Origin of the sequence: Anaerobacillus sp. 1_MG-2023, assembly GCF_030547345.1 — a bacterium.
Lineage (GTDB): Bacteria > Bacillota > Bacilli > Bacillales > Guptibacillaceae > Guptibacillus > Guptibacillus hwajinpoensis_B.
Window position 1 is genome coordinate 287,363 of the sequence record NZ_JAUORD010000001.1, and the last position, 230,686, is coordinate 518,048.

Sequence of the window (230,686 nt, forward strand, 5' to 3'; positions counted from 1 at the left end):
GGTCATTTGCGATTTTTGACATGTTCATCATACACACTTTTAACACGCCAGAAACTTCGGTGTAGGCGTCGGTATTTTGCGTGGCGTCGACCATATCTTCCGCTCCTACGAGTGGTAGACCACTAATTTCCGCTAGTTCTTTGACGACGAATTCAATATAGCGCGGATCGGCATTCAGTCCCGTTCCTACTGCCGTTGCGCCCATGTTCAACTCATATAAATGCTGACGAGATTGTTTGATCCTTTTCATATCGCGCGCAATCACGCGACTGTAAGCTTGAAACTCCTGACCAAGTCGAATCGGCACGGCATCCTGAAGATGAGTTCGTCCCATTTTAATAATGTGGTTAAACTCTTCTGCTTTTTGTTCGAAAGCGGCATGCATGTCTTCCATTGTGCTTAGCAACTGCTCCATCATATTTAAGACGGATAGATGAATAGCTGTTGGAAACGAGTCGTTTGTTGACTGTGACATATTCACATGGGTGTTCGGGCTACAAGCAATATAGTTCCCTTTTTCTTCGCCTAACAATTCAATCGCGCGGTTCGCGATGACCTCGTTTACATTCATGTTAATGGAAGTACCAGCGCCTCCCTGGATCGGGTCAACGATGATGTGATCATGCATCTTTCCTTCCATCAATTCATCCGCTGCTTCAACGATTGCGTTTCCGATTCCAGCATACAGATGCTTCACTTCCATGTTGGCGAGCGCCGCCGCTTTCTTTACCATGGCGAACCCTTTGATCAATTCTTCATGGATGCGATAGCCCGTGATCGGAAAGTTCTCCACGGCGCGTAGCGTTTGAATGCCATAATAAGCATCAATCGGAACTTCCTTTTCTCCTAAAAAATCGGATTCGGTTCTTGTGTTGGTCATAGTTGTCGGCATGATGATTCTCCTTCTTCTGCATCGTCTTCTAATCTATCGAACTGTCGTGTTAAAATTCCGGCAAAAGGTGGTTTCACAAACTGCACCAATTTCTCTACAGATAAGCTTGAAATTCACCCTTTCTCTGCTTCTAGCGAGAGGATGCTTCCCCTAGTATTTATTCATAAATAACATTTCCATCACTTGAAATAGTTCGTGTAACGCGTATCAACATTCCCCATTATAATTACTTCATGAAATAGTTCAAGGCTTTTGTACTTAATAGGCGTACCTTTTTATAGAAGCTTTTATTTGTTTAAGCTAATCTATGTAAAAAGTTTCTATAGCTCGCGTTTTATATGAGGTTAAAACATTTAACGGAACTACGGAATTGGTCCATACAAGCAACGGCCGACCACCTTAGCCTAGCTAACTACGCTAGTTACGAATCGGCATACCGCATCTCCTCCGTTCTATCGCTCAAATCAAGGAGACAATCCCTCTCCCCATTTTCCGTAACACAACGAATCGCCCCATTCGATAATGCTTGAATGGGGCGAAGCAGCGTGAGGCGATTATGTACTTATAGATCGTAGTTTTTTGATACCAGTATTAAAGATCCCGCTTTACTTCCAGCTTCATTTCAATCTGATCTGCGGACTGGTTTGTCTTCACAAATCCTACCTTCTCATACACGCGCATGGCCGGTTTGTTTGCGGCAGCCACTTCTAACTGGATAAAATCGTTCACGCCTTCATATTGCTTTAAACCGAAAGCAATGCCCTGCTTGACGAAATCGGGACCTAATCCCTTTCCCACTAAATCAGGAGCTAAAGCAAGTCCGATTTCTAATCCTCCATCGACGATCGTAAACTCAAATAAACCTGAAACAGTCCCTTCATGCATCGCGACAAAGCCATCGCAGCCACCAGGGCCTGTGAAAACACCATTTTTCTCACCAGATATGAAGTAAGGGGTCATATAAAGGTCCGCAAACTTCCCCTCATAGTCCCAATCTTCAATTTCCTGTGCAGTTTCGAATGAGATTGGCACAAAATGAAATTTCATCACGTCTCTCCTCCAGTAAACGGCTGTTTTATTGGCCGAAATACTAATATATTGGCCAAATTCCATTTTTATTAGCTAACTAGAATCATTCTAACATTCATAAATACCGATCTCGCCAGATGCTCATCCTCCAGGATCAAAGGCCTCATTTCGCCCGATTTCAACCGTTTCCACACCCCATGTTTTCGGGCTATTCTCACGCATCTAAAACGTTCTCTGTTTCTTAAAATAACATAAAAATAGCTTAATCCTCATTTAATCCGGGTAACACTAGGAGTAGTGCTAATTAGAGGAGGTTATATCATGGAAGCTCGTGAGCGAGTACAAGAATGGATTCAATCAACGTTTGATATAGAGGATGTTACACTTCAACATGATGATTCGCTACCTTATGGGGAGCGTGTTTTATCGGAAAGTGATGATGATTATGCGATCGTCTTCTTTGATGAATCATCCGATCAAGTGATGTGTTCGTTTAAAGAGATGAAGCCGCTTTGTTTTCGCGTCGATCCGATTGTTGAATTTGCTGAAAGATACAATCAATGAAGCGTTTTAAGAAAGTCATTAGAGTAATGTAGCTATCCTTTTCGTATCTGCTAATCTACTTTTCAATCTGGTTATGATTGGCTCTTCGTATGAAGATTTAAAAGGATAGCTAGCTTATTTCTACTCATCAACAATTAAAAACCTTCATCAGCTGAAGGTTTCTTTACATAAATAAATCCCCCACCTAAAACCCACCCAAATACCGTGCATATCTCATATTCTGATACCGACTCGTATAGAACGCCAGTCGATCCTTCGCCATCATCGCAATATACGGATCGGGATTTTGATGATTGATTTCAATGATTGAGATCTGACAGTTTTCGTCTAATCCGATATCAACGCCGATGTTGGCGAGATGGTAGCCCTGTTCTTCGATTTTCTGAATCGAGTTTAACACGACGCGTTTCATTTCTTCTTCTACCCTTTGAATTTCTTTGTCCTGTAGCTTCCAGACGGTTTTTAACGTTGCCCTCGCTATTTCGGTATGACCACCGGCTGTGATGTTGCTAACGATTTGCCCTTTGGCACCATAGCGGGAATAAATCCCGATCGTTTCCCACATTCCTTTATGATTCTTTGAAGTCATCACGCGAAAGTCGATAACCCTTTGTTCATATGTTTTGAGTGGGATCGTTTGCTGAATAAGAAAGCTATTTGTCTCAAGATGCTTCCGGAAAAAGACATCGCTCTCCTCTTTACTCTCGAAACGTTCTTCGCGTCTTCTTCGGTTCTCATCGTATTTCACGATAATGTGATGTTTCTCCTTCTTCACATTCAATATACTTTTCCCTAATCGGCCGTTTAATGGCTTGATATAGACGCTGTCATGTCTACGCAGCATGTCGTGGACGCTCTGCACACCCTCGTACAGCACAGTTTCTGGCAAATATTCACCAAATTCAGGTTGCAGCATTTGATACATCTCCCATTTAGAGAAATGAGGATAGTTAAACACTCTTCCTCCTAAACGAAGTTCAAAATCGGTCATGCACTCGTGAAACTTCTCCCAGGAGGACGTTAAGCTTGGCTCGGCAATAGACATCACGACGGCAGGATAAGGGAGCTTTATAACTTCCCAGGCTTTTTTCACTGGGTGATAAAGGAAGCCGTTGATCATTCGCTTTTCTTTCTGAATCCCTTCGATAGAGAAAACCACCACAGCGCCGCCGATCGCGCGGTAGCCTTTGACGAAGCTTTTGTATGTGGATACTAGTTCGACTAGCTTTCTGTTTGTTAATTCGCAAAGAATCCCAATAAATGGACCGATAATGATCGTGTCTCCTTGCACGATAACATCATAATGACACGATAATGGGAGGTCGAGCTCTTCGATTACGTTCGTTGAGAGATGGAGTTCATCTTCTTTCGCATAATCTGAATGATATACAGTGACGTTCCAGTATTTGATGCCAAATTGAATACGATAAGTCTTTTCCGATTGTACCTCGCGACTAATGTGAGATTTCTTCGATACAATCAACCGATCATTTTTCTGAAGGTACGGTTTGACGCCTAACATCCTACTCCCTCCGCTCCATTGTCTAAAACATATCATTCTCTTCCGACTGACTACGAAGGTAGTATATGCATTTGGAAGTAAATAGGAATGTGCTTCTAAAAGATTGGTAGAATGACAGGAGAGATATGCCCGTACACCTCCCCCTTGTCTGGAATAAGATAGGAGTAAGTCTAAAGCGAAAGTGTGGTTAATATGAAGCATCTTCCACTGCCACGGCTCCTTCCTGTTCTAGAAGGAACGGTTCTATCTGGAAGCACCGCAAAAACAGTGAAAAACGCCGCGAAATATGGAGAGCACCTTATTACAGATCAGTCGTTAGTTTTTATGCTTAAACGAAAGTCGTCCATGCCTTTACCAGATAAAGCGAAAAATATCATGGTTGTCACCTCTAACCCGAAAGCTCTTAAGAATGTGAAAGAAGACGTAACGGTCATTTATGTAGAAGACGTTAGAAAAGCGTATTATCGCTTTATTTCGTTTTACAGAGGCTTATTTCAGCTGCCTGTCATTGGAGTGACAGGCACCTGCGGTAAAACAACGACGAAGGAAATGATCACGTGGATTTTGAAGGAAAGAGATCGCGTTGTTAGTACGAAGTTAAGTCATAATGGACTGGCGAGAAACCTCGATTATTTACTAGAAATTGATGATGCAACAGACAGTGCTGTGTTTGAGATGGGCGTTTCTGGGTCTAATCAGCTTCTTTATTCCGCCCATTATTTCCGGCCACAGATCGGTATTATCACAGCCATTGGTACGGATCACATCGAGGGATTTCTAAGTCAGGATGCGTATATCGCGGAAAAAGCGAAGATGTTAAAAGCCGTTGGAAAGAATGGAACGATTCTATTAAACGGAGACGACGAAACGATCCGAAACCTTGATCTAATTACCGGTAAGGTTCTTTACTATGGACAGGATTCGTCAGCTCATTTCCGAGCACGCAGCATTCGGTTCAATCTTCAGAAGAACGGCATGGATTTTATCCTTGTTTGTCGTGAAGGTGAATTTTCTTGTTTTGTACCAGGATACGGCACGCATAACGTCTTCAATGCGCTCGCAGCGATCGCCGCTTCCTCCCTCGTTGGCGTGAAGATTCCAGACGCCATCCGTCGCTTGAAGTCCTTTCACCACGTCAAAAGTCATCTGCAATTTCATGAAGGAAGAAAGGGCAGCCTGCTTATTGATGACACGTGGAATACAAATCCAACTTCTATCGAAGCGGCATTGGAAGTTCTCATTGAAACCGCTCAGGGAAGAAAAACAGTTGCCGTCCTCGGTGAAATGGAAGAGCTCGGTCACTACGCCGAGCAGGAGCATCGCAAAGTCGGTGCGCTTGTTGCGAAGAAAGACGTGGATGTGCTAATCGCCGTCGGGAAAAACGCCTATCCGATTTGTAGCGAAGCCGCTAAGTTAGGCATGAATCCATCAGCCATTCATAACGTGACAACGCAATCGCAGCTGCTCACGCTCTTAGATCAGTTCGCCTCCCCTCAAACGTCGATTCTTTTAAAAACATCGATGCGAAGATCGTTTAGCGATACGCTACAATCACTTGTAGTGAAATCGAAAAGAAACTAACAATTCCTCATAATAATAAGCCACATCTCCATTTTTTTAGATGGAGATGTGGCTTGTTTTACAAATGATCATGTATTTTTAATAGAATCTCGCACGACAATCGACTTCAAATAATGATAAACACCGTCATCATCACACGTAAATTCCGTCACATCGTCGACGACTTCTTTAATTTGGTCGGATGCATTTTTCATAGCTACAGCATAATCTGCAAACTGGAACATCGGTAAGTCGTTGTTACTATCGCCTATGGCAAGCGTCTCTACACCTGACAAATCAAAATGCTGGAGCATTTCTTTAATGCCAGTAGCTTTGTTCACATTGGCTACCATTACTTCGACATTATGCTCTGAAGAGATCGACGTTGTAAAATCGATGTCCTGCTTGATATTTTCTAGCTCATCTTTCCATTGATTGATATGTTCTTTCGTTCGAGCGAAGAAATAGAATTTGGAAAACTTATTTCCTTCAATTTGAGCTTTCCAATTGATCGCTTCTTTGATCGCTTCTTGACGTGAAAGCCATTCATTCAGTCCGACACCTTCTGGCTGCGGATCTTTAATTTCTGCTTCCATATAGTGACGATCTTGTTCTAAAGCAATGCGATCTCCTCCGTATGGAAAGAGCTCATAATAAACTTTCTGCTCACGCGCTTTTTCAATAATCTTTTCAACTAAGTCCAGCTGAAGTGAATGTTCAAATATGGCCTTACCTTCAACATACCCTGCCATCCCATTTGAAGAAATGATGCCATCTACTTGAAATCCTTCAGGGACAAGCTCATTAATTTCATCCGCAGCTCTGCCTGTTGCGATAAAAACGTATATGCCTTTCTCTCGTAACTCATCAATCACTTGCTTCGTATATTCACTCACCTTGTTATAGTGATTCAAGATCGTACCATCCATATCTAAGAAAATAGCTTTTGGGTTCGTTAGCATTTTGACTCTCCTTCTTTCGTTATAAATCTTCTATTTTTGAATTTAAACGGCGTATTCTTTTACACCTGATCTCTCACTTCACTCTTAACGACAATATTTTCGTCTCTAACGGTTTATAAAGTTTCTGGATCTATGAATCTATTCGTAACTCCTAGTGATTGTACCATTGTATTTCCCATTTAATCATTATCAGCAAATAACATGTTACTCCTCTTTAATTACCTTGTTCAAGTTATTGATACCAATTAGTTTAAATTGGCATCAATAACCTACTTCCTTCTTTCATTATAAAAGGAGCCTATCTTATGACAGATAAGCTCCTCGTCTCTTTCATAAAATGGGGCTGAATCGGCTATGCTTGAAAGGTTAATCTACAGCTTTTTCTTCTTTTTGAAAGATGACATGAAATGAACCTAGCTCACTTGATTTTGAAAGCTTATCAATGATTGCGTTTATTTCTTGTTCCGTCTTTTCCCCTTTATATTCACTATTTGAAATGACAATTATAAGATCTTTTTTCTTTGCGTCGTATATTGAGTAATGTATTTTTCCCTCTGCTTGGTAACCTTGATTCTCTAACTCATTTACAACCTTACTAGTAAAATTAGTTTCCTTTATTTTCTTTGTGACATCCATTAGTTCAAGATCCGTTGATGGAGTGCTCCTGGCACCCACCGGCATATCATTATTATTCTCTATAGCAAAGAAATAGAAAACGGAAAAAACACTCCCTAGTAAAAGCAGAACTATCATTGTTTTTTTCATTTTAAATCCCACCTTCGCAAAGAAGTTGTCTTAGAGATATCGTATGTCCTCTTAATCGAACTATTCATAACGAGCAAACTAGGCATATGATTTCAGTTCTTTTTTTACTTATTACACCGTCTCACTCCTATTAATTTCAACATTCCGTTTTCGTTAAACTCCACTTCTACAAACAAAGAGGGAAGAATCGATGTACAATTCCTCCCTCTGTTCTAGTACATATTCATTATTCGTGATAGATAACAGGACCCGTTATGATTACTGCGCGACTCAAATCCGATCCATCAAATATCTCCCATACTCAATCGGCGTTCTGAAGACCGCTTCCCACTTATCGTGAAGGAGCTCTCCATCCTCAAACAATCCGCTCACATAGTCTGAGATAAAGTTACACTCAATAAAATAAGGCTTACCCGCTTTTGTGATGCCAATATCGAATCCAAGATCGGCTAGCTTCGGAAAATGGTGATCGAGTACGTGGGCGGTTTGAATTCCTAGCTGTTCAATGCTTTGTAGGAGCGTTTCGTACGAAATTCCTGGATGGGAATGAGGCGCCACAGCTTCAAACGTGTACGTCGTTCCCCCTTGTGCTCCATTCGTTAGAAAGTCTCCCCCATTCGCCACCTTGCACATGACGCCCGACACCTGCCAGTCTCCATTTCGATTCTTTTGAACAGCAACGCGCAAATCAAATGGATGACCGTTAAAATCAGCTAGCGGAATCATCTCTTGAATCATGTACGTGTGCGTACGGAGGCGGTTAACGAGTACCGCAGGCAGCGTCTTTTTGAAATCAACTTGTTTGAGCTCGCCTTCCTTTGTTTTATAAGAGAGGAGCCATCCTTTCTTAACCCGCTCGACTTTCATCGCGCCAATGCCGAATTCGCCATAGCTTTTCTTGAGAATGAATTGCTTGTAGCGTGCAGCCATTTTATTTAAGTTGTTGATCGTAAAAAGCTCCGTCTCAGGCAAGTGGTCTCGAAGATTGTCATGCTTGATCAGGACTTCGTGAACTTTATGCTTCTCCACATCATAATTCGGCACATTGTAAACGACGCGGCCCTCCTTCATTAAAGATTTGATATGCGAACGGTAAGCTGGCAAGTAATCGAGCACGCGTGTATAAATGACTTTCGGCGCTGGAACTTCTTTCACGACAAACGTTTCCTGTTCATACACATAGGCTTTCACCGTCGCGACGCCTGGCTTTTGATCAAAGAATCGAAAATAACAAGGGATCATGCCAAGTTCTCTTGCTGACTTCTCCCAAATCATAAACATGCTGCGCGTGCCACCCTGTAATTCAGGCATCGCCTCATACGTTGATTTGGGAAGGATAATACCTAGATAGTGATCGCTCACAACGATCTGCCCCCTTCGCTTTAATCTATTGCGAATAGGGGCCGTGTTGTGCCTGGTCGAGTGCATTTATAGGCGCTTCTCCGCCCTATTTCATCGCCAGTGGACTGGCACCTACACCGGGCTTATCCTTTTTCATAGAATAGTAGAGAATTGAAACAGAAATGAGGAGAATATATGACAACTCCAGTATCAGGCTATATTACGGATAACCGAAACTTAGTAGGTCGAAAAGGAAATCCGAACCTTTTTTATGATATAAAAGATAATGTTGCGTTTAAAAAAGATCCAGAAAACCTTATCTATCTCTTAACCTCAGCGCAAATGCCAGCGATGATCGGCGGCTCACTTGCCGAATTAAGAATGTCGAAAGGATCTGTACGCGAGCCGCACTGGCATACAAACTCATGGGAGTTGGTATACCTCGCTTCTGGATCCGCAACCGTCGGCATCCTCAACCCGAACAATGATCAATTATTAACGTATCAGCTACGAAAAGCTGGCGAAACGGTCTTTATTCCAATGGGCTACTGGCACTGGATTAAGGCAGATTCGGACGAGACCTTGCTGTTACTATTCTTTAACAACGACCGATTCCAAACGCAAGATGGCTCTAGCATGCTGACGAAAACCCCTTTGAAGGTTTATGAAGAAGCGTATCGCATAGATCCGAAAACAATGGAAAAAGCGCTAGATCCAATTGAAGGGAAAAGTCCTGTCGTTATCGGGCCGCCACCCCCTTTATCACGCAAACGTCGCAGGCGAAGATAATCGAGACAGACCTTTGTAATGGGTTCCCTTAACGAAACCTTAGGTAGGATTACCTAAGGTTATTTTTGATGCTATTACTTTGGGAGGATATGGGTGGAATGACGTTTTAAATTCGTTCGAATATGGAAGAGAGCAACCAAAGGAATTTGGTTTCATCCTTACAGGAAAACAATTATCCTTTATTATGTAACGATAAAAAGACTTAAGAGGTGACGACTTATGGCAAACATTCTAATGCTTAACATTCCAGCAGAAGGACATGTGAACCCGAGCTTAGGCATCGCGCAAGCTTTTGCCGATCGGGGAGACAGCGTCTATTATATTTCAACTGAAAAATTCAAAGATCGCCTAGAAGGCGTCGGAGCCAATGTGATTCTTCATAAGGATCGATTAGATGGTTTAGACATCAATCATGCTAGTTCAGAAGGTATCAATAACTTTTCCCATTTCCTTATGGACACATCTTTGGATATCCTTGCGCTTACAAAAGAGTTAGCGCAAGAAATTTCGATCGATTTTGTTTATTACGATGCTTTTGGACCGGGAGAAATAGTAAAAGACTATTTACAAGTGCCAGGCTTCTCTTCTTCTGCATCCTTTTTAATACCCGAAGAATACAAGAAAAACCTCCCTCTTCATCCAGATGCTTCGGTGTCATTTGATCTTGATGAAAAAGGGAGAGCTTTATTAGCTACGATGAAGCAAGAATTTGGCGTCGCTCCTAAGACCATGTTGCAGTTCATGCAAAATCAAGGTGAGCAAACGATGGTTTATTCAAGCGAGTATTTCCAACCTCATTTAAGTGAATTTGGTGAAGGGTATCATTTTATTGGTCCTAGCTTCCCGGAACGAAAAGACGCGACTGACTTCCCAATTGACCAGCTTGAAAACGAGCAGGTTCTTTTTATTTCCATGGGCACAGTGCTCGATCATGTTGAGAGCTTCTTTAATATGTGCATCGACGCCTTTACAGATTTTCCAGGGAAAGTTGTTATTTCAGCAGGATCAAGTGCTGATTTCACTAAACTAAAAGAAGCTCCCGATCACTTCATTATTCGAAAATATGTACCTCAGCTAGATGTGTTGCAGCATACGAACGTGTTCCTTACCCACGGAGGAATGAACAGCACTAATGAAGCGATTTACTTTGAAGTTCCGATGGTCGTGCTCCCTCATGATAAGGACCAGCCTTTGGTCGCTGCACGCCTCGCAGAACTACAGGCCGGATATCCTATTTTCCCACCGAACGTAACAATCGAATCGCTACAGCATGCAGTGAATCAGGTCGTTCATAACGTGAACTATCAGCTAGGCATCCGAAAGATCAAAGAGAGCTTTCAAGCCTGTGGCGGACCTAATGAAGCATTAGAAATCATCGATCGCCACCTTGCGTCGAGATAACAGGATCATAAAGCCTCCCCGTTACGAAGTTGATTCACTTATGAAATAACCGTATACTTTTGATGGATACTAGTAGACTATTACTTACTGAAGACGGGGAGGACGAATCGTGATCGATTTGCGCAGTGATACGGTAACGAAACCAAATGAACAAATGAGAAAAGCGATGTACGAAGCTGAAGTAGGCGATGATGTGTATGGAGAGGATCCTACGGTTAACCGACTCGAACAAATCGCTGCAGAAATGCTAGGAAAAGAAGCGGCTTTATTTGTTACGAGCGGCACGCAAGGAAATCAAATTGCTGGCTTAGTCCACTGTCAGCCTGGTCAAGAAGTGATCATGGAATCTCAGGCGCACTTATTCCTATATGAAGCGGCAGCACTATCCGCCTTTGCTGGTGTACAAATTAAGACGATCGATGGGAACCGCGGTGCGATGAATCCAGGCGATGTTGAAGCGGCTATCCGAGGCGACGATATTCATCAGCCGGAAACAGGACTCATCTGCATCGAAAACACCCACAACAAAGCAGGCGGCGCGATTGTTCCCCTTGAGAATATGGAGCAAATCTATCAACTATCAAGGAAACATCAGATCCCTGTTCACTTAGATGGGGCACGATTATTCAATGCTTCTGTAGCAGCTCAAATTCCCGTAACAGAATTTGCGAAGTATACGGATTCTGTTCAGTTTTGCTTATCAAAAGGGCTCGGCGCACCAGTTGGTTCCATGATTGCCGGTACTTCTGAATTTATCGAGAAAGCTCGAAAATGGCGTAAGCGCCTTGGCGGCGGTTTAAGACAAGCAGGTGTTCTCGCTGCACCGGGCATTATTGCTCTCGAAGAAAACGTGAAGCATCTTGAGATGGATCACGAGAACGCGAAGTATCTTGCTGATGGTCTTCAGAATATTGAAGGGGTTAACCTTGTCAATCAAGTGGATACAAACATACTCTTAATTGATATTACGAATACGAAGAAAGCGACAGAAGACTTTATCCACCTTTTAAAAGAACACGGCGTTTTAGCGGGTGCGTTTGGTCCGAACGTGATTCGATTTGTAACGAATAATGGGAGTACGAAGAAAGACATGGATGCTACATTAACGGCTGTCCGGAAAGTTGTAAGTTAAATTCTAATTTATTCATTTCACATTTTCATAGATTGAAAAAAGATCCACAAAACCATCTTTCATTTTGTGGGTCTTTTATGTTGATATATCATTTTTTCACATGTAATGCGATGAAAAGTTTAACCGAAATAAGATACATAGGTAAGAGAGAGAATCTGAGACTATCCCTACTTGAAATAACCCTTACGAATCCACCTCCGCAAGATATTATTAGCTCCTTATGGATATTTATTTCCTTCCTTGCTATAAATTTCATAAACAAAATATCCAACTAAATAACCTAGTGCCGCACCTAAATTAACGGAAGATAGTAATGAGAACGAGAAATACATACTAACCACTACACCAATACCAGCCCCCAAAAGCATTCCGATTGGGATGAGACTATCTAATAAAAGTTGAGCAGATTTTGAATCTTTCTTCCCCAGATTGCCTTTATTAGATTTATACTTTAGGCTTTCAATCACAAAGACAATTATTATGCCCATTAAGACAAGAGGTGCTATTGTCTCAGCTATCCACATAATCAAATCTCCTCCCCTAAGATTATACCTGCCACTTAATATCTTCTTATGGAACTTTTATAACAGAAATGCTACACCTCTTTTAATCGAATAGAAAATTCCCAACCAATCCAATCAATAGCATAATAATCAAACTCCCAAACAGAAAATATCCGATTACCTTAATAGGTAAGGGCAATTTTCCACCTCTTGTTTTTGGATAACCTTCAATGTTTTGTTTATGAGCTATAGCATCATTGAATGGCTGATTTTCGTTTTCGTTGTTCATAGACAATCTCGCTCCACCTTTTGATAGAAGTTAATCAACTTTCGTGACCCCCCTCGATCTCTATTACTCTCGTTTCCCACTAATTCGCTTACTATACATCCAATAACATACAAAATAGCTACCCACCAAAAGAAGTAAATAGAATAACTCTGGATGATTAAATGGAGCGTTTTCTAGAGGTCCTGTTCTTAAGTCGAAAAAACTTAAGACCACATTTATCACAAAGACGGTTAGTAAGAAAATCCAACTTCCTACAATCGCTTTTTGTTTAATGAATCGAGAGCGTTCATCATTGGTTTTTGAACCACTTCCATACTCTTTATCTCCAGTAAACCAGCCAATAATTAAAAATAGACTAAATCCAACTAAAACAGACACACCCCATTCGTTTAACATTGTTACCACCTCTTCCATTTAAAGTAGACGCTTATAAATAATCTCCCTAAAAAAAATGAGATAGAATTATGCTTTGTTCGCTTAACAATCATGAACAAAACTAATCTATCTCAAATTTACATATTACACATTCATAGCGGCTAGCTTTTGCTTTCCTAAAATAACAGTTTGTATTTAATTTGAGTATGTTGGCTGACTTTCTTTATACTCTCCAAATTGGTAACGATTAAGTAGTCGATCAAGCTCCTGGCTAGCCATTAATGTCTGTTTATGTGTAAAGCCATGAGCTAACACCTTTAAGGATAAAAGAGATTTTTTTTCATCGATCAGATCAAGAAGATCTGCACGATTATAGCATTTGATTGGCGATTTAAACGCTTCCCTTCCTAAATTAATGTTGGAGAACCAGAAGTACATATAAACAGCGTGCTATATATGGATTCTAAGGAATGGGCCAAATAATAGTGCTCAAAATATAAAAAATAAAGATTTTCATTCCTACAAGTTCATTAATCAACATGTATATAACGCTATTAAATTAGTACGATAATATAGTAATTCATGTAATAGTTTACTATATTTTGCAAAAAGAAAATATAAAAAAAGAAATATTGCGAAAGAAATATTTGTGCTAACTCCAATAGCTAACTTACCATACTTTATAACGATTATGGCATCATGACTTCAATTGTCTTCAAATTTTAACCTGTTGGGGATAGATAATTGTCTTAATCTTATTTTCATATCCAACATAATGTGGGCAAATTATGCCTTCTAAAACGAAACACTGATTAACGCAAATCCGCTTCAGCAACGTCACACTCAGATTATTGACTATTCATTTTGTTGATGATCTCTATGATTTCTTCATTATTACCTGTATCAACGTTTACAAGCTTTGTATTGGTAATAATATCTTCCATTTCCTTTTGAATTTCTTCTTTATCTATATCTTCAGGAGGAGGAAAGCCACCATACCAGCGCATAGGAACGTTATATACATTAATCGTGCCATTTCCGTTACCACTATACGTAACGATGCCATCGACGATACGAGAACCACGTAATTGAACAACATCTTCTGGATAAGTGAGACTGTTCTCGTCATCAGGATTAAGAGGGGAACCAGCTGATATAAGTTGAACATTTAATTCATCTATTTCTTGATTCGGTCCTAGCTGTGACCAGACTCGAGCGTATTCAATTTCCTTGGAGGAGTAATCATCTAACGCATGATTTTCTTCGCTTTCATCTGCAGGATTTGACTCACCGCTTTTTGATTCTTCAGAAGAGGATTCTTTAGCATCTTCCTGGGAAGTGTCTTCTGATGTTGATGAAGATGAAGCTTCGTTTGCTTGATTACCCTCTTCCACTTCAGTCGTTTCTTCCGTTGATAAAGTTACGTCATTCTCACCAGCATTTGCATTTAATTTAGCATTCGTATTATCTGAACATCCTGCAAGTAATAGAATAAACAATAATAAGGACATATGACAATAAAATAGCTTTACCTGTTTCTTCATTCGATCATTCCTTTTATTTATTATCTTGTCTAACGATTAGTAATAAAAAATGAAATCATCTCATTCAATCAACATCACGATCATCTAAGTGCCTCTACTAAAGCCTCCGCTAATCTTCTCCCCATAAAAATTCCCTAAATTTACAATTAATTTCCACACTATCATCCATTATTTCAGATTATTCTCATTAACTCAAGTATCAAATTTATTTTAATCAAACCTTTTTGTAGGGCTTATTTAATCAACAAAAGAAGACTATTGGTATCAAGGTATAAGAAACATACTTAAGGTATTTACTTAGTATGCTTTCACTCCTTCATTGAAAGCTTCCTATTCTATCCTTTTCCTTCCCTAACTTTATTTCCAGTTTTTCATATAAACGATCATAATCTAGCCCAGTTACATCAGCAAAACTTTCTTTAAAATCACCTGAATCATTCGTTGAATCGATAATTTCTTCAATCACTTCTTCACCTTGCTCATCTATAAGAAATTTGATCGTGAAATAACTTTGATCGTAGACATCCGTCTCTTTTTGCTCTCTAGCAGCTGCCCATTGTTCATGACTTCTAAGCTGATCATAAGTCAAAAGCTTAAAGTCACTTACTTCTATAGTAGTTTGATCATTTGATATATACTCAGCAATTCCTTCCTGAAACCATAGAGGATATTTATCCAATCCCAAAGGCGTATCAGCCACTTTTTGATCTAACGCATAATGCGTATATTCGTGTAATATCCTTTTCTGAAAAAAATAGAGTGGTGTTTCCTTACCATCCAATATTCCTTTCTTATCATCGATCCTAACAGCGATGAATAACCCATATTGATCATAAAAACCAGATACGTGATTTAAATCAGAAATACTTTCGAAATCCTTTTTATTATGAAAGAAGAGAAGATCTACGTCTTTTCCATCAATATCGCCCAATATGTCTGCATTTCTACCCTTAACCCAATGCAACGTATCTATAATTAAAGGAAATAGCTCAATATCTTGATCATCAACATAGATAGACATGTTTTCATAGACTTTCATTTCTTTAGAATGCTTTGCTTTTCTCTCTAGCTTCCCATCAAAGTTCAAACTAAGGCCAAATTTCACTGCTTGAAAATAAGTAACAGGTTCACCTGAATTTTCTTCAATCACATTATGTAATAAGATGACCCCAGCTAATAAAAGCAGTAGAAGGAGAGAAAGTAGACTTGAAAAAATAATGATAAGGATTTTAATAGTTTTATTCATATGAACCCCTTTGTTCTTTCTCATTTCTTCTTACAGCTTATCTACGAAAAGTTGAAATTGAGACATATTCTATCGTTACATCATTCCACTCATCTATGTACTACCTCAAGAAAACCCAAACCAATACTAATAAAATCGCTATTATTACCCAGATCAAAGCTTGTTTATTTTTCACGCTTTTCCCTCCTTCCATCCCACTTTGTCAAAAGCTAAGGCTACTTAGCTTGTAATCAGAACAGCTGACAAATGCCGACGCACAGAAAGATATAACGGCATTTCCTTTCCTTCCAACCTTCATCTCATTTCTTTTTTGACTTAAATTTCCCCAATCTTTAGAACCAATTATTTCAAAATAGGTAGAATAACTCAACGTTCCATTCAATAAATAAGAAGCTTATCTTATGATTGATAAACTTCTTAACAGTTCTTTTAGTAACCACACATCACAAAGTAACTTCTATATTACTCCGACTCCCCTTCCCTTGCCCAAGCATCCTCATTTAACGAATAAAGGCCAGATCTCTTTTTTCAAGTGCATCCTTCAACCATCGAGGGTGCATGGTTAATAAGTTCTGTGGTAAGCGTGACTGCCCAAAAAATTGAACATCAAGTGATTCGGCAGAGTTGCATCGAAGTTCTCCACCTGTCACTTCAGCAAGGAAGCATGTTGTAATAAATTGAACAACTTTCCCATTTGGATAATGAAAAACCTGTGAAGTAGGATCAGAGTACACACCGATGATCCTGGTAATCGTTATATCTAAATTTGTTTCTTCTTTCACTTCTCTGATGGCTGCTTCAGAGACTGTCTCACCTATTTCAATATGACCAGAAGGGATCCCCCATTGCCCCACATCGGTTCTTTTCTGTAATAAAACCTCGTTTTCTTCATTTAGAATAATCACAGCAACACCAGCTTTTAGTTCATCGATTGACGACATAAACAATACCTCCTTTCAATAATTAAAAAGGCCCGAAGAGAAAGATTTCAGCGCAGTACAAATACGCTGAACCTTTCCCCTCGGACCTTTTATGTCAATAGGTGCCTTTTACTTATGTAAAAGATGTAGCCCTCGGTCACTAGCCTATCTCGATAGCGGAACCCTAGCTACAATTTTCCAGTTCATATTTACTTTACAACACATAACGATAAAGTTAAAGGTATTTTCACATGATCATGCTAGTTATTGAATAGACGAACTAAAACACCATCATCTTCCACGTCAGATACAAAAAAACCAACTCCATAGCTTGAAGCTACAGCCATAATCACAGTCCAAAGAACTAAACTCGTCATCATCCAGCTAGTGACCAGCTTTCTTTTCGAACCGAAGCTCATCCCCATAAACGCTGAAATATGCGACCCGACGAAAAAGGGACCGATGATTGTTAAGCCTGGCAAACCATACTTATCAAAAAGAACGCGTGCACGTTTCTCCTTCTTCGACTCTTGCATTTCCTCGACATGTGCTTCTGTCGTCTCGCCCTCCTCCTGAACCACATCTTTCATACGCTTTTGTTTTCGTTTCTTCCTCCATACTTTAAATTTATCTACAAATACAATTAACAAAACCACTGTCAAAGCATTTCCTAAAAAAGCAAGTATGCCTGTTAGTACTGGCGACAGCCCACCGATGATCGCTAGTGGGATAACAGCAACAAGTTCAAATAACGGAATCGCCGCTAAAAGAAACACTAATAAATACGATAAAAACATCGTCTCCATTCCCCTCTAAAATAAGTCATTTCTCACTAAGTAGCCAATTATTCCACAAACAATTATCCCTATACCTAAACTATTCATAATGACCCAATCGTACCCTCAAGTATTAAGAGCACTTAACTAATAGGAAAAGCCATATTACCTTGGTCACCTATCTCACCTTGAAGACCTTTCACGGACTAAGTACCGTCACCTCCTCTCTTTCATCTCGAAAATGCTACTTAATCGTTTACTAGAAATCAATAATTCGCAATTATCCGCCAATTACCCAACACCAATTATTTCAAATTCATTTGGATAACTCAATCTTTTATTTTGATAAATATGGAAAACTTTTTTAAACAGTCCAAAAATAAATCGTCCAAGCTTCACTATTTCACCCTTTCAAAACTCTTCATCAACAAACATTGAAAAAAGAACCCTTCTAATGAGGGCTCTTCCAACTTTACTCTATTAAACTATCTTGCATTCTCATCCGGTTGATGAAGACCAAAGATATTTCCTTCCGTGTCAAAGTAATAAGCCTGCCACGCCATTCCAGGCAAAGCGTATTTGGCCATCGCTGTTTTGCCACCATTAGCAAGAACTTTCGATTCAGTAGCATCCAAATCTTCCACGCCCATTGTACAGGCATACCCATTGATTGCAGCGTTACCTTCAGGAGGTGGACCTTGCCGTTTCATTAACGCTCCATCGATTCCTGGTTCTTTTGCATCACCAGTCACTACGCCAAAATAAGGCATGCCGGCATATTCACTCCAGTCTTCAAACTTCCAATCAAATACGTTCCCGTAGAACTTCTTAGCCCGTTCCATGTCATCTACATGAATTTCAAAATGAACAACACGTCCCATAATTCCCTCCTAATTTCAGCAAGATTTGAGAAGGACATCCGGTTATGAAATCTGTTCTTATGTATCCTTCACGTATCTATATTCTAGTAATCATGTCATACTCCTTTACGACTTTTGGTCCAATTACTCTTTTTTATCCAAATTGTCTTTCCATTCCAATTGAGCCACAATCGCATATTCCGCCGTTTTTACCGATTCAGGTAAAGTGATGACACCGCTATGGTTCACTGACGACATTTGGTTCTCACTCGAGCCAATTAAGTATGCCAAATACACCGTTTCTCCTTTAGTAATCGTGACTTCTTCTTCTATCTGTTCAAAGATAAATGCGCCCAGCTCTTTAGGCATATTGGTCGATCCTTTGCTGTATCCATCCGGTGATCCCATTGTAAAGTAAGCTACTTTTTCTTCCATTTGAAGTTGGAATGAGTGAAGAGCTTTATTGAAACGCTCTTGTTCATAATTTCCACCCCAGGTAACAAACTCTTCTTTTCCATCTTCTCCATCATTATATACAACGATCGAAGTCACGAGCGCTTCTCCTTCCCCTACGGTCCCGTCCACCGTATAAAAGGTTTTGAAATCGACTCCCATTTGATTCACGATGCTTTGCTCACGTTTTGATAGTTTGGCAGGCTTAATGTGTAAGGAACTTGCAGAAGTCTCTTGAGTAGAACCTTTCTCCTCCTGCTTCCCTTCATTGCTGCCTTCATTTGTACATGCTGCTAGAAGCAGAAATACTCCTAGTAAAGTGATAAATCGTTTCATCTTTGTGCCTCCATCTTTCTTCTAATCGATTAGTTAGGCTTTCATCTCCCTAATCTCTAGCTTAAATTCAGAAGCGAGTGCTCTTCCATGATCGAGCAGCTACTTTTTCAATCATTTTAATCACTAACAAGTTCACTATAGTCGCTTCCTCGCACTATTTCCCTTTCATCCATCATCGTCCATTCTTTCATAGAAGCTTCTGGATGATGACGTAGATAACTTTCGACTATTTTAAAACCCAGTTTATAATTGGACCACTTTGGTATATCTTTTTTCCAGTCACCGTTTTGGAATGTGTTATATAACTCCACATTTGTGGAATCGCTCTTTTCTCTAAGTTCCTCTAGCACTCTCTTTTCTTCTTCAGTCGATAGCGGTTCTGACCAGGGCGGGCTCGCCTCAGGGTATAATTGAGATGCGAAGGAATCAGCTCTTCCCTCAAAAACAAACCCGTTTAACAGATTCATTCCTCCCGATCTATTTGGATTCTCTAGAAAAACGGTGTGATGGTATTCGTGCGCAACGGCGTATTCTAGCATTTCTTTGTCATATGTAGGTGATAAGAAGAGAACGATAACATCTTTACTTACAGTAATCGCACTAACTCCCTTCATCTCGTTTTGAATGTTTTGGTAGTCTGGGTTTACCGGCATAACATAAATAGTTTTATTTTCGGCTTCAAGACTTTCCCCCGACTTAGTAAGTGATGCTTTGATTGCTTTATTAACTTCTTCTTGCTTCTTTAGTAGCTTACCTGTCTGTTCATTTAAAGTCTGAACACTTGTCGTAGGGGAGAAATAAGTAGAATAATCCAGTCCACCAGTTAAGCTCGCTCCTTCATGAGAAGCAGATTCTAGAAAAGGCTGTGTCACTTTACTATAATACTCCCCGCTCGTATTCAGTTCGGTATTCTCCATAGCCTCGTTAGTATATTCAAGAACTTCTTCGTATAGAGGAATGATTTTGAAACTTTGTCCACCTAACTCAACTTTCATAGAAGATTGGGAAGGAGTTTCATCCCTTTCACTAGAGCAACCAACGATAAGTATTAAGGCTATACATATAGCCAATCTTTTCATAAACTTTCCCATCCAAACCCTCTTTCCTATCGCAGTTTCTGTCTCACTTAGCTTCATCTGGCTTCAATAGAAGATAACGAAATGAACCACACATCCGCTGCCATCCTATTACTCCTCATAAAAAATAATCGCTTAAAACTAAAGCGATTACTTTTCTTTTCATTCCGTGCTGTCCTTATGATGTTCTAACTTCTTTATTTCCAACTCAATCTTCTTAGCTTCAAGCTCTAGCTCTTTCATCTTTATATCTTTTTCTGTTTTCTTAACATAGCCATAATAGATGAGCGATAAACCAACGACGATCGTAAGATAAAAGAATAAACCCAATTTTTCATCCCCCCTGATGTGATTAGTGTTTGAATAGGCTACACAATCATATATTTGTTTCGATCGGAGCTGCAAGTCTGTATTCTATAAGAGCTCCTCTTAACTAAAATCCCCTTAATAATATGTCGTAATGGTTAAAACAAGACTAAAAATCGTAAATAGCACTGAACCGTAAAAAACGGCACCTACATTTACTTTCAATTCATTATCTTCTTGAACTTTCCACCCTGCCTCGCTTGCCTCAGCAGTGGCCCCTTTTGATAAAAATCCTCCGCTACTGTTAAAGAAGTAAAGCACAATGGTTAGCCCTAGAGCAATAAAGAAGCTCCATTCACTAAATGAAAAAGAAATGAATACACTTGCAGCCCATACGAGTATACCGATCACAAGCGATGCAATCACTGACCTTATAATGACCTTTTTCACACTTATCTCCCCCTTCTTCTCATTAAGTTAATATCCAAGAAAATTAAACAAACAAATGACGTAAGAACAAAAAGCCGTATAGTAGCGCTCCACCAATGAAAGTGAGCAATCCAACCAATAGAAAGCCATAGACTAATCCCTTTCCCATGGCAAATAAGTCTAGAAACAAATTCTTAACTGAATGAAATAGTGTTTGCATAGCGCACTCCTTGAACATTTATTCCTTTTGTTATCTTCATTCGTTATACGAATGAAACGTATCAAATGTTTCACCTTTACCACATTATTCCTTCTTTCCATAATACAAAAGGTGTAGAGAGGTTCTCCTCACTACACCTTTTGTGTTAGTTTATTTCTTGTTGCTTACCATCTGGCCGTTAACATCTTTCTTCTCGTATAAAATTCCACTCCGTCTGATCCGTTCGCATGAAGATCGCCATAGAAGGAATTTTTCCAACCCAGAACGGGAAGAACGCCATCGGGGCTGGTACGCCGATATTTACGCCCAGCATGCCAAGATGTTTTCTCTGAAATACCGAACGTTGCTTCCGTCCTTCGTAAATAGGCAAGCCCCGTTTCCGAAATCAGATTCATTCGTGAGCTCGATCGCTTCTTCTAGATTTTTCACTCGCACAATTGATAGCACTGGCGCGAAGATCTCGTCCTTCCAGATTTGCATAGAGGAGTTTACGTGATCAAAAATCGTTGGTCCGATAAAGTAGCCTTCATCGTTGTATGCTTCGTCGTTTCGGCCGTCGCGAACGAGCGTAGCACCTTCCTCCTGACCTTTACGGATATAGCTTTCCGTTCTTTCTTTATGTTCTTTTCGGATAACCGGTCCTAAGAATACGTCTTCATCAAGGCCGTTGCCGATTTTTATTTCATCGGCTTTTTCGTTTAACTTTTGAAGCAGTGGTTCCACAACATCATCTACCGCCACAACAACGGAGCATGCCATGCATCGTTCGCCCGCAGAACCGTAGGAAGCAGCGATGATTTCTTTAACCGCAGCGTCAAGATCAGCGTCAGCCATTACGATGGAATGGTTTTTCGCACCGGCAAGTGCCTGAACGCGTTTACCATTCGCAGCTCCTGTTTTGTACACATATTCGGCGACGGGCTGTGAACCGACGAAGGAAATCGCAGGCACATCTTTGTGCTCTAGAAGCCCATTCACAACGTCATGTGCTCCGTGAACAATATTCAGGACGCCATCCGGTAAGCCTGCTTCTTTAAAGAGCTCTGCTAAGCGGTTTGCGAGTAGCGGCGTTCGCTCAGATGGTTTAAGGACGAACGTATTCCCCATCGCGATTGCAAGTGGAAACATCCAGCACGGCACCATCATCGGGAAGTTAAATGGCGTGATGCCGCCAACAACACCAACAGGATAGCGATACATGCCTGATTCAAGATTCGTAGCGATATCCGGAAGGTGCTTGCCCATCATTAACGATGGCGCACCGGCTGCAAACTCAACGCATTCGATCCCGCGCTGCACTTCACCTTGTGCTTCTTTAAAACTTTTACCATTCTCTTTTGTTAGCAATCTCGCAAGCTCGTCCCAATTGTCGACGAGCAGCTGCTGGTATTTAAATAGAATGCGCGCGCGTTTCGGAACGGGCGTTTTACTCCAGGTTTTGAAGGTAGCCTTTGCTACTTTCACTGCTTCATCAAGATCTGCTTTCGTTGAAATCGGAACCTGAGCGAGCTCCTCCCCTGTTGCCGGGTTTGGTACAGCTTGAAATTGATCGGTATTCGCATCGACCCATTTACCATTTATATAGTTTTGTAGCACGTTCGTTGCCGTCGTAGCCATGTTTTCATTCCCCTTCCACTTGTGTTAGCGAATCTTTTCTTCACTTATAAATTCGTAGTCATAGCAAATCACATAAAGTTCTTCTAATTCCGCCTGTGTAGGCAAGCGAGGATGATGCGCTTGGCTCCCGCTGTCTAATGCGTCTGCTGCCATTTTGCTAATAACCTGCTTGAACGCTGTCTCATCAATTCCCCAGGATTTTAAGTTCGGGATATTTAATGAGGCACAAAGACTTTTGATAGAAGAAACCGCTACATTTGCTGCTTCTTCATTTGAGAGTGCCTCGCTTTCTTCTGTCTGAAACAGTCTTCCGAGATCAGCGAGTCGCTCGATGCAGAAGTCCTTGCTGTATTCGAGTACAGCTGGAAGCAGCATCGCGTTTGAATATCCATGCGGCACGTGAAAAAGAGCACCGATCGGACGCGACATGCCGTGTACAAGACAGACGGAAGCATTTGTAAAAGCCATACCCGCCTGAAGGGCACCTAAACTCATCGCTTCTCGTGCATCGAGATTCCCTCCATCATTGTAAGCGCTTTTAATATGACCGATAATGTGTCCAATCGCAGATAAAGCAAGCGTGTCTGTCATCGGATGAGCTCGCTTTGAGAGGTACGCTTCCACCGCATGACTGAAGGCGTCAATTCCTGTTGCCGCGGTGACATGCTGTGGCGATGAGCGCGAGAGATACGGATCCACAATCGCAGCCGCCGGCATGAAGGCGGGCTGTTTAATCATCATTTTCACATCAGTCGTTGTATTCGTAATAACGGTCACGTCCGTTGCTTCTGAGCCAGTTCCCGCTGTTGTTGGAATAGCGAGATGCGGAATCGGCGCCTTCTCTGCCATCGTTCTGTTCGCGCGATAGTCACCTATGTATCCTCCATTCGTCGCAAGAACGGCGATGGCTTTCGCCGTATCGATACAACTTCCCCCACCTAATGAAATAACGATCTCACAGTTCGTATTTCGAAAAAGCACAAGCGCTTCAGACACATAATCGTCCGTTGGTTCAGACGCAACACCCGTGTAGATCTCACTTTCCACTCCCACCTGCTTCAAATAATCCTGACAATCCGTGACATAACCGAGATTCATCATCACCTCATCACTAACAATAAGGGCTTTCTGCCCGCGACGAGCTGCTTCTGTGCCAATTTGTTTAAACGAATCTCTTCCATAGAGAATCGTTTGAGGTGTACGAAAAACCGCAAACTGTTCCACCATATCTCTCCTTTACTTAACTTCCATATGTGTGAAGCAAGAGCTGAAATCTGCGATGTGTTTGAAATGGACTTGTCTCTTTACACTACTTTCTTGATAAGAGGAGCTCATTCCTACTCATCAGTGAGAATTTCATCGTTTGTTTCGTTATGCCAGGTAAAATACACATTCCACTTTGATAGAAACACGTTTTAATATTGGAAATGGGATCTAGTAAAAAGACTCATTTAATGAATATTAGGAAACAACAGTGAAAAAAACCGATTTAAAGTCACTATTCTTGGCCATATTTCCCAATACAATATTTTCTAAAATTGTGATAATTTTAAATAAAAGCAAAACAGAGGAATGTTATTTAGAGGAGCACACAAATTTGTATATATTAGCACCCGCAATCTGGATCAGTATGTTTCTCGTATTTCTAAAACTGAAAAAGCAATTAAATACTGAGCTTAACTTTCTTCCTTCTGATGACCAACAAAAAGAAATGATTATAAAACATCCGATCATAGGCAAAAACGTTGGAAATATATTAGTTGACGCTCATTTGCTCTCCTCCCCATTTTCAATTGTCATCATTGTTAATCAAACGTGTAGCTTTTGTTTAACAGAGCTAGAAGAGCTTATTCTTGAAAACCAGTCTTATCACCTTCCCTTATTCACTATCATATCAATCGAAAACCAAGCTGAAGGGAATGCACCCAGCGAAAAGTACAGCCTTTATCAACATGACGTAACACAGCTTCAGGTTAAGCACGAGACAATAACCAAACTTGAAATACATGACTTTCCCACTCTGCTATTAGTTGACCAAAATGGAACGGTGTTAGGAGAGCATGGGTGGTATAGAGGGGTATTTCATCAATACAATTTCATATTGAAGGGAGGTGAAGGAAATGTTGAATAAACTATTTGGAGTAAAACCTGCGGGTTACCCTTGTGACTCTAAAGTTAGTCGCTCTTCTTGTGGATCTACTTGTGATTCTAACGGAAATCGCATATGGCAAACATCTTATTATGACAGTGTGACTGGACAAAAGTGTAAAACGATCTATAATTCTTGTTCTTGCTAATGAAGAAAATACATAGACCAGGATTCTTCCTGGTCTTAAACTAATTTGGCGGTAAAGATATGAATATTCATTATTTAAGAAAGAGTTTTCAATTCGTATGGAATATTAGTCCACTGTGGTTTTTAGCTTCTATCTTCATTAGAGTGGTGACTGGTCTTTTCCCCCTAGCTACTCTGTGGGTAACTAAAGAATTAGTAAATGCAGTTGTACTCATTATTAGTGCTGACGAACCTAATTATCAGCGTGCGTTTTTATTTCTCACCCTAGAATTATTTCTAGTAGGTCTCTCCTCTACACTCAAGCATATATCCGATATTTTTGATGAACAAATTGAAGTGAAATTAGATTACAGTGTTGGAAAACTTGTGTCAGAAAAAGCAGCTTCAGTACCACTTAGCTATTATGAAATACCTGAATTTTATAACCACCAGGAACGTATTAGTGGAAACTATGGTAATAAGCTAATGTCCCCTGTAAAGAACATTCTAGACTTGGGACAGTTCTCCATAAGCTTACTATCTTATTTATCCTTCTTGCTGTCATTCCATTGGGGATTAGCGATCTTAAGCGCAATTTCTGCAGTGCCTATATTATTATTGCAATCGCGCTTTGGCAACGAGAAGTTCTTCTTATTAAAGCATCAAACACAAAAAGCGAGAGAATCCAATTACTTCAACTTCCTTCTTCAAAATCGACAATCAGCTAAAGAAGTAAGGCTTTTTCATTTAGGGCCCTTTTTCTTGGAAAGATGGGGAAAGTTATTTTTAAGTAATAGCAATGAAGTTCTTGCACTTCTAAAAAAAGAAAAGAAAGTGCAAATGGTGCTCGATCTTTTTACAGCCCTTTTGTATAGTCTTTCGGCAGCCATTGTGATTTGGTTACTAAAGAAAAAGAATTTAGGTGTAGGTGAATTTGTTTCCATTGGACAAGCGATTAAAGGAGCGCAGGCTTCCTTAAATATGATGGCTTCTTATCTCGCTAAAATTTATGAAGAAAACCTCTATATCGAAGACCTGTTTGAGTTTTTAGATTTCAGAGATGAGGAATTTGCTTTTGAAAACAATGAACGTATACATAGTTTTCCCGAAAAGCTTAAAAAAGGCATTACGATTCATAATGTAAGCTATCATTATCCGGAAAGTAAAAAAACGGTCATAAATAACATCTCTTTTTCAATTGCTCCCGGGGAAAAAATCGCCATTGTAGGGGATAATGGATCCGGAAAAACCACCCTCGTGAAATGTCTCCTTGGACTATACCCTGTAAGTCATGGAGAAATCCTTGTAGATGGCATTAACATTAACTATTTTGATCCTATTACGCTAAAGAAAAGTATGACGGGAATTTTTCAAGACTTTATGCAGCTTCCCTTTTCCATAAAGCATAATATTACTCTTGGTGATGTTGAAAATATGGAAGATACGGTTTTAATGAGAAAAGTAACCAAACAGTCTGGCCTTCTCGACACGGTCCAGCAGTTTCCAAATCAATTTGATACCCGATTAGGGAAGCTCTTAGGTGATGGTGAAGATTTATCTGGTGGACAGTGGCAAAAGCTTGCCCTATCTAGAGCCCTGTTTAGTAAAGCCAATATCATTCTCCTTGATGAACCTACTGCTTCACTCGATCCTTTAACAGAACTAAACATCTTTAATCAATTCAAAGAACTCACTCAAGATAAAACGACTATTTATATTTCGCACCGTATGGCCGCAGCTCGATTAGCTGATCGCATATTGGTTATGAAAGATGGCGAATTGGTTGAAGTCGGGAATCATGAAGAATTACTTGCACGTAGGAAAAATTATTATGAAATGTTTACAAGCCAAGCTCAATGGTATGCCTAATTCGGAGGAATGCTTATGGAAATACTCTTACTTTTTCTTAGGTTAGGGATAGCGATTATTCCGGTAACCTCTGCTTATACCAAAATGCGAGATCTCACTAACCATGAACAAAGCATACAAAACTATCAGCTTATACCTGATCGGTACGCGAAACCAGTAGCGAAATTCGATGCTATCGCTGAAATGATGGTTGGTCTCTTGCTATTAGTTGGCCTCTTTTATAAAGTCAGTTTGATCTTCTTTACTGGATTAATCGTTCTCTATACGCTTGCGATTCTAATCAATCTAAGGAGAGGTCGCACATCACTTTCATGTGGCTGTGGAGGGATTGTTGGCGAAAAGCCAATCTCATGGAAGCTTATTTTCAGAAACCTATCCATTATCATGGTGGCCGTAATGTTGTTCTTTAGTTCAACAAAAGTTGGCATTCTTGATTATTATGCATCCACTTCATCATTGAATGAAGTCTATCCACCACTTTACTTAATTGCTTCATTTTGTTTTTTTGGCATAATCGCGACGTTCTTTGTCCTAGTAGAGGTTAAAAAGATAAATCACCATTTTAATCGGTTATTACACAGAGGAGAGATATAAAATGGAAGTGAATTGGGGGCTTCTTTCACATATTGGCTTATGGTTATTTCTTTTGATGCAATTTGCGATATTACTGTACTTTTTAAAACAAATTACGCAGTTTTTAAATCGATTTAGAAATGTTGGCGCAACTATAGAAGAAAAGACGTTACAAGTTGGGGAGAAAGCTCCACTGTTTCGGGTGAAAGATGAAGAGAATCAACAAATTTCGCTTGCTGATTTTAATAATAGACATTTAATTATGATCTTTAGCAGCACGACGTGTGGTACTTGTTCGACTTTATTAAGTCAAGTCCCCTTTCTAGCTGACACCTACCAAACAAACATATTCGTCATTACTCATGATAGAAGAGAAAAGGGATCCGTGCCTTCTATTCCGAATACATATTATGTAAGCTCGGCTGAACTCTTTAAAAACTATTACATTAAAAAAGTGCCTACAATTTTCATAATCGATCATGAAGGAAATATCGCTGCACAGGGGGATATGAATGAGTTAGAGAACTTATTAAGCATAGTTCCAAAACAAACTGTTGCTTCTAGCGAAACAAAGATTTCTCAATTGTAAAAGGAGGGCCGTGATGAAGAAGTCACTTACCTTGCAGATTGCATTCCAATTTCTATTAACTTCAATAGGCATCCTACTAATTGGCTCACTTCCTTACTTGTTTTTTAATATGAAATCGCAACTAAACGTGCTCAAAATGATTGATAACAATTCGTTAAATAATACTTCGTTTTTATATGACACAATCGTACTTAATTTTGATGCATACGTTCATCACATGCTTCATCTCTTAAACGTCATCCTAACAGGCAATACCATTGAGTACTACGTTCGGGGGAGAGAGTTACCTTTATTCCCGGAATTCATGGAAGTTTACCTTACTTCTATGTTTTACCTATTTATTTCTATCGTCCTAGCTCTTATCTTAGGAATCCTTCTTACATTCCTTACAATGTTACTTCCGGTTCATAAAAGAACTCTTCCTAAGGCTTTTCTTTTTATTATTGAATCATTGCCGGACATTTTCGTGATTTTAGTTGCACAATTAGGCATTATTTGGGTCTATAAAAAAACCAACTTTCTTCTTTTTAACATTTCCAGCGGTTTCGATGAAAACGCGATCGTTCTTCCGGTCCTCGTCCTATCACTACTGCCTGGTATATACATATATAAGTATTTATTGTTGTCCTTTGAAGAAGAGGAGAAGCTTCTTTACGTAGAACTAGCACGAGGAAAGGGATTAAAGCGATCAAGAATTTTAGTGTTACACGTTTTTAGGAACTCAATATTAACTTTATTTAACCATTTTAAGGGCGTCTTTCTTTTTGCAATCGCTAACTTATTAATGTTGGAGATTATCTTTAATATTAATGGGTTTATGACCTTTATTTTTGAGAATGGGGTACTGAATCCTGAAATACTAACCATGGGGCTGTTTATGGTATTTATCCCTTCTTTTATCATGTTCACAACAGGAAAAGTTACGCTAGAACACTACTTCAATATTGGTGGGAAGAATATATGAAGAAACAATTAATCCAACGTCCGTTGTTAATAGGAGGCACTCTCTTTATCTTATTCCTCCTTATAGGAAGTTTCGTATACACCACGTTTGCAGATCCGGCTCCACCTGAAAAAGTATTGTATGATGAGAATCGTAATGCCATTGCCTTAGCACCTTTCCCGCCCTCCCTACAGTTTCCATTAGGGAGTGATCTCGATGGAAATAACTTCGTACTCATGCTCCTCGAGGGGGCCAAGTATACCATTGGACTATCCATCATCGTTGCCTTCGGACGAATGCTATTCTCTTTCATAGGCGGATATCTTTTGTTTAGGTTACCGAGTGCTTTTCGAAAACTGTTAGCCGGGCTTGCAGATGCGCTTCACTATGCGCCGGTTACGATTTTTACCTACATATTGATCGCTCCCGTTGTGTTAACCTTCAGCTGGAGCTATGATACCGTTACGAAAGTCGTCTTCCCTATGCTCGTGCTTATTTTCATCAGTGTACCAGTACTTTCCCTTTACATTCAAAATGAACTCGACCTCATATCTAAAAAGGAATTCATAGAAAGCGCCAGAACTATGGGCGGAAGTAAATTTCATATTTTCAAAAACCATCTAGCACCTTTCCTGAATCCTAAGTTACTACTCCTTTTCGTTCAACAAGTCGGACAGGTCCTCGTTGTCTTTGCCCATCTTGGTCTTTTGAAAGTATTCATAGGCGGCACAGACGTCAGAGTTATTGAGTATGACATGGACACTGGAAAAGCCTTCACGGACTCATTTTCGATGTCAAATGAGTGGGCAGGGCTGATCGCTCAAAACTTCCAATACGTCTCTTCTTTTCCCTGGATGATTCTTGCGCCCGTTACCGCCTTTGCATTAACCATTCTAGCCGTGAACTGTATCGTATATGACTTAACGTCTTCTAAGCCTCTCAAATTGAAAAGAAAGAAAAAGAAGCTGCATACTTCAACGATAAAAAGGACCATACCACCGGAGAGTTTTGAATTCAAAAGCTAATCCAGTCTTATATAAGAAGTCATTCAGTCACGAATGGCTCTTTTTCATTTCGTTTTTCTTTGTAATGACGGATAGGGAGGCGAAGGTATTGAGAGCATTTATCACAAATTCAATCATGCTCACTCATCATAACTTCAGAAGAGATTCATTTACAAAACCAAATGAAATAAGGAGCTTATCTTATTATTGATAAGCTCCGAGATACTTGAAAACTAGCTTCAGAAATATCTTCTAGTCCAAAAAAATTCTCACCCGGTAATGTTTAATGCTCTTCCTTCATGGATCTTTTAATATCAAAAAAACCTATCATTCCACACACCAATACGCCCAATAATAAAACACTTGTAAGAATCCAATTATCTCCCCAACTAGTGATCACGCTAATTAGACAACTGAATGCTATAGTTATCGCTCCATACTTTTCTCGCCATTTATCTATTTTAGACATATAAGCACACTTCATCACGCACCTCCATAAAACAATCAAGTACTCAAATCGAAACGATATCATGGAAAAACTCTGATTCAATCGAAGATCAAATCTAGTAGAATAATGCTTCTTACTTTCAAAATTTTCATCCATACCCCCCTCGTATTCCCAGTCATACTTCCTTATATAATCGGACTCATTTGGCGAATGAAGAAAACGGCCATTTCAACTTAGTATGTCTCTTTCATATTTCTCTTAAATCGATTAACCACTAAACCCGAAAGTGCAGATAGCAAAGTTAAGATGAACCCCGTCGTCGGATTCAAGTTTCCCGAAAACTTCAGGATACTCAAAGTTAGGAGCAAAAGTGGTAAAAACACTAAAAAGAAAACCTTTATTTTCAGCCTCATACATTACCTCCTACATCTAGGCTTAACTAAATTCTCTAAACTTCTAATACCAATTATTTCAAATCATCTCAACTAGTACAATCGTTACTTAAATAAAATCGAAGCTTACCTTATTAAAAGTAAGCTCCGAAACAACTGGAAATACCAGTTCATCACACTTTCTTTATAATCATTATTTCCCTACTGACTTTAACAATTTATGGCTTACTACAAGAGAGGCAGGAATGCAAAAGATAACAAATAGGATTATACCGATGGCATCAGTTGCAAAACTGTAAGGTATATATTTGTTATAAATAAATCTAATGATCTTAAAGAATCCGTACAACAAGAAACAAGTAATTAGTAAATACAATATTTTACTAGATATCGCTTCCATTAAACCCCATCCCCTTTTACCCAAAGGCTATCATAAACAATTATAGAAAAATAGAATTCGATAGAGATTGAGCCATACCTCTTCTCTAGTGAATCCCCTCCCTCCACCTATTTAAAATCATTTATTTCAAACAAATTAAGCAATGAATAGATATCACTGGTACATATCTTGAAACCAATGAGTATAAGGAGAATGCTTCCTTTTTACAAAGTTCCTTCAAAAAACCAAGCTTTTTATCAATATATTATTTTTCATTTGCTAGACTGCCTTATTAATACCAATTGATAATGAGAAATGATAAACTGGTACAATTAATCTTTTACAAAGATAATAAAGGAGCGTTCAAATTGGATAAGCCTGGCTTAGCAACCAACATGCTAGAAACCTTCCAATGGTTTGTGTTTCTGCTTGCGAGTGCGGTTGCATTGCCTATCGTCATTGGATCGATTTATGAATTGAATTTTATCGAAATTTATGGTCTCATGCAGCGTACCTTTTTCACTGTAGGGATCGCTTCATTATTACAAGCATTGTTCGGCCACCGACTCCCCATAATGGAAGTACCTGCTGGCATTTGGGTTAGCATTTTTTCCGTTATGGCCGTAACAAGCGTTCAAGCAGGAGGCACTTATAAAGGAACATTACAGACGTTAGAAATGACCATGATAATTTCAGGATTATTCTTGATTCTCTTCGGCGCTTTCAAGGTCACACAAAAGATACTTCCGGTTTTCACACCGTTAGTAACCGGATCATTCTTCCTACTCCTGACAGTACAATTAAGTGGCACTCTCCTAAAAGGGATGCTAGGGTTACAAGAAAGCTCAAGTACAATTCAAGGAACGCAAGCGCTCATTGCTTTTCTTACCTTTTTCATTGTCCTGGGTTTATCTACGTTTGCAAGAGGATGGTTGAGCAGTTACGCCGTATTTATTGGCATCGTTATCGGATGGGTGATCTTTAGAAGCGTGATTGGAGTCCAGGAAGAACAAGCGACAGTGGCCTTATTTTCAACACCTGATTTGTTTGGATTCGGTCCCCCGCACTTTAATCTAGGTATTTTACCGTTAGCGTTTATCATTGCTCTCATTTCAATATCCAATATTGTAGCCTCCATTGAGGCGGTGAGACAGACCCTTGGCGAAGACCCCGAAAAGCGCAGACGTCAAGTGAATAACGGAACCATGTTCTCGGGTATTAACCACGTCATCGCCGGTGGGTTTGGATCTGTCGCGAATGTTCCATCAGCTACTTCATCTGGTTTTATCGCATTAACTGGGCAAAAGCGTAAGATGCCATTCGTTTACGCAACCATCTTGTTATTGCTGATTGCCTTTTTCCCTCCCGTGATGACATTAATTTCAAGCATTCCATCTCCAGTAGCCAATGCCGCTTTAATGGCTTCCTTTGTACAATTAGTAGCTATTGGAATTAATAGTTTCACACTCGAACCACTAGATTCTAGAAAAATGACGATCATTGGCGTCTCTTATTTATTTGGTATGGGAGCGATGTTTCTCCCTTCTGAAGTCTTCTCAAATATGCCAGCTATCGTTCAGAATGTGGTGAGTAATGGGCTACTTGTTGGGACTGGTCTTGTCATCATAATGGAACAATTGTGGAGGACAAACAAGGAAAGACGATAAAAAGTAGCCACGATTTTAACTACTCTACAGAAGCTAGTCTATCTTCTAATAAGTGCTTAAAGCTCTTCGCACAAACTATTAGTGAAAAACTGCCGGTCGAACAAATGAGTAAGATGTTCGACCGGCAGTTTTTTTATTAGTACTTTTTATAAAGTTCATTTTATCAAAAAATACTTATTGGGTTAACAAAATTCACCTTATATATATTGACTCTTTTAATCAAACATAAAAATGAGTGCCATAACTGACATTGTCATTAAAATGAATGCACTAATAATAAAGGTAACTATTGAAGCGAAAATATATTTCCCCTTTTTAGAATAATAAATAGAGCTTACTACAGCCAATAAAAATAAAATAGGAGAAAGCACAATTCCATATGAGCCTAATGTTAGTATAGCTAATAATAAAAATAGTAAAGGCAAGTCTTTCAACTCCTAATTTCTTTTGTTCCGTAATTCCGTCCGTTCTCTCAATAACAGCATACTTTCATGTACATGTTTACGTAAAATCATATAATCATCAAAACAAAATAATCCAGTTATATAAAAGGTTTGATCAGCTTTTCATTAAATCAACAACCATAACTTTTGTATGACTTTTCATTTTCTAAATAAATCTATTTAAATATTCGCCAAATATTTTGTTCATTACTTTCGGGGTGTTTTCTAAATAAACATTCATCTGTTCAATGTTTGATTCGAATTTATTAGCGTTTCTTTCATCCGTTGGAAAATCAGATATTCCTTTAATAATAATGCATTCAACATCATTCTTCTTACAAATATAAGCAATTGCTGCCGCTTCGGTATCCGCTATGGTTATTTCGTTTTTCTTCAGTTCTAAATAGTCGTTCCACATAACGACTGCTTTATCAGCGGTACCAATTGTTCCTTTATGAAAATCATCTCCATATTTTGATAGATCAATATGAACGATAAAGGATTGTTTAATAAGAGGCTCAATTTCTTTTACCGTGCAATCATATTGAACGGCTTTGTCGGGTACAAAAATATCTACATTACGAAACTGATCATTTATTCCTGCACATGTTCCAGCAACGATTACTTTAGTTAATTTAAATTTAGAAATCATATACTGATTACCACCAACACATTTACTTTTCTTACACCGGTACTATAAAAAACAAGTTCGGTATCATTCATTGTTCTCATGAAATACTCCCCATATGGATAACCGAAACGTTCGTTATTTCTTATTCCGAAGTATTTCAATGTCGCTTCATATTCCCACTTCGTTGCTATGCTTATTCCTATCATCGACTTCGCACCCTACTAAAATGATTTATCACTATTGAATGTCTATATACGGACTAGATCCCATTTTGTCGCTATTCTTTTTTACAATGTTCAGCGACAATTGGTTAATAATTTTACTAACCTGTTTCGTAAGGTCAATAAGGGATAAGCTCTGAGATAATGGAATCACCTCATAAATAAAAAGCTAATTATTTCCCAAAGTAGAAGGCTATACCCAAGAACCATGATTAATCTATTCATAAATGCTGGATTTTCCCTACCGTTTCTCCTGTCCTCAAAAAAGTCATAGGAACCTTTCACCGTCCAAAACACTATGAATATGAGCCAACCAACATAGTCGTTTGAAGGACTTTTATCAAGCAAGAACTTGGTGGCGATTAATATAATGGCAATAAGAATTAGGTTTCTTAAGAGAAACGTTAAGTTTTTTGAATGCTTGTAGGATACTTCACTACTCTTCAAATGAACCCTCCTCTTGTTTGGCGATTCTTCATGATTCATAAAAAAACTTACCAAATATATCGATACCAATTATTTCAAAATATTCCTTATTACTCAATCTTTTATTTTATAAAAGGAGCCTTTTCTATTAAAGAAGTGCTCTGGATAACAAAAGCAGAGTATGCACAAAGATTTTAAAAGAGTCTAACGGAGCTTCATTTATTTGTTAAACATAGGGAAGCTGATTCATTTAGTCTCCATTAACTAGTTCGAGAGAGATTTATTAATAGGATCTTATAGAGTGAACTACACGTGTCATCTTGATAGTTGAAACACGATATTATAAGAAATATTGTTAGTTACCTAGCATCAATTTTCGTTCGACCCCTATTCATTTTGCCTCTATCCCCCCCCCACTTCCTCATGATTCCTTTTCACGATCTCGCACTTTTAACACCACTTCCGTTTTATATTTGATTAATATGAAATGATTGTTGTCAAAAGTGTTATGCTAGTCTTTAAAGTGGTCAAATTGATAATCAGAAGCGACTTTTTTCTAAAGACCATTCGTACCCTACCAGAACTCCACATCTCCATGAAGGCTAGAGTAAATCCCTATCTTTTGAATGACACACTTATTAACACTGCGATTAGAAAAGTTGATTAGCAGATTCCTTGCTTAAACGAAACCTTATCCTAATTAACTTTTACTATTTGAATGAGTCGAGAGGAGTACATAGATTGAAAAAAAGGTATGCATTAACGAATGTTCATGTGATTAATGGGGACTTAAATAGAAAACTACAAAAGAACATGACAATTTTAATCAATGAACAAGGAAATATTCAACAGATTGAAAAAGAACAATCAACGACCATCCCGAATGATTATGAAATAATTAATCTATCGGGAAAGTACGTAATGCCCGGTCTTATTAATGCACATGTCCATCTATTCTCTGACGGTAAACCCTATCATGTATCCCTAAGTGAAGGTATTCTCGACTTTGCTTATAATCATCTATTAAATACGAAACTAGGAAGAAAAATATTAAAAAAACGAATGAAGCGAAACGCCCTTACAGCGCTCCATTCTGGAGTTACAACGATGCGAAGTGTAGGAGAATTTTTCTACACAGATGTTGAACTGCGTGATGAAATCATTGCAGAAAAATTTATAGGTCCGAATTTACTTGTATCAGGATATTTCCTAAGCGTAACAGGAGGACATGGTGCACCTTATCTCGCTCATGTTGGAGACTCTCCATGGGAAGCAAGAAAAAATGTTCGATTGAATGTTAGAAGTGGTGTAGATTTGATCAAAATATGTGTGACTGGTGGAGTAACAGATGCGAAGCAAATTGGGGAAGCAGGCCGTTTGCAAATGACTGTGGATGAGGTTTCAGCAATCTGTGATGAAGCTCATAAAATCGGTTTAAGAGTGGCTGCTCATGTAGAAAGTACTGAAGGTGTAAGAATCGCATTAAAAGGCGGTGTAGATACTATCGAGCACGGTGCAGAGATGGATGATGAAATCATTAGTCTTTTTAAGTGCAATCCAAATTCTTTGGACGGTTATACTTCGCTTATCCCAACACTTCAAGCAGCTTATCCTTCAGCTATTTTAGATGCAAGTCTATCTAAGGTAAATGATGTTGTGAAGGAAAACTCTAAGTTGGTATATGATTCGATGTTATTGGGTGTTAAACAAGCTATTCGCCACGACATCAACATGGGGATTGGTACCGATTCCGCTATGCCTTTCGTCACTCATTATGACTTGTGGAGAGAACTCGACCATTATATTAGGCAGACGAGCTTGGATACCAAAGATATCATTGATCTTGTTACTCGTTCTAATTCGGAGATTTTAGGTATTAATGAAAGTACTGGAACTCTTGATATTGGTAAAAATGCAGATTTGCTCGTCTTAGAAAAAAATCCGCTAGATAGCATTGAAGCAATATCAGGAGTAAACATGGTTATGGTTAAAGGTGATTTAATCAAATCACCTTCTATTCCTAACATTAGCGAAGTTGACGATATTCTAAACTCCGTATGGAAAGCTCAGAATTCAACAAATGAAACGAGTTTTTAGTTATCATTTACTCATTAAACACTACCATTGTAGGATATAGTGTAAGCCTCCTGTCTATTCGAGAACAGGAGGCCTTGTTTATTAGTGAAGGAGAATTGTGTGACTGGGGTTGCTCCCCTGGAACATTTACATTGAAATGAACCCCGAACTTGTCTTTTCCCATCCCATACAAAGGGCTAAAGTCTGTTTTATGAAGGGGGATAACCACTTGTCCGCCGTCTTCCAAAGCAGAGAAGATTTCTCCTGCTATTGCCTCTTCTTCATGGTGGATGGCAATCTGAATCGTATTACCTGGCTGATAAGGCATACGTGCAAACGTAACAGAGAACATCAGATCCGCGTCGCCTACTTTCAATTGGGCATGCATAACACGATGCTTCATGTCCTCCGTCATATGAAAAGAGATATCTAGAAACCGCCCTTTTGTTTGAACAAACACTAAGTAAGTTTTATCTCCCTTCCAACTTTGAAAGGGTTCATACTCTAACTCCTTTCAAGAACCAACTCATAAAATGAAGTTGGCCCTTTTAGATTAGATCAGACACATCGATTTCAACATGGTGAAGTAACCTCTCCGACACTTAGATCCTCCCTTTTATTATTCAATGATCGCACCCGATTGCAAAAAATATCGAAATAAAACTTTTCATACAAAAAACATAGGAAAGATTTAATCTCCCTATGTTTTTCATCATATTATTTATCTGCCTGGTTTTGCTTCTTTTTTAAATACTTCACACGTATTTTTACCACTTTTCTTCTCTTACAAGAGAATTTATTCAACAATATAATCTATTTATTGCAGGAAGCTTTATCTTGTACACTTATTTCATAAAAAGTGTTCTTCTACTTTTTTAAAGAAAGGCTCCGACATGACGGATCATAGATATTCATTATGATTGTTTCCAACCACTAGTTTGTATCCTTAGAACAGAAGCTGTTACTCCTATGAGGCAGAAGATAATTCCTATTGGCAAGATGAAGAATAGTAAAAGGTCTGGAATTATTCCAAGGTACGGTAGAATTGTACACATTGGAACTGCAACGGTCAGGGTTAATAAGATAATCAAATCTAGTTTTTTGGTATCCAAATAAAAGTCCTCCTAAACAAATCAATAGTTTGATTAACATCTAATCTTAGCCAAAATGATTAATACCAATTATTTCAAAACAGAGCTTATAAATCCATCTTTTCTCCTCAAAAAAAGAGCCTATCTAATTAAAGATAAATGAAGATATCCCTATGCTCACGAAAGTATCATTAAATAAAAATACACACAGAGCTGTCCAAATTACCACAACTATTACAAAAGATAGCCTTGGATAAAATACTTTGATTACAACTAAATAAAATATAATCAAAAAAAGAACCAATGTGAAACCATTGTAATACCAAAACTCAATATCCTTTGTATCATAAATAAAAAAAGAGAAAAAAAAAACGGAAATACTATTATAACTAACAATTTACTTTTATTATCTTTGGTCATAGCAACCCCTCCTAATTCCTCAGGCTTTCCACAAAAGATAGCTCACTTTGTTCACCATGACGGCAAGCGCATACTAATGGTCTGTTCCGTCCCCTTTACTTCATCAGGAACACATACCCTCAGACGTTTCAATTCCCTTTCAAGGTTTTGGAGTGAATATAGCTAATTTCATATATGTAAGAGTTTGGTTTTATTTCCAATAACCTCAATTAGCTCGACTTCAAGTCTTCCACAATCCTTCCATGAAAACTTAACCTTACCACCCTTATTTTACCATAAAACTGACCTATCAAATGAATATGCCCCGTTCCGATTTACATTGCTTGACATTGATGCATTTTAAAGATTCACTTCAACTAGAGTCCTTCACTAAACTTCAGAAGAGGTATTATAAAAGGAAACTGCCTCTACTTAAAGTTACTATATTTTCATCTTGATTTTGGTAGTTTACCTTTCCTCTAACGAGATTAAGAGGAAGTATGTTTAGCGCTCTGGATCGGTTCTGATCTATTTATTCTAAGGGAAAAGCTAACTAGCTAGCATTTCAGCTAGTTATAAGTATCCTGTCTCATCAATCGATGAAGTAGGATCCTTTCGTAGGCGCTAGCGTAAACTAATTGAGGGTGGCGCGGCAAAAGATGCGTTTCAATAAATCGACCATTCGATTCGACTCTGAGAAATGGCAGTAGGTCAGCTTAAGGATCAAGGTAAAATAAAAGGAGCCCGCTTCATCACATAGGATGAAGCGGGCTCCTTGTTAATACAATGGACATCATTTATTAAAAATCTTTTTCAGAAAAATAGTTCATCTGAGGACTTTGCTTTTGGCCCCCTACTTCTTTTCCTGTTTCTTTCACAGCTTCCTTCGCTCGTCGAACAGCATGACCGTACTTACGCTCCCAACTCTTCGTTGCAATAGCGAATGCAATAAGCGTTACAACCGAAAGAGCTCCAGTCGCTGGTAGGAATGAAGGCGAGATCATCCCATCTGCATACGCTACACCAATTGGTGAGAAAAGGATATACGTTTCGCAAATGCTTGCGATTAATAAAATACCAGCTGGCGCGCTGTATTTCCACGGCGTCATATTCACCTTGGAAGCCTTCGGGAATACATAAGCTTTCTCCTGTGGCTTAACGTAAGCAATCCCAAACATGATCGCCACTTCAGCGACAAATAGAATACCGTAAATATGAATAAAGTGAATGTCGAGCGGAAGACCAAAGAGGTGTTCGGTTCCCCACACCATCATGTAGTAAGCGACCACATGAAATACAATCGCTACTTTCGCCGCTAATGCCGGCACCTTCTTCGAAATAATTCCGATCAATACAACGGCCACAATAGGAATGTTGAAAAAGCCGGTGAATTTTCGAATCAGATCCCATAATCCGTTCGGTGCGTACATCAACATCGGTGACACGAAAAACGTAACAAGTGCAATAATGGAGCCAAACCACTTACTAGATTTAATCAGCTGGTCGTCTGAGGCATCCTTTTTAAATGCCGGCTTATAAATATCAAGAGCAAACATCGTTGAAGCACTATTCAAAAGGGAGTTATATGAACTTAAGACGGCCCCAAGCAATACAGCTAAGAAAAAGCCAGACAAGTAAGGTGGCAGCACATTCGTTACGAGCGTAGGATACGCCAGGTCAACGGACTTAAGATTCCCTTCGTAAAGGTGAAAAGCGATAACGCCCGGAATCATCATGAAAATCGGAATAAGAAGCTTGAAGAATCCGGAAAAAATAACGCCTTTCTGTCCTTCCTTTAAACTCTGTGCACCGAGCGTACGCTGTATCACGTATTGATTTGTTGCCCAGTAAAACATGTTGGCGATAATCAAACCGGTAAAGATCGTACCGAATGGAACCGAGTCATCCGCTCCCCCAATCGCGTTCAGTTTTTCTGGATTTGTCGTTGTGATGGTTTTTACACCGTCTAGAAAAACGCCATCGCCAAGGGCGATAAGTCCAAGAATCGGAACGAGCGCTCCGATAATGAGTAGACCGACTCCATTAATCGTATCGGAAACGGCAACGGCTTTTAACCCGCCGAAGATCGCATATACTGCCCCGATAAGGCCGATCCCCCAAATCACAACCCAAATCGACTGGGTGTATGTAATGCCTAAAATCGATGGTACATCAAACAATTTCAGAACGGCTAGAGCCCCAGAGTAGAGCATCGAAGGAATCGTGACGAGTACGTATCCAACCATAAATAAAACGACAGTATAGCGACGCACCCCTTCATCAAACCGTTTACTAAGAAATTCAGGAAGGGTTGTAATCGACATGTTCAAATATTTTGGTAGTAAATAAAGTCCCATGAGAACAACCGCTACACCTGCCGTTACTTCCCAGGCCATGTTCGATAGATTCGTCCGAAACGCCTGGCCGTTTAATCCAACTAGCTGCTCAGCAGAAAGGTTCGTTAGCAAAAGCGATCCTGCTATAAACCCACCGCTCAATCCTCTTCCTGCCAGAAAATAACCTTCTGACCCATTTGTAGTCCCTCTTGTTTTGCGATAAGCTATGTATCCAACAAGCACCATGAATGCTATACACGTAAGCAATGTAAACCATAGTGACTGCATTTTGTCTCCTCCTCTACCCCAAGAAAAAAATTTTCTCGTATGATTGTAGTAGATGGAATATCCTTTTTATTATATTAGTAAACATTTTTTTGAAATTTGGGGTAGAAAACAGGTGAAAGTTAGTAAAAAAGGAGTGGAATTCGGAAGATAATCTCTCATATAAAAAAGAGCATATAGTTCTTCCTAGTAAATCAGGAGGTTTTCTAACATAATTAATAGACAAAAGTGAATGTTGCGCATTTACCCCTTTCCCTATACACTTACTCAACAAAATACTATACCTTTACTCTCTACAACAGACCTAACAGGACGAATCTCTCTATCACAATGAAAAGAGGTGAGTGCGTGTATGCTACTGGTATGAGCACATTTGATTTTGTACTCTATTTCGCATTTATCATGCTATGCTTTTGGATGAGGATCTATCGTGAACGTGTTAAAGAGCAAAAAAAGGAAATCCATCAGTTGAAAGAGGAAAATGAAAAGCTGAAAGAAGCCGTGCGTTTTTATCATGAGCAGCGTGATAATATGGGTTAAATAGTCGAAATATAGTGAGCTTAAGTGAATAAAGAAACGTACTTAATATATGATAATAACACGCTATTTTCAAAAAACAGGCACTTCCAACCTTTTAGTTGGATTGTGCCTGTTTGTTTATTAAGCCATCCTTTTGTGAGCCATTATCTAGCCCAATACAACTCTACCATTCTACTTTTTTCATTCAAAGAAAATTTCATCTCATGGGGAGATTCTCCATATGGATTCTCCACTGTTACTTCCCACATATTATCATTTCGATCGATGTTCGTATGAGGTACGTCTTCAAGTGCACTTATGTATTCCTCTTCAGTAACGGTCATCTCTTCGCCGTTCTTCTTTAGAATGTATTTTCCATCTTTCTCATAGCCAATGTGATCCCCCGTATGACTCTCTAACCAATTTTCTACTTCAGTAGAGTTTTGTTGAGCGATATCCAGGATATTGGCTTCCGTGATTTGCGGCTTTTTCTCTAAGAGATCAAAAAGAAAGTACTCATGATAATCGCAATCTGCATCACAAACATCAACCACAAGCGCATCAGCTGGTAATTCACTACTTTCTACCTTTTCCTTACCAGCAGTATCAATTCTGTAGGATTCGTCATCCGTCTGAGGGTGATTTGTTCGTTGACCGCTCGCACTTAAAAAGTAAGCATCCACATCCTTTTCTTTAAGCATAGGCTTCTTTATAAGGTCGATTTGTTTCAAGAAAAAATCCGCTTTCGTCAGCGTTTGAGCCGCAAAATGCACTCCCTCACTTCCAACCTTCGTTCGTTCTACTATAAGTTCCTCATCATTAGCTGCAAGTTCAATATTGTAGTGAACCTTCTCGGGAGAAGCGTTCTCTTCCACAACCATATAGAGATCGTTCATTGTTCCTTCATCACTGATTTCCATATTAAAATCGATTACTTTTGAAGAATCATTTTCATCTCCAAGCTTACTATGTATGTTCTTCCATTCTTCCGCTAAACTGCCACTATAGAAATTAGTATTAAGAAGAGCGACTTCCTGAGGTTGTTCATACAAAAACGTTTGAACCCAAGGAGCAATTGATGATGTTAAGAAGATAAATAACCCAACATAAACAGCCCGCTTCTTAGCCTTCACATTTACTTTAGTTTTAGTGAAAAACAAGAAGGATATAAGGAATCCAAGTGGAAGCCGCCAATCATTGAATTGCAACGAAAAACCTCCAAGAAACGTATAGCCGATCAGCTTTAAGAACAAATAGTGTTCAAAGTCAGCCGCCTTCCGAAAAATAATAATGAGAACTATTAGAATGAGAACGTAATAAAACAACCAAATCAAATTTTCCATGTTTCAACTCCTATCTAAACGGTACCATAGTGGTGGTGCCTGTCACCACCCGTTTTCACTCGAACATTGTCGAACTGCTCCACTCCACCTAATCGTCACTCTGAGGCGGTTTGTGATCTCCTTTTAACTCCACTATAATGGAGGGTAAGCTACTTAACAGGCTAGAAAGGAGTACGACATGTTTACGACATATCGCTCTAAAATGACAACCTGGAGAACGGTTTTCTTCATCTTCATCAGCGCGCTTACAACGCTTGCCATGTTTCTGATTGATCCGGTATCTTCTAGCTCCGGCGAATCTGCCGCTCTATATATCATGATTTTTATTTTAGTTGGGTGTGCCCTCTCCATATTAATGGCATTCGTTGTATATCGAACTAGTGATGAGAAAAAAGGATGGGCTACGATCGGATTGCTACTTACACTTTTCAACATCGCTGTAATCGCTTACTTTATCTATGTGGGTCTTCGGCTAGCATAAGCTGATTGAATAATGAACCAAAAGCGTCACTTATAAAAATCACTAAACTAAACAAAACAAGCGTCTTCCCTTTTACGGATGGGAAGACGCTTGTTTATGGACAAATTCTATCTCCTAACACGCCATAAGTCTTTTCTCTTTCTAACAAAAGCCCCCCCCGCCCAAGCATGCTTCGTGATAAAATACAATAAAAGGAAATTCGTAAAAAGGACTGACTCCCATGCCAAATCAATACTTTATTGGTATCACACCACCACCCGACTATCTTGCCAAAGTTGAACATTTCCAAAGAAAATGGATCAACTTCCTAGGAGTAGAACCACATATTACTCTGAAAGCGCAGGGCGGACTATCCCCCGACAAGAAATGGATCGAAAAAGTGGAGAACGTATGCAAAAAAATCCATCCGTTCACGCTAACAGTAGCAGAACCTCACTACTTCGGAGACAATATCCTCTATCTAAGTGTCACTTGCGATCAATTATTCCCGCTCCATGAAGCCATTGTAAAAGCGATTTCTCCACCCGAAGAGCTCATCAAGCACTACTTTGAATTAGATGACTACGTTGGGCATTTAACTCTCGGCAAAGAACAGTACGGTATATCGAAATCTGATTTAAAGGATATAGAGCTTTTAGCAAAACAGGAACTCACGCCCTATCCTACCTTCAAAGTAGAATCCATTCGAATTTATGAATTAAAGCCTAGCAACAAGCGGTACGAACCCTATCTAGATCTTCCGCTAGGAGCAAATCTATAACTTATTTGAACCCCTCCGTTTCTTCGAGACGTAGGGGTTCTTCTATCTTCGTAATCTCACAAGATCCTGAGCTTCAAGAATAGAAAAAGAAATGAAAGATCCTCTCTTCGTAACATATGATGAACAAATGCATCGTTTCAGAAGGAGTGGCACAGATGCTCGAAAAATTCGTAGATCGCCTCCCTATCATGCCAATCATCCAACCCGTAAAGACAAATCACGGGATTCCCTATTATGAAGTGACGATGAAGGAAAGTTTTCAGAAGCTTCATCGCGATTTGCCAGCAACACGCGTTTGGGGATATAACGGGCAATACCCTGGTCCTACGTTTCAAGTTCACCGAAATCACCCGATCCGTGTGCTTTGGAAAAATGAACTCCCTGAAAAGCATTTCCTCCCAATTGACCACACCATTCATGGGGCTGGTACAAACGTTCCTGACGTTCGTACGGTTGTGCATCTTCACGGTGGGGTTACGCCTGATACGAGCGATGGTTATCCTGAGGCATGGTTCACCCGAGGATTTCAACAGGGAGGGCCCTATTTCACCGATCCCATTTATGAATATCCAAATCATCAAGCAGCTACGACCCTCTGGTATCACGATCATGCGATGGGGATTACACGGTTAAATATCTACGCAGGTCTCGCTGGGATGTATATTGTTCATGACGAAGAAGAGCGATCCCTCAGGCTACCGGAAGGTGAGTTTGATATCCCCCTTCTTCTTCAGGATCGTTCTTTCCATCGTGATGGCTCTTTGTACTATCCAGCTGAACCAGACCCTCCTGTAGAAGGCGTTACGCCATCGGTCCTTCCTGACTTCTTCGGGAAAGCCAATCTTGTTAACGGGATCGTTTGGCCTTATTTGGAAGTCGAGCCGAGGAAATACAGATTTAGAATCCTAAATGGATCAAACGCAAGATTCTACCGCTTCTCCCTATCCAACCAGTTCCCATTCGTTCAAATCGGCACAGATCAGGGGCTTCTCGGAGAGCCGGTGCCTGTCACCCGCGTTTTGATCGCTCCTGCCGAGCGTGTCGACGTCGTCATTGATTTCAGTCGCTCGGCAGGCGAAACCCTTACCTTAATGAACGATGCCGCCTCCCCTTATCCTCAGGGGAAAAGTCCGAATCCCAAAACAACGGGCGTAATCATGCAGTTCCGTGTAAAGAAGAAGCTCTCTCTTCCCGATCAAAGCGTCGTTCCTCAGACATTATCTCGGTACGAGATCATATACGAACAACAAGCAAACAATCAACGCAACCTTCTCCTCAACATGAGGCCTGATCAATATAAACGATCCATTCACCTATTAAACAACCAGCTCTGGTCAGATCCAATCAGTGAAATGCCTAGATTAGGCGATGTTGAAATCTGGAGCTTCGTCAATTTATCAAATGCAACGCACCCCATCCACTTGCATCTCGTTCGCTTTCAAATCCTTAATCGCCAGCCCTTTGATCGAGATCTATATGAAAAAGAAGGTAAGATCGTTCCAACCGGCCCACGCATGAAGCCAGATCTCAATGAGCAGGGCTGGAAAGATACCGTGCGAGCAAACCCAAAAGAAATCACGCGAATCATCATGAAGTTCGTACCTTATGCAGGCTTGTTTGTATGGCACTGTCATATTCTCGAGCATGAAGATTATGAAATGATGCGACCTTATGTAGTAGTCAAAAAATAAGAAGGGGGTCAGGTAGGAACCTGACCCCCTTCTTTGGATTTCTTCCCCTCAAAATGGTATTCTTATTCCGTTAATAGCTTACATAAAAGGAGCCTACATATGACGAACCCATCCATTTGCGTGATTGGCGCAGGCTTTCATGCAACGACGAACATTTATCCCGCTCTTGTCGAAACAGGTGCAACGATTACGGCTGTCGCTACACGAAACTTAGAACGCTCAGAGCAAACACTTCTTCGTTTTGGAAGCACTGGAACACCGTATGATAATCACAAGAAAATGCTAGAACAGGAGTCATGTGACGGCGTCATCGTTGTCGCACAACCCACAGACCAGGCAGCCCTTGTTATGGACTGTATCCAAGCCGGTAAAAATGTGTATGTCGAAAAGCCACTTGGCATGACAACGGAAGAATCAGAACTAGCGGCAGATGCTGCAGAGAAAGCTGGCATTAAGCTTATGGTTGGCTTTATGAAGCGCTATGCGCCGATTTATAAGCAGCTTCACTCGCTTATTACAAGTGAAGAACTAGGATCAGTTCGTTCATTCGAAGCGCGATTCGCCGTTGATACAACACCATTTTGCCAAAACGATGAAGAATTCCTAAAGTTTGCTGCCATTCACATCGTTGATTTAGTTCGCTATCTATTTGGAGAAACAATAGCTGTAAGTGGATTTAAAAACAGCTCGAATTCACACATCAATCAAAGCATTAGCCTTCAATTCGAAAGCGGAACAGTTGGAACCCTATCATTCACTGGGATGACAGCCTGGTCTAGAGAAAGCGAAAAACTGACGGTTACGTTTGATCACGGATTTGCCTCAGTCGATGAGGTCCACACCCTAACCGTGCACAAATCTCAATCCTTTAACGAACTTCCATGGAAAGCACCGGCTGAATCTGATTTCGTATACAGTCCTTCCGCCTCAACGATGTCAGGCTCAATGAAAGATCTTTACCTCCGCGGCTTTGTCGGTGAAATGCAGCACTTCGTCTCATGCTGTACAACAAATGAGACGCCCCGCTCAGATGGAAAAGATAACATTCGTACGATGGCGTTGATTGATCGGATTTTGAAGACGTTAAAGTAAGTTAAATTCCTAACATTGCATTTCTTTAGGATATAAACATATAAAACCCCGTAACTAGATAAACGTGTTACGGGGTTTTTCAACCCATTCTTTCAAACTCTCTGACTTGAACCTTTATTCCCGTCTCTTTTTTCTCTCAACCAGAGCAAATATCAACAGAACAATGGTTAATACCATCATGACCATGTATAGCCAGGGAAAGCTCATGTTCCCAAAATAATCTAGACTCATGACGATAACATTCAAAAACATTAGTAAGATAAAGGCTATATCACTTTTGTAAGGCTTCCGTTTTTCAAAAAATAAGCTCATAAAAAATCATTCTCGCTTTCCTATAATATTAACGACTATATCTTAAAGAAAATTAATTTCTAAAAAGTGAGCAACTCCATTTAATACTGTATATAGGAATGCCTTTTCTATTTCTTTTAAAAGCAATCTAGATTTATCACTTAGGAATAACGAAAATACGAAGTTACCGCTCCCATACCATATCCAATGGCAGCAATTAGAAGGATATCTCCCCCATTCGAAAAGAAAGCAATAGATTGGAATTTCGTAGGATCTGTGAAACCGTCCAAGAATGGCAACAAGTTCGTTAATCGAATCAAGGCATATAGCATAATAACTTGCCAACTCGACATTGCGGCATCTCTTAATATTTTCTTTTGACGTTCATCTTCCTTTGAAAAGCCAGTATCATCACCTGATACTCTTTTCGTGGAAACAATAATCACTGACATGATACATCCCATAATCAGAACAAGAATGATATCCATTGCATTTATCCCCTTTTCTTTAGCGTTTTTTGATAGTTAAAGAGTGAGTCTACTTTCGTTTCTAGAGCTAAAGCAATAGCAAATGCCAATTCTAAACTTGGATCATACTTATTGTTTTCAATAGCGTTGATCGTCTGTCTGCTAACTTGACACAATTCCGCTAACTTCCCTTGTGAAATCCCCTTACCTTCTCTTAAAATCTTAATGCTGTTCTTCAACTTTGAGCTCTATCCCTTCTATCTATCCTGTCAAATTCCTTTTACACCTTATATGTTAATAAAACCCAGAAAAGGTGTCAAATACTTTTGACACCTTTTCTGGATTCCTTGATAAACTAGCCTATAAAAATACAACCTCAATTTATTTCAAACCCCGTCCACATACTCCTTCGCCTCCAATAGCGATAACCCAAATTCTTCTCGTGCCTTTTTCACGGCTTCTACCGTTTTTCCTTCTTTCATGAGCTCTCGCAATTCATCGTTAATCGGATGTTCAGGCAAATCCAGATGCTTGGCCATTCGATTTAACTGATCGTGCATACTTTTCATTCGCACGCTAAAACTATTCATCTGAGCACTTACTCGAAAAACGAGATAAAAAACAGCTGCTAACAAGCCTACAAGTGCAATCTCCATCACGTCAACATCCCCCCCTACCTCATTTCAAACAGCTATAAATACAACCATACTGATAGCACACCGAACACAACGATAAATAAACCGTGTCCTAACCAGCGATATTTCCTATGAATACCAACCCGGCTTTCTAAATGTCTAAAGTACATGGCACAGCACAAAATTCCTAAGAAACCGATCCAGAAGCCTTGTTGATCATCGTAAACGATGGCTAGCTTGATTATTCCTAATCCTACAAACGCCATGCCAACAGATCCTATCGCAGTATAAAAAAGCAATCCTAAATGATTGTTCACAAGCTTCACCACCAAAGCAATATTAAAGCTAGCTCACTGACTAAAATGATAGTTAAATAGAATATAGCCCATAAATAAAACATGTGCTTCTTCGCCATATGTATCTTTCATTTCTAATTTATAAATCGAATTTCCTAATTCAGCCCTTTTCCCTTCCCCAATCTTATGGTCATCTTTACGAATCACTGTTTTAGACCCAATCCCAAATGACTGATAATGATAGGTGTGATCACGATAGTTAAGATAGAGACTTTCCTTTAACTTGGCGACATTTTTGACTGAGTAGTCCATTTGAATGCTGCCTACTTCATCGTTATTAGAGAAGATCAGCCATTCATTTGTTCCGCGAAGGCGATTTTCATTTTTACCTTTTAGAATGATGTGATGACCATCTTCTGACGAAAACGCTAGATTAAGAAACCATCTTCCTGGGCTGTCCATAATATCTGCGACAACTCGCTTCCACGGCTTATGATAAAGTCGCTTGTATTCCCCAACAAGTTCCCGTCCGTCAAACACTCGCTTCGGCGCTGCTGAGACTCGATCTCCTAAGCGTGTCACCATACGTTCTTCATCCGCTTCTGGCTGAAAAGCAAGATCCTTCTTATGCTGCCACTTCATCATAAATAGAATCAATATAGCCGCCACCGGAAAACCCATTAGCAACAAGAGCTGATCCATCTCGAATTTTCCTAGAAACAAATAGCGTAGAGATAGCCCTATAAAGCCTACAACAAATAGCAAAAGTAGTTTCCCCAAAATGAACTCCTTTCTTGCTAAATAACATCCATTTTTGTTCTATTACTACTTACGAATCGATTTAATGAAAGTTTCACACCTTATCACAGGCTACCCCTTATCCCCACCCTCTAACAAGAAAGATCCTCACCAGCTCGCCATTGATTAATCGCTTCTTTCACAAATTCCTCCACACCGCTTTCCTGTAAATCAATTGATTTTTTAATTCGGATACATCCTTTTCCACAATCCAAACCATTCAATAATTCACTTGCTCTATCGATTTTCTTAATATCTCCTACATAAAGACTTACATAGGACTTTTGAGCATTAAGATTAAACAACACGCTCGACTTCCCTTTATAGCTAAGCATTTTATATTGAATGCCTTCTTCGAGCTCTGGAGCATTTTCAATTATGTACTGTCGTACTGCAAGGAGCTTTTCCTTTCTCCAATCATCTTCTAGCATTTCAAAATATCCCTCTGGTGTTTTCGCTTCATATTGCATGCTTTAGTCTCCTTCTTATTATTAATATAAGTCACCGTACTAGCAAGAAAGATCAAATTGCTCTCGCGCCTCCACTTTCGGAAAGCGCTTAAAACCATTAACCTATTAGATAACTCTTGATAGATACATAAAAATTAAAGAGTGCGGCAACGAAAAAGAAATAACCTATGTAGGCCGTAGCCTCTTTTTTACAATATTCTATCCCCATAACCAACATAATACTGCCTAAAAACAGCATCATATAAGGTATTGCCGCATAATCCTCCGTTATACTCGCATATACAATTATAGAAAACGTTACGACCGCTAAACCAATCCTAATTTTTTTTAATATCTCATCCACCTCCTTTTCATACGTACTTCTATCATTTATAAACTAGCTTTTCCCCCTTACGTCTGCTTATTAAAACTCCTAACCCCACGAAGCCAATCCCTACAAGATTCATGAGGAAATTACCGATATTGCCTAAGTCGTTTACTCTTAATCCTATCAAAAAACTACCTAACAAGATCATTGGAATCACGATAAAACACCTCAAATGCGCCTCTCCCATTTGCCATATGAATCATAAAAACCCTCAACCTAAACAATACCATCTTTCGCCAATTATTAGTTTTCGTTCGGGGCAATTAACGAAAGCACTATTGCACAAATATTTTCGATTAGACCTGGAACCCTCTCTTATTTTCCTTTAAGCTTAATGAAGAAATAAATGAAAGGTTGATTGTTTGAAGAAGTTACTATCCCTGTTTTTAGTATGTTTATTCGTCTTCTTTCCTATAGAAGACACGCTTGCCGCTAATGTGAACAAAGACTTTTCCGTTGAAAAAACGAAAAATTCACCGGAAGACAACCGGCAATCCATTGCTAGAGAATATAGAGAGAAAACAAACTCCCTTCTATTATCCACTCAAACTAGTAAAAACACATGGAACAGCGCTGAGACCTCACATAAGCTATTGACCACACATGTACAGGCGCTAGGAAACGGAAAATACCGCGTAAATGTCGTGATGGAATGGAAGATAGTGCCCAAGAAGCGATTACATGATGTGATCAGCTTCGCTTTACCTGAGCTTGGGGGTGATTATTACATAGAAGCAAACTCGTTAATCGGAAAGCAGCTGGTGGTTGCGGAGAACATTGAGACCGGGGAGACCCAAACGATGGATTACGAGTATACGAACACCCCGGCGGAAGAGGCAGATTCCTTTTATGTTTCTCCAACGGAACGAGTTGTTCTAAGTCAAAACTTAAAAAATGATTGGGACGAATACAAGGTTCGTAGCATCTATCAAACGCTCAGTGGTGTGATTCAAGAAACTGAGGAACTAAATACATATGCCTTACACGTTAATGGGGGTTATAGTCATCAAATTCACCCTGATGAAAATTGGAGCGTACGCTTATTTCCGTATGAATTCAGCATTGATATCAATCAGTTGGTGAACGGTGATCCTTATCAAACACCCGATTCTTTTGATCGTTACCTACAAGCTGAAACACAGCTGGTTATGAAATAACGATCACTTACACGCAAAAAAAAGAGCTCGCCATGAGCCCTTTTTTTGCGTTAATCTTTATTCCGTAACGCCAACTTGATCCCAGGCTGACGCGACACTATTGTACGTAGTAGATCCGGCGCCGTATAAATCATCTGCCGATTGTAGAAGAGCCGATCTTGCGTCACTAAAGTCACTTGTTGGAGTGAGGTATGTTGTAAGAGCACGGTAATAAATTTGCTCTGCTTTGCTATCTCCAATGCTTTCGATGGTGAAATAAGCCGCTTTGTTTGGAATACCACTGTTCGTATGAACGCCGCCATTGTCTTGAGACGTTTGAACGTAGTCATCCATATGAGATGGTTGGTTATATGCTTCTGGATTCGATAGACTTCTTAGCGCATCTCCAGGTGTACCAGGCGTATAGACGTCTTCCCCCATAAGATAATCTTCAGGCTCGATGAAATACCCGAACACATCTGACATTGATTCGTTAAGTGCTCCCGATTGATCACGATACTGTAGTCCCGCTGTGCGTTCTGTTACTGCGTGCGTTATTTCATGACCAACAACATCTAGCGCTGCTGATAATGGAGCAAAAGTGGTCCCATCGCCATCACCATAAACCATTTGCGTTCCGTCCCAGAAAGCATTGTTATAGTTTGAGCCATAGTGCACTGTAGAACGAATCGTTGCACCGTTATCATCAAAGCTATCGCGATTATGTGTCGACTCATAATAGTCATAAACAACGCCTGCATTGTAGTGCGCATCAACAGCTGCCGCTTGATCTGAAGAAACAAACTGATTGTCATCATCTGTTACGATCGCGCCAGGAAGGCTTGATCCATTATTGGCACTATACGTCTCAATGAGGCCACCTTTTGTTACGTCACGAAGAAGATAGCTACCATTTTGTGATACCGTATTTAGCGATTTCTGATCACCCAATACGCCCGTTCCTGTTCCTGTCTCGGCGCCGTCAGCTAGCGCATTATACGCTTCTACAACGGAACCATCGCGAGCATCCACATAGATTTGCCAGTTCGCAGGATAAGGATCAATAAAGTTCAGCTGCACTTTATAAGCAAGAACATAGCGATCGCCGTCCTTATAAACAACTTTTTCTCCCTGACCCGTCATGTTTTTATTATCACGAAGACTTGTTTCAGGTTGTACATCAACATGGTTCCATGCTGTGTTAACCGCTTCTTCTTCAGATACCTTCGCATTCTTACTTCCTTCAAATTTCTTTACAGCGTCTGGATGCAGATTGCCGTTCACGGCTGCAACTTCCCCATCATTATCTGTATGTACGATGAATGTCGCTCCATCAAGTGGTACCCCATTTACCGTTTGAACATATGTGTAATGAGTCATGCCTAGCTTATCTTTCGATTGATCGATCAGCTTAAGATCATTCTCATTCACCTGGAATAGGGCTTCATTTTCCTGTAGATATTGCTGGACATCTCCTTCACTCGCAACCTTTTGTTCTGATAGTTTACCAGATAAGAAAGATGGCACCTTCCGTTCCTTTTCCCAGCTCTCCTTTACAATCTCCATCTTGTCAAGTGCTTGCTTCTGATCCACATTCAAATCCTCTGGCGATGCGGCTGATGCAGTTGGTAGTGCGCCCCCAAATGCAAGTCCTGTCGCAAGTGCGACGGCGATTCCCTTTTTCAAAAAATCTCCTCCCCTTCTCGGAATGTTTTGAATTTTGAATACACTAGTAGCCTATCATAGAATTTCTGAAGGTTGTATTGGGAAATCTGTTAGACGATACGCCTATATACTCACTATGTTGCCATAACATTTCCCAATAACTTTCTAGAGATTTAAGTGATAAACTTAATCTAGAACATTTAGTGATTGGAAAAATATTCTTTTTATAGAAATCACATGAAAATCTAACCATCTATCGTCTGATCACTTGATATAATTGAGTGTAAATGGCAGTCATTTCGTACTACAAGATTGGTACCCAACCTTCTAAGAGGTATTTTTCCTTTTCATTCGCAACAAATAATACACAATACATTTCAATAATAATTATTTCAATATTATTTCAGTTAAGACAATATAGAGGTTTCTATGTAACGAATCGGAAACCAGTCCAGTCAATATGTGAACGGTTCATTGGTTGACGAACAACTATAATTAGATTAGTATCTAATTAGATACTAATCTAACTTATAGGAAGGTGGGTCGTATATTGCAGTTAAACCGATTAGTTAATTTCCATAAAACACTCGGGGATCCAACTCGGATTCGCATTCTTTCGTTGCTCGCTAAAGGTCCTCTCCACGGCCAAGCCATCGCTGGCAAACTTGGATTAAAAGCACCTACGATCACTCATCATATGACGAAATTAAGAGACACCGGCATTGTTTATCAACGTAAGGATAAAAACACCATCTATTACTACATAGATGAGAAGAAATTCCGCTCTTACTCAGAAGCCCTGCCGATTATGCTTTACCAGCCTGACTACGATAAGGAGGACGATTCTGTGAAAACGCAAGCTGTTATCAATAATTTCTTAGCACCAGATGGTACGCTCAAGCACCTCCCTTCTCAACGAAAGAAAAAAATCATTATTCTTAAGCACTTAATCAACGGATTAGAACGAGGGAAAAAGTACCCTGAGAAAGAAATGAACGAGTATATCAAAAAGTTCCATCCCGACTTCGCAACCATTCGTCGAGAGTTTATTATCAATCATTTTATGTACCGAGAAAATAACATTTACGAACTAAATCCAGAAGAAATGTGGGCGACGATCGATTAATCGCAAGACAGCTATTTGAACTCTGTTGAAGTACAATGGACGAATTCATAAAAAAAACGGATTCCCTCACTCATGAGGAAATCCGTTTTCTTTTTACAATCCGTAATTTGTGACGCCGCCATCAACGAAAATATTTTGTCCGGTAATGTAGCTTGATCCTTTTGAAGCGAAGTAAAGAACGGATGTTTTAAGCTCATCCAACTCTCCAATTCGTTTCATTGGCGTTCTTTTATTAATCATCTCTTTAAACTCTGGGTCTTCTAAGGAATCTTTAATGAAATCCGTCTTAAACATCCATGGACTGATCGCATTTACGGTAATGTTGTTTTCAGCTAATTCGTTAGCTAATTGCTTCGTTAAGTGAATAACGCCTGCTTTACTTGTCCCATAGACTGAGCTGAAGAATAGACTTACATCTCCTGCAACAGAAGCGGTATTAATGATGCGACCATATTCCTGTTTCTTCATATATGGTACAACTGCCTGACTCATAAAGAAGACAGACTTCACATTAGTATCCATCACTTTATCCCAGCCATCTTCGTCGAGATTTTCGATTGTGCCAGGTGCATTCGTTCCTGCATTGTTAACGAGAATATCAATTTGTCCATACTCTTCATTGATTGCTGCGGTTACTTTCTCAATGTCCTGCTTACTTGTCACATCGCATGAATAGGCTTTAACTTCTGCGCCGGTTTGATCAGCGATTTCCGCTGCTGCTTCTTGAACCTTGTCTAGTGAACGTCCAAGCAAAACGACTTTTGATCCGCTCTCCGCTAGCGTTTCTGCCATAAGGCGACCGATTCCGCTACCCCCACCAGTTACGATGGAAACTTTCCCGTTGTTTTTAAATAAATCCAATATCTTCACTTCCTTTTATTATACAAGTATTGTGATGGTTTCCCATATCGCATGGTAATGAAACTTCACGCTTTAGGGCTTGGATGGACCTTTATTGATCCCTTCTCCCTTTACACCATTTCGTTTAGCTCACGTAACCATGTGGAAAACTAATGTGTAGAGCTTACAAGAGAGAAAGAACATCTTTCAACTATAACGACTTACGAAAGGAAACGAACATGTCTATTTTACCTAGAGAATTCTACCAAAAACCGACATTAGAACTAGCGAAGGCTCTCCTCGGCTGCGAGTTAGTGAAGGAAACGGATGAAGGAGTTGCCTCCGGTTATATTGTGGAAACAGAAGCATATTTGGGCGCACAGGATCAAGCCGCTCATAGCTTCAACAACAAACGAACGAAACGCACAGAAGTGATGTTCGGGCCTGCAGGGAATGCTTATACGTACGTAATGCACACGCACTGTTTATTCAATGTGGTCAGTGCTGACACCGATGTCCCTGAAGCCATTCTTGTTCGCGCCGTTGAACCTCTCAAAGGATTAGACTTAATGGAGCAGCGAAGACCTGGACGTAAACAAAAGGAATGGACGGATGGTCCCGGCAAATTAACTAAAGCGCTTGGAATTGATCCAGGTGATTATGGTCATGCCTTAGTACGTCCTCCTCTATATATTCAACGTGGCTATACGCCGGATCACATTTCTGAAGGAAAACGAATCGGTATTGCTAATTCAGGAGAAGCTCGTGACTATCCGTGGAGATTCTGGGTGACTGGAAATCCGTATGTATCGAGGTAGCTCGCAATATGCTTCCCTCAAGTCGCTTTCTTTTATTTTCAAAATCTAAAGGTCTATACTAGTACTATAGCAACAAGATATCATCTTCAATCAACTAATCAGGAGGTTTTATGCATGAGTAAAGTCGCAGTTATTACAGGTGCAGGAAGTGGATTAGGACAAGCAGCTGCTGTTCGTTTAGCAGATGAAGGGATTAATATCGTTGCAGTAGACATTAACGAAGAAGGCGGTAATGAAACGGTCGACCTAGCGAAAAAAGCGGGTGTTGATGCGCTTTTCATAAAAGCTGATGTATCTAAAGCGGACGAAGTAAAGAATTACGTCGACAAAACAGTTGAAACCTTTGGTTCAATTGATTATTTCTTTAATAACGCCGGCATCTCCGGTAGTGGTGAATATTACTTAAATACGAAAGTAGAAGAAATAGAAAAGATCGTAGACATTAACTTAATGGGCGCCTTATACGGTGTTCGTTACGTAGCTGATGTTATGATCAAAAATGGTGGAGGTTCAATTGTAAATACAGCTTCAAGTGCCGGTGTGATTGGTCAAGATTCTGTAGTCACTTACTCTGCCACAAAGCACGGTATTATTGGACTTACGAAAAGTATCGTAGCTGAATATGCGAAGGACGGATTACGCGCAAATGCAATCGCTCCGGGACCAACGGCAACTCCAATGGTAAAAGACTTCTATGAAGCGAATCCAAAAATGAAAGAAAATGCAGAAGCTGGTATTCCTCAGAAGCGTCTCGGTACCCCTGAAGAAGTAGCTGAGCTCGTGACGTTCCTTTTAACTTCTAAAGCGCAGTACATCAATGGTGAAGTCATTCGCATTGATGGTGGGTTTACGAATACGAAGTAAGGGTTAAGGAAGCTTCATTTTTAAATTAAGTACAATTTATTAACAACTATGTCATGCCCCACTTCTTAAGAGGTGGGGCACCTTTTATGTCATTTTCCTCCGCTCCACTAATCTAGGAGCGATAATAAGGTTAAGGAAAGCTCACTCTTGACAGTATACCGACCGGTGTGTTTATATTATTGATACTACACCGATCAGTTTACTTCAAAAGGAGCGAAACGTATGTTTTCGAAATCACAAATTAGCGTCGTAGCTGCAGTTGGATTTGTCATTATGTGGAGTTCAGGTTTTATTGGCGCAAGATTAGGAACGGCTGAGGCTAGTTCAATGACGGTATTAATGTGGAGGTTTATTGTTGCTTCCCTTATTTTAGCGAGCTGGTGGCTATGGAAGCACCGTAAAAAATTATCGATAAAAAGTGTCATTACTCAAGCACTCATCGGTCTCTTTGCTCAAGGTGTTTATTTGTATGGCGTCTTTTTATCTGTGGAAAACGGCGTGTCTGCTGGTACTTCAAATCTAATCACAACCCTTCAACCAATAGCTGCAGCCGCTTTAGCTGGTCCTCTATTAAAAGAATCGACTTCTCTGAAGCAGTGGAGCGGGTTACTGTTGGGGATCGCTGGGGTTTTGTTTGTTGTATATGGTGATTTAGGAACTTCTTCTCAAGTTCCCTTATGGGCTTATGGACTATCCTTTTTAGCAATGATGAGTCTCGTCTTTGCAACTTTATTTGAAAAAACAAGAAAAAACACTGTTTCAATTATCGACGCTCTACCGATCCAAACTCTTATTAGCGCTCTTCTTTTCTCGATTATTGCATTCTCCACGGGAAAAGCTTCCCCTCCAATCACGGTAGAATTCTGGGGAGCTGTTGCCTGGGTGGCTGTTCTATCTACGATTGGAGGATATGGGTTTTACTGGTGGAATCTTAAGTTAGGAAGCATTACTCGAGTGAGCAGCCTGTTATACCTCACTCCACCAGTCACGATGATCTGGTCCTTTATTATGTTTGGTGACAGAATTGGTTTGCTAACGATTATGGGAATGCTATTATGTTTACTAGGTGTATGGGTCATCAAGAAAGATGTCCCAGAAGCAGGATATCAGAGAGAATTAAATAATAAAGGGTGTGGAATAAATGGATGAGAAGATCAAAATGACACCTGCTGCCTCACGAATTCTAGATACAGCCTCCGATTTGTTTTATTGGAAAGGAATTCATTCCATCGGGGTCGAAACCATTGCCACCGAAGCTGGCGTGACTAAAAAGACACTATACGATCGCTTTGGATCAAAAGACCAATTGATCGTAGAATATTTAAAAAAACGAGATCAACAGTGGAAAAAACACTTATTCACATATTTAGACCGTGTAGCTGATCATCAACCTTTGGAAAAGATCTTAATCATCTTTGACGCTTTGGAGAGTTGGTTAGAAACAAATAATCAGAGAGGCTGCGCTTTTGTAAATGCATTAGCTGAGTTGCCAGAAGAGTCACATCCCGGTAGAGAAGTGATTATTGAAGAGAAAAGATGGTTAATGGAGCTGTTTACAACGTATCTTAAGGAATTAGAATTTCAGAATGCAGAAGAATTAGGCGAAATACTGCTGATTCTTCATGAAGGGGTGACGGTTTCTTATTCGATGAGCCTTTCGTCGAAAGTAGCTTCAGCCAAGGAAACAGCTAAATTACTCATTCATAAAATATAAAACATATCACTTAGGAGGCAATTGCCTCCTAAGCGATATGTTAAAAAGTTCTGCTTCTTATCCCTTTTGTTTTCGACTCAATAGTGTAATCGTGATGAGAATGATCACGAGTCCTATACTTTGCGTTAAAGTCAAAACCTCTCCCAAAATGACTAATCCAAATAGAGAAGCCGTAACCGGTTCGACCATCGCGATGATCGCTGCAACGGATGCTGACGTTTTCTTCAAACCTTCTATATATAAGTAAAAAGAAATACCTGCGCCGATGATACCGAGAGTGATAAACCAAATTAGATCCTCAGAAAACAAGGCATCGAGCGCTTCCTTATGATCAATAAATAGAAACATAACAATGGTAAATGTCGCAAAAGCCATACTAAGAACAAAAGGTGGACGCCCTTCTTTAGAAGCGTTCTTAAAACCAAAAATAAACAGAGCGTATGAAAGACCTGATAATAGTCCACTTGTGATTCCAAGAATATTTAAACTGCCAAGTCCCGTTTCATAAACGTTTGTTAATAAGCTGATCCCCCCCATCACAATAACCATTGCAATAACCTTAAATGGGGTGACGGTCTCTATTCGAAAAAGAAATGAACTAAACAGTACGAACAGTGGTGCCGTGTACATCAAAGTTGACGCTACCGCTACACCAGATTCCGAAATACTAAGAAAGTAAAAACTGAAATTTCCAGCGACCGCTAAACCGGCTAATACTGACCACATCATCGTCTTCGTTGAATAATTAATTTTATTTCCTTTTCGATGAAGTAGTAGCCATACAAAAATACCAACAAATCCTATTGATCCTCTATAGAATGAGATCACTAACGGATCCCAACCTTTATCCATTAATATTCCTGCCAATCCTCCGGAAATCCCCCACAAAACAGCTGCTATGATCACATAGCCTATATTAAATAAATGCATTTATACCCTCCTAAATTGAAGCCTTTATGACCTGTTTGGAGGAAATTCCCACTCTTTTACTAACTAAAACTAAAATCATGCAAACCCGTTCACATTCCATACTTTTTACTACAACGCCATAATATTTTAATAATTATACGATAACTTAGGAATTCGCCAATAATTGCGCATATTCTCCATCATACACAAAAAAGCTCATCCTGATTTTTTCTTCAGGATGAGCTTTTATTACTATTATTCATCTAGCAAACCATTCTCTACTAACCAATCATGGGCTACAACGGAGACGCTGTTTCCTTCAATGTCGACTTTATAATTTAACTCGCGCATAATATCACTGTTTAGTTTTTCACCTAAACGCGCTGTTATCTCTTCCACTTCCGGATACTTTTCGAATACATCCTCATTGATACTAACCGCCGCTCTATATGGCGGGAAGAAGGTTTTATCGTCCTTCAGGGTAACAAGGTCATACTCGACAATAGTAGCATCTGTTTCAAATGCGACCGAGACATCGACCTGTCCATTGTCTAAAGACCTTTGTGTTAAACCAAGGTCCATCAGCTTAATTTGACTAGAATCAAATTCAAATCCGTATGTTTTCTCTACACCAGGCAATCCATCAGGTCGATTCGCAAACTCTGCGTCTGAGGCCATTGTTAGCTTTCCTGGGTTTTCATTCACGTACTTCGCTAAATCACTAATCGACTCAATGCCTAATTCTTCTGCCTGCTCTTTCTTCATAGCGAGAGCATAGGTGTTGTTAACGTTAGACATATTCATCCAATGGATATCATTATTTTTGGCATCTAACTCTTTGACCTTCTCAAATGCTTCCACTGGATCAGCAATCGGCTCTTCGCCCATATATGTAATGAGTGCCGTTCCGGTATATTCCCACATCATATCAACCTGACTATTTTCGAGCGCTTTACGAACAACGGTACTCCCCAGGTTGTTCATTTGCTTCACGTCAAACCCTTCCTCCTTTAGAAGAAAAGCGGTCATTTCGGAAAGTAGGTATTGCTCTGTAAAGTTCTTGCCACCAACCGAAATCTGTTTCCCCCCAATCCCTACGCTTGAGCACGAGGCTAGCATGGAAAGGATGGAAATGATTCCGATAATACGAAATAGTTTTCTTTTCATACAAACACCTCCTATCGTTACGTTTCTTGTGGTGGTCTAGATCCCTTTGGTACAATCTTTCGTTCAAGTAATCGAAGAAGATAGTCTACAAAAATAGCTAGTAAGGTTACTGGAATAGCACCAGAAATTAAATAACCGTTATCAAATAACTGGATGCCGGTAAAGATCCATACGCCTAGACCGCCACCGCCGACAACATAAGCAAGTGCAGCCGTTCCGATATTTAATACGACGGCTGTACGAATACCTGCAAGAATCGAATACGATGCATTCGGTAATTCAATTCGAAAGAGTATTTGAATTGGCTTCATGCCCATCCCTCTTGCTGCATCGATTAAATTCTCATCAATGGAATCAATTCCCGCAACCGTATTCCGATACATCGGTAACAGCGAGTATATAAATAAGGCAAATACTGCCGTGTTAAATCCGATTCCTAGAATACTAATCATCAAAGCAAGAACAGCAAGACTTGGAATCGTTTGACCAAGGTTAACCGTATTTGAAACGACCCACTCAGCTCTTCGAAAGCTTTTACGCGTGACAAGAATGCCAATAGGTAGCGCTACGATGACCGCTAGGAAAGAAGAAACAAGTACAAGCTGCATATGCTGCTTCAATAAGTGAAGAAACGTACTGGATTGACTGAAAATATAGTCAAAATAGCTGTTGCTGATGGCCCAAATAAAGAACACGGCTACTATTCCGTAGACGAGAAAGCTTACAATACGGCTCATAACTTTTTTCTTATTCATCAAATCACCCCTTCTGCACCAGGGTAGGCTTTGCCTTAATTTCAAAATGAAGATACTTTTGAACGAGATCAATCGTAATGGCGCCAAGTTTGTTACCGTCATCATCAACTACGATCACTTGATCCGCTTCCTGATTTAGAAGCATGGATAACGTATTACGCAAATCATGGTGAACATTAATCGTAATGGTATCCTCAATCGTTTCATCTTCATTAACAAGACCAATGATTTCTTGAATGTCTTGAATGGTATGAAGACTTAAACTCTTGATTGCACGGTCTTTCCCGAAGAATTCACGAACAAATTCATTCTTAGGACGAACAAGCATTTCAGACGGCGTATCGTATTGCATGACTTCCCCACCGCGTAATAGAACGATTTTGTCTGCCATTTTAATCGCTTCGTCAATGTCATGACTAACGAAAAGAATTGTTTTCTTTACTTCACGCTGAATTTGAAGAAACTCATCTTGAATTTTCTCACGAATAATCGGATCAAGAGCTCCAAATGGCTCATCCATTAGCATAACGGGCGGGTCAGCTGCTAATGCGCGAATAACACCAATACGCTGCTGCTGTCCTCCAGAAAGCTCATGCGGATAACGTTTACCAAATTTCTCACCGCTTAATCCGATCATTTCCATCAATTTATTAAAACGATTGCGCTTCTCTTTCTTTTTCCACCCTAATAGGTCGGGAACAATCATAACGTTTTCTTCAATCGTCATATTCGGAAATAGACCATTGCTTTGAATGACGTAGCCAATTTTTCTTCGAAGAGCAATTTGATCTAAAGACATAGAATCTTCACCATCAATAGTGATCTTTCCATCTGAAATCGATTCCAAACGATTCACCATTCGAAGCAGGGTTGTTTTCCCACAGCCTGACGGTCCTAATAAAACCACAATTTGTCCTTTTTCAACGGTGAAGTCTACACCATTCACAGCTGTTACGCCGCCTTCAAATGTTTTGGTTGTTTGATCAAATGTAATCATTTCTTCACCTCACTCCTTAATTCGCAATGCTTTTTGGTGTATAACGTTTTTGAATCCATAACAAGATGCCATCTGCGATCATAGCAAGAATGGCAACGGCAATTGAGCCACTAATAATTAAGTAATTGTCCCCACGTGAAATGCCCTGAGTGATAAGAACACCGAGTCCTCCTGCACCAATATAAGCAGCGATGACACCGATTCCGATGTTAAGTACAACGGCTGTTCGAATACCTGCCATTATGATGGGGAACGCATTCGGAATTTCGACGCGAAGAAGTCGCTGACTCGTTTTCATCCCTAATCCCTTTGCTGCATCTCGCATTTCAGGGTTTACGTTACGAATTGCGGTATATGTATTTCGTATAATGGGGAGCTGCGAATACAGAACCAGTGCTACAAAGGCTGGAACAAATCCAATTCCCTGGTTGACGATCGAGAAGACCGGAATCATAATACCGAATAAAGCAATACTCGGAATCGTAAGCATGACAGAAGCAATCTGTAGAATCGTCTCAGCTAGATAATCATTTGTTGTTAAGTAAATGCCTAGAGGAACGCCAATGATAAGCGCAACAATGATCGCTAATCCGACGAGTATCGCGTGCTCAATCGCTAAATCAAAAATACGAGGAGCGTTTACCTCGAGAAATTTCATCCACTTGTCCAATACGGTAACCTCCTTTTTCATTCAATTTCATCATTGTATCAAATTAGGTACAAATTACCAACCTACCAACGAACTTTCACCCTCTTTGATCCACTGTCTCTTTCGCTCGTATTGACAAACATTTGTTTATACGAATGTTTTCGAGTTAACTCTAACTTAATACCCTAATACGAAAGTACTAACCCTGAATTTTCTGCGAATTTTTAATTTTCACGTATGAAAATCTTACATTTTAATAAAGTATCACTTTCTCATCACGGTCTCAGTAACTTTTGGGATGCTTATCGTCGTATATTGGCTAAACGACAAATAAGGACGGCTCACAAGCCCCCCTACTTGTCCGCTGTTTTCCACTGCATGAAGTACATAAAAAAAAGGATCCACGCCTCAAAAACCGTGGAACCCCTTTTTCATCTTTTCTCCCTTATTCACCTATCACACCGCAAGCAATACGATCTCCGGCATCTCCTGACGGCTGTGATTCCATATCATCTGCACCGGCATGAATAACAATGGCTGTTCCGCCTTCTTTTAGTAGCGAATTTTCTTCTCCAGATTTTAGCGTAACTTTGTCATTCATAATGTCGGTTTGAAGCGTTCCATCTTCGGCAACTTCAATATTTTCCATATCTCCCGCATGTGGACCATTATCGGATTCTGTACCGTGATCCTTATCACCGGGATTATAATGACCGCCTGCCGATTTGAAATCTGGTGCTTCACATGACCCAGTTTCATGAATATGAAAACCGTGCTCTCCTGCTGGCAAATCACTAACATCTAGACTGATCATCGTTGCGCCATCATGCTCATTCAGCTCGGCTGTCCCAATCTCTTCATCGTCCTGATTTTTCATAGTAACAGTGATCGTATCCATTTGTTCCTGTTCACTTTCACCGGCATTTTCCGTGGTTGTTTCCGGTTCGTTTTCTGTCGTTCCTTCTTCGTTACCTCCACAGGCGGCTAACACAAGTAGTACACTCATCATTAGTAAAAGAATCGTCCATCTTTTCATCGAAACAGCTCCTTTTCTCCCTTTATACTTACCATCATGACACCACTTTCCATTCAGTAAACCCAACAAATCCAAATTCCTTCCAATTAACTACCGGATTATGACTAAAAAGAGGCTTTAGTATGAGGCAAGACGTTTTAAACGTGGATAAAAAGTTGCACGGAATATTGAAAGAATATTAACAATGTCTTAACTTAAAACATCTTGACTTCGAGATAAATTTACGGTATCTTTAATCTATACTAAAAAGCAACAATCCTGAGGAGGAATTTTTCAATGTCTACATTAACACTAGATAAAGTTCACAGCAGTTTAGATTTTCAAATCAAGCATATGATGGTATCAAAAGCAAAAGGTGAATTTACTGACTTTGACGTCGATTTCAACGGCGATCTTGATAACCTGACTTCCGCAAACATTAAAGTTACAATCTCGGTGAAATCAATCGATACAGGTAACGAAGACCGTGACGGACACCTTCGCTCTGGTGATTTCTTTGAAGCAGATCAATATCCAAATATGGTCTTCCAAAGTAAGTCTATTGCAAAGAAAGATGATGGAGAGTATGACGTTACTGGCGACTTTACGATTAAAGGCGTAACGAAAGAAGAAACGTTCACAGTTGAATACAACGGCAAATCCAAAAGCCCACTTGATGGCAGCACAGTAGCTGGTTTTGACGTTTCAGGTAAAGTGAACCGTGAAGCTTACGGCATGACGTATAATGCTGCGATGGAAACAGGCGGGTTCTTGCTTGGGAAAGACGTGAAATTCGAAGGGAACTTTGAGTTTGTTGTAGCTGAATAAGCGAAAGCAAATGGAAACACCTCATCCCCTAACGGATGAGGTGTTTTGGTTTATGAAGCTATTATCCCTGTTCAATTGCACTTTCATCCATATGCATCACTTCCCACAAGTGGCCATCAATGTCCTGAAAACTCCTGGCATACATGAATCCATGATCGATGGGATCATTCGAAGCTTTACCTCTAGCCGCAAGCGCACGACTCACCATTTGGTCCACCTCATCATTGCTTTCTGCAGAAAGGGCCATAATGACTTCTGTTGATTCTCTGGCGTTCGTAAGGTTCTTCTTCGTAAATGTCTTGAAGAATTCCTCTACAAGTAACATAACAAATGTATTTTCATTGATCACCATGCACGTCGCATTCTCATCTGTAAACTGTGGGTTAAATTCAAAGCCAATTTCAGAGAAAAAAGCGATGGATTTATCGAGATCTTTGACCGGTAAATTTACAAACACGTGCTTCGCCGTTTGAGCCATTCGATCACTCTCCTTAGAAAAATGAATTCTTTCCTATATTCATTTCGCTATGAAACCTCAAACTCCTTATACATATCCCAAAAGATTTTTTCACACATAAGAAAAGAGAAATCAACACGTTCACCTTACAGAGCTTTTCATAAAGAAAATTTCTAAAAAACGTAATAACAACTATTCGTGCGATGAATACTATCCCTAAAGGTGGTGTTCATCATGGATCGACAACAGCAGTTTGATCAAATTGTCTTGTTGCGAAGAGAACTTGAAGAGAAAGCGAATCATTATTGGCAAAGTTATTCTGACTATACAACCTGGCAATTTTGGCTTATTTTAGCGTTCATCTTCGTGCCGCTGATTATCCTTTATTTTCGAATCGATCGACGCAACATTTTTCTGCTCGGATTCTTCGGCTATTCCGTTCACGTCATAGCTGCTTATGTGGATGCATTAGGTGTTCGTAAATCCTGGTGGGATTATCCTTACATTGCGATTCCCCAATTACCTGCAAGTATTAGTATTGATGGAGCTCTTGTCCCGGTCTATTTTATTTTGCTTTATCAGTGGTGCTTATCACATAAGAAAAACTACTGGTTATACGGCACGCTTTCAGCAGTAGGCTTTACGTTTATTTTTAAGCCGATTTTAATTTGGCTCGACCTCTTTGAACTATACACCAATTGGTATGTTTTATTAGCAGCCTATTTATTCGTCATATATGTAGCGAAAGTGATAACGGATATTTTTATCAAAATGTCTAAACAAAGCAGGGAGACTTAAGGAAACAAGAAACTGAATCTTGCCCTTAAGTCTCCTTGTCTAAAGATAAAATGTTGAATTTTGATACGTACTGTTTCAATCTTTCCACATTCTGTTCACTATCCGCTAAAGCTACATAACCATCAGGCCGGATCAGGTACAGCGCATTTTCCTGCAATCCTTTTTTCGTCATTGCTTTTTCAAAGCTAAACTCATATAGAGCATATCCAGATACCCTGGCAAAACCCTTAACGGCTTCATTTGCTTGACCGTATACGTGAAGCTGCCAATCCATTGACTTAAGCGCATCATAATTAATGCATGATTCTGTTTGGATCCATGGCAGGCGATCTCCACCATGAACTTTCCCCGCTGTACCAACACTAAGTTGACTGTCGCGATAATGAATGTTGATTTGAGAAAGCCTTCTAAAGGCTGCTTTTCGAGCAATGGAAAAGGAACGAAGCGTAAATGGAGCCACGTTGGGTATGACGATTTTCCGCAGTAGTTTGCTCGTCATGTGGTCACCTATAATAGAAGTAAACGCCCGATCAGTTGTATCGATTAACGTTCTCGCAAAGTTAATACGCTCTTCTTCAAATGTATCAAGAATGCCTTCGTCCGTTTTCCGAAGCAACACTGCAGCTAGCTTCCACGCTAAGTTCACCGCGTCCCCAATACCGGTGTTCATGCCCTGTCCGCCAGCCGGGCTATGAATGTGTCCAGCATCTCCGGCAATAAACGCACGTCCTTTTCTAAAGTGACTGCTAACGCGATGATGGACTTTGTACGTTTGGAACCAGTTCACATGTTGAATCGTTAAGCCTGTTCTCTGCTCGATCAGCGACTGGAAATCCTTGAACGCAACTGAGCTTTGATCGGTTAAATTGCGAGGAACTATTCCAATAATCCGTTCCATTCCCGTGCTTCTAACCGGCATGAATAAGTAAAAGGTGTCAGAATCTAAATACACATTTAAACTACTTTCAGCTATTTGTCCGGTGTTCGCTTTAACATCCGCCACAAAAAACAGTTCCTCGTACGTTCCACCTGGAAAATCAAAAGCAAGCTCTCTTCGAACAGTACTATGCGCCCCATCACACCCGCATATATATGAAAACTCACTCCGTTCTTCCTTATTATCTTTTTTAATAACGGCTTGAACATGGTCCCCTTCATCCATAAACGAAACCAACTCTGTCTCCCATTCCACCTCAACGCCTTCGTCGGCTAATTTGTTAATTAGCAGCTGCTCGTGATCATCTTGTGGATAGCTTAGGGCAAATGGGAAAGGACTTAATCCTTTTCCAAGATCACGAAAATATATGTTCGCCTTTGCTTTCTTTCCTTCTCGAAATTGGATAGTCTTCACTTTAATCCCCTGATGGATGACTTCTTCTGCGAAGCCCATTTGGTCATAGAATTCTAGCGTTCTAGCGTGTACAATTAGCGCACGTGATGCTTCTCCGGGTCCCGCATTTTTCTCAATTATTCGAAATGAAACTCCATATTTCGCCAGATGGAGGGCTAATACAAGTCCAGTCGGACCCGCGCCAACAATTAATACGTCAGATTTCATATTCCAATCTCCTTTCAAAAATAAACCTATCATAACACATTAAGCTATTAACAAATCCCACTTTTTATGGTAATGATTATATAAGTATATCCTCATGACATGATACCTCAGTAAGAGATCCACAAAAAAAGAGAATGCGATGAACTATCATTCTAGCCTGGGCACTTGAGTGATAGGGAGTAAGTAGTGCAACCGGCTCCTTAAAAAGGAGAATGAACATGGAAAAGTGTACATTGTACGGGCACACTCATTTATTTTCATTGCAGTCACGACGGATAATGGAACTGCTAAGGCGTCACGATCCTCATGCCTTCGTCCATTCGGTGCAAACAACGAGCTATTTCATTGATTTCTGTTTGCATTACAATTTCCGGTCATTGTTGAAACGACCCTTTCTTGAGTCTGTTTTGCTACATGACATCGGTAAACTGCTTGTTCCAACAGAAATCCTTCAAAAAAAGAGCCCACTAACCCTTTATGAGAAAGAGTATGTCGAGCAGCATCCAGAGTTTGGAATAGAACTACTTAATGATTTTCCAGAGATTGATATTGAGCCGTCTCTTATACTAAATCATCATGAGAATAACGATGGTACTGGCTATCCTTACCAATTACACGATGAGCAAATTCCTCGATCTGTTTCGATTCTTCGAGTCATCGATAGCTACATTGCAATGACGTCTGATCGAGCTTATCGTCCAAAACATTCTGACCAATTAGCTATTCAAGAAATTCATGCCCATCGGAATAACTTCTATGAGCCATACACCACCTCCTTGTTTATCTCTTATTTGGAAAAACGGTTAAAAGGGAAAAAGATTCTGCTTCATTATTTTGATTACGCCAAACGTCAAAATTAAGCAGCGCTTTTCAATAACCGTTTAAACAAAACCAAATAGAACAGGGAGGTCGAATAGATTGCGACTCTTATCAACTAAGGATTTACTAATCGCTTTTTGTGATGCGTATACTCTTCAATTAGATGAAGCTTTTATTGAAATGTTAACTAGTGAAATCATTAGAAGAGGAATCACTCCTCCCCAAACACGAACAGAGTGTTATGAAAAAATCCTCAATTGCACTTGATGAAGCCGCTTCTCATGACTCTCTAAATATAAAAGAAGCTTATTTGGTCTCTTCTAGCCAATAAGCTTTTTTTGATATTTTTCATTTGATCTCTCCCCCTTTCACAAATAAATTCACTGTTAATACGCTTACATATGTTTGCATTTTTTAGGAAGTGGTAGATTTAAAGTGTGATAAAAAAGGTGATTATTATTGAAAGGAATGATCTTTGATGAAGGAATCAATCCCAGAACTAACGTTGAATGATGGACTTACACTACCCGCTATCGGTTTCGGTACTTACAAACTAAATGGAAATGAAGGCGCAACTGCAATTAATAGTGCGATTGATGTTGGCTATCGCCTCATCGATACAGCTTACAATTACGAAAATGAAGGTACCGTAGGCGAAGCCATTCGTCGAAGTACAGTTCCTAGAAATGAACTGCGCGTCACTTCTAAATTACCAGGTCGCTATCACGAATATAATAAAGCGGTTACGGCTATTCAGGAGTCGTTATATAGAGCCAATCTTGATTATTATGATTTGTACCTCATTCACTGGCCGAACCCTAAACAAGGTCTTTATCCAGAAGCTTGGCAAGCTCTAATTGACGCTAAGAAATGGGGACTCATTCGCTCGATTGGCGTATGTAATTTCCTTCCGGAGCATCTTGAGCAATTGGAGAAAGAAACCGGCGTAAAGCCAAGTATCAATCAAATCGAACTACACCCCTTCTTCAACCAGGAAGATCAGAGAAGATTCCATCAACAAAACAACATCAAAACACAATCCTGGAGTCCGCTAGCTCGAGTGACTGACATTTTAGAAAATGAAACGATTAGTCAAATAGCAAATCAACATAACAAATCAGTCTCTCAGGTGATTTTACGCTGGCATTATCAATTAGGATCCATCCCGATTCCTAAATCATCTTCTCCAGAACGTCAGCTTGAGAACCTCTCTATCTTTGACTTTTCTTTAAATGAAACAGAAATGGCGATGATGGCTGAATTAACGAAAACAAATGGACGATTGAATGATCAAGATCCAGCTACTTATGAAGAATTTTAAATTTCCCCATCTAACGATTTAACTAACCATAACCAACTAGAAAAGGATGCCCTTCAGCAGGGCACCCTTTTTTTCTTTACCATCTGTTCACTTCTTCAATAAATCAAATTCACCGCTACTTATTCCATTACTGTACTTTAGCGCTCATTGGTTTATTCGTTTTTACATACTTCACGAACAACCACCGAACGAGTGGCCCCATAATGAGGAGCTGTAACGGGAAGGCTACAATGACATTTTTAATAAATAACGATACATACTCTCTTAGGAAGGAATGCTCCATAGATCCGCTATTAGCATATGACATTATTAATCCGTAAAATGACATAAAGAATACCATACCGATAACCATACAAGTTGAAAGAATTAAAATAACCTTCCATTTATTAGATTTGTTAAATGGCAAACGAACCGTAATTTTTTTCGCAATGGGACCTACCACAATCATTTCAAATAACAAAGCGATAATATAGCCAACCAGTAGACTCATAAGCAATTCTATAAGAGTCATTTCTCCCATTAATCCATTCGTAGATAAGTTATAGAATGTCATCACACATACCATTCCAAAACACATCATTAATCCAAAATAAAAACCTTCTTTTTTCGTTTCTGGCAAACGACTCATCCTCTCTTTCTAGCATAGTGACTAGTATAGTCATTTCAATTCGCGCTCGTAAGTGAACATTCTGTGAACATTTCAAGCGAATCGTATCGCATGAATATGCTAGTGAAGATATGCTACACTGTTGAAAATCACTGTTCTCATTTCAAGAGAAAGACTATTACGATGTTGTCTTCTCGATAAACAACGATATTGTTTTTTGAAGGTGCTGTTTGAATGAAAAAAGGACTACTACTCTTCATAGCTTTTACCGTTGGGTTTCTCTTTGACCTTCTCAACATGCCCGCTGGATGGTTATTAGGGGCAATGCTTGTTGGAGCCTTCTATCGTCTTATGATTGATGATATAGCTTACCCGAATCTATTGTTTGACCTCTCGTTAGCCGTGATCGGTGTCAGCATCAGTCTAAGTATTAAAGCAAAAATGTTTCAGGAAGTCGCAAGTTACCTCTTCCCTCTAGCGGTCTCAATGATCATCTTATTAATCGCAAGCTGGGTCCTAGGAAAGATTCTAAAAAACTATTCAAACCTTGATTCAAAAACAGCGCTATTCTGCTGTTTACCAGCCGGAGCATCGGTTATGATGGCTCTAAGTCGCGAATACAATGCGAATCTAGGTATGGTTGCTGCCTTTCAAACGGTTCGCATCATGATGCTTGTCTCAACTATCCCGCTCGTCGCTGGTTTTATGTCTTCCTTTCTATCGACAGATGAAGTACAGGGTGCTGCGATGAAAGCCACTTCTCAAGTGAATATGCCGTTGGGACTTGCTATTCTTTTCTACCTTTTGTTAATTGGAATCACCCTTTTCCTCGCAAAGAAATGGCGCATTCCGATCGCACCTTTTCTATACGCCATTATCATTGGATTTCTCTTTCACACGTTTATCCAACCGCTTCCAACCATGCCGAATCTCCTTGTAGGTATGGGAATGGCGATGCTTGGCGTCATCATCGGAGTGCGATTTGATCGCAGAGCTTTAAAGGAAATCAAAGAAATCGGGTGGACAAGCGTTTGGATTCTTCTCTCATTCTTTTTCTTAACATTTGTCGTAACGTTTGTGTTCTATCTCATGACGCCGCTCGATTTCATCACAAGTCTACTCGCGATCGTTCCAGCTGGCGCACCGCAAATGTCTTCTGTTGCAGCATCTCTTGACTTAGATGCCAGCATCGTTGCTGCCATGCAGGTCATACGCCTGCTCGTGCTTGTATTAATTATTCCAATGCTCGTTCCTTTTCTGGTTTCCAAAGAGCAAGGTAATGAAATAAGCGGACAAGAAAACACATAAAAAAAGCAGGTTCACATCCTTTTAGTGTGACCTGCTTTTTCTTATGATTTTCATAGAAGTTGATCATTTTAACCTTTTGGAGTAAATAATCGGCGCGTTCATTCCTTCCTCATCTTCTTCAACCAATTCGATCAGTGCCACTTCTTCGATTCTGCCATAGACCGTATCATTCCGTTCAATACAATAGTGATACACCTTCGCTAAATCTTCATGCGAAAGATCATTAGCTAACGTACAGTGAGGAATCCACTTGCCAGGTAAATATAAAGAGTTAGCTGTTTCATTGAATTCGCCAAGGTTTTGATAATGATCCGAATGAAACGTAAGCAATTCTTGCGTCACCGTAGGCGTTAGAAAGATTGCCCCATAATCCAGGAAAGATCCGATTGTATTAAACGTAATCTCAATGCCTACTTTTTCATTATAATAGGCATCCACTTCGTCTATGAACTTCTTTTTATCTAAGCTTTCATAGCTTCCTAATGTAATATGTGGCCTACCATCTTTCACTTCATCTGCATAGAAAGAAATGGACTGCTCGCTTAGGTCATTCCATATGTCTTTCACCTGCTGTTCTGTCTTCTCATCAAATAGTGCTATAAACCAGTACACTTTTTTAGCCGCCTCTCTCTTCTTATCCCTTTGTTACGAAGCCTTCTCTCATACAATTTAGCTATAACGTTTGTTCCATTTCTTTGTTGCTTTTGTATTGTAGTAATTTGGCAATATGGAAAAACCCGTAGACCGAAATAAGCGTAATCCCCCAACCGACTATTTGTTTCAAGAGAATGCCTTTATCAAAAGAATCCACGCCATATTGTAAGATCAACCAAACATTGATCGACGCTACGATGATGTTCTTACACACAAAACCAAAAGTGATGAGCTTAAATATCGTTAAGATTTTCTTCTGGTAAAACTCCTGTTTTAGAATGCGACGGCTCCTGCCCTGGAGCTCCATGATATCGACTGTAAACAATAAATAGATCGGCCGATTAATCACAATACTTACAACCATAATCAGTGCCATCGCATAAGAATAGATGACACGATTCCAAAGCATTTGAATGGCAGACCCGGAAAGAACGTCAACTAACGTACTCGTTGCTAACGTCACAATGAGAAAAATCCCAAAAAAGTTTATTTTCTTCAGTAGAATAAAGCGGATGATACTATATATCAACCCAGGGATAGTTGATATTAGCATAGCATAGTAGTCACCAATGATGTCTCGAGACAGGTGCCAAATGCCAATCGGAAATACAACGTAGCAAATGAGATCCCATATGAGAATATTTCGATTCACTAACTGTTCATCCTCCTCCGTACAAACGCTTGTGATTATAAAACAAGAGCTTCTCCTCGTCCCGGAAAAGCTCTTCCTTAGAAATTTCATCGTGTTAGAAATCAAACGACTGATCAGTTCAATTCATATGTTCCATCTTCATACACTTTGTACAACCCTACCGTTCCAGAACCACCCTTTTCCTTAAGGGATTTAGAAGTAAGTTGCACAGTATAATAAGATCCACCATCATCTGTTTGAATCGGTCCCATCTCTCTAAAAACGATATCTTCAAAATCAATGTTTTGTGTATCATCAGCTTCTAATTCACGCTTCAAATAATCGACAGCCGAAGAACCAGACGTTATTGCGACCTCGCTCGATTCAGAAGACTCCTCTTCAGAATCACCTTCTGTATGATCATTCGGATTCTCTTCTGTACCCTCGTCACCCGGATCATCAGATGTTGCTTCGCCTTCTTCATCCATAGAAGCTTCATCGCTCGTTTCGGTGCTTGCTTCTTCATTCATTGAAGCGTCGGATTCTTCACTCGAACTACTAGTCATTTCATTCGAGCCATTCGACTCGGCTTGCTCACCAGCTGAATTATTTCCACACGCAGCCAGCACCAGACAAGCAAACAAGCTCAGTGTAACCATTTTTCTATCCCATTTCATTTCGCAAGCTCCTCTATTGCAGTGATTTCAAACTATGTATCTAGCTCGCGGTGGGATTGAAGAGTCTAAACATCGATTGTTCTTCACCAAATCGCTTCAATTGGCCTTCACACGTCATCCCCACTTTTCGGAGAAGCTTACATGACGCCATATTTCGCGTTTGCGTCTCAGCGACGATTTCCTGTAGCTGCCATTCATTAAACCCGTATTCGATTACACAAGTAACGACCTCGCTCGCATAACCCTTCCGCCAGTACTGTGGTAGTAACTGATATCCAATCTCTGTACGAGCACCATCATGATAAGAATCAAGAAAAACAAAACCGATAAACGCATGACTGTCATTTAGAAAGATCGCCCAGTAGCGGCCTTTCTTTGCATGAAGCATATGTGTGAAATGATGCTTAAACGCCTCTTCCTCCACCGTTCCACCTAAGTATTTTCGCACATCCTCATTCTCATAAAGCTTTTTAACAGACTCATAATCCCTCTCCGAAAATAAGCGGAGATAACATCTTTCTGTTTTCAGGAATTTCCCTCCTATCCATCGCAATTGTTTTGAACAAAATTTTTCATTAATATACAATTCCAATTATTTCAAAACAAACAATGAAATTCAATCATCTCACGTGAATGGCATTAAATTCTTCTAATGAAAAATCAACTTTTCGTTTTACGACATCAATGCCATTTGTTTCATTAACTTCTCTTTCGTAACTCGTAAGCTAGCTTTCTCTTTACCATTCTCGCTCTCTTCTTCATGATAGAAAGCTTGTCCTTCATATCTCGGGATCACATGCATATGGTAATGACTCAAATCGTTGAACGTCCCGCCATTTTGGCAAACTGTGATTCCATCTGGCGCATAAAGTGCTTTGATTGCTCGGGAAATTTTCATAGAAGCCACCATGATCGCATTGGCTGTTTTTATATCTAACTCTTCTACATCTAAAACGTGTTTCTTAGGTACAATTAACGTATGACCCTCATTAAACGGCTCAATATCTAAAAAGCAACAAACATCATCATCTTCGTATACGACATGTACCGGTTCGATTTTGTTTGCCAATTGACAGCCTAAGCATGCTGATACCAAAGACATTCTCTTCCCCTTTGCTTAATCGCATTTATTTGGTGCATGAGCTAAATTCTTTTACTAGTCAACCTTTACTTCACCTGATAATCATTACTCGTTTTCACACCAAACCGATAAGTTGATTCTCCTAAAGACTTACCGCCTTTCCCATTCCAGAAGAAATGAAGACGATAGACTGTTTCACCATTAGTCGAAGGGGTAATGGTAATATTATTTGAATCCAATTTGATATGTTCGCCCGTCGTTTCATTTATAAGATTGATCGTAGATGGGGCTGGTTCCATCACATCAAAACTGATGCCTATGGATTGCTTGCCGATATCGACAATTTCAGGATTGTTCTGTGATTCACTATTAGCTTTTGTTACCATGACACAGTCATTCCAGCACACCGTTTTTGCGCTGTGCGCTATTTCAGTTTTCGCTTGTTTATCAAGATTCCACACTTCCACTTTTGGTTTAGGCGCTTCTTCACCGTTCAACTCCCCACTGCAAGCAGTTAGTAATGCAATCAGAAGGAAGAGTAATAAACGTTTCGCCATATGCCATCCCCTTTACGTCTTATGAAAATTCACACCCTAAGTTGTTTCTCGATTTTGGCTCATTTGAGAGAAACCATTCCTTCACGTATCATTCAGCTAAGTCCAAACACTTCCTTAATGCTGACATCGATCAAATATGTCATCGCACATAAGGAAATGAACATGATTGCACCAAACCGAAAGTGGATAGGTTTCCTTATTATTAATCGATCGATAACCAAAAACGTTACGGCAGGAATGAGGCTACCTAAGCCTACTATAGAGCCAGCTAGCAAGTGCAGAATAGTCGTCATATATATTTCCTTTTGACGAGTTGTGATTGCAATCGACTTAGCCAACGAATCACTTATTACCGAAACCGGCACTCCGTAAAAAAAGACTCCATAGAACAGAATAATGTATGTATACGCCGTATCTTCTTGAAGCTCTGAGAGGCCCCTACTTAGCGTAGCGTCAATAAGAACGGCAGAAACAATGAAATAAATGCTTACTAAGAAAATAATCGTGAATGATCCAGCAATGATTTTTCTTTTTATATTTTCAATGAAACCTGCTTTACTTTTCAATAGATCCCCTCCAGTCTAGTCATATATCGGGTATCCTTTTCATCAAATAATCCCAAAAAAGTTTGTTGAAAACATTGATGTTAAGAAGATAATAATGAGCGCCAATTGAATCGATGTGAAAATATAATCATTTCTATTAGCTGCATACTTCTTCTCCATAATGACTCGAACAGCTTCCGACGCAATAATAAAAACAAACAAAAGATTATGTGTTTGAAGGTACCAAATAGGATCATGAAAACCTCGATAAATAGTAACGACAAAACTAATGATCAGTACAACGATAAAACTAATCCGAATGCCCCAATCCCATTTCTTATGTAGTTCATTCACATGGTTATAAGAAAAGATCGGTTTCTTTTCAACCTTAAGCCGTTTTCTCAAAGCTTTATTTATGAAATAAAGTGCAAATCCAGCAACCGTCATCATTATGATTACCTTCGGGAAAAACGTTTCCACTACATCACCCTCAAACCTTAAAGTAACAAAACACGAACATAGAATTTATTAATATTTTTCAACTTTTCCCTAGCCCTCTCTTATCGGTTTATTCCTGTTGCTTCTTTCTAGAAAGAAGTGATAAGAAAAACAGCGCTAGTCCTAGAGAGATGGAGGCTACTATCATCGATTGATCCTCTTTCACACTGCCTTCATTCACCTTTATTGCTAACAAAATAACCCCAGCGATGATAAAGAAAACACCTGCAGCAAAATTGGCTTTCCCTAAGCGTGTTAACGTTCTAAACATCATTCCATTCGCCCCTTTTGATAGAGTTGAAACATGGTTTGGATATGTATGATTGCACTAACAAATTAATGAAGGAATACTTTCATTCGCTCGTTCTTATTTTCCGTAGTTCATTCACAATCCCACCTACACAAACAAATAATCCTACAATGCCAACTACATTTACAAAGACGCCAGTAAAATCATCGAACTTAATACCTTCTTGAATATTTGACCAGAGGATTAAAACAAACAGAGCAACTCCAAAGATAAAAAAGAAGATTCGCTTCAAGAGATCACTTCAATACAGTTAATGCCTCTATCCGATCGGCTTCTCACTAAGCGTTACTCCATTTGTTTCACTGAATTCTCTATGTTCATGAATGGAGCCAACTATTTTTTCACAATCCATTTGATTAAAGAAAAGACGACTAATGCGCCAAGTACGGTGAATAGAAACGCCACTAATGCAATTGACAAACCTCCCATCCCCATTCAACTCTCACATCCTTTTAGCGATCCTGTTCTTAATTCGATTGTTATCATCCTCTCCCTCTCACAAAGAAGTTCCGTATTCCCTTACTAACTATACGAAGTTCACCTTAGAATCGTTTCGCTTTTCCGTAAACAAAAAGGCTGAGTATAATCCTCAACCTTTTTTCATGTCTCTATAATGGCGTTACTTGTTCTCTTTTAAAACGAACTTTTCCGTTTGACCGTCCCACTCCATGACTGTATGGATTCCCTTATCGAGCTGAAGCTCATCACACGGGTAGACGCAGCCTAATGTATCTTCAATCTCGATCGTAGAGTTATTCATTTCTACTTCTCCGGTTTTCTGCCAATCAACATCGTAAGCTGTTTCACCACTGAAAGCATATGTAACATTCATAGAAGGCTTTTCACCATCGCCAATATATTCTAGCGTGATTCCTCTCAACTCTTTCCCTTTCTCTTCACGGAGATCGTATTGAACACTCCAATTCTCGCTCTTACCGGCTAGAATCCCTTCAGATAATGACCCTGAAGATGAATTTGAACACGAAACGACCAGCATAGCTAACAACACGACCCATAAGTATCTCATTCTATTGACCACTCTTTCGATAGATTTTACTATTTCCACAGAACGTCTCACATCTAAATTATCGTGAATGTCCGATGAGAAAGATGAGATAAGAAAGTCCAATCATGAAAGAGCCTAGAAATTGATGGTAATAGGCTTTATCATTAAAATTTCTCAGTCGTTCCTCGATCCCTTGATTCAGATTTTGAAGGAAAAACAATGCAAAAATCGGGCTAACCTTCATCATAATAGGATTGTTTTCACTATTAACGTCGATATTAAGACTTAAAAAACTATAAATAAAAGAAACGACTAAGACGATATCAGTAATCATAGAAATCTTGTAACGATCCTCCGCAAACATCCAGGTCCATTTGCTTCTAATACCAAGATGCCTTTTCAAATAATACTCGCTAAGCCACAGATAAATCGCTAGTAAACTAACTAAGCATACAATCGTAAAAGTATTCAATCGAAAGCTACCCCCTAACATTGTTTTTTATAGCGTAGCTTTCCATTCATCCGAAAGAATTGAATACATCTTAAAGTCATGAAACTTCCCCTTCGCAAACATCGCTTTTCTCATAATGCCTTCAAACGTCATGCCCGCCTTTTCCATCACTCTAGCGGATCCTTTGTTCGCGACAAAGCACCTGGCTTGAATTCGCTCTAATTCTAATACATGAAATCCATAATCTATGATTTTCTTAGCCGCTTCGGTCATATACCCTTTGCCCCAGCAATCTTCAGCAAGCACATAGCCTATTTCTGCTTTTTGATGTTTACTCTCAATGGTTACAAAATCGATCGTACCGGCAAGCTGACCAGAAGATTTTAGTTCCATGCCCCATAGTGCTTTGGTTTCTTGACGATAACCGTCAAGGATTGTCTCAACGAAGCCTTTTGTATCCTCTATAGATTGATGCGTTTCCCAACTTACATGCTGTGATACATTGGGATTGGAGCCGTATTGATAAATAGTTTGAAGATCACCCTCGGTGATTTTTCGTAGAATCAAGCGTTCCGTTTCTAACTGTGGTATTTTTAAAGAATTCAATAATTAGCCCCCCATTCTATGACGATGTAACGTATTTTTTCAGGAACACATTCTTTTAAAGAACATTGATTAAATCCATATTTTCGTATTCAACCGAACACCTATTCATATCTTAATGCTGTGTTTTGATTCATTACTCTGCTTACATCCATAAATATAACAATTTCATAAAAAGCAAAGTAAATAAGATTAGTAGGATGCTTTTCATTTCCGCTATCGGTGAAGGTTCTTCCTGTTTCTTCCTTATTTTTCGTCTATACTCATTCTGAATTTTAAAGAAACTCTTCTTCTCTTTCTTTTGACCCTCCATCTGAGTACCTCCCAAATGAATCCGTAAAATAGTCAATCCATTTCCAGGAGCTTTATATTCAGTTCTTACTTTGGTAACCCTTACATTACTAACGTCTCTTTTCTTAAAACCGCTGGATTTGTACCATTTTAACATATTATTCCACGTGGGGTTCCAAAAGAATGATAGGTTATTAATAAAACGACACATGAGCCGGCTCATGTGTCGTTAAGGTTACTTATTTCATATTCATCTAGAATTCAACTTAACTATTTTTATGAAGGAAAGGGCATTTTCCGACGATTGGCTCTATGTCATCCCCGATAAACGACTGTTTCCATTCATTATGGTTAGGATCTCCGAAGTGGCTAATATCCGGATGCTTCGGAAGGTTATCCCATTTCTCTACACGCGCACGCACTTTGTCACGCGACATAATGCCGCCTTTTTCGGTTCCTTCCAATCCTTGAAAGATCGTTCTTGGCTGAAATCCTAAGATCAGGCTATTACCAAGGTTACGCGTTTTGCGTTGTTTATAGGCAGGGGCGTTTCCAAAAGTAAAGATCGGCTCTCCCGCGAAGTGAAAATCCCATAAAAAGTGTTCGGGATCCTTTGGTGCTTCACTTGGCCATGGAAAACGATCCTGGTTATGTAGATACTGTAGAATGTCCCAGAAGTAAGAACGATAGTAGTCAATCGACTTTTCTTCCTTTTCCGGCTCTACAAAAATAAATAATCCATGCCTTATTTTCGTAGGTTCACGAAATAAGCTAAGAAAGCTTTCCACCGCGTCAGGCAAGTTCGCCCAATCATCGTGTTCAATGTAGGAATAGCGCAGCTCTCCTTTTAGTTGAGCAGTTCTACCGAAAAAACAAGGAAATGTCGGATCTGTGACTAACTCACTGAACGTCTTGTATTCAGATAACAGCCATTCTGGCAGATCTTTACGATTCTCAATATCCTCCTTTGTTAACAAGAAGCGACTTTCTGTCTTTAGCATGGGTTTCTCTCCTTTGAATAAAAACTTAACTTTGAAAACGTAGCCTGTTATGTGACTTAACCTCGTTTAAGTGGAAGAGTACAGCACCGAAACGAACCGCCTGATTTAATGATTTCAGAGAAGTCTACAGGCAATACGCGAAAGCCTTCAGACTCCAATACGCGATTTAATCGTTTGTTTTGCGAGAGGCTAACAATTTTACCTTGACCGATCGAAAGAACATTTGGGCCCATATAAAACTGTTCTTCTTTTGACACGTAAATCAAATGAAAACGAGCATTTAACTTCTTTAAATCCTCACTAGTAAAAGCGTGCGGATAGACGAGCGCAACCTTTTCACTAATGATGTTGAACACACAATCTAGATGAAGAATCTCATCGGTTAACGTTAATGGTTCAATTTGATAATCAGGTAGGCGCTTTTGTAGTTCTTGAATGGCTAAGTTAGACGTTCGTCCACTTTTTCCAACGTAAACGGTCGAGCCATCAATAACGACATCGCCCCCTTCCATTGAGAGCGGCAATCCTTCTTGATAAGTAATCGAGCTTTCTTCCAGCCATGCTTTTAATGTATTCGTTTCTTGCTGACGAACTTGTTCACTCATTGAAGCGACGAATAGCTCTTGACCAATCGTAAACCCAATGTCTCGCGTAAAGACTTGCTCGGGAAGCTCGGGATTAGCCTCAAGTTCATGAACATCAACAGAATGTTCTTTAAGAACGTCAACAAATTCACTGTGCTGCTTTAGTGCCTTAGGAATGTTAATGTTGCTTCTTTCATAATGCTTTTGCGTTTCATTTATAATTTCAGTTATTTTCATAAAGGAAGGTTTTACCACCAACACCTTTTTTAGATCCGTATATTCAGTGTTACACTGTATGTTTTGTTTGATCGCTACTTCGCTCATGTCCCTTACCTCCATCTTGCATTTACGTCTTTCTTCCCTCTCTCGGCCAACCTAAAACCTGGATAATCAAAATAAGTGAACGCTTTGTCAATCGGAAGATCTTTCATTCCTCATCTAAAAAAATCCCCGCGCTGTACGCAGGGATTTAGTATTTTACTTTTATTCCATTTAAGCATCCATCAATATTTCTCGTATATCTTCTTCCGTTAAGTTTGTGTTCGCCTTTTCGTCTGAATCAATGATTTCCCCGATGAGCTCGCGTTTTTTCTCCTGGAGGTCGTTCATTTTTTCTTCAATTGTACCGCGGGCTACTAGCTTCATCACGTTGACAACTTTATCCTGCCCAATGCGGTGTGTACGATCTGCCGCTTGCTCTTCAACGGCTGGGTTCCACCAAAGATCGTAAAGCACAACCGTATCCGCTCCAGTTAGGTTCAGTCCTGTGCCACCAGCTTTTAACGAAATCAAGAAGACATCTCGTTCGCCATTGTTAAACCGATTGCACTTCTCTACTCTTTCCATAGATGGCGTTTCCCCATCAAGATAGAAAAAGTTATGTCCACGAGCGGCTAGCTCTCTCCCAATGATTTGAAGCATTTTCGTAAACTGAGAGAAAATCAATATTCTCCGACCAGAACGCCTTGATTCTTCGACAATTTGAAGCAGCTGCTCGAATTTAGCAGAGCTCCCCTTATACCCATCAACGAACAATGCGGGGTGACAACAAATTTGGCGCAGTCTTGTTAAGCCAGCTAAGATTTTGATGCGATTCTTACTAATCGTATCTCGATCAAGGTGTTTGAGCGTATCGGTTTTTAACTTCGCAAGAAAAGCGGCGTATAGCTTCTTTTGCTCTGGTAGCAAATCTGTTAACTCTAGAGATTCGAGTTTATCCGGAAGCTCTGCTAAAACATCCTCTTTCATTCTTCGCAGTAAGAACGGCCGCACTCTTCTCGCGATCGTTTTTTTCGTTAAATTCCCGTAAGCTTTTATCCCCTTGAAAAGCTCAGGGAAAACAACGTGATAAATCGACCAGAGCTCTTCAATCGCATTTTCAACAGGCGTACCCGTTAGTCCAAAGCGATGATCGGCGTTGATTTTCTTTACCGCACGGGCGGTTTGAGTTGAAGGGTTTTTGAATGCCTGTGCTTCATCAAAAAAGACGGTGTGGAAGGATTTTGTTTCATACCATTTCACATCGCGACGAAGTAACGGATAAGACGTGATGATAACGTCCATTCCTTCGACCATTTGTTGAAGCTTGTCACGTGTTGATTGATTGCCATCAATGATCAGCGTTTGAAGCTCTGGAACAAATTTTTTCATTTCATTGTACCAGTTATACGTAAGGGATGATGGACAGACGATAAGAACAGGCTTTTTCTGTTCACGAATGGCTCTAAGCTCAGATACGATAAAGGTGATGCTCTGCAGCGTTTTTCCGAGTCCCATATCATCTGCGAGTACGCCGCCAAATCCATAGCTCGCAAGTGTTTTCATCCATTCATATCCTTGAATTTGATAATCACGTAAAATCCCTTCTAATTCGGGCGGTACTTCAAATTCCATTCGACTCGGATGCCGCACGGAATCGAGAAATTCGCGAAACGACTGGTCTGCTTGAAAAATGTTCTTCTGCTCGATCGCATCCATCAAATTGGCGCCTTTCGTAACGGGCAAGGAAAAATATGGCTCCAGTTGTTCTTGAGGAGGAACGGTCGTTAAGAAATGATGAATGTCTTCCATTTCCTTCGTTTCAAGCGATAAGAGCGATCCACTCCGAAGACGGTAGTATTTCCGCTTTTCTTCTAATGCAGCTAGGATTTCTTTAATTTGATTGTCGGATATACCGTCCATTTCAAATTTAAATTCTAACCAGTTTGTTCGTTCTCGCTTCTTCACCTTTACGTTGATTTTAGGATATGTTTTTTTGTGAACGAGACGATTCCGAACAGCAGTCGTCGCATATAACTGAAGCAGCGATTGAAGCTTTGGAACGGTATGATAGAGAAATTCATACTCAAGCTCTTCATTTTGCATCAAATAGCCACCGTCCGTTTTGGAAAATCCGCTCTCTTCCATCATCGCAAGAATTTCTTCTTCCTTCTCAACATCGCGAATGATGGTTGAACCCGGCACATCGCGATTCTCTAACGGCTGAATCACTACTTCTTCATACTGAAATTCAAGCCCTGCTAGCAGACGATTTCTAATGCGATCTAAGTAAAGTCTCGCCTTTAACGGTGTTCTCATAAATTTTTCACGGAAGGCTCTCGAAAGTTCTACATTTCCCATTCGTTTCAAATCAGGTACAACTTTTTCAAGAAAATGATCAATCTGTGTGTAAGGAATGGGAATATAATTTGTCCCGGGTGACGGGAGCATCTGCTTCAATTCAACGATTCGATGAAAGTCTCTCTCTTCTAATTGAAAGATCGTTCCATGATAGACCATCGATTGATACGCATTCAATATGGTCATGCGTTCGAGTCCTTTAATCGTGACTTGGCAACTGTCCGCATCCGACTCATCTACGATAAACCGGATCGGTGGTGAGCCGTCGATCACGTTGAGACGTTCAAAGGAATGACCTTTATGTTCGAGTTTAACGTTAGGCGCCTTTGTTAACAACGGGATCAGGCTGATCCACGAAGATGGCGAGATGATCAAGGTGTCTCTCGACGTGTGATCGGTGGATGTGTATGGCGCTGATTCTAGAAAGGCCTCCTCATCACTAGCGACTCGAATAAGGTGATGAAGAATCGCATCTGCTTCAATTGAAAAACAGTGAAGATTTGTATCATAAGTAAAGTTCGCGGAAATTTCACTAGGCTTCCCCTGTTTCACATGAGAAAGAACGTCGCGAATGCGAGGCACTTTTGTTTGTTCAATCGCTACTTCTATCCCAAGCACATCCTGACCGTTAAGCGAAACGGGTTTACATGTAAATACCGCATCAAGCATCTTTCTTTTTTCAAAATAGCGTTGATGGCCGCTCTTTTTTGAACCGTCCTTCGTAAATAGCGTCATGAAGTCTTCTGTAAGCTCTCTATTATCAACCTTGTTTTCCTCTTGTGCTTGCTGAAACTGTTGGATCGCAATGAGGACAGCCGCAACGTGCTGACAATCTTTTTGGAAAGTGGCAAGAGAAGGGCAGCTGCATTCCGTTAGAAGCTGTCCATTTTGATCCTTGATTACCGATACGAAAAAATCTTCCATTCCATGAACGGTGGCCTTACATTGATCAGTTTGATAGCTTTGAAAAGATACTTTATTTGAACGGTAATAAGCCTCCCCTTTCTTGAAAGAGAGATCCCCACACATTTCTTTGATGCGATTTTTGTTTAGTTGAATATCCATGTTATCCCGATCCTTCATAAATAAATAGCGTGATGGACGCTTCCATCTTATCCACTCGTTTTCTAATTCCATTTTAGCATATGTCACAGGCACTTACGGTCCAATGCCTATACGATAATATCCTTGTTCTCATACACTATCGTACAACTAATTAAGGGGGAAACGATCGTGTATCGACCATATTATCACCACGGACATGGAAGCTACTATCCTGGTTACGGCTATCATCATGGCCATGGCAGTTACAATCCCGGCTACAGCTATCATCACGGACACGGAACTTATTATCCGGGCTATGGTTACCATCACGGGCAAACAACTTACCATCCTGGTTATGGCTTTCACCACAGCCAGAGCACCTTCCACCGTCTTTAAAAAGATATTGTAGTAATAAAATAATGGCGCATGAAAGACAGGTGCAACATGGAGAAACGATTCGGAACGGCATTAAACTGCATAGATGGACGAACACAAATCCCTGTCACACAGTGGTTAAAAGCACAATATGGTCTCGATTATGTTGATCTCATTACTGAGCCAGGTATGGACCGCGTATTGTCCCATGGTCCACTATGTGAAATCGAGAGCATAAGAGAAAATACGCTCATTTCACTCACCGCTCATGCTTCACAGGTTATTGTAATCGTTGGTCATTTCGACTGTGCTGCCAATCCCGTAAGCAAGCGTCAACACTTTACAGATATCGCTGCTTCCACTCAAGTTGTTAAATCGTGGGGATTTCCAGTTTGGGTCATTGGTCTTTGGGTGGATGAGTATGGCCGGGTAGAGGTTGTTAGTGTATAAAATAAAGGGCCGTCTCCAGCTTTAGGAGATGGCCCAACATATGTAGAAGCAAATTGCCGTATTACCCACCACTATTTATTGTTTCTCGCTTCAAATACTTTAAAACCACGTTCCTAGAAAGATCATCACACTAAAGAAAAGAAGGAAGATGAAACTTCGCATTTTGCTTCTTTTCCAAACTCTAATCGTCATTAAGATCGCACCAGGAACAATAAAGACGAGCCCCATTACTTTTGCAATGAAAAATTCAAAGACATTGCCAACTGATAATAGAAACGCTCCAATTATGAGAAAGCCACCAGTGCACAAAAACTCTAGTGTGCCAAAACTTTCGCGAACTTCTCTTTTTTCTTTCGCATTCATCTTCTTATACCTGATTATGACCGCTATCATAGGAAAGCCGTATATCAGGCTTAGTGTAACAATTGAATCGACGGTACTACTCACAAGCACACTCCTCATTCCATTTATTCCCTTCTATCATGTCAAATATAAGGAACCATTTCAATGATGAATGCACGACCTTCAGATAAGAAGCAGTTTTACTCTAATAAAATAGGGAATTCATTCTTCTAGATACTTACATAAAATTGGAGTGGGAGGAAGAAAAAGTGAGTACCGAAAAAATGTCGGTTGGATTAGTTACCCCGCCAGGTTACCCAGAGAAGTTAAGTAAAAAATTTAGTAGCGAATTGCCTAATCTCCTTCGCTATTATGTAGAAGATGAGTGTGAATGGCATGTGGATTCAACCGTTGATCCTCTCACAGGAGTCACTGAAAAACCCGAAGAAGTTCTAGAAGCAGGTTATAAAAGAAAAGAAGAAGAAAATTGGGACTACATCGTTTGTTTAACAGACTTACCATTCTTTCAAGATAGAAAACCGATTTTGGCAGAAGCTTCTACAAATAAAAAAGTAGCCATCATCAGTCTGCCAGGACTTGGATCGACCCCTATGGTAAAAAGAATAAGGCAATCCATTCTTCAATTAATTAACGAAATGTACTATGGTAGCCCAGAGGAGGATCGAGAAAAAGCGCAGAGACGATTACAAACGAAAGAGAACGATGAATACGACTACTTAAAGGAAAAAGGGTCGAAAAGACTCTTTAAAAAAGGGGGATTCGAACGCTTTTCTCCTATCAAGCGGGTAAGGCCTGGAGAAGAAACATCTATTGATGTAAGATATATCGTAAAGTCGCGGTTAAGTGGGGCCATTCGCATCTTAACTGGAATGGTAAGAGCAAATCGCCCGTGGGCGATCTTTCCCGCTTTTAAAAAGGTGATTATTTTTGCTTTTGCGACTGGGTCCTATGCTCTCGTGTTTCCTACACTCTGGCAGTTAAGTAACAGTTACGGTCTATGGAGAATGTTTATGCTTATGATCGTCTCCTCGTGCTTAATGGTCGGATGGCTTGTCCTAGCTCATAATCTATGGGAAAAACCAAGACAGGATCGAGCGAAATATCTTCGAAACCTCTATAATATAGCAACGATCCTGACGCTTCTTGTGACGGTTAGTTTCTATTATATTATACTATTTTTTATGTTCGCCGTAGCGGTCATAGCGTTTATTCCGATGGGACTGCTAGAATCGCAATTATCAGGTTCCGTTGGATACGATAATTATTTCTACATTACGTGGACAGCTACGAGCATCTCGATTATTATCGGCGCACTTGGGTCCGCCCTTGAAGATGAAGAAGTGGTTCTTTCCTCAACATACGGATACCGACAGCAGCAGCGATATAAGACTGCGAATGACTCGAAGGAAGAAGAGAATACTTAAGTAGTGAAAATGAAGAGACTAATTCAAAAAATGACCCTCCGAGTTGGAGGGTCATTTTGCTTCTACGTTATTCTTCTTTGTTAAGGTAAAAAAGATGATCGCACCAATTGAAGACGTTGTAAACAAAATCGCTCCCATTGGAACCGCAGTTGATTCATCAATCCCAACAAGCGGTGACACCATCGAACCGAATAACAGCGGCAGCATGCCTAATACCGCACTTGCACTTCCGGCGCGGTGGCCCTGCTTTTCCATCGCAAGCGTAAAAGTACTTGTAAGTACCATTCCCATAGCTGTCATATAGATAAAGATCGGGATGACGAGCGTTGCGAGTGGCCCTTCAATAATCGTCATGAGTAGAAGAAACGATGTAGCCGTGACTGCTGTAATAACCGCCGTACGAAGAAGACTTCTTTCATGAAAATAAGCACTTAACCTGCCAATCATGAAGCTACCAGAAATAATCGCAAGTCCGTTAATTCCAAACAGAATACTGAACGCTTGAGGTGAAACGTTATAAATCCCTTGATAAACGAATGGAGTGCCAGATACGTATGCAAAGCTACCACCGTGCACAAATCCAATCGTTAACGCATATCCGATAAAGGAGCGGTCCTTAAGCAGACTTCCCATCGTTCGCACAGATTGCTTCACCGTGCTTGGTAGCCGTTTCTCAGGCGGTAACGTCTCTGGTAGTCGGAAACCGATAACCGTCACGATAATCAGTCCAAGAATTCCAAGGAAATAGAAGATCGTGTTCCAAGTCGCAAACGGCAATAATAAAATCGCCCCTCCCGCAATGGGCGCGATCATGGGCGCTGTCGCATTGATAACCATAAGAAGCGCGAAGAATTTTGTTAACTCTCTCCCGCTAAAAACATCACGAACGACGGCACGTGATAAAACAACGCCTGCAGAAGCGGTGAACCCTTGAATAAACCGGGCAATAACAAGTGTTATTATGTTCGGTGCGACGGCACATAGAATCGAAGCGACCGCAAATAAGAAAATAAAAATGAGCAACGGCTTCCGTCGCCCCTGTCCATCACTGTAGGGTCCAACGACTATTTGTCCAACTGCTAATCCGATCAGACAGGTCGTTAAACTAAGCTGAACAAGCGATGCGCTCGCATTTAAATCACTCGCAATTCCTGGAAAACTCGGAAGATACATATCAATATTAAGCGGACCTAATATCCCGAGCATCCCAAGCAATAACGCGAGACCAAACCGTTCTTTTCCTGTTGGGTTATGAAGCATGAGTGTTAACACCTTTCTTGCACAATGCATCAGTTAGTAGTCCAATAGATTTTAGCAAACGAGCATTTTCATTACAATTGATAAGACCCCGATTTGGAAAAAGAAAAACGATCCCTACGTATCATAGGAATCGTTTCATTCATCACCCAAACTGGGCTTTATGCAGACGGCTGTATATACCGCTTGATTCGATAAGCTCCGCATGGTTTCCTTGCTCGGCAATCCCATCCTTCGTCACAACCATAATCCGATCAGCATTCTTAATGGTTGCAAGACGGTGGGCAATCACAAGCGTCGTGCGCCCTTCCGTTAGTTCTTCCAGTGACTTTTGAATCGCTACTTCCGTTTCCGTGTCGAGAGCAGAAGTCGCTTCATCTAAAATAAGAATCGGTGGATTTTTCAAGAACATGCGCGCGATCGCAAGCCTCTGTTTCTGACCACCAGAAAGCTTCACACCTCTTTCACCAATCACCGTATCCAATCCGTCTGGCTGACTATAAATAAAATCATCTAGCTTTGCTTTCCGCGCTGCTTCAAGAATTTCTTCATCTCCAGCTAATAGATTCCCATAAGCGATGTTCTCGCGAAACGTTCCTGAGAACAGGAACACATCCTGCTGCACGATTCCAATCTGACTTCGAAGAGAGGAAAGCTTCAATTCTCTCACATCGATCCCATTAATCGTTATCGCACCACTCTGAATTTCATAAAAGCGAGGCAGCAAACTACAAAGCGTTGTTTTGCCAGCTCCAGACGGGCCAACAAACGCAACCGTCTCCCCAGGCTGTATAGATAAGTTGATTTTATTTAATACAGGCGCATAGCCCTCATAGCCAAACGAGACATCTTGATAGCGAATCTCTCCGCTAAGCGCCATTTCAATCGCATCTTCCGAATCCTGAATGTCTGGATCAGTATCAATGATTTCGGTATAACGCTTAAACCCAGCGATCCCTTTCGGATAGCTTTCAATAACGGCATTAATTTTCTGGATTGGTCCGATAAGTATATTTGATAATAAAATAAACGCAACGAACTCTCCGTACGTGAGCTCTCCTGAGATAACGAAAAAAGTACCGAACAGCAGCGTAAATAGCGTTACGACTCGCATTAATAGATAGTTCGACATGACGTTTTGCGCCATAATTTTATACGATTGAAGCTTAGTTGAGCGATAGCTCTCATTGTTTTGACGGAACTTCTCCTGTTCATGGTGTTCATTTGCAAACGCCTGAACGACGCGAATCCCTCCGATGCTATCTTCTACGCGGGAATTAATTTCAGCAACATCCTGAAACATGCGTCTGAACGTTTTCGTCATCTTTTTATTAAAGTAGATGGCGAGAATAATAAGAAGTGGAATAACGATAAAGGAAAGAACGGCAAGCTTCCAATTAATCATCAGCATCAATCCAAATGAACCAAGTAGCGTCATCACCGCCACAAAGACATCCTCTGGGCCATGATGCGCTACCTCGCCAATTTCTTCGAGATCTTTTGTAAGTCTTGAAATGCTGTGACCCGTTTTACTATTATCATAGTAACCAAATGATAGCTTTTGCATATGCGTAAACAGCTTCTGACGCATATCTGTTTCAATGTTAATCCCGAGCTTATGTCCCCAGTAGGTGACGATAAAATGCAGGCCGGTATTTATTAAGTAAATGAGGAGCAACCCAGCACACGCGAGAAGAATGATGCCCCAATTTCCCTCGGGTAGTAACCGATCGATTACTTGATTCACCGCAAGTGGAAAAGCAAGCTCCAACACTCCGACGATGATGGCGGATACGAAATCAAGGATAAATAGCCATTTGTATGGCCGGTAATAAGAAAAGAAGCGTTTGAGCAAAGAAAAACCTCCCTATAACATGATCGAATCAATGACACTCATCACAATTGAGATCCATTATCAATTATAGAGTTTTAACTGACCGAATACAATCTTTTCTTCGCCTAAAAAAAGCCGCACACTCATGAATGCTGATCCATGAGTGTGCGGCTTATCTTGGTTAAGGCGGTTTGGCCAATAAATTTCATTTTTGGCCAATAAACGGAGCTTCCGGCCTAACACCGGGCCGTCTACTCGCATTAGGAGGACATATAGTCCCCACCGTTTACGTGAATGCACTGGCCTGTCATGTAAGAACCGTCATCAGATGCTAGTAAAACGTATGGACCGAACAGTTCAGAAGGCTGCCCTGGGCGTCCCATCGGATTATCGGTTCCGAATTCTGCAACGGAATCTTCGTCAAATGTAGATGGAATGAGCGGTGTCCAGATCGGGCCTGGTGCTACCATATTTACACGGATGCCTTTGTCTACAAGGCTCGCAGCCATACTGCGTGTAAACGCCACGATCGCGCCTTTTGTAGAGGTATAGTCAATTAGCACCTTATTTCCTGTATAAGGATTAATGGAAGTCGTGTTAATGATCGAGCTTCCTTTTTGTAAATGCGGCACTGCGTACTTCGTCATGTTAAAAACAGAATAGACATTTGTTTTAAACGTTTGATCCCACTGCTCGTAAGAAATGTCTTCAATGCTTTCCGTTGGAAACTGAATCGCCGCGTTATTCACGAGAATGTCGAGCTTCCCAAAGTGATCAAGCGTTTTATCGATTAGATCCTTGCATTCTTTTTCTTCCGAGACATCCCCCGGAATCAACAGACATTTGACGCCTTCTTGCTCAACAAACTTCTTCGTCTCGTCGGCGTCGCTCTGTTCTTTCTCAAGATAGTTAATCGCAACGTTCGCGCCTTCTTTCGCATAAGCAATCGCAACCGCGCGACCGATTCCACTGTCACCGCCAGTAATGAGCGCTACTTTTTGATCCAGTTTGTGACTGCCTATGTAATCATGCGGTTGATCAGGCATTGGCGTCATTTTAGATTCGATACCAGGCTGTTCAGGCTGCGTTTGTTTTGGTTGTCCGTTTTGATTATTCACGTGATCTCTCTCCTTCTCTCTTCATTAAGTGAGTTTTTTATGCTGTTTTAATGAAATACCACGGAAGGAAAAAGTGTAAACTTCTGTAAGCGAATCCAGAATGAAAAGGGTAAAAATGTAATAGCCGTTATCTGCTATAGTCTAGATACCGAAGAAATAAGTTATCCATGTAGCAGCGACGGCGATACCAGCAATAAGAGACAATCCGATATTTAACATCGCAAGATTTTTTTGACCATCCGCTATGTTTTTTAATCCAGTAAGAAGCAATCGAATAAACCAAAACGTTAGTAAAAAACCCCAGCCTATATAATCATTAAATGGATCTGAATCAAACAAAAATTGAATAGCTCCAATGAAGAGAGCGGCATTAATGAGTCCCATTACTATTTTGCGGAGTTTCTTCCCCTGATGATTTTCCTTCATTTCCATCTCCTTTCGCTCCAAGTTCACTTATTTCATTTTCTTGATCAAATTCTTCCCCACTACTCGAGCGAGGAGTCCAGCGATTAAAGCGATGACGATGCTGATAACCGTGTTATCCGTCCACTCTTGCCCAAGGGCAAATCCAATCGCTAGCGCAATGCCGATGACAAGCCCTAACATCACTCCTTGCACTTGACTCATGTTCTCACCTCCAACTGAACGCTCTAGTCTTCTGAATCTCCGAAACTTTCCTCGCTGCTATACCGTCGACTCGGATGATCGAGAATCTCACCATATTTCCACAGGCGAACTTGCCTTAGTATAAGCCCAACAAAAAGACCAGCCATCGCGATGATTAATCCCGCTTTATAGCTGGTTAGAAGGGAGAATAACAATAAAAAGCAGGAAGGAATCGCAATGATGATCTGAACTCTTTTCATCGATGTCCTCCTATTGATCTTTTTCATACTGATCGCTTATTAATCAAACTGCTGAATGTAATCAAAAGGAAAGGTTAATGAAAAATAGCCGAACGCTAAAGTTACGACTGCGAAGAAAACCAAATTCATGACCTGGATTTGCTGTGACTTAGCGTAGCTTTTATGAATTAGGAACAGAATCACAGCGTTTGGTAGCATCAATAAGAGATAAAGTTTTACCAACAGACTACTCTCCACACTCTTACTAAAAACCACTCCGTCATTCATCAGAAACATCCCGTTAAAAAATAAAATCGGACATAGAATGAGACACACCACACTATATAACACCAACAATAATGAAATCCCTTTTAATTGAGCAATTCGGCTCACTGAAATTCTCTCTCCCTTTTCAACTTCTTCCACAGAACGACTAATTGAAGAAGTGACATGATGACGATAACCTGGACCCCGAGATTACTAAATGAAATGCCTAAAGTTGATTCACCCCCGACTAATTTCAAAACAGCTAGCAGAAACAGCAAATAGATGATCATAAACAGCTGAGACTGAAATAACTCTTTTACTGTATATTCTCTCAAGCGTTTGAAAAGAAACGATGCAACAACAGTCCCAAACATAAGCAGGAGTAGAATGGATGAAGGAAAGGTTTCTTGTAAACTCATATCTGGAAAATAATCATAGATCAATAACAACGTGATAGAAAACAGAAACAAACCCTCTATCGCTTTTGCCAAAACCTTGCTTCTCTCCTTTCATCTATCAGACGGTGCTTTCTCTTTCTCAAGCAGCCGATCAACTTTAGTTTCTAATCGATCAAGCTTTGAGCTTCTCTTTCTGAAACTCACAACGATGAAGACAATCCCACCCAGAACGCCAAACATTAAAAGAAATGCAACTAATTGAAATAGGATATCCCCCATATAAAAACCGCCTCTTTAGTAGTTTGAAATAGCTTTTTATTACACATCGCAATACGAACACTAGCCACTACACTTATGATGGCTATAAATTTAAGTAACATATTCTCCAAAACTCTCAAAGGATAATCCAAGTAAAACCATTCCGAATAAACTTAATAAGCCGGCCAACATGAATTTCACAACTTCCCCCCTCGGTCCCCACCTTAATTTTACCATTTCTTCAATGATTTTGTTCCCCTCGTTTTCCATTATGAAGGTGATTTTCATTGAGAAAAATAAAAAAACGACAACTCATAATGGCTGTAGCCCTTTACGAGTCGTCGCTTCTATTATTATTATTATGAATTCATCCTTGTTCAGGATAGTCCAAATAGCGGTTGATATCGGATGGCGTTAAGAGATCGGTGTCCGTCGGTTCATAACCTAGAGCTCGCGCAAGTGTTACGATCTGCCCTTTGTGATGAAATTCATGCGTAATCGTATGCGTCATTAACCATAGCGGAGACAGCTCTTCTTCCTCTTCTTGCCACGGTACCTTGCGACTTATTTTCTCATCATATCGCTCATCATATTCTTCTAGAAAACGATAGACGAGCTGATCAACACGTTCAAACACGGTTCTCATTTCATTTACATCCGTTACATCGTCCACTTCTACGACTGGCTCTTGCATTTCCAAAGCAAAGCGACCTAACCAGCTTTCATAGCACTCTGCGATATGAACGTGTAAATTACGAATCGAACCCCATCCGTATCCATCTACTTCTTTTAAGTAATCATCCTGATCGATTTGCTCACAGAAATGAAAGAGAACTTTACGCGTGTGTTTAACTAAATCATATTGCTCTTTTAGTACGTTCATTGCATTTCCTCCTGTTATCTTAAAGTGACTTCTGTCCGTCACTCGACCGTCTCAAACTATTGCTTCTATCTTCTACTCTTTATTCCTTTTCAACGGTGAACTAAACCTATACTTTTTTAGTGAGTTTGCTCTCAAATCATAGAAATTCACATGACATTTGAACTAATTATGGAGTTACATGTTGGACAATATCTCATCTTTTTTCACTATAAAAATAGAAATAAAGCTTCCTCTCAAGATCAAGAGAGAAAGCTTACTAGTAAAAAGGCTAAGCCGATCAAAATATACTTTAGTGGAAACTGTGATCCTTTTCCTTTTGAAGAAAATTTCCTTATGTCACCTATCACAATGAATAGAAACAAAATCGCAATCACATACAGAAATACTTCACTAATTGAAAAAAGAGAATACACTAATCCGATTAACAGTATCATTGCGATAATTCCGATCAAACTCAATGGAATCATCGTATGCTTAAACGTTATGCTTTTCATTCGCACTCTCCCTTAGTTCCAGAACTTCGAACCACTTCTTCAGCTGTCTGCGTGAAACGTTGCCTAATCATAGAAATAGAGGGAATAAACTTATTAGGATTGTCAATTCAGCCGCTTCCTCTTCCCAATTAATTTGTTTGCGTTACAATAACCCCCACTTCACTTTAGCATATTTATCCATTATTAAGCGATTCTCCCATTGAGAATTTATAAAAAAAGAACCCTCCTAAGAGGATTCATTGTGGATGCTAGAGGACACTTTTTTCATTGGCAATAAGACTGTAAACGTACTTCCCACATCGACTTCACTTTTCACTTGGAGCTTACCTTGATGGTTCTCCACTAACTCCTTTGCGATGGAAAGACCTAGTCCGGTTCCTCCCGTTTCACGTGAGCGGTTTTTGTCAACGCGATAGAAGCGTGAAAAGATTTTCGACTGTTCCTCTTTTGGAATGCCGATACCAGTATCGGAAACGCTTAGTACAGCACCATCATCATGTGTTAAGTCAACGGTGATCGTCCCTTCCTCCGTATACCTCACGGCGTTTTCAACTAAAATAACCGCAATTTGCCGAAGCTGCTCAGCATCTCCTAACACAGTGACATTCTTTTCAAGATTTCCGATAAGATGTATTTCCTTATTTCCTTCGAATTGACTGATCACACGCTCAACAATACGAGTAAGATTAACGTTCTCCATCCTACTTTCAAAATGTTCATTACGAGCGATCGTGAGCATTTGTTCTAAAATATGCTTCATTCGGTTACTTTCATCATCTAACGCTTGAATTGACTTTTCCAAAACAGATGGATCGTCCTTCCCCCACCTTTTAATTAAATTCAAATGACCACGAAATGCGGTTAGTGGGGTTCTTAATTCATGTGAAGCATTGGAAACAAAGCTTTTCTCTCGTTCAAACTGTTCTTCTAGCTCCTGAAGTAGCTGATTGAACGTTCCGGCAAGTTCCTTCAGCTCTTTAGGATTCGAAGGTTCAAAAATCCGCTTCTGCAGATCTGACGAACCGTCTATTTTACTCACTTCATCCGTCATGTTTAGAAGCGGGTACAGCTTCTTTTTTGTAAATTGATAAATCAAAATGGAGCCAATTATAATACTTACTATCCCTGTGATGAGAAGGATAAAGAAAATAAGCTGAATGAATTCAAACTCATCTTCCATATCGACTTTTAAATGAATATTACCATCGGTAAAAGATACATCGTTTCGATAAAATAACCCTTCCTCTTTGTTCCATATAAACTGATCAAACAACGGCAGGTTTACTTCATCACTTATATCTAGTGTTTCGTCGTCTCCTCTCGATTGCGCGAGAATTTTCGCGTCTTCACGGATTTCAACATAATAATCGGCATGATCCGGATACAATACTTCATCAAGTGACTCCTGAACATCATCTTCCCGTACAATCATCAGCAATTTTTCTTCCATCGCTCCAACATCATCCTGTGTTCGATCTATCAAGAAAAATCCGATTGTACCAAGCACAACGATACCGATTAGGATAAGGGCGATAATAAACTGCCACACGTACCATGATGTAAATTGATGAAGTAGCGATTGATTTTGTTGTTTCTTCATGCGATTCCCTCCAATCGAACGCTTATGAAGAGCGAAGGATGTAACCGATTCCTCTAACCGTATGAATAAGCGTTGGTTCATACTCTCGATCTAACTTGTTGCGAAGGTAGCGGATGTAGACGTCGACCACATTCGTCTCTCCAACAAAGTCGTAGCCCCAAACCGCTGAGAGAAGCCACTCGCGACTGAGCGCCTCGCCTTCATGTTTCATGAGAAAAACAAGCAAATCAAACTCTCGCTGAGTGAGTTCAATTTCATTGTTTTCCCGTACGACGCGCCGACTTTTTACATTCACTTCAAGATTCGCAATCGTTAACTTATCTTCATCCTGTTGCTTACTTTGAGACTGAGCGCGTCGTAATACAGCACGAATGCGCGCAAGCAATTCTTCAATTTCAAAAGGCTTTGTAATGTAATCATCCGCACCACGATCAAGACCGAGAATTTTATCCCCAACATAATCTCTGGCAGTAAGGATAATAATCGGAACGCGACTCGTTTTACGTATCCGTCTACAAACTTCCAGTCCATCAAGCTTCGGAATCATCCAATCTAATAAAATAACGCTCCATTCTTTTTCTTGAAATCGAGCCATCGCTTCCTCTCCATCACGCGCCGCTGTCACGTCGTACCCTTCATGCTCAAGCTCTAACTTCATGAACTGAATAACATTTATTTCATCTTCTACAAGAAGAATTGATTCTTTCTCCATCTCTCCTCACCCCTTATTTCTTCTTCCTCTATTGTAACTACCCTTAACGTAAGAAACATTAAATAGAAAATGAGAATTTCATGAGAAAAAGCTCATCCATTTCTCATCCTGCTGTCCTTTTTTTATTAGATTCGATCCGTATCATAAGAAGTGTAGAAAAAACAGTTCAAGGAGGATAACTAATGAATATGAAAAAAACACTTATTATCGGCGGAACCGCATTAGGCATAGCTGGAGGAGCTCTTCTCTATCAAGGATCAGACGGTATAGAGAATGTGCTCGCTTCGGGCAATAACGAAAGCAAACTAATTGAGGAGGCTAAAATTTCTGAAGCTGAAGCTGAAAAAATCGCATTGGAAGAGGTTTCCGGAGACGTGATTGAAAAAGAAGTCGAGAAAGAAGACGGGAAGATCGTTTATGAGTTCGATATCAAAACCGATACCGGTGAGAAAGAAGTTGAAATTGACGGCATGAGTGGCGATGTTATTCAAGTTGAAGATGATGGTGAAGACGATGATGAGGAACAGAAGGAAGAGTCCGTAACTCAGTAATAAACTAAATCATGTTTGAGTTTATCTTAAATTATAAATTTAGACCAACACCCTCCTCCGATCGAGGAGGGTGTTGGTCCTTTATGGTCATGGGGGTAATGTGTACACGATTCTTTTATTATTAACTACTTCTTATTCACTCAATGCATCACTTTCGCCAATCCTAAAGCTAAATGTTCCCAAAGAATTTTTTCAACGACCTCCCCGTCAGTAATATCGCAGTTCACAATTAAAATCACTTCAGATTGTTTCCCTTTTAACTGTCGCTTTTTCTTATTAGTTGTCAATACAATAATCAAACGAATCACCAACCCAGTAACAAAACCAACGATCGCTCCGATTAATCCCCAATAGATTGGTCCCCACTTCCATTCAAAACCAAGGCTAGCAGTAACTACGGAAAACGCCGTGGCTAACGGCATTGCAATGTCAATAAGCGATATCCCGTCTGACCGATGGAGGGTATCAAATATCTTTCTATTTTCTTCACGATTATCAAGTGGGACTGCATAGATATCTTCTCGCTTAATACCGACCTTTTCTAGATTTGAAATAGCTATTTCTAAAAAGATATTATTTTCAAAAGTTGAGAACACTTGCATACTCATACCAGTTTTTTCCCTTTCAACATACAGAATGATGCTGCTTGATAATTCTTTTTAAGGAAACGCCTTTGACTTTTTTCATACAGCTTATTATTTTCGACTGTATTCATGTAAGCATCGAATATAGCAAAACCGTATAAAGAAGGAAACATGAGTAACCACTCCGGTTTTAGAACACTAGTCGCCAATTCAATTTCACCTAAGAACAGCAAAGATACTCCTTCTAGCATGTGGGAATAATAAAAGAATATAACACTCCAGATGATTACGACGAAGGCACTTACAATCCTATGTATGTATAGCTGCCCGAGCCCCGGCATAAGTAATGACCATAACGCCGCTAAAAGCGGGCTTCTTTTATCTAAGTAATTGATTTCTAATGCCCCTATACTAAAAGAATTGATTTCATGATCTTCTCGTTCAGCAAGGATATAAACATTATTCATATCAACCGTTGATCGATAACTATCCCATATGGCGAAGATGTAAACTGGAATGTAGATAAGGAGCCATCGGGTATCTAAAACCGTTTTTGCCATAGATATGTTCCCCTGAAAAGAATAAATCATGGCAAGGTTCACGTGCGCTTTTAAGTTAATCACAACTTCCCATGCTAATAACAGAAAACCTCTTATATACTTAGAAAGCAATAAGTGACCAAACCCTGGAAAAGAGACAGACCACCAAGCAATAATGTAAGGATTTCTTAAATGGATTTGCGTGGTTCCAAGGATACTTACATAAGCTTTATACCTTCTGGCTGTATTATCGTTCTTGTAATTATCCAATTAAACTCACCCTCACATCCAAAATGATGCTGTTATTTTCTCCTCATCCACGAATAATTATCACAATCCTTATTAGTCACACTATAATACCGAAAATGAGTTGGAAGAAATACAATTTTCAGCTCATACATTTCAATGATTCGCCACCTATGAAATTAGAAGAAACAAAAAAAGCTCAAGATAAGGAAATATCCTTTAATCTCTTGAGTAAATATTGTTTAAGATTTACTATCTTGATTCCATTCCACGAGCTTTGTCTCCCCAATCATATACAACAGAAGTCGCAATAGCGCATAGCATGTTAGAAATCCAGCAACAATGCTAATCAATAGCATTGTCGCAAAACCTTTCACACTGCCTACGCCGAATACAAACAGTCCTGCCGCAGCCATTAATGTTGTGAGATGCGCATCAGCAATCGTAAGAAACGTTCGATTCGACGCTTGCATCACTCGCTCTTCAAATGACAAACGACGATCCTCTATTTCTTTTAAACGTTCAAACGTAATGATCGTCGCATCTACCGCCATACCAAGACCAAGAATGAAAGCAGCCAGTCCTGTTAACGTTAGGACGCCTTCCAGAAAAACGAAAATTCCTATAGCTAAATAAAGATAGCTGATCATACAAAGGATCGAGAGCAAGCCCAGCCAACGATAGCGCCAAATCATGAATAAAAAGATAAGCGTCATAGCTATGATTCCCGCTATCATCGTATTTTTCAACGCCTGTTCACCAAGCTGACCACTAACAGATTGTGAAGAAATCTCTTCTAAAGGAGCAGGGAGATCTCCAGTGCTAAGCGCTTTGGAAAGGAGTTCTGCTTCTTTTTGGGTGAATTCACCTGAAATCGCCATCCCGGAATTTTTTGTCCAGGCCTCATTTATATATCCTTCGAAAAGAATCTTTGAATCTTCCTTTGCTTTCTCTTTTATATACGCATCCCCGTCAACGTAATCAAGCCATAAAGCAAGACGTTGATCCTCATAAGTCTTAGTCACGTTTCTCATATCAATGGAGTCGCCGAACTCGATGGTCACGACGGGGGCAATGTCCTTGGAATACTGTTCTATTCCGACAGATTTGAAATCAGTGGACGAAAGGACAAGATTGTCATCTGTATCCCGAAACGTAATATTTCCGCCAATGGAAATAAACTCGCGCGCTTCCTCCTGATCTTCCACGCCAGGCACCTGTATGCGAATGCGATCTTCATCCTCAATCGTAATGACGGGCTCGCTAATACCTAGCAAGTCAATCCGATCACTGATCAGAGCAGCTGTTTGTTTGACACGTTCTTCTTCTGGTATGTTTTTTTCTTCGTAAGGATCCTGTACTTCATAAAGAATCTCAAACCCGCCCTGTAAATCTAGTCCGAGCTTTAATTCTTCTTGAATGGTTTTAGACGTTGTAATCATTAAGAGAAATATAAGTGCGATGGTGATCGTAGTGGAAATGATCCAGCTTTTTTTCATTAAGTAACAAACACCTTTTGTGAGAGTAGAGAATTCAAATCATGCCTGTCTCTTGCTTATCTAACTGTTCATGGGGATTTCACTATGAGGCTCGGAAAAATCATTTAAGCATTATTTGGCTTTCGCTTTCGATATGAGCGATACAACGAGTTACCGATAAACATAGCAAATCCATAACAAACCGCTACGATCGTGAAAGCAATAAGATTGTCATTCACAATTAAGAGCACACCTACAAGGATAAAAAGCATGAGTCCTAAAATATTTATCCTCCAATATGGTTTCGACAATAGCTGTTTTCTAGACTCCATTTCCACCACTCCTTTTTTGATGATCAATGACTTTCTATACTACTTGTACGATTCCACTTCTGTTTGGTTTCATTTTCCAGATAAACAAAAATTGTCTAACTCATTTTGGAGAAACGTTCTTACTGCTTCGTTACAAAACGAACCGCTTCTTCTAACACATTGGGAAATTCATTCGGCCATTCATGCCCGATGCCTTCATTTACAATCAGCTTGCAAGGTATCTGATAATCTTCAAAAAGTTGAGAAGCTTCCAATACACTTTCATAGAAAGGATCTTGATCACCCGTTATAATGCATCCTCTTGCCTCGGGGTTCAGCTGATTGTGCAAAATTTCTTTTAGTGAATGGATATCGAAAGCTGGTGCAATAGCAATAAAGAAATTAAACTCTTCCATATCATTACTTAAGCTCATTTGAGTTGCGATACTTCCTCCTTGCGATGCGCCGGCGAGTATTTGTTTTTTATCTGATATATCAACACGTTGAGTAAATTCACAATACGTCTTTCTTACATCATTATAAGCAACAGCCACATCATCCCATGCGTAACATTGGTAGCTGAAAAGTTGAGAAGATTGAGGAAATCCCATCAAGTACTTCGTGACGAGATTCTCATCAGACCACTGCTCCGTAAAGTCTTTTGCATTTGAACCTTTCCAATGCAAAGGAAAAATGACCGTATCCGCTTCAGAATGCCCCTGAATGGTTAACTCCGCATGTGCAGATGCTTTTGTGTTTTCAAAGATCTCACGACATTGACTTACGATCGACTTAAATTCTGGGTGGGCTTGCAAGGGGGTCAACTCTGGATCAGATGTTAGAATTTCCGGGTTCCACCACAGTCCATGTTTGAGAACTTCTTTTAGTTCACCAACACCTTCTTCGTTCTTCCCTTCCATTACATAAATATTCGCTCTCCAATGACCCAACCGATCTCTTTTATGAGGAAACTTTTCTTTCGCTTCTTCCATAACACGCAAAGCTTCTTCGTTTTCTTTACTTTCCACAAGTTCAATCACCCTATTCTGTAGATCAGCAAACCTCATTGTAAAAACCTCCCAATATCTTAATTAGTTCAATATTAATTGAACTAATATATTAAGTCAATGTTTAGGTAGTCAATGTTTTGATTATTCTAATTAGGAACACCGTATGGTAAGATATGAAAAAAAGAGAGATATGGAGGGACGCCTATGCCATTGCAAGTTAGAACGCTTTCTTCACCTGTTTATGAACTCTTATTAAGCATTTCGTTATATAAAAGACAAACATTAATGAAATATTTAGATCTTGGCGCAAAGTGGCCTAAGGATATTGAATTGTCCATTTCCCCTGAGTTACATTCTTTGATTGCTTCAAAAGAGAACATGTTCTTTGAAGACATATTAGTTTTATTGATTGAACAATCACCATACAAAGACAAAATCGATCTCTTTTTTGATTGGTTAGGAAATCTATCTGGCGGTGAGCTTTTTGAACGAATCGCTCCATTATTAGACGTTGATCGAACACTTCCTGCTGATCTATCATCACAAAGAGATCAATCACTCACGTTGTTAAAAGCCTGGAATGAGCAATATTTTCAACACATGGATCCCGATCTTTCTGGCCGATTAAATCGTGACGCAGAAGAGAAAAACGATAAGCTTAAGAATCAATCACAAGAGGATGTTGTTTTAGAAGCGAGTCATTTCATCATTGAAACGACTAGCGTGAAGAGCGTTTGTTTGATTCCCGCCATTCACCTTCAACCTATTTCGTTTATCGATCATTTGAAAGATACGCTATACATCACCTATCCTATTAAAGATGCGAAAGATGAACTAACTGAAGTTCTTCGTTTCACCAAAGCGCTAGGGGATGAAAAACGACTAAAGATCTTGAAGTTTTTATCTCACGAACCTTCTACTTTCACCAATATCGTTTCGGAATTTGGCATGGCAAAAGGGAATATCCATCATCATCTTTCCATTTTAAGAGGGGCTGGATTGTTGAATATTCACGTCAGGGATAAGCGGAATACATTTTATTACAGCACAAACAAAGAAATCGCAGAAGAGTTACGTAAGAAGGTGGATCAGTTTCTTAAATAGTGCCTGTCACCACCTGATAATTCGGCTAATCTACGCCTTTTAAATGAAAAGAGCGCTCAAACGAATCGTTTGAGCGCTCTCACCTATTGCTACTGATATGTATTAATTTCCATACCAACCTTTATGTGCTTCTATTAAATTATCATGATCTTCGTCCCAATAATCAACACTATAAGAATAGTCATAGTTCATAATGCATTTAATCCCACTGCCTTGAGCATCGTGATTTAGTCCATAGTTATGAGAGAATTCGTGCTGAGCCGCGTGCCATGTATTCGTTGCGCCCTGATCGAGGTTAACTGATACTGCACTACCATAAGGTGAGTTCGGATAAACATAAGCAATACCGCCTGAGTTGAAATTAGCATCTCTCGTGAAGCCTACTACAAAGTCGTATCCATTTCCATTCCAGTCCTTGTCCATGTCCTGAAGAATTTCAGATGCATTTGCCCCTTCAGAAGTCCACTCACCAAGAGCTTTAATCTCAAAATCAATGTTATGATCACGTGTAAACCCATTATCCGCGTTCTCAACAATGTTTTGCGTGAGCGTTTGCCAGTCGCTATGTGCAGCACGATACTCTTCATCCGCAGCAATCAATACGGTCACTACGCTAGCATCAGTTGCAGTTGGTGTTGTCGTTCCGCCTGAACCTCCAGTTGATCCTCCGTTACCGCATAATAGAATACACAATTCGCCTTCTTCATTAACCTGTTTTTTAGCATTCTTTTTGTTTTGTTTGTCTGCTAGTTTGTCTGCTTTCTTTTCTGCATTTTTCTTGATTTTCTTTTCTCCGATTTTCTTACCTTTTTCATCCAAAACATCCGCTACTGAAGAACTCTCCACTTCAGCTGGACGATCAAACTTCTCTTTCCCTTTTGTTTTGGCTTTGGGAAGTTCATGACCGATCATAACCTCTGATCCCTGTGAATCTAGCTCTGCTGTTTTTGCACTTGTCTCCCCGAATCCTGGTACGATAGCGATTGATAATGCAAGCGTCAATGCTACAAGTCCTTTACGTTTCATACGTGTTCCCCCTGAGAAGTATTTTTAACACATCTCCTAATCTAGCACATGGGTTCCTACATTCGCGGGGGTCAAATGATAGAAATCTACCAAAATATGTCTAGGCTAAATGGATGATTTTTTTTACTTCTCTTTAACAATTGAATCCCTTTCATTTACAATTCAACCTTTATCAATTGTATTTAGCCATTTAACAGGTTTACTTATTAAGGTAAAAGACTATAATGGCGCGGTTTTCAATAATATAACTTCCTTCAAGTTTTAATAGGTATTTCGTCTCGATAGTTGATAGTTTCTTAAATAGTGCCTGTCACCACCCGATTCTTGTCCTATTATGTCGAACTGTTACGAGTGTGGTGATGCTTATCGTTTTATCAAACCTAACGTCAAACTCTGATCCGCTTCCCCCTACTTCCCTATCACCTTTCTTCTCTATTAATCTTTCATGTCTTTTAGGCTCTTCAACCGCTGAAGGCACTAGATCAGATAGGAAACATTGGACAGAGAATGACTACCTTTACAGCGCCGACAAGAAGCATCAGCGCTGTAAAAGTAGCCGCTCATTACTACTGAAGTATACTGAGACCTTCTGAGGTTTCCACCGTATCACCCGATTTGAACGCTTGAATTTCTTCAACAGCACGCTTTCTACACATTAAACCAGCCCAATGTGCGTCATCTTCGCGCTGCTACCGTACCGTAGTACGCCTGGTTACCTACCCGAACCGTTAAAGGCCGTTCTCGCCATAGCTTCTCACCACAGAAACCGGGAACTGTGTATTTTTGAGAATGCTGAATTTTCTGCATCGGCTTCAGCTCACCTGACAAGTTTTGTTTTTAAACGTGTGGTAGGCGTTCCACGTTCTGATCAGCGGCGCACTTGAAGAAACCTCACTATCTCTCATTTTAAATAGAGCATGGGAAGCCGCTGTTCTATATGAAGTTGATCGTGCCATTATGTAATAGGGAAAATGGGAGAGAGGCCCCCGCCTTCTCTCCTGTGCAATACATCACCCTGTATGTTGATTCGAACTTCGAGCGTTTAAGTGATCTGGCAGCTGCAGAATCGTATCGTTCAGCGTATCGAGCTTCTGTTCAATGCGGTGCAGCAAATAAAGCGTCACCACAACCGGGAAGCCAACATCGCTAATGAGAGACATCCAGGACTCCATTCCTTCCCCCTCCTCGTTCGTTTAATAGACTTACTAAAAAGGAAGGACAATTGCCCTTCCTTTAAACTACTTAACCGATGATAATGTCGTTCTCATTACGTTCAACGATACGAGCGCCTTTTTTCGAAACAAGATCGCCTCCGCTCGTTGTAAAACAGTTCTGCGTAATGAGCGTATCCATCGCCGCTGCGATTGCAGCTGGATTAACAGGCTCGACTGGATCGCTTAGAGTGATGGAGAACGGTTTGTTGTCACGCGTGTTGAATTGAAGTTCTAGTGTTTTAGCCATTTGGGATTCCCTCCTTTCTTCCCTTTATTGGTGACTACTTACGACTGAAGATCAGATGAATCATTGCGCTCAACTGCGAACAAATTGTGCTGTTGAAGCGGTGCTAATGCCAATGCGACTGCAAAAAGCGCATCAGGCGTAGCAGAAGTTTTCACGTTGTTGAAGTTCTTGCTGCGGAAAATGGATTTACCGTTTTCGTCAACGCCTACTTCAAGTACCATGCGAAGCTGCGTATCCATGAGAGATGCTGTTGCCATGTCGATCACCTCCTTTCACCTTATATATCGTTTGGAAAGTGGGAAAAGGGGCATTGGGGGAAATAAAATTATCTGGAACTAAAAAAGCCGACCCCACAATGGGACCGGCTTCGTTAAAAGATACTATTAGGAATCTGTGAATACTTCCAAACAAAAGGACCGCATCAAAAGTGCGGTCCTTCTTCTATCATCGCTATTACATTTTAAAATCGAATTCATCTGGGTGTGGGCCGCTACGAGCATTGTCATTCAATGCATCAAGCTGCTTCATTTCCTCTGAAGTGAGTTCAAAATCAAAGAGATCGATGTTCGCTTCGATGCGCTTTTCGTTCATTGATTTTGGAATTGTAATCACGTTATGTTGAAGATCCCAGCGAAGGATTACTTGCGCTACAGATTTATTGTACTTCTCAGCAATGCCAGAGATTGTTTCATTATTTAACAACTCACCAGCCATTAGTGGAGACCATGCTTCCACTTGAATGTTGTGCTCTTCGCAATACGTTCTGACTTCTAATTGTGTCAGACGAGGGTGGAATTCAATTTGGTTAATCACTGGTGTAATCTCGAAGTTTTTACGAAGATCTTCAAGATGATTCACATGGAAGTTACTAACACCAATTGAACGAACACGCTTTTCTTTGTATAGCGTCTCAAGTGCTTTCCAAGGCTCCTGGTATTTGTTATCCCCTGGCCAGTGAATAAGGTAAAGATCTAAATACTCAAGACCTAGCTTAGATAAGCTGGTTTCATAAGCTTGAATCGTTTCATCGTAAGATAGCCCGTCGTTCCATACTTTTGAAGTAATAAAGAGCTCATCTCTTGTTACGAGACCTTCTTCAATCGCCTGATTCACGCCGCGACCGACACTTTCCTCGTTGCCGTAGATCGCTGCTGTATCAATGCTGCGGTAGCCTTTCTTAATAGCCGTTTTCACTGCTTCGACTAATTCTTGGCCTTCCTCTACTCTAAATACGCCGTAACCTAGTTCCGGCATTTCAATATTGTTATTTAGTGTTTTTGTTTGAACAGTCATGATTCATTGCTCCTTTCAATACTCCATTCATTGGTTTACCCGTAGATTTTATTTTAAATCTTCTCATCGAGAAAATCACGTTAAACGCATTATAGAAGTGGAAGGTGCCTGTCACCACCCGTTATTTGGCGTTTCATGTCGAAGGAGGAAGAGCATTTGCTCTTTCTCCTTTGTATTCTAATACTTAACAACAGTAAAGCTCATTCTTACGTAAACTCACATGGCGGCATCCCCGGTACTGCTCCACTCGAAGGGGAGAGGCGTTTTTGGCGACATTGTTCTTCTAGTACGAGATTTACGATTTTCTGCACTTCTTTTGATTCGGGTGTTTCAAAGTCAGGATGAGCGAGGTTTTTCTCCTCTAGGGGGTCAAGTGTTAAGTTATACAATTCGAATTCATCTGGCACCGGGGTTGTTTTCGTAGTCGTGATGCACTCCGAAACCTGTTCATCTGCATTTGGTGGAACAGGGTCGGATTGAGTGACCGTAACGTCCGAGACTCCAGGGTTACTCCAAAACTGAGGATTATCATAATACCGTCCATATTTCCAGATTTCCTTCTTTTTATCGCTTCCAGTAGGAAGCGTAGTAATAACGGCTTCAATATGATTCGGTTGAATAACGGACTCATAAGGCTCACCCGTTACGGTCACTTGATTCGGACCCCTCGTCACGTCGTCATCCGTCATAAAGTATAGTGGTTCATTAGCACGATAAAATCGCTTCCTACCTGACAATAATGGGGTGAGGTCTCTTCCAACAAGAGGATGAACTTCTGTATGATCAAGACTTAACATCTCTTGAACTTCTTCCTCATCGATTCCCGCAAGCCCTAACATAGTTGGCAGAACGTCCACGTGACTCGTTAGCATCGTTGTGCTCTCTTTACCTGAGAAAAGAGACGGACTATGAATAATCAGCGGAACATGAATCGATTCCTCATACATGTTATACCATTTTTGATAAAGTTCCCCGTGCGCGCCAAGGAGATCGCCGTGGTCTGAAAGGAAAAGAACAATCGTATCTTCATAGAATATCGATTTTTTCAACGCTTGAAAAACTTTCATCATCTCGTTATCTGCCTGTTTCTGTAGAGAATAATAGAGCTTTCTATAAAATGGCGTATCAATTAAAGGCTGTAAAGCTTTAGGATACACGTCGCGATAGCTACTTTGTGCACGAGGTTTTGTGTAAAGAGATTCTAAAGATGTAGGCGCTTTAGGGATGAACGGAACAGTGGGATCGATTTCAAAGTTATAAAGAGGAAGTTGCTCAGCGATCACGCCATACAGAGCAATATCATGTGGATTAATGAACGAGCTCATGATCATCCACGGAGGCGTTTCCTCTTTTTCTTCCTGCTCAAGGCACTGAATTAAGTCCACCACTTCAGTAGCATACACTACGTCTCGTCCGCTGACCCCGATGGCAGCCGATGAACCGGAATTACGAGGATTGGCACCATGTGGTTCAGGTCCAATCCATCCGTTAAAGCCAAATCCATCTAACCGACTTGCTTCAAGGTACTCCTGAACATTTTCTTTATCAGGCACGCCCGTAGAAGTATAGCTTGGTAGGGCATTGTTTGTCCCCGGAATAATAATATCCACTTCAGAAGCGTGCCATTTCCCTTTCCAGTACGTACGGTATCCCGCTTTACGCAAATAGTCTCCCATTGTTGGAACAGTATTGGGATCGAGCCAAAACATATCTGGATCAAACGGCGTCTTTGCTGCACCACTCGTTTGCGTGACTCCGTGAAGAGAAGGATACTGACCTGTATATAATGTTGTTCTACTTGGTGAACAAGCCGTACTCCCAGCGTAGTGATTTTTAAATTCGAATCCATTTTCTCGCAACAACTCTTGCACCAACAGATTTTCCTTGCTCCACTTCTTTATATCCTCATTTTCATAGATTGAGGGATATCGTTGCTCATCCACCATTAATATAAGAAAATTCGGCTTTTTACACCGTTTTGTAAAAAGAGAGGTGCGAGGCTTCGAATGATCTTTCCTCATGATTCTTTTCCTCCTTCAACTAAAACCCTTAACCCTATTCATGCATTTTCAGTAGTCTATGTAAGCGCCCAGGAAACGGTGCTTCTTAGTGATCAGTCTTGCCGCAATCCACCTAATTCTTTCAACGAATACGCTATTTTTCATAACCTATTTTTCTATCACATACATTAAGAAAGGAAAATATTAGAGGGCTTCATAGCTTTCAAGAGGAGGCTCGGCTAAAATATGGATCAACCGTTCTCTTCATTACGCTATCCAGAAGACTTGCTGTCTCTTATTCAACATGGTCTACCGGGAAAAAGCAGCCCTAAGCACGTCATCATAATTGGAGCTGGACTGTCTGGATTAGTCGCAGGGTCGTTGCTACAGCGGAACGGCCATCATGTGACCATTTTAGAAGGTAATGATCGCATTGGCGGGAGAGTTTATACTTTAAGAAAACCCTTTTCACCGGGACAGTATATGGACGCCGGGGCAATGAGAATTCCAGATAACCATGCTCTTGCACAGGAATACATCAGACATTTCCACCTCCCAACTCATCCGTTTCTAAATGCCACATCAGAAGATTTGATTTTCACGAACAACGTGTTAAAGACGCGAGCGGAATACGAAAAGAATCCTGATATTCTCAGATTTCCTGTAGAAGAAAGCGAGAAAGGAAAGACAGCTACAGATCTGTTTCTTGAAGCAACAAAGCCCTTCATCGACCTTTATAAACAAAGTACGCCTGAAGAGCAAGAAAAGCTCGTAGCTGAATACGGAGAATATTCAATGGGGGAATTTCTGCAGTACAATCCACTAGGTAAGCCATTATCGCTTAACGCCATTCGTTACATTGGTGTGATGCTTGGGATTGAAGGCTTTCCAGAGTTTTCTTTCACAGATATTCTAACGGACATCATTTATCCGATTTTCAGTAAAGAAATTCAGTTCTTTCAAATTGATGGTGGGAATGATCGCCTCCCTCTCTCATTCGCGAACGAGTTGCAAAATCAAATCTACCTTAATCAAAAAGTAATCAAGATCAAGCAGTCAAAGCGCGGCGTTACTGTTACAACACTCAACCCAGAAACGAATGAACGGTATCAAGTGAAAGGCGACTTTGCTATTGTTACCGTTCCTTTTTCTGTTCTGCAATTTATTGACATTGCTCCCTACAACTCCGTGTCCTTTAAAAAATGGCAGGCCATTCGTGAACTCATCAATGTTCCTGCTGTGAAAATTGGAATCGAGTTTCGTCATCGCTTTTGGGAGAAAAATAACGTCGGGAATGCTATAACGGATTTACCGACAAGATTTAGTTATGTGCCGAGTGAAGGGATTGGTTCAAAAGGACCTGCTGTCTTATTAGCAAGCTATTCCTGGGGAGAAGATGCTGTTCTCTGGGGAAGTTTACCGCAAGAAGAATTGACGCGCATCTTGCTAAAGGACCTCGCCAAAATATACGGCGATGAAGTGTATACAGAATTCATCAAAGTCGTTCCTTTTGATTGGAGTCGAAATCCTTACTCAGCTGGGTGCTTTACTCTTTTTACACCCGGACAAGAAAACAACCTCGGTGACATTATTAAGCAGCCTGAGGGGAAGCTTCATTTTGCCGGAGAGCACACCTCCTCTTTTCACGGTTGGATGGAAGGCGCCATCGAATCTGGCCTGCGGGCAGCTTATGAAGTGAACATGGATGAGTAAGCCTAATGGATCCCGTTAAGAACCACTAGTAATAAATCAGGTGGCTTCTTAACGGGTTTTTTGTATTCTTTAAACCTAATAAATAAGGAGACTCCCCCTTCAAGCCAAGTTACTGGTAACTATTACTACATATTGCATAAATGTTGTAATTTGTCGGAATTTATTGATAATTTGTCGATTTTCTGTATAATTAAAAATAGATTTGAATTTTCAGAAAATAACTAACAACTAGAGGAGCGACACAACTATGGCTGAATTTCTATCCGGTATTATTGATTTTTCAAATAACATTCTATGGAGTTATGTATTAATTGCAGGATTACTAGGAATCGGAATTTATTTCACGATTGCTTCCCGATTTGTTCAATTTCGATTTTTTGGAGAAATGTTTCGCGTATTAGGTGAAAAACCTGATTACAAAGATGAGGCCAAAAACATCTCCCCTTTTAAATCATTTTGCGTCGGTGCAGCTACACGTATCGGAACAGGTAACTTAGCAGGAGTGGCAGTGGCCATTACACTCGGTGGTCCTGGTGCTGTTTTCTGGATGTGGATTGTGGCACTTCTAGGTGGTGCGACTGCCTTTATTGAAAGCACACTCGCTCAGGTTTATAAAGTGAAAGGGAAAAACGCGTTTCGCGGTGGACCTGCTTACTATATTGAAAAAGGCCTTAAAGCAAGATGGCTTGGCATTATCTTTGCCGTTCTTATTACGATTACTTTCGGGCTTATCTTCAATTCAGTACAAAGTAACACGATCTCATTAGCATTTGAGAATGCCTTTGGAGTAAATCGTCTTGTGATCGGATTAATCATTACAGCGATTACGGGGCTTGTGATCTTCGGCGGCGTTCACCGCATTGCGAATTTATCTAGTGTGATTGTTCCTGTTATGGCGATTCTTTACATTGTTATTGCGATGATTGTTCTCATTATGAATGTAGCTGAATTACCGTCTGTGATGGCTTTAATTGTTAAGAGTGCATTCGGATTTGAACAAGCTTTAGGTGGAGCCATTGGTGCGGCTATTATGAACGGTGTGAAACGAGGACTATTCTCGAACGAAGCTGGTATGGGTAGTGCCCCGAACGCTGCAGCTACTTCAACGACTTCACACCCGGCTAAACAAGGTTTGATTCAATCATTAGGTGTATTTGTCGATACGATCTTAGTTTGTTCGTCAACAGCGTTTATCATCTTACTTGCCCCTGTATTCCAGACAGGTGATGTAACGGGGATTGAATTGCTTCAGAACTCACTAAACAGCCACGTTGGCGGCTGGTCAGGCATCTTCATTTCAGTAGCTATCTTTCTATTTGCTTTCAGCTCAATCATCGGTTCTTACTACTATGGTGAAACTAATATTGAGTTTATTAAAGAAAGCAAGCCTGCGCTATTTATTTTCCGCCTCGCAACGATGGGATTTGTGCTTATTGGTTCCGTCTCTAGCTTAAGTCTTGTTTGGAAAATGGCCGATTTATTCATGGCCCTAATGACAGTCATTAACTTAATTGCAATCGGGTTACTAGGTAAGATTGCATTCAAAGTATTGAAAGACTACGAAAATCAGCGCAAGCAAGGCAAAAGCCCAGTCTTCAACCCAACTAAGCTTGGCATCAAGGATGCAGATGCCTGGATCGAAGATGAGGAAGAAGATGAAGAGGAATCTAAAAAAGAAGAAGCAGTAGGTTAATAGCGACATTTCAGAGCCCGGTGTATACACTCAGCCGGGCTCTTTACTTATGCGCCCATCACTATCTTTTCGTTAGAAATTCCAAGATTTCCGAACACGTAGGCTTTCATAACTTCTTCACCCTTTTTTTGACATACCCTTTTTAAAGTTCCTCATTCGTTATATGATAAGAATATGGTTAGACATCACACTCATTTATTGTGATGGATAATCTAATTTAGATAATGGAATATGTTGTAAACTACGAAGAAAGGCAGGTTCTTTCTACTTATGATTACACCGATTTTCCGAATCTTTGATACTGAAAAGGCCACTGACTTTTATCGAGATTTCCTCGGCTTCAACGTTGATTGGAGGCATCGATACGAAGATAATATGCCCGAATACATTCAGGTTTCATTTCATGACGCTCTTATTCATCTCACGGAACATCATGGAGATGCTTCTCCTGGTAGTTCAATAAGGGTGAAATTAAACAACGTCGAAGACTATCATCACACTCTTACTCAGAAAGAATACGCCTATGCCAACCCTGGCATGAAACACACTCCCTGGAAAACAATCGAAATGACCGTCACCGACCCTTTCTTAAACCGGATTACGTTCTACGAGGAAGAGTAGCTGGGAGCGGGTGCCTGTCACCTCCCGCTTCTTGTCGAACGCTGTCCATTAATCAATTGGATCTTCTGCTTTTCCGTAGCGAATAACATCGTAGATCGCCATGCCATCACTTGGTTTTCCATCGTCGTTTTTATAAGGCATTAAAGAGAAAAAGACAAAATAGAAAGAAAAGTAAACAAACTGTCTAAATACAAGAGTTTTCGGGAGCACTTCTATAAGAATGAGATAATTAATAATCAGTATGAGTATAACGTTAAATAGGCTACCACCAAGATAAATGGCCACGTGTGCCCATGTTTGGTTGTAAGTTAACTTATCGTATTGACACCACCCTTCCATAAAATATTTCTTCCTAACCTCTAGAGGCCCTATATCAAATAATTTCTTACCAGTTCCGATACAAAATTTAATTCTTCCACCAAAGATTCTCGCTACTAGTACGTGACCAGCTTCGTGGACCAATGTAACAATTGGTAAAATAATAAAGAAGTTCACAAAAAACATCGGGATGTCGCTTAACGTAAACATGTATAACCTCCATTTTTTTCGGGCTATGTTAGCCAATTTTAGTAATTTTGTTAGTACGCTTTTACATGATGTTGGCTCAAAATGACTTCCTTAAAACTGACACTCTCTTCATTTTTTAAGGCATAAAAAAAGCCGAAAAGGAGTCGTTCTCCTTTTCGGCTTATGTCTGATACTAATTGTCCAGATCATTGCTACCTTACATATATGTTTGTTTCTTTTTGAGTTTGGTTGTCAGTCTTACAAATTGCTCTACCTGGTGATTTGCGTAAGAGTATGAAGATACAAGTTGTGCACCACACATCACCTAGATGAGATATTTATGAGTTTGCTGTAAAAGTCGTGCTTTAAAAGACCAAACATCTTATTTCAGTCTCAGTTTCTTATTGTAACGGCTAGGCTTAAAAAATGGCAACCCCATTTTAAAAACCTTATACATCAGCCGAACCAAGCGTCATCCCTCCGTCGATCACCATTTCGGTTCCCGTACAATAGGAGCTCTCGTTGGAAGCAAGAAATGCGACGGCTCTGGCAATTTCCACCGGCTGGCCGATTCGACCAAGTGGAATGGACTGATAAAAATTTGGAACCCCTTCCCCTTGCGTAGCCATTTCTGTCTCAACGCCTCCGGGATGGATCATATTAACACGAATCCCTTTTGGTCCTAACTCAATCGCCGCTGCTTTCGACATGGCGACAACAGCAGCTTTCGTGGCCGCATAGGCAGTAGATTGCCCAATCGGAGCAAAAGCTGATATTGACACGTTGTTTACGATTGAACCTTTTTGCTGCTTTTCCATGAAAGGAACGACAGACTGCATGCCAAGAAATACGCCGAACTGGTTTACGTTAACCATTTCCTGATAATCGTCGATCGTTAACTTCGTAAATGGTTTTCTTTTTAATATACCGGCATTATTAACGAGCGTATCTAAGCGCCCAAATTCCTCACCAATCTCATCCATCACTGCTTCCCAATCCGCTTGCTTCGTAACATCTAATTGCACAGGATAGGCGCTCTTTCCTATAGAACTAGCTACATCCTTTGCACTTTCATACTGTCGAGCTCCAATGACGACACGTGCTCCTAATGCAGCAAGGTGCTCGGCAATAGCTTTGCCTTGCCCGCGATTACCGCCTGTAATTAAAATGACTTCACCGTTCAAATCTGGCATTTCACTCTCTCCTTCAGCGTTTTAACTAGAGTTTACATGAAGTATGTTTAGATTTCATTCAAAGGCATAAGGAAAAAGCTACGACAGAACGAATATCGCCCGTCATAGCTTTATGTTAGCTTCGAGAATTTTTCAAAAAACGTGGATAGGCCGATAAAGCAATCGCTCCACCTACTGCGCCAGCTAGAAACAGGATAAGCAGATTAAACCAAACATCGCTTACGCCACCGTTCTGAAGAATAATTTCCTTATACCCATCAAGCGCCCAGTATTGGGGGAAGCCTTTACTGATATTCTGCATAAATTCTGGCATCGTTTCAACTGGCATCCACAGTCCTCCGAGCAAAGCTCCGCCGAGTGCAATGATTTGCGTGAGCGCAATGCCCATGTTTTCTGTTTTTACAAGAACGGCCATCGCCATTCCCCAACACGTGACGATGAAGGCAAGGGCGAAGGATAAAATGATGATGGCAAACGGATCTCCTAATGATAGATCATACACAAGAATTCCAAATCCGAACAATACAGTAACCTGAATCAAAACGATGATCACGAACGGGATCCATTTTCCAAGAAAATAATGAATGATCGAAAGCGGCGTACTCGCAATTCGAGCTACCATGCCCCTCTCCCTATCTTTTACAAAAGTGATGACCATCGATATCATAATATAGAAAGCAAACATGATCGTATATCCTGGAATAATTTGCGTAACCACTTCTTTATAGTTCCCCATTTCAGAGAAAATCCCAACAAATGCTACGATAAACACAATCGGTAAGATGAACGTCCAAAACCATAACCCTTTATCCTGTACCGTCTTTTTTAGTTCAGTTCTAACAATAGCCCACATGAGCATTCCTCCTTTCGTTTAGACATCACGTAGCTGAGTTCCTGTTAAATGAAAGAAAATATCTTCTAATCTCGGTTGATATAATTCCAATCTACGAGGTTCAATCCCCTCTTCTCGAAAACGCCCAATGACTTGTTCAAGCGTAGCAAGTGGATTCTCTGAGGTTAATAAGTATCCATTTCCTTTTCTTTCAGGGCTACCGAAAGGAGATAATAGTTCTTCTGATATACCTTCTCCAGAAATATATAGCGAAGGCTTGCCATATCGCTCAAGCAATTCACCCATTTCACCGTACTCCATCAGCTTACCTTTATCGATTAAGCCGATGCTATCACAAAGCTGTTCCACTTCTTCCATATAATGACTCGAATAGATAATCGTGCTTCCTTCTAACTTTAGATGATGGATAATCGAAAATATCGAATTTCTCGATTGAGGATCAATACCAACTGTCGGTTCATCCATAATTACAATGGACGGTTTATGAAGCAAAGCACATCCAATGTTTAATCGGCGCTTCATTCCACCAGAATAAGTAAGCACCTTATCTTTTCCCCGATCTTTCAAACCGATCTGATCAAGCACCTCTTCGATCCGAACCTGAAGATTTCTCCCTTTCAACCCATAAAGATGACCGAACAAACTCAGGTTTTCTCTTGCTGTGAGGGTTTCTTCTAAACAAATTTCCTGTGGCACGTAGCCGATTTGCTTCTTGATCGCCTGCCGATCTTTCGATACAAGATAGTGATTCACCGACATTTCTCCATCAAACTGCATTAAAATTCCCGAAAGAATTTTCATTAACGTCGATTTCCCTGCTCCATTGGGACCAACAAGACCAAAACACGTTCCTTCCTTAATGCTAAAACTAATGTCATCTAGCGCCTGAATGGGACCGTATTGTTTACTTACGTTTATCACATCAATCATTCGCCAAACTCCCTCCTCTCAAGATCATAGAGACTACTTTCTTCTATCCAGCTACAAGTACGTATTGAAATGATGGAAAGTTTCTTATTCACAGCATTTAGGCTTCTTAAGAAAATAAATCAACTTTCACTTAATATATATAAAAGAGCCTCCACTTACATTCGATATCACTATACTTCTTCACTAATACTACGGAGCGGAGTAAGAAACCTCTATTAATATTGCGAAAATAGCTACTATTTGAAATAATATAGTGAACAGTAAAATAATGACATTATCTATTTTTATATGAAACGAGGGGTCAATCCATTGATTTACAGAAGAAAAACGTATGCGATACAACCCGAAAAGCTTAACGAGTTCAATGAGTTTTTTCATACTTACCTCTACCCTAATCAATTAAAGCATGGTGCAAAGCTCATTGGTCGATGGGTTAATGAAAGCGAAAATGAAATTACAGCCACATGGCAGTATAATAGCATCGAACAGTATGAGGAGATCGAACGTAGCATTAGACAAAGCTCTTTACATACAAAAGCCCAAGAACGAAGAGCCGAATTAGGAGAGCTTTACCTCGATAGCCGAGAGGAAATGCTAACTTCAACAGCTGAACCTTATTCGTATCACCCGCCAAAACACATCGTGTCCGCAGCTTCCGTTATTTTAAATGAAGATAATGAAATGCTTTTAATCAAAGGCCCGCGTAGAGGTTGGGAGATGCCAGGAGGTCAGGTTGAAGAAGGAGAATCCCTGATCGATGCGGCTGTGCGTGAAGCGAAGGAAGAATCAGGCGCAGATATTGAAGTCGTTAAATTCTGTGGTGTGTTCCAAAATGTAAAGTCCTCAATCTCAAATAATATGTTCTTAGCCAGATTTGTTGGCGGCGAACTCACAACAACACCCGAAAGTCTTGAAGTTGGCTTCTTTCCCATTCCTACAGCGCTCGAAATGGTAACGTGGAAAAACTTTAGACAGCGAATTGAATACTGCTTGAATGAAGCGCAGCATCCTTTTTATGTCGCTTTTTAATAACCGATTTACCGCCACTCAATAGAGAGGCGGTTTTTATATGAGCAAAATTGGTTTACTTCCTCGTCTCAAAAGGTATTTATTTACATATAAAAGGATGATATACGATGCAATCCTATTGGCGTAAAGTCTTAGAATTGCTAATAATTGGGATGCTCTTCATTCCTATCTTGACTATTTTGAACAATGAACCGATTTTCTCCTCAAAAAACATCTCGCTTTTTCTCGGTATTCTAACTTTCAACGTCTGCTTATTTCTTTGGAAATGGTTACGTAACTGACGATCATAAATTAACCTATTTGGAGGGCTGAAAATGACGAAGAAAAAAGTGTTATCACCTTTTAAAGAGTTTCTCGTTATGTTCTCACTGTTTGGGATTCTGTTCGGTGTCGGCTTTCTTGCCTTTTATTATTTGGGTTTTAACATTGGTTTCCCCATTGCTCTCGCTCTACTGATTCTTATCGCTTACATATCAAGGCGATTCATTAAACAATCCGACGAAAACTTTCTTACACCAACTGATCGCAAATTCAATATGAAGAAACACCCTTGGTTTGTCGGTGTTCCTCTTTTTATTCTTTTTTTCGTCGGAAATTATGTTCGCTATGATGATAGCCTCATCACTGCTCTGATTATAACGCTGATTAACTTTTTCTTTAGCTTTGTGGTGGTGCTCGGCGTCTATTATTTTAAGATGAAAAATTACGGATACCGATTGAAGGATGGACACTGGTCTAAATAACTGAAAATATGAGTTGTAAAACCGGAAGAGATAGCTGTTTCTTCCGGTTTTATTTTATCTCCATGGGGTATTTATGAATTGAAAACACAATTTCGACTGAATTCGATTTAATTTTACAAAAAAGGGGGTTAATGGAATCGATTACCTTAAAATTCATCTTTCATTTATAAAGTAACTAATCAGATTAAAACTTCTCTCTTTACACCATACTAACGGTAGTGATAGAGTAAGTAATTGTGTTTAAAAAGCGATTAAAGGAGTCTTCTATGAACAATAAAGAAAATGGGCGTATTGATTGGCCCGTCTTTGGAATAAGCGGTGGAGTGTTAATTCTCTTCGTTATTCTTGCACTTTTTGATATTTCATTGGTAGAAAACATCGTTAGCTCAAGCTTTGCCTGGTCTGCGAGATTTTTCGGAGGTTTTTGGCAAGTATTAATGCTAGCGACGTTCTTCGTAGGTATTGGATTGGCATTCTCAAAATATGGAAAGATAAAACTTGGCGGTATGGACAAGCCTGAACTAAGCCTTTATAAATGGTTATCCATTATTATGGCGACGCTACTCGCGGGTGGCGGTGTGTTCTGGGCAGCGGCAGAGCCAATGTATCATTTCTTAACCGTTCCCCCTTCTCAAGATGGGAAAGGCATTGAAGCAGGAACACAGGGTGCTATTGATACAGCACTAGCACAAAGCTTCATGCATTGGGGCTTTCTCGCATGGGCGATCCTTGGAACGATCAGTGCTGTTGTTATGATGTATGGTCACTATCATAAAGGTATGCCGATGAAGCCGCGTACCCTTCTCTATCCTATTTTTGGTGAAAAACTTCGTCACAGCTGGTTTGGAACGCTTATTGATGCGTTTTCTGTTATCGCAGTTGCGGCAGGAACGATTGGCCCAATTGGATTCTTGGGATTACAAGCAAGTTATGGATTGCAAGAAATCTTCGGAATTCCAAATCAGTTCAGCACGCAGTTCTCGATTATTTTAGCGGTTGTCGTGGTTTCCACGATCTCAGCCGTAACTGGACTTTACAAAGGAATTCAATATTTAAGTAGCTTTAACGTTCGACTGGCTATTGGATTAATGGTGTTTATCGTCATCTTCGGACCTGGTGGCTTTATCTTTAACCACTTTATCTCTGGATTTGGTGTTTATGTCGATCAATTTGTCACAATGAGCACATTCCGTGCTGATACTGGCTGGCTTTCATTCTGGACAGTCTTCTTCTGGGGCTGGTTTATCGGATACGGTCCAATGATGGCCATTCTTGTGAGTCGTATTTCAAGAGGCCGTACGATCCGAGATATTATTATTGCCGTTTCTATTTTTGCACCAGTAATTTCAACATTCTGGTTCACGGTACTTGGCGGATCAGGGATTTTCTTTGAAATTTCTAACCCAGGATCCATTTCAGAAGCATTAAATGCAGCTGGTAATCCAGCAGCGATGTTTGCCATTACAGAACAATTCCCGCTCGCAAGCATTATTTCACCACTGTTCTTAATTCTAACGATTCTTTTCGTTGTAACAACAAGTGATTCTATGTCCTATACAATTGCGATGGCCGTTACAGGCGAAGGCGATCCACAAAGATGGCTTCGCGTATTCTGGGCTATTCTAATGGGAACTGTTGCCGTAATCCTACTCATTACTGGAGACAGCGGTATTACGCAGCTACAGAACTTCATTGTTGTAACAGCTGTTCCCGTCTCCCTCATTCTCCTGCCGATGGTTTGGCTCGCGCCTAAAGTAGCTAGAGAAATGGCGAGAGATCAGAACATCATTAAATAAGAGAAGAGTTTAGAATGCGCACTATCTTAGGATAGTGCGCTTTTTTGGCTTTGTGGTGCCTGTCACCACCCGCTTTAGCTCGAATAAAGTCGAAATATCTTCTGAGAATTTGGGTATCCTAAGAGCTATGATACTTAAGGAGGATATGTCTATGCTTGAAGGGAAATGTGCGTTAATTACTGGTTCTGGTCAGGGTATTGGACTAGAGATTGCAACGGAGTTTGCGAAGGCCGGAGCGAAAGTGATGTTAAATGATATTAACGAGGATACGCTTAAAGAATCCGTAGAGAGTTTAACGTCCCAAGGGTTTACCGTTGAAGGTGTCGTAGCTAACGTTGCGAAGGAAGAAGATGTGAAGAATGCGATTGATGAAACAGTAAAGAAGTTTGGTCGCATCGATATTCTTGTTAACAATGCTGGGATTCAGCATGTTGCCCCTGTTGAAGAATTCCCTAGTGAGAAATATAGCTTAATTCTTGATATTATGCTCAAAGGACCTTTCTACGGTATTAAGCATGCCTTCCCTATTATGAAAGAACAAGGCTATGGCCGCATTCTCAATATGGCTTCGATTAACGGCCTAATTGGCTTTGCCGGTAAAGCTGGCTACAATAGCGCGAAGCATGGCGTGATAGGGTTAACGAAGGTTGCAGCCCTTGAAGGCGCTGATCATGGAATTACCGTTAATGCCATCTGTCCTGGGTACGTTGATACACCACTCGTTCAGAATCAGCTTGAGGATCTTGCTAAAACCCGAAATATCGAGAAAGAGAAAGCTCTTGAGCAAGTGATTTATCCACTCGTCCCTCAAAAGCGATTAATTCAAGTTCAAGAAGTAGCCGACTACTCGATTTTTCTAGTGAGTGAAAAAGCGAAGAGCATTACAGGTCAAGCAGCTGTTATTGATGGCGGATATACAGCGCAATAAAATTTAAAACCCCCGGTCTCCTTTTTTGATAAGGAGAACCGGGGGTTTTTACTTTATACATTTGAGACAATTAGTTAACACCCATCATTGCAAGGAAGATAATCGCAATGGTCGCAATCATCGGGATGATCAACCCAACGACAAATACGTCTTTGTAAGAGTCTTTATGCGTTAGTCCTGTAACAGTGAACAATGTTAACAGTGCACCGTTATGCGGGAGAATCGACGCTCCTGAAGCTACTGCCGTGATCCGGTGGAAAGCTTCTAAGCTAAGATTGTTATTAATCGCAATATCGTAATATTCTGGCCCGAGAGCTTCAAGTGCGATACCCATACCACCAGAAGCTGATCCAGTAATCATGGCCAGGAGCTGTACTGCAAAGGCCTCTGAGAAATACGGACTAAGCGGGATGGCGAAAATGAGATCTTTCACTGCTTCAAACCCAGGTGATGCTGTCACGACAGAGCCGAAACCAACAGCAGCACTTGTATTAATCGTCGCCATAACGGAACCAGATGCGCCTCCGTTGATCGCTTTTATAAATTGCTTGTAATTTTTAATATTAAAGAGCATGATGAGTAGAATTCCGATACCAAGCGCAACGAGAATACTTAAGTTTTCAAAAGCGTTTAATGTTACAACTACAGCAATTAACGGAATAACAGAAAGAATCCAGTTTGGAAGCTCATCTTCGTTAATGCTTTTTACTTCGTTCGAGCCCTTAGGCTCAGTAAATTCCTCACCATTCTTCGTGAGTTGTTTCTCGCGGAACTTCAGATAGAAATAACCGCCAACTGCCATAATTAAGCCAGCTACAATCCCAAGAATAGGCGCGGCCATTGTAGACGTTTTGAACGTATTAATTGGGATAATGTTTTGGATCTGCGGCGTTCCTGGCAGTGCTGTCATCGTAAACGTAAATGCCCCAAGAACGAATGTAGATGGAAGTAATTTACGTGAGACGTTTGCCTGACGGAACATCGCTACGGCAAGTGGGTAAACGGCGAATACAACAACGAAAAGACTTACGCCTCCGTATGTAAGAATCGCTGCTGAGATAAGCATACCGAGAATCGCTCGTTTCTCACCAATCAAGTTTGAAATTTTATAAGCAACAGACTGTGCTGCTCCTGTGTCCTCCATTAATTTCCCGAAAATGGCACCAAATAAGAAAATCGGGAAATAAGCTTTCGCAAAATCAACGAAGCCCTGCATGTATGTTCCAGTGTAGGCTTCGAGAATGTTCATACCGCTCAAAATTGCTACAATACCTGATACCAACGGGGCGATCCAAATAATCGACCATCCGAGATAAGCTAAGAGCATCAAAAGAGCGAGCCCTACAAGAATACTAATCATAGCTGATTTGCCTCCTCAAAAATCTTCTGTCTGTTTTACTATGTCCAATCCAGGCAAATCTAAATCGACATAAGCCGACTTGCGCGTGCCTGTCACCACCCGCATTTACTCGAATTCACTCGAATGATGTTACCCGTTAATTTTCAGGGTAAAACGCTATTTATCACATTTCTCTCCTATTCAATGAAATTCATAAAAGTAAAAAATATCGAAACATTCTCGCTTTCTTCATTAATAACCATTGACATATGCCCCTGTTTTTACATACGATGAAGATACAAAGTTTGCCCAAGGGAAAAATAGTAGACGCGGGTTAAAAGAGTAAACGGAGGTCAACTAATGAACTTATATGACGGTAAAAAAGGAGATCGCATTCGAATTAAAGAGGTAGCCATTGATGGGGTCATGAGAAGAAGACTTCTTGATTTAGGCTTTGTCCCTGGAGCTGTCGTTGATGTTCTAAAGAAAAGCCCACTTGGAGACCCAATTGCTTTTCGCGTTAGCCATACAACAATTGCACTCCGAAAAGAAGAAAGCACAAAAATTACTGGGGAGCTGATTCAAGATGATTATGAATAATACGTATCGGATTGCGCTCGCTGGTAATCCAAACACAGGTAAAAGCACCTTATTTAACGCCCTGACAGGTTTGAAACAGCACACTGGCAACTGGGCCGGTAAAACAGTCAGCCTGGCGGAAGGCGCCGTTCACTACAAAAAAAGCACGTTTCGGCTGATCGACTTACCTGGAACGTATTCACTGTATTCGAATTCAACCGATGAAGAAGTCGCACGTAACTATATCGTTTTCGAAAAACCTGACGTTACGCTAGTTGTGCTTGATGCGACATCCTTAGAACGTAATCTGAACCTTGCGCTACAGGTGATGGAGATGACTTCAAATGTTATTGTGTGTATCAATTTAATTGATGAAGCGAAAAAGCGTGGTATTGAAATAGATGAACAGCGGTTAATGAGACATCTTGGAGTTCCAGTTCTTAAGATATCCGCACGAAATAAAACTGGATTCCCTGCTCTCTTAGATACGATTGACCGTATGATTCAGGGAGAAATTAGCACCTCCCCATTTTCGATTCAATACAACGAAGAAACCGAAGCAAAAATCACACAGCTTGAGCCGAATGTAAAAAAGCTTGTCGGAGATCGGTTTCCTACAAGATGGATCACATTAAGACTACTTGATGGGGATACATCGTTACTTGATGAAATTCAAAAGAGAATGCAGCAAAAGGAGGACTTAACGTGGAACGCAGTGGGGAACACGAGCGCCAATCATTTAGAGAACTTCTAGATCAAGCAAACGACCTGTCAACTTCCTCTCTACGGGACGAGGTTGTCCAAAGTTTATATCAAACGAGTCAACAAATCTGTCAGAAAACAGTTCGCTTTACGAAAAGCAAAGAAGATAAGAAAACAGAGCGATTGGACGCTATTTTCACCTCGCCGATTTGGGGATTCCCCATCATGCTCGCCATGCTTGGGCTTATTTTCTATCTCACAATCGCCGGGGCAAACGTCCCCTCTTCTATGCTTGCAAGCTTCTTTACATGGTTAGAAGATTACATTTCGATGGCATTCACTGCATTGAATTCACCAGACTGGCTCCATGGCGTGCTCGTTCTCGGTCTTTATCGCGGAACGACCTGGGTGATTAGTGTTATGCTGCCACCAATGGCGATCTTTTTTCCAACGTTTGCTTTACTGGAAAGCTACGGGTATTTACCTCGCGTCGCGTTCAATATGGATCGGTTGTTTAAAAAGGTTGGCGCGCACGGCAAGCAGTCCCTTACGATGGCTATGGGATTCGGATGTAATGCAGCCGCCGTCTTATCCACGCGCATCATCGAATCCCCGCGTGAACGTATGCTTGCGATACTAACGAACAACTTCGTACCTTGTAACGGTCGCTGGGGAACACTCATCGTGCTTGCCTCGCTCTTTATGGCAGCTGGATTTACCGGAGGAATGCAAACACTCATCTCCTCTGGCGTTATTGTTGGTATCGTCATTTTTGGTATTTTCGTTACGTTTGTTGTGTCATGGGTACTTTCCAAAACGATGCTAAAAGGCGTGCCGACGCACTATACATTAGAACTCCCGCCATACCGGAGACCGAAATTTTTCGATACAGTGGTACGCTCATCTCTTAATAAATCATACGCCGTTCTTATGAGAGCAATTAAAATCGCAGCACCTGCCGGAGTGCTCACATGGGTGTTTGCGAACATCTATATCGGAGACACGAGCATCTTTATGTATGGAGTGAACTTCCTCGATCCATTCGCTCAATCACTCGGGTTAGACGGTTATATACTGCTTGCCTTCATTCTCGGGTTGCCTGCGAATGAAGTCGTTCTGCCGATCTTGCTAATGGGATACTTATCGACTGGATCGATGCTTGAGGTTGATAATCTGGCCGACTTAAAGAACATTTTTCTTGATCAGGGCTGGACTTGGTTAACGGCTCTTAACATGATGTTATTTTCCTTGCTTCACTATCCATGTGGCACAACGTTGATTAATATTTATAAAGAAACAAAAAGCTACAAGTGGACATTTGTTGCCTTCATCATTCCAACCGTTATTGCGCTAGGCGTTACATTTGCTGTCGCTCAATTAGTAAGAGGAATGGGATGGGTTTAGAGAACTCGGCGAATCAAAAAGCATGCCCATCGCAGGCATGCTTTTTCCTATTCATCAGTTATGAACTCGCTATATTCTTTCTCTGCACATAAGAAAGCTGCTTTTTCACAAAGTAAACTAGTAAGCCGACGATCAAACCGAACGACAGCAGACAAACCCCAGTCATGAGCGGAGCCACTTTAAAAGCGTAGAGAAACATATCAATTTCATAAATATCTTTTGAAGCGACGACTGTGCCTGGCGTGAAAATGAGATGGCTTTTCCAATCTGACAGAGTCGATAATTGACTTGCCGTCCAGGAGGTAGCCCAGTACGAATACCCAAAGACAGTGACGAGACAGAGCATCGAGTAAAGTTTGAAGAAACCCCTTTTTTTCACACCATCACCTCTATGATTTTATACTGTATTTATTCGATAGTTACGTTGAACATTCCTGTATTTTCCTGAAATTGGTGCACCTATTTAGAGAGCGTACTTTCCAACCTTGATAGATATAAGAAAACACCTATTTCCAAATAGGAAATAGGTGTTTCAAGCGCTCTATTCTTCTGGAAGCAGAACAATCTTCCCTAATTTACCCGCCTTTTTAAAATATACCTGCGCCTCTCTCGCCTTTTCTAACGGAAAAGTTCGATCAATAACGGGTTTGATTTTACCTTCCGCTATCGCCTCAAGCATGCGTTTGAATTTTTCTCTCGTTCCAAGAACAGAGCCGTAAAGAGTAATGTGCTTCAGATACATCGTTCTAAAATCAAGTTGTGTCTTCTGACCACCAGCTGATCCTGATGTACAAAACTTGCCGCCTTTCTTTAATACTTGAAGCGACGTTGCAAACAGAGCGTCTCCTACTACGTCTAATATCGAATCAATCGGACCACCGTTTGCTTCGATGATTTCTTCAGCGAGATGATCGGATTTATAAGAAAGCACATGAGTGGCACCGAGGTCTTTCAGCTGATCTTCTAGGGCAAGGTCGCCAACGATCGCAATCACCTTAGCACCGAATACGCGAGAAGCGATTTGAACATTGAGCGATCCAACGCCACCGTTCGCCCCTGTTACCATGATCGTTTCACCTGGATTGGCTTGAATTTGTTCAACCATGTGCCAGGCCGTCATTCCACTTACAGAGAAAACCGCGCTTTCTGTAAAGTTAGGAAGGGGCATATCAAAGCATAATTCCGCTGGCCAAACGACGTATTCGGCATAGCCACCGTCGTATTCAGAGCCAATGAATGACATATCTTCAGAAATATGCTCCAATCCTTCTTCTCCACTAGAGGTAAATGGAAACAGCACTACATCTTTTCCGATCATCTTCTTATTATGCTCATTGCCGGCTTTTACGATTGTTCCGGTAATATCAGACCCTGGCGTTCTTGGAAACTGAACTCCCTCTGGACGCCAACCAGATTTCTTACCAGTCCCATAAGCTCCTTCTCTCATCCAAATTTCCGTGTTATTGATGGCGCAAGCTTTAACCTTAACGAGCACCTCATCTGATTTTGGCTCAGGTATCGCTTGCTCCACCACCTCTAATTGATCCACATCACCGTATCCCATTACTTGAACTGCTTTCATTCATTTATTTCCTCCATTCAGCACTGCGGTGCCTGTCACCACCCGATATTTGTCACATTATGTCTTGTTGGATATTTTATCAGTTTCTTTCTCAAGATAGTAGTAATAGGGTGATTCATTTGATTGAGAAAGAAGGTAGTCCGTATGAGAAATGAACACATTGTTCAGCAAACGGTTCAGCGTGCTCAGGAAAAGAAAGCGAACAAAGGCGATGATCACCGGCTTCACTGGTGGCAATTAACGCTTATTGGAATAGGCTCCATTATCGGAGCTGGTTTCTTTCTTGGTAGCGGTCTATCCATTGAACGAGCAGGTCCTTCTGTTCTTCTCGATTACTTAATTGCCGGGATTATCGCCTTCCTCGTTTTTAGCGCACTCGCTGAAATGTCTGTTCATGACAATGAGACGGGTTCTTTTAGAAAGTATGCTCAAATGGCTTTCGGTCATTCAATGGGATTCATGAGCGGGTGGATGTACTGGGTGTCAGGCTTGCTCATTATGGCGAGTGAAATTACAGCGCTAGGGCTTTTCACCCAGTATTGGTTCCCATCTGCACCACTCTGGCTATTGATGATTCTCTATACAGCACTTGGCATAGGGATTAATCTATTAGGAGTGAACAATTTCAGCACGCTAGAATCGTTATTTGCCGTTGTAAAGTTAGCCACACTCATCGGATTTATTGGCTTTAGCTTACTGTTTTTATTTGATGTAGTTGCTCCCGCTTCCTCTGTTCAAACCGAGACAGTGAAGATAAGCTCCCTTTTTCCAAACGGCTTAATGGGTACATGGTCTGCGATGATCTTCGTTCTCTTCTCGTTTGGAGGGATTGCGGTCGTAGGGTTAATGTCGAGTGAGCTTAAACATAAAGATGAAACACCCAAAGCAGGACTCGCTACCGTTGTGATTTTGACCGTTCTCTATCTGTTATCGATTTTCTTTATTCTCTATATGGTTTCATGGACGGTGATTAGCGAAGAGGAAAGCCCATTCGTCACCGCCCTTTCGCAATTTCAACTTCCTTTTATCGGATCGATATTTACGATCATTTTAATCACAGCGGCTTTTTCCACAATGGTTGGAGCCCTATTTTCCATTACGAAGGTGCTTGTCTCTCTTAGTCACGCTGGAGATGCTCCTAAATTACTTGATCACCACACGAAAAAGGGCGTCGCCACACGGGCATTGGCCTTGAATGCCATCGCACTCGGCATCATGATTGTCGTATCTTATGTGTTACCTGATAAAGTGTATGAATACTTAACAACAGCAGCAGGGATTATGTTGATTCTAAACTGGGTGGTCATCCTCTCTTCCCAAATCAAAAACCGCCGCCATTACATTGAAACACCAACGAAGAAAAGATACTTTAAAATGATTGGAGCGCCCTTCACCTCCATTCTCGGCATTGTTCTCATCTTCATCGTCATAGCAGGGGCTGCATTTCAAGAAAGTGAACGGATAGGGCTATTTATTAGCATTGGGATAATGGCGATTATTTTCATTTCGTATTTTTTTGTGAGAAGGAAGACACAATCTACTCGCGAATGAAGGCAGCACAATACAAAAAAACCCTCCGTTGAAAATAACAGAGGGCTCTCTTCCTAAATTAATAGAGCTTCCCATGACGATAAAGAATATTAGAAAGCTTCATCACGGTGTGAATATAACAATTCTGTCTAAGGGCAAAAGGGTCACTGAAAAACTGCGGATAAATTTCGTCCATCGTTTCTTTCATTTTCTTAAAGAGAAGCGAGAATACTTCTTCTTCACTGTAGAACTGTGTTTCTCTTCCTTGTAGCCATTCAAAGTATGAAACGATAACACCGCCGGCATTCGCCAGGATATCTGGAATAACGAGCACACCATCTTCACTAAGCTTTCGGTCGGCGCCAAGAGTAATCGGGCCATTCGCTCCTTCAACGATCATGCGCGCTTTCACTTTATCGACGTTGTCTTCATGGATTTGGTCTTCAAGGGCAGCCAAAATAAGAATGTCTGTATCAAGGTAAAGCACATCCTCCCGATCTTGAATGTCAGCTTTAATATTATTTTGGCTCAACGCTTCATCCGTTGTCGGCAGATCTCCGTCATGATTCGAAGTGAACTCAATAAGCGCCTTCACATCAAGTCCGTCTTCATTATAAAGTGTAACGTTGCGATCACTTACCGCTACAACTTTAGTATCTAAATAGTTACAGCTGTAAGATTCAAGCGCCGCAACAGATCCAACGTTACCAAACCCTTGAATACCAATTGTGAGCGGGCGTTTGGAATGCTCAAGCGCAGTCTTCGCAAATCGGTTATCATTTTTCTTAAACCACTCTTCATTCTCCTTCACAAAATTATGGAGCATGTAACGAAGCGTATAGTAAACCCCTTTTCCAGTCGCTTCTCTTCGACCAAGCGACCCACCGTTCACCTGACTTTTTCCTGTAAAGCTTCCGCGATAAGGACGCCCTTGATGAATGTTTTTGTACTCGCCCATCATCCAGTCCATTTCTCGTTCACCTGTTCCCACATCTGGCGCAGGGATATCTTTATCCGGACCTAATATATCGCAAAAATTTTGAACGTACGTTTTCGAAATCGTATGTAATTCTTTTTCCGAGAACTCACGAGGATTAATCACAACGCCGCCTTTCCCTCCACCAAATGGCACATCGTGAAGCGCATTCTTAAGCGTCATCAGCGTTGCAAGGTTAATCACTTCATCCTCTTCAACTGTTTCATGGAATCGAATACCACCTTTATACGGGCCAACGGCATTATTATGCTGTACGCGGAAAGCGGGAATTCGTAAGATCTTGCCGTTCTCAAGAGGAACGCGAAGAAATGATTTTTGAATTTGGTTCGGTGTAGAGAGAATCGATTCAAGCGACTTGAACGCATTCTCACGATCTTCGTCCTTGAAATTTGGTAAAAACGATTCATCTTCGAGTAGTGCATTTAATGATTCTTGAACAACTTCTCCATATTTACTAGCCAATTTTATCCCTCCATTATTTTCTAATCTATTAATATCGTACCCGTTTGAAACTAGTTCAAACGGGCTGGATGAAAAGGCTTACTAATTTTTTAACACAATCACAAAATCCACCGTACTACCTAGAAAAAAAGCCTGGCATGAGGCGGAATACGCTCATGCCAGGCTAGGAATTTAAAGATCTGATTCTTTTAACGTTGATCAGCCGGAAAGACGACTCCGATTTGCTTACGTGCTTCATCCATGACTTCTACTGACCGAAGAGAATTTTCGTGTGAATTAATCGAAGACTCCAGTTGACCAGACTGAATGAGCTCAATGAACTCCTTCGCTTCATACATCATCGTATGAGACTGGTTCTGTGTGAGATCTTCAATTGATCCATCTCGATAGTGGATTTTCACATCAAGCGGTGAACCTATTTTATCAATTAGAATGCTACCATTCTCTCCTTGAATTTCGGACGGAAGATGAGAATCTGTGATTTTGGAATACATGATCACCGCTTCTTTGTCTTCATAACTAAGCAAAATACTACCTTCTCCATCAACACCAGACTCAAGCATAACGCCTTCTGCTTTAATCGACTGTGGCATTCCTAACATTGAGACAACGGGGTACACACCATATACACCGATATCCATCAGTGAACCATTGGAGAATTTCGGGTTAAAGGCATTTAACACCGTTCCTTCTTTATAGGCATCGTAGCGAGATGAATACTGACCGTAATTCGCAACAAAGCGACGTACCTGTCCGATCTTATGCAGGTTCTCTCGCACCATTTGCATGTTTGGCATAACAGTTGACTTCATTGCTTCCATTAGAAGAACCCCGTTCCGAGAAGCAGCCTCAACCATCTGTGTCACCTCGCGCTTATTTGACGCCATCGGCTTCTCACAAAGCACGTGCTTCCCAGCATTCATGAAAATAACCGATTGCTCTGCATGAAGGGAATTCGGACTCGCGATATAGACCGCGTCGATCACATCGCTGTTAGCCATCTCCTCGAGACTCGTAAACGTCGCTTCTGCCCCATGCTTCTCAGCAAACGCCTTCGCCTTCTCTTCTGTTCTAGAGTAAACCGCCGTTAGCTTAAATTCGCTAAGCTCATTTGCCCCCGCGAGAAAATTATCCGTAATCTTATTCGTCCCAACTACACCAAAACGTACCATCAAATTCCTCCTATTTTGTTCGACAAGTGACAGGCACCGCCCGCCTTACGCCGAAATGTGTCACATTATGTAATTAGATTTAGTTTAACGCTGTCCGTACATCGTTTCAATGGAAATGAATCAAACAAACGCAATGCTGCATAAGCATTGCGTTTGTTTATTCGCTTTGTTCTATTTCCCTTTCATACCTATCATACATCGTTTCCAGTGCCCTCAAGCTACTATCAAACGTACCATGAAGGTTACCGTATTGAATTTGCGCTAAATCTCGAGTTAAAAAATTCGCATCCTTTAGCTCTTCTACACTTTCTTCAATCGCAAGACAGTTCTCAATAGAAAGGCGCAATTGTTTCTTAACATCGGCGGAATACGTCTCTTCAAAAGACAAATCGATTAACACATTTCTCGCTTCCTTGACATCAAAAGCAACATTATCAAGATCCTCTTTCGTCATGATGACCGCCTTCTCACTCATAAGCCATTCTTGGTCATACATCTGCAAAATATATTGAAGACGATCCATTGTAGGATCATCCCCTGAACCTTCAGCATACATCTTGCTTAATCCATTCATTTTCTCGGTATAATCTTCTACAAGATAAGGATCCGGGCTGTAGGAGATTGATCGATGCAAACTAAGAGAAGAATAAGGGTAAAACCAGGTGATGATAGCGAAGAAAAGCACAAGAGCGCCAATGAGAGATAAGATCGTAAGCTTCATTTTACGTGACATTATTTATTCCTCCGGTTCCGCAAGTTCGCGAGTGACAGGCACCACCCGTATCCGCTCGAACGCTGTCGAATCAGATCAAGCGCACGCCAAGCTGCTGCTCTAGCCATTTTGGTACAGCGAACCTAGCTGTCATTAATGGATCCACAACCTGACAGACTTCCACCTGACCAACAGCACTCATCAGCATCGTCGCATCCCCAATGGACATGCCTGTTTTCTCAGCAACTCGGTCCACCATTAGCTCTGTCGCAAGTTTCACGGCATCATCCAATGTGTCGGCAGACGCAATCTGTGTGACAAACTCTTTGTTCTCCAACATTGGTTGAACCAGTGGCTCTCCCTCTAACACTTCAAGCTTAACGGTCGCTCTTCCAGGCACTTCAATGCCCGATACACTGACTTCTCCGTCCCCCATCGCAGCGTGGAAATCACCTAATCCAAACAGTGCTCCTTCCGCAAATACTGGGAAATACAGCACGGCTCCTTCTGTTACCATCTTGTTATCCATGTTTCCACCGTGAGCCCCAGGGGTGCCGCATGAAATACCTGCTCCTTCAGGCGCAACCCCAATCACTCCGATCATCGGATTAAGCGGAATCGTAAGGCCATTGAAGTGAGCTACGCCATCTTGAATAGGAATAACTTTAGACTCCATCTCTTTCAATCGGTGCCCCATAATACCAAGCTCTGGTCCAACGACCATAACACCCTGTTCTCCAATCTCGAGCTTTTCAATTGTCACCTTTAACACATCTCCAGGTTTGGCTTCCTTCACATAGATAGGTCCCGTCGCTGGATTCACTCGGTTCCAATCAATCCCGCTAATCTCATCTTCTTCGGTTTGAAGCTGATTTTCAAAGCAGTCATACGTCACAATTTCTATCGTCGCGCCTGATGGAACAACTTTTACTGGCTTATGAGACTTATTAAAATCATAGATAACAGAATCGTTCATAAGTAACTCCATTTAACATTCCTCCAATAGTTTCATTATTAAGATGATTTTAACAGTTTGAAACCGTCTTTGACTACTTTATTCGCTTAACTCCTAAGTACTCTTCAAATAACTAGTTCTGTGAAAATAGTCTCGAAACCGCAAGTTTATTCGGTCATTCGCAGGTCACGATCTTATTACGACTAGTTATTTAATCCCGATTTTCTTAATAGCATCCTTACAATCTATTAACATTCACTTCAAATCTATCACGTAGACTATGGGCTGTGAGAAAAAATGATCCAGGGGGAACCTACATATGTTTACTAAAAATGTTAAAAAGAAACTCATTCCATTCGCTGTGATTTCATCATTAGCCGTTGCAGGATATGCTGGTGTGTCTACAGATACAGATGCTAAATCCGATAACAGAAAAAAAAATAAGAATGAAATCGAGAATGTCATTTTCTTAATCGGTGACGGCATGGGGCCGGGCTATACAACGGCTTACCGCTCATTTATGGATGATAAAACAACACCTTATATGGAAAAAACAGCTTTTGATGAGTATCTAGTAGGCGCTCAAGAAACGTATTCATGGGATCCTGAAGAAAGCGTAACGGACTCTGCTGCAGCAGGAACGGCCATGGCGGCAGGGGTGAAAACATATAACGGCGCGATTTCAGTTGACGTGGACAAAAACGAAGTAAAGACTGTTCTAGAAGAAGCTAAGGAAAATAAGAAAGCAACTGGTCTTGTCTCTACTTCGCAAATTAACCATGCAACGCCAGCATCGTTCGGTGCGCATGATGAAGATCGCAATAACTATAACGACATCGCTGACGATTATTATGATGAGATGATTAACGGTGAGCATAAAGTAGATGTACTACTTGGAGGAGGAACATCTTACTTCGAGCGCTCAGATCGCAATCTAACAGAAGAATTCCAAGAAGATGGCTACAGCTATGTAACATCGAAGGATGAGCTTAAGACAGATAAGAACAAACAAATCCTTGGCCTTTTCGCTCCAAAAGGAATGGATAAAGCAATCGACCGTACAGAAGATGCACCATCTCTCGAAGAAATGACAGATGCCGCGCTTAACCGCTTAAGTGAGGATAAAGATGGATTCTTCCTTATGGTAGAAGGCAGTCAAATTGACTGGGCTGGTCATGATAACGATGCTGTGGCAGCGATGAGTGAAATGGAAGACTTTGAGAAAGCTTACGCAGCAGCGATTGAATTTGCAAAAAAGGACAAGCATACGCTCGTCGTTACAACGGCTGACCACTCTACTGGTGGCTTCGCAATGGGACGTGATGGTGAATACAAATGGGATCCAGCTCCACTAAAAGCAGCAAAAAAGACACCTGACTACATGGCAGCACAGATCGCTGATGGCGCTGATGTTGAGAAAACACTTATTGAAAACATCGATCTTGACTTAACATCTGAAGAAATCGCTTCTGTCAACAAAGCCACTGAAACGAATAACGTTGTGGAAATTGACAATGCCATTGAAAAAATCTTTGATCTCCGTTCAGGTACTGGCTGGACAACTGGCGGACATACTGGTGTGGACGTGAACGTCTATGCTTACGGTCCACAATCTGAAAAGTTCGCAGGTCTTCACGACAATAATGAAACAGGGCAATTGGTGATGGATCTTCTAAATGCGAAACAGAAAGGCGATCGTGATGAAGACGACGATCGGGACCATGACAACGACCACCACAAAAAAGACAAATAAGGAAGAAACTCCCGTTGCTTTAAATGCAGCGGGACTTTTCTTCCTGATGAAGGAGTTTGGTTCAAGTGAAATATGTACTTGTTGCGCTTTTATCAGCATCTCTTTTTCTCGGAGGGTGCGCAGCGAACGATGCTGATAATGACGCTGAATCACAAGCAGAGAATTCTACAACTACCGAAAAGTCTGAACCGAAGAGTGAACAAAAAGAGAATACTCGTGTAGTCGACAGCCCTCAGGCGCCTGACGACAGCTCGCTTACAGAAGTTGGTCAAACATTTCAGGATGCCGACGGGTCCATTAAGTTAAAAGCTGTTTCTGATTATAACGAGAAAACAGAAATTGGTGATGTTGAGTTAACCATTTCAGATGTTAAAGTAATGAAATACGAGCCCTCCCCTGACTTGATTGATTTCTTCCACGGATATTCTACGAATGAAGAGAAATTCAACTATGTGAAGGTTCGGGTCAATGTGAAAAACACATCGGATGAAACGGTTAACTTCGCTCCTGTTTCCTTACTTGAAACGAGTGATGGAGAGAAAAAAGGATACGATGATGATTTTTACTTGGAGAGTCTTTACGGAGATTTTGCTCCGGGTGAAGAACGGATCGGTCAGCTCGGTTTCGTATTGAATGAAACTGACGTTGAGAATCTCAAGTCGCTCACGATTCACACGAGCAACGTATTCGATGAACAGAAAGAAACGATCACGAATAGTAAGGAGATCGCGATTCCTTTTTAAAGATGCCCTACAGGGTGTCTTTTTATTTTCCGCGGATAAAAAGAGCGTTTCGCGGAATTAAGTGATGTTTTCGCGGAAAAAAACCGATTATCGCGGAATTATTTCAATTTCCGCGGAAATAAGCTGTTAAGTTCCCTATCAGATCATTTCATCTTCCTACTTCATACCGTTTTGTATCCCTTTTTTAAGTACCATAAGAGATACGTTACAAAAGATAGACCAAGCCCACCGAAGAGAAAGACTGATTGAAGTTTGTACCCTTTGTTTTCGGTCATCCAGTCCATCACAACATAAAAAACCGCTGCCAAATCTAGCATCTACATCTCCTCCAGAGTGTTTGAATACTAGATTATAAGCGAGCGGTTTGGAATATATACCAACTTTTTCATTATGTGAGTGAATTAAGGCGATCGGTTAGCTGCATGAATGACTTACGGTCACGAGAATCAAGAGCCTGGTCAATTTCTTTCTTTAGAATGTCTTGTTTTTGTTCGATGCTGGAAGCATTGATGTGTGCGATGAGCTGTTCGACCATTTCCTGTCTCTTTTCCGAAATCTGATTTTGGTAGACGTTTCGATTCTCCATCATCCAATCCTCCATTCATATTTATAGAAACGTGTTAACGTTTTCTATGCGATTAATTACAGTTTAACCGATTTTTACGATATTTAAACAATAGTTTAGAAGATTCTAATAAATGAAGTCGAATTTTGTACTATTTTACTAGACTAGAGCTTAGGAAGTCTTAATGATCGTCTTCCTGCTTGGAAGCAGCAATTTGTGCAGAAGTCGTTTCGATTAGAGAGCGCTCCTTTTCCTTTACCTTTTCCTTATGGTCCCTTCTAAGGGAAATAAATAGCGCTCTACACATTAGAATCATAATAAAAGTAAATGGTAGAGCTGAGATGAGTGAAGCGGTTTGGAGCCCTTGAAGACCACTGCTAATAATGAGCACGACAGATATAGCAGCAATAAGTGTTCCCCAGACGATCTTCGACGCCATCGACGGGTTCATGCTTCCTTTCGACGTCATCATCCCTAATACGAAGGTTGCCGAGTCAGCAGATGTAACCAAAAAGACAGCGATTAAGAAAATCGAAAGACCTGACAAAACGGTTGTTAACGGAAACTGTTCTAGCGTAACGAATAGCGCACTCGTGACATCGTTACTAACAGCAGCGGTAATAGCCGTACCGCCGAATAGATCCATGTTCAAGGCTGCTCCTCCGAAAACAGCGATCCAAACCATCGCAATAAATGGAGGTACGATCAGCACTCCGAAAATTAACTCGCGAATGGTTCTACCTCTTGAGATTCGCGCAACAAAAGAACCGATAAAAGGCGACCAAGCGATCACCCATGCCCAGTAGAATATGGTCCAATCTTTGACCCATGATCCACCCTGGTACGGTGTCATATAGAAACTCATCTCAACAAAGTTTTGGATGTAATCACCAATCGCAACGGTAAAGCTCTCAAAAATAAAGACGGTTGGTCCAAGTATAAGTACAAATAGCATGAGTGCCAGAGCAAGCCCCAGATTCAGGTTGCTTAAGTATTTAATCCCTCTATCAAGTCCTGTTGTCGATGAAAAGAGATAGAGCACAAGAAGAATGCCGGTTATGATCAGTTGAACACCTGCGTTCTGCGGCAGGTCATACATATAATTTAAACCGCCGTTAATTTGCAGAATTCCCATCCCAAGTGATGTCGCAACACCCATAACGGTCGCAATAACAGCCAGCGTATTCACGATTGTTTTCCAGCTCGCCTTTTTCTTCGGCGTTTTCACAGTGATCGTTGAACTTATAAGTGCTCCTCGATCTTTTTTATATTGAAAGTATGCCATCACAAGACCAACGACGGTAAAAACCGACCATTGATGAATGCCCCAATGAAAGAAAGAATAGCGCATCGCTGTCCGAGCAGCCTCTTCTGTCCCGCCTTCAACTCCCAGGCCAGTTGGAGGTGTACCGAAATGAGTCATCGGTTCTGCCACTCCCCAGAAAACAAGTCCAACGCCAAATCCAGCGCTAAAGAGCATGCCGATCCAAGTGAAATAGGCATATTTTGGACGTTCGTCTTCTTTACCAAGACGTACTTTCCCATACTTACTTAGAGCTAAGTATAAACAAAATACGACGAAGAACATGACCGCGATTAAGTACAACCAGCCAAATGCATTCGTCGTAAAATTAAAAACCGAACCTGCAATTTTCGCAAACCCAGCTGGAGCAGCAGCTCCCCAAACGACAACCAGTGTAATGACGAGCGCGGATACCCAGAAAACTGGATTTCTGTAATTCGAACTCATATGCTTCTCCCCTTCATTAAATGGACGTGTGGTCTGTATCATTCTTCGTATTCTATCCTTAAAGGGTAGTACCCCGCTGCCAAAATCACTTGAAATGAAGTCGGTCAATTAGTAGGGAACTGCCCATTAAGCACAGAAGATTTACTAAACCGTCAGAGAAGGAACCCCTTCCCTGACTGAAGTTACTTAAGCTTTCATTCGATGTTTCAGCTTAAAACTAACGACTCGTGGCTCAGTCATTTCAAGAATGGAGCTCCTCACACCTTCTCGCCCAATTCCTGAACCTTTAACCCCACCGAAGGGCATTCCATCAATTCGATAATCTGAGCTATCATTAATCATTAGCCCACCTACTTGCAGTCGGGTTATGGCTTCAAAGGCTTTTTCGAGATTTTCAGTGAAAATCCCCCCGTGTAATCCATAGTTCACACCATTTGCAAGATCAATAGCTTCATCTAAATCATTGACAGGGTAAAGAAGAACAGCGGGTCCGAAAATTTCCTGCTTGGCGATCATACAATCCTGAGGAACGTGTGTAAGGACAGTTGGTGTATAATAAGCCCCCTCTCTCACACCGCCAGTAAGGAGATTCGCTCCTTGCTCCAGTGCCTCACCTACCCACGCTTCCACTCTTATCGCTTCCTTTTCATTAATCATCGGCCCCATGTCAGTCGTTTCAAGCATTTTATCACCAACAGACAGAGCCACCGTCTCTTTAACAAACAGTTCTTCAAAAACGTCGTAGATTCCTTCCTGAATATACACGCGTTGAACGCCGATGCAATTTTGCCCAGCTGCCGAAAACGAGCCTGATACGATTGCCTTTACAGCATGTTCGAGGTCCGCATCATCCAATACGATTACCGGGGAATTCGAGCCTAGCTCCATGCTGATTTTCTTTAAACCTGCTTGGTGTGTAATCTGTTCACCTGTTTCTAGACCGCCGGTAAATGAAATCATACGAACGTCAGGATGTGTCACAAGCACGTTTCCAATCTCACTCCCTCTTCCGGTAATGACAGAGAGTACTCCGTGTGGAAGATCAGCATTGTCGAATGCTTCCGCTAGAAGAAGCGCGCTAAGCGGAGTTACTGTAGCAGGCTTCACGATGATCGCATTGCCCGCTGCAATTGCTGGTCCGATCTTATGCGCCACAAGATTTAGAGGATCATTAAATGGTGTGATGGCTCCTATAATGCCAACCGGAAAGCGAAAATAATAACCAAGTCGATCTTCACTCCCGGGACGCTGATCAAACGGAATCGTTTCCCCGTTAATTCGCCTTGCCTCTTCAGCTGATAACCTCAACGTTTCAATACAACGCTGAACCTCTCCTCTTGCTTCCTTAATCGTTTTACTACCTTCCATTGCAATCGTTCTAGCAAAACGCGTTCGATTCTCATCAACATACTCAGCAGCTCTGTGAAGGATCGTCATTCGCTTATGAACTGGAAGCTCACTAGCGATTTTCATTCCTATTTTCGCTTCGTTAATGGCGAGATGCATATCTTCAGCAGATGCAGAAGGAACACTGCAAATAAGAGATTGATCATGCGGATCCAACACTTCAATCTTTGCCTCTCTCGTCGTCCATTTCCCTGCAAGATACATGCCCTGAACAGCCGTTTGCGTCGTCATCCTCACATCCATCCTTCCCATTAGGTAGTAATCGCTGTTTTCTCCCGATGAAAGTGAATTAAATCGATTAATAGCGAGAAGCCCGTTTCTTTAATTCCAGCTCCTGCCCCTGATAAAGTAATCGGCCCAGCAAGACTGCATTCATACGTAATCGCGTTCGTTGCACCACTAATCGTAGCAAGAGGATCAGTAAGCGGTAGCCGTTCTGGTCCTACGGTTGCAGTGACGCCATTCTTTCCTTTCTTTAGCGTTCCTAACAGCTTCCACCGTTCCCCGTCTCGCTTTGCATCCACGATATCCTGATTCGTTAAATGACTTATTCCTTTGCAGGCTACCTCTTCCACTGCCAAAGATGCGCCCATCACATAATTTGCTAGAATAACAGTCTTATATCTAACGTCATATCCTTCAATATCGTTCGTTGGATCAGCTTCAGCGAATCCAAGATTCTGCGCTTCTTTTAATGCATCTTGAAACGATAAACCTTCTTCCATTCGAGTTAACATATAATTGGATGTCCCGTTAAATATCCCTCTTATCTCGGAAATATCATTTCCAGCGAGCGTCGTAAGGGGCATTCGGAGAGCTGGAGTTCCACTCATAACGGTTCCTTCAAATCCAAAAAACACTCCGTTGTTTTTCGCAAGCTGACTCAGTTCTCGATACGCTAGTGCAATAGGTCCTTTATTTGTAGTAACGACATTTTTTCTTGCTTGAAAAGCTGCCTTACAGTGATCAATCGCAGGCTGCCCTGTCCTCACATCCGTAAACGTTACTTCGATAATCGTATCCGCATTTGATTGCTTGATCGTTTGCATACTATCAAGCCCTCTAATAAGTCCAGGTTCGTTAGGATAAGACTGAAGCGATCCTGTGGAATTCAACGTTTCCTTAACTAATTTGAGATCAAGACCTTCTGGATGATAAAGAGAACCTTTCATCATATCCGAGATGGCGACTACTTTAAGCTCCAGCCCTTCTTTTTCAACAAGTTCATTACCTTGATTTTGAATAATGTCGGCGAGTCCCTGACCAACTCCCCCAAAGCCTATGAAGGCGATGCGATGCGCCACTTGTGACACCTCCGTTTAGATTGATTGAAGCATTTCGTGCGCTGTTTTCGTTAGAATCGCTGTTCCAATCGGAAGACATCGTTCATCAATATCAAATATAGGTGTATGAAGCTCTCTACTAATCCCGTCTCTTATTGCACTACCAAGGAAAAACATCGCTGCCGGCACTCGCTCTGCCATATAGGCAAAATCTTCACCGCCCAGGCCAAATGGTCCGCGCGCAATTTCCATTTCTGGATCTAACTCAGTCGCAACCTTTTCAATGATGCGATTCACGCGCGGTGAATTTCTGAGAGCCGGCTCGCCATTCTCAACATGAAACTCATATGTCCCACCAAGTGCCTCCGCTATCTTAAATGCTTTTTCAAGCTCTAAGGTCAAGTTCTCCCTCACTTCTGCCGAATAAGAACGAAATGTCCCAACTATCCTCACTTCATCCGGAATAACGTTGCTAGCACTCCCAGCGTGAATCTCACCAATGCTTGCCACAGCTGTCTCAAGGGGCGAAATGCGACGATTCACAATGCTATAGAGCGCTGGAAGCACAGAAGATAATATCCAGATCGGATCCGATCCCATATGCGGATATCCCCCATGACCTCCTGAGCCAGTTATCACTCCTTCAAATATGTCGACATTCGCCATGCTTTCTCCATCATTTACTTGAATAACACCTACCGGCTGCCACGGACATACATGAAGAGCCACAGCTGCTTCCACGTCATCTAACACTCCATCCAAGATCATGTAAGAAGCACCTGAGAGCCCGCTCTCATCCGTTGCTTCTTCAGCAGGTTGGAAAATGAGCTTCACCGTACCTTGAAGACTTCCATTACGCAAATCCTCAACTAGCAGTTTTGCAACGCCAAGAAGCATCGCCGTGTGAGCATCATGACCACAGGAGTGCATCACTCCGTCGTACTTCGACCGATAGCTGTGAGTACCTGATTCTTGAATAGGAAGGGCATCCATGTCCGCTCTAATGGCAATGGTTGGTCCTGATCCTCCACTAATTGTTCCAACCACTCCATGCCCCCCACACGCCTGAATATGAGGCACACCTATTTCTCGTAATGTTGTCGCAACAAATTCAGCCGTTTGCTTCTCTTGAAAGCTAAGTTCAGGATGCGCATGAAGCGTTCGCCGGAATCTAACTAACTCCTCCTTCATCGCCTCCGCTCGCTCCATTTCCGTATGCTTCGGCGCCATGACCGTCCCTCCTTTGCCGTGTGTCTATACCTTTGCCTCGCTGGATACGGATTGGAACGCCTGTTCAAGATCAGCAATCAAATCCTCAACATCCTCAATTCCCGCTGAATATCTGACGAGACCTTCTGGAATGCCCATGAGTGCCCGCTCTTCTGGCGTACATTCAACATGGCTCGTTGTACGAGAAGGTCCTACTGTCGTTTCCACCGCCCCGAGATTCGCCGCTCGGTTGGCATATTTTAGTTTCGGAAGTAACTGACGCATCGTTTCAACCCCGCCTTTCACAGAGAAGCTGAACATTCCTCCGAAATCCTTCATCTGTTTCTTCGCAATCTCATGGCCTGGGTGCGTTTCAAGCCCCGGGTAAAAAACAGCTTCTACAAGCTCCTGAGTTTGGAGATATCTCGCAACCTTCATTGCGTTTTCACACTGTTTCTTCACCCTTAGATGCAATGTTTTCATACCTCTTAAAAGGAGATACGCGGCCATCGGATCCATTGTCGCTCCATTGATTTCTCGGTAGTGGTAGATTTTCTCGATCAGTTCTTTTCTTCCACAAATGACGCCCCCAAGTGCATCGGCGTGGCCACCGAGAAACTTCGTTGCACTATGAAGAACGAGGTCAACACCGAGCTCCAGCGGATTTTGATTAATTGGCGTAGCGAACGTATTATCTACCACGACAAGTGCACCAACATCATGACCTGCTTTCGCCATGCGCTTGATGTCCGTAATTTTTACCGTTGGATTTGTTGGTGTCTCGAGATAGAGAATCTTACATCCCTTTGCCACTTCCTCCTCAATCATCTCGTGATCTCCTGTTTCACATAACACCACTTCGATGTTTAACCTTGGCAAAAACTCGGTGAAGATTTTATTCGTACCTCCATAAGTATCCTTAATGGATACAATACGGTCGCCAGGCAAAAGAAAAGTCGAGAGTGTGTTGCTGATGGCGGCCATTCCCGTCGAGAAGCTAGTAGCTGATTCAGCCCCTTCAAGAGCTTTCACTTTGTCTTCAAAAGCCTGAACAGTTGGATTCGTATTTCGTCCGTAAATATGTCCCTTCTTGTTTCCAACCGCAACTTCATACCATTCGTCCATATCGTCGTACCCATAAGCTACACTAAGAACGACCGGAACCTGAGTGGCTCCATGTACAAGATAATCCTTTTCCCCTGCCCATACCGCTTTTGTTCCATTGTTTGTTTTCTTCATCTTCGTCATCTCCTTTTTCTAACTAGTGAATGGATGCCCATGCTTTCTTTTCCTTAAGCAAGTTGTACGTATACAGAGCGATCGCTGTGTCCTGGACACCCGTGCCAGTTAAATCGCATACGGTTACTTGCTCGTTAGTCACTCTGCCTTTCATACGTCCCGCTGTAATCTCACCAATTTCCACTGCCTTCTTCATCATTTGTTCCTGATCAACCGCATGGTGAATTTCTCCTAGTTTACGAGATTGATTTTTCACATCGCACACAAGAAGGTCCACCCTTTCTAGAACTCCCGCTTCAAGCTCCTGCTTCACTTCGGCATCTGATCCCATCGCGGTAATATGAAGGCCACTGTGCAGCCATTCCTCTTTAATAATCGGGGATGTCGCAGGGGTGGTTGTCACAACAATATCGCTATTCCGTACAACGTCTTCCGCGCTCGCTGCCTCCACCTTTACCCCAAGCTTAGCCTCCATGTCTTTCATATAGCGCGCGACGTTCTCTTCCTTTCGCCCATACACTAGTACTCTTTCAATTTGGCGTACGCGCGAAATCGCCTCAAGCTGATAGCGCGCCTGACTTCCTGATCCGATAACCCCTGCCGTTCGTGCGTCTTCTCTTGAAAGATGCTTCGCCGCCACTGCCCCTGCTGCTGCAGTCCGAATGTCCGTTAAATAACCATTATCGAGAAGAAGCGCCTCAGGCTTTCCTGTTTCTGAGTGAAAAAGCATCATGAGACCATTTCCACTAGGTAATCCTCGTTTGAAATTATCGAAAAAACCCGTTGATACTTTGATCGCGAAATAATCTAGTCCTTCCACATAAGCTGATTTCACATCAACTTCTCCGTTGTATGAGGGAATATCAATCCGCATAATCGGAGGCATCTCTACTCGCTTTGTAGCAAAACTCGTGAACGCATCCTCCACTACTTGAATGGTCTCGGCATTCAGAACAACGTGCTTTCGAATCTCTTCCTCTGTTAAAAGAATCATCACATCACTCCTACACCGCATCATTATCCATCGCAAAAAGATTTGTTGCGGTAATTAATTTTCTCGGCATGTTTGCCAGCACCTCAATGCCTGTATTAGTGACGTAAAAAGACTCACTAATTTCAATACCAAAATCGTCATACCAGATTCCCGGAATCATATGAAAAGCCATATTCGGCTTCAATACTGTTCGATCCCCCTGCCTGATGCTCGCCGTATGTTCACCCCAATCTGGAGGATAATTCAGCCCCATGGAATAACCAATCCGAGAATCCTTGATAACACCGTACTTCGCAATCGTTCTGCGCCAAACTTCCTCCACTTCCTCGCACGTGACGCCAGGCTTCGCAAATGCAAGAGCTTCATTCAAGCCTTCAACGACAACACTTGCGATGTCATTCACTCGATCCTCCTGAGGACCGATCGATACCGTTCGAGCCATTGGACAGTGGTATCGTTTATAACAGCCTGCCAGCTCAATAATAACGAGATCTTTATCTCGGTACTTTTTATCGGTCCAAGTTAGATGCGGTGTACATGTGTTTTCACCAGAAGGGAGCATGGGCACAATGGCAGGATAATCACCGCCGAACTCAGGCGTACCACGAATCAAACTTTGATATATATCACCAACCACATCACATTCTCGAACCCCTTCTGCAATGGACTGAATCGCCTTTGTCATGCCACCTTCAACAAGTCTTGCCGCATTGCGAATGTACGCAATTTCCTGATCTGACTTAATCATCCTCACATGATTAACGAGCAGCGTCGCATTTTTCCAAACCGCATTCGGCAGCCCCTTTTTTAAATGTTCGAACGCGAGAGCTGAGAAATAATAAGCCCCCATCTCCACACCAATGACGCGATTACCCTGACCAATTTGCCTTAAGATATCTGCTACAAAATCCATTGGATGCTTGACGTCTGAATGAACATAGTCATCCGTATAGGAAATAATGTTCTCACGATAGAGCCACGTCGTCGCTTTCGCACCATTCGCATCCATTTTTCTGCCGATCCAGAGCGGATGCTCTTCATCAATGATGACAACGACCATCTGATCAACATAGAAGGACCAACCGTCATAACCAGAGAGATAATTCATATTTGCTGGATCAGTGATCAACAACACTTCAAGCCCTTCCGCTTCCATCCGTCTCTTCGTGCGCTGAATCCGCTCCTGAAATTCACTCATCTCAAATGATTGCATCGAGATCATTCCCCCTCCCACTGCTTCATTTCTGAATATTTAGTTAATTAATTACATTCATCATACCTAACAGGAGGTTTTTAAGACATCCGCTAAATTGTATGAAGTTTACCTTTTCGGTTTAGACAATTTTAATCATGAGACTTCTCTTGTAAACAAAAAAAGGCAGTACCCCCGCCCGGGTACCACTTTCTGAACATTACGATTTTACTTCAATGATATAAGTTGTTATTTCTTTAATTCTTCCATCCTTGAACTTATTAAATCGATAGGTTTCACAGAAATCATAGACTTTCTTCTCTTCTAAGTCATTCGTTGTATGAATTGTTCCTTCAACAGCAGCAGTTATGCCATGCGTAATGATCGTCTTAATGGTCAACTCAGTCTTTCCTTCTCGAGGCATCTCCTGAAACGCTTTCTCGAATTCATCTTTTCCAAGAATTTCATCTTCGCCTACCATATTCCACTTAATATCTTCTGTCACACTATTTAAAACAATTTCCTTATTCCCTCGTATAAATGCTTCGTTAAACTCCTGAAGTAACTTGCCTTTCGCAGTCGCCATCACTCATTCGCCTCCATAAAGTTTAAAGTATGTTCAAATAAGACAGCTCTTAAATCCAGTTCACTCCCCATAGGCTGTGCAATAGAATCATATAAAATGTCATAATGACCGTTACAATCATGAAAATCAACGTAATAAACCTATAAGGTAGACCTTTTTTAAAAGTAATGATGGAAATAATACTCGAAATAGCAGCCACTGCATAGTAAGCAAAGAACAGCGGATAAAATGTGTAAGGGCCTAGAAATAGACAGAACACTGCAAACTGAAGAATGAAAGCCAAAAAAGAGAGTGATAGCCATATTAATGAGCTCTTGTAAACGAAAGCAGTAACAATCGACAATAGGAAAGTACAAGAAAGTAGGACAACAAGGGACCATTCGTAAACAAAAAACAACGATTCGTCCGATACCGCTAGAAAGTAGCCAATGATTGATAGCGGAATAATAGCTAGAAGCAGAAGCGCATTTATCTTGATATAGCTCAATTCATTCAGCTTCAAGTGATCATGACTTAATTCGGTGGAAGTCAAAAGCGTCCCTCCTTTAAAAAGTCGGAATCTCTTAACCCAACCGACCAAATTTTGATGCTTAAATCAAGTAAAAACACGTCATCAGGATTCATTAAAGATAGCCTTGTCAACGATTCAATTTTTCGTAGTCGATACAGAAGAGACTGCCTATGAAGATTGAGCTTTCGAGCGGTTTGACTTACGTTCCCATTATTTAAATGATAGGCAGTGAACGTACCGATTAGATCCATCTTTCGCTTCTCATCGTAATCAACGAGCGGGGTGATCGTTGACATCGTAACCTCCTGCACATCCTTATCGTACGAGAGACGTTGCAACAACCGATTGATTTTCGTATCTTCATAATCTATGCGACTGCCCACGCCTTTTTGTTTTCTTCCAAGCTCTAGTGCTACGAATGCTTTACTGTAGCTCTCTTCAAAAACAATCACGCCATCACCATGCTGCCCGATCCCCCACGTCAGCAAGACGCCAGGAAGCAATCGACTCAACCTCCTCTCCAATAAGTCGAGGTATTGATTCACAAGTTCATTCGTTCCAGGAGTCGTTTCTAGAAAGATAAGTAGCTTCGATTCTTGAACGGTGGTAAGAATTCTCTTCTGAATCGTTTCTCCAGCAACAAGAATTTCCTCGCTCACATAATAGATCATGCTTTCAAACCAGTGTTGGTAAGAAGCAAATCCTTCTTTATTCTTTCTGAACAGCTCCTCCAGATTATCCAGCTCTCCTACAACACAAACATAAGGGAGCGTGAGGTTATATCCGAGAAGCTTCCCTCTCGAAAGAAGACGCTCTTTTGATACAAATTCTCCATTTGCTAAACTTAGAATAAAATCATCCTTTAATCGCATTTCTGTCTCTTCGATCGCGCTGTCTTTTAGAAAAGAAAGGGCTGCAGCAGTCGTGGCATGCTCAAGAAGATTCGTATCCAAATTGTTCGGATGATTGACGGAAAATATCACCATTTGACCCTGTTCCTTACCTGCAGACTGAATTCTCATCAACAGCCCAGGAGTATCGCCAATGACGATTTTCTCCATTTTTTTATGAAGAGGATGAAGATTTCCATCATGAACAACGGTCACATGACACTCACAGTGGCGTTGCCAATGAGTAACATGTTCAGTGGTACACCCTGCTTTGCCTTTCACTCTTCCTAAAGGGTCAGTAATCAGAACAGGAGAACCAAGATGTTTATGAACATAACGAGCTATATCTGAGCAGCTTCCGCCTTGAAGAACCATTTCTAAGAGACGTTGCTGTACCTCTTCTGATCGCTTCAGCTCTTCCTGCTGATAGTGATTAATTTTCTCCATACAAGAATGAATAACATCGGAAAACCGAATTTCCCAGGTCATTTCAATAAGGACAAAACCTCTCTGTTCTGCGAAGGAAATCACTCGTTTTGGAATATCGTATAAATGTCGACCTGTCGCAAGGGCAAGGGCTGACGCGCCTGATTCATAAACATCCTCGACAAAACGAAGCAAAGCATCTGAATCGTTGCCAAGTCCCACGCCAGTGGAAAGAACAAACTCATGCTGACGCACAAAATTTTCCACAGGTGTCTCAATCACTGAGACCCACTCAACTTGTTTCTGTTCAAGACGAGACTTTCCAGAAAGGACTCTTGCATCCGCAAGCATTGGTAACGCTGTGATTTCCCCAAGATTAACAGCCATCTTCATCACCCTTATGTGTGGAGATGACCTCTAGCAACCGGTCAACATCCACATTACTCCCGCTTACAAGCGCCGCTGTTCTCAACCCTATCTTTCTCGTTTTTTTATGTAAAAGGACTGAAACAGCTGTTGCTGCAGCTCCTTCAACTCCAATCTGATGGTGTCGGAATAAAAAGGACATGCCTCGCGCAATCTCTTCTTCTGAAAGCAACACGATATCATCCACATAATTCCTCACCATCGTGAACGTGTATCGATTATCCGCTCCTATACCGCCTAGTAAACTATCGGCTAGCGTAGTTTCTTCAGGCATAATAACTGGACGAGTCGCGCGAATGCTTTCGTACATCACAGCTGCACGCTTCATTGAAACCCCGATCACTTGAATGTTCGGATTAGCCGCTTTCAATCCGAGTGCAATTCCTGATAGAAGGCCTCCTCCTGACAAAGGGATCACGCACGTATCGAGGTTCGGAAGTTCTTCAAGTAGTTCAAGTGCAATCGTTCCCTGTCCAGCGATGACTTCAGGATCATCGAATGGTTTAATGACCGTCATCCCTTCCCGATCACGCAGTTCATAGCTAAACGCCTCAGCATCATCTTGATTTTGACCAGCCTGTCGCACTTCCGCTCCCATCTCACTAAGCTTCTTTACTTTATTTATAGGAACGCGATTCGAAATGCAAATATGTGCTTTCACTCCAAGCTGCCTTGCTACATAAGCAACCGCTAATCCGTGATTACCGGTAGAGAACGTCGTAACACCTTTCTTCCGTTCTTCCTCTGACAAACTCAGAATCTTATTGGCTGCTCCCCGTAATTTAAACGAACCCGTTTCCTGAAGGTTTTCTAATTTAAGATAAGCCGCCGTATCACTTACACTTGAAAGTCTTTCTGATTGAACAAGAGGAGTTGTTTTAATAAATGATGCAATGCGCTTCTTAGCGATCCAAATATCTTGGAGCGAAGGCGGGTTGATGGTTTTTGGTTGAAGGCGATTATGGGAAGTGGCCATATACATTGATGCCTCCTTTGAAGAATTTAAAGGACTACTCGATAATTCTATATATTCTGTTAATTATACAGGGAATAGGTATAAATTTCTAATTGTTCAAGAAATTATTCACAAAAAAAGAGCCTCTCATTTTTGAGACTCTCAAGTTGGATTTTTTCAACATCATCTCTTCTTTTCTAAAGCTCTTTCATATAGAAAGGTTTTATACTAAGAAAATGAATGGAGATTTATATTGGCTCTCATAGAGATAGAGAGCCCCGATGCTGCTTTTTCGAAGGAAGCGATAAGATTGTTAACCCACCAAATAGTAACCCAATTCCGATCCAAGACATAAGAGAAAGTACCTCTCCTACAATTAAAACGCCGAGTAGTGAGGCGGTTAAGGGCTCTGTTAATGAGAGCGTTACAGCTGTAGCAGACGATACTCCTACTAATCCTCTCGCATACAATAGATAAGCTAACCCGGTCGCTAAGATACCCAAATGGAGGGCAACTAATAACCCATTTATCTCTAGAAGCCACGACAGATCATAGAAAAAGAGAAGTGGCGAGAGTAAGAGAGCGCTTAGTGTAAAAACAACCGCTACAATAGTATCTGGTAAATACGTTCTAACTAACCTTTTACTAATTAATGTATAAACAGCAAAAGATAGTCCAGCACCAAACGCCATAACAATCCCAATAAGATCTACACGTATACTATCTCCATTGGAGACTAATAAAGCACAGCCGAGAATAGAAAGTCCAGTGGAGAGCCACCACTTTTTCTCCGGCATTTGCTTTTGTATGAGCCATTCTAGTATCCCTGAGAAAACCGGCGCACTCCCAATCGCTACCACTGTTCCAATTGCCACTCCTGTCTGTAAAACAGCCGAGAAAAAAAGTGGTTGGTAAGCGGCCATAGCGATAGATGCGGCGATAATGTATGGAATCGATTTACTGCTTATCAACAGTTTTCTTTGAACGAATAAAAGCACTAATAGGGTTAGTCCGCCAAATGCAAGACGAATCGCTCCAATCGCAATCGGACTTGCAAGCGGCGCAAAAGATTGCGCCGTACCAGTTGTTCCCCATAGCATAGCACCTACAATAATCAATACGACAGATTTTCTATGTTGCATCCTCTTCCCCCTCTGAATCTGAAGTCCATATGTTTATCATAAGGGAGATTTCTCAGAGATGCTTATCATGAATGAAGCTCCTTTTTGTCCAATTTCATGATCTTTCGATAGTGCTGAGGAGAGCATCCTGTATATTGCACGAATAAACGGGTAAAGGAGGAAGGGTATTCATAACCGACCTCTTGGCTTATGTTAGTAATCGACCAGCTCGTTTCCAGCAATAAGCGTTTGGATTCTTCTAAGCGAACATGATGAATATAAGTGCTTACTTTTTTACCTGTTACCTTCTTAAACCAGGCTGAATAGTAAGATGGATGATAATGTTCGATTTTCGCTAAGAGTTCTAGGTCCACTTTTGAAGCAAAGTGATCATGAATGTATTGAACAGAAGCATACCGGTTCTTCTTTAGCTTTGTGCCAATGAATCGTACTAATTGAGTTAAAGCTGCTGAAGAACGATCTTGATACGCCTCTTCTAAAAGCAAATATCGGATAGATTTCCACTGTTCATTTAAATCAATATACTGTTCCTCTAAGCTTGTGAGGGAACCAGAGAAATAATGACTCGGAATATCCAATGTAAGACATTCATTGTGGGAAGAGGAGGAAAAAGTATGACGACGAGATGGGGCTAAATAGAATGCATGATTCCCATCAAGCTCTAACATACCGTTATCTGTTTCCATTGATAGCAACCCTTTTAACGGAAATAAAAATTGACCATACATATGCTCATGTGTATTGGCTTCCTCCGTATAAATGCGTTTCTCACAAACGGCCTGCGTTAACTCATCCATATTCTCCACCTCCCTAACCGATTTCCTATCATTTTATTCTTTTTTGCATTCTCTATCTAGTCCCTACTGAGAAAATACCATTTCAAAAAAACAAAAGACCATCTCCTTCGAACAGAGATGGTCTTTCTCAACAGCGCTATTATTTATTCTTAATATGCTTTCCTTTACCGAAGTAGAAAATACCTGAAACGATTCCTAAGATCACCATAATGATCGAGAAAATCAGGCCGGCTACCGCCCCAAATTGAACGATGAATGGTACAGATAGCGCCGTTACTAGTCCACCGCCAAGGAACGGTTCATAAACGAGCTGCTTGTAACCAAATGCTTCAAATGCTGGTGATTCATTCTCAGGATCAACGATGCGCATCAGTAGCAATCCTGTTGCTGTAACACCCATTGATTGACCAAAATCACCGATGCCTCGTTCAAACCAGTAGTCTGGAATGATTTTTGGAGCAAGTGTAAGGAAACCAAATAAGTTCCAGGAAATACCTGCTATAGCCAAAATTAAGAATGGCACGAGATACTCACCGATGACATCAAGAGAAACCGTTGCGATGGCTGTGATGATTAACACATCAAGCGCAAGTCCTTGTATACGATTAATCATACGACGATCAACAAGATTGTATTTATCTTTCTTGCTGAAGAAGACTTGAAGAATAATACCACCGAACATCGCGATCGGGAATAGCGGTATATACTTCATGAAGCTTGAGCCTGTCCAGTTTGTAATCGTAATACTCTCTAGACCAATTAATCCCTGAAGAATTAACCAACCGATCAGAATCGCAAGCATTACAATCGATAAGTGAAACGATAGAGGTTCAATTGATTCAGGACGAGTCGTCATTTTACCCGCTGGCTCACGATTTTGATATTCCATAATGCCCTGCTTACGAAGATCAGAGAAGCCATTCACGTCTTTGATTACTTTTGTTTTACCTCTACGAACGGCCCAGTTAATCAGTATAATACCGAAGATAACACCTGAAAGCACACCTACTGTCGCTAGACCAATAGCGAGGTCAAAGGCCTCCTCAAATCCGAGCTCTTCAAATGTACTTGCCATACCTGCAGCAGTACCGTGGCCCCCTTCGAACGCTACTTCAATCAGCGCACCAGCCATAGCCGGTATATCAAAAAATGGGGTTAAGATGAGAAGGGCGACAAGTAAACCGATCACATATTGCCCCCAGCCAATAGCCCAGCCGAATGCTAGCTGTGGACCACCGAATGTCCAAATATCGCGGAGCTTTGGCATCGTGGCTCCAAGAAATAGTGATGCAAAGACAACATTAATCATTAAACCTGGTAATGCTGACCATACTTCTATAATGGTTCCCGTCATAATTCCATTTGCGAGAAAATGATCTTCAGAAACGAAGTTCAGCATAATTTTCCCTAGCACCTGTGGCCCGAGAAGCAATGCAACAAATCCACCGATAATGGAGGAAGGTAGGAATAAGTTCTGTAAGACCTTTACTTTCAAACGAATGATCTTCCCTATTAGAAGAAAAACACCGATATACAACAACGCGAATCCAATTTGTTCAGGATTCATTTCTTTCACCTCTTTGGTTTTTATGATTCCTCAGCTAATGAGGCAGCTGCTTCACCAAATTGGTGATACGAACAGTCCACTTTTTCAGTTCCTCGAAAAAGAAACGATAAAACTTGTTTTTTGAAATTTTTCTTTAGTTTTTTTCCTGAAATACGTTGAAAAAATTTAAAATTTTTCATCTATTTTCCGATTAGCGAAAGAAAATATTATTACGCCCTCTCCTGAAGTAAATAGGTAAAGTTCTAATACCTCGCCTTTCTAACCTCATAGTCCCAATCATGTTATAATCATTTAATGAATAATTAGGTCTTAGGCTTCATGACTACAGTTCGACACAAAAGTGTATTAAAATAGAGTTAGCGAAAAATAGGAGTGGTAGAGATGGAAAAAGAAATCAAACTAATTGCATTAGATATGGACGGCACTCTTGTCAATCATGACGGAGACGTGTCAGAAGAAAATGAAGCGGCTGTTCAGCGCGCGAAAGAGAAAGGCATTCACGTCGTGTTGAGCACAGGACGCTCACTGCCTTTCTGCCGTGATATCGCAGAACAACTTGGACACTCCGCTTACTTAGTTACAGTAAACGGCGGACAGATTTTTGATAAAGAACTAAACCTAGTTGATAGCTCTCACCTGGATTATGAACTTGTTGAACGTTTGTGGGAACTAAAAGTGAAGCATGATGTGTATTTCTGGTCATCTACAACAGAAGGTGTATTTAATACACAAAAGCCGTTTGACCGAGAAATCAATGACTACACATGGTTGAAATTTGGCTTTGATATTAAAGACGATGATATTCGCAAAATCATTACAGATGAAGTAACAGCGAATGAGGCGTTTGAAGTGACGAATTCAAGCCCAACAAACCTTGAAATCAATCCATCTGGCGTTAATAAAGCTGCAGCACTTATGAAAGTTTGCGACTGGCTTGACCTTTCAATGGAGAATGTCATGGCCGTTGGCGATAGCATGAATGACATTGCGATGATCCGCGAAGCTGGCTTTGGAGTCGCAATGGGTAACGCTCAAGACCGCGTCAAAGAAGCAGCAAACTGGGTCACAAAAGATTACACCGAACACGGCGTTGCTTACGCAATTGATCAAGTGTTGAAGGGGTAGTGGTGCCTGTCACCGCCCGAATAAACTCAATAATTGTCGAAAAAAGGGGCAGTGGATTTTCTCCACTGCCCCTTTTCTTTTCACGCTTATTTCTCCGTGACTTCAAGCACATAAGCTTTATGTGTATGAAGCTCTTCCCCCTTCTCAACATGAACTTTCAGCTTGTACGTTCCCAGATCGGAGATTTCTGATCGCCCCTTATACATGCCTTCACCGTTCTCTTCCGTTTCTGTGTAGGTATGCTTTTCCTCTCCTTCTTTCCAGTATTCAAAACGTACATTGGCTTCTGTAAGGAGCTCTTCCTCTTCAGTAATTGTTGTCATCAGAACACCTGGATTTATCTCATTGTTCTTAAGAGAGATGCTAACGTGTGCACCATGACCTTCGTGCTCATCTGTCTTCTCTTCAGAGATCATAACTTTTAGGGAAGACTCATCCATTTGTTCTTCCTCTGAAGACTCAGCCTCCTCATTCTTCGACATACTACCAGTCTCTTCACTGTTCATACTCGAACTGATGGCATCATTCCCTCCACTAGACCCATCCCCCGTTCCTGAACATGCACCTAGCGCTAATAAACAGGTAAGCCCCATAGTAAGTGATAGTCTCTTCACTCGACCCATCTCCTTTTCCGCCTAACTTCCTGCCTAGAGAAGTTTCTCTTTATACAAACCTAACGGAAGTAATATCAGCATAGATCACTTAATCACTGGAAGAATTAAAATTCCCAAGTATCCCCTTTTATACTGAAACTTGTTTTCTAACCATAGTAAAATATTCTCTTTATTCTATTTATTCTGACATATTACATGACCAATCTACTGGAAGCTGTTACCATATAACAAGGGATGGCAAAAAAATACTTAATCCGGGGAGGAAGAAGATGAAAAAACTCGTTTCTTTGTTAGCAACTTTCTTATTGGTATTTGGATTTACGAACGTTGGGTATGCGGCTGATGATAAGAATTGCGATGATTTCTCTTCTCAAGAAGAAGCGCAAAATTATTATGAAAGCAACGATCCTGATGCGGACCCAAGCGGCCTTGACCGTGACAATGATGGTGAAGCTTGTGAAACTCATTCCTATAGCGGCTCTACTTCATCTGATGAAGAAGCTACATCAGGCGGCGAATCTTCCGATGAAGAGATGACAAGCGAAGAAAGCTCAGAAGCAGCTGACAGCGAAGGTGCTGAAATGGCCGATACAGCTACTAGCTATCCTGTTTATATGTTGCTTGGACTTGCCATCGCCGCATTCGGCTCTCTTCTACTTTTAAAAAGACGCGTCCACTCTTAACACACATACCATCCCAGCGAGATAGGCGAACGCCTATCTCGATTTCTAAAGAAGGTGATTACTGTTGGTAAAGAAGCTCAGTATGTTACTCATTTTAATCGGCATGATCATAACCGGATGGAGCGGATATGAATGGTGGAGTCAGAAGAGTGGCGCAACCTTTCAACCTGAAAAAGCCCAGGCTATTTCAAGGAATTGGGAAGAAACTGATTATCAAAAGACAGTTAATCGAGAAGTGATTCAGACAAGTGATGCTACTCCATCAAGTGAAGCATTTCATGCGAAAACAGGGGAAAAAATCGGTAAATTAACGATCCCTCAATTAGGATATCTCTACCCGATCTATTGGGGAACCGATGAACAAACGTTGAAACAGGGAGTTGGTATGTATGACACAGAGTTCACAACTTTACCAAGTCAAGCAGGCCACACTGCACTTGCAGGACACCGCGATACCGTTTTTGACGGTCTTGATCAACTAAAAAAAGGTGATCGTCTTTACCTCACATTAGACGATACAACATATGAATATCAAATCCGCAAAACGTGGATTACAGACGAGCATGATCGTAGCGTTATTGTGGATAAGAATTCCCCCACTCTCACACTCACCACATGCTATCCATTTGATTATCTCGGTTCCGCACCAGATCGTTATATCATTCAAGCAAGTTTAATAAAAGTCGATGACGGGAGTGACTCGCAATCCTGAGTTACCCCTAATTCGAAATGCCGCAACCAAAAAGCTATGTTAGCGTATATTGTTGATCCCTCGATTTTGACTCGTTGAATGAATTTTTTGTTTCACTCACCTTTCAGCTCTCTGATGAACAAAATCAACAACATTCATTAGCAAATCCATACAAAAAAGAGAACTGAGTCAACAGTTCCCTTCATCATGTTAGCGTATTTGACTAATCGAAAGCTTTTCTTGAACGATTCGAATCGCTTCAGCAAGTAGTGGCGCAATCGATAGAACTTTAATTTTCTCAAGATCTTCTGAATCCGGAAGTGAGATGGTATTCGTTACAACCACTTCTTTAATGTTCGATTCAGCAATTTCTTCCGTTGCGTGACCAGAAAGAACAGCGTGGGTAAATGTCGCGTAGACGTCCTTCACACCGTTTTCTTCAAGGATACGTGAAGTAAACGTAACGTTTCTACCAGTATCAATCATATCATCAATAATAATCGCTGTTTTTCCTTGAACATCTCCAATAACATTCACAGTGGATGGTTCTCCCGTGTCATAAGAACGACGATCAATCAAAGCGATTGGCGCATCTAGCATGGACCCTAATTTACGTGCACGAAGCGCACTGCTATTGTCTGGTGCCACAACAACAACATTTTCTAAATTCTTGTTCTCAAAATATTCAGCAAGGATCGGAATACCAGAAACTTGGTCAACTGGAATATTGAAAAATCCTTCAATTTGGTTGGCATGCAAATCAATGGTTAACACGCGCGTTGCGCCTGAACGTTCTAGCATGTTCGCAATCAATTTTGCTGTGATCGGCTGTCTAGGTCCTGTCTTTCGATCCTGTCTTGCATATCCATAATACGGTAGCACAACATTAATGGTTTTGGCTGATGCTCGTTTTAATGCATCAATCATAATCAAGAGCTCCATCAAATAATCGTTTCCTGAGCCTGCGATGGATTGTACAAGGTATGTATCGCAACCACGGATGCTTTCCTCAACGTTCATGTGGATTTCACCGTCACTAAAGCGTTTGACGGAACAATTTCCAACTTTAACCCCAAGTGTCTCTACAATTTCTTGAGCCAACTCCGGATTTGAGTTCAAAGCGAACACTTTCACATCTTCTTCATGGCGTAGCATAGCGTAGCTCCTTTATCTTTCGTTTATCCCACGAATGGTCCATTCACAATACAACTGTGTATGAAACATTTACATATGTATTTAGTTTAAACTTCTCCTCCACTATACCATACACGGAAGCTCAATTTCTGCAGATTTTTTTGGGAATTCTGATGAAAAATCATCAAAATGTTCACGATTTTTTCCTGTATGCGCTTTACTGTTCATCATTCGAAGTATTTCCTTTTATTCTCTATCTCCACTTAATAGAATGCACAATATAGAGAATAATCGCACCAAAAATCATCGTAAGAAAGAGAGGCATCACCCATCCAGACAGACCTTCCTCGATCCCCTTTGCCAATTGTACACTTTCTACCGTCACATACGAAAAGAATAGCGCAATCGTATTTTTCAAAAAGCGCATGAGCACAACTGCACTTCTGTATTGTAGAGCTGCATTGCCATCTGTTATTTTCACAATGTAATTGTACTTATGAGGAAAGCGCTCAAGGACCGTGAGACCTCCCCAGAGAAAAGCTCCCATCATTGGCAACAAAATAATAGTACCCTTTGGTCCCCAATTATCCGCTATACCAGAAGCATTAAAATGGATTGGAACTTGATTCGGTATGCTACCCCATTCGAGCGAAATATAGACAATACTTAGAAGAAGAAAGGTAATGGCTGCAACATCAAACCCCTTCTGAACGGATGACTTTTCAATTTTTATTCGAGGTCGCTCTTTCATATACACTCTCTCCCATCGTTACTAGTCATACGTTTTGATTACTGAAAAGTTCCAACAATTTGATCCTCTCCCCACCTCTATTATAGAATGTAAGGGACACTCGACGACTCAGATAATCGTTATAAGGAGAGTAGCTTTCCATGCAGAATGAATACAATTTAGACTCTACAGAGTTTTATTCACTTAAAACCGCATCCAAACGATTATTTAGATTGATAAGTGACCGTTTAAACGTAAATACCGCTTATGTAACAAAACGCGGTAACAATGCAATGACCGTTGTAAGCTCTTACAATGAAAAGGAAGAAATCATTCCTGAAGGATACGCTGTGGAGTATAGTGGTACATACTGTCGGTTGATTATTAATAATGAAAAAAGCGTCATGCATACAGCTAACTTAGCACATGATGAAATCACGAGACAGCTAGAAGTAACTTCACAACTAAAGGTAAAAGGATTTCTCGGTGTTTCACTAACAGATACGAACGGAAAGATTTTTGGAACGCTTTGTGTGATGGATAAAGAAGAGAAGGAATTTAATGAAGAGGATATTACTTATTTAAAATCAATGGCTGAAATTCTTTCGTACATGATCGAGCTTGATCAAACGAAGTATAATATGGATTTCTTAAGCGTACCTATTGTTCCTATCACAAAAGGAATCTCTATATTAACCTTGCAGGGCGTGATTGATGAGAGAAGAGCGGAGAACATTATTAAACAAGTTCTTCAATATGGGGCAAGTAACCAAATTGATTATTTTATCGTTGATTTATCAGGCTTAAAAATTGTAGATGGGTATTTCCCAACAATTCTTGGCGATCTCTTTCAATCCATACAACTGATGGGAATTGAAACAATCATTACAGGAGTTACACCTTCGATCGCCCAACAAGAAGTAGCGAATGAACAGCTTCCTCGTTTTAAAACCGTCCAAAACCTTGAATCCGCTCTAGATTATATCGGATTTGAATTAGTCGAAAAAATATAGTCGACTAAAAGCCGCACCCCACTTTGAGTGCGGCTTTTACATGTTCCTTTTACATCTTCGCAACTTTTCTTGACTCTTCATCAATTTTCTTCATCTCATCTTGTGTAAGCTTAAATCCTAGCACTTTCACATTATCTTCTGCATGCTTTAATTTCGAAGCACCTGGGATCGCTACAACCGTGTCCCCATGAAAATGAACGAGCCAGTTTAACGCCACCTGGCCTGCTCCAATTCCATAAGCATTCCCAATCTCTTTTAACACATTAATAAGTGGCAGCGTTCTAGCTAATCCCTGTGGTTTAAACTGGGACATATGCTTTCTCGGTCCTGAAAGGTTTGCTGCTAAGTCGGGATGATCATGGAACTTTCCAGTTAAAATTCCCTGTTCGAGTGGAGAATAGGCAATGATTGTTACTCCGTGCTGCTTCGCAAGATCGAGTACACCGTTCGTTTCAATTCTTCTATCGAGTAAGCTATACTTCATTTGGTTAGAAGCAAGGCTCCGCCCATGACGGTTCAACTCTTGAATTGCACGATCCATTTTATTGCGATTAAAGTTACTTACACCAACAGCGCCAATATGGCCCTCTTTAACGAGCGAAGCCATTTGTTTCATCTCCTTTTCTGGCGAAGAAAAGGAAAACGGTTGATGCACTTGATGAAGATCAATACGACGACCTTTTAATGCATCTTTCCGTTTTTGAATCGTTCCTGTAATCGATCCTGCTGTACGCAAGAGCGGCCACCACTTTGTCGCAATTAGCGCTTCTTCTTCTTTTATTCCAAGACGATTTAATGCTCCAGCAAGGGCTTCTTCCGACTTTCCCTTTCCATAAGCTTCCGCTGTGTCGAACCAGTTAATCCCGCCGTCTAAGCTCGTTTTCACAATCGCGTCCATATCGGCTTCTGAAATCGTAGAGAAATAGCTTCCAATTAAGCCGCTCCCTTGACTAAATTGCCACGTTCCGAGGCCGATCGGAGAAATCTCATAGTTTGTTTTCCCTAGTCTTCTCACGTCTTTGCCACATCCTTCATTTGTCTTATAACCAAGTATAGCATTCAGTGAAACAAACCTACTAAGATCTGACTTTATGACTTCAATACCTTTTTAAACACATAGCTTACCTGATCATACGCCATCTTTTCTTGATAAAAGCGATGAGCCTTCTTTTTAGCAATGCCTGAGGAAAGAGCCACTGCACCATATCCACTTTCAATTGCCCACTCTTCAACAAAAGATAGCAGCTTTTCACCATGCCCTTTCGAACGGTGTTGTTCACTAGTGACAAGATCACATACCCAAACAAATCGTCCGTAGTAAAGTGTAATCATTGGCTTAAATCCAGTCACCGCAACGATTTCATCCCCTTCGTAAAGAGCAAAAAGTCGGTACATATCCTTTATTCGAGCTTCTTCTACTAAACTAAGAAAAGTTTCTTCATCTAAATGCGACCTAAGCTCTTTCATAATTTCATATGTCTCCAGTAACTGTTCTCTTGTTTTCATTTCATAGATCAAACCGAGTCCCCCAAACAAATGCATATATTTTTTGAACTAATTATTCTATAGGATGACATATTCTAATAATAAAACAGTTAAGACCGATTCACTTTTTCAGTTATCTTTGCTCCAGTTTGTTTCATAAGATCTTCTATTTCTAATCTATTCTTCACAAGATGAGGAGTCTTCGCTCCAACAATTGATAGGGATGCAATCACCCTCCCTCCTTGATTGAAAATAGGAACAGCCATACTAATCGCTCCATCAATTGGATCGTCAATACTAACGGAAATCCCCCGTTCTTTTACAATCTTCAGTTCCTCTAAATAAGCTTCCTTATTAACAATTGAATTCGAGGCATATGACTTGAGTGGACTTTTTTCTATATTGTGGAGAATGGCCCTCTCCTCCATATGGGATAAGAAGACTTTTCCGAAATTTCCGTAGGTAAGTGGTAAAGTTTGACCTGCCTTAGAGAAAACCCTAAGTTCTTTCGTACCTTCTACCGTTTCAATAATGAGAATTTCCCCTTCGTTTAATATAGCTAATTGGACAGTATCTCCTAAACGGTCTCGTAATTCCTTCATATAGGTCAATGCTAGATTTCTTAATTCATTTTGACTTTTTAAATTAATGCTAAGTTCAAGAATTTTATAACCTAGTGAATATTTTTTAGTAATCGAATCTTGTTTCACAAAACCTCGATTCTCAAGTGTTTGTAAAGTTCTGTGTAGCGTACTTTTCGTAAGATTTAAATACTCTCCAAGTTCACGAATACTTCTCTCTTTGTTATTACTTAATAACAATAGCAAGTCGATCGCATTATCTACTGCAGCTATGCGCGAAAATGATTTGTTTGAATCAGACACCATTAACTTCCTCCTCATCAACATTAACTCTTCTTTCAATAGCATACCATTTACTAATAGCTATAAAATACTAATAAAAACCACATAAAAAAACTGACTCGGTCTAAGTCAGTTTTTAACATCGCAAATTTAACTTATTTTGTACTTTGAAGAGAAGTCTTTATATTTACTCATTAGTTCTTTCGCAAGAGCCAAGCTCTCTTCTGGTTTGAAGGATTTATGATCAAAACCTAGCATCTCTTTTAATATTTTATGAGTGTATTTAGAGTAAACAACAGTTCCATCTTCTTTCACCTGATTAATGCCATCTAGTTTTGCAGAGGTTTCGTTTATATAGATAGCTTCATCTAAGGTAATTTCTTTAGGAAGCGCTAGTTCTGCCCCACTCTTACTAAGCACGATTGGATATCCTCCAGGCAATCCTTTTGGTGAAGGAGAATGTGTGAAAATACCTGACGGACTCAATAACGCATACATGTTTTTAATAGTAGAACTTGCAGATACAGTTGTAAATTCCGTGCCAGAAGGGTACAACTTTATTGCATCCCATAATAGTTGATCTGTATCAAACTGACTAGTTACGTCATTATCTTGAACCATTATTTTGATAAAGTGTGGCGCTTTCTGATATCCAGATTCTCTAGGATAAACCCACCATTGATGATGTGCCACAAGGTAAACCTTCACAATATCAGTTGGTACTTGTAATTCATTCGACACCACTAGTTTTACAGCAGGTTCAATTAATTCAACATTCCCAATACCGATTGTTGGGGCGAGTCCAACCTTAGCTAGAACCGGGTTTACTAGATCAGATAGAGCCGTGTTAATAACATGGGGCTGAAGTCCAGATGCTTTAACAGCTAGCATTAAATGATACGCAAGAGCTAATTGGCACGGTAACCATGCTCCTAAACTTGCTTCACTTAACTTTTTGTATACTTCATTAGGTAGTTTTCTTATCGTATGCCAGGTTTGTAAAACAGCGCAATTAATGATCACATCAGGGTTTTCTTTTTTAATTAGAGAAGCTGTAGTCTCCACATCAAGCAAATCTAGTTTTTTAAAGGTAACTTTGGGATATAGTCTGAAAATGGAAGCACCACTGAGTGCATTATGGACCTTTTTCATTCCTACTTCCTCATTTATATCACATACAACTAATTCAGGACACTTCGCGTCTCTCACTAGAAACTCCAAGATATGGCTACCCACTTCACCAGAACCCATAAGAAGTACTTTACTCATTCATTAAAACCTCCTAATTTAGGGACACTGTCCCGTTTCGTTATATTTTATCGGTTTTGTCTGAAAATTTCAATCTTTTTTCTAAATAAGTGGCATTTTCTCACACCAATTATCAGATAATATACAAAAAAAAGCTTGGAAACATATTAATATGTTTCCAAGCTTTTTTGGCTCATCCATTCACAGCAGCATAGCTTAGTTCGTTACATAATCCATAAGGCAAACAAAGCGGCTGGCCCGAACGAGGATCATAAATGATATCACTTCGAACACCAAACACATCTTCTAATACATCAGATTTCATCACTTCAAGCGGAGTGCCCGTTTTCTTCACTTTCCCTTTTTTGATCGCCACCATATGACCAGCGTAGCGGCTGGCATGATTTAGATCATGAACGACCATGACAATCGTCCGGTTTTCTTGAATATTTAACTTTTGAAGAAGCTCAAGCACTTCAAGCTGATGGGCCATATCGAGAAAAGTGGTTGGCTCATCTAAAAAAAGAATTTTCGTATCCTGAGCGAGCGCCATCGCAATCCAGGCGCGCTGGCGCTGGCCACCAGAAAGCTGGTCAATCGGACGGTTGGCAAACTCTCCGATTCCCGTCATTTCAATCGCCCAGGCAATTTTTTCTTTATCTTCTAACGTAAGAGCTTTTAGTCCTTTCTGATGTGGAAAGCGCCCGTATGTGACAAGTTCTAGAACTGTTAGCCCTTCTGGAGCCGTGGGGTTTTGAGGAAGGATCGCTAACTCCTTCGCAAGGTCCCGCGTTTTCTGCTCATGAATAGCACGTCCATCAAGGTAAACCGTTCCACTTTTTGGCTTCATTAATCGAGATAGTGTTTTGAGAATGGTCGACTTTCCTGATCCATTCGCTCCAACAAGAGCCGTAATCTCTCCTTCAGGTATGGATAAATTCAACTGATCTACAATGATGTTTTCCTGATAACCGATCTTAAGATCCTCTGTTTGAATCACCACAATCACTCCTTTCGCTTATACTTCTACAAAATCCTTATGATGTGTAGAATACATGGCCATGGCTTCTGCCTCAGGATCAAGAAAGGCTTTTGCACTATTTAATGCTTTAGGTCCTTCCGCAAGACCACCTGCTATGAGCGTTAAACGATGGGGGTATGTGACGATATCTCCTACTGCGAAAACACCTGGTATACTCGTTTCCATTTTTGCATCCGTAACGACTTTTCCATCATTCATCGTCATTCCCCAGTTTTGGATGCCGCCTAAGTCGAGATTAAATCCATGATTAACAAGGAGGGCATCGATTTCAACTACTTCTTTTTCACCTGTGTCGACATGAGTAAGAACAACTTTATCAATACGCTCCTTACCAATCACGTCAGATACATAGCACGAACATTTGATGTGCGTTTCCGAGTTGTTCATCTCTGTGATACTACTTTCGTGGCCAGTAAAAGCCTCTCTGCGATGAACAATCGTTACCTTATCTGCAATTGGTTCAAGCCGATTCGCCCAATCGATCGCCGAATCGCCTCCTCCAGAAATCAGAACGTGCTTACCTCTGAAGCTTTCCACACGATCCACTGCGTAATAAAGATTCTTCCCTTCAAAATGCTCCGCGCCATCAACTGGAAGTTTTTTCACCCCAAGTGTCCCATGTCCAATAGCTAAAATAACGGTCCGAGTGTAATGCTTTTCTCCATTATGACTCGTTAAGATATAGGTTCCGTCCTCTTCTCGCTCAAGATCGTCTACTCTTTCCCCAAACACCATAGTTGGATCAAATGTGCTCGCCTGTTCTTCAAGCTGCTTAATCAAATCCGCTCCGGAGACGCCAGGAATTGCCCCAATATCTCGTAGAATTTTCTCTGGATAGAAGTAAGTCACTTTCCCACCAACTTGTGGAAGATATTCAATGACTTTCGTCTTAAGCTCGCGCATACCGCTATAAAAAGCTGTAAATAAGCCAATAGGGCCTCCGCCAATGATCGTCACGTCATATATTTCATTCTTCACATCGTTCGCCTCCTAAGCTTTTGCTCTAGCAAGTAAATATAAAAAGTATGGAGCTCCGATAATCGCAACCATAATACCGGCATGAATTTCAGATGGTGCGAGAATCGTTCGACCAATCGTATCAGCTACTAAAAGAACAAGTCCACCAGCAAGAGCCGACAACGGCAACAGGAATCGGTGATCATTTCCGACTAACTGTCGAGCAAGATGTGGGCCAACAAGACCAACGAAACCAATTCCGCCACTAACTGATACGCAAGCAGATGCAAGGGCAACAGAAGCACCTAGGAGCAAGAAACGCTCTTTCTCTACTTTCACACCCATTCCGGTCGCAAGCTTCTCACCAAAAGTTAATCCATCTAGCGTCCTCGCTTTATAGAATATGAACGTAAATAAAACGATAATCCATGGCAGTAACGTCAGAACATGGACCCACGTCGTCCCCCAAATCTTACCGGCAAGCCAAATGGCAATGAATTGGTAATCGAACGGATCCATCCGGAGCGTTAAGATAGTTATAAGAGCACCAATACCGGCGGCGATGGCAATTCCATTTAGAATTAGGCGCTGAGGCATCAACCCTTCTCTTTTACTATAAGAAAGAGCATAGATGATGATCGCCGTGGCACATCCACCTATTAATGCAAGAAACGGCATGAGTAGAATGGGCGCGTCCGTTGTTTTTGGAAAGAAAGATATAAAAATGACGACCATTAAGGCTGCTCCGCTATTGATCCCAAGGATCCCCGGATCTGCAAGGGCGTTTCGAGAGATGCCTTGGAGAATACATCCTGAAATGGCAAGACCAGCACCGACGAGAACAGCAATCACTATTCTAGGTAAGCGAAATTCGAATAAGATCAACGATTGTTGCTCTGTTCCATAACCAAAGAGCGTCTTCCATACTTCAATTGGACTTAATTTCGTTAACCCTGTATTAAGGCTGATTAAAAAGGTGACAACAATCAATAAGAGAAAAATCGCCATAATAATATACCGACGGCGATTCCGTCTCCGCTGGACGTCAAATAAAGAATCTAGATCCACTATAACTCCCTCCCTTCACGTCTCGCTACAAAGAGGAAGAAAGGAACACCGATAAGCGCAAATATCGCTCCGATTGGCGTTTCATATGGCGCATTAACCATTCTTGCCCCCATATCGGCAACAATCATCAAAAGTCCTCCAAGAACTGCTGAGCATGGGACAATCCAGCGGTAATCAACACCAACCAGAAACCTCGCTATATGTGGGATTACTAGGCCTACGAACCCTATTGGACCAACAGCTGACACGGCAGCACCTGCCAACACTAGTACAACAACTGCCGCTAGAGCTTTTATTAATTTTGTACGCTGACCAAGACCTACGGCAACATCTTCTCCAAGACTAAGTAACGAAATCGATTTGGAAAGAAATAGCGCTACAATGAGGGCTACAATGATCCACGGCAATAGAATCTGAATTTGTGGCCACTTCAAACCAGCTGTTCCTCCGGCAAACCAGAAGGCAAGGTTCTGGGATAGCTGAAAATGAATAGCGACTCCTTCACTCACTGCAGTAAAGAGAGCACTCACAGCAGCCCCAGCAAGCACTAACCGAACAGGCGAGAGACCATTTCTTGATAAGGAACCGATACCAAACACTAATCCAGCCCCAATACCAGCACCTATAAAAGAAAACAGCATCAAATTGTTATAAGATAGACCTGGGAAAAAAGCAAAGCTAAGCGCAATCATTAATGTTGCTCCTGCATTTAAACCAAGTAACCCTGAGTCAGCAAGAGGATTTCGCGTCACCCCTTGCATAATAGCACCAGCAACAGCAAAACTTGCTCCAATTAATATGTCAGCAACTGAACGCGGCATTCGAAATTCACGAATGATCGAATGTTCTGTTGAGGTTGGATCAAATTGAAAAATCGCCTGCCAGACTGTCATTAACTTTATATCTGCTGCTCCAAGCGCGATTGATAGTCCAAGGCTCAGAATGAGGGCCGCACTACCAGCAACTAAAATAAGCATAGCCGTAACAGGTCGCGATTGAACAGCTAGCTGATTTTCTATTTTATCTGCAGTCGGCTCAACTTTCTTTGACATGTGATAACTCCTTGCTTTATGTAGTAAAGAACCCCGGTGCCAGGCACCAGGATTTCTTCATTATTCATTGTTTTCTTTAAATGTTTCCACTATTTGATCTAGCTGACCTTCTACTGCAATTGGATCATAGTAGTACATTTCTTCAAAGTTCATTTCATAGAGGTGACCATTCTTCACAGCATCGAGGTTCTGCCAGAGGGCACTTTCCTTCGTTTCCTTTAGTACATCTTGATTATCCTCAGCGGCATACTCGGTGTAAAACATGTGATCAGCTGCATATTCAGGCAATACTTCTAGCGAAATCTGTTTCCAGTTGTCTCCTTCAATCACTTCTTTTTGGATCTTCTCAGGTGCTTTTAACTCAAGAGCATCGTAGATGACCTGACCACCACGACCAAAGTTATCACCAAAGACATAGAAATCTTTCGTTTGTACTTCGTATATGCCAACCGTCTCGTCTTCCCCAATAACACCGTCTAGTTCTTCACGCGCTGCGGCTGCCTTTTCATCAAACTGTTCAATCCACTCTTTCGCTGCATCTTCTTTACCAGCAATTTCACCCATAGCCGTCACTTCTTCATCTAGTGAATCATAAGCTCCGAATGGAACTAGGACAGTTGGGGCAATTTTAGAAAGAAGATCATATTGTTCTTGATCCGTCACAACGATCAAATCCGGATCAAGTGACGTTACTTTCTCCACAGATGGCGGCGTTCCAATATCTTCAATATCCGCAATTTGTTCTTCAGTAAAATAAGGATTATCTAGCACAAATTGATCCGGAGCTCCTACTGGAGTGATCCCTAATGATAAGAAATAACCAACGTAATCGGTTGCAACAATTCGTTCAGGATTAGCTGGAATATCAAATTCTTGCCCGTCAGGCAAAGTAAATGTTTTCATCTCATTGGTTTTCTCACCTTCACTTGATTCGCTTTTCTCATTCTCGTTACCACACGCTGCTAACATCAGAACGAGCGCAAGCATCAAGATAAAAGTAACCCTCTTTTTTGTAGCTTTCATTATATGTACCTCTCCCTTTTGGTGATATTGAGATTCATTATCATTTAGAATGATAACACTTCTCATTACAGGTGTCTAGTTATAAACGAACAATTTTTCGGCTTCAAAATAGCTACACACAAGCTTTTGTATACGTTTTCTATTTCTTTATGAATTTTTTGTGAGAAAAAAAGTGGTTTATCACTTTCTATCTAAGGTTATTATTACTGACATATTCAAATAAATTGTTGTGTTCGAACTTTTATGTTAGGAATCCTTACATAAAAACACAATTATCTGTAAATATCATTAGAATGGACACTAACAAAAAAATTAAAGGTGAGGTTATTTAATCCATGACACTAACAAAGAATAGTATTCAACAGGACATCATGAAGGAAGCAAAAGAAAAGAAAGTCGAATTTATTCGTCTTGAATTTACGGACATGCTTGGTGAAACAAAAAACGTTGAACTTCCAATCGAAGAATTGGAAAGCGTTATGAATAATGAAGCGATGTTTGACAGCTCTTCCATTGCAGGTTTTTCTGATATTCAGGAAAGTGATATGTATCTCTTCCCTGATCTTGAAACATTCAAAGTCCTACCGGACGCTGTTGATCAGGATTGTATCGCTCGCTTTATCTGTGATATTCATACACCAGACGGCGAACCTTTCGAAGGGGATCCTCGCTACATTTTGAAAAGAGCGATGAAGGAAGCTGAAGATATGGGTTATACAGTAAACGTCGGCCCTGAACCAGAATTCTTCCTTTTCAAGCTCGATAAAGATGGTTATCCAATTCGTAAGATGAATGACCGCGCAGGTTATTTCGATGCTTCACCAAAAGATAAAGGTGACCAGGTACGTCGTGACATCGTACGTACACTTAAGAAATTCGGTTTTGAAATGGAAGCTTCTCACCACGAAGTAGCTCAGGGACAGCATGAAATCAACTTCCGTTTCGATAGCGTCATTAAAGCAGCTGATAACATCCAGACATTCAAAAACGTTGTAAAAGACGTTGCGACAAGTCACGATTATCACGCTACTTTCATGCCTAAGCCAATCGCAGGTGAGAACGGTTCTGGTATGCACTGTCACCTTTCTCTCTTCACTGAAGGCGAAAGCGCATTTTATGATGAGAACGATCCAGAGGGCATTTCTAAAACAATGAAGCAATTTATGGCTGGTATTCTTTCACATGCAAATGGACTTGCTGCCATTACTAACCCGAACATTAACTCATACAAGCGTCTCGTTCCTGGTTATGAAGCACCAGTTAGTGTGGCATGGTCTCACTCTAACCGAAGCTGTATGATTCGCGTACCAACAACTCGCGGCATGGGTACTCGATTTGAAATTCGTAACCCAGATCCAACAGCTAACCCTTACCTAACGCTAGCTGCTGTTATCCACGCTGGCCTTGAAGGTATCCGTCATGACCTTGATGCTGGCGCACCAGAAACACGTAACTTGTATGAAGTAAGTACAGATGACGTTCCAACACTTCCGACTAACTTGAAAGAAGCGATCAAAGCACTTCGTGAAGATAAAGTGGTTATGGAAGCATTAGGAGATCATACTTCAAAAGTATATATTGAAGAGAAACAAAAAGAGTGGATCGAATATTCCCTTAACGTAAGTCAGTGGGAAGTTGACCGCTACATGAATAAGTAATAAGTAAAACAAGCTACCTCTCGATGAGGTAGCTTGTTTTTTGTTATATGATGTAAGCTTAATTATGGCAAGAGTATTTTTTTTAGTTTTTGATACTGAACTATTTTCTCATCTAATCGTTTACTTAAGAGAAGTATTTTCCCGCTTGAGTAATCGTCAGCTTCTTGTCCTAGATCATAAAGCACCATTCGCAGCGTATGAATTTCATCTTCAAGGCTTTGTAGCAACATAGCGCTCTCCCTTATAATTTGTCTTTTTATTACATTACCACAAAAAAACCTTGACTGATTCATATTCTTACAAATTACATAATTTTTAACATTTTGCTAATCATTAACACATTTGTAATACAAGTGTGAAAACATTGAATACTGGAACATTCCTTAAAATGATTGACCCTCGTTTTTTTCATTGTTATGATTCTCGTTATAAATTTCATCTAAATAAACCTTGTATAAGTTCAGGAATACGGCCTGAACGTTTCTACCAGCTACCGAAAATGGCTTGTCTACAAGGAATCATGAATACATTCATATTCCTTGTGATTTGACTCTGGTTGCTGGCCAGAGTTTTTTTTATTGATCAGGAGGGTCCATCATGAAAAACTTCTTCCAGTTCGCTGAACGGGAAACGAATTACCGAAAAGAAACGTTAGCTGGGGTTACAACGTTTCTTTCCATGGCATATATATTAGTTGTTAACCCCATAATCCTAAGTGAAGCAGGCATTGATAAAGGCGCACTCTTCACAGCAACTGCTCTATCTGCAATCGTTGGGTCCTTACTTATTGGCCTACTCGCAAACTTCCCTGTCGGCATTGCCCCAAGCATGGGATTAAACTCTTTCTTCACCTTTTCCGTTGTTATTGGGATGGGAATTGATTGGGAAATTGCACTCACAGGCGTCTTTATAGCCGGTATTATCTTTATGATTCTTAGCTTACTTAAAATACGAGAGAAAATTATTAACGTCATACCAAAAGACTTAAAGCACGCCATTGCTGCTGGTATTGGTTTCTTTATCGCTTTTGTTGGCCTTAAAAATGCAGGAATCGTCGTTGGAAACGAAGAAACGTTTATTTCGATCGGACAGCTTACAAATCCAACGACGGCTTTAGCTGCATTCGGCTTTGTTATTACTTTAATGATGTTGATACGCGGCATTCGCGGTGGTATCTTCTATGGTATTGTCATCACCACGATTATTGGAATGATTATTGGTCTTGTCCAAGTACCAGGGTCGGTTGTTGGACAGGTGCCAAGCCTTGAACCAACTTTTGGGGTTGTCTTTCAACATTTAGGAGATATTTTCTCGCCTGAAATTCTAGCTGTTATTTTCACATTCTTATTCGTTGCTTTCTTCGACACGGCGGGTGCTCTTATTGCCGTAGCAAGTCAGGCCGGACTTATGAAAAACAATGAAATTCCGAATGCAGGCCGAGCGCTACTTGCTGATTCTACATCTGGAGTTGTTGGAGCAATCTTCGGTACATCAACGACTGCCTCATTCGTAGAATCTTCTGCTGGCGTTGCCGTTGGTGGCCGAACTGGATTCACATCTGTCGTTATATCGATTTGCTTCTTTATTGCTCTCTTCTTCTCACCCATTCTTGGCGTTATAACACCTGAAGTAACAGCCCCAGCCTTAATTATCGTTGGTGCGCTTATGGCAACAGAAGTGAAGCAGATTGATTGGAGCAGATTAGAAGTAGTGATCCCGGCTTTTGTAACGATTATTATGATGCCACTCACGTTTAGCGTGGCAACAGGGATCGCCCTCGGGTTCATTCTTTATCCATTTGCGATGATCGCTAAAAAGGAATGGAAGCAGGTGCATCCGATCATGTATACACTCGGTGCTTTGTTCATTCTTTACTTTGTCTTTCTATAACGTTACAAAGGGGCATTTCAGTTGAAATGTCTCTTTTTTTAATCCACACTGTTTCAACTTGAAAAAATAGTGGTAGTATTGCGGTGGATGGTTTAAAATAAGTCATTAACGAGAAAAGCTTTACAAAAAGGTAGTGATTAAAAACATGCTATATATATGGGATATTGAAGAATTGGTTAAAGACACATTGGCATTTCACCAATTACCAATCAACTATGAATTTAATAACGAATTAAACGCTCCTATGAGCTATAACGTATCGACGAATACAATTAAGTTTAACTATTTACAATTGAACGGCTATCAAGCCAAAGTAAACTTCAAACTAAAAGAAACCGAAGAAAACATCGCAAAAATTCTTCTATACCATGAGATCGGTTACTACTTGGATTTCAAGAAGCATAGACACGATCTTAGGATTTTAATGTACGAGGAAGAAGAGGAGCAGCAAAAGTTTCTTGCTGAAATCGAACGAAATGCCTGGGATTTTGGGCGGAAATTGGTTCCTGATGACCTAGTAGAGTCCTACGATAAATTAAGGGAACTCGATCAGCAGTTTCAAAACGGACAATAGAAGGCACTGAAAAGGACGAGATCTCATTGATCTCGTCCTTTTCCATACTCTCAATACATCAAATCTGAAACTCACTTCTCCACTTCGCTATCTTATCCAGCGCTAACTGATCTTCCTTTACTTCCCCCGGCTTCACACCGCTACCGATGACGTAATCGACGAACTCCATGTTCACGAACTCAAAGATATAGCTAAATTGCTGAATAAGAGGAAGTCCTTTCATTTTCGCACTGCTTCCGCCCGTAACGATCACATAAGCTTTTTTCTTTGCTAGCTCTTCTTTTAAATTTAATTGTTCATCACGTAAATATTGCGACCAGCGATCAAAGAAATTCTTCATTGGACCGCTCATTCCATACCAATATAGAGGTGTTGAGAAAACGAGAACATCATGGGCTAACAGTAGTTCAAGTAACTCGTCATAGTCATCCTCTACTGGTGAGAACCCTCCTTCTGAATGTCTCTCATCGACAATCGAATTTATATGTTTATCTGCAAGAGAAACTATCGTATGGTCCGTACCTTCAAGCATTCTTTTTGTCAGGTACTCTGAGTTTCCATTTTCACGAGTACTCCCTAATAGTGCCATAATCTTCATACTACACTCTCCTTTTACAGTGAAGCGTCTATTTCTTAGAAGTATATCATTGCAACAAACATCAACGTTATCTATAATAATTGATACTAACTATCGAAATTATTAATGGAGGGTCTGATGGATTTAAATTACTTTTATACTTTTAATGAAGTCGTTCGATCAGGAAGCTACACACAAACAGCAGAAGAACTAGGTTATGCTCAGTCGAGTGTAACGACTCAAATCAAGAAGCTTGAAGACTATTATCACGTGAAACTGTTTGAGCGTATTGGAAGGAAAATGAGGTTAACGTCATCAGGAGAACAGCTTTATGATTACGTGAAGGAAATTATCAAGCTTGCAGATGAAGCAAAAGCTCACCTTCGAACGGATGCCAATTTAAAAGGGACCATTCGCATTGGAACTGGCGAAACACTTGCAGCGTATTATATTACACCTTATATTAAAACGCTCAAAGAAAAGCATCCTGAATTACGCATCCGACTTGAATCGGGTCAGTGTCAAAACTTAATTGGCGGCACAGTAGATGGCACGTACGACATCACTATTTTGTTAGACCAATTACAACATCATCCTGATCTAACAACGATCCCCATACGTCAGGAAGAAATGGTTATGATCGCCCCTCCCCAACATCATTTCACAAAGCTTGATGTATTGGATTTAAAGTAATTAGAGGAGGAAACGCTCATCCTGACCGAAGAAGGCTGCGCCTATCGAGTTCTTCTAGAAAAATGGCTAAAAGAAGCAAACGTACAAGCGAAATCGATCATTTCCTTTAGTAGTCTTGAAGCCATTAAGCAATGTGTCGCGGATCAACTCGGTATTGCGCTTCTACCAAGAATAGCGGTTGAGCGAGAAATTCAAAATGGGCTTGTTGCCGTGCTTCCATTTCATTCGAATAACATCACTCTCTACACCCAAGTTGTATATAAAGAACGAAAATGGATTTCACCACCGCTGCAACAGTTTATCGACCTGATGAAGAAGTAGACAGCAAAAGAGTCCCTTAGGGACTCTGCTGACCTATTACGTTTGTTAGCTATTCATTAATTGAACAATTCCAGCCACTACTGAAAAAAGGCTAAGTCCAATGAAAAACAGCGTCACTCTTCGCTGCTTTTTCTTAGTTTCTTCTATATAAAAGAAACTAAGTGATGCGAATACGGTGATGCTGATGACTAATCGAAACAGATTTTCGTTCCCACCAGAAAAACCTAACCATGCGATACTACTAGCACCAGTAATAATAACACTCAACAAAAGAACTCTTATGATTTTCATTCTCTTTCCTCCCCATTAGGCCCTTTCCTATTGCTCTTGACTAACACGAACGTCACTCCAACAACCATAGACATGATCACTTCCTTCGAAATACCAGTTGATGATTTGTTTATGTAATATATGGATAACAAACTAAGCATCGTGAGACACACCAAGAGCATTATCATTAGCACATTCCTCTTCATACGTTCTCCCCTCTTTCATGTGCTTTTGGCACCTGCATCTCTTTTACAAAGTAAGCTCCTATTAATAGAAAAAGCATCGATCCTAGTAAACTATATAATCCGAGGAAACCAAACCAGTATCCTAAAGGATTGAATGCAGCACTAATCAAGAAACAAACCGGGGAAATAGCCGATTTAAAGCCCGTTAAACCCATCCGTTTTCTTCTCGTTACTTGTATATAGATCCCTATTAAAAAGACGATTGAGAAAATAATCGTTACGATTACTTCGATCATCTCTCTACCTCCTCTCTCAATAAAGCGTTTTCTTATTTTACGATTGAGAGGAGAAAGAAGTTTCATTCATTTTTTAGAGAAGAGAGAAGTTCTATTCTCTATTAACCGCTATTTCTCAAATAATTTCTGATTGATATACAAAGAAACGATCAGTAATAAAATAATCATAGCAAAGGCAAGAACCCATTGATCATATGGATAAGCAATGAAACTATGAACAGTAAGTATCACCCCTAAAGGAAGTAAAAATCCTCCGCCAACCACCCTCCCTAACCTAGCCTTTATCACGAATCGCTTTTTCATTAAATCCAGCTAATAACCACGTTTGTTTCAATGCTCCTACAAAAAAAACAATCAGCAGAAGAATGCCAATCACTAACAAATTTAGGTTCATCGCAAATTGCCTCTCTTCTTTTTCTATTAAACTCACACAATGTTCAATCCTTCTCGTTGACTTTAAATTTAAACCGAGCTATAGTTAAAATAACAAGGGGAGTAGCGACCGGTAACGGCTGATGAATCATCAATACGGTATTACGATACCTGGTTCATCGGGCTAAGCTTTTTAGTACGCAAGACCTTGGTACAATTTTGTTGTGCCAGGGTTTTTTCGTATGCGCTGGCGGAGAGGAGTTACACATGATCATCCTTATCTTTCTTCTTGCAGCTACCGTAGTTGTCGGTGCCGCTATTTACTTGAATCAGTTCGGTGATGTTATTAGTAAGAAATCTTCTTTAAGCGGAGCTGTTGTGGGGACATTCTTAATTGCGGGAGCCACATCACTTCCAGAATTAACAACGAGTTTAACAGCTGTGTATATCGATAATCCTGATATTGCAGTCGGTAACATGCTTGGAAGTAACGTTTTTAACCTTTTAATTTTAGCTGTAGTGGACTTAATTTATAGACGACGAAGATTATTTCAGAAGGTAAACACGAAGGCAAATGTCCCATCTGCCCTCGTCGGTCTCCTTTTCCTCGTCATTTTAATCGTCTCTCTGGTAATTCCAGGAACGATTTCCATATTTGGTGTTGGGGTTGAAATGGTTATTATTGTTTTATTGTATGTCTTATCAATGAAATACATTTCAAGCGACGATGGGGAGCAGGAAGATGTACCTACAAAAGATTACTCTCTTCGCACTGCCGTCATTGGCTTTATCGTCGCAGCACTCATTGTTTTCGTATCAGGAAGTATTTTATCCATTGCGGGAGACAGACTAGCTGAGGCAACGGGTATGAATGCAAGTTTTGTCGGTAGCTTTCTAATTGCCGCTTCAACCTCTTTACCAGAGCTTGTCACGGTGCTTGCTGCTTTCAAACTAGCAAACTACAATATGGCGATTGGTTCGATTCTTGGAAGCAATCTCTTTAACATTCAGCTATTAGCCCTGACTGATATTCTCTATCGGAAAGGACCGATTCTAGCTGCAGTCGATATGTCTCACATCTTCATTGCGGGTCTTGGTTTGTTAATGACGATCGTGATTATGTACTTACTTCTACGTCCACAAACGCTCCGAAGTCAGTGGCGCTATGCTGCTCCTTCACTCGTGATGGCGTTATTATATGTCGTTGTTTCCTATGTTTTGTTCTAACAAAAAGCGTGCTGACTCGTTGTCAGCACGCTTTTTTCTTATCTCAAAAACGTTAATCTCGAAAGCCACCATCTGAATGAATGATTTGCCCTGTGATCCACCTTGATTCATAACTCGCTAGAAAGCTAACAAGTCTCGCCGCATCGTCAGGCGTGCCGATACGTCCCGTCGGAAACTTCGGCTTTAGAAAAGTTTGGAGTTCATCATCCATCCACCCTGAATCAGTTGGTCCAGGATCAATAGCATTCACTGTGATGTTGTAAGGAGCAAGCTCAGTTGAGAGTGATGTCGTGAACGCTGAGATCGCTCCTTTTGTCGTAATATAGGCAAGATTGCCAGGCTGTGGGCTTTTGTCCTGCCCAGAAACAAAGTTAATGATTCTGCCTTCCGCTTGTTGCTTCTTTAACTGCTTCGCAAAAGTAACAGACAGCATGCACGTTCCTCTTACGTTAACAGCACAGTGCTGATCAATGATTTCCGCTGATAGTTCATCATGATCGACTTCTACACAATGGGTCGCATTGTTTACTAGAATCGCTAGCTCTCCGGTCATTTTCTTCACTTGTGCTATAAGGTCCTCTGATGCATTAGGCTCACTTAAATCCAGTTCCATTTCTTCAGCTATAACGCCCATTTCCTGCAGCTCTTTTTTGAATATAACTGGGAACGTGTCGGTCGCATCCTTATAACCTGTGCTAACGTCATACTTCGATAAGTGAGTAAAGAAAATATCATGGCCCTTCCTAGCAAGCTCACGACATATGCTAGCACCAATCCCGTTCGGACGGCTAACGCCTGTAACAATGGCAATGCGATTCCTTTGGTTGTTCATTTTATTTTCCTCCTTATGAGGAACACCTGACCAATGTGAAAGGAGATGATTCGAAACAGGACAGCAGCCTAAGGCCCCTGTCCTGATCATTTATCAATCATGAACGCGGTGTCCCCCTGTATAGGTTCCATTGACACACCTATCTCTACTTAAATAGGATTATCAATAAATCTAAACCATTACAGGAATTGTCCACACATGTTCATGATCCCCTTTCCATACATCTCCGCATTCACTATATCAAATAGTTGTCTGTCATTTCAAGAAAATTCTGTAAAAAACTCTCTATTAAACATAAACTGTACATTATATATCTCGAATTCAAGAATTTAGGGTTTGAAATAATTGGTATAGTGGAATTACAAAATTATGACTACTATTATAGGGAGATAAAACATGCAGAGCCAAAATCAACTCATTCAAAAACTCATTGCCAAAGACAGAAGTTCCTTGAATGAATTGTATGATACATATATTCACCACGTCTCTCGCATCCTGTCCAACAGTGACACTCCTCAATCTGATCACGAAGAAATAATCACGAAGCTTTTTACTCAGATTTGGACCTCACCGCAAATCCTTTATAAAGAAAAACACCTCTCCATTGCCATAACAAAACTTTGCCTCAAGCTTACCAATACTCATTGCTCTAGAATCTCCTAATTCAATAACAACTACCAAACAAAAACGGAGCCATAAACAAAAGGCTTCCTTTTATGTTCTACTATTTGTGAGTCGCTTAAAAACTTTGTTGAGGCAACTTAAGTAAATCTATTCGTTGATTATGTGAAAGCTTGGTATAATAAATACAGAGAAGGAGTTATCGTATTTTGTTATAGATAGAGTGAGCACAACGATTTTACCGTCCAAATAAACGAAATGAATATAAAGGATCGAGAGGAGCACTTATTCATGCAAAGAAACAAAGATCTTTATCAATTTTTATTAAATAAAGCAGAACAATTAACAGAAGACTGGTATGCATCACTTGATAAAAGTGGAACAGGTGTTTATTCTTCTACTGATCCAGAAGTCATTAAAGGACTTAAAGCTCAGAACCTTGAATTTCACCAACATTTGTGCAAAATTTTCATCATGAAGAAAGACGATTTCTTTGAGGAATTCGAAGACTGGGTGCGAGAAATTGGCCGTGACCCTGAACATTTAAACACTCCGACTCACCTGATTATGAGGGAATTTCTGCGCGTACGCGAGCAGTATATGGACTTCATTGATATGTATACAAAGGAAACAGAAGATCTTGTCTCACAGAAAAGTATTGATATCTGGAAGTATGCTGTGATTGAAGCCATTGATGTGCTTATGACACGCGTCGTTGAAGAAAAATCAAATCATTTGAACGCCCGTATTGAAGAACAACAGCAAACGATTAATGAACTAAGCTCGCCATTGATTGACCTCCCTAACGGTAAAGCTCTCCTGCCGCTAGTCGGTGACATTGACTCCGATCGAGCGTCGGCGATTTTTGAGAACACGCTTGAAGGGTGTACAAGTAAACGTGTGGATCATCTTTTCATTGATTTATCTGGCGTTTATCTCGTCGACACACGGGTCGCTCAACAAATATTCCAACTGATTACAGGGCTTAAATTAATTGGTGTTACTGCTACACTATCTGGCATTCGGCCAGAAATTGCTCAAACAGCCGTTCAACTAGGTATTGATTTCGGTGAAATTCGCATCACTTCAAACCTGGCACAGGCCATTTCAGCTGAAACTACACCTTCTTAAAATAATTAAACTATACTAACAAGGAGAAAGCCGTCTTACGGTCTTCTCCTTGTTAGTATGGTTTCTCATTCTAATGTTCTTCGATTTACTACTCCACTTAAATAGGTCTCCACAATTATCCGGTAAGACTCTTCCAAAGAAATAGGTAGCTGAAAGCCGCCTTTGTGATACAAATCGACCATTCCATGTAAAAAGCTACGAAGCCCTCGGACGATATGGATTCTTTCCACTTCTGACAGGTGATATGGCTCAAACACCTTCATCGTTAAGGTGACAATCGCTTCTCCAGCTTCTTGGACATCAGACTGAAGAGGATTCGCCGCCTTTAAAGTAGCTTCATACAAACCTGGGTGCTGAAGTGCAAAGGAAAGGTACGCCTCTGCTAAGGCTAGAATGCTTTCTCTCCCTTCCGTCTGGTGTTCTGTCTTCTCTGACAACCAATTGAAGAACTGGTTCAACGCTGCAACGGCCATACCATTTTTGATATCATCTAAGCCATCGAAATGATTATAAAGAGAAGGAGATTTTATCGATAGATTACGAGCAATGGTTGCCATCGTTACCTTTGAATAATTTTCTTGCTCTGCAATAGCGAGTGCTTCTTGAATCACAATATCCTTTGAGATTTTCACTTATCCCTCCACCCGCTTTTTTGCTTGAAGGATAGCTCTTTTCAGCGCTTCTGGTTCGTATAGAAAATCTCCATGGCCCACACCAATAACGGATGGGTTGAACGAAACTAGCTTTTCCGCTGTGGCAATCGCACGCTCCTTGTCCCACGTAGCCAGAGCAGGAAATGGAAAACGCCAGCGTACATCACCAGCTACCGCTATACCACCTTTTGTTTGGAGGGCATCTGCGGCTATTAATATATGATTTCGTTTATCTATAAAAGCCATCATGCCAGGCGTGTGTCCCGGAGCCTCAATCGCAATCAGTGAGCCAACCATATCTCCTTCTTTAAGAAGAACATCTGGTTGTGTCTTATTGTTTCTAGGTACACCGCCCTTTACTGGAAGGTCTCCTTCGTCAGGCTCGAGTGATGAATCACCATTTAACAATTTTAACTCTCTTTGAGGAAGAAGAATTTCCGCATGAGGAAGACTTGCTTTTAACCCATCAAGTGCTCCCATATGATCCGTATGGGCATGTGTAATAATGATGCGGTTGATCGGCTTCCCAATTTGAGCGGCCGCTTTTAGAATAGCGTTTTTACTAAAAGAAAGGGCTGCATCAATTAACGTTAAGCTCTCCTCTTCTTCAACGAAATAACAATTAACAGGGAACCAATTGGCCATGAAAGAAAGCTGATAGACGGTTTGTTCCTTTATCATTCTCATTTCTTACACTCCCCTTAAACTAATATCATTAGTTTAAGTATAACTAATACCATTAGTTATACAAGCTATATTTTCCGAACATATATATTAAGGGTAGGTGGACAAAAAAACAAAAGGTGTCTTCTATTTTAGGAAGGACTTCTTTTCTCCTACAGCTCTTACTTTTATTTGAATCTCTCGCAAACGTTCATTCTCTTTATGTGAGATAAACGAGTCAACAATTTGTCGAATGAAAAAAGGTCCATCAGGCTCATAACCCTGTTCCGATACGAAGCTTAATAGGGTATGATAATAAGCATTATCTTTCTCTCTCCCTTCTCTCATATAAACACTTGCATACTCCCCCTCTTCAAGTGTGATAATCTTTTGTCGCTCTATTTCACTATCATCTTCAACTAAAATAAACAATCCATCGTACTCCATCGTTTCTCGTGTTTTCATATGCTCCACTGATAAAATAAACCCTACTTTCCCAACCATGATCGGAGTAACATGATCAATCTCCTTTTTTAAACCGCGTAGCACACTTTCAATGTCATCTAGCGTATGGAACTGACCCTGAATCGCTAATAGATAGCGGTGAGGAAGTGTACGAATTTGCGGTTCACCAATGAAGTGAATATCTCTCGATTGCTTCAAATCCAAAATCTTCGTTTTCAAATGCTTCTTCATCTTTACTAATTCATTGATTTTCTCATCATTAATTCGTTCATATTCAGATAGTATTTCAATAAATTCATCTACGGTGCTATGCTCTACTTTCTTCTTTATTTCTTTTAATGGAATGCCCATCTTCTTCAAATACCAAATCATGTCCAATTTTTTAAATTGCTCTAAACAATAATAGCGATAACCTGTCTGCTCATCGACTTCAAATGGCTTGAAAAGCCCAATTTCATCGTAATATCTAAGTGTTTTCACAGGAATATCATGGAGTTTTGACATCTGGCCAATTGTAAACTTATGATCCATGCTCCATTCCCTCCTAATCGTCAACGAGTCGTGATGAATTGAAATAAACCAGAATTAGTTTTCATTCTCTTCATTATGTTCATTTCACAAGCAATCTTCAACTTAAAAAAGGCTTAGCATAATCGCTAAGCCCTTTTTCTTATCTTACACAGTAAAGAAAATATGATCGTTATTACAAAACCAATTTACCTTATTGCTGATTTGTATAGCTTTCTTTCAAAGCCACCTTCAGCTGCATACTATTTGTAAGAACCCCCAGGAATCCCATCACTGCAAAAATCACAGAAAGAAAGATTGAGACTAAGTCGATCCATCCAAACAAGGAAAAGAGTCCAGAACAGAATATCAAGAAAGAACTAATCATTCCCACGATATAATAAAAAACGTATTTCTTCATTTATACCTCCAACAGAAAGACTAACGTAAGCATCAGTCTTGTTAATCCTTAAACGTTACATCCTGATCTGAAGGGAGCATAAGAGCAGCCCCTAAGTAAACGACCACAAAGATTCCAGATGTTAAGAGCGTTAGTGCGATGTAAGCAATTCTTAATATATTTGCATCTACATTCATAACCTCACTTAATCCGCCTAAAACACCCGCTAATTTTTTATTCGTCGTTGATTTGTAGATTTTCTTCATACGGCACTCTCCATTCATTTTGTTTCTTACTATTCTTTACGTATTCAAAGCGAATTAGTTTCAATTACAACAAAATCATGCGTTAAATGATGAATCAGAAAGAGCGTTCATTGGTATAACCTGAGCTATGCTTCATACTTTAAACTAAAAGACTACGCCCAGAGGAGGCACCCCACTTGGTCCAGACACCACTTACTCCATGGCAGGAACATCATTTCTGGATTGAAATTCTTGCTGATCATGCGATCTTTGTACGTGATTACTTATCCCCGTCGGAACATAATTTTGTGAATGAAGCGAATCAGTTTGCTATGGCCTTCGATGAGCTTCGCGCGCAACTCTCACCTCTTAAACGTGATGAACCCGCAAGCTCTGACGCTATGATTTCCTTTTCACGTAAAGCTTATCAGCTGGCAAGGGCCTATTTCAATTTCGAAGGCACGATACAACGGCTTAGAATTCGGAACGAAATCAACATTAACCTAAGTCCATCTTACTTTAATGGAACGCTAGATGAGAATGAAGAATATTTGCGTCAACTTACTTTCTACATCGAAGGAAAGGTGCCGCCCCCTCTTTCTCTTCTCGACTTAATGGACTTATGGTTAACTGATCAAGTTGGCCACGCCTCGCTATTAATTGATATTCTCGATCCGATTGAAGTCGAATTCATCACGAAAGCCCAAACTATTCAAAACCAATTTCGTGTGTATATCTCAAAAAACAGAGCCATGCGCGGTTTTCTTCGATTTACACCATCTGGCTTTCGAGCTCAGCAACGATTTGCAGATGAAGTCGCACATTCGATTCAAGATTTAAACGCTCTTGTTGAAGAAGTGATGTCTCTTTTTAAAATCGATGAAGTTCTAAACAATACGACATTACGATTTCTTGAACATCATTTTCCTGAAAGCTGTTATTTCCTAGCCCATCTTAGCCACTATGCTCCATCGATTCCAGCGCCTTCTTGTTCATTAACAAAACCTTCCTATTTGACACCAAAAGAATGAATACACATCACTTATGAACCTTCATTTTCTATTTTAAAAAGAAGGATCACGGTTGTCCCTTTATTAGGGGAGCTTTCATAAATGATCTCCCCGTTCATGGCCTTCATAATGCTATGTGAGACCATCATCCCTAACCCTGTCCCTTTTTCTTTTGTAGTGAAAAAAGGCTCGCCCATTCTTACTACCTGCTCTTCCGACATACCGATGCCTGTGTCTGAAATACTAACTTTTAATTCAAAACCTTTATGTAAAGCATCAACAGTTAGTTCTCCTCCATCTGGCATCGCTTCAATGGCATTTTTTAAGATGTTTAGCAGACACTGCTGAAATTTACGCTTTTCTGATTGAATATAAGTAGGGGATATATCAATTTTTGAGTTGATATTCACATCCGACATTGTAGCAAGAGCCTGAATGACGCTAAGGCTTTGTTCAAGTTCACTTTTCACATTTATTTTCTCAACCTTTTCTGGAAAAGGTTTGGCGAAGGTTAAATAATCATTAATAATTTCTGTTGCTCGATCAAGCTCATGAATAGCAAGCTCCATATACCCCTTCGTTTTCTTATCTTCTAAATCACTGTTAATCATTTGAAGAAAACCGCGACTAACGGTTAAGGGGTTGCGCACTTCGTGTGAGATGCTTGCGGCAAGATGGCTCACTACCTCTAGCTTCTGGCTCTCCATCACTGAGTGGAGCAACTTAAACTGGTTAATAAATACTTCATAAATAAGCGTTGCTAGTACGACACCAGTTAAGCTAATAAAATTGAATAAAACCCATGTTTCAATGCTTATTTGCGATTCAAAAAAAACAAGCGACACTCCAGTTGATATACTCCCAAGACAGGCATCTAATCCAGCAGCAACCGCTAGCTTCCATTTAAGATCTAGTTTGAGAAAGTGTTTTGATACTAGTGAAGTGAATATCGCAACGAGTGAAAACGAAAAAAGTGTAGGATAAAACCCGCTTCCTCCAAGCATAAAACGATAGCTTAACAGAACGAATAAATAGATAAGCGACACCCATTTCCCGCCATACAAAGCACCAAGAATAAAAGGGATTCTTCTAAAATCTAAAATGAAATTTTCATTAATTACTATTGGATACATCATACAGAGAATAACGGATAGGAGGGGGAATATCGCGAGTAACCAACCTGATGATCGTTTTAAAAAGGAAGTCTGCTTCAATAGATAAAGAATTTGAATAATACTTAACGGTGCAAAAACGAGTAGTAAATTGAGTAGGAAACTCTTTGCAGTAAGTATCATCGTCATTGCCACCACTTTTCTAATAATTAGTAAGGTTGTCATAGTAAATATTCTTTATCTTTCAGTCTAATTCCTCTTTAATAGATGAGTAATCTTATTCATTTCTATTGATAATCGAGCGTTTTCTTTGTTTTAGATGACTCACATTTCTTCCACTTTCGGAACACAGGAAAACAAATCAAGCTTTTTATCCCATTTACGAATCGTTTTCTCATAGGACATCCCAATCCGCTTTGCCACTTTAATAGAAGATTTGTTCTCAGGATCAATTAATGAAATTAGCTTCGAAAGACCTATTTGCTCAAAACCATATTTCTTACAAGCCAACGCGGCTTCCGTTGCATAACCATTTCCCCAATATCTTCTAGCAAATAGATAACCGATCTCTACTTCAACACAACCGTCCATTTTTTGAAGTACAAGCCCACATTGCCCAAGAAATCGACCGCTTCTTTTCTCTTCTACGATCCACATGCCAAAGCCATAAACTTTGTAATGATGCAGCGTCCATTCCACCCATTTCATCGTGTCTTCTCTAGTTTTGCATGCAGGATAGTACCTCATTGCTTCCTTATCAGAAAAAATCTCTAAAAGGTAATCAACATCCTTCTCTCTCATTTTTCTTAAGATCAGTCGATTCGTGGAAAGAACTTGTGCTGTCATATAACTCACCTCTTTGGCACTAAAAAAGTTACAATCAAAGCCTGATTGTAACTCTTTTTATCATTATCTTATACTGAGATGTAAAAAACATTCATTCCCATAATAGGAGGACGCTCATTCTCTTCCTCATCCTGATCGTTTGTTAAAGAGCTTCCTCGTGCCGATTTTGTTGATCATGATCCCCAAACTCCATCGCCTCCAATATGGCCTCTTCTGAAAAGCCGGTTAATATGGAGATTTGTCTTATATCACATGTCCTTTTCTGGTGCTGCCTAATGAATTGAATGGCTACCATTGCTTGATACATAATCTTTGTATACTTGCTTAATAGCTGTTGACTCATCGAGCTTCGGCCACTTCCTCTCTTGGATGAGAGAAGAGAGGAGCATCTCTCCCTTATACTTTAACCTATCACTCTTAGGCCTTTGTTCCAATAAGAAAAACTGAATTTTTACAATTTTTGATTAGAAACTTTCGTAGCCGACACAATAATTGGTTTTCTTTGGATTTGCTTCCTTTTTATAGGTTCGTTTAGAAAGAAAAAGAGCATTCCTACAAAAAAACCTCCACCTACGATATTCCCAATCGTTACAGGGATGAGATTATGAATAAATCCACCCATATTGATAACCTCAGAATGTGGAGAAGTCAATGAAATGAGAAACACAGCTAGATTCGCAATACTGTGCTCATAGCCTGAAATGAAAAATGTGAAAACAAGAAGCATCATAAGAACAACTTTGGCCATATCTTCCTTCACACGCATAGGAATCCATACAGCAAGACAAACAAGCCAGTTTGCAAAAATCGCCCTAAAGAAGAGATAGGAAGTCGGTAATGTCATTTTCTTTTCTGCTAACGTTAATAACAGATGGTCCTCACCAATCGATTGAAATACTCCACTAAAGTATAGAAGCGTCGTAAAAAGCAGAATACCAAGAAAGTTTCCTCCATAGCACGTCATCCAAACGAGAATGGTTTCTCTCCACGTCGTCACCTTTTTCATCGTTCCAATTGTCATATACATCGTATTCGATGTAAACAATTCACCTCCGCCATAAACAATGAGAATGAAGGCTATTCCAAAAAATAAAGCGGTCATCATATATGTCACGGGCGAATGTACTTCATAGAAATATTGACCTACTGTAAAGCTTAGTACCAAAGCAAAACCGATGTACACTCCTGCTAGCATAGCACGAACGACATAATGAGCCATTCTGTCTGATTGTAAATCGCGCTTAGAAACCGCACTGCGACAGATCATATCAATCGTTTCTTTTTCCATATCTCTCAGCTCCAATCTAATGCTCATCATTTCACAATATAGTTAAAGTGTAAGACTGGTTTGATTCCTCAACAAGTTCCTGGTTCTACTTGTTTCTAATTCGTCATAATGAAAACGGCTTCTCTATGAAATCTGAGTATCGTGTGACACTTCTTACTGTTTATTGAGAATTCTTAGTTTTTCATCTATACTAGCCATATTGACTGACCAGTCAGTCTAATCGTTTAAAACAATAAAGGAGGAACATTCTATGCAATCCGTTGAATCTGTCTATCAATCCAACTTTAAAAAAGGGGCATATGCTTTCTACGAAAACTTGCGCCAAAATGAGCCGATTACGTCCATTGGAAACTCCAATGGAAACAATACGTGGATCGTCACAGCTTATGATGATGTTCTTGAGCTGCTGAAACGTCCTTCCTTTATTAAAGACCAATCAAAACTCTTCTCAAAAAGCGCTCGTATGGAAGACGAGCCAATGGAAACGAAGATTTTTCATCATATGATGCTAGATGTTGATCCACCCGATCACACGCGGTTACGTAAACTTGTTCAGCCTGGTTTTAACCCTAAAGCGATTAAACAACTAGCCCCCCGTATAGAAGCCATTGCTGATCAATTAATTGAAGAAATGAAGCAAAAGAATGATATCGTGGACCTAATTGATGATTTTGCTTTTCCTCTACCAATTATCGTCATCTCTGAATTGCTTGGTGTACCAACAGAAGATCGAGATAAGTTCAGAAAATGGTCCAACTCCATCGTCTCCGCTTCCGACAATATGGAAGGCGAATTCATGAAAGATGTACAGGAGTTTACCGAATATCTCACAACTCTCTTTAACAAAAGAAAAGCTGATCCACAAGATGACTTGATTTCAAATCTTATTAAACATGAAGAAGATGGAGAAAAGTTAAGTTCGGATGAGCTCTATTCAATGGTTTTTCTACTCATTATTGCCGGACACGAAACGACTGTTAACTTAATTGGCAACGGGATGCTTGCTCTCTTCGAACATCCAGATCAGCTTGAGCTGTTGCAAAGTGACTTTTCGTTAACAGAAAGTGCGATCGAGGAAGCTCTTCGTTTTTATAGTCCCGTCGACTTCTCGACCGCTCGCTGGGCAGAAGAAGATTTTGAGTTCAAAGGCGTTCCATTAACAAAAGGAGATATGATACTCGCCTCCATCTCATCTGCTAACCGCGATGAGAAGAAATTCGACAATCCGAATAAGTTTGATATTACTCGTAAACCAAATCCTCACATCGCATTTGGCTATGGCATCCACTTCTGCCTTGGTGCTCCACTAGCAAGGTTAGAAGGAAAGATTGCTTATCAAAAATTACTTTCTGCTTTCCCTTCGATTCAATTAGCAGGGGCTCCTGAGGATGCTAAATGGCGCAATATGTTCTTATTACGTGGACTAGAAGAACTTAAAGTTCAGCTCTAGTTGTTGTAACCTCTAGCTTAAATCAAAAGCCCCTCCTATTTTGTAGGAAGGGCTTTTGGTTTCATTATATCGGCACGTGCCTTTTTAATAATAAAAAGTATCCATAGCATACGAGATAAGCAAGCAAGTATGAAACATATGTCCAGTAGATCGTCCACCCATTAGAATAGTGAACGAGATTAATACATACGCCAATCCCCTCAATAATCGTGGTGATCAGAGAAAAAAGTAGGATAATGACGAGAGGATGAAAGGAAGTTCGTTTGATAGTTAGAAACAAAAAACCCGCTAGTATCGGATAAACACCAAAATACATCGGCATCGCTGCAATGGTTTCCATTTCATATTCAGGGTCAATGCGCCAGAAATCAAAATGGATTCCAAGCACATCAAAAATAATCGCTACAAAGGCTGCAAAAGGGGCAATCAGAAGAAAAAGCGTAAAATCTTTTCTCACAAGATAGATTCCGGCGATCCACGGAATTACAAACGCAGCAACAATGTTAAATAGCATTCTCGCTCACTCCTCATATAAGGAATGCACGAAACTGCTTAGATTTATACATGTTCTTATGAGTTTGATCTACCCGATTCAAATCATCGATCGTTTTGAGCAAAAAATCGAGAAATCAACATAACGTCTTCGTTTACAGATATCATAGAAAATGATTATACTCAATCTATACAACATGTTGGAAGTAGGAGGCTATTAACGAATGATTGCAGTAAGAATAGAAACAGAAGAAGCATTAAAGGAAGCCTTTAAGATACGTAAAGAAGTTTTTATCGATGAACAAGGCACACCTGAAGACGAAGAGTATGACGAATTTGATTCGCTCGATACAGCCGAACATATTCTCGTTCTAGATGAAGACAAAGCAGTGGGCACGGCTAGATGGCGCATAGTTGACGGCGTGGGGAAATTTGAACGTATTTGTATTCTACAGTCGCACCGCAAGCTTGGTATTGGCCATTTAATCGTACATAAACTTGAAGAGCTCGCAATAAAGAAAAGCATTACGAATGTAAAGCTACATGGCCAGGTGCAGGCAGAGGGCTTCTACCGTAAGCTTGGTTATGAAACACAGTCAGATGTTTTTATGGAAGATGGTATCCCTCACATTCTCATGAGGAAAATACTACCTGAAACTTTCACAGTTCTTTAATCGTAAGTTAGCTTAGAATTAAATTTGGGAACATATCTAATATAGTGAATCTATTCTTACGAAAAGGATGAAGTATACATGATGCGAAGCGGAAATCCCGTTTTAAAAAACAAGACATTTAATAGAACACGTGATCAAGGAGAGGCGATGACAATTGGAGGAACGGTAGCAAAGACGTTCTTCTTATTCCTCTTTTTACTCGGATCATCCATCTATACCTGGTACCGCTATGCTCAAGGAGAAGATGTGTATACGATGATGGTCATTGGTGCGATCGGTGGACTGATCTTTGCACTAATTACAGCATTCTTTCATCGTGCTGCACCGATCACAGGCCCAATCTACGCTACGCTTGAAGGCTTTGCCATTGGTGGTTTATCCGCGATTCTAGAAGCCCGATATCCCGGAATCGTTATTCAAGCCGCCGCTTTAACTTTCTCAGTAATGGGCGTACTGCTTTTCCTTTATGCTGCTCGCATTATAAAGGTTACAAAGAACTTCCGATTAATGATCGTATCCGCAACGCTTGCGATTTTTGTTGTATATATTATTGACCTTGGGCTGAATCTCTTCTTGAACGCCAACGTTCCTTACTTACACTCGAATGGCGTCGTAGGGATAGGCATTAGTCTATTCATTGTGGCCATCGCTGCGCTCAACCTTGTACTTGATTTTGATTTTATCGAAAAGGGAGCAAACCGCGGTGCACCAAAGCATCTTGAATGGTATGGCGCATTCGGACTAATGGTTACGCTCGTATGGTTATATATTGAGATTCTTCATCTGCTACAGAAGTTAAGACGATAACGACCAAAAAGCCACGTCCTCAGGACGTGGCTTTTATATTGCTGAAAGTTTATTGAATTTGCAGTGTTTGACGCTTTTTGTTTCTTTTAAGCCATAGACTATAAAATATAATAATCAAGAATCCAAACATTACAGCAATCAGGTAAATAACCACTAAATTACTTGAAATTCCTTCAACGAAAGAAGAAAGAAATTGTCCTAAGAACGTAAAAGAAGAGAAATAAGCAAGGTTCTTCCCTCGATTACTTACATTACTTTTTTCAACAACCATATGGTTCGCCAAAGGAATGGTAAATCCGAAACCAAAACCTATCACGATTCCTGCAAGGATAGCCAATGCAAACAAACTTTGTCCTACAGATAAAATAATAAAACCAATGGTAAACAATGAAAACCCGGTCAGAAGCGTCTGATAATCAGAGAACCGCTTTACCATTTTAGGCATAACACTCGCTGAAATGACAGCTACTAAAGAAATCATTGCTAAAAAATAACCTGTACTGGCAGATCCCAACCCGAAGTTTTCTGCTAAATAGAATGGTAAGGTGATAAAAGCGATAAAAAACATCGTCATTGCTAATAATGCCGCAAGTAAGACGGACAAAATGGATGTAGCATTGGTTGTATTCGACTTCTGCTCTTCTTCCAAATTGCTCGATTTTCGAAAAGGTACGAAAATGATGAGAAACAATAGGGCAACCCATGCGATTAAATAAATCATAAAAGGCCACTGCCATCCTAATCCACCAAGTACTCCTCCAATACTTAGAAAAATTATACCGCCTGCTTCAATGGACATTCCCTGAAGAGCAATCATCTTCAACCGCTCTTCACCCACAAAAAATTCGGCCAATAGGCCTGTCGAGGATGACATGACGATCGCCGTCGCTCCACCTAGCAAGATACGATCAGCAAAAATAGGAATTGTTCCTGAAAGCCAAATAGCTGAAACTCCAATCGCTCCATACAGTATTAAGCCACTAAATAAAGCGACATAAGATCCGACCCGATCAATCAATCGGCCAGCAATTGGCGCGAATAATACAACGCCAAGTGCAGGCAAGGTTGTCAGCCATGTCGCCATATCCTCTACTCCATAATGCTCTGATATTTGAATAAGTGCCGGTGTAATAGCACTTCCTACCATGATTGTTAAGCTTGCAGCAAGCATTAATGAAAAGACACCCACTCTGGATAATTTGTTCATCTTTCATCCTCCTTTATTACAAAGAAGAGCATAACACAGTTTAATTAGTTAGGAAACTAATTAAACTTTGATCGATATTCTTCTTATCACTATGCTAAAATACAATTAGTTTAGGAGGTAAACGCTTATGCATAAATCTCATAATGATGACATCGGGTATCAAGTCCAGCAAATATCTCATTTAGTAAAGCAGCTTCAAAACGAACGATTACTAAAAGAAGATCTTAGCATCTCACATATGAATGTTATGTTTGTTCTCTATGAAGAAGATCGAGTAAACCAGTCACACATTCAAAATAACCTTGGAATAAAAGCCTCCTCTCTATCTAAGCTAATCGATATTTTAATACAAAAAGGGTTAGTAACTAGAGAATCACTGGATGGAGACGCTCGTTCTAAAATTATCTGTCTTACAGAACTAGGGAAAGAAAAACAACAACAGCTATATCGTGTAAGAGATGAATTAGAAAATCAGCTCACTGAACATTTAAATGAAACGGAAACGAAGCAACTTGCCAGGATGCTCTCGCAAGTGAAGAGTAACTTACTGAAGCACAGTTGACCCTTCATTATTAAAAAAAAGAACTCCTATCAACAGGAGTTCTTCATTGTTTTAATTCAATACACAATAATAAACCTCCCTATAAGGGGAGATTTCCGCGAAAATCAAATTTATTCCGCGCTTTTCTCATTAATTCCGCGAATTACACCGGTTTTTCCGCGATATTTAAATTAATTCCGCGAAACCACTGTAATCGCTCGGATCAGCCGTACTTCTTCTGATGTTCCTTCTTCTTCTCTAAATAAGCTTCATCTGTACGCACGATTTTCCACTTTTCTTCAAAAATCCTTGCTGATTCTGCTTTCTCGTCGTCTATATCTCGCTCGTTCACGTCACCGTCGCTGTCGTATTTCTTACCGCCTTTGTAATTCGCATAGCGACGAGCTCTTGTATAACCCATTTGAATGAACTTGCGAGCCATATCCATTCCTACGAAATCATCGTTTTCCTGATAGTCTCGAAACATTTGATAGATTTTTTCTGAAGACTCCTTCGCGATATCTGGCGTTTTAAAGCGCCAATGTGGAAGGATCTCACTTTTATAAGGCTCTACCATTAGAACCCCCTGCTCACCGCGACCAACACGATATTTTTCTGGCTGCTCTCGAAAGTTGATATTATCGAAATCGAGATCGTAGTTGAATGCCATCCCTACCACTCCTTTTGGAGAGTATTCCCAATATGAGACAGAGAGTAAACTAGCCACGGCCTATTAAAGCTCTCCTTTCAGATTCCTACTCTCTTTAAAAGACGCGTGCCCCTTGCACTCTTTAGAAAAAATACACACATAGCACATTCTAACGTTCCTCCTCATGCATTTTTGGGTAAAGAATAGTCGACAATGATGACAGACGTTAGGAGGATCCTATGATATTTTTCGGTTACGCTCTCTATTTGCTTCTCGCCATTCTTAAATTTGTGCTATTTAGCTTCTATACAAATACGGCTTTTCCATTTACCTTTTTTCTTATGAATTTAGCCGGGATGCTGCTTTTATCAAGCTGGACACTTCTGATTCAATGGAAGAAACGACGGTGGATTTGGCTTACGCTTTTATTTTTACATAGTCTTCTTCTAATCTCAGATCTCTGGTATTACCGCTATTTTGAAGATATGCTTTCCGTCTCTCTCTTTTCACAAATGCTTCAAATGAGCGATGTTGGCGGTGGGTTTATGGCGCTAATTCGCTTCCAAGACTTTTTCCTTTTCGCTGATGTTGTGATTTTTCTTTTGATACTCTTTTTCACGAGAACGAAAACGTTTGAAGTAACGAAGAAAAAACGAAGAACGATGGCAAGTACTACATTTCTAATCGGAGTCGTTCTGTTTGCGACACCGTTAATTTTTAGCGCTGTTCAAGATGATCAGTCGCCAAACCAATCTGTTTCAGATATGCGGGACTACTACCAGCTTGGTTTCTGGGGCTACCACGGTGTTGACCTTTGGAGAGGTGTGATGGGAGTCCTTAACTCTGAAGAGAACTTATCCGTGAATCAACAAAAAAAGCTGGAAGAAAATAATACTGAAAACGCGGATGGTTCTCCTATAAAACCGAATATCATTATGATTCAACTAGAATCCTTTCAAGGTTCTCTTATTGGACAGAAAATCAACGGAAAGGAACTGACCCCCAACTTAAACGAACTAAAAGAAGAAACGCTGTACTTCTCTTCGTTTTATCACCAAACACACGAGGGAAGGACATCTGATGCAGAATTTATAACAAATACGTCCCTCTACCCCTTGAAATCGGGATCCGTTTATACACGTTTTCCGGAAAATGAATTTGGATCCTTACCGGAGTTACTAAAAGAAAATGGCTATGACACAGCAGCCATGCATGCGTATGACAAAGGATTTTGGAATCGCGATAAGGTGTATGAGAACATTGGATTCAATCATTTCTTTAGCAACAAAGATTACCCTGATCAGAAAAAAATCGGTATGGCTTTAAATGATAAAAACTTTCTCACGACCTCTATTGAACATATGGAAACGTTAAAAGAACCATACTTTGCGTTCATGGTGGCATTAACGAGCCACACGCCATATGAAATTCCGGAAGAAGAAAGAGAGCTGGATTTATCGGGATATGATGATCCAATGTTAAAACGGTACTATCAAACTGTTTATTATGTTGATCAGGCCGTTGGGTTAATGGTTGAGGAGTTAAAGCAGAAAGGGATGTGGGAGAACTCCCTTGTGATTTTCTATGGTGACCATGATAGCGGACTGACGAACGAAGGCAGCGAGATGAGAAAGGAAGCCAATGTTGAAAGCGTCGTAGACGCTTTTGAACTCGATCGTCAAGTACCCCTTTTTATTAAGAAACCAAATGAAGATAGTGGCCAGGTGATCAAAGAAAACGGTGGGCAAATCGATATCGCTCCAACTATCGCTGACATGTTAAATATGGAAATGCCGTATATGATGGGGAATTCTCTTCTTGATGATCAACCAAACCTCACTGCATTTCGAGATGGGTCTTTCCGCTATCGTGATTATTATTACGAAGCTGATTTAACAGAAGATGCCGGAAATGGAACGTGTTATGACGTTTCTACGGCAGAGAAAATATCGCTTGATAAATGTGATGATCAAATCGAAAAGGTAACAGAGCAACTCCGCCTTTCTGATGCGATTATAGAAAAGAATGGTCTTGAAAACGAATAGAAACTAAGAATTGACGGTTCAGACATTTAAAGGTCTGGATCGTTTTTTTGTGGAACGTTGTTATAGTACCTTTGACACAGCTTTTCAATGAGAGAGGAAACACTTGTAAGAACTTCATAGAAACTCGTCGAATGAACAGCGATTGCCGTTCGATTGACCTATACTCTAACTAAGAAAATTAGTGAAAACGCTCCTTGTTTAATAAACTGAATATTCTTATAGTTGAAGGGGTATAAGACTCATTTCAAATAGGAGGGTTTTATGAAGAAATGGTTGGTGTCACTATTGGTGATGATCTTCTTGCTCGCTCCCCCTTTCGCTCAGGACGCACAAGCCGGTATTATAGGGAAAGGTGATGCAACTGGTACCCCCGGTGAATGGTACATTGGTGATGAACCCACGACCGTCAAACCTGGCTCTCTTCCACTCGTATTTGTACACGGCTTAAACAGCTCTTCAAACACCTGGATTGATCAAAACGATATGGATGAACTTACATACAGCAAGAACTACCAAACGGCTTTCATTGATTTATACCCTACGAAAAACATGTGGGACAATGGGCAGCTGCTTGCTAGTAAACTAGCTGAGATCAACGCGTACTTTGGGAAGAAAGTGATTCTTGTTACCCACAGTAAAGGCGGGATTGATGCACAAGCTGCCATCGTCCATGCAAATGCACAACAATATGTTGATAAAGTTATTACCCTCTCCACACCACACAAAGGTTCACAGCTAGCTGATCTTGCCCACAGCAGCTGGGCGGGATGGTTAGCTGCAATTATCGGAAATCGAAATGACGCCACCTATTCACTACAGACCGGCTATATGAGCTATTTCCGATCCGTTACCGACTCAAAACCGAACATTTCTTCCACACCTTACTACACCTTTGGCGGCACTAGTTGGGGAAGTTTCGGTGGCGCGCTCTACTGGGGCGGTTTGTATTTACGACAATATGGCTCAAATGATGGCGCCGTTACTGTGAACAGTTCGAGACTTCCCTATGGAAATGAGATTCGCATCGGGAATTGGGATCACTCGTCCATTCGAACTGGGAGCGCTACGCTTAACTTATTTGAACCTTACTTAACACAGTCGATCCCTGCCTTTGCCCCGCTCACTTCTATCAATGAAACGGCCGCTTCTGATCAAGCTAATGTCCTCATTCGAGGCGGTGAATTTATGGGAACGCATGTAGAAAAGTTTGATGTAGAAGAAGATACGAAAAGCATTGCGCTTGATTGGATGAGTCAAAATGAGGATTCGTTAATCACCCTTCAAGGACCCGATCAGAAAACGTATGCGGTGACAGAAACATCTCAAGATGAGGCGATGTTTGAAGGAGCGTTTCATCACCAACTGAAGGTAGATCTCCCTAAATCTGGCACATGGAAACTAAAAGTAAAGCAATCAAAGAAAGAAAGTTACGTGATGCAAGTTGCCTATGAAAGTGAACTAAATCAAGAGCTCCAACTAAAGAGCTCTGCAAAAGAAGTGAAGCTTAATATCGACGAAAACAATGTAGTGAAAGATTCAATCGAAGGAGATATTTTAATTCAATATAGTAAAAATGGAAAAACGAAACAAAAGAAAGTGTCACAGGAAAAGTTGAGTGCTCAAAAGTCCTTTCCTATTAAAAATGCTGGTGAAGGCGTTTATCACATCATGCTTGATGTGAACGGTGATACAAGAAAAGGAGCATCCTTTGAGCGAACCATTCTTCATACGGTTTACATTGATGCCGATGGAAAGGTATATCAGCCTTAATCAAAAAGCCCCCTTCGAACGTTCGAAGGGGGCTTTCATGTTACTCGATTCCTTTTTTAATCTCGCTAATCATTTCTGTCACTGACTCCAGTCCGCCACCAGATAAATACCAGTAGTTCGGATCTAAATAAACGATGTGATTATTTTTATAAGCATCTGTATTTTTCACAAGTTCATTTTCAATTACTTCCTTTGCAGACGTTTCGCCACCATCTACAACAGCGTCACGATCAACAACGAATAGATACCCAGGGTTCTTTTCTGCAATGTATTCGAATGAAATACTTTGTCCATGCGTCGATGCTTCAAGATTCGAATCCGCTTCAGGTAACCCTAACACATCGTGAATGAGTCCAAACCTTGACCCAGCTCCGTAAGCACTTACCTTACCACCAGTCACGAGTGTAATTAATCCTTTCTCATCTAAAGAAGATGTAAGCTCCTGAACAGATGAAATTTCTTCATCAATTTTCGCTAATTCTTCTTCCGCTTCTTTTTCTTTCCCAAAAATCTCACTAAGCGTTGTGACATTCTTTTTGAATGAAGGAATATAGTCTGTTGTATCGACTCCCATATAAATTGTTGGGGCAATCTTACTTAATTCTTCATAGGCATCCGACTGTCTGCCTGAAATGATAATTAACCCGGGGTTCATTTCTGCGATTTGTTCAAAATCCGGTTCCTTCAAACCGCCAGCGTTTTCGTATGTATCTGCTTCATATTTTGAAAGGTAAGATGGAATATTAGCTTGCGGAACACCCGCTACCTCTACACCTAATTTATCGAGAGTATCTAGTGTACCAAAATCAAAGACAACAACATTCTCAGGATTTTTTTGAACCGTTGTTTCGCCAAGCTCATGCTTCACCGTTACTTCTTCCGTTTCTGTTGAGGCTGTTGCTTCTGCATTTGCTTCTGTTGCTTCGGAATTATTCGTACCGCATGCAGATACGATCAGTGCTAGAGCTGATAGAGCTAAAATCAAAATCCATTTTCTCATTATTCTTCTCCCCTTATATCTTTTATTGGTGTTGATAGAATTGATAACAATTCTCAATCATTCACAATAAAAAAGAATGACCGAAATCATCTATCTCAATGATAATGATTATCAGTATCACTTGTCAACACTAATTTCGATATTTAAGAGAAATAAATACCAATGCGATGGTCACCGTATTGCTCAATAGGAATATGCATATCATAAATTTCTTGCAGAACTTCTGTCGTAATCATCTCTTCGGTTCGCCCTTCTCTTATTAGCGATCCATTTTTAAGCGCAACGATTTGGTCTGAGTAAACCGATGCGAAGTTAATATCGTGAATTACGATTAAGACGGTTTTCCCCAACTCATCAGCTAGGCGTCTTAATACCTTCATAATTTGAACAGAATGCTTCATATCAAGATTATTTAACGGTTCATCAAGAATGATGTATTCCGTATTCTGTGCAATAACCATGGCAATAAAAGCCCGCTGCTTCTGACCACCGCTTAAATGATCAATAAACTGATCTTGGATTTCTTCTAGTTCCATATAGCGAATCGCTTCATCTACATATGCCCAGTCCTCTTTAGATAGTCGCCCCTGTGAATAAGGAAAACGACCAAATGAAACCAATTCACGGACTTTTAACCGAACGTTTAGCTCATTAGATTGTTTCAATATGGAGATTTTCTTTGCAAGCTCATTGCTTTTCGTTTTTGTAACGTTATTCCCATCGATGTAAACTTCTCCTTCATCACATGAAAGCAAGCGACTCACCATTGAAATAAGCGTACTTTTCCCTGCCCCGTTTGGACCGATGAAGGAAGTGATCGTCCCTTTTTGAACAGTGAGAGAGACGTTCTGAACAACTTTTTTCTTACCATATGATTTTGAGACATTTTTGATTTCAATCATGATTTCCTCTCCTTCAGTAGAAGATAAATAAAGTACACGCCGCCAATAAAATTAATAATAACGCTAATCGATGTTGAGAATGTAAAAACACGTTCGACAATTAGCTGTCCTCCGACCAAAGCAATCACGCTCATAAAAATTGATCCTGATATGAGATAGCTATGTCGATACGTCTTAAGAAACTCATGTGCCACATTGACTACGAGTAGTCCGAGAAACGTAATTGGGCCAACTAGTGCGGTCGAAATCGATACGAGAATCGAAATGACAATTAACAATCGTTTCACGATGTGATCATAGTCTACGCCTAGATTCACAGCGTGATCACGTCCTAGTGATAGCACGTCCAAGTACTTTATGTATTTCCAGGCATAAACCAATACAATGACAAAAGCAGCAATCGAGACAATCAAGACATCTGTGTTCACATTATTGAAGCTCGCAAACATTCGATCCTGTACAACCTGAAATTCATTCGGATCGATCAGCATTTCCATGAACGATGAGAGACTACCAAATAACGTGCCGAATATTAAGCCAATTAAGAGCAGGAAGTAGATATTCTGACCTTCTTTTCGAAAGAGGAGCTTAAATAATAGACTTGCAAACACCATCATTAAGAAAACTGACAAAAGGAAGTTAATATTTTTATTTAATATTAAGATGTTCATTGATCCAAATAAGAAGATAATGACGGTTTGAATGAGCATATATAAAGAATCAAGCCCAATAATGCTAGGTGTCAGGATTCGATTGTTTGTGATAGTTTGAAAGATAACCGTAGAGAATGCAATGGCACTTCCTGTTACAATAATAGCCACAATTTTGATTGCACGCCTCGGCAAAATATAGCCTACATTTCCTCCCAGGTCGATCAATAGAAACGCGCTAATGAGCAGCAGACTGAGCACAAAAAGGAGACTATTTTTCATACGTTTAGACATAAGCTCTTCTCCTTAACAACAAGTAAATAAATAGAATACTTCCGATTACGCCAACCATCAAACCAATCGATATTTCATAAGGATAAATCATTACTCGTCCAATAATATCGCAGATTAATACAAATACAGCACCCATCATGGCAGTTGGAAACAGATTCGCTTTCAGATTATCCCCCATCATGATCGAGACGATATTAGGGATAATCAAACCGAGAAATGGAATGGCTCCTACTGTTAACATCACAACGGTTGTCACCAAAGCAACGATAACGAGTCCGATGTTAACAATCTGTTTATACTTTAAGCCAAGATTAACTGAGAAGTCTTCACCCATTCCAGCAATCGTAAATCGATTGGCGTAAATGTAGGCGATGATAAGGCCTGGAACGCTTATGTATAATAGTTCATACTGTCCTTTTAATACGACTGAGAAATCTCCCTGTAGCCATGAGCCGATGCTCTGCATTAAATCATACTTATACGCGAAAAACGTAGTAATTGACCCGAGAACATTCCCAAACATCAACCCTACTAGTGGAATGAAGATCGCATCCTTATATTTCACTCGATCGAGCACCTTCATAAAAAGGAACGTACCCGCTAAGGCAAACAAAAACGAAATCATCATTTTTTCCATTAAGCTAGCGGAAGAAAATAAGATAAGGGAAACGAGAATCCCAAGTCTAGCAGCATCCATCGTCCCTGCCGTTGTTGGAGAGACAAACTTATTACGACTAAGCTGTTGCATAATAAGTCCACAAATACTCATACTGGCTCCGGCAATAATAATACTAACAAGACGCGGAACCCGACTAATCCAGAACACCTGACTCTGCTCATCCGTGAAATGAAACACTTCAAGTGGTGACATGCTTTTCACCCCGATAAACAGGGATATAAAGGATAATAAAATAAATAAACTGATTAAGTATCTTTTCTTCATCTCACTCTTCCCTTTACTAGATTTGGCTAAATCGCTATTACCATACGCATCTAATTTATAATGATAATCATTATCACTTCGTCACGCAACCTATTTATGTCTTTTCATTAGAAATATCTAAACATAAAAAAGAGAGAATAGCAGCCAATTTTCTAGCTCGCTTTCTCTCTTTCTTTCAGTAACCTATCTTATTTTGATGCATACCAATCGAGCGCTTTCTCTTCTATTTCTTTTACAAGTGAATCCTTTCCATCGATATAAGCTTCCATATCCTCAGGATAACGCATCGCAAGCTCAGCCTTTGTCTGTCCGTATTGCAAGCGATCACTCCGATGTTCCATTAAGTAGTCTCGAAATGCCAGGTGGCGATCAATGTCCGGATTTCCTAATTCATATAGATGAACATGATGAGAGCGCTGATCTCCACCCTTCCGAAAGAAACGGCGGCCAGTCAGTCCATTTTCACCAAGCGCTTCATATCCAAGTTCTTTCATGTACTCATTTTTTTGATCCACTAGACGAAGATCTTTCACAACTGGCATGATATCGATCACAGGCTTCGCTTTCAACCCTTCAACCGCGGTGCTTCCAATATGATGAACTTCGATCATATTATCGCCATATACACGCTCAAGCTTCTGAGCTTCTAACAAAAAGAGCTCACGCCATATCTCATTAAACTCCTGAACTTCTACTTTCCTCATTGTGCTCACCTCAATTAGTTTGAATTTAGTCTCGCATTCTAATTAACGCTACTCACAGACCCTCTACGCTAAAAGTTCCACTAGAAGGATGGGCTCGAAATCCTGGAAAATAGTTCGCAACTCTCTTCCGTAAAGATAAGTCACCCCTGTAGACTTCTAGATCGGAGAGGGGGAACCTCCCAAAAATATGCGAGGGCTTGCCCACAGGAGTTATATTGGCCAAAATTCAAGTTTATTAGCTAACTAGAATCATCACACCTAATTATATCATTATATGGAATAAACCCCACTCCTCCTTAATGAAATTTTTACAATCAAGACGTTTGTAACGAGACGATGATGAGAGTATAATTTGATAATTGATTGAGGGGAAAACTACTTCACTACTACTAATGAAAATGATGAAAAATTGCGAGAGGAGTCCTATCGTGACCACCAAACCTTATAATAAAGTGTTAATTGCGACGCTTCTGCTAGCTGGAGCGTTTATTACAATTTTAAACCAGACTCTTATGATTACGGCGATTCCACCGATCATGGAGGAAATGAACATTACCGCGAATACAGCACAATGGCTGACGACAGTCTTCATGCTTGTGAATGGAATCATGATACCGATCAGTGCTTTTCTTCTTGAACGATTTACAACGAGACAACTTTTTATTTCAGCGATGAGTATTTTCTCAGTGGGAACGGTGATTGGCGGATTCGCGCCGAACTTTGGCGTGTTGTTAATTGGGCGTGTTATTCAATCCGCCGGCGCTGGGGTTATGATGCCACTTATGCAAACCGTCTTTCTGATGATTTTTCCAGTGAACAAACGCGGCGCTGCGATGGGTTACATCGGGCTCGTGATTTCATTCGCACCCGCCATCGGTCCTGCGTTATCCGGTTGGATTACAGCTGCCTATTCATGGCGCATACTCTTTTGGTCAATGTTGCCACTCGCGATTATGATTATTGCCGTTGCCTATTTCGTTATGAAAAATGTGACAGAGCTCACGTTTCCAAAAGTCGATCCGATCTCCATTATTCTTTCATCGATCGGTTTCGGCGGATTGCTTTATGCGTTCACGAGTGCAGGGAACATAGGCTGGGACAGCATGAGAACGATTGTTGTTCTTATCGTTGGTGTCGTCACGCTGACGATATTCATATTAAGACAGCTACGTCTTTCACAGCCGATGCTCGAGTTTCGAGTATTTAAAGATAAGATTTTCACCATTACGACGATTATTGGGATGATGATGTTTCTTGGGTTAATCGGCTCAGAAACGTTGATCCCACTATATATGCAAAACATGAGAGACTTTACCGCATTTGAATCCGGACTTGTCCTACTTCCTGGGGCCGTTATTACAGCGTTTATGTCTCCGATTACTGGACGGATTTTTGATAAAATCGGTGCGCGTCTCCTTGCAATTGTCGGTTTAACAGTTGTAACTGGTGCAACGCTCGGGTTCTCATTTCTCGACACATCGACAACCATTACGTTCTTAACAGTGATGTATGCGATTCGTATGTTTGGTTTATCGATGGTCATGATGCCTGTCACAACGGCTGGATTGAATCAAATGCCGAAACACCTTATTCCACATGGAGCTGCTATGAATAATACGATGCGACAAATCGCGGCATCAGTCGGAACGGCGATTCTAGTGACGGTAATGACAACGACCGCTCAAACAGCTCAGCAGCAGCCATCTATCTCAAGACCAGATATTTATGGCGTAAATATCGCCTTTCTCGTCATTCTTGCTCTCACGATTGTGGCGCTGGTGCTTTCGTTTTTTGTGAAAAAGAACGCGCCTCAACAAGAATTCATGCAATCGAATGAAGCTCCGGTTGCGAACGACAGGAATCAGCCTAAATCTGTTAATGCTTAAACGAACATTTTTCATTCAACCGTTCAGTCATTTGACTGAGCGGTTTTTAATATTGAAATGTTGACGACAGGATTGTTTCCCGCTAATCAGGTCATACTTGTTAGTAAATTCAATTACAAGGATGAACAAATGATTTACATCTATCATGACTACGGTGGAACACACCACATCAATAGCTTCAGCCTTTCATTTACGTCTTTTAAAGCCCTCCTCTCTTCCTTTAACGAGTGAAGAAGTTCTTGCCGTGCCCTTTTTTAACAAATTAACGAAAAAGGACGTGGGACGTCTCCTTCTCCACGGACGGGATTCAGATGTCTAAAAAGTGCAGTCCGCTCATTTATGATCTCGTTGAGCATACGAAAAAACAAGCTCACCTAACGACGGAAAAAGTGCTCCAACTCGAGAGTCAGCATTTTAAGATTTAAAAAGTTTCACTTGTTGCGCGTCGAACCATCGTTTGTTCAACGCGCACTTTTCAGACTAGGTGTTTTCTAAGTTGTAGTTAATGGGATAACTCCAAAAAGTAGGGCAATGATAGCTAATAGATAGATTAAATACGAACCCCCCGAGACCACTGCTCTCGGGGGGTTCGTATTTACATAATCTGAACGCTTTGTAGTAAAGCTAAATAGCCTGATATGATAAACAACACGCTCATTAGAAATGAAAAAAGTGGTGACATCTTTTTCATAAACGCAACAATCATCACTACCATAAACACTACAGCTAAAGCGCCAAGCAACATCGTATTCACGTTAACGACTAATTCAATAGAGGCACCAGATGGGACTAAGCCGTTTGTGAATAGCGTAAACAGCGGTGATACGCCTTCAAGACGAATGAGAGAAGCCAGGTTGTTTGGAGGTGAAGAGTGACTCATCGCACCCGTAGCGGCAAAAATCAATAACACCATCACGGATTCTACTTTTGTCCACGGTCTCGGATCAAAACCTTTATTCTCTTTAAGTTTTTTCTTCATGATAACACCATTTAGAAAGGCATATCCAAGTAGTGGGACAATGAGCAAGTGTTTGATTAATAAACTTTGTCCGTAAGAAACCATCCATGCATCAGGATAATCTTGTAATGGAATAACGAACTGCATTAACAATAGCCCTGTGATCCCTACTACTATGAAACAGATAATAGCGGTTGGGTGAAACCATCTCAGAAATTGCGTCCAGTTTGCCGCGTTTTTTGAAAGCCAGCTTATGACAAAAAGTACTCCTACCCAGGTAATGACAGCCGTAAAGTGTATAGTGTGAACGACAAATCCTTTAACTGGATGAAGAGAGCTTGAATGGCTCGCCCACCCTAGTGCTAGAATGAGAAACAGAAGAAGAACCATACCAACGAATGGATATCTCTTCTCCTGTCCATCATCAACGAAGAGAATATATAGGCTTAAAATAATGGACAGAAGAACTGTAAAACTCCAAGCCTGCCCCACTTTAAATGTAACTAATACCGACGACAGAGCTTGTCCTATTCCATAGTCCTCATATAAATAAAGAAGTAAATCCAAAATCGGCATGAAGGAAAAAAGCGCAATCCCTCCTGCAGCCAAAAGCCGAACCTTTTTAGGAACATGAATAACCGGCTTTTTGTCTTGAGAAATAAATAAGAAAAGATAATCCGCAATCAGTAACGCAAAGCTAATATAAAGCAGCGCTTCACTCATTACTGTTAGGAGAAACATTGATTATTTTTTCCTCCTCATTAACCATATGCTACCAATAAGTACAACAACCAGCACACCAATAACAACACCGATTACCGTCCCATTAGAGTTTTCCTCTTCGGCTGTATCTGTCTTCGTCTCTTCTTCTTTATTCATTTGTTCTTTCGTCTCTTCTGCTTCTGAATCTTTCGTTGTTTCTTCAGATGATGGCTCATCTTCCTTCACTTCTGATTCAGGTACGTCTACTGAAAAAGAAAACGTTCCTTCAATTGGATGACCATCAACCCCAATAATTTTCCATTGTACTTCATAATCTCCGTTTTCAATTGGCTGATCAAACGTTCCAGTCATTGTATTGTTTTCAACTGTGATGTTATCAACCGCTACGGTTTCACCATTCGCATTTTGTAATTCAAACGAGCTTGTTTCCTCAATTTCTGTTTCGAAAGTGAGAGTTACTATGTCTAAATCCTCTGTTATTGTACTTCCATCTTCAGGATTAGAACTTTCCAACCCAGTATGGGCGTAAGTCATATTCCCAAATGTGAGTAAACACGCAATTGTTAAAACTAATATCTTTTTCATTATCGTTCCTCCATTAATTATTTCTGCTGTCAGAATGATTCTCCGTTTCTTGTAAGAAAATGAATCAAAACATACGATAAAATGTGTGAATGATTCACTAATGATCACATTCTTCAACAGTATAGTTTCATTATGAAAAAGGCTAAAGGTGATTTCAATGCTTGCATCGAAACAGTTTTGGATATTCCATGAACTTTCTCAGTGAGAATAGAAGCAATATTTCCTTTTCAGTCAAGACAGGTGTTCTGCCTTGACTTTTGTAGTTTAGACTGTTCTCTCATACCTAAATTGATTGAAAAAAAACGAGGGTATGGCTACTATTTAGCCAACGGTTGTACTTTCTCGAGCCTCGTACTAGTTCGTTTGAATAAAACAACTCCTACGAGAAGTAACGCAAAGATTAGCATTACACTCGAGCCTACTATAACGCTAAAACGTATAGATATAAGTTCTGCAATGATGCCGCAGCCAATCATCACAATTGTAACAAAAACCGCCTCAATCCAGCTGAACAAACTCCCAATCCTCCCCATAACATCAACAGGAATATTGTTTTGATAAAAAGTGTAAAAGCCAGTATTCATGAATGAAAGGGAAAAAGAAAGAACAAAGCAGCCGATCGCAGCTAACTGAAATGATGACGATAAAGCAAAAATCAGATACCCAATGGAAAGCACAATGGCCCCTCCCCCTATTAACGAAAGGGGATTTCTTTTTTCTGCAATAAGGGTATTAAGAATGGCTCCGAAAAGAACTCCGATCCCAGCGATACTTACGAGAAAACCATATTCTGTATTCGTTAGATGAAGTACTTCTGTTGCGAAGCTCGCTTCAAGTGAATCTACTCCCCAGCTCATCATGCCAACCGCACTCACTAGAAAATAAATGAGAATCACAAAAATAGCGCTTCGACTAAACGTGTATACAATGCGCCAATCTTCTTTAATCACTTGAAATGAAACAACACCTGATAAGTTCATCCGCGTCTCTTTTTCTATATCAGGTAGCAAAAGAAACAACGTGCCAGCAAGAAATAATGCTCCTGAATTAAGGTATATGGCATGGGTTGGCGTTCCGATAATAAATAGCACGCCAGCAATCGCTGGCCCTATCACAAATGCACCTGAATCAACTAAACTTCGAAGGGAATTGAAGTGGATTCGCCTTTCTTTAGGAAGAAGCTTCGTCATGTATGTCATTGATGTTGGATGAAAAACCGAGCTACCCATGTTAATCAAAAATACAAGAGCGTAAATCGTCCATAAACTTGAAAGTTGTGGGAGAATAAACATCACCAATGCCTGAGCGACATTCACCCAAATCATAAGCCAACGTTTGTTCACACGATCAATTAGACTTCCAGCCCATGGATTTGTGAATAAAGTTGCCAATGGCTTCAGTAAGTATAGTCCTGTCACAGCAAGAGCTGACCCTGTTTGATTTAAGATGATGAGATTCAGAGCAATATGATACACCCATCCTCCGATATTTGACACACCTATTGATGTAAGCAACAATAGATCGTTCATCCGAATAGTACTAAGACGCTTCATAGCATGTCAGCTCCGATCGCGATAAGTTTTTAACCAATTAAAAAAATCTCACCCCCAGGACATATAGTCCCGGGGGCGAGATTGCTTATCGCGGTGCCACCCCGGTTCAGTCATGTGTCGCCACATCACTCTTATCAGGTACGGCAGAAGCTGCTTATACCATAGCTCGTTAACGGGAGCTCCCGTTACACCATCCCCACGTTCGGTTCCGATGTACAGCTCAGAGGTTTGGTTCAATCATGTTACCTTCACTCCTTTTCAGCTACCGGAGCTCTCTGTGTAAGGTCACATCATCTACTCTTCTCATCATCGCACTTGATTTTGTTATATAATACCAGTACAGCCACACCTTGTAAATGCTTATTTACAAGCCTCTTATTTTATTTAAAATCATACGCTGTTCAACAGAGGCAACCGACCTTCTTGTAGCAGCCACAGTGTCCGGATTAATGCTCACGCTATCGATTCCTTCTTGAATGAGGAACTCTGTGAATTCAGGGTAAGTTGACGGCCCTTGCCCACAAATCGAAACGGTTTTACCATACTTATGCGCTCCGTGAATCAGCTGTTTAATCGCTCTTTTTACGGAAGGATTACGCTCATCAAAGTACCCCATGCTGTTTAGAATGCCAGAATCACGGTCAGATCCAAGAATAAGCTGTGTTAAATCATTGCTTCCGATGCTGAAGCCATCCACAAGCTGCGCGAACTCCTCCGCTTCAAAAATGACAGACGGCACTTCCGCCATAATCCAAATCTTGAATTCCTGATTTTGAACTAGTCCTTCTTCTGCCATGATCTTCTTGACTTTCTCAACTTCCCACGTTGTCCGAACGAACGGAAGCATTGTCCAAACGTTGATTAGACCATATTCATCGCGAACCTTTTTAATCGCTCGACACTCCAAACGGAATCCTTCTTCATACTGTGGAGAGATGTAGCGAGAAACACCGCGCCAGCCGATCATCGGGTTTGCTTCAACGGGCTCTACTTCATCTCCCCCGATGAGGCCACGAAATTCATTTGAGCGGAAGTCACTCAAGCGAACAACCATTGGCTTTGGATAGATATCCTGGGCCACCTTTGTTATTCCTTCGGACATTTTTTCAATAAACATCTCTTCCTGTCCGGTCTTCAGCAAATGCATCGGGTGAATTCCGATATTTGAAAATATAAATTCCGTTCGCATTAAGCCAATTCCATCAAACGGCAGATGTTTGTATTTATTGATTAGATCAGGCTCACCTAGATTCATATAAATTTTAGTTCCTGTGATTGGAGCCAGCTGGTGAAGAAGTGATTCATTGAATCCTTCAGTGCTGTTCGTCACTTCGTTGGCCTGTTCTTTCTTTTTCACTTGTTCAGTTTCTTTTAGAAGTCCTTCATATACTACTCCACGCGTCGCATCAACCGTCACTTCCATTCCATCCATTAACACATCTGTCGCAATCGAAGATCCAACAATACATGGAATCCCAAACTCACGTGAAACAATAGCGGCGTGACAAGTACGCCCGCCTTCATCCGTAACGAGTGCTGCCGCTTTTTTCATAGCAGGAATCATATCCGGATTCGTCATAATGGTCACTAGAATATCGCCTTCTTCTACAAGAGAAACTTCACTAATATCTTTGATCTTGCGGACTTTTCCGCTTGCAGAACCTGGTGAGGCAGCTAACCCTCTAACGAGCATCTTCTTTGGGGTTTCTATCTTTTCGACCACATTTGTTTCCTCCTCTTTTAGTGTTGTTATTGGACGAGCTTGCAGAATGTAAAGTTCATTTGTTTGGCAATCAAGGCCCCACTCAATATCCTGAGGCGTTTGATAAAGTTCTTCAATTCGAACAGCGTCACGTGAAAGCTGAGCGATTTCAGCTTGTGTTAAGCACTGTTGGTTCACGTGTTCCTCACTTAAATATTCTTTCACCGCAACCGTATCCGTTCCGATTGCGTTGGCTTTCTTTACGACAAGCACTTTCTTTTCGGCTACGTGCTTTTCGATTAATTTGAACGTTCTCTTATCGACAATGTATTCGTCTGGTGAAACCATCCCTGAGACAACCGCTTCACCAAGTCCCCAGCTCGCATTAATCATCATCTGTTCGCGTTCACCTGTAATTGGATTCGCTGTAAAAATAACGCCTGATTTTTCACTATTCACCATCAGTTGTACGACCGCACAAAGAGAGACATCGAAATGGTTGAACTGCTGTTTTTCGCGATAGTATATGGCTCGTGATGTCCAGAGCGACGCCCAGCACTTCTTAATGTGATAAAGAAGCTCTGTGATTCCGGAAATCTCAAGATATGTATCTTGCTGACCTGCAAAAGAAGCTTCCGGAAGATCTTCAGCCGTCGCCGAGCTTCGAACGGCAACGAACGGATCCGTGACGTTAAGATCCTCACTAAACGCTGCATAGGCATTTCGGATCTCTACTTCAAGAGATTCAAGCATATCTGTCTGTAGGATCCATTCCCTGATCTCAGCACTCACCTCATTAAGCTGATCGTTATTTTCATAATCAAGCGTCTTCATTTTTTGAAGAATCGACTGATCAAGTTCTCGTTCAGAGATAAACGTGGTATACGTTTCAGCTGTTACACAAAAACCAGGCGGTACGTGTACACCACTCTGCGTAAGCTCTCCAAGATTTGCTCCCTTACCACCGACAAGAGCAATATCATCTTTCCTTATTTCATGAAACCATCGAATCGCACTTTGCTCCACCATTTATCCAACGCCTCCCTACTAGATTCGATTATTAGAATAACACATTAATTTAATTATGTCATACTATTTATTTTTAAAGTTTAATAATGATGAACTTATAGGTTGATAGGTTTTTATTTTCGTCATTTTTTCTCACCTCTCCTATGATACGATTCCACTTTCCTTTGTGAATCCTAACAATTTCTTAACTTCTCTTTGTGAAATCCCACAAAGGTGTTCATTTTCTTGTATACTCTAATCAGAAGTAATGAATGTAAGGACATCGTTTACGAGTCATAAGAAAGGAGTGGTAGAATTGCATACCGATCAAGAACGTCATAACCCTTTTCAGGGGCCATTCCGTTCGTTAGAAGATTTAGCTGACTGCATTCGAGAAAACCTTGGTTGCCCCGTCACGATTGAAGATTCAGATCATCGCATTCTAGCGTATAGTTCACATGATGAAAATGTGGACCCTGCTCGTATTGCCACCATCATGAAACGAAAAGTTCCAGAAGATGTGATCAAAAGTCTATGGAAAAAAGGCATTATTCCTCAGCTATTTGAGAGTGATGATCCGGTTATTATCCCGGCGATCCCAGAAGTTGGGCTCGGCCAAAGAGTGGCGATATCGGTGCGAAAAAACGAAGAACTTCTCGGCTTTATTTGGGCTCAGCTTAATTGGGAAGTAAAGCAAGAAGAATTAGCGCTTCTAAAAAAAGCGGCTAAGGTCGTTAAAAATCAAATTCTCAAACTTGAAATAAAGAAGCGACATTCAGAAGAAGGTCATCGCGAGTTTTTTTGGAAACTGCTTACGGGTCATTATACAAAAGAAACAAGTATACTAGATCAAGCCTCCACCTACCACATTAAGTTAAAGGGTGAAATGGCGATCGTTGTCTTTGAGTTTAATGATGAAATACAACAATCGCTCGAACGCCATATGAACTATTACATTCAGGCTTCTCACCAAATCGAATTAATTTATAGTACGCTGGATCAGAATCAGCTCATTCTGCTCGTTCGACCAACAGATCAAAAAAACACGGCCGAGCAGCTATCAGAATTTGTACAGGTGTTTGTTGAGAAAATTAGTAATCGCCTTGGTGTCGATACACTAAAAGGCGGGGCTGGTACGCTCTACCAAAGTCCTCTTTCCATTAAAGACAGCTATCGTGAAGCACTTCATGTGTTATCCATTAAAGAACGATTCAAGCGTGAAGTAATGTCGATTTATAGCTATCAAAACCTTGGGATCTATCAGTTTATTGATCTTCTCTATAAAGAGCGCAAGCATTATCAAAACAGTTATATTGAGAAGCTCAAGCAGTACGATGCGATTAATCACACTCAGCTACTAGAAACGCTAGAAGTGTATTTGCAGCACGATAGCAACGTGAAGGCCGCGGCTCACGTTCTCCACGTTCATACAAATACGTTAAACTATCGGTTAAAACGCATCACTGATGTGGCAAATCTTGATCTAAAAGACGCTAATCAAAAAGTCACGCTCTATCTTGATTTAAAAATAGAACAAATGAAATCATAGGGTGTTTGTGTAATTACACAAACACCCCCTTTTATTTTCTTTTATTTACACAATGTGAAATCCATATATGGCGTCTATAATCGTAGGTAATTGATCATTAATTAAGGCTAAGGGGATGAAATGATGTATATTGGTATTCCAAAGGAAATTAAAAACAATGAAAATCGCGTAGCGATTACTCCAGCAGGTGTCATCGCACTAACAAAGGCTGGTCATCACGTAACAGTTGAAACTGAGGCAGGAATTGGAAGCGGTTTCGAGGATATCGACTATCGCGAAGCAGGCGCCACAATTGCGACAGATGTAGCCGTTGTGTGGAATCAAGAAATGGTAATGAAAGTAAAAGAACCACTTTCTTCTGAATATACTTATTTCCGTGAAGGACTCATTCTCTTCACTTATCTACATTTAGCAGCTGAGCCTGAACTAACGAAAGCTCTTAAAGATAGCGGCGTAACAGCGATCGCGTACGAAACAGTTGTCGATCGTGGAACATTGCCACTTCTAACACCAATGAGTGAAGTAGCAGGGCGCATGGCTTCTCAAATCGGTGCACAAATTCTCGAAAAGCCTAAAGGCGGAAAAGGCATTTTGCTTGGCGGCGTTCCAGGAGTAAAGCGTGGCAAGGTTACCATTATCGGCGGTGGCGTTGTAGGTACAAACGCAGCGAAAATCGCGATGGGTCTTGGCGCAGATGTGACGATTCTTGACTTAAGCGCTGAGCGCCTTCGTCAGCTTGATGATATTTTCGGAAATGCGATTAATACGCTAATGTCTAACCCACTTAACATCGCACAAGCTGTTAAAGAAGCGGATCTTGTTGTTGGAGCCGTACTCATTCCAGGAGCAAAAGCTCCGAAGCTTGTAACAGAAGAAATGGTGAAAAGCATGACACCTGGATCTGTTCTTGTCGATGTTGCGATTGACCAGGGCGGAATCATTGAAACAGTTGATCACATTACAACGCATGATAACCCAACTTACGAAAAGCACGGTGTAGTTCATTATGCCGTAGCGAACATGCCTGGTGCAGTTCCAAGAACATCAACAATCGCACTAACAAACGTAACGATTCCTTACGCGATCCAAATCGCTAATAAAGGCGTAACGGCTGCGATCCAAAGCAATCCTGCACTTGAAAAAGGGTTGAACGTAGCAAACGGAGCGATTACTTACGAAGCCGTTGCACGTGATCTTGGCTATGATTATGTAGCAGCAAACGATGCTTTGCTTGGCACGCATGCTTAAACCGTTAAATTGTAAAAGGGGAACTCCAATGAGAATGGAGTTCCCCTTTTTTTCATTCAATTAAAGCTGCGAAATAACGAAACAGAGGACGAAATCTAATAATGTTGAATTTCCCTATTATGAAAAATAGATTCTCCTTAATGCGGAAAACCAATTACTTAATTGTTTTTTCAGCTGAGATTAATAAAAACATAGGTCTTCGGGTCTCATCTTTCATTTCAGGATCGCTTTTCAGCATTTCATTAGAAGGAACGGATTCATTAACTGCTCTTATAATAAATCCAGTATCAATTAAGTCATTTATATATGAGGAAATCGTACGATGATATTTCGTTACATTTTCAGTTAAGAATGTTGTTTCACGAACTCCCTCTACTTGATAGTTGTCGACTGGCCAATGCAGACGTTTACCCTGTTTATTGTAATACCAATCTTGTTCATCACGAGAAGTGAAGATAGGATGTTCAACTGAAAAAACGAAAGAGCCTTCAGGCTTTAAACAATCATATACCTTTTTACTGATTGATTTAAATGACTTAATATAGTGCAACGCCAACGAACTAACCACCACATTAAATTGCGAGTCTTGGAAATGAATATCCTCTATCGGCATTTTAATATAAGTAATGAAAGGATCATCCGTCATTTCACGGGCTTTTCGAAGCATTTTTTCAGATAGATCCACTCCAGTAACCGAACTTGCTCCTTGTTCACGAGCGTAAAGGCAATGCCACCCAAAACCGCATCCCAAATCCAGTACATTACTATTTCTCATTTCCGGTAAAAGCTTTTCTAATATATGCCATTCTCCAGCCCCTTCAAGTCCTCTCACTGAACGAGGCATTTTTTCATACGCATTAAAGAAATTTTGATCATCATATTTGTTTTGCTTCATTATGATTACACTCCTATTTTAAGATAGCCTTCCTAAAATCATCAAAACACATACCTATTTCAGGAAGGCTAAACGTCTTCTTCTTACCATTTCTTTCACCTCATTATTTAATATCCCAGTGTACTCCTTAAATCCTTCGTACTTACTTTACCAAATTCCTTTAAATAGCCCCGATTAGTGAAGATCATTCTTCAACGTAACGTTGATTTGTTATATCAGAATTGCACTCGATTGCAAAAGAGTTCGAAAGAAAACTTTTCATAAGAAAAACATAGTAAGAATTTAATCTTCCTATGTTTTCCATAACATTATTTATCTGTCTGTTTTTGCTTCTTTTTTAAATACTCCGCACGCATTTTTTCAAGATGCTTCTTTTTATCAAATTTAGAAGTCGGCTGTTTCTCATGAAACTTTGTCACAGCTACCTTACTTTTGTGATCCAATTGATATCTTCCCACTTTGTTCACCACTTTTCTTCTTTTACAAGAGAATCTATTCATCACTATAATATACCTTATTTTACAGCAGTCATCTTTATTTTGAACACTTATTTCACAAAAAAGTGTCCTTCTACTTCTTAAGAACATCCTTCGAGATACTTGAATACGATAGGAAATTTGATCACTCAGATACTATTTAATACATTTATTACCCAATAGGTAAACATGAATCCTAGGATTGTATTTATTACTCCCAAAATCATAATGATCTTACCTTGATTACCAACTTCGTAATCTCTTTTTAGCACCAAGCCAAGAAAAAAAGCAAAAGGACCAAATACTAACGGGCTGAATAGATAAGGTAAAAATGCTGAAATCCAACTTATTGTTAGAAGTATCCACTTTCCAGTTTTCTGTTTTTGTTCTCCCTCCAAAAATAAATCCCCCTCAATGTCTTTGAACGAAACTCTGTTATACCGTTATCTTGTTCAAAATTCTTATACAATTTTTTTCAAATGAAACTATATAACTTAATCTTTCATTCTAGAAAAGAAGCCACCTTATTACAGATAGACTCCGAAACTCGATTACTGTTCTTTCTTTTGTTTTAGCTACCGTTAGTGAAAATACCTAGTTTGAGATTGCTCATATATCTATTCCAAAAAAATTAAATATTTCTGAAATGATTTCATCACTGCCTGGCGTAAACATAAATATTGAGAACGCAATACTTATGACCCCTATCAATACCAAGCCATTTCTTTTATTACCAAATAGCCCCTTAACCACTAAAAATATTCCTACAAATAATATTAAAAAATACCAAAAACCCATAACCTCACCCCTTAATAGAATAACGTTTCGTCAAATCTTGCACCAGATTGCTAAGCGATAACCACTGTGTAGCTAACTCCGAGATTGTGGAAAACCTGATTTCAAGATACTATAATCCTTTGATAATTATGTTTTATGTGTTTCCCCTAATTTTAACCCATTTGCAATAACGCCAATTGCCCCTGTAATAATAAATAGATAGGCAATAAACAAAGGAGTTGAGGATAGCGTTTCAGTAAATAATCTAAACAAACCAACTGCAAAAATAAGAAAGCTACCTATTAGTGCTACAACTATTCTACTCGGCATTTTCACTCCCCCTAAATAAGTTTTTTTCCCTTTCACAAAGTTAATCCATTTAATAGAGATTCTATTTAGAAATCGCGAGCACATCCGCAATACCAATTATTTCAAATTAGTGCAAACAACTCAATCTTTTCTTTCATATTAAAAAGAAGCCTATCCTACTACAGATAAGCTCAGAGTTTATTGAAGAATTTCATTGGAATCCATTTCCAAAAATTACCGTGTGCATATGGAGATAGACGTGCGACTTTTTACAATTTGTAGAATTTTTATTAATTTCTACACACTTAGAAGCCTTCGAAACGAAGGCTTCTTTTCCTTTATTTACTCGAAAAAACATACATAATTTGATTATGTATAATAGTTACAGAAGATGTTCAGAAACTAAAAACCTCTCCTTTTACATTAAGATACTCTTTAGACTATCTATCAAGTCAACGACTGCCATATCTATTTCTTTGATAACTATTCCTATACTTTCTCGAATTTTTTCTAGAATTTCGTCTTTTTTCATAATTTTACACCTCCCATTAAAAGTCCAAAACATTCCACTATTTCTATCAATTCATAACCTCAAATACCGTCTTTCTTTGCTTATAAGTCTGTACTATGAATAGATAAACACAGTTTACCTTAAATTTGAGCCTTCAACAATCCAGCCCTTATCTTGAAGACTACAACAACCTACTAATCCTTTATTGATTAATATATGTACCTCTCTTAAATGCCCTTTTTATATCTACTACATTCTATCTACCCTCGTGAGCAGTATTATCAATTGATGAAAATTCAATTGGCTTCCTCTCATTCACCAAAGTGGTTCTTCTTCGTTACTTAACTGGTAATACAAAGGAGAAAGAAGAAGAATGAGTACTAGTAGAGCAAATGAAAAACTCAAATAGAACCATATAGAAAGCCTATAAATTGAAGTGATCGCAAGAGGAATAACGACTAGCATTGATGTATAACTCGATCGTTTTCTCGATTTAGCAGATAGATATTGTTTTGCGTCACAGTTTGGACAGCTGGCCTTTGCGCGATAGATTAACCTCAATGCTTCCTTCCATTTCCATGTATAACCACAAGTCTGACAAGTTGGCATGTTCTCTTCTCCCTTCTTTCTTTTATTTCTCACAAGAAAAACGCCAATTTATGGCTAATAGATCTTTTTCTAAATTTACTTTCCCTCCTACTTCTTTACATTCCTCAGCCGAAATCCCAATCGCCCGGTGGTTCATATAAGACGCTACTCCTGTTATCAATAGAATAAATACGATTGACAGGATAAAGGTGTAACGAACTTTCTTCATTTATTTAACACCTACTTTTACTTTACTAATCCATTAAAATAGTCCTCATAATGATTTGCCATTTTCTCAAATTCTTCTTCATGCTTTTTCACATATTCCTCGGCGAATGTTTCCTCCATAAGCTGCTCCTCACTTGGAAATTCACCAAATTTGCTCATTAATGTGGCTACCATTTCATCTCTCGTTATTCGGAAGCTCTCATCTTGCACTCGAAATTCATATTCTTTGGCGTTCGGCACTAAGATCGTTAAGTAAATCGCGTTATAATGGAAAATCCTCTGAGCGCTGTTCGCTCCATCAAACCAGGTAGAATAGAAGTCTAATTCAGAACTTGCTCGCTCCTCGTCATAGGTCACGCTTATCTTTTGATCAGATAAATCAATTTTATTAACTGTTCCGCTTCCCGGAAGTTGAGCTAGAATCGCTAGAACAGCTGAATTGTCCCCAACATACGTCCCGCTAAATTTCAGCAATTCGATCCGATCGATTCCGCCAATCGTTTTCACACCCTGTTTATCCGACGACGCATTTCCATTGGAGCATCCTGTCACTAACAGAATAACGAGTATGATTGACATCCATTTCGTCTGTTTAGAGTACATCTTATTCTCCTTACTGTTATTCTTTGTTCCTACTTTATTTACGATGGAAACTACTTGGAAGTTTCAATAATGAACTAAAAAGGTAACTCCGCTGTGATGAGAGTTACCTTTAAAGCCCCTCGCATATGATTACGGCATTTTCTCCACGTCCATATACAACACATTCCATCGATGACCATCTAAATCAATGAACCCCGCTCCATAGAGCCATCCATCTGTTAAGCCAGGTTTCGCATAGATTTCTCCCCCTGCCTTTTCCACGTTCTCTATCATTTCATCTACTTCTTCACGATCTTTCGCTCCAATTGAGAAAAGCACTTCCGTCGCTTTCATAGAATCCGCTACTCTGTGATGGGTAAACGTTTCAAACTTTGAAGAAGGAAACAGCATAACCTTCGTCCCTTGAGCACCGATCGCTACTTGAACGCCGTCTCCTATGGTCTTAGCAGGAAATCCGACCTTTGTAAAAAAAGCTTTCGACTTTTCTACATTTTGCACAGGAAGGTTCATCCACAAATCAGTCGCCATCTCTACTCCTCCTTAAAAGCTTTACTAAATAAACTTCTTTGGGTTCCTCACCTTAAGAGAAAGGATCGTACCGCAATTAACACAGAAAGAAGCATCAACTGGGGAACTTTTTGCAAATCCTTTTTTCTTAAATAATGAGCCGTAGCCAGTAAATTCTCCTATTCGTGTTTCTTTTTCGCCACACTCAGGGCAACTTTTTTCATTTTCCTTCATCGTTTCATACCCTGCATTTTTTTGACTTGATCAGCATGAAACGGAGAATCTACCACTTCACTAACCACGCTAAAAGGATTATCATCGATGTCAAAGAAATCAAAACATGTCATGCCTCCAAATTGTTCTAGCTCATTCGTTTTAACACCGCTCTTATTGAGCTGCTCATTAAAAGCTTCAATATCATCAACAAGAAAATTGAAATAGCTATTCCGACGTTCTGCTTTGACGTGAAATTCAGTTGGCTGAACGTTCTCCACTTGTACTAACGCAAGCTGAGTCGAATCATTTGGAAAATAGAAGCCGACACCTTCAGCCAATCCTTCTCCCCACTCTTGAATTTTATGAATACCTAGATGCTTTTCATACCATTTCACTGATTTTTCAAGATCCGTAACGGGTATAAAAATACTGCCAACTCGAATCATAAGACCAACTCCCTTTTATGCTCACACTTTCTAGCAAACGCTTATGACTATGCTGTTCCACTAGACATATTTCTTTTGATTCCTCTTCTACTTTTCCATATTCGTTGTTCGAATCCCTTTCTTTCCCTCCTCATATGTAAAGGATTTCAAGAAAATCTTTGACAATTACGATGAATTCCTGTAAATTATCAAATGGACGAACATTTAAATTAAATTAAAACGTATTATTCGTTTTTAGGAGTGAATCTCATGGAAAACGTATTCGATTATGAAGATATTCAACTAATTCCCGCTAAGTGTGTCGTAAACAGTCGATCAGAATGTGATACTTCCGTTAAGCTTGGCAAGCATACATTTAAATTGCCAGTTGTACCTGCAAACATGCAGACGATTATTGATGAAACAATTGCCGTTACTCTGGCTGAAAAAGGATATTTCTATGTGATGCACCGTTTTGAACCGGAAAAGCGTATCGCTTTTATTCGAGACATGAACGCTCGTGAGCTCATCACATCTATTAGCGTCGGCGTCAAAGAGGAAGAATACACGTTTATTGAACAGCTTAAAGAGCAAGGCCTAGCACCTGACTATATTACGATCGATATTGCCCACGGGCATTCGAATGCGGTCATTGAAATGATTGGTCATATTAAGAAACATCTCCCAGAAAGCTTTGTGATTGCTGGTAATGTTGGCACGCCTGAAGCTGTCAGAGAGCTAGAGCACGCAGGCGCTGATGCAACGAAAGTCGGTATCGGACCAGGTAAGGTGTGCATTACGAAGATTAAAACCGGCTTTGGTACTGGTGGCTGGCAGCTCGCCGCTCTACGCTGGTGTGCCAAGGCAGCAACAAAACCAATCATTGCAGATGGCGGGATTCGGACGCATGGCGATATCGCCAAGTCCGTTCGTTTTGGTGCTTCGATGGTGATGATCGGTTCTCTCTTTGCAGGACACGAAGAATCACCTGGTGAAACGTTCGAACGAGATGGCAAGCTATACAAAGAATACTTCGGTTCTGCCTCTGAATTTCAAAAAGGCGAGAAGAAAAACGTTGAAGGTAAGAAAATGTTCGTTGAGCATAAAGGAGATCTTCAAGACACGCTAACAGAGATGGAACAGGATCTTCAATCGGCCATTTCTTATTCAGGCGGAGACAAGCTTGAATCGATTCGTACGGTAGATTATGTTGTAGTGAAGAACTCCATTTTTAATGGGGATAAAGTATATTAATGAAGTGGATGCAGCTGCTAATATGCAGCTGCTTTTTTGTGTCATCATGATTATAGGCTTATTTCACTATTTTTCTCAGATAGGCATGTGTAAAAAGATTCAACTTTATTGAAGTGAAAGGGGATTTGAATGTGTTACACGAAAGGTTTAAATTGAAACGACCATTCAGTTAATTAAACGGAGGTGAACAAAATTAAGTAGAGTCCCTTCATCAATGTCTTTTAGTTGAAACTATATTTGATCATACTAAACAAAGAGGAGATGATGAATTGAAACAAACACTGAAAAGCTGCTTAATCATAACACTGCTGTTCCTCCTTATCTTCCCCCCTCTCACTTCTCATCAAGATGCAAGTGCAGATAAAACAAACAGTACTCTCTCAACAGAGTTAAATGAGATCCTATCAAATCAACTTCTAGATGGCGCAATCGCAGGGATAAGCGTCCGAGCAGCTAGTACAGGTGAATTAATCTATGAGAACTATGGTGAAACCCGGCTCACTCCTGCCTCTAATATGAAATTATTCACCGCCGGAGCTGCACTTGAAACACTTGGTCCAGACTACCGGTTTAGCACTGAACTGCTCACTGACGGAAAACTCAAAAACAATAACCTTAAAGGAAACATTTATCTAAAAGGAAAAGGAGACCCTACCCTTCTTAAAGAAGACTTTGATGAACTTGCACACTCTTTAAAAGAAAAAGGTGTACATAAGATACAAGGTAATCTTATAGGCGATAACAGCTGGTATGACGAAGAAGCTCTCTCACAGGATATGGTTTGGTCGGATGAAGACAACTATTATGGTGCCAAAGTTTCAGCATTAACAGCTTCACCAAACGAAGATTACGACGCGGGTACGATCATTGTTGAAGTTTATCCAGGAAAACAACCTGGCGATCAAGCTAATGTTCAACTTTCACCTTCTTCCGATGTCCTAAAAGTTGAAAACCGTGCCATAACAGTCAAAGCGGATAAAGAAGCCGAATTAACTATTTCACGAGAACATGGATCGAATACAATTTTAGTAGAAGGTGAAATTTCTGAAGATGTCTCACGTAAGCGTGAATGGATTGCGGTATGGGATCCCCCGCAATATGCACTTAGCTTAATGCATCAATCACTAAAAGAAGCTGGAATTAAATTCAAGGGTGACATCCAGCAAAGCAAAACACCTGAAGATGCGACTCTTCTCATTGAAAAGAAATCCATGTCATTATCGGAGCTTCTTATTCCATTTATGAAGCTAAGCAATAACGGTCATGCTGAAATATTAGTGAAAGAGATGGGGAAAGTGAAGAAAGATGAAGGCAGTTGGGAAGCTGGGTTGGAAGTTGTGACAGACTTTCTTCAAAAGCAAGGCCTTCACACCGACGATATGCGTCTGCGAGACGGTTCAGGTATCTCTCACGTTACATTAGTTAAACCAAATCAACTTTCCGAATTTCTATTTAACATCCAAAACGAAAGCTGGTTTGACCCCTTTTATCGTTCTCTTCCAATTGCAGGCGATTCAGATCGATCTGAGGGCGGTACACTACGATATCGTATGAGAGATACAGCTGCAGAACAGATCGTCCATGCCAAAACCGGATCATTAACCGGAGTCTCTTCCCTCTCAGGATATGTGGAAAAAGGGAACGGTCTCGTCTTTTCCATTTTACTGAATCAATTTGTTGAAGAAGATGGCATCAAGGACATTGAAGATGAAATCGCTATAGTGCTGGCAGAATACTCTACTGAAGGAAAAGAATAAGATTCACAGGAAAGCGTTCAGTTTGGAAATGCAAAAAAGAAAATTGAAGCACATGATGTCCCCAGGGTTTATGGAATGATCGATAACCACATACCAATCATTAAAAATATCTGAAATAACTCAGCATGGCATATTGCATTGATTGAAATTAAAAATGGATGACAATTCCCTCTATCCATTCGAGGTGATTGTCATCCATTTTATTTTAGAAAATAGGCTTCATTATTTTCTTTCCTTGTCAGGATAAAAGAGAACCTTCACATAGGCGTCTTTTCTGTTAATAATGTTATCAAAGGTTTCTGGTCCATCTTCAAGAGCTAACCTGTGTGAAATCATTGGTTTTACATTAATTCCACCCGTACTCATATAGTGAATTGAAGAACGCCATTCTTGCCCTGGGAATGGTGAGGAAATAGCATTCCAGGATCCTAGAACTCTTAATTCATTTCGAACTATCTTTTCAAAATAAAAACGCTCTATTTTGATATCTGCATAAGGAATACCCATGAACACAACCTCTCCACCTTTTTTTGGTAATGCAAATACCTGAGAAGAGGTAACTGGAGAACCTGCTGATTCGATAGCTAAATCAACGCCAATACCGTTCGTGTATGCCATAAGCTGTTCATGAGCAGGCTTTTCCAATGAATTAATAACGACATCTGCGCCTAATTCTTTTGCAATTTTGAGCTTAGCCATGTCGATGTCAATTGCATAGACTTTTTTTGCACCGAAGATTTTTGCCCATTGAACAGCTAATAATCCAATACTTCCGCATCCCATAACAGCGACATCAGCACCAGGCTTGATACTCGAACGATAGAAACCATGAGCTACGACCGAAGAAGGCTCAACTAGTGCTGCTGTATCGTAATCAACGTTATCTGGTATAGACAGAACATGCGATTTAGGTAATTTTACGAACTCCGCATAAGCACCAGGATGGCGTGCGCCAATCACAGTTAACTTAGCGCATCGGGATAAATCACCTTTTTGGCAGTTTTCACATTCTCCGCAATAGAAGGTCGGACACCCGACAACTCGATCTCCTACTTGAACGTGACTAACCTCCGAGCCAACCTTCGAAACTTCTCCTGCAAACTCATGACCAAAAGTCATACCAGGTACATACGGCCCTAGTTTCCTATACCTGGAAATGTCCGAGCCACATATACCAACTGCTTTCACCTTAATAATAACGTCTTCTTCATTCTCGATGATCGGTTCAGACAGGTTTTCAAATCGAATATCTTGCTCATTATACAAGTTGAGAGATTTCATCTTTACCCTTCTCTCTATTTTTTTATTATTAATCAATCGTTTATGCTGATTCATTTCCTGATCTTCGCCTGCTTAATTTATAGAAAGCCAAACAAACAATGACTGTATTAAAAGTCACTTGATGTTCAAAGTAGAAATCTCCGACAATACTAAATGGTCCGAGCATAAAGTCCAATAGTGCTTCCGTCATTCCTATCCCTCATTTCTTGATGAGCCCGCGCTCAATAAACTAAAATTTCAGTTTATTACCTCTGTATGATTAGCCGACTGGAGTCAATAACACTTTAATTGCTTCTCCACTTTTAATCACTTTATAAGCTTCTTCCCATTGAGTAATATCAAATTCGTGTGTGACTAAAGAGTTCGCTTTGACGCTTCCGTTATTAATTAACTCTAGAGACGGCTCCCAGTCAGCTGAATTCTGACTTCTACTTCCGATCACGCGAATTTCCTTTTGAATGATTTTTTCAAGATCAAATTGAACTTCAGGGTTAGCGAAAATACCAACTTGTGCATATTGTCCCTTCTTCCTCAAAAGATCCAACCCCTGTTTGGCTGCTGGAACAGCTCCAGAACATTCAAATACGACATCTGCACCGTACCCATCTGTAAGGCTATTAACCAGTTCTCGAATGTTGTCTTCTTGGATATTAACTACATAATCGATGCCTAGTTCTTTCGCTTTCTCCAAACGAACTTTGTCGTTCGTAAGGCCCGTAATTAGTACGATTGCTCCTCTACTTTTTGCCACCTGGGCCGTAAACAAACCAATCGGTCCTGGCCCCATTACAACGACTATATCGCCGTTAATGGTATTCGTTTTTGTCACAGCATGATGCGTACATGCGAGGGGTTCGGTCATAGCTGCTGACCTATAATCAACACTATCAGGGAGAATATGGACACTATCTTTGTGTGCAATTAAATAGTTAGCAAACCCACCATCTTGCTGGGTTCCTAACCCCTTACGATAATTGCATAAGTTATAGTCACCAGACTTACAATACTCACATTCACCACAAATATAAAAAGTAGTTTCGGAAGTAACTCGATCTCCAACGTTGAATTCTGTAACATTTGGTCCTACTTCAATCACTTCTCCAGAAAACTCATGTCCAAGCGTAACAGGGAACCGAACCTTATAATGCCCTTCATAAGTGTGAATATCTGATCCACAGATTCCAGCGTATTTCACTTCAATTTTCACTAAATCTTTCGCTACAGCGGGTTCTTCTTTTTCTTGAATGTCTAAATTCCCAAATCCAGGTGCTGTTTTCACTAGAGCTTTCATATACATTCCTCCTGGTCAATCTAGCATTTTAATTCGAGATCATAGAATTAATTAAACAAGCTAAACACTTTATAGATCAGCCAGTTGACTAAGTTACCACCTTGGTCGATACTAGAGATTTTGGTAGAGCCTTCAGGCATATTAAAATCAGCATTGATCGCCATTTGGGTAAACATCGGAGCGACGTCTGTTGCTATATAGAGCGAAATTCCGATCATAATCGTACCTACGATAACGGAATGAACAATATTTCCTCTTGCAGCGCCGACAATAAATGCCACTACGAACGGAATTGTAGCTAAGTCCCCAAAAGGTAATAGAGAGTTACCAGGGAGAATAACTGCTAAAGCAACGGTAACCGGTACAAGAATAAGAGCTGTCGAAATAACTGCAGGATGTCCCAGCGCTACTGCAGCATCAAGACCGATATGTATTTCTCTATCACCAAACCGTTTCGATAGCCATTCTCTTGCAGATTCCGAGACTGGCATTAGCCCTTCCATTAAGATCTTTACCATACGAGGCATCAAGACCATAACGGCTGCCATTGCCATACCGATTTCAATTACATCACCAACGCTATAGCCTGCTAGAATACCAATGACGGCACCTAGAAAAAGTCCAATAAAGATTGACTCTCCGAAAATACCAAAGCGTTTTTGGATCGTATCCGGATCTGCATTCCAGTTTTTCACGACTGGGGTTCTTTGTAATAGTTTCACTAAAAATATACCTGGTGCATAAGAAATTGTACTTCCTGTCGCGATCGACACTCCTGGTAGTTCAAAGAATTCACTAACCATAGGTGCTGTCCAGTCCGCAACTTTAAGTGCGATAACTTGGAATATGACTGCAGCAAGTAGACTTTGGATGATACTACCTGAGATGGCATATACCATTGCAGCCATGAAGGTATAGTGCCAGAAGTTCCAAATATCCACATTCATCGTCTTAGTTGTTTTCGTCACTAGCATGATCACGTTCACCAGTAAACCGAGCGGGATAATAAATGCCGCAACACCTGATGCCCAGGCAATAGATGAGGACGCTGGCCAACCGACATCAATCACGTTTAGTTCGACCCCTAATCGATCTACCATCCCCTGCGCTGCAGGTCCCAAATTATTCACAAGCAAATCGACTACTAAAAAGATCCCAACAAAAGCTACACCGATCGTTAAGCCTGACCGAAACGCTTTACCCGGTTTCTGGCCGAATAATAAACCTAGTAAGAAGATAGCTACTGGCAAGATAACGGTTGCACCTAAATCTAAAAAGCCTTGTACGATATTGACGAATCCTTCCATCAACTTTGCCTCCCAACATTATGAAACTAATCTACTTATCTTCTAATAAATGAAGTGAATTCATTTCACACCCACTCTACCTCTTAAGCTCTTCAAGAATTTTCTGTTTCGTGTCATCCGTTCCGATTCCAGTTAGGAATGAACGGGCATTAATGACTGGGAACGGATATTCTTTTTTCGTCATAGCCGTTGTCACAAGCAAATCTGCCGTGTCTACGTAACCACCCACTTCAGTGATTTTGATCTGAACAAGATCCACTTTTAGCTGATGTTCTTTTGCCATTTCTTCAATAGCTCCATTCACGATTGTTGATGTCGCAATACCTGCTCCACATGCTACTAATACTTGTTTCTTTTTCATTTTTTCTCATCTCCTTCAAGGGATTCAAATACTATTTTCGTTTTAATTATCTGTTTAATTGTTGTCTTATCCTTCTCCGTCACCAGATACTGTAACGTCTCTTCACTCTGAAATACCTGCATTAACTGTTGCAATAATGAAAGTTGTGAATGAGTTTCATCCATTGCAAGCATGAATACTAATTTCACAGGAGTCGTTTCACTGTCATCCCCCATCACTCCAAAATCTACTGTTTCATTCAACACACCCATACTTATCGTCTTTCGATTAACGTGATGGACGTCTGTATGGGGGATCGCAACTGATATACCAGCTGTTGGTAATCCAGTAGCAAATTCAATTTCTCTTGCGATAATGGCATCAATAAAGCTTTCCTTCACGAGATTTTTGTTCACCAGGTTCTGGCCCATTGTGGTTAGGACTTCTTCTTTTGCTGAACATTCTAGACCCAGAAGAATGACAGATTCATCAAAAAACAACTCACTCATCTCTTCACCTCATTAACTTTTTCAGATACAACGTTCTAATCTTTAGAATAGCTTTTGATTATTTCATGAATCTCCTCAACTGAATCAGAGTGAATCATTCGATTTCGATCAACTTCAGAACCAGCAAGCTTCATAAGTTGCATCAACGCATGGATATGTTTCTGCTTGTCTACGGCTGCGATGACAATAACCAGGTTGATTTTGTATTCCGAAGTAAAAGCTACTCCATTTTCTAATTTCAATAAACTCATTCCAACTTCGTTCACACCTTCATCAGGAGCTGCATGGGGGATTGCAACGTTTGAGCCTATAACGATATATGGATCCTCACTTGTCCGATGAAGCATCGCCTCTACGTATTTAGGTTCAATATGACCTTTCCGCATCAAAGGCTCTGAGCTAATTCGAATCGCTTCTTCCCATGAACCAACTGATTTTCTCTTCGTAATATACTCGGGGAGGATGAGTTCATGTAAATGACTATCCAGCTTTTTCACAGTGTGTTTCACTGAGGATTCTTCCTCGCGGTTGATATACGATTGTAGATCTCGGGTAAGCTCTTCTTCATTATTTATCACCGTATGATTTCTAATAATATCGATAAGATGGTTCACGTTTATATCGTTTGGAATGTAACCATATAGTTCTAACATGACTTGCTTTCGTAAACGATATTTCTCATCGCCGCCTAGAAAAGCTTTTGAGACAAACAACTTCTTTTCTGTTTCAAGAAATGTCGGTGAGAAGACAACATCGTAATCTAGATCGTACTCTTGAAACCCTCGTACTGATAATGAATCAAGAAATACAAATTCCGGAAATAACTCTCTTAACTCATTAAACATAAGTCCTGATACAGAGACACCTTGTGGACATACGACAATTGCTTTTGTTTTCTTCTCAATGCTATCGCCCTGTTTTCTCATCCATCCGCCAATTAACATTGTGATATACGCAGTTTCATTCTCAGGGGCTTTACTACCTATTAATTTTTCGAGTGGCCCAATACACCGTTTTATCAAATGATGTAATTCCTTGAATTCGTTACTCAAGGATTTATGAACCTCTATGGTGTCAGTAAGGTGGTATTTGATGCGATAATAGGCTGGTTTAATATGCTGTAATAAGTTATTTAGTAATTGCTCCTTGTTTTGAAAATAAATGCACGTACTCTTCTCAAAAAGCTGGAGCATCGTATCGATTGCAGGTACTAAGTCTGGAATCGTATCAGCTTCGGTTAGATATTCAGACCAATATACATTCGATGTTAATAAGTGCAGTGTACAAAACAATCTTTCTTCCACTGGTATTTCATCATTGGAATGACGGAATATTTCTTCTGTAGCCTGATATTCCTTTGTATTAGATAAATTTTCATATTTGATTGAAAATGATTGGAGTATCCGACCATGTTGAATTCGTTTTAGAATCAAAATGAAAACATATGGCATCGTACCGATCTTTTCATCCGTAAATTTCAAGTTCAATGTACTCTCAATCTTCTCAATTCGTTTCATAAACTCATCGACTTCACTTTCTTCAATCTGAGCTAAATTCTTCAAAATCACAGTTCCCCCGTGATATTGAAGCAACATATAAGTAACATTAATGAGTAGCTTACGAATTTGAAACTCTTTCCCTTCCAACACGTAACCGCTTTTCCTGGAATATCGAATAATCAAATGATAGTCATCTAGAAAAGATTGAACCTGCTTCATATCACTTAACACCGTATTCTTACTTACCGCTAGTTCGCTTGTAAAATGATTCAGTGAAAGCTCTTCCTCGTAACTTAACAGCATCAATATAATGAGATACACTCGTTGCTTCTCTGGTAGGACTGCGGTTGTTATAGAAGGTTCTTTCTCATCACCGGTAAGAGTCGTAAAAACCTCTTGATCAATGATGAAGTGCCCCTGTCTTGTTCGTTCGATTACCGGAAGGTCCTTAGTCATCAGCCATTCATTCACTTTGTTAACGCTGTAACCAAGCTGTCTACGAGTTAAGTTATATTTCTTCTCTAAAGCCATACTAGTGATCCTTGGATTACTAAATAATTCCTCCAAAATCAGCTTGCTTCTATCACTACTTGACAACTGTAGCCCCCCTTTCAATATTTATTGTAGCACCCATCACACACGTAATGATTACGCTTTCATCCCAAATTGTCGGACAGTTTATGTACAACGTCGTGATTTAAAAACGGTAATATTATGATCGTTGATAACATCCTATAAATTGATAATAAATGATAATTATATAATTTATTTCCAAGTACTGCTCTTAAGTTATTAGCCCGATTGTTCGTTTGTTTCTCTTTATTTACAATCAAGATAACTAAAAAAAAGAACTCCTTTAGGAGTTCCTTGACCTATATTTAAGGTTTTCATCCATAGCCTACTAAAATTGATAAGATTATCAGACTGTCTCTATTTATAGACTAGAAAATAATGAATTCAAATGGTACGTCCTCGCCATTTTACCCTCATGCTTTTCTCCAATTCGAATTTGAAATTTCTTCCCTTGCTGAAACCCAACCTTTTCAAGCACCCTTGCAGATCCTCTATTTTCAACAAGACAGACCGTTTCGAACATGGTGAAGCCAAGTTCTTTTTTCCCAAACTCGATCGCTTGCTCAGCTGCTTTTGTACCAATGCCCCGCTTCCAAAAAGGTGGTGCCACCCAATAATCGATCGCACCAACGCCCTCCCTTTCACGTCTGACTGAAATACTTCCAGCGAATTCACCATCAATGACGATGGCGAATGGGTAATGCTTTCCTGCTTTATGTTCTTCTGATACGATCGCAAACCACTCTTCTGCACCATTGGGAGGGTAGGGATCAGGAACATTTGTCATCCTAGAAACGGCTTCAGAGGAGACGTACTTTTGAATCAACGGAAGATCTTCTTTATTAACCAATCGAAGGGCAACATTCATTATGTATTCTCCTTTTAAAATAAATTTCAATGTTTATCTAATAAGATTTCTTTTTGAGAAACATCACATCACTAAACGCGATGCCCATCGCTAGTCCAAATGAGGTGAAAAATTCATATCCGGTTATCTCCGATGAAGTAAAATATGAGAACAATAGATTCATAACGCTTAGACCCGCAAACCATTTGAGAAATGTGCCTGCCCTCTCTTTTAATTCGTACTTGTTTAGCAGTCTCATTTTCCAAATAGTTAAAACTACAAAGTACAAAATAGAAAGAAAAAAAACACCTAAACACCCGAGCACAATTTCGCTTGAATACGCGTAGTCATCTCGCCAATAAATAAAGATCATCACTGTTCCTATACTGATCAATATGAGACAAAACATCACAACAGAAAGCCGATTAGATTTTGTCATTATAGTTAACACCTCCTCTTTCCATTTTTTCACTTATACGTTATTTTGTCATTGTAAAGTTATAAAATAAAAAAGCCATTCCTATTTTGGAAGTGGCTTTTCACTAAGATTTATTCTTTTGAAAATCGAAAGACAAAAGAACCTAGCGTCATTCCGATCAGACTTAAAAGCAATAGCTCAACGGATGCTAAGTACCATTCCCCGAGCAATACCACTTGCAACACGATACAGAAAAGCAGTGCCGCTCCCATAAGAAGAGAGAAGTGATAGGATTTGCTATGCTTCCTAGTAAAGCTGATTATCCACGCCGGAACATTGCCAAGCTCAAACAATACGATCGTAATAAGGGCAATCGCTACCCAATGTTGGAAAGGGAGAATCCGCTGCCATTCCGGTGGATAACTAGAAAAAATGCCCTAGATAGCTAACATATGACGCCTGTCGAAATGGCTCCGAGTGCTAATAATAGACTGTATAACCCAGCTATATCCCCAATTGATCTTCTCACCATTTCGTGCTCTCCCCTTTATCTAGAACTACATCATTTCAAAAAAAGTTCCATTCAATAGCAGCACAATATCTCCGATCAAACCGATACAGAAAAAAATAAAGTAGTAGCTTGCTTTCGTAATCGTTTTATTAAAAAGCTCTTGAAAGGCTTGAATAAATAGCTGCTCAAATTTAAACCAGCTTAAGATCCAACCAATAAGTAAGAAGCTAACAATTGTCATGCTTCACATCCCTCCCACTTTTGGCGAAACGTTCAATCGATCTCTTTCATTTAATCATATGATCTAAATAACCTACTCTCTCATAACGCAGATAATCTAAAAAAAGTTCAATCGCTAGTACAGCTTATTTACTGCGCTAACGAATCGAACTTCTTTCATCAAAATACTGGCTGCTATTCTTTTTGATCGGTAATGAGCATGTGTCCTGGCGCATGCGTGACCATCATCTCAGGCTTCACGTTTAACCCAACATATTGAGGTGTAACGCCACACGCCCAGAAAACCGGGATTCGCTCTTCTTCGTCAAAAGGGGTAAATTCCCCGTAATCCGGATTCTCTATGTTTTCAATTCCTATTTCTGATGGATGGCCCACATGAATCGGCGCTCCGTGCGCAAGCGGAAACTTCGATGTGATGCGTATCGTTTCATCGAGCTCTTCTTTCTTAATCGCTCTCATGCTTACAACCATCTCCCCATTGAAGCGACCCGCGTCTTCACAAGGAATCGTCGTTTGATACATCGGAACAACGCGGTTCATTTCCTGATGCAATAAGCTGATCCCTTTTTCAACGAGCGCTCGCTCAAACGTAAAGCTACACCCTAACAGAAATGTAACGAAATCATCTTGCCAGACGTCTTTTAAATCAAGTACTTCCCTTTCTAGCTCGCCATTTTTATAAATGCGATACTTCGGCAAATCTGTTCGAATATCAGCATCAGCGATACGCGGCGTAACCTGACCTGCCTCAAGAACATCCACGACAGGGCAAGGCTTTGGGTTGCGCTGACAAAATAGAAGAAACTCGAACGCATACTCGGCCGGAAGTGTAATCATATTTGCCTGTAAGTAACCATCACATTTACCTGAGGTCGTTCCACTATCTAGATTTTCACGATACTGCTGTCGCTGTGTATAGGGTTCCAACACGTCATCTCCTTTATAGCTCTTTATAGATCTCAAGAAACTTTGTATTAAAATCACCTTCAACGAACTTCTCATGCCTTAGTAATTTTTGATGAAAGGGAATCGTTGTTTTCACACCTTTGATCATAAATTCACTGAGTGCCCGCTTCATACGCTGCATCGCTTCCTCACGAGTAGCGCCATATGTAATAAGCTTCGCTACCATCGAATCATAGAACGGAGGAATCATGTAGCCTGGATATACGGCTGAATCAACTCTCACGCCAAAACCGCCTGGAGGTAAATACGTTTCTACTTTCCCAGGTGATGGCATAAAACCGTTCTCAGGATCTTCTGCATTGATCCGGCATTCGATTGACCATCCCTTCAAACTCACTTCATCCTGTGTGAGGGAAAGTCTTTCACCATCGGCCACTTTAATTTGTTCTTTAATCAAATCAACGCCAGTGACCATCTCTGTTACGGGATGCTCCACTTGAATTCTAGTGTTCATCTCCATGAAATAGTAGTTTCCATTAACGTCATAAATAAACTCCACCGTTCCTGCCCCAGCGTAGTTCACAGCTTTAGCTGCTCGAACAGCTGCATCTCCCATCGCTTCACGTATCGATTGATCTAAAGCAGGTGAAGGTGTTTCTTCAACGAGCTTCTGCATACGTCTTTGAATCGAGCAGTCTCGCTCACCGAGATGAATCACGTTACCATACAAATCTGCGATAATTTGAATTTCTATATGGCGAAAATCCTCAATGAACTTTTCAATATAGACACCCGGATTACCAAACGCTTTCTCTGCTTCCTGCTGCGTCATGTTAATCGCTTTAATCAGTTCTTCTTCCTCATGTACGACGCGAATTCCTTTGCCGCCACCGCCTGCTGTTGCTTTAATAATAATGGGATAGCCCATTTCATTCGCAAGCTCAAGCGCTTCTTCTTTCGTTTCAATAATGCCGTCTGAGCCAGGAACAACTGGAACACCTGCTTCTTCCATCGTCGCTCGCGCAACATCTTTCGTTCCCATGCGATTAATGGCTTCTTTACTAGGACCAATAAACGCAATGTCACAGTCTTCGCAGATCTCTGCAAAACTAGCATTTTCTGCAAGAAAACCGTACCCCGGATGAATAGCATCTACGCCGCTATTTACGGCAACCGTCATGATATTTCCAACATTTAAGTAGCTTTCACTTGAAGAAGTTGGGCCAATACAGTAGCTCTCATCTGCTAATTGAACATGAAGCGCATCTCGATCCGCCTCTGAATATACCGCTACAGCCGTAAGGTTTAGCTCGTGGCAGGCGCGAATAATGCGAACAGCGATCTCGCCTCGATTTGCAATTAGTACTTTCTGAATACCCATCTGATCCCTCCTATTCTGGCTTTACTAAGAATAGCGGTTGACCAAATTCAACAAGGTCACCATTCTCCACAAGAATTTCGATGATTTCTCCATTCACATCTGCTTGCACGTCATTGAACATCTTCATCGCTTCTAGTACACAAACAACGGTTTCTTCCTGAACGGCATCCCCTACTTGGATAAAGGCGGGATCATCAGGAGAAGGTGAAGAGTAGAACATCCCTACCATTGGGGAAGTAACAGTATGAGTGCTTTCTGAGATCTCTTCCTCGTCTGGACTCGGAATAACATTACCTTGACCGCGCTCCTCTACAGCCGTTGGTGTGATAGTAGCAGACTGCTCTTCTCTTTTAACTTGACCTTCTCCGTAAGGATTCTGGTTTTTCACTTTTACTACGAAGCTATCATGCTCATAATGAACCTCATCTACAGTTGAACCATCCACATATTTAATCATTTCAATAATTTCTTTTGAACTTAACATGTTGTATTCTCCTTTATCGACGGGGATTAGACACTTTACCTAACGTACGCATAAAACGATCATTCTCTTCATAAGCTTCTTGCGCTTCTTCTACAGTTACTTCACGAAAACGAATCGTACTACCTGGCATCGCTTGAGCGAGATATGGAATGTCACTTGAGATAACAGTCGCGATTCGTGTATAACCGCCGGTTGTCTGACGATCAGACATAAGAATGATTGGATCGCCACTAGCAGGCACCTGAATACCGCCAAGCGGAATCGCTTCAGAAATAATATCGGCCGAGCCCGCGTGCTCGATTTTCTCACCTTTCAAGCGAAAGCCCATTCGATCTGATTGCGGCGTCACTTCATAAGGTGTAGATAGAAAGGTATCGGTCCCTTTTTCAGTAAAAGCATGAGGGCCCATGACAACGCGTATATCGAGCTCTTTATGATAATCAGGAATTTCTTCCGGATGAAGGGCACGCCCGCTAACTCCTTTGATTTCTTCTGCACGACAGAGCACGTCACCTTTTTCAAGAGCTCGGCCTTCAATACCGCCAATCCCTGCTTTTAAATAGGTTGACTTACTACCCATAACGAATGGAACATCGTAGCCCCCTGCGACGCTGATATATGACCTTGCTCCTGAAAGCGGCTGCCCAAATTCAAGCTGATCCCCTTCTTTTACTTCGAAGCTCTTCCACATTTGCACCTTTTCACCGTTCACCTTTGGGGAAAGATTACCGCCACAGATTGCTATAACAGCCCGATTTAACACTTCTAATACAGGACCCATAACCGTTACTTCTAGAACCGCTTCATTCCCTTTGTTACCAACAAGAAAATTAGCAATTTTCATGGAAAAAGAATCCATAGCTCCTGATACAACAATGCCGTACTGCTGATATCCTTTTCGCCCATCGTCCTGAATGGTGGATAAAAGACCTGATTTTTTCACTTTAAATAGTGAGTTAGACACTGGCATTCACTCCAACACGTTTGATCTCTATTCCATTTTCCTCGATACGTTCTCTCAATTTCCGAACAAAAAGCAGCGCCTCAGGCTCATCTCCGTGCACGCAAATCGTATCAGCTTGAATACTAATATCGCTGCCATTGACGGCGGTTACTTTCCCTTCTGTTATCATGCGAATGATTCGTTCCACAGCTTCGTCCGCATCATGAATCATCGCATTCGGCTCCGTTCTTGGAGTCAACGTACCATCTTGTTGATACGTACGATCAGCGAAAACTTCTTCCGCAACGGTTAACCCGCATGCTCTTCCTGCCTTCACTAATTCGCTTCCTGCTAATCCGTATAAAACGAGGTCCGGGTTAACGGCATAGATAGCGTTTGCAATCGCTTTGGCAATAGCAGCGTCTTTCGATGCTTTGTTATAAAGCGCACCGTGAGGCTTCACGTGATAAACAGTGGCTTGATGGACATTCGCAACACCCTGAATGGCACCGACTTGATACGCGACGAGGTTATATACCTCATCAGGTGACACGTTCATATCTCGTCTGCCAAACCCTCCAAGATCAGGAAATCCCGGATGTGCACCAATGGATACCCCTAGAGACTTTGCTAACTCGACTGTTTTCATCATGACATTATGATCTCCCGCATGATAACCGCACGCGATATTGGCTGATGAAATAAAAGGAAGAACATTCTCATCATTGCCGATTTTGTACGCCCCAAAGCTTTCTCCTAAATCACTATTTAAATCAACTGACTTCATGATATCCCACCTTCTTCTCTTCGGTTTCAACAACATACTCTCCACGCCTAATCGCTTCTTTAATTTCTAGAAATTCTTTTTTACTAACAGAAACAA

251 protein-coding genes, 4 pseudogenes, 2 riboswitches and 1 other annotated feature (2 of these 258 cut by a window edge) are annotated in these 230,686 nt (G+C 40.5%); of the genes and pseudogenes, 72 read left to right on the forward strand and 183 right to left on the reverse strand.

Annotation, left to right across the window (positions count from 1 at the left end):
- Together aspA and Q4550_RS01510 are read right to left on the reverse strand one after the other, a co-directional pair.
- Positions 1-892, reverse strand: the 5' portion of a protein-coding gene (gene aspA, locus Q4550_RS01505; protein ID WP_194220727.1) for an aspartate ammonia-lyase. The gene continues 539 nt to the left of window position 1, outside the view; 892 of the gene's 1,431 nt are visible here — the first part of the coding sequence; its start codon is at positions 890-892; its stop codon lies off the left edge, out of view.
- Between the two features lie 591 nt (positions 893-1,483).
- The gene (locus Q4550_RS01510) at positions 1,484-1,939 is read right to left on the reverse strand and encodes a GNAT family N-acetyltransferase (protein WP_194220726.1); all 456 of its coding nucleotides are present in this window, start codon (positions 1,937-1,939) and stop codon (positions 1,484-1,486) included.
- 303 nt (positions 1,940-2,242) lie between these two features.
- On the opposite strand from Q4550_RS01510, the gene Q4550_RS01515 reads away from it, so the two are divergent.
- The gene (locus Q4550_RS01515; RefSeq protein WP_303529755.1) at positions 2,243-2,485 is read left to right on the forward strand and encodes a hypothetical protein; all 243 of its coding nucleotides are present in this window, start codon (positions 2,243-2,245) and stop codon (positions 2,483-2,485) included.
- Positions 2,486-2,669: 184 nt separating this feature from the next.
- On the opposite strand, the gene Q4550_RS01520 is transcribed toward Q4550_RS01515, so the two are convergent.
- Positions 2,670-4,007, reverse strand: coding sequence for a YheC/YheD family endospore coat-associated protein (locus Q4550_RS01520; protein ID WP_194220724.1), 1,338 nt, complete (start codon positions 4,005-4,007; stop codon positions 2,670-2,672).
- Positions 4,008-4,199: 192 nt separating this feature from the next.
- On the opposite strand from Q4550_RS01520, the gene Q4550_RS01525 reads away from it, so the two are divergent.
- Positions 4,200-5,588 carry a Mur ligase family protein gene (locus Q4550_RS01525; protein WP_303529757.1) on the forward strand — a complete coding sequence of 463 codons (1,389 nt, stop codon included), beginning with the start codon at positions 4,200-4,202 and terminating at the stop codon, positions 5,586-5,588.
- Between the two features lie 68 nt (positions 5,589-5,656).
- On the opposite strand, the gene Q4550_RS01530 is transcribed toward Q4550_RS01525, so the two are convergent.
- The 3 genes from Q4550_RS01530 to Q4550_RS01540 all read right to left on the reverse strand — a co-directional run bounded on the left by Q4550_RS01530 (position 5,657) and on the right by Q4550_RS01540 (position 8,656).
- Entirely contained in the window at positions 5,657-6,529 is an 873-nt protein-coding gene (locus tag Q4550_RS01530) for an HAD family hydrolase (protein ID WP_194220722.1), read from the reverse strand.
- A gap of 366 nt (positions 6,530-6,895) precedes the next feature.
- Positions 6,896-7,294 (reverse strand): hypothetical protein, encoded by a 399-nt coding sequence (locus tag Q4550_RS01535; protein WP_194220721.1) that lies wholly within the window; start codon positions 7,292-7,294, stop codon positions 6,896-6,898.
- 270 nt (positions 7,295-7,564) lie between these two features.
- Positions 7,565-8,656: a YheC/YheD family endospore coat-associated protein gene (locus Q4550_RS01540; RefSeq protein ID WP_303529761.1), complete on the reverse strand. Its 1,092-nt coding sequence runs from the start codon at positions 8,654-8,656 to the stop codon at positions 7,565-7,567.
- A gap of 174 nt (positions 8,657-8,830) precedes the next feature.
- On the opposite strand from Q4550_RS01540, the gene Q4550_RS01545 reads away from it, so the two are divergent.
- The 3 genes from Q4550_RS01545 (at position 8,831) to ltaE (ending at position 11,957) form a co-directional block, all read left to right on the forward strand.
- Positions 8,831-9,424, forward strand: a complete 594-nt coding sequence (locus tag Q4550_RS01545; protein WP_303529763.1) for a cupin domain-containing protein — start codon at positions 8,831-8,833, stop codon at positions 9,422-9,424.
- Positions 9,425-9,643: 219 nt separating this feature from the next.
- The gene (locus Q4550_RS01550; protein WP_194220719.1) at positions 9,644-10,825 is read left to right on the forward strand and encodes a macrolide family glycosyltransferase; all 1,182 of its coding nucleotides are present in this window, start codon (positions 9,644-9,646) and stop codon (positions 10,823-10,825) included.
- Positions 10,826-10,934: 109 nt separating this feature from the next.
- Positions 10,935-11,957: a low-specificity L-threonine aldolase gene (gene ltaE, locus Q4550_RS01555; protein WP_194220718.1), complete on the forward strand. Its 1,023-nt coding sequence runs from the start codon at positions 10,935-10,937 to the stop codon at positions 11,955-11,957.
- A gap of 218 nt (positions 11,958-12,175) precedes the next feature.
- Here the strand turns inward: ltaE and Q4550_RS01560 are convergent, their stop codons facing one another.
- The 16 genes and pseudogenes from Q4550_RS01560 to Q4550_RS01635 all read right to left on the reverse strand — a co-directional run bounded on the left by Q4550_RS01560 (position 12,176) and on the right by Q4550_RS01635 (position 24,131).
- Complete coding sequence (locus tag Q4550_RS01560; RefSeq protein WP_194220717.1) at positions 12,176-12,481, reverse strand: hypothetical protein; 306 nt, start codon at positions 12,479-12,481, stop codon at positions 12,176-12,178.
- Positions 12,482-12,563: 82 nt separating this feature from the next.
- Positions 12,564-12,749, reverse strand: a complete 186-nt coding sequence (locus Q4550_RS01565) for a hypothetical protein (RefSeq protein ID WP_194222232.1) — start codon at positions 12,747-12,749, stop codon at positions 12,564-12,566.
- Between the two features lie 63 nt (positions 12,750-12,812).
- Positions 12,813-13,145, reverse strand: a complete 333-nt coding sequence (locus Q4550_RS01570; RefSeq protein ID WP_303529768.1) for a hypothetical protein — start codon at positions 13,143-13,145, stop codon at positions 12,813-12,815.
- A gap of 174 nt (positions 13,146-13,319) precedes the next feature.
- Complete coding sequence (locus tag Q4550_RS01575) at positions 13,320-13,562, reverse strand: aspartyl-phosphate phosphatase Spo0E family protein (protein ID WP_194220715.1); 243 nt, start codon at positions 13,560-13,562, stop codon at positions 13,320-13,322.
- A gap of 410 nt (positions 13,563-13,972) precedes the next feature.
- Positions 13,973-14,668, reverse strand: coding sequence for a hypothetical protein (locus tag Q4550_RS01580; RefSeq protein WP_303529771.1), 696 nt, complete (start codon positions 14,666-14,668; stop codon positions 13,973-13,975).
- 316 nt (positions 14,669-14,984) lie between these two features.
- Positions 14,985-15,914 carry a collagenase gene (locus Q4550_RS01585; RefSeq protein WP_194220713.1) on the reverse strand — a complete coding sequence of 310 codons (930 nt, stop codon included), beginning with the start codon at positions 15,912-15,914 and terminating at the stop codon, positions 14,985-14,987.
- A gap of 500 nt (positions 15,915-16,414) precedes the next feature.
- The gene (locus Q4550_RS01590) at positions 16,415-16,855 is read right to left on the reverse strand and encodes an NUDIX domain-containing protein (protein WP_303529776.1); all 441 of its coding nucleotides are present in this window, start codon (positions 16,853-16,855) and stop codon (positions 16,415-16,417) included.
- Positions 16,856-17,094: 239 nt separating this feature from the next.
- The gene (locus tag Q4550_RS01595; RefSeq protein WP_303529778.1) at positions 17,095-17,631 is read right to left on the reverse strand and encodes a small multi-drug export protein; all 537 of its coding nucleotides are present in this window, start codon (positions 17,629-17,631) and stop codon (positions 17,095-17,097) included.
- 464 nt (positions 17,632-18,095) lie between these two features.
- Positions 18,096-18,491: a VOC family protein gene (locus tag Q4550_RS01600; RefSeq protein ID WP_194220710.1), complete on the reverse strand. Its 396-nt coding sequence runs from the start codon at positions 18,489-18,491 to the stop codon at positions 18,096-18,098.
- Between the two features lie 123 nt (positions 18,492-18,614).
- A complete protein-coding gene (locus tag Q4550_RS01605; protein ID WP_194220709.1) occupies positions 18,615-19,259 on the reverse strand; it encodes a hypothetical protein in 645 nt (214 codons plus the stop codon).
- 116 nt (positions 19,260-19,375) lie between these two features.
- Positions 19,376-20,350: a DUF2268 domain-containing putative Zn-dependent protease gene (locus Q4550_RS01610; protein ID WP_303529780.1), complete on the reverse strand. Its 975-nt coding sequence runs from the start codon at positions 20,348-20,350 to the stop codon at positions 19,376-19,378.
- 147 nt (positions 20,351-20,497) lie between these two features.
- Positions 20,498-20,665 (reverse strand): hypothetical protein, encoded by a 168-nt coding sequence (locus Q4550_RS01615; RefSeq protein ID WP_283152685.1) that lies wholly within the window; start codon positions 20,663-20,665, stop codon positions 20,498-20,500.
- Positions 20,666-20,779: 114 nt separating this feature from the next.
- Positions 20,780-21,091: a hypothetical protein gene (locus tag Q4550_RS01620; RefSeq protein WP_242057346.1), complete on the reverse strand. Its 312-nt coding sequence runs from the start codon at positions 21,089-21,091 to the stop codon at positions 20,780-20,782.
- A gap of 43 nt (positions 21,092-21,134) precedes the next feature.
- Positions 21,135-21,290, reverse strand: a complete 156-nt coding sequence (locus tag Q4550_RS01625) for a hypothetical protein (RefSeq protein ID WP_194220706.1) — start codon at positions 21,288-21,290, stop codon at positions 21,135-21,137.
- Between the two features lie 164 nt (positions 21,291-21,454).
- Positions 21,455-22,907: pseudogene (locus Q4550_RS01630) on the reverse strand (CoA-acylating methylmalonate-semialdehyde dehydrogenase).
- A 24-nt stretch (positions 22,908-22,931) separates the two neighbouring features.
- Positions 22,932-24,131: an iron-containing alcohol dehydrogenase gene (locus Q4550_RS01635; RefSeq protein ID WP_303529786.1), complete on the reverse strand. Its 1,200-nt coding sequence runs from the start codon at positions 24,129-24,131 to the stop codon at positions 22,932-22,934.
- 373 nt (positions 24,132-24,504) lie between these two features.
- Between Q4550_RS01635 and Q4550_RS01640 the strand changes: the two genes are divergently transcribed.
- From Q4550_RS01640 to Q4550_RS01670, 7 genes are all read left to right on the forward strand, one after another.
- A complete protein-coding gene (locus Q4550_RS01640) occupies positions 24,505-25,038 on the forward strand; it encodes a hypothetical protein (protein ID WP_303529789.1) in 534 nt (177 codons plus the stop codon).
- Positions 25,039-25,263: 225 nt separating this feature from the next.
- Positions 25,264-27,051 (forward strand): ABC transporter ATP-binding protein, encoded by a 1,788-nt coding sequence (locus Q4550_RS01645; protein ID WP_303529792.1) that lies wholly within the window; start codon positions 25,264-25,266, stop codon positions 27,049-27,051.
- Positions 27,052-27,066: 15 nt separating this feature from the next.
- Positions 27,067-27,645 (forward strand): MauE/DoxX family redox-associated membrane protein, encoded by a 579-nt coding sequence (locus Q4550_RS01650; protein ID WP_194220701.1) that lies wholly within the window; start codon positions 27,067-27,069, stop codon positions 27,643-27,645.
- 1 nt (position 27,646) lies between these two features.
- Positions 27,647-28,213, forward strand: a complete 567-nt coding sequence (locus tag Q4550_RS01655; RefSeq protein ID WP_283152690.1) for a TlpA family protein disulfide reductase — start codon at positions 27,647-27,649, stop codon at positions 28,211-28,213.
- 13 nt (positions 28,214-28,226) lie between these two features.
- The gene (locus Q4550_RS01660; RefSeq protein ID WP_194220699.1) at positions 28,227-29,177 is read left to right on the forward strand and encodes an ABC transporter permease subunit; all 951 of its coding nucleotides are present in this window, start codon (positions 28,227-28,229) and stop codon (positions 29,175-29,177) included.
- Positions 29,174-30,181, forward strand: coding sequence for a hypothetical protein (locus tag Q4550_RS01665; RefSeq protein WP_303529800.1), 1,008 nt, complete (start codon positions 29,174-29,176; stop codon positions 30,179-30,181). Before Q4550_RS01660 ends, Q4550_RS01665 begins: the two co-directional genes overlap by 4 nt.
- A gap of 1,566 nt (positions 30,182-31,747) precedes the next feature.
- Positions 31,748-33,046 carry a purine/pyrimidine permease gene (locus tag Q4550_RS01670; protein ID WP_303529802.1) on the forward strand — a complete coding sequence of 433 codons (1,299 nt, stop codon included), beginning with the start codon at positions 31,748-31,750 and terminating at the stop codon, positions 33,044-33,046.
- Between the two features lie 215 nt (positions 33,047-33,261).
- Here Q4550_RS01670 and Q4550_RS01675 read toward each other — a convergent pair whose 3' ends face one another.
- Together Q4550_RS01675 and Q4550_RS01680 are read right to left on the reverse strand one after the other, a co-directional pair.
- Positions 33,262-33,471 carry a hypothetical protein gene (locus Q4550_RS01675; RefSeq protein WP_303529804.1) on the reverse strand — a complete coding sequence of 70 codons (210 nt, stop codon included), beginning with the start codon at positions 33,469-33,471 and terminating at the stop codon, positions 33,262-33,264.
- Positions 33,472-33,655: 184 nt separating this feature from the next.
- Positions 33,656-34,326 (reverse strand): annotated as a pseudogene (locus tag Q4550_RS01680) (5'-methylthioadenosine/S-adenosylhomocysteine nucleosidase family protein).
- Positions 34,327-35,508: 1,182 nt separating this feature from the next.
- Here Q4550_RS01680 and Q4550_RS01690 point away from each other — a divergent pair.
- The gene (locus Q4550_RS01690) at positions 35,509-36,864 is read left to right on the forward strand and encodes a metal-dependent hydrolase family protein (protein ID WP_303529813.1); all 1,356 of its coding nucleotides are present in this window, start codon (positions 35,509-35,511) and stop codon (positions 36,862-36,864) included.
- 7 nt (positions 36,865-36,871) lie between these two features.
- Here Q4550_RS01690 and Q4550_RS01695 read toward each other — a convergent pair whose 3' ends face one another.
- From Q4550_RS01695 to Q4550_RS01705, 3 genes are all read right to left on the reverse strand, one after another.
- Complete coding sequence (locus tag Q4550_RS01695; RefSeq protein ID WP_303529816.1) at positions 36,872-37,246, reverse strand: VOC family protein; 375 nt, start codon at positions 37,244-37,246, stop codon at positions 36,872-36,874.
- A gap of 511 nt (positions 37,247-37,757) precedes the next feature.
- A complete protein-coding gene (locus Q4550_RS01700) occupies positions 37,758-37,955 on the reverse strand; it encodes a hypothetical protein (RefSeq protein ID WP_303529819.1) in 198 nt (65 codons plus the stop codon).
- Positions 37,956-39,133: 1,178 nt separating this feature from the next.
- The gene (locus Q4550_RS01705; RefSeq protein WP_303529821.1) at positions 39,134-40,957 is read right to left on the reverse strand and encodes a solute:sodium symporter family transporter; all 1,824 of its coding nucleotides are present in this window, start codon (positions 40,955-40,957) and stop codon (positions 39,134-39,136) included.
- 345 nt (positions 40,958-41,302) lie between these two features.
- Between Q4550_RS01705 and Q4550_RS01710 the strand changes: the two genes are divergently transcribed.
- Positions 41,303-41,494 (forward strand): hypothetical protein, encoded by a 192-nt coding sequence (locus tag Q4550_RS01710; RefSeq protein ID WP_303529823.1) that lies wholly within the window; start codon positions 41,303-41,305, stop codon positions 41,492-41,494.
- 143 nt (positions 41,495-41,637) lie between these two features.
- Here the strand turns inward: Q4550_RS01710 and Q4550_RS01715 are convergent, their stop codons facing one another.
- On the reverse strand, positions 41,638-42,816 hold the full coding sequence (locus Q4550_RS01715; RefSeq protein ID WP_303529825.1) for a hypothetical protein: 1,179 nt from the start codon (positions 42,814-42,816) through the stop codon (positions 41,638-41,640).
- A gap of 178 nt (positions 42,817-42,994) precedes the next feature.
- On the opposite strand from Q4550_RS01715, the gene Q4550_RS01720 reads away from it, so the two are divergent.
- The 4 genes from Q4550_RS01720 to Q4550_RS01735 all read left to right on the forward strand — a co-directional run bounded on the left by Q4550_RS01720 (position 42,995) and on the right by Q4550_RS01735 (position 46,840).
- Entirely contained in the window at positions 42,995-43,297 is a 303-nt protein-coding gene (locus Q4550_RS01720; protein WP_226616584.1) for a hypothetical protein, read from the forward strand.
- A 220-nt stretch (positions 43,298-43,517) separates the two neighbouring features.
- The gene (locus tag Q4550_RS01725) at positions 43,518-44,057 is read left to right on the forward strand and encodes a 2'-5' RNA ligase family protein (RefSeq protein WP_303529836.1); all 540 of its coding nucleotides are present in this window, start codon (positions 43,518-43,520) and stop codon (positions 44,055-44,057) included.
- 155 nt (positions 44,058-44,212) lie between these two features.
- Positions 44,213-45,748 carry a multicopper oxidase family protein gene (locus tag Q4550_RS01730; protein ID WP_303529839.1) on the forward strand — a complete coding sequence of 512 codons (1,536 nt, stop codon included), beginning with the start codon at positions 44,213-44,215 and terminating at the stop codon, positions 45,746-45,748.
- A gap of 99 nt (positions 45,749-45,847) precedes the next feature.
- Positions 45,848-46,840 (forward strand): Gfo/Idh/MocA family protein, encoded by a 993-nt coding sequence (locus tag Q4550_RS01735; protein ID WP_303529841.1) that lies wholly within the window; start codon positions 45,848-45,850, stop codon positions 46,838-46,840.
- 452 nt (positions 46,841-47,292) lie between these two features.
- On the opposite strand, the gene Q4550_RS01740 is transcribed toward Q4550_RS01735, so the two are convergent.
- From Q4550_RS01740 to Q4550_RS24620, 7 genes are all read right to left on the reverse strand, one after another.
- Positions 47,293-47,619 (reverse strand): hypothetical protein, encoded by a 327-nt coding sequence (locus Q4550_RS01740; RefSeq protein WP_303529842.1) that lies wholly within the window; start codon positions 47,617-47,619, stop codon positions 47,293-47,295.
- Between the two features lie 5 nt (positions 47,620-47,624).
- Positions 47,625-47,837 (reverse strand): helix-turn-helix transcriptional regulator, encoded by a 213-nt coding sequence (locus tag Q4550_RS01745; RefSeq protein ID WP_194220686.1) that lies wholly within the window; start codon positions 47,835-47,837, stop codon positions 47,625-47,627.
- 147 nt (positions 47,838-47,984) lie between these two features.
- Positions 47,985-48,254 carry a hypothetical protein gene (locus Q4550_RS01750; protein WP_483298552.1) on the reverse strand — a complete coding sequence of 90 codons (270 nt, stop codon included), beginning with the start codon at positions 48,252-48,254 and terminating at the stop codon, positions 47,985-47,987.
- A gap of 35 nt (positions 48,255-48,289) precedes the next feature.
- Positions 48,290-48,499, reverse strand: coding sequence for a hypothetical protein (locus Q4550_RS01755; RefSeq protein WP_303529844.1), 210 nt, complete (start codon positions 48,497-48,499; stop codon positions 48,290-48,292).
- A gap of 84 nt (positions 48,500-48,583) precedes the next feature.
- A complete protein-coding gene (locus Q4550_RS01760) occupies positions 48,584-49,309 on the reverse strand; it encodes a tubby C-terminal domain-like protein (protein WP_303529846.1) in 726 nt (241 codons plus the stop codon).
- A gap of 110 nt (positions 49,310-49,419) precedes the next feature.
- A complete protein-coding gene (locus Q4550_RS01765; protein WP_303529848.1) occupies positions 49,420-49,797 on the reverse strand; it encodes an iron chaperone in 378 nt (125 codons plus the stop codon).
- A 97-nt stretch (positions 49,798-49,894) separates the two neighbouring features.
- Positions 49,895-50,038 (reverse strand): DUF3953 domain-containing protein, encoded by a 144-nt coding sequence (locus Q4550_RS24620; protein ID WP_369290136.1) that lies wholly within the window; start codon positions 50,036-50,038, stop codon positions 49,895-49,897.
- Positions 50,039-50,526: 488 nt separating this feature from the next.
- On the opposite strand from Q4550_RS24620, the gene Q4550_RS01770 reads away from it, so the two are divergent.
- Positions 50,527-51,321, forward strand: coding sequence for a hypothetical protein (locus tag Q4550_RS01770; protein ID WP_303529849.1), 795 nt, complete (start codon positions 50,527-50,529; stop codon positions 51,319-51,321).
- Between the two features lie 57 nt (positions 51,322-51,378).
- Here the strand turns inward: Q4550_RS01770 and Q4550_RS01775 are convergent, their stop codons facing one another.
- Positions 51,379-52,986 carry a M4 family metallopeptidase gene (locus Q4550_RS01775; RefSeq protein ID WP_303529851.1) on the reverse strand — a complete coding sequence of 536 codons (1,608 nt, stop codon included), beginning with the start codon at positions 52,984-52,986 and terminating at the stop codon, positions 51,379-51,381.
- 529 nt (positions 52,987-53,515) lie between these two features.
- On the opposite strand from Q4550_RS01775, the gene Q4550_RS01780 reads away from it, so the two are divergent.
- The gene (locus tag Q4550_RS01780; RefSeq protein WP_303529853.1) at positions 53,516-54,091 is read left to right on the forward strand and encodes a DUF2087 domain-containing protein; all 576 of its coding nucleotides are present in this window, start codon (positions 53,516-53,518) and stop codon (positions 54,089-54,091) included.
- A 93-nt stretch (positions 54,092-54,184) separates the two neighbouring features.
- Here Q4550_RS01780 and Q4550_RS01785 read toward each other — a convergent pair whose 3' ends face one another.
- Positions 54,185-54,961 carry an SDR family NAD(P)-dependent oxidoreductase gene (locus tag Q4550_RS01785; protein WP_303529856.1) on the reverse strand — a complete coding sequence of 259 codons (777 nt, stop codon included), beginning with the start codon at positions 54,959-54,961 and terminating at the stop codon, positions 54,185-54,187.
- 209 nt (positions 54,962-55,170) lie between these two features.
- Here Q4550_RS01785 and Q4550_RS01790 point away from each other — a divergent pair, with 209 nt between their 5' ends.
- From Q4550_RS01790 to Q4550_RS01805, 4 genes are all read left to right on the forward strand, one after another.
- Complete coding sequence (locus Q4550_RS01790; protein ID WP_303529858.1) at positions 55,171-55,749, forward strand: DNA-3-methyladenine glycosylase; 579 nt, start codon at positions 55,171-55,173, stop codon at positions 55,747-55,749.
- 114 nt (positions 55,750-55,863) lie between these two features.
- Entirely contained in the window at positions 55,864-56,613 is a 750-nt protein-coding gene (locus tag Q4550_RS01795; RefSeq protein ID WP_194220675.1) for an SDR family NAD(P)-dependent oxidoreductase, read from the forward strand.
- A gap of 222 nt (positions 56,614-56,835) precedes the next feature.
- The gene (locus Q4550_RS01800) at positions 56,836-57,762 is read left to right on the forward strand and encodes a DMT family transporter (protein ID WP_303529862.1); all 927 of its coding nucleotides are present in this window, start codon (positions 56,836-56,838) and stop codon (positions 57,760-57,762) included.
- A complete protein-coding gene (locus Q4550_RS01805; protein WP_303529863.1) occupies positions 57,755-58,327 on the forward strand; it encodes a TetR/AcrR family transcriptional regulator in 573 nt (190 codons plus the stop codon). The genes Q4550_RS01800 and Q4550_RS01805 overlap by 8 nt, the downstream gene beginning before the upstream one ends.
- 57 nt (positions 58,328-58,384) lie before the next feature.
- On the opposite strand, the gene Q4550_RS01810 is transcribed toward Q4550_RS01805, so the two are convergent.
- The 6 genes from Q4550_RS01810 to Q4550_RS01835 form a co-directional block, all read right to left on the reverse strand.
- Positions 58,385-59,257 (reverse strand): DMT family transporter, encoded by an 873-nt coding sequence (locus Q4550_RS01810; protein ID WP_303529865.1) that lies wholly within the window; start codon positions 59,255-59,257, stop codon positions 58,385-58,387.
- Between the two features lie 234 nt (positions 59,258-59,491).
- On the reverse strand, positions 59,492-60,403 hold the full coding sequence (locus tag Q4550_RS01815) for an ABC transporter substrate-binding protein (RefSeq protein WP_303529868.1): 912 nt from the start codon (positions 60,401-60,403) through the stop codon (positions 59,492-59,494).
- A gap of 17 nt (positions 60,404-60,420) precedes the next feature.
- Positions 60,421-61,158, reverse strand: a complete 738-nt coding sequence (locus Q4550_RS01820; protein WP_303529870.1) for an ABC transporter permease — start codon at positions 61,156-61,158, stop codon at positions 60,421-60,423.
- Positions 61,159-61,162: 4 nt separating this feature from the next.
- Entirely contained in the window at positions 61,163-62,155 is a 993-nt protein-coding gene (locus tag Q4550_RS01825; RefSeq protein WP_303529872.1) for an ABC transporter ATP-binding protein, read from the reverse strand.
- A 16-nt stretch (positions 62,156-62,171) separates the two neighbouring features.
- Positions 62,172-62,825 carry an ABC transporter permease gene (locus Q4550_RS01830; RefSeq protein ID WP_276511837.1) on the reverse strand — a complete coding sequence of 218 codons (654 nt, stop codon included), beginning with the start codon at positions 62,823-62,825 and terminating at the stop codon, positions 62,172-62,174.
- A gap of 424 nt (positions 62,826-63,249) precedes the next feature.
- The gene (locus tag Q4550_RS01835) at positions 63,250-63,840 is read right to left on the reverse strand and encodes a superoxide dismutase family protein (RefSeq protein ID WP_303529880.1); all 591 of its coding nucleotides are present in this window, start codon (positions 63,838-63,840) and stop codon (positions 63,250-63,252) included.
- A 276-nt stretch (positions 63,841-64,116) separates the two neighbouring features.
- Between Q4550_RS01835 and Q4550_RS01840 the strand changes: the two genes are divergently transcribed.
- Complete coding sequence (locus tag Q4550_RS01840; protein WP_303529883.1) at positions 64,117-64,647, forward strand: YceI family protein; 531 nt, start codon at positions 64,117-64,119, stop codon at positions 64,645-64,647.
- Between the two features lie 61 nt (positions 64,648-64,708).
- Here Q4550_RS01840 and Q4550_RS01845 read toward each other — a convergent pair whose 3' ends face one another.
- Positions 64,709-65,125 (reverse strand): VOC family protein, encoded by a 417-nt coding sequence (locus Q4550_RS01845; RefSeq protein ID WP_303529886.1) that lies wholly within the window; start codon positions 65,123-65,125, stop codon positions 64,709-64,711.
- Positions 65,126-65,338: 213 nt separating this feature from the next.
- Here Q4550_RS01845 and Q4550_RS01850 point away from each other — a divergent pair, with 213 nt between their 5' ends.
- Positions 65,339-65,902, forward strand: coding sequence for a CBO0543 family protein (locus Q4550_RS01850; RefSeq protein ID WP_303529889.1), 564 nt, complete (start codon positions 65,339-65,341; stop codon positions 65,900-65,902).
- Positions 65,903-65,927: 25 nt separating this feature from the next.
- On the opposite strand, the gene Q4550_RS01855 is transcribed toward Q4550_RS01850, so the two are convergent.
- On the reverse strand, positions 65,928-67,460 hold the full coding sequence (locus tag Q4550_RS01855; protein ID WP_303529892.1) for an FAD-dependent monooxygenase: 1,533 nt from the start codon (positions 67,458-67,460) through the stop codon (positions 65,928-65,930).
- A gap of 123 nt (positions 67,461-67,583) precedes the next feature.
- Positions 67,584-67,667, forward strand: a riboswitch (cyclic di-GMP riboswitch).
- A gap of 11 nt (positions 67,668-67,678) precedes the next feature.
- Between Q4550_RS01855 and Q4550_RS01860 the strand changes: the two genes are divergently transcribed.
- The 3 genes from Q4550_RS01860 to Q4550_RS01865 all read left to right on the forward strand — a co-directional run bounded on the left by Q4550_RS01860 (position 67,679) and on the right by Q4550_RS01865 (position 69,600).
- The gene (locus tag Q4550_RS01860; protein ID WP_303529894.1) at positions 67,679-68,320 is read left to right on the forward strand and encodes an HD-GYP domain-containing protein; all 642 of its coding nucleotides are present in this window, start codon (positions 67,679-67,681) and stop codon (positions 68,318-68,320) included.
- Between the two features lie 58 nt (positions 68,321-68,378).
- Positions 68,379-68,546, forward strand: coding sequence for a sporulation histidine kinase inhibitor Sda (sda, locus tag Q4550_RS24625; RefSeq protein ID WP_369290135.1), 168 nt, complete (start codon positions 68,379-68,381; stop codon positions 68,544-68,546).
- Between the two features lie 211 nt (positions 68,547-68,757).
- A complete protein-coding gene (locus Q4550_RS01865) occupies positions 68,758-69,600 on the forward strand; it encodes an aldo/keto reductase (protein WP_303529896.1) in 843 nt (280 codons plus the stop codon).
- A 127-nt stretch (positions 69,601-69,727) separates the two neighbouring features.
- Here the strand turns inward: Q4550_RS01865 and Q4550_RS01870 are convergent, their stop codons facing one another.
- Positions 69,728-70,219 carry a DUF2798 domain-containing protein gene (locus tag Q4550_RS01870; RefSeq protein WP_303529898.1) on the reverse strand — a complete coding sequence of 164 codons (492 nt, stop codon included), beginning with the start codon at positions 70,217-70,219 and terminating at the stop codon, positions 69,728-69,730.
- A 222-nt stretch (positions 70,220-70,441) separates the two neighbouring features.
- On the opposite strand from Q4550_RS01870, the gene Q4550_RS01875 reads away from it, so the two are divergent.
- A complete protein-coding gene (locus Q4550_RS01875; protein ID WP_303529900.1) occupies positions 70,442-71,515 on the forward strand; it encodes an AbrB family transcriptional regulator in 1,074 nt (357 codons plus the stop codon).
- Positions 71,516-71,578: 63 nt separating this feature from the next.
- Here Q4550_RS01875 and Q4550_RS01880 read toward each other — a convergent pair whose 3' ends face one another.
- From Q4550_RS01880 to Q4550_RS01965, 18 genes are all read right to left on the reverse strand, one after another.
- A complete protein-coding gene (locus Q4550_RS01880; RefSeq protein WP_303529902.1) occupies positions 71,579-72,127 on the reverse strand; it encodes a 2'-5' RNA ligase family protein in 549 nt (182 codons plus the stop codon).
- Positions 72,128-72,188: 61 nt separating this feature from the next.
- On the reverse strand, positions 72,189-72,821 hold the full coding sequence (locus tag Q4550_RS01885; RefSeq protein WP_303529903.1) for a VC0807 family protein: 633 nt from the start codon (positions 72,819-72,821) through the stop codon (positions 72,189-72,191).
- A 113-nt stretch (positions 72,822-72,934) separates the two neighbouring features.
- On the reverse strand, positions 72,935-73,477 hold the full coding sequence (locus Q4550_RS01890; RefSeq protein WP_303529904.1) for a hypothetical protein: 543 nt from the start codon (positions 73,475-73,477) through the stop codon (positions 72,935-72,937).
- Positions 73,478-73,517: 40 nt separating this feature from the next.
- Complete coding sequence (locus Q4550_RS01895) at positions 73,518-74,063, reverse strand: GNAT family N-acetyltransferase (RefSeq protein ID WP_306558340.1); 546 nt, start codon at positions 74,061-74,063, stop codon at positions 73,518-73,520.
- 87 nt (positions 74,064-74,150) lie between these two features.
- Positions 74,151-74,579 carry an HIT family protein gene (locus Q4550_RS01900; RefSeq protein WP_303529908.1) on the reverse strand — a complete coding sequence of 143 codons (429 nt, stop codon included), beginning with the start codon at positions 74,577-74,579 and terminating at the stop codon, positions 74,151-74,153.
- A gap of 65 nt (positions 74,580-74,644) precedes the next feature.
- On the reverse strand, positions 74,645-75,115 hold the full coding sequence (locus Q4550_RS01905) for a hypothetical protein (RefSeq protein WP_303529910.1): 471 nt from the start codon (positions 75,113-75,115) through the stop codon (positions 74,645-74,647).
- Positions 75,116-75,207: 92 nt separating this feature from the next.
- Entirely contained in the window at positions 75,208-75,681 is a 474-nt protein-coding gene (locus Q4550_RS01910) for a hypothetical protein (protein WP_303529912.1), read from the reverse strand.
- Positions 75,682-75,723: 42 nt separating this feature from the next.
- Complete coding sequence (locus Q4550_RS01915; RefSeq protein ID WP_303529913.1) at positions 75,724-76,140, reverse strand: DUF4181 domain-containing protein; 417 nt, start codon at positions 76,138-76,140, stop codon at positions 75,724-75,726.
- An 88-nt stretch (positions 76,141-76,228) separates the two neighbouring features.
- Complete coding sequence (locus tag Q4550_RS01920) at positions 76,229-76,432, reverse strand: hypothetical protein (RefSeq protein ID WP_303529915.1); 204 nt, start codon at positions 76,430-76,432, stop codon at positions 76,229-76,231.
- 79 nt (positions 76,433-76,511) lie between these two features.
- Complete coding sequence (locus tag Q4550_RS01925) at positions 76,512-76,700, reverse strand: hypothetical protein (protein WP_303529941.1); 189 nt, start codon at positions 76,698-76,700, stop codon at positions 76,512-76,514.
- Positions 76,701-76,727: 27 nt separating this feature from the next.
- On the reverse strand, positions 76,728-76,907 hold the full coding sequence (locus tag Q4550_RS01930) for a hypothetical protein (protein WP_303529942.1): 180 nt from the start codon (positions 76,905-76,907) through the stop codon (positions 76,728-76,730).
- Between the two features lie 180 nt (positions 76,908-77,087).
- Positions 77,088-77,495: a hypothetical protein gene (locus Q4550_RS01935; RefSeq protein ID WP_303529944.1), complete on the reverse strand. Its 408-nt coding sequence runs from the start codon at positions 77,493-77,495 to the stop codon at positions 77,088-77,090.
- A 58-nt stretch (positions 77,496-77,553) separates the two neighbouring features.
- Entirely contained in the window at positions 77,554-77,946 is a 393-nt protein-coding gene (locus Q4550_RS01940) for a DUF4181 domain-containing protein (protein WP_303529945.1), read from the reverse strand.
- 27 nt (positions 77,947-77,973) lie between these two features.
- The gene (locus Q4550_RS01945; protein WP_303529946.1) at positions 77,974-78,531 is read right to left on the reverse strand and encodes a GNAT family N-acetyltransferase; all 558 of its coding nucleotides are present in this window, start codon (positions 78,529-78,531) and stop codon (positions 77,974-77,976) included.
- A 142-nt stretch (positions 78,532-78,673) separates the two neighbouring features.
- Positions 78,674-78,841, reverse strand: a complete 168-nt coding sequence (locus Q4550_RS01950) for a hypothetical protein (RefSeq protein WP_303529948.1) — start codon at positions 78,839-78,841, stop codon at positions 78,674-78,676.
- A gap of 244 nt (positions 78,842-79,085) precedes the next feature.
- Positions 79,086-79,820 carry a YqcI/YcgG family protein gene (locus tag Q4550_RS01955; protein ID WP_303529950.1) on the reverse strand — a complete coding sequence of 245 codons (735 nt, stop codon included), beginning with the start codon at positions 79,818-79,820 and terminating at the stop codon, positions 79,086-79,088.
- A gap of 56 nt (positions 79,821-79,876) precedes the next feature.
- Positions 79,877-80,728 (reverse strand): dimethylarginine dimethylaminohydrolase family protein, encoded by an 852-nt coding sequence (locus Q4550_RS01960; RefSeq protein ID WP_303529951.1) that lies wholly within the window; start codon positions 80,726-80,728, stop codon positions 79,877-79,879.
- 168 nt (positions 80,729-80,896) lie between these two features.
- Positions 80,897-84,088 carry a DEAD/DEAH box helicase gene (locus tag Q4550_RS01965; RefSeq protein ID WP_303529953.1) on the reverse strand — a complete coding sequence of 1,064 codons (3,192 nt, stop codon included), beginning with the start codon at positions 84,086-84,088 and terminating at the stop codon, positions 80,897-80,899.
- Between the two features lie 123 nt (positions 84,089-84,211).
- Between Q4550_RS01965 and Q4550_RS01970 the strand changes: the two genes are divergently transcribed.
- Both Q4550_RS01970 and Q4550_RS01975 read left to right on the forward strand, forming a co-directional pair.
- Positions 84,212-84,463 carry a hypothetical protein gene (locus Q4550_RS01970; RefSeq protein WP_303529955.1) on the forward strand — a complete coding sequence of 84 codons (252 nt, stop codon included), beginning with the start codon at positions 84,212-84,214 and terminating at the stop codon, positions 84,461-84,463.
- A 48-nt stretch (positions 84,464-84,511) separates the two neighbouring features.
- Positions 84,512-84,892 carry a carbonic anhydrase gene (locus tag Q4550_RS01975; protein WP_303529956.1) on the forward strand — a complete coding sequence of 127 codons (381 nt, stop codon included), beginning with the start codon at positions 84,512-84,514 and terminating at the stop codon, positions 84,890-84,892.
- 99 nt (positions 84,893-84,991) lie between these two features.
- Here Q4550_RS01975 and Q4550_RS01980 read toward each other — a convergent pair whose 3' ends face one another.
- Positions 84,992-85,339, reverse strand: a complete 348-nt coding sequence (locus Q4550_RS01980; protein WP_303529957.1) for a hypothetical protein — start codon at positions 85,337-85,339, stop codon at positions 84,992-84,994.
- Between the two features lie 164 nt (positions 85,340-85,503).
- Here Q4550_RS01980 and Q4550_RS01985 point away from each other — a divergent pair, with 164 nt between their 5' ends.
- A complete protein-coding gene (locus tag Q4550_RS01985) occupies positions 85,504-86,679 on the forward strand; it encodes an MFS transporter (RefSeq protein ID WP_283152742.1) in 1,176 nt (391 codons plus the stop codon).
- A gap of 51 nt (positions 86,680-86,730) precedes the next feature.
- Here the strand turns inward: Q4550_RS01985 and Q4550_RS01990 are convergent, their stop codons facing one another.
- From Q4550_RS01990 to Q4550_RS02050, 13 genes are all read right to left on the reverse strand, one after another.
- Complete coding sequence (locus Q4550_RS01990) at positions 86,731-87,939, reverse strand: Bcr/CflA family efflux MFS transporter (RefSeq protein ID WP_303529960.1); 1,209 nt, start codon at positions 87,937-87,939, stop codon at positions 86,731-86,733.
- Positions 87,940-88,081: 142 nt separating this feature from the next.
- Complete coding sequence (locus Q4550_RS01995) at positions 88,082-89,791, reverse strand: ABC transporter ATP-binding protein (RefSeq protein WP_194220634.1); 1,710 nt, start codon at positions 89,789-89,791, stop codon at positions 88,082-88,084.
- Between the two features lie 239 nt (positions 89,792-90,030).
- Positions 90,031-90,888: an SDR family oxidoreductase gene (locus Q4550_RS02000; RefSeq protein ID WP_303529965.1), complete on the reverse strand. Its 858-nt coding sequence runs from the start codon at positions 90,886-90,888 to the stop codon at positions 90,031-90,033.
- A gap of 141 nt (positions 90,889-91,029) precedes the next feature.
- Positions 91,030-91,314 carry a hypothetical protein gene (locus Q4550_RS02005; RefSeq protein WP_303529967.1) on the reverse strand — a complete coding sequence of 95 codons (285 nt, stop codon included), beginning with the start codon at positions 91,312-91,314 and terminating at the stop codon, positions 91,030-91,032.
- A gap of 27 nt (positions 91,315-91,341) precedes the next feature.
- Positions 91,342-91,515 carry a hypothetical protein gene (locus Q4550_RS02010; protein ID WP_194220631.1) on the reverse strand — a complete coding sequence of 58 codons (174 nt, stop codon included), beginning with the start codon at positions 91,513-91,515 and terminating at the stop codon, positions 91,342-91,344.
- Between the two features lie 23 nt (positions 91,516-91,538).
- Entirely contained in the window at positions 91,539-91,754 is a 216-nt protein-coding gene (locus tag Q4550_RS02015; protein WP_303529968.1) for a hypothetical protein, read from the reverse strand.
- 39 nt (positions 91,755-91,793) lie between these two features.
- Complete coding sequence (locus Q4550_RS02020; protein ID WP_303529970.1) at positions 91,794-92,021, reverse strand: hypothetical protein; 228 nt, start codon at positions 92,019-92,021, stop codon at positions 91,794-91,796.
- Positions 92,022-92,122: 101 nt separating this feature from the next.
- Positions 92,123-92,491: a hypothetical protein gene (locus Q4550_RS02025; protein ID WP_303529972.1), complete on the reverse strand. Its 369-nt coding sequence runs from the start codon at positions 92,489-92,491 to the stop codon at positions 92,123-92,125.
- Between the two features lie 18 nt (positions 92,492-92,509).
- Positions 92,510-92,677, reverse strand: coding sequence for a DUF4083 family protein (locus Q4550_RS02030; RefSeq protein WP_303529974.1), 168 nt, complete (start codon positions 92,675-92,677; stop codon positions 92,510-92,512).
- A 346-nt stretch (positions 92,678-93,023) separates the two neighbouring features.
- Entirely contained in the window at positions 93,024-93,539 is a 516-nt protein-coding gene (locus Q4550_RS02035) for a DinB family protein (RefSeq protein WP_303529976.1), read from the reverse strand.
- A gap of 239 nt (positions 93,540-93,778) precedes the next feature.
- Complete coding sequence (locus Q4550_RS02040) at positions 93,779-94,033, reverse strand: hypothetical protein (RefSeq protein WP_303529977.1); 255 nt, start codon at positions 94,031-94,033, stop codon at positions 93,779-93,781.
- Between the two features lie 226 nt (positions 94,034-94,259).
- Positions 94,260-95,633: a sensor histidine kinase gene (locus Q4550_RS02045; RefSeq protein ID WP_303529979.1), complete on the reverse strand. Its 1,374-nt coding sequence runs from the start codon at positions 95,631-95,633 to the stop codon at positions 94,260-94,262.
- A 22-nt stretch (positions 95,634-95,655) separates the two neighbouring features.
- Positions 95,656-96,345 (reverse strand): response regulator transcription factor, encoded by a 690-nt coding sequence (locus Q4550_RS02050; RefSeq protein ID WP_303529982.1) that lies wholly within the window; start codon positions 96,343-96,345, stop codon positions 95,656-95,658.
- A gap of 182 nt (positions 96,346-96,527) precedes the next feature.
- Here Q4550_RS02050 and Q4550_RS02055 point away from each other — a divergent pair, with 182 nt between their 5' ends.
- Positions 96,528-96,896, forward strand: coding sequence for a PepSY domain-containing protein (locus Q4550_RS02055; protein ID WP_303529984.1), 369 nt, complete (start codon positions 96,528-96,530; stop codon positions 96,894-96,896).
- Positions 96,897-97,036: 140 nt separating this feature from the next.
- Here Q4550_RS02055 and Q4550_RS02060 read toward each other — a convergent pair whose 3' ends face one another.
- From Q4550_RS02060 to Q4550_RS02080, 5 genes are all read right to left on the reverse strand, one after another.
- Positions 97,037-97,498: a hypothetical protein gene (locus Q4550_RS02060; RefSeq protein WP_303530469.1), complete on the reverse strand. Its 462-nt coding sequence runs from the start codon at positions 97,496-97,498 to the stop codon at positions 97,037-97,039.
- Positions 97,499-97,500: 2 nt separating this feature from the next.
- Positions 97,501-98,289, reverse strand: coding sequence for a hypothetical protein (locus Q4550_RS02065; RefSeq protein WP_303529985.1), 789 nt, complete (start codon positions 98,287-98,289; stop codon positions 97,501-97,503).
- A gap of 218 nt (positions 98,290-98,507) precedes the next feature.
- Positions 98,508-99,764: a protein translocase subunit SecD gene (gene secD / locus Q4550_RS02070; protein WP_283152754.1), complete on the reverse strand. Its 1,257-nt coding sequence runs from the start codon at positions 99,762-99,764 to the stop codon at positions 98,508-98,510.
- 104 nt (positions 99,765-99,868) lie between these two features.
- Positions 99,869-100,075: a hypothetical protein gene (locus Q4550_RS02075; RefSeq protein WP_283152755.1), complete on the reverse strand. Its 207-nt coding sequence runs from the start codon at positions 100,073-100,075 to the stop codon at positions 99,869-99,871.
- A gap of 119 nt (positions 100,076-100,194) precedes the next feature.
- Positions 100,195-101,121: an alpha/beta hydrolase gene (locus tag Q4550_RS02080; protein ID WP_303529992.1), complete on the reverse strand. Its 927-nt coding sequence runs from the start codon at positions 101,119-101,121 to the stop codon at positions 100,195-100,197.
- 147 nt (positions 101,122-101,268) lie between these two features.
- Between Q4550_RS02080 and Q4550_RS02085 the strand changes: the two genes are divergently transcribed.
- Positions 101,269-102,168, forward strand: coding sequence for an ArsR/SmtB family transcription factor (locus Q4550_RS02085; protein ID WP_303529995.1), 900 nt, complete (start codon positions 101,269-101,271; stop codon positions 102,166-102,168).
- A gap of 102 nt (positions 102,169-102,270) precedes the next feature.
- Here the strand turns inward: Q4550_RS02085 and Q4550_RS02090 are convergent, their stop codons facing one another.
- The 7 genes from Q4550_RS02090 to Q4550_RS02120 form a co-directional block, all read right to left on the reverse strand.
- On the reverse strand, positions 102,271-103,194 hold the full coding sequence (locus Q4550_RS02090) for a zinc-dependent metalloprotease (RefSeq protein ID WP_303529998.1): 924 nt from the start codon (positions 103,192-103,194) through the stop codon (positions 102,271-102,273).
- Between the two features lie 675 nt (positions 103,195-103,869).
- Complete coding sequence (locus tag Q4550_RS02095) at positions 103,870-104,001, reverse strand: hypothetical protein (protein ID WP_303530001.1); 132 nt, start codon at positions 103,999-104,001, stop codon at positions 103,870-103,872.
- Positions 104,002-104,204: 203 nt separating this feature from the next.
- Positions 104,205-104,366, reverse strand: coding sequence for a YvrJ family protein (locus tag Q4550_RS02100; protein WP_194220617.1), 162 nt, complete (start codon positions 104,364-104,366; stop codon positions 104,205-104,207).
- Between the two features lie 70 nt (positions 104,367-104,436).
- A complete protein-coding gene (locus Q4550_RS02105) occupies positions 104,437-104,655 on the reverse strand; it encodes a DUF2922 domain-containing protein (protein WP_194220616.1) in 219 nt (72 codons plus the stop codon).
- A 38-nt stretch (positions 104,656-104,693) separates the two neighbouring features.
- Positions 104,694-104,912 (reverse strand): DUF1659 domain-containing protein, encoded by a 219-nt coding sequence (locus Q4550_RS02110; RefSeq protein WP_226616647.1) that lies wholly within the window; start codon positions 104,910-104,912, stop codon positions 104,694-104,696.
- A 196-nt stretch (positions 104,913-105,108) separates the two neighbouring features.
- A complete protein-coding gene (locus Q4550_RS02115; RefSeq protein ID WP_303530008.1) occupies positions 105,109-105,948 on the reverse strand; it encodes an aldo/keto reductase in 840 nt (279 codons plus the stop codon).
- A 206-nt stretch (positions 105,949-106,154) separates the two neighbouring features.
- Positions 106,155-107,969, reverse strand: a complete 1,815-nt coding sequence (locus tag Q4550_RS02120) for a sulfatase-like hydrolase/transferase (protein ID WP_303530010.1) — start codon at positions 107,967-107,969, stop codon at positions 106,155-106,157.
- Positions 107,970-108,194: 225 nt separating this feature from the next.
- Between Q4550_RS02120 and Q4550_RS02125 the strand changes: the two genes are divergently transcribed.
- From Q4550_RS02125 to Q4550_RS02135, 3 genes are all read left to right on the forward strand, one after another.
- A complete protein-coding gene (locus Q4550_RS02125; RefSeq protein WP_303530013.1) occupies positions 108,195-109,661 on the forward strand; it encodes a flavin monoamine oxidase family protein in 1,467 nt (488 codons plus the stop codon).
- Between the two features lie 247 nt (positions 109,662-109,908).
- Positions 109,909-111,354, forward strand: coding sequence for an alanine/glycine:cation symporter family protein (locus tag Q4550_RS02130; protein ID WP_283152761.1), 1,446 nt, complete (start codon positions 109,909-109,911; stop codon positions 111,352-111,354).
- A 270-nt stretch (positions 111,355-111,624) separates the two neighbouring features.
- The gene (locus Q4550_RS02135; RefSeq protein ID WP_303530017.1) at positions 111,625-111,975 is read left to right on the forward strand and encodes a glyoxalase superfamily protein; all 351 of its coding nucleotides are present in this window, start codon (positions 111,625-111,627) and stop codon (positions 111,973-111,975) included.
- 48 nt (positions 111,976-112,023) lie between these two features.
- On the opposite strand, the gene Q4550_RS02140 is transcribed toward Q4550_RS02135, so the two are convergent.
- The 4 genes from Q4550_RS02140 to Q4550_RS02155 all read right to left on the reverse strand — a co-directional run bounded on the left by Q4550_RS02140 (position 112,024) and on the right by Q4550_RS02155 (position 115,458).
- Positions 112,024-112,503, reverse strand: a complete 480-nt coding sequence (locus tag Q4550_RS02140) for a site-2 protease family protein (RefSeq protein ID WP_303530020.1) — start codon at positions 112,501-112,503, stop codon at positions 112,024-112,026.
- Positions 112,504-112,931: 428 nt separating this feature from the next.
- Positions 112,932-113,675: an SDR family NAD(P)-dependent oxidoreductase gene (locus Q4550_RS02145; protein ID WP_303530023.1), complete on the reverse strand. Its 744-nt coding sequence runs from the start codon at positions 113,673-113,675 to the stop codon at positions 112,932-112,934.
- Between the two features lie 115 nt (positions 113,676-113,790).
- The gene (locus Q4550_RS02150) at positions 113,791-114,528 is read right to left on the reverse strand and encodes an ABC transporter permease (RefSeq protein ID WP_303530025.1); all 738 of its coding nucleotides are present in this window, start codon (positions 114,526-114,528) and stop codon (positions 113,791-113,793) included.
- Between the two features lie 18 nt (positions 114,529-114,546).
- On the reverse strand, positions 114,547-115,458 hold the full coding sequence (locus tag Q4550_RS02155) for an ABC transporter ATP-binding protein (RefSeq protein WP_303530027.1): 912 nt from the start codon (positions 115,456-115,458) through the stop codon (positions 114,547-114,549).
- A gap of 288 nt (positions 115,459-115,746) precedes the next feature.
- Between Q4550_RS02155 and Q4550_RS02160 the strand changes: the two are divergent.
- The 5 genes and pseudogenes from Q4550_RS02160 to Q4550_RS02180 all read left to right on the forward strand — a co-directional run.
- Positions 115,747-115,977 (forward strand): annotated as a pseudogene (locus Q4550_RS02160) (NIPSNAP family protein); the annotation flags it as partial.
- A gap of 72 nt (positions 115,978-116,049) precedes the next feature.
- Positions 116,050-116,487 carry an NUDIX hydrolase gene (locus Q4550_RS02165; RefSeq protein ID WP_283154317.1) on the forward strand — a complete coding sequence of 146 codons (438 nt, stop codon included), beginning with the start codon at positions 116,050-116,052 and terminating at the stop codon, positions 116,485-116,487.
- Between the two features lie 314 nt (positions 116,488-116,801).
- Positions 116,802-117,230: a hypothetical protein gene (locus Q4550_RS02170; protein ID WP_303530030.1), complete on the forward strand. Its 429-nt coding sequence runs from the start codon at positions 116,802-116,804 to the stop codon at positions 117,228-117,230.
- Positions 117,231-117,496: 266 nt separating this feature from the next.
- Positions 117,497-119,026 (forward strand): BCCT family transporter, encoded by a 1,530-nt coding sequence (locus Q4550_RS02175; protein WP_303530032.1) that lies wholly within the window; start codon positions 117,497-117,499, stop codon positions 119,024-119,026.
- Positions 119,027-119,177: 151 nt separating this feature from the next.
- Entirely contained in the window at positions 119,178-119,954 is a 777-nt protein-coding gene (locus Q4550_RS02180) for a 3-hydroxybutyrate dehydrogenase (RefSeq protein ID WP_303530034.1), read from the forward strand.
- 70 nt (positions 119,955-120,024) lie between these two features.
- On the opposite strand, the gene Q4550_RS02185 is transcribed toward Q4550_RS02180, so the two are convergent.
- Positions 120,025-121,314, reverse strand: coding sequence for a GntP family permease (locus Q4550_RS02185; protein WP_194220599.1), 1,290 nt, complete (start codon positions 121,312-121,314; stop codon positions 120,025-120,027).
- Between the two features lie 339 nt (positions 121,315-121,653).
- On the opposite strand from Q4550_RS02185, the gene Q4550_RS02190 reads away from it, so the two are divergent.
- The 3 genes from Q4550_RS02190 to Q4550_RS02200 are packed head-to-tail and all read left to right on the forward strand — an operon-like array spanning position 121,654 to position 123,978.
- Entirely contained in the window at positions 121,654-121,893 is a 240-nt protein-coding gene (locus tag Q4550_RS02190) for a FeoA family protein (protein ID WP_194220598.1), read from the forward strand.
- Positions 121,886-122,626, forward strand: a complete 741-nt coding sequence (locus tag Q4550_RS02195; protein ID WP_303530475.1) for a FeoB small GTPase domain-containing protein — start codon at positions 121,886-121,888, stop codon at positions 122,624-122,626. The genes Q4550_RS02190 and Q4550_RS02195 overlap by 8 nt, the downstream gene beginning before the upstream one ends.
- A complete protein-coding gene (locus Q4550_RS02200) occupies positions 122,578-123,978 on the forward strand; it encodes a nucleoside recognition domain-containing protein (RefSeq protein ID WP_371018069.1) in 1,401 nt (466 codons plus the stop codon). The genes Q4550_RS02195 and Q4550_RS02200 overlap by 49 nt, the downstream gene beginning before the upstream one ends.
- 58 nt (positions 123,979-124,036) lie before the next feature.
- Here Q4550_RS02200 and Q4550_RS02205 read toward each other — a convergent pair whose 3' ends face one another.
- Together Q4550_RS02205 and Q4550_RS02210 are read right to left on the reverse strand one after the other, a co-directional pair.
- A complete protein-coding gene (locus Q4550_RS02205) occupies positions 124,037-124,357 on the reverse strand; it encodes a DUF4306 domain-containing protein (protein ID WP_303530038.1) in 321 nt (106 codons plus the stop codon).
- A gap of 162 nt (positions 124,358-124,519) precedes the next feature.
- Positions 124,520-125,560, reverse strand: a complete 1,041-nt coding sequence (locus tag Q4550_RS02210) for a zinc-binding dehydrogenase (RefSeq protein WP_303530039.1) — start codon at positions 125,558-125,560, stop codon at positions 124,520-124,522.
- A gap of 144 nt (positions 125,561-125,704) precedes the next feature.
- Here Q4550_RS02210 and Q4550_RS02215 point away from each other — a divergent pair, with 144 nt between their 5' ends.
- On the forward strand, positions 125,705-127,111 hold the full coding sequence (locus tag Q4550_RS02215; protein ID WP_303530040.1) for an amino acid permease: 1,407 nt from the start codon (positions 125,705-125,707) through the stop codon (positions 127,109-127,111).
- Between the two features lie 58 nt (positions 127,112-127,169).
- Here Q4550_RS02215 and Q4550_RS02220 read toward each other — a convergent pair whose 3' ends face one another.
- The 4 genes from Q4550_RS02220 to Q4550_RS02235 form a co-directional block, all read right to left on the reverse strand.
- Positions 127,170-128,549, reverse strand: coding sequence for a Glu/Leu/Phe/Val family dehydrogenase (locus tag Q4550_RS02220; RefSeq protein ID WP_303530041.1), 1,380 nt, complete (start codon positions 128,547-128,549; stop codon positions 127,170-127,172).
- A gap of 188 nt (positions 128,550-128,737) precedes the next feature.
- Positions 128,738-129,721, reverse strand: coding sequence for a Gfo/Idh/MocA family protein (locus Q4550_RS02225; RefSeq protein ID WP_303530042.1), 984 nt, complete (start codon positions 129,719-129,721; stop codon positions 128,738-128,740).
- A 157-nt stretch (positions 129,722-129,878) separates the two neighbouring features.
- Entirely contained in the window at positions 129,879-130,454 is a 576-nt protein-coding gene (locus Q4550_RS02230) for a hypothetical protein (protein WP_303530043.1), read from the reverse strand.
- Positions 130,455-130,524: 70 nt separating this feature from the next.
- The gene (locus Q4550_RS02235) at positions 130,525-131,421 is read right to left on the reverse strand and encodes an acetamidase/formamidase family protein (protein ID WP_303530045.1); all 897 of its coding nucleotides are present in this window, start codon (positions 131,419-131,421) and stop codon (positions 130,525-130,527) included.
- A gap of 286 nt (positions 131,422-131,707) precedes the next feature.
- On the opposite strand from Q4550_RS02235, the gene Q4550_RS02240 reads away from it, so the two are divergent.
- Positions 131,708-133,141 carry an alkaline phosphatase gene (locus Q4550_RS02240; protein ID WP_303530047.1) on the forward strand — a complete coding sequence of 478 codons (1,434 nt, stop codon included), beginning with the start codon at positions 131,708-131,710 and terminating at the stop codon, positions 133,139-133,141.
- Between the two features lie 65 nt (positions 133,142-133,206).
- Positions 133,207-133,884 carry a DUF4352 domain-containing protein gene (locus Q4550_RS02245; RefSeq protein ID WP_303530049.1) on the forward strand — a complete coding sequence of 226 codons (678 nt, stop codon included), beginning with the start codon at positions 133,207-133,209 and terminating at the stop codon, positions 133,882-133,884.
- Between the two features lie 161 nt (positions 133,885-134,045).
- Here Q4550_RS02245 and Q4550_RS02250 read toward each other — a convergent pair whose 3' ends face one another.
- The 16 genes from Q4550_RS02250 to Q4550_RS02325 form a co-directional block, all read right to left on the reverse strand.
- Entirely contained in the window at positions 134,046-134,201 is a 156-nt protein-coding gene (locus tag Q4550_RS02250) for a hypothetical protein (protein WP_283152775.1), read from the reverse strand.
- Positions 134,202-134,272: 71 nt separating this feature from the next.
- Positions 134,273-134,470 carry an IDEAL domain-containing protein gene (locus tag Q4550_RS02255; RefSeq protein ID WP_194220586.1) on the reverse strand — a complete coding sequence of 66 codons (198 nt, stop codon included), beginning with the start codon at positions 134,468-134,470 and terminating at the stop codon, positions 134,273-134,275.
- Positions 134,471-134,630: 160 nt separating this feature from the next.
- Positions 134,631-136,199: a BCCT family transporter gene (locus Q4550_RS02260; RefSeq protein WP_194222223.1), complete on the reverse strand. Its 1,569-nt coding sequence runs from the start codon at positions 136,197-136,199 to the stop codon at positions 134,631-134,633.
- A gap of 186 nt (positions 136,200-136,385) precedes the next feature.
- A complete protein-coding gene (locus Q4550_RS02265; RefSeq protein WP_303530057.1) occupies positions 136,386-137,837 on the reverse strand; it encodes an aldehyde dehydrogenase family protein in 1,452 nt (483 codons plus the stop codon).
- Between the two features lie 20 nt (positions 137,838-137,857).
- Positions 137,858-138,910 (reverse strand): homoserine dehydrogenase, encoded by a 1,053-nt coding sequence (locus tag Q4550_RS02270; protein ID WP_303530059.1) that lies wholly within the window; start codon positions 138,908-138,910, stop codon positions 137,858-137,860.
- A gap of 15 nt (positions 138,911-138,925) precedes the next feature.
- Positions 138,926-140,119 (reverse strand): M20 metallopeptidase family protein, encoded by a 1,194-nt coding sequence (locus tag Q4550_RS02275; RefSeq protein WP_303530060.1) that lies wholly within the window; start codon positions 140,117-140,119, stop codon positions 138,926-138,928.
- Between the two features lie 24 nt (positions 140,120-140,143).
- The gene (locus Q4550_RS02280; protein ID WP_322098377.1) at positions 140,144-141,346 is read right to left on the reverse strand and encodes a cystathionine gamma-synthase family protein; all 1,203 of its coding nucleotides are present in this window, start codon (positions 141,344-141,346) and stop codon (positions 140,144-140,146) included.
- A gap of 13 nt (positions 141,347-141,359) precedes the next feature.
- Positions 141,360-142,331 (reverse strand): cyclodeaminase, encoded by a 972-nt coding sequence (locus tag Q4550_RS02285; RefSeq protein WP_303530062.1) that lies wholly within the window; start codon positions 142,329-142,331, stop codon positions 141,360-141,362.
- 10 nt (positions 142,332-142,341) lie between these two features.
- Positions 142,342-143,544: a M24 family metallopeptidase gene (locus tag Q4550_RS02290; protein WP_303530064.1), complete on the reverse strand. Its 1,203-nt coding sequence runs from the start codon at positions 143,542-143,544 to the stop codon at positions 142,342-142,344.
- Between the two features lie 199 nt (positions 143,545-143,743).
- Positions 143,744-144,109, reverse strand: a complete 366-nt coding sequence (locus Q4550_RS02295; protein WP_303530066.1) for a nuclear transport factor 2 family protein — start codon at positions 144,107-144,109, stop codon at positions 143,744-143,746.
- Between the two features lie 49 nt (positions 144,110-144,158).
- Positions 144,159-144,641, reverse strand: coding sequence for a hypothetical protein (locus Q4550_RS02300; protein ID WP_303530068.1), 483 nt, complete (start codon positions 144,639-144,641; stop codon positions 144,159-144,161).
- Positions 144,638-146,323, reverse strand: coding sequence for a PucR family transcriptional regulator (locus Q4550_RS02305; RefSeq protein ID WP_303530070.1), 1,686 nt, complete (start codon positions 146,321-146,323; stop codon positions 144,638-144,640). The genes Q4550_RS02300 and Q4550_RS02305 overlap by 4 nt, the downstream gene beginning before the upstream one ends.
- Complete coding sequence (locus Q4550_RS02310; RefSeq protein ID WP_303530072.1) at positions 146,313-147,338, reverse strand: threonine/serine dehydratase; 1,026 nt, start codon at positions 147,336-147,338, stop codon at positions 146,313-146,315. The genes Q4550_RS02305 and Q4550_RS02310 overlap by 11 nt, the downstream gene beginning before the upstream one ends.
- A 239-nt stretch (positions 147,339-147,577) precedes the next feature.
- On the reverse strand, positions 147,578-148,459 hold the full coding sequence (locus tag Q4550_RS02315) for an EamA family transporter (RefSeq protein ID WP_303530074.1): 882 nt from the start codon (positions 148,457-148,459) through the stop codon (positions 147,578-147,580).
- A 65-nt stretch (positions 148,460-148,524) separates the two neighbouring features.
- Positions 148,525-149,256 carry a helix-turn-helix transcriptional regulator gene (locus tag Q4550_RS02320; RefSeq protein WP_303530076.1) on the reverse strand — a complete coding sequence of 244 codons (732 nt, stop codon included), beginning with the start codon at positions 149,254-149,256 and terminating at the stop codon, positions 148,525-148,527.
- A gap of 139 nt (positions 149,257-149,395) precedes the next feature.
- Entirely contained in the window at positions 149,396-150,823 is a 1,428-nt protein-coding gene (locus Q4550_RS02325; RefSeq protein ID WP_303530078.1) for a sodium/glutamate symporter, read from the reverse strand.
- A gap of 366 nt (positions 150,824-151,189) precedes the next feature.
- Between Q4550_RS02325 and Q4550_RS02330 the strand changes: the two genes are divergently transcribed.
- A complete protein-coding gene (locus tag Q4550_RS02330) occupies positions 151,190-151,948 on the forward strand; it encodes a Cof-type HAD-IIB family hydrolase (protein ID WP_371018191.1) in 759 nt (252 codons plus the stop codon).
- An 86-nt stretch (positions 151,949-152,034) separates the two neighbouring features.
- On the opposite strand, the gene Q4550_RS02335 is transcribed toward Q4550_RS02330, so the two are convergent.
- Positions 152,035-152,562, reverse strand: coding sequence for a FixH family protein (locus Q4550_RS02335; RefSeq protein ID WP_303530080.1), 528 nt, complete (start codon positions 152,560-152,562; stop codon positions 152,035-152,037).
- Positions 152,563-152,831: 269 nt separating this feature from the next.
- On the opposite strand from Q4550_RS02335, the gene Q4550_RS02340 reads away from it, so the two are divergent.
- Positions 152,832-153,245, forward strand: coding sequence for an excalibur calcium-binding domain-containing protein (locus Q4550_RS02340; protein WP_303530082.1), 414 nt, complete (start codon positions 152,832-152,834; stop codon positions 153,243-153,245).
- Positions 153,246-153,309: 64 nt separating this feature from the next.
- Complete coding sequence (locus Q4550_RS02345; protein ID WP_303530084.1) at positions 153,310-153,957, forward strand: class D sortase; 648 nt, start codon at positions 153,310-153,312, stop codon at positions 153,955-153,957.
- Positions 153,958-154,146: 189 nt separating this feature from the next.
- On the opposite strand, the gene Q4550_RS02350 is transcribed toward Q4550_RS02345, so the two are convergent.
- Together Q4550_RS02350 and Q4550_RS02355 are read right to left on the reverse strand one after the other, a co-directional pair.
- The gene (locus tag Q4550_RS02350) at positions 154,147-155,091 is read right to left on the reverse strand and encodes a ribose-phosphate diphosphokinase (RefSeq protein WP_303530086.1); all 945 of its coding nucleotides are present in this window, start codon (positions 155,089-155,091) and stop codon (positions 154,147-154,149) included.
- 232 nt (positions 155,092-155,323) lie between these two features.
- Positions 155,324-155,821, reverse strand: a complete 498-nt coding sequence (locus tag Q4550_RS02355) for a DUF1648 domain-containing protein (RefSeq protein ID WP_303530088.1) — start codon at positions 155,819-155,821, stop codon at positions 155,324-155,326.
- Between the two features lie 140 nt (positions 155,822-155,961).
- Here Q4550_RS02355 and Q4550_RS02360 point away from each other — a divergent pair, with 140 nt between their 5' ends.
- Positions 155,962-156,813, forward strand: coding sequence for an STAS domain-containing protein (locus Q4550_RS02360; protein ID WP_303530089.1), 852 nt, complete (start codon positions 155,962-155,964; stop codon positions 156,811-156,813).
- 49 nt (positions 156,814-156,862) lie between these two features.
- On the opposite strand, the gene Q4550_RS02365 is transcribed toward Q4550_RS02360, so the two are convergent.
- The 9 genes from Q4550_RS02365 to Q4550_RS02405 all read right to left on the reverse strand — a co-directional run bounded on the left by Q4550_RS02365 (position 156,863) and on the right by Q4550_RS02405 (position 165,551).
- A complete protein-coding gene (locus Q4550_RS02365; RefSeq protein ID WP_303530090.1) occupies positions 156,863-157,828 on the reverse strand; it encodes an aldo/keto reductase in 966 nt (321 codons plus the stop codon).
- Between the two features lie 74 nt (positions 157,829-157,902).
- Complete coding sequence (locus Q4550_RS02370; RefSeq protein ID WP_371018192.1) at positions 157,903-158,319, reverse strand: GNAT family N-acetyltransferase; 417 nt, start codon at positions 158,317-158,319, stop codon at positions 157,903-157,905.
- An 89-nt stretch (positions 158,320-158,408) separates the two neighbouring features.
- Positions 158,409-159,182, reverse strand: coding sequence for an IclR family transcriptional regulator (locus Q4550_RS02375; protein WP_303530093.1), 774 nt, complete (start codon positions 159,180-159,182; stop codon positions 158,409-158,411).
- Positions 159,183-159,311: 129 nt separating this feature from the next.
- Positions 159,312-160,430 (reverse strand): saccharopine dehydrogenase NADP-binding domain-containing protein, encoded by a 1,119-nt coding sequence (locus tag Q4550_RS02380; RefSeq protein ID WP_303530094.1) that lies wholly within the window; start codon positions 160,428-160,430, stop codon positions 159,312-159,314.
- 172 nt (positions 160,431-160,602) lie between these two features.
- Positions 160,603-161,415 (reverse strand): ABC transporter ATP-binding protein, encoded by an 813-nt coding sequence (locus Q4550_RS02385; RefSeq protein ID WP_303530478.1) that lies wholly within the window; start codon positions 161,413-161,415, stop codon positions 160,603-160,605.
- Positions 161,416-161,427: 12 nt separating this feature from the next.
- Positions 161,428-162,429: an NAD(P)/FAD-dependent oxidoreductase gene (locus tag Q4550_RS02390; protein ID WP_303530096.1), complete on the reverse strand. Its 1,002-nt coding sequence runs from the start codon at positions 162,427-162,429 to the stop codon at positions 161,428-161,430.
- 12 nt (positions 162,430-162,441) lie between these two features.
- Positions 162,442-163,416, reverse strand: coding sequence for a FecCD family ABC transporter permease (locus Q4550_RS02395; RefSeq protein WP_303530480.1), 975 nt, complete (start codon positions 163,414-163,416; stop codon positions 162,442-162,444).
- A gap of 59 nt (positions 163,417-163,475) precedes the next feature.
- A complete protein-coding gene (locus Q4550_RS02400) occupies positions 163,476-164,528 on the reverse strand; it encodes a FecCD family ABC transporter permease (RefSeq protein WP_303530098.1) in 1,053 nt (350 codons plus the stop codon).
- Between the two features lie 60 nt (positions 164,529-164,588).
- The gene (locus tag Q4550_RS02405; protein WP_303530100.1) at positions 164,589-165,551 is read right to left on the reverse strand and encodes an iron-hydroxamate ABC transporter substrate-binding protein; all 963 of its coding nucleotides are present in this window, start codon (positions 165,549-165,551) and stop codon (positions 164,589-164,591) included.
- Between the two features lie 335 nt (positions 165,552-165,886).
- Between Q4550_RS02405 and glnA the strand changes: the two genes are divergently transcribed.
- Positions 165,887-167,209: a type I glutamate--ammonia ligase gene (glnA, locus tag Q4550_RS02410; RefSeq protein ID WP_303530102.1), complete on the forward strand. Its 1,323-nt coding sequence runs from the start codon at positions 165,887-165,889 to the stop codon at positions 167,207-167,209.
- Between the two features lie 62 nt (positions 167,210-167,271).
- Here the strand turns inward: glnA and Q4550_RS02415 are convergent, their stop codons facing one another.
- Positions 167,272-167,439, reverse strand: coding sequence for an aspartyl-phosphate phosphatase Spo0E family protein (locus tag Q4550_RS02415; protein ID WP_303530104.1), 168 nt, complete (start codon positions 167,437-167,439; stop codon positions 167,272-167,274).
- Positions 167,440-167,639: 200 nt separating this feature from the next.
- Positions 167,640-167,740, forward strand: a riboswitch (purine riboswitch).
- 66 nt (positions 167,741-167,806) lie between these two features.
- Here Q4550_RS02415 and Q4550_RS02420 point away from each other — a divergent pair.
- Complete coding sequence (locus Q4550_RS02420; RefSeq protein ID WP_303530106.1) at positions 167,807-169,099, forward strand: NCS2 family permease; 1,293 nt, start codon at positions 167,807-167,809, stop codon at positions 169,097-169,099.
- A 145-nt stretch (positions 169,100-169,244) separates the two neighbouring features.
- Positions 169,245-169,673 (forward strand): hypothetical protein, encoded by a 429-nt coding sequence (locus tag Q4550_RS02425; RefSeq protein ID WP_194220553.1) that lies wholly within the window; start codon positions 169,245-169,247, stop codon positions 169,671-169,673.
- 58 nt (positions 169,674-169,731) lie between these two features.
- Here Q4550_RS02425 and Q4550_RS02430 read toward each other — a convergent pair whose 3' ends face one another.
- Positions 169,732-170,271: a flavodoxin family protein gene (locus Q4550_RS02430; protein WP_303530109.1), complete on the reverse strand. Its 540-nt coding sequence runs from the start codon at positions 170,269-170,271 to the stop codon at positions 169,732-169,734.
- A gap of 117 nt (positions 170,272-170,388) precedes the next feature.
- Here Q4550_RS02430 and Q4550_RS02435 point away from each other — a divergent pair.
- Positions 170,389-171,264: pseudogene (locus tag Q4550_RS02435) on the forward strand (LysR family transcriptional regulator).
- A gap of 45 nt (positions 171,265-171,309) precedes the next feature.
- Here the strand turns inward: Q4550_RS02435 and Q4550_RS02440 are convergent.
- The 3 genes from Q4550_RS02440 to Q4550_RS02450 form a co-directional block, all read right to left on the reverse strand.
- Positions 171,310-171,555 carry a hypothetical protein gene (locus tag Q4550_RS02440; RefSeq protein ID WP_303530111.1) on the reverse strand — a complete coding sequence of 82 codons (246 nt, stop codon included), beginning with the start codon at positions 171,553-171,555 and terminating at the stop codon, positions 171,310-171,312.
- A 181-nt stretch (positions 171,556-171,736) separates the two neighbouring features.
- Complete coding sequence (locus Q4550_RS02445) at positions 171,737-172,015, reverse strand: hypothetical protein (RefSeq protein WP_303530113.1); 279 nt, start codon at positions 172,013-172,015, stop codon at positions 171,737-171,739.
- A 274-nt stretch (positions 172,016-172,289) separates the two neighbouring features.
- Positions 172,290-172,445, reverse strand: coding sequence for a hypothetical protein (locus Q4550_RS02450; RefSeq protein ID WP_303530115.1), 156 nt, complete (start codon positions 172,443-172,445; stop codon positions 172,290-172,292).
- Between the two features lie 209 nt (positions 172,446-172,654).
- On the opposite strand from Q4550_RS02450, the gene Q4550_RS02455 reads away from it, so the two are divergent.
- The gene (locus tag Q4550_RS02455; RefSeq protein ID WP_303530117.1) at positions 172,655-173,614 is read left to right on the forward strand and encodes a sodium:calcium antiporter; all 960 of its coding nucleotides are present in this window, start codon (positions 172,655-172,657) and stop codon (positions 173,612-173,614) included.
- Between the two features lie 52 nt (positions 173,615-173,666).
- On the opposite strand, the gene Q4550_RS02460 is transcribed toward Q4550_RS02455, so the two are convergent.
- Entirely contained in the window at positions 173,667-174,446 is a 780-nt protein-coding gene (locus tag Q4550_RS02460) for an SDR family oxidoreductase (RefSeq protein WP_303530119.1), read from the reverse strand.
- Between the two features lie 912 nt (positions 174,447-175,358).
- Here Q4550_RS02460 and Q4550_RS02465 point away from each other — a divergent pair.
- Complete coding sequence (locus Q4550_RS02465) at positions 175,359-176,198, forward strand: STAS domain-containing protein (RefSeq protein ID WP_303530121.1); 840 nt, start codon at positions 175,359-175,361, stop codon at positions 176,196-176,198.
- A gap of 65 nt (positions 176,199-176,263) precedes the next feature.
- On the opposite strand, the gene Q4550_RS02470 is transcribed toward Q4550_RS02465, so the two are convergent.
- The 5 genes from Q4550_RS02470 to Q4550_RS02490 all read right to left on the reverse strand — a co-directional run bounded on the left by Q4550_RS02470 (position 176,264) and on the right by Q4550_RS02490 (position 179,152).
- A complete protein-coding gene (locus Q4550_RS02470; RefSeq protein WP_303530122.1) occupies positions 176,264-176,830 on the reverse strand; it encodes a TetR-like C-terminal domain-containing protein in 567 nt (188 codons plus the stop codon).
- On the reverse strand, positions 176,831-177,538 hold the full coding sequence (locus tag Q4550_RS02475; RefSeq protein ID WP_303530123.1) for an MBL fold metallo-hydrolase: 708 nt from the start codon (positions 177,536-177,538) through the stop codon (positions 176,831-176,833).
- A 123-nt stretch (positions 177,539-177,661) separates the two neighbouring features.
- A complete protein-coding gene (locus Q4550_RS02480; protein WP_303530124.1) occupies positions 177,662-178,510 on the reverse strand; it encodes a MerR family transcriptional regulator in 849 nt (282 codons plus the stop codon).
- A gap of 190 nt (positions 178,511-178,700) precedes the next feature.
- Positions 178,701-178,907: a hypothetical protein gene (locus tag Q4550_RS02485; RefSeq protein ID WP_303530125.1), complete on the reverse strand. Its 207-nt coding sequence runs from the start codon at positions 178,905-178,907 to the stop codon at positions 178,701-178,703.
- A gap of 41 nt (positions 178,908-178,948) precedes the next feature.
- Positions 178,949-179,152 (reverse strand): PspC domain-containing protein, encoded by a 204-nt coding sequence (locus Q4550_RS02490; protein ID WP_303530126.1) that lies wholly within the window; start codon positions 179,150-179,152, stop codon positions 178,949-178,951.
- A 176-nt stretch (positions 179,153-179,328) separates the two neighbouring features.
- Here Q4550_RS02490 and Q4550_RS02495 point away from each other — a divergent pair, with 176 nt between their 5' ends.
- On the forward strand, positions 179,329-180,162 hold the full coding sequence (locus Q4550_RS02495; protein WP_303530128.1) for a DUF2935 domain-containing protein: 834 nt from the start codon (positions 179,329-179,331) through the stop codon (positions 180,160-180,162).
- Between the two features lie 11 nt (positions 180,163-180,173).
- Here the strand turns inward: Q4550_RS02495 and Q4550_RS02500 are convergent, their stop codons facing one another.
- The 4 genes from Q4550_RS02500 to Q4550_RS02515 form a co-directional block, all read right to left on the reverse strand.
- Positions 180,174-181,436 carry an ATP-binding protein gene (locus tag Q4550_RS02500; protein ID WP_303530130.1) on the reverse strand — a complete coding sequence of 421 codons (1,263 nt, stop codon included), beginning with the start codon at positions 181,434-181,436 and terminating at the stop codon, positions 180,174-180,176.
- Positions 181,437-181,577: 141 nt separating this feature from the next.
- On the reverse strand, positions 181,578-182,099 hold the full coding sequence (locus tag Q4550_RS02505; protein ID WP_303530131.1) for a GNAT family N-acetyltransferase: 522 nt from the start codon (positions 182,097-182,099) through the stop codon (positions 181,578-181,580).
- 142 nt (positions 182,100-182,241) lie between these two features.
- Entirely contained in the window at positions 182,242-182,442 is a 201-nt protein-coding gene (locus Q4550_RS02510; protein ID WP_303530132.1) for a hypothetical protein, read from the reverse strand.
- 108 nt (positions 182,443-182,550) lie between these two features.
- The gene (locus Q4550_RS02515; RefSeq protein WP_303530133.1) at positions 182,551-183,387 is read right to left on the reverse strand and encodes a formate/nitrite transporter family protein; all 837 of its coding nucleotides are present in this window, start codon (positions 183,385-183,387) and stop codon (positions 182,551-182,553) included.
- Positions 183,388-183,637: 250 nt separating this feature from the next.
- Here Q4550_RS02515 and Q4550_RS02520 point away from each other — a divergent pair, with 250 nt between their 5' ends.
- Entirely contained in the window at positions 183,638-184,837 is a 1,200-nt protein-coding gene (locus Q4550_RS02520; RefSeq protein ID WP_303530135.1) for a cytochrome P450 family protein, read from the forward strand.
- A gap of 64 nt (positions 184,838-184,901) precedes the next feature.
- Here the strand turns inward: Q4550_RS02520 and Q4550_RS02525 are convergent, their stop codons facing one another.
- On the reverse strand, positions 184,902-185,351 hold the full coding sequence (locus tag Q4550_RS02525) for a CBO0543 family protein (RefSeq protein WP_303530136.1): 450 nt from the start codon (positions 185,349-185,351) through the stop codon (positions 184,902-184,904).
- 205 nt (positions 185,352-185,556) lie between these two features.
- Between Q4550_RS02525 and Q4550_RS02530 the strand changes: the two genes are divergently transcribed.
- On the forward strand, positions 185,557-186,003 hold the full coding sequence (locus Q4550_RS02530; protein ID WP_303530482.1) for a GNAT family N-acetyltransferase: 447 nt from the start codon (positions 185,557-185,559) through the stop codon (positions 186,001-186,003).
- Positions 186,004-186,084: 81 nt separating this feature from the next.
- The gene (locus tag Q4550_RS02535) at positions 186,085-186,810 is read left to right on the forward strand and encodes a Bax inhibitor-1/YccA family protein (RefSeq protein WP_303530483.1); all 726 of its coding nucleotides are present in this window, start codon (positions 186,085-186,087) and stop codon (positions 186,808-186,810) included.
- Positions 186,811-186,859: 49 nt separating this feature from the next.
- Here the strand turns inward: Q4550_RS02535 and Q4550_RS02540 are convergent, their stop codons facing one another.
- Positions 186,860-188,017: an MFS transporter gene (locus tag Q4550_RS02540; RefSeq protein WP_303530137.1), complete on the reverse strand. Its 1,158-nt coding sequence runs from the start codon at positions 188,015-188,017 to the stop codon at positions 186,860-186,862.
- Between the two features lie 127 nt (positions 188,018-188,144).
- On the opposite strand from Q4550_RS02540, the gene Q4550_RS02545 reads away from it, so the two are divergent.
- A complete protein-coding gene (locus Q4550_RS02545) occupies positions 188,145-188,579 on the forward strand; it encodes a MarR family winged helix-turn-helix transcriptional regulator (protein WP_303530138.1) in 435 nt (144 codons plus the stop codon).
- Positions 188,580-188,781: 202 nt separating this feature from the next.
- Here the strand turns inward: Q4550_RS02545 and Q4550_RS02550 are convergent, their stop codons facing one another.
- Positions 188,782-189,228, reverse strand: a complete 447-nt coding sequence (locus tag Q4550_RS02550; RefSeq protein WP_303530139.1) for a DUF4385 domain-containing protein — start codon at positions 189,226-189,228, stop codon at positions 188,782-188,784.
- Between the two features lie 218 nt (positions 189,229-189,446).
- On the opposite strand from Q4550_RS02550, the gene Q4550_RS02555 reads away from it, so the two are divergent.
- Positions 189,447-191,252, forward strand: a complete 1,806-nt coding sequence (locus Q4550_RS02555) for an LTA synthase family protein (protein ID WP_303530140.1) — start codon at positions 189,447-189,449, stop codon at positions 191,250-191,252.
- Positions 191,253-191,513: 261 nt separating this feature from the next.
- Entirely contained in the window at positions 191,514-193,022 is a 1,509-nt protein-coding gene (locus Q4550_RS02560; RefSeq protein WP_303530141.1) for an esterase/lipase family protein, read from the forward strand.
- 40 nt (positions 193,023-193,062) lie between these two features.
- Here Q4550_RS02560 and Q4550_RS02565 read toward each other — a convergent pair whose 3' ends face one another.
- From Q4550_RS02565 to Q4550_RS02585, 5 genes are all read right to left on the reverse strand, one after another.
- Positions 193,063-194,022 carry a siderophore ABC transporter substrate-binding protein gene (locus tag Q4550_RS02565; RefSeq protein WP_303530142.1) on the reverse strand — a complete coding sequence of 320 codons (960 nt, stop codon included), beginning with the start codon at positions 194,020-194,022 and terminating at the stop codon, positions 193,063-193,065.
- 143 nt (positions 194,023-194,165) lie between these two features.
- Entirely contained in the window at positions 194,166-194,924 is a 759-nt protein-coding gene (locus tag Q4550_RS02570) for an iron ABC transporter ATP-binding protein (protein ID WP_303530143.1), read from the reverse strand.
- Positions 194,921-195,868, reverse strand: coding sequence for an iron chelate uptake ABC transporter family permease subunit (locus tag Q4550_RS02575; RefSeq protein ID WP_303530144.1), 948 nt, complete (start codon positions 195,866-195,868; stop codon positions 194,921-194,923). Before Q4550_RS02575 ends, Q4550_RS02570 begins: the two co-directional genes overlap by 4 nt.
- Positions 195,861-196,811, reverse strand: a complete 951-nt coding sequence (locus Q4550_RS02580) for an ABC transporter permease (RefSeq protein WP_303530145.1) — start codon at positions 196,809-196,811, stop codon at positions 195,861-195,863. The genes Q4550_RS02575 and Q4550_RS02580 overlap by 8 nt, the downstream gene beginning before the upstream one ends.
- 188 nt (positions 196,812-196,999) lie before the next feature.
- On the reverse strand, positions 197,000-197,515 hold the full coding sequence (locus Q4550_RS02585) for a GrpB family protein (protein WP_303530146.1): 516 nt from the start codon (positions 197,513-197,515) through the stop codon (positions 197,000-197,002).
- Positions 197,516-197,943: 428 nt separating this feature from the next.
- Here Q4550_RS02585 and Q4550_RS02590 point away from each other — a divergent pair, with 428 nt between their 5' ends.
- Together Q4550_RS02590 and Q4550_RS02595 are read left to right on the forward strand one after the other, a co-directional pair.
- Positions 197,944-199,401 (forward strand): MDR family MFS transporter, encoded by a 1,458-nt coding sequence (locus Q4550_RS02590; protein ID WP_303530147.1) that lies wholly within the window; start codon positions 197,944-197,946, stop codon positions 199,399-199,401.
- Between the two features lie 145 nt (positions 199,402-199,546).
- Positions 199,547-199,720 carry a DUF3189 family protein gene (locus Q4550_RS02595; RefSeq protein WP_303530148.1) on the forward strand — a complete coding sequence of 58 codons (174 nt, stop codon included), beginning with the start codon at positions 199,547-199,549 and terminating at the stop codon, positions 199,718-199,720.
- Between the two features lie 276 nt (positions 199,721-199,996).
- Here Q4550_RS02595 and Q4550_RS02600 read toward each other — a convergent pair whose 3' ends face one another.
- The 4 genes from Q4550_RS02600 to ppsA all read right to left on the reverse strand — a co-directional run bounded on the left by Q4550_RS02600 (position 199,997) and on the right by ppsA (position 205,951).
- Complete coding sequence (locus Q4550_RS02600; RefSeq protein WP_303530149.1) at positions 199,997-201,100, reverse strand: copper resistance D family protein; 1,104 nt, start codon at positions 201,098-201,100, stop codon at positions 199,997-199,999.
- Between the two features lie 3 nt (positions 201,101-201,103).
- Entirely contained in the window at positions 201,104-201,667 is a 564-nt protein-coding gene (locus Q4550_RS02605) for a copper resistance CopC family protein (RefSeq protein WP_303530150.1), read from the reverse strand.
- Positions 201,668-201,984: 317 nt separating this feature from the next.
- Positions 201,985-203,220 carry an MFS transporter gene (locus Q4550_RS02610; RefSeq protein ID WP_303530151.1) on the reverse strand — a complete coding sequence of 412 codons (1,236 nt, stop codon included), beginning with the start codon at positions 203,218-203,220 and terminating at the stop codon, positions 201,985-201,987.
- Positions 203,221-203,288: 68 nt separating this feature from the next.
- Positions 203,289-203,539, reverse strand: a binding site (T-box leader).
- A 45-nt stretch (positions 203,540-203,584) separates the two neighbouring features.
- The gene (gene ppsA / locus Q4550_RS02615; protein ID WP_303530152.1) at positions 203,585-205,951 is read right to left on the reverse strand and encodes a phosphoenolpyruvate synthase; all 2,367 of its coding nucleotides are present in this window, start codon (positions 205,949-205,951) and stop codon (positions 203,585-203,587) included.
- 295 nt (positions 205,952-206,246) lie between these two features.
- Between ppsA and Q4550_RS02620 the strand changes: the two genes are divergently transcribed.
- Together Q4550_RS02620 and ald are read left to right on the forward strand one after the other, a co-directional pair.
- Entirely contained in the window at positions 206,247-207,479 is a 1,233-nt protein-coding gene (locus Q4550_RS02620; RefSeq protein ID WP_303530153.1) for a PucR family transcriptional regulator, read from the forward strand.
- Positions 207,480-207,602: 123 nt separating this feature from the next.
- A complete protein-coding gene (ald, locus tag Q4550_RS02625) occupies positions 207,603-208,727 on the forward strand; it encodes an alanine dehydrogenase (protein WP_283152816.1) in 1,125 nt (374 codons plus the stop codon).
- 154 nt (positions 208,728-208,881) lie between these two features.
- Here ald and Q4550_RS02630 read toward each other — a convergent pair whose 3' ends face one another.
- The 11 genes from Q4550_RS02630 to Q4550_RS02680 form a co-directional block, all read right to left on the reverse strand.
- Entirely contained in the window at positions 208,882-209,622 is a 741-nt protein-coding gene (locus Q4550_RS02630) for a class I SAM-dependent methyltransferase (protein ID WP_303530154.1), read from the reverse strand.
- 308 nt (positions 209,623-209,930) lie between these two features.
- The gene (locus tag Q4550_RS02635; RefSeq protein WP_303530501.1) at positions 209,931-210,065 is read right to left on the reverse strand and encodes a hypothetical protein; all 135 of its coding nucleotides are present in this window, start codon (positions 210,063-210,065) and stop codon (positions 209,931-209,933) included.
- A 182-nt stretch (positions 210,066-210,247) separates the two neighbouring features.
- Positions 210,248-210,496: a hypothetical protein gene (locus tag Q4550_RS02640; protein ID WP_194220517.1), complete on the reverse strand. Its 249-nt coding sequence runs from the start codon at positions 210,494-210,496 to the stop codon at positions 210,248-210,250.
- A gap of 211 nt (positions 210,497-210,707) precedes the next feature.
- Positions 210,708-210,896 (reverse strand): hypothetical protein, encoded by a 189-nt coding sequence (locus Q4550_RS02645; protein ID WP_303530155.1) that lies wholly within the window; start codon positions 210,894-210,896, stop codon positions 210,708-210,710.
- A gap of 126 nt (positions 210,897-211,022) precedes the next feature.
- Positions 211,023-211,205 carry a hypothetical protein gene (locus Q4550_RS02650; RefSeq protein ID WP_303530156.1) on the reverse strand — a complete coding sequence of 61 codons (183 nt, stop codon included), beginning with the start codon at positions 211,203-211,205 and terminating at the stop codon, positions 211,023-211,025.
- 805 nt (positions 211,206-212,010) lie between these two features.
- Positions 212,011-212,304 (reverse strand): TIGR04104 family putative zinc finger protein, encoded by a 294-nt coding sequence (locus Q4550_RS02655; protein WP_303530157.1) that lies wholly within the window; start codon positions 212,302-212,304, stop codon positions 212,011-212,013.
- Between the two features lie 22 nt (positions 212,305-212,326).
- Complete coding sequence (locus Q4550_RS02660; RefSeq protein WP_303530158.1) at positions 212,327-212,512, reverse strand: hypothetical protein; 186 nt, start codon at positions 212,510-212,512, stop codon at positions 212,327-212,329.
- Between the two features lie 17 nt (positions 212,513-212,529).
- Complete coding sequence (locus Q4550_RS02665) at positions 212,530-213,114, reverse strand: DUF4825 domain-containing protein (protein WP_303530159.1); 585 nt, start codon at positions 213,112-213,114, stop codon at positions 212,530-212,532.
- Positions 213,115-213,243: 129 nt separating this feature from the next.
- Complete coding sequence (locus Q4550_RS02670; RefSeq protein WP_303530160.1) at positions 213,244-213,642, reverse strand: VOC family protein; 399 nt, start codon at positions 213,640-213,642, stop codon at positions 213,244-213,246.
- 24 nt (positions 213,643-213,666) lie between these two features.
- Positions 213,667-213,855: a hypothetical protein gene (locus Q4550_RS02675; RefSeq protein ID WP_303530161.1), complete on the reverse strand. Its 189-nt coding sequence runs from the start codon at positions 213,853-213,855 to the stop codon at positions 213,667-213,669.
- On the reverse strand, positions 213,852-214,283 hold the full coding sequence (locus tag Q4550_RS02680; RefSeq protein ID WP_303530162.1) for a VOC family protein: 432 nt from the start codon (positions 214,281-214,283) through the stop codon (positions 213,852-213,854). The genes Q4550_RS02675 and Q4550_RS02680 overlap by 4 nt, the downstream gene beginning before the upstream one ends.
- A 249-nt stretch (positions 214,284-214,532) precedes the next feature.
- Between Q4550_RS02680 and guaC the strand changes: the two genes are divergently transcribed.
- Positions 214,533-215,516 (forward strand): GMP reductase, encoded by a 984-nt coding sequence (gene guaC, locus Q4550_RS02685; protein ID WP_303530163.1) that lies wholly within the window; start codon positions 214,533-214,535, stop codon positions 215,514-215,516.
- Positions 215,517-215,785: 269 nt separating this feature from the next.
- Positions 215,786-217,273, forward strand: a complete 1,488-nt coding sequence (dacB, locus tag Q4550_RS02690; protein ID WP_303530164.1) for a D-alanyl-D-alanine carboxypeptidase/D-alanyl-D-alanine endopeptidase — start codon at positions 215,786-215,788, stop codon at positions 217,271-217,273.
- Between the two features lie 222 nt (positions 217,274-217,495).
- On the opposite strand, the gene Q4550_RS02695 is transcribed toward dacB, so the two are convergent.
- From Q4550_RS02695 to pxpB, 16 genes are all read right to left on the reverse strand, one after another.
- A complete protein-coding gene (locus Q4550_RS02695; RefSeq protein ID WP_303530165.1) occupies positions 217,496-218,554 on the reverse strand; it encodes a galactitol-1-phosphate 5-dehydrogenase in 1,059 nt (352 codons plus the stop codon).
- 40 nt (positions 218,555-218,594) lie between these two features.
- On the reverse strand, positions 218,595-218,744 hold the full coding sequence (locus Q4550_RS02700; RefSeq protein WP_283152829.1) for a hypothetical protein: 150 nt from the start codon (positions 218,742-218,744) through the stop codon (positions 218,595-218,597).
- 69 nt (positions 218,745-218,813) lie between these two features.
- Entirely contained in the window at positions 218,814-219,845 is a 1,032-nt protein-coding gene (locus Q4550_RS02705) for a zinc-binding dehydrogenase (RefSeq protein ID WP_303530166.1), read from the reverse strand.
- A 47-nt stretch (positions 219,846-219,892) separates the two neighbouring features.
- Positions 219,893-221,152: a galactitol-specific PTS transporter subunit IIC gene (locus Q4550_RS02710; RefSeq protein WP_303530167.1), complete on the reverse strand. Its 1,260-nt coding sequence runs from the start codon at positions 221,150-221,152 to the stop codon at positions 219,893-219,895.
- A 76-nt stretch (positions 221,153-221,228) separates the two neighbouring features.
- Positions 221,229-221,513 (reverse strand): PTS sugar transporter subunit IIB, encoded by a 285-nt coding sequence (locus tag Q4550_RS02715; protein WP_303530168.1) that lies wholly within the window; start codon positions 221,511-221,513, stop codon positions 221,229-221,231.
- Entirely contained in the window at positions 221,510-222,001 is a 492-nt protein-coding gene (locus Q4550_RS02720; protein WP_303530169.1) for a PTS sugar transporter subunit IIA, read from the reverse strand. Before Q4550_RS02720 ends, Q4550_RS02715 begins: the two co-directional genes overlap by 4 nt.
- A 35-nt stretch (positions 222,002-222,036) precedes the next feature.
- Positions 222,037-224,097, reverse strand: a complete 2,061-nt coding sequence (locus tag Q4550_RS02725) for a BglG family transcription antiterminator (RefSeq protein ID WP_303530171.1) — start codon at positions 224,095-224,097, stop codon at positions 222,037-222,039.
- A gap of 337 nt (positions 224,098-224,434) precedes the next feature.
- On the reverse strand, positions 224,435-224,941 hold the full coding sequence (locus Q4550_RS02730; RefSeq protein ID WP_303530173.1) for a GNAT family N-acetyltransferase: 507 nt from the start codon (positions 224,939-224,941) through the stop codon (positions 224,435-224,437).
- A gap of 37 nt (positions 224,942-224,978) precedes the next feature.
- On the reverse strand, positions 224,979-225,359 hold the full coding sequence (locus tag Q4550_RS02735) for a hypothetical protein (RefSeq protein WP_303530175.1): 381 nt from the start codon (positions 225,357-225,359) through the stop codon (positions 224,979-224,981).
- A 536-nt stretch (positions 225,360-225,895) separates the two neighbouring features.
- On the reverse strand, positions 225,896-226,090 hold the full coding sequence (locus tag Q4550_RS02740; RefSeq protein WP_226616210.1) for a hypothetical protein: 195 nt from the start codon (positions 226,088-226,090) through the stop codon (positions 225,896-225,898).
- 173 nt (positions 226,091-226,263) lie between these two features.
- Positions 226,264-227,016 carry a putative hydro-lyase gene (locus tag Q4550_RS02745; protein WP_306558319.1) on the reverse strand — a complete coding sequence of 251 codons (753 nt, stop codon included), beginning with the start codon at positions 227,014-227,016 and terminating at the stop codon, positions 226,264-226,266.
- Positions 227,017-227,029: 13 nt separating this feature from the next.
- On the reverse strand, positions 227,030-228,376 hold the full coding sequence (gene accC / locus Q4550_RS02750; protein ID WP_303530180.1) for an acetyl-CoA carboxylase biotin carboxylase subunit: 1,347 nt from the start codon (positions 228,374-228,376) through the stop codon (positions 227,030-227,032).
- Positions 228,377-228,386: 10 nt separating this feature from the next.
- Positions 228,387-228,860 carry an acetyl-CoA carboxylase biotin carboxyl carrier protein gene (gene accB / locus Q4550_RS02755; protein ID WP_303530182.1) on the reverse strand — a complete coding sequence of 158 codons (474 nt, stop codon included), beginning with the start codon at positions 228,858-228,860 and terminating at the stop codon, positions 228,387-228,389.
- A gap of 13 nt (positions 228,861-228,873) precedes the next feature.
- On the reverse strand, positions 228,874-229,824 hold the full coding sequence (locus tag Q4550_RS02760; protein ID WP_303530183.1) for a 5-oxoprolinase subunit C family protein: 951 nt from the start codon (positions 229,822-229,824) through the stop codon (positions 228,874-228,876).
- On the reverse strand, positions 229,817-230,590 hold the full coding sequence (locus tag Q4550_RS02765) for a LamB/YcsF family protein (RefSeq protein ID WP_303530184.1): 774 nt from the start codon (positions 230,588-230,590) through the stop codon (positions 229,817-229,819). The genes Q4550_RS02760 and Q4550_RS02765 overlap by 8 nt, the downstream gene beginning before the upstream one ends.
- Positions 230,577-230,686, reverse strand: the 3' portion of a protein-coding gene (pxpB, locus tag Q4550_RS02770) for a 5-oxoprolinase subunit PxpB (RefSeq protein WP_303530185.1). It continues 637 nt past the right edge of the window; 110 of the gene's 747 nt are visible here — the last part of the coding sequence; the start codon falls outside the window, past its right edge — the gene reads right to left on this strand; its stop codon occupies positions 230,577-230,579. The genes Q4550_RS02765 and pxpB overlap by 14 nt, the downstream gene beginning before the upstream one ends.

Excerpts from the sequence above, each read along its gene's own strand:
- Q4550_RS02695 (WP_303530165.1), bottom strand. The coding sequence starts at position 218,554 with ATGAAATCTCTCAACTTGTATAATGAGCAAGATATTCGATTTGAAAAC.
- Q4550_RS02540 (WP_303530137.1), bottom strand. The coding sequence starts at position 188,017 with ATGAACAAATTATCCAGAGTGGGTGTCTTTTCATTAATGCTTGCTGCA.
- Q4550_RS01605 (WP_194220709.1), bottom strand. The coding sequence starts at position 19,259 with ATGAAACGATTTATCACTTTACTAGGAGTATTTCTGCTTCTAGCAGCA.
- Q4550_RS01755 (WP_303529844.1), bottom strand. The coding sequence starts at position 48,499 with ATGGCGTTTGTAGGATTAGGAATAATCAAGCTAGCCATCGTTTACGAT.
- Q4550_RS02100 (WP_194220617.1), bottom strand. The coding sequence starts at position 104,366 with ATGGAGTCCTGGATGTCTCTCATTAGCGATGTTGGCTTCCCGGTTGTG.
- Q4550_RS01720 (WP_226616584.1), top strand. The coding sequence starts at position 42,995 with ATGTTTACGACATATCGCTCTAAAATGACAACCTGGAGAACGGTTTTC.
- Q4550_RS02285 (WP_303530062.1), bottom strand. The coding sequence starts at position 142,331 with ATGATTCTTTTAACAGAGGAAGAGATTCGAAAGCACGTTGTTCTGAAT.
- Q4550_RS02140 (WP_303530020.1), bottom strand. The coding sequence starts at position 112,503 with ATGTTTACGTTAAGCGACATCCCGATGTTTTTTGTGAACTTCTTTATT.
- glnA (WP_303530102.1), top strand. The coding sequence starts at position 165,887 with ATGACACTAACAAAGAATAGTATTCAACAGGACATCATGAAGGAAGCA.
- Q4550_RS01890 (WP_303529904.1), bottom strand. The coding sequence starts at position 73,477 with ATGAAATGGGATAGAAAAATGGTTACACTGAGCTTGTTTGCTTGTCTG.
- Q4550_RS02485 (WP_303530125.1), bottom strand. The coding sequence starts at position 178,907 with ATGAAGAAATACGTTTTTTATTATATCGTGGGAATGATTAGTTCTTTC.
- Q4550_RS02475 (WP_303530123.1), bottom strand. The coding sequence starts at position 177,538 with ATGAGAATGATAAAGGAACAAACCGTCTATCAGCTTTCTTTCATGGCC.
- Q4550_RS02325 (WP_303530078.1), bottom strand. The coding sequence starts at position 150,823 with ATGAATCCTGAACAAATTGGATTCGCGTTGTTGTATATCGGTGTTTTT.
- ppsA (WP_303530152.1), bottom strand. The coding sequence starts at position 205,951 with ATGGTGGAGCAAAGTGCGATTCGATGGTTTCATGAAATAAGGAAAGAT.
- Q4550_RS02605 (WP_303530150.1), bottom strand. The coding sequence starts at position 201,667 with ATGAAAAAGATATTAGTTTTAACAATTGCGTGTTTACTCACATTTGGG.
- Q4550_RS02565 (WP_303530142.1), bottom strand. The coding sequence starts at position 194,022 with ATGAGAAAATGGATTTTGATTTTAGCTCTATCAGCTCTAGCACTGATC.
- Q4550_RS02360 (WP_303530089.1), top strand. The coding sequence starts at position 155,962 with ATGCAGAATGAATACAATTTAGACTCTACAGAGTTTTATTCACTTAAA.
- Q4550_RS02630 (WP_303530154.1), bottom strand. The coding sequence starts at position 209,622 with ATGAAGCAAAACAAATATGATGATCAAAATTTCTTTAATGCGTATGAA.
- Q4550_RS02700 (WP_283152829.1), bottom strand. The coding sequence starts at position 218,744 with ATGACGGAAGCACTATTGGACTTTATGCTCGGACCATTTAGTATTGTC.
- Q4550_RS02380 (WP_303530094.1), bottom strand. The coding sequence starts at position 160,430 with ATGAGTAAAGTACTTCTTATGGGTTCTGGTGAAGTGGGTAGCCATATC.
- Q4550_RS02465 (WP_303530121.1), top strand. The coding sequence starts at position 175,359 with ATGCAAAGAAACAAAGATCTTTATCAATTTTTATTAAATAAAGCAGAA.
- secD (WP_283152754.1), bottom strand. The coding sequence starts at position 99,764 with ATGAAAAAAAGCTGGATCATTTCCACTACGATCACCATCGCACTTATA.
- Q4550_RS02305 (WP_303530070.1), bottom strand. The coding sequence starts at position 146,323 with ATGGCTGTTAATCTTGGGGAAATCACAGCGTTACCAATGCTTGCGGAT.
- Q4550_RS02165 (WP_283154317.1), top strand. The coding sequence starts at position 116,050 with ATGCTAACTTCAACAGCTGAACCTTATTCGTATCACCCGCCAAAACAC.
- Q4550_RS02535 (WP_303530483.1), top strand. The coding sequence starts at position 186,085 with ATGCGAAGCGGAAATCCCGTTTTAAAAAACAAGACATTTAATAGAACA.
- Q4550_RS02555 (WP_303530140.1), top strand. The coding sequence starts at position 189,447 with ATGATATTTTTCGGTTACGCTCTCTATTTGCTTCTCGCCATTCTTAAA.
- Q4550_RS01865 (WP_303529896.1), top strand. The coding sequence starts at position 68,758 with ATGAAGGAATCAATCCCAGAACTAACGTTGAATGATGGACTTACACTA.
- Q4550_RS01660 (WP_194220699.1), top strand. The coding sequence starts at position 28,227 with ATGAAGAAGTCACTTACCTTGCAGATTGCATTCCAATTTCTATTAACT.
- Q4550_RS01875 (WP_303529900.1), top strand. The coding sequence starts at position 70,442 with ATGAAAAAAGGACTACTACTCTTCATAGCTTTTACCGTTGGGTTTCTC.
- Q4550_RS02455 (WP_303530117.1), top strand. The coding sequence starts at position 172,655 with ATGATCATCCTTATCTTTCTTCTTGCAGCTACCGTAGTTGTCGGTGCC.
- Q4550_RS02600 (WP_303530149.1), bottom strand. The coding sequence starts at position 201,100 with ATGTTTCTCCTAACAGTAATGAGTGAAGCGCTGCTTTATATTAGCTTT.
- Q4550_RS01920 (WP_303529915.1), bottom strand. The coding sequence starts at position 76,432 with ATGATGTTTAGAACGTTAACACGCTTAGGGAAAGCCAATTTTGCTGCA.
- Q4550_RS02255 (WP_194220586.1), bottom strand. The coding sequence starts at position 134,470 with ATGGAGAATCGAAACGTCTACCAAAATCAGATTTCGGAAAAGAGACAG.
- Q4550_RS01820 (WP_303529870.1), bottom strand. The coding sequence starts at position 61,158 with ATGAATAAGAAAAAAGTTATGAGCCGTATTGTAAGCTTTCTCGTCTAC.
- Q4550_RS02505 (WP_303530131.1), bottom strand. The coding sequence starts at position 182,099 with ATGACAGCACAAGTTCTTTCCACGAATCGACTGATCTTAAGAAAAATG.
- Q4550_RS02675 (WP_303530161.1), bottom strand. The coding sequence starts at position 213,855 with ATGAAGGAAAATGAAAAAAGTTGCCCTGAGTGTGGCGAAAAAGAAACA.
- Q4550_RS02710 (WP_303530167.1), bottom strand. The coding sequence starts at position 221,152 with ATGGAAGGATTCGTCAATATCGTACAAGGCTTTTTAGATTTAGGTGCA.
- Q4550_RS02445 (WP_303530113.1), bottom strand. The coding sequence starts at position 172,015 with ATGATCGAAGTAATCGTAACGATTATTTTCTCAATCGTCTTTTTAATA.
- Q4550_RS01725 (WP_303529836.1), top strand. The coding sequence starts at position 43,518 with ATGCCAAATCAATACTTTATTGGTATCACACCACCACCCGACTATCTT.
- Q4550_RS02320 (WP_303530076.1), bottom strand. The coding sequence starts at position 149,256 with ATGGATGAGTTAACGCAGGCCGTTTGTGAGAAACGCATTTATACGGAG.
- Q4550_RS02420 (WP_303530106.1), top strand. The coding sequence starts at position 167,807 with ATGAAAAACTTCTTCCAGTTCGCTGAACGGGAAACGAATTACCGAAAA.
- Q4550_RS02400 (WP_303530098.1), bottom strand. The coding sequence starts at position 164,528 with ATGTCAAAGAAAGTTGAGCCGACTGCAGATAAAATAGAAAATCAGCTA.
- Q4550_RS02060 (WP_303530469.1), bottom strand. The coding sequence starts at position 97,498 with ATGCAAGTGTTCTCAACTTTTGAAAATAATATCTTTTTAGAAATAGCT.
- Q4550_RS02290 (WP_303530064.1), bottom strand. The coding sequence starts at position 143,544 with ATGCAATCATTTGAGATGAGTGAATTTCAGGAGCGGATTCAGCGCACG.
- Q4550_RS02240 (WP_303530047.1), top strand. The coding sequence starts at position 131,708 with ATGTTTACTAAAAATGTTAAAAAGAAACTCATTCCATTCGCTGTGATT.
- Q4550_RS02050 (WP_303529982.1), bottom strand. The coding sequence starts at position 96,345 with ATGGAGAAAGAATCAATTCTTCTTGTAGAAGATGAAATAAATGTTATT.
- Q4550_RS01515 (WP_303529755.1), top strand. The coding sequence starts at position 2,243 with ATGGAAGCTCGTGAGCGAGTACAAGAATGGATTCAATCAACGTTTGAT.
- Q4550_RS01585 (WP_194220713.1), bottom strand. The coding sequence starts at position 15,914 with ATGAATAAAACTATTAAAATCCTTATCATTATTTTTTCAAGTCTACTT.
- Q4550_RS02580 (WP_303530145.1), bottom strand. The coding sequence starts at position 196,811 with ATGAAGAAAAGATACTTAATCAGTTTATTTATTTTATTATCCTTTATA.
- Q4550_RS02110 (WP_226616647.1), bottom strand. The coding sequence starts at position 104,912 with ATGGCAACAGCATCTCTCATGGATACGCAGCTTCGCATGGTACTTGAA.
- Q4550_RS01580 (WP_303529771.1), bottom strand. The coding sequence starts at position 14,668 with ATGAAGAAACAGGTAAAGCTATTTTATTGTCATATGTCCTTATTATTG.
- Q4550_RS01935 (WP_303529944.1), bottom strand. The coding sequence starts at position 77,495 with ATGAGATACTTATGGGTCGTGTTGTTAGCTATGCTGGTCGTTTCGTGT.
- Q4550_RS02510 (WP_303530132.1), bottom strand. The coding sequence starts at position 182,442 with ATGAGTCAACAGCTATTAAGCAAGTATACAAAGATTATGTATCAAGCA.
- Q4550_RS01550 (WP_194220719.1), top strand. The coding sequence starts at position 9,644 with ATGGCAAACATTCTAATGCTTAACATTCCAGCAGAAGGACATGTGAAC.
- guaC (WP_303530163.1), top strand. The coding sequence starts at position 214,533 with ATGGAAAACGTATTCGATTATGAAGATATTCAACTAATTCCCGCTAAG.
- Q4550_RS02090 (WP_303529998.1), bottom strand. The coding sequence starts at position 103,194 with ATGAAACGTAAAGGACTTGTAGCATTGACGCTTGCATTATCAATCGCT.
- Q4550_RS02030 (WP_303529974.1), bottom strand. The coding sequence starts at position 92,677 with ATGGGGGATATCCTATTTCAATTAGTTGCATTTCTTTTAATGTTTGGC.
- Q4550_RS02740 (WP_226616210.1), bottom strand. The coding sequence starts at position 226,090 with ATGACAATTGTTAGCTTCTTACTTATTGGTTGGATCTTAAGCTGGTTT.
- Q4550_RS02145 (WP_303530023.1), bottom strand. The coding sequence starts at position 113,675 with ATGCCAGATTTGAACGGTGAAGTCATTTTAATTACAGGCGGTAATCGC.
- Q4550_RS02515 (WP_303530133.1), bottom strand. The coding sequence starts at position 183,387 with ATGGAAAAAGAAACGATTGATATGATCTGTCGCAGTGCGGTTTCTAAG.
- Q4550_RS02500 (WP_303530130.1), bottom strand. The coding sequence starts at position 181,436 with ATGATACTTACTGCAAAGAGTTTCCTACTCAATTTACTACTCGTTTTT.
- Q4550_RS01845 (WP_303529886.1), bottom strand. The coding sequence starts at position 65,125 with ATGGCTCAAACGGCGAAGCACGTGTTTGTAAATTTACCGGTCAAAGAT.
- Q4550_RS01535 (WP_194220721.1), bottom strand. The coding sequence starts at position 7,294 with ATGAAAAAAACAATGATAGTTCTGCTTTTACTAGGGAGTGTTTTTTCC.
- Q4550_RS01805 (WP_303529863.1), top strand. The coding sequence starts at position 57,755 with ATGGATGAGAAGATCAAAATGACACCTGCTGCCTCACGAATTCTAGAT.
- Q4550_RS01835 (WP_303529880.1), bottom strand. The coding sequence starts at position 63,840 with ATGAAAAGATGGACGATTCTTTTACTAATGATGAGTGTACTACTTGTG.
- Q4550_RS02225 (WP_303530042.1), bottom strand. The coding sequence starts at position 129,721 with ATGGTACGTTTTGGTGTAGTTGGGACGAATAAGATTACGGATAATTTT.
- Q4550_RS01825 (WP_303529872.1), bottom strand. The coding sequence starts at position 62,155 with ATGATTACATTTGATCAAACAACCAAAACATTTGAAGGCGGCGTAACA.
- Q4550_RS01800 (WP_303529862.1), top strand. The coding sequence starts at position 56,836 with ATGTTTTCGAAATCACAAATTAGCGTCGTAGCTGCAGTTGGATTTGTC.
- Q4550_RS02215 (WP_303530040.1), top strand. The coding sequence starts at position 125,705 with ATGAGAAATGAACACATTGTTCAGCAAACGGTTCAGCGTGCTCAGGAA.
- Q4550_RS02055 (WP_303529984.1), top strand. The coding sequence starts at position 96,528 with ATGAATATGAAAAAAACACTTATTATCGGCGGAACCGCATTAGGCATA.
- Q4550_RS02460 (WP_303530119.1), bottom strand. The coding sequence starts at position 174,446 with ATGAACAACCAAAGGAATCGCATTGCCATTGTTACAGGCGTTAGCCGT.
- Q4550_RS02670 (WP_303530160.1), bottom strand. The coding sequence starts at position 213,642 with ATGGCGACTGATTTGTGGATGAACCTTCCTGTGCAAAATGTAGAAAAG.
- accC (WP_303530180.1), bottom strand. The coding sequence starts at position 228,376 with ATGGGTATTCAGAAAGTACTAATTGCAAATCGAGGCGAGATCGCTGTT.
- Q4550_RS01705 (WP_303529821.1), bottom strand. The coding sequence starts at position 40,957 with ATGCAGTCACTATGGTTTACATTGCTTACGTGTATAGCATTCATGGTG.
- Q4550_RS02175 (WP_303530032.1), top strand. The coding sequence starts at position 117,497 with ATGAACAATAAAGAAAATGGGCGTATTGATTGGCCCGTCTTTGGAATA.
- Q4550_RS01735 (WP_303529841.1), top strand. The coding sequence starts at position 45,848 with ATGACGAACCCATCCATTTGCGTGATTGGCGCAGGCTTTCATGCAACG.
- Q4550_RS02295 (WP_303530066.1), bottom strand. The coding sequence starts at position 144,109 with ATGGCGACTGCGAAAGGCAAGTTACTTCAGGAGTTTAACGAAGCATTT.
- Q4550_RS02085 (WP_303529995.1), top strand. The coding sequence starts at position 101,269 with ATGCCATTGCAAGTTAGAACGCTTTCTTCACCTGTTTATGAACTCTTA.
- Q4550_RS02280 (WP_322098377.1), bottom strand. The coding sequence starts at position 141,346 with ATGACGAAGATGAAGAAAACAAACAATGGAACAAAAGCGGTATGGGCA.
- Q4550_RS02210 (WP_303530039.1), bottom strand. The coding sequence starts at position 125,560 with ATGAAAGCAGTTCAAGTAATGGGATACGGTGATGTGGATCAATTAGAG.
- Q4550_RS02130 (WP_283152761.1), top strand. The coding sequence starts at position 109,909 with ATGGCTGAATTTCTATCCGGTATTATTGATTTTTCAAATAACATTCTA.
- Q4550_RS02415 (WP_303530104.1), bottom strand. The coding sequence starts at position 167,439 with ATGTTGCTACAAAGCCTTGAAGATGAAATTCATACGCTGCGAATGGTG.
- ald (WP_283152816.1), top strand. The coding sequence starts at position 207,603 with ATGTATATTGGTATTCCAAAGGAAATTAAAAACAATGAAAATCGCGTA.
- Q4550_RS01510 (WP_194220726.1), bottom strand. The coding sequence starts at position 1,939 with ATGAAATTTCATTTTGTGCCAATCTCATTCGAAACTGCACAGGAAATT.
- Q4550_RS02570 (WP_303530143.1), bottom strand. The coding sequence starts at position 194,924 with ATGATTGAAATCAAAAATGTCTCAAAATCATATGGTAAGAAAAAAGTT.
- Q4550_RS02705 (WP_303530166.1), bottom strand. The coding sequence starts at position 219,845 with ATGAAAGCTCTAGTGAAAACAGCACCTGGATTTGGGAATTTAGACATT.
- Q4550_RS02120 (WP_303530010.1), bottom strand. The coding sequence starts at position 107,969 with ATGAGGAAAGATCATTCGAAGCCTCGCACCTCTCTTTTTACAAAACGG.
- Q4550_RS01715 (WP_303529825.1), bottom strand. The coding sequence starts at position 42,816 with ATGGAAAATTTGATTTGGTTGTTTTATTACGTTCTCATTCTAATAGTT.
- Q4550_RS02340 (WP_303530082.1), top strand. The coding sequence starts at position 152,832 with ATGAAAAAACTCGTTTCTTTGTTAGCAACTTTCTTATTGGTATTTGGA.
- Q4550_RS01975 (WP_303529956.1), top strand. The coding sequence starts at position 84,512 with ATGGAGAAACGATTCGGAACGGCATTAAACTGCATAGATGGACGAACA.
- Q4550_RS02250 (WP_283152775.1), bottom strand. The coding sequence starts at position 134,201 with ATGCTAGATTTGGCAGCGGTTTTTTATGTTGTGATGGACTGGATGACC.
- Q4550_RS02195 (WP_303530475.1), top strand. The coding sequence starts at position 121,886 with ATGAATAATACGTATCGGATTGCGCTCGCTGGTAATCCAAACACAGGT.
- Q4550_RS01625 (WP_194220706.1), bottom strand. The coding sequence starts at position 21,290 with ATGCAAACACTATTTCATTCAGTTAAGAATTTGTTTCTAGACTTATTT.
- Q4550_RS02545 (WP_303530138.1), top strand. The coding sequence starts at position 188,145 with ATGCATAAATCTCATAATGATGACATCGGGTATCAAGTCCAGCAAATA.
- Q4550_RS02430 (WP_303530109.1), bottom strand. The coding sequence starts at position 170,271 with ATGAAGATTATGGCACTATTAGGGAGTACTCGTGAAAATGGAAACTCA.
- Q4550_RS01960 (WP_303529951.1), bottom strand. The coding sequence starts at position 80,728 with ATGAGCGAAGTAGCGATCAAACAAAACATACAGTGTAACACTGAATAT.
- Q4550_RS24620 (WP_369290136.1), bottom strand. The coding sequence starts at position 50,038 with ATGATGCTGTTTTTAGGCAGTATTATGTTGGTTATGGGGATAGAATAT.
- Q4550_RS02405 (WP_303530100.1), bottom strand. The coding sequence starts at position 165,551 with ATGAAAGCTACAAAAAAGAGGGTTACTTTTATCTTGATGCTTGCGCTC.
- Q4550_RS02020 (WP_303529970.1), bottom strand. The coding sequence starts at position 92,021 with ATGAATGACGGAGTGGTTTTTAGTAAGAGTGTGGAGAGTAGTCTGTTG.
- Q4550_RS01730 (WP_303529839.1), top strand. The coding sequence starts at position 44,213 with ATGCTCGAAAAATTCGTAGATCGCCTCCCTATCATGCCAATCATCCAA.
- Q4550_RS01950 (WP_303529948.1), bottom strand. The coding sequence starts at position 78,841 with ATGGAGGGTCAAAAGAAAGAGAAGAAGAGTTTCTTTAAAATTCAGAAT.
- Q4550_RS02585 (WP_303530146.1), bottom strand. The coding sequence starts at position 197,515 with ATGAGGAAAGTAGAAGTTCAGGAGTTTAATGAGATATGGCGTGAGCTC.
- Q4550_RS02170 (WP_303530030.1), top strand. The coding sequence starts at position 116,802 with ATGACGAAGAAAAAAGTGTTATCACCTTTTAAAGAGTTTCTCGTTATG.
- Q4550_RS01575 (WP_194220715.1), bottom strand. The coding sequence starts at position 13,562 with ATGTACTTCTGGTTCTCCAACATTAATTTAGGAAGGGAAGCGTTTAAA.
- Q4550_RS01695 (WP_303529816.1), bottom strand. The coding sequence starts at position 37,246 with ATGAAGCATCGTGTTATGCATGCCCAATTGAAAGTAGGCGACGCGGAT.
- Q4550_RS01525 (WP_303529757.1), top strand. The coding sequence starts at position 4,200 with ATGAAGCATCTTCCACTGCCACGGCTCCTTCCTGTTCTAGAAGGAACG.
- Q4550_RS01655 (WP_283152690.1), top strand. The coding sequence starts at position 27,647 with ATGGAAGTGAATTGGGGGCTTCTTTCACATATTGGCTTATGGTTATTT.
- Q4550_RS02730 (WP_303530173.1), bottom strand. The coding sequence starts at position 224,941 with ATGAATGTTGCCCTTCGATTGGTTAATAAAGAAGATCTTCCGTTGATT.
- Q4550_RS02525 (WP_303530136.1), bottom strand. The coding sequence starts at position 185,351 with ATGCTATTTAACATTGTTGCTGCGTTTGTAATTCCGTGGATCGCCGGA.
- Q4550_RS02480 (WP_303530124.1), bottom strand. The coding sequence starts at position 178,510 with ATGGATCATAAGTTTACAATTGGCCAGATGTCAAAACTCCATGATATT.
- Q4550_RS02560 (WP_303530141.1), top strand. The coding sequence starts at position 191,514 with ATGAAGAAATGGTTGGTGTCACTATTGGTGATGATCTTCTTGCTCGCT.
- Q4550_RS02665 (WP_303530159.1), bottom strand. The coding sequence starts at position 213,114 with ATGTACTCTAAACAGACGAAATGGATGTCAATCATACTCGTTATTCTG.
- Q4550_RS02550 (WP_303530139.1), bottom strand. The coding sequence starts at position 189,228 with ATGGCATTCAACTACGATCTCGATTTCGATAATATCAACTTTCGAGAG.
- accB (WP_303530182.1), bottom strand. The coding sequence starts at position 228,860 with ATGTTAAGTTCAAAAGAAATTATTGAAATGATTAAATATGTGGATGGT.
- Q4550_RS01520 (WP_194220724.1), bottom strand. The coding sequence starts at position 4,007 with ATGTTAGGCGTCAAACCGTACCTTCAGAAAAATGATCGGTTGATTGTA.
- Q4550_RS02490 (WP_303530126.1), bottom strand. The coding sequence starts at position 179,152 with ATGAAGAAAATCTACAAATCAACGACGAATAAAAAATTAGCGGGTGTT.
- Q4550_RS01610 (WP_303529780.1), bottom strand. The coding sequence starts at position 20,350 with ATGGGAAAGTTTATGAAAAGATTGGCTATATGTATAGCCTTAATACTT.
- Q4550_RS02650 (WP_303530156.1), bottom strand. The coding sequence starts at position 211,205 with ATGCCGAGTAGAATAGTTGTAGCACTAATAGGTAGCTTTCTTATTTTT.
- Q4550_RS01530 (WP_194220722.1), bottom strand. The coding sequence starts at position 6,529 with ATGCTAACGAACCCAAAAGCTATTTTCTTAGATATGGATGGTACGATC.
- Q4550_RS02355 (WP_303530088.1), bottom strand. The coding sequence starts at position 155,821 with ATGAAAGAGCGACCTCGAATAAAAATTGAAAAGTCATCCGTTCAGAAG.
- Q4550_RS01570 (WP_303529768.1), bottom strand. The coding sequence starts at position 13,145 with ATGTTAAACGAATGGGGTGTGTCTGTTTTAGTTGGATTTAGTCTATTT.
- Q4550_RS02315 (WP_303530074.1), bottom strand. The coding sequence starts at position 148,459 with ATGCAACATAGAAAATCTGTCGTATTGATTATTGTAGGTGCTATGCTA.
- Q4550_RS02275 (WP_303530060.1), bottom strand. The coding sequence starts at position 140,119 with ATGGCGCCGAAGCATACGGAAATGGAGCGAGCGGAGGCGATGAAGGAG.
- Q4550_RS02645 (WP_303530155.1), bottom strand. The coding sequence starts at position 210,896 with ATGGGTTTTTGGTATTTTTTAATATTATTTGTAGGAATATTTTTAGTG.
- Q4550_RS02595 (WP_303530148.1), top strand. The coding sequence starts at position 199,547 with ATGACTACGGTGGAACACACCACATCAATAGCTTCAGCCTTTCATTTA.
- Q4550_RS01840 (WP_303529883.1), top strand. The coding sequence starts at position 64,117 with ATGTCTACATTAACACTAGATAAAGTTCACAGCAGTTTAGATTTTCAA.
- Q4550_RS02180 (WP_303530034.1), top strand. The coding sequence starts at position 119,178 with ATGCTTGAAGGGAAATGTGCGTTAATTACTGGTTCTGGTCAGGGTATT.
- Q4550_RS02155 (WP_303530027.1), bottom strand. The coding sequence starts at position 115,458 with ATGATTGATGTGATAAACGTAAGTAAACAATACGGTCCCATTCAGGCG.
- Q4550_RS01565 (WP_194222232.1), bottom strand. The coding sequence starts at position 12,749 with ATGAACAACGAAAACGAAAATCAGCCATTCAATGATGCTATAGCTCAT.
- Q4550_RS02440 (WP_303530111.1), bottom strand. The coding sequence starts at position 171,555 with ATGAAAATCATAAGAGTTCTTTTGTTGAGTGTTATTATTACTGGTGCT.
- Q4550_RS01855 (WP_303529892.1), bottom strand. The coding sequence starts at position 67,460 with ATGAAATCTGACGTATTAATTGTTGGCGCGGGTCCGACTGGACTTGTA.
- Q4550_RS02040 (WP_303529977.1), bottom strand. The coding sequence starts at position 94,033 with ATGAAAAGCATAACGTTTAAGCATACGATGATTCCATTGAGTTTGATC.
- Q4550_RS02310 (WP_303530072.1), bottom strand. The coding sequence starts at position 147,338 with ATGGCCACTTCCCATAATCGCCTTCAACCAAAAACCATCAACCCGCCT.
- Q4550_RS01790 (WP_303529858.1), top strand. The coding sequence starts at position 55,171 with ATGTCTATTTTACCTAGAGAATTCTACCAAAAACCGACATTAGAACTA.
- Q4550_RS01595 (WP_303529778.1), bottom strand. The coding sequence starts at position 17,631 with ATGTTTTTATCGTATTTATTAGTGTTTCTTTTAGCGGCGATTCCGTTA.
- Q4550_RS01545 (WP_303529763.1), top strand. The coding sequence starts at position 8,831 with ATGACAACTCCAGTATCAGGCTATATTACGGATAACCGAAACTTAGTA.
- Q4550_RS01810 (WP_303529865.1), bottom strand. The coding sequence starts at position 59,257 with ATGCATTTATTTAATATAGGCTATGTGATCATAGCAGCTGTTTTGTGG.
- Q4550_RS02135 (WP_303530017.1), top strand. The coding sequence starts at position 111,625 with ATGATTACACCGATTTTCCGAATCTTTGATACTGAAAAGGCCACTGAC.
- Q4550_RS01900 (WP_303529908.1), bottom strand. The coding sequence starts at position 74,579 with ATGTCTTTGGTATCAGCATGCTTAGGCTGTCAATTGGCAAACAAAATC.
- Q4550_RS01965 (WP_303529953.1), bottom strand. The coding sequence starts at position 84,088 with ATGGATATTCAACTAAACAAAAATCGCATCAAAGAAATGTGTGGGGAT.
- Q4550_RS01905 (WP_303529910.1), bottom strand. The coding sequence starts at position 75,115 with ATGGCGAAACGTTTATTACTCTTCCTTCTGATTGCATTACTAACTGCT.
- Q4550_RS02765 (WP_303530184.1), bottom strand. The coding sequence starts at position 230,590 with ATGAAGTCAGTTGATTTAAATAGTGATTTAGGAGAAAGCTTTGGGGCG.
- Q4550_RS01850 (WP_303529889.1), top strand. The coding sequence starts at position 65,339 with ATGGATCGACAACAGCAGTTTGATCAAATTGTCTTGTTGCGAAGAGAA.
- Q4550_RS02425 (WP_194220553.1), top strand. The coding sequence starts at position 169,245 with ATGCTATATATATGGGATATTGAAGAATTGGTTAAAGACACATTGGCA.
- Q4550_RS01990 (WP_303529960.1), bottom strand. The coding sequence starts at position 87,939 with ATGCTTCATAACCCAACAGGAAAAGAACGGTTTGGTCTCGCGTTATTG.
- Q4550_RS02370 (WP_371018192.1), bottom strand. The coding sequence starts at position 158,319 with ATGAAAACAAGAGAACAGTTACTGGAGACATATGAAATTATGAAAGAG.
- Q4550_RS01645 (WP_303529792.1), top strand. The coding sequence starts at position 25,264 with ATGAATATTCATTATTTAAGAAAGAGTTTTCAATTCGTATGGAATATT.
- Q4550_RS01590 (WP_303529776.1), bottom strand. The coding sequence starts at position 16,855 with ATGTCGTCAATCGATGAACTAAAAGCTGGTGTTGCTGTGATTATTCTA.
- Q4550_RS02230 (WP_303530043.1), bottom strand. The coding sequence starts at position 130,454 with ATGTCACGTAAAATGAAGCTTACGATCTTATCTCTCATTGGCGCTCTT.
- Q4550_RS02720 (WP_303530169.1), bottom strand. The coding sequence starts at position 222,001 with ATGAGTGAGTTGTTTTTTGATGAATCTGTCATTCTTCTGGGTCTAGAA.
- Q4550_RS02610 (WP_303530151.1), bottom strand. The coding sequence starts at position 203,220 with ATGAAGCGTCTTAGTACTATTCGGATGAACGATCTATTGTTGCTTACA.
- Q4550_RS02015 (WP_303529968.1), bottom strand. The coding sequence starts at position 91,754 with ATGAAAAGAGTTCAGATCATCATTGCGATTCCTTCCTGCTTTTTATTG.
- Q4550_RS02045 (WP_303529979.1), bottom strand. The coding sequence starts at position 95,633 with ATGAAGAAACAACAAAATCAATCGCTACTTCATCAATTTACATCATGG.
- Q4550_RS02260 (WP_194222223.1), bottom strand. The coding sequence starts at position 136,199 with ATGAGTTCGAATTACAGAAATCCAGTTTTCTGGGTATCCGCGCTCGTC.
- Q4550_RS02190 (WP_194220598.1), top strand. The coding sequence starts at position 121,654 with ATGAACTTATATGACGGTAAAAAAGGAGATCGCATTCGAATTAAAGAG.
- Q4550_RS01750 (WP_483298552.1), bottom strand. The coding sequence starts at position 48,254 with ATGGAGATTGCACTTGTAGGCTTGTTAGCAGCTGTTTTTTATCTCGTT.
- Q4550_RS02350 (WP_303530086.1), bottom strand. The coding sequence starts at position 155,091 with ATGCTACGCCATGAAGAAGATGTGAAAGTGTTCGCTTTGAACTCAAAT.
- Q4550_RS01815 (WP_303529868.1), bottom strand. The coding sequence starts at position 60,403 with ATGAAAAGAAAACTATTTCGTATTATCGGAATCATTTCCATCCTTTCC.
- Q4550_RS02680 (WP_303530162.1), bottom strand. The coding sequence starts at position 214,283 with ATGATTCGAGTTGGCAGTATTTTTATACCCGTTACGGATCTTGAAAAA.
- Q4550_RS02075 (WP_283152755.1), bottom strand. The coding sequence starts at position 100,075 with ATGGAGTCTAGAAAACAGCTATTGTCGAAACCATATTGGAGGATAAAT.
- Q4550_RS02575 (WP_303530144.1), bottom strand. The coding sequence starts at position 195,868 with ATGTCTAAACGTATGAAAAATAGTCTCCTTTTTGTGCTCAGTCTGCTG.
- Q4550_RS01650 (WP_194220701.1), top strand. The coding sequence starts at position 27,067 with ATGGAAATACTCTTACTTTTTCTTAGGTTAGGGATAGCGATTATTCCG.
- Q4550_RS02080 (WP_303529992.1), bottom strand. The coding sequence starts at position 101,121 with ATGAGGTTTGCTGATCTACAGAATAGGGTGATTGAACTTGTGGAAAGT.
- Q4550_RS02105 (WP_194220616.1), bottom strand. The coding sequence starts at position 104,655 with ATGGCTAAAACACTAGAACTTCAATTCAACACGCGTGACAACAAACCG.
- Q4550_RS02520 (WP_303530135.1), top strand. The coding sequence starts at position 183,638 with ATGCAATCCGTTGAATCTGTCTATCAATCCAACTTTAAAAAAGGGGCA.
- Q4550_RS02035 (WP_303529976.1), bottom strand. The coding sequence starts at position 93,539 with ATGAACGTACTAAAAGAGCAATATGATTTAGTTAAACACACGCGTAAA.
- Q4550_RS01860 (WP_303529894.1), top strand. The coding sequence starts at position 67,679 with ATGGAAAAGTGTACATTGTACGGGCACACTCATTTATTTTCATTGCAG.
- Q4550_RS02655 (WP_303530157.1), bottom strand. The coding sequence starts at position 212,304 with ATGCCAACTTGTCAGACTTGTGGTTATACATGGAAATGGAAGGAAGCA.
- Q4550_RS02150 (WP_303530025.1), bottom strand. The coding sequence starts at position 114,528 with ATGTGGGCTATTGTTAGAACTGAACTAAAAAAGACGGTACAGGATAAA.
- Q4550_RS01795 (WP_194220675.1), top strand. The coding sequence starts at position 55,864 with ATGAGTAAAGTCGCAGTTATTACAGGTGCAGGAAGTGGATTAGGACAA.
- Q4550_RS02395 (WP_303530480.1), bottom strand. The coding sequence starts at position 163,416 with ATGGCGATTTTTCTCTTATTGATTGTTGTCACCTTTTTAATCAGCCTT.
- Q4550_RS02005 (WP_303529967.1), bottom strand. The coding sequence starts at position 91,314 with ATGAAGGAAAATCATCAGGGGAAGAAACTCCGCAAAATAGTAATGGGA.
- Q4550_RS02235 (WP_303530045.1), bottom strand. The coding sequence starts at position 131,421 with ATGGAGTTACTTATGAACGATTCTGTTATCTATGATTTTAATAAGTCT.
- Q4550_RS01765 (WP_303529848.1), bottom strand. The coding sequence starts at position 49,797 with ATGCAATATGAAGCGAAAACACCAGAGGGATATTTTGAAATGCTAGAA.
- Q4550_RS02660 (WP_303530158.1), bottom strand. The coding sequence starts at position 212,512 with ATGAAGAAAGTTCGTTACACCTTTATCCTGTCAATCGTATTTATTCTA.
- Q4550_RS01600 (WP_194220710.1), bottom strand. The coding sequence starts at position 18,491 with ATGGGACGTGTTGTTCATTTTGAAATTCATGTAGATGACATGGAACGG.
- Q4550_RS01955 (WP_303529950.1), bottom strand. The coding sequence starts at position 79,820 with ATGCTAAAGACAGAAAGTCGCTTCTTGTTAACAAAGGAGGATATTGAG.
- Q4550_RS02715 (WP_303530168.1), bottom strand. The coding sequence starts at position 221,513 with ATGAAAAAGAAACAAGTATTAGTAGCATGTGGAGCAGGTATTGCGACA.
- Q4550_RS02735 (WP_303530175.1), bottom strand. The coding sequence starts at position 225,359 with ATGACAAAATCTAATCGGCTTTCTGTTGTGATGTTTTGTCTCATATTG.
- Q4550_RS01740 (WP_303529842.1), bottom strand. The coding sequence starts at position 47,619 with ATGGATATCATTCTTGTTCTGATTATGGGATGTATCATGTCAGTGATT.
- Q4550_RS02115 (WP_303530008.1), bottom strand. The coding sequence starts at position 105,948 with ATGACTGTTCAAACAAAAACACTAAATAACAATATTGAAATGCCGGAA.
- Q4550_RS02095 (WP_303530001.1), bottom strand. The coding sequence starts at position 104,001 with ATGCAGAAAATTCAGCATTCTCAAAAATACACAGTTCCCGGTTTCTGT.
- Q4550_RS02265 (WP_303530057.1), bottom strand. The coding sequence starts at position 137,837 with ATGACGACGCAAACGGCTGTTCAGGGCATGTATCTTGCAGGGAAATGG.
- Q4550_RS02125 (WP_303530013.1), top strand. The coding sequence starts at position 108,195 with ATGGATCAACCGTTCTCTTCATTACGCTATCCAGAAGACTTGCTGTCT.
- Q4550_RS02185 (WP_194220599.1), bottom strand. The coding sequence starts at position 121,314 with ATGATTAGTATTCTTGTAGGGCTCGCTCTTTTGATGCTCTTAGCTTAT.
- Q4550_RS01560 (WP_194220717.1), bottom strand. The coding sequence starts at position 12,481 with ATGTGGATAGCTGAGACAATAGCACCTCTTGTCTTAATGGGCATAATA.
- Q4550_RS02010 (WP_194220631.1), bottom strand. The coding sequence starts at position 91,515 with ATGAGTCAAGTGCAAGGAGTGATGTTAGGGCTTGTCATCGGCATTGCG.
- Q4550_RS01665 (WP_303529800.1), top strand. The coding sequence starts at position 29,174 with ATGAAGAAACAATTAATCCAACGTCCGTTGTTAATAGGAGGCACTCTC.